Source organism: Streptomyces anulatus (genome assembly GCF_000721175.1).
GTDB lineage: Bacteria > Actinomycetota > Actinomycetes > Streptomycetales > Streptomycetaceae > Streptomyces > Streptomyces anulatus_C.
Genome location: NZ_JOEZ01000016.1, coordinates 228,184 through 455,190 on the forward strand (window position 1 = coordinate 228,184; position 227,007 = coordinate 455,190).

At 71.4% G+C, this 227,007-nt stretch carries 197 protein-coding genes, 1 tRNA gene, 1 other RNA gene and 9 pseudogenes (2 of these 208 cut by a window edge); 110 read left to right on the top strand and 98 right to left on the bottom strand.

Features of this window, described 5'->3' with window-relative positions:
- The 6 genes from IG90_RS0119215 to IG90_RS0119240 form a co-directional block, all read left to right on the top strand.
- On the top strand, positions 1-57 hold the 3' end of the coding sequence (locus tag IG90_RS0119215) for an NlpC/P60 family protein (protein WP_233436011.1). 1,497 nt of this gene lie to the left of the window's left edge; 57 of the gene's 1,554 nt are visible here — the last part of the coding sequence; its start codon lies off the left edge, out of view; its stop codon occupies positions 55-57.
- 63 nt (positions 58-120) lie between these two features.
- Positions 121-366 carry a hypothetical protein gene (locus IG90_RS0119220; protein ID WP_030585740.1) on the top strand — a complete coding sequence of 82 codons (246 nt, stop codon included), beginning with the start codon at positions 121-123 and terminating at the stop codon, positions 364-366.
- Complete coding sequence (locus IG90_RS0119225; protein WP_051860135.1) at positions 366-1,214, top strand: N-acetylmuramoyl-L-alanine amidase; 849 nt, start codon at positions 366-368, stop codon at positions 1,212-1,214. Before IG90_RS0119220 ends, IG90_RS0119225 begins: the two co-directional genes overlap by 1 nt.
- A gap of 2 nt (positions 1,215-1,216) precedes the next feature.
- Positions 1,217-1,447, top strand: coding sequence for a hypothetical protein (locus IG90_RS0119230; protein WP_030585745.1), 231 nt, complete (start codon positions 1,217-1,219; stop codon positions 1,445-1,447).
- 159 nt (positions 1,448-1,606) lie between these two features.
- The gene (locus IG90_RS46685; protein WP_267958693.1) at positions 1,607-1,741 is read left to right on the top strand and encodes a hypothetical protein; all 135 of its coding nucleotides are present in this window, start codon (positions 1,607-1,609) and stop codon (positions 1,739-1,741) included.
- Positions 1,738-2,433: a collagen-like protein gene (locus tag IG90_RS0119240; RefSeq protein WP_030585750.1), complete on the top strand. Its 696-nt coding sequence runs from the start codon at positions 1,738-1,740 to the stop codon at positions 2,431-2,433. The genes IG90_RS46685 and IG90_RS0119240 overlap by 4 nt, the downstream gene beginning before the upstream one ends.
- A 40-nt stretch (positions 2,434-2,473) precedes the next feature.
- Here the strand turns inward: IG90_RS0119240 and IG90_RS0119245 are convergent, their stop codons facing one another.
- A complete protein-coding gene (locus tag IG90_RS0119245; protein WP_030585753.1) occupies positions 2,474-2,716 on the bottom strand; it encodes a winged helix-turn-helix domain-containing protein in 243 nt (80 codons plus the stop codon).
- A 1,282-nt stretch (positions 2,717-3,998) separates the two neighbouring features.
- On the opposite strand from IG90_RS0119245, the gene IG90_RS0119255 reads away from it, so the two are divergent.
- The 4 genes from IG90_RS0119255 (at position 3,999) to IG90_RS0119270 (ending at position 6,733) form a co-directional block, all read left to right on the top strand.
- Positions 3,999-4,232 (top strand): type II toxin-antitoxin system VapB family antitoxin, encoded by a 234-nt coding sequence (locus IG90_RS0119255; RefSeq protein WP_028426397.1) that lies wholly within the window; start codon positions 3,999-4,001, stop codon positions 4,230-4,232.
- Positions 4,229-4,636, top strand: coding sequence for a PIN domain nuclease (locus tag IG90_RS0119260; RefSeq protein WP_030585758.1), 408 nt, complete (start codon positions 4,229-4,231; stop codon positions 4,634-4,636). Before IG90_RS0119255 ends, IG90_RS0119260 begins: the two co-directional genes overlap by 4 nt.
- A gap of 160 nt (positions 4,637-4,796) precedes the next feature.
- Complete coding sequence (locus tag IG90_RS0119265; RefSeq protein ID WP_030585762.1) at positions 4,797-6,179, top strand: PIN-like domain-containing protein; 1,383 nt, start codon at positions 4,797-4,799, stop codon at positions 6,177-6,179.
- 215 nt (positions 6,180-6,394) lie between these two features.
- On the top strand, positions 6,395-6,733 hold the full coding sequence (locus tag IG90_RS0119270; RefSeq protein ID WP_030585765.1) for an XRE family transcriptional regulator: 339 nt from the start codon (positions 6,395-6,397) through the stop codon (positions 6,731-6,733).
- 1,056 nt (positions 6,734-7,789) lie between these two features.
- Here the strand turns inward: IG90_RS0119270 and IG90_RS0119275 are convergent.
- From IG90_RS0119275 to IG90_RS0119290, 5 genes and pseudogenes are all read right to left on the bottom strand, one after another.
- Positions 7,790-8,830 (bottom strand): sodium:calcium antiporter, encoded by a 1,041-nt coding sequence (locus IG90_RS0119275; RefSeq protein ID WP_030585767.1) that lies wholly within the window; start codon positions 8,828-8,830, stop codon positions 7,790-7,792.
- A 539-nt stretch (positions 8,831-9,369) separates the two neighbouring features.
- Positions 9,370-9,564, bottom strand: a complete 195-nt coding sequence (locus IG90_RS42125) for a hypothetical protein (protein ID WP_078585297.1) — start codon at positions 9,562-9,564, stop codon at positions 9,370-9,372.
- 77 nt (positions 9,565-9,641) lie between these two features.
- Positions 9,642-9,908: pseudogene (locus IG90_RS0119280) on the bottom strand (helix-turn-helix domain-containing protein); the annotation flags it as partial.
- 211 nt (positions 9,909-10,119) lie between these two features.
- The gene (locus tag IG90_RS0119285; RefSeq protein WP_233436012.1) at positions 10,120-11,085 is read right to left on the bottom strand and encodes a TerC family protein; all 966 of its coding nucleotides are present in this window, start codon (positions 11,083-11,085) and stop codon (positions 10,120-10,122) included.
- A 52-nt stretch (positions 11,086-11,137) separates the two neighbouring features.
- A complete protein-coding gene (locus IG90_RS0119290; RefSeq protein WP_030585775.1) occupies positions 11,138-11,647 on the bottom strand; it encodes a hypothetical protein in 510 nt (169 codons plus the stop codon).
- Positions 11,648-11,793: 146 nt separating this feature from the next.
- Between IG90_RS0119290 and IG90_RS0119295 the strand changes: the two genes are divergently transcribed.
- From IG90_RS0119295 to IG90_RS47115, 5 genes and pseudogenes are all read left to right on the top strand, one after another.
- Complete coding sequence (locus IG90_RS0119295) at positions 11,794-12,138, top strand: helix-turn-helix transcriptional regulator (RefSeq protein WP_033894472.1); 345 nt, start codon at positions 11,794-11,796, stop codon at positions 12,136-12,138.
- A gap of 479 nt (positions 12,139-12,617) precedes the next feature.
- Complete coding sequence (locus IG90_RS0119300) at positions 12,618-12,878, top strand: hypothetical protein (RefSeq protein WP_051860136.1); 261 nt, start codon at positions 12,618-12,620, stop codon at positions 12,876-12,878.
- Between the two features lie 253 nt (positions 12,879-13,131).
- On the top strand, positions 13,132-13,968 hold the full coding sequence (locus IG90_RS0119305) for a DUF4397 domain-containing protein (protein WP_030585782.1): 837 nt from the start codon (positions 13,132-13,134) through the stop codon (positions 13,966-13,968).
- Complete coding sequence (locus tag IG90_RS46690; protein ID WP_063739488.1) at positions 13,961-14,689, top strand: class F sortase; 729 nt, start codon at positions 13,961-13,963, stop codon at positions 14,687-14,689. Before IG90_RS0119305 ends, IG90_RS46690 begins: the two co-directional genes overlap by 8 nt.
- Positions 14,690-14,744: 55 nt before the next feature.
- Positions 14,745-14,861 (top strand): annotated as a pseudogene (locus IG90_RS47115) (TIGR02391 family protein); the annotation flags it as partial.
- A 52-nt stretch (positions 14,862-14,913) separates the two neighbouring features.
- Here the strand turns inward: IG90_RS47115 and IG90_RS0119315 are convergent.
- The 3 genes from IG90_RS0119315 to IG90_RS0119325 form a co-directional block, all read right to left on the bottom strand.
- Positions 14,914-15,963 (bottom strand): ArsO family NAD(P)H-dependent flavin-containing monooxygenase, encoded by a 1,050-nt coding sequence (locus IG90_RS0119315; protein WP_030585788.1) that lies wholly within the window; start codon positions 15,961-15,963, stop codon positions 14,914-14,916.
- Positions 15,964-16,111: 148 nt separating this feature from the next.
- Positions 16,112-17,218: an ACR3 family arsenite efflux transporter gene (gene arsB / locus IG90_RS0119320; protein ID WP_030585790.1), complete on the bottom strand. Its 1,107-nt coding sequence runs from the start codon at positions 17,216-17,218 to the stop codon at positions 16,112-16,114.
- Positions 17,215-17,523: an ArsR/SmtB family transcription factor gene (locus IG90_RS0119325; RefSeq protein WP_030585793.1), complete on the bottom strand. Its 309-nt coding sequence runs from the start codon at positions 17,521-17,523 to the stop codon at positions 17,215-17,217. The genes arsB and IG90_RS0119325 overlap by 4 nt, the downstream gene beginning before the upstream one ends.
- Before the next feature lie 92 nt (positions 17,524-17,615).
- Here IG90_RS0119325 and IG90_RS0119330 point away from each other — a divergent pair, with 92 nt between their 5' ends.
- Entirely contained in the window at positions 17,616-18,029 is a 414-nt protein-coding gene (locus IG90_RS0119330) for an arsenate reductase ArsC (RefSeq protein WP_030585795.1), read from the top strand.
- Entirely contained in the window at positions 18,026-19,015 is a 990-nt protein-coding gene (trxB, locus tag IG90_RS0119335; protein ID WP_030585797.1) for a thioredoxin-disulfide reductase, read from the top strand. Before IG90_RS0119330 ends, trxB begins: the two co-directional genes overlap by 4 nt.
- A 338-nt stretch (positions 19,016-19,353) precedes the next feature.
- Here the strand turns inward: trxB and IG90_RS0119340 are convergent, their stop codons facing one another.
- Complete coding sequence (locus tag IG90_RS0119340) at positions 19,354-19,533, bottom strand: hypothetical protein (protein ID WP_030585798.1); 180 nt, start codon at positions 19,531-19,533, stop codon at positions 19,354-19,356.
- A 90-nt stretch (positions 19,534-19,623) separates the two neighbouring features.
- Here IG90_RS0119340 and lepB point away from each other — a divergent pair, with 90 nt between their 5' ends.
- Positions 19,624-20,277: a signal peptidase I gene (gene lepB / locus IG90_RS39560; protein WP_051860149.1), complete on the top strand. Its 654-nt coding sequence runs from the start codon at positions 19,624-19,626 to the stop codon at positions 20,275-20,277.
- A gap of 244 nt (positions 20,278-20,521) precedes the next feature.
- Here lepB and IG90_RS0119350 read toward each other — a convergent pair whose 3' ends face one another.
- Positions 20,522-21,667, bottom strand: coding sequence for an FHA domain-containing protein (locus tag IG90_RS0119350; RefSeq protein WP_030585803.1), 1,146 nt, complete (start codon positions 21,665-21,667; stop codon positions 20,522-20,524).
- A gap of 189 nt (positions 21,668-21,856) precedes the next feature.
- Between IG90_RS0119350 and IG90_RS0119355 the strand changes: the two genes are divergently transcribed.
- The 5 genes from IG90_RS0119355 (at position 21,857) to IG90_RS42135 (ending at position 29,083) form a co-directional block, all read left to right on the top strand.
- Positions 21,857-23,710, top strand: a complete 1,854-nt coding sequence (locus IG90_RS0119355) for a serine/threonine-protein kinase (protein ID WP_030585805.1) — start codon at positions 21,857-21,859, stop codon at positions 23,708-23,710.
- A gap of 23 nt (positions 23,711-23,733) precedes the next feature.
- A complete protein-coding gene (locus tag IG90_RS0119360) occupies positions 23,734-23,994 on the top strand; it encodes a hypothetical protein (RefSeq protein ID WP_157846319.1) in 261 nt (86 codons plus the stop codon).
- A gap of 591 nt (positions 23,995-24,585) precedes the next feature.
- Entirely contained in the window at positions 24,586-26,697 is a 2,112-nt protein-coding gene (gene betT / locus IG90_RS0119365; protein WP_030585809.1) for a choline BCCT transporter BetT, read from the top strand.
- Between the two features lie 716 nt (positions 26,698-27,413).
- Positions 27,414-28,946 carry a sodium-dependent transporter gene (locus IG90_RS0119370; protein WP_030585811.1) on the top strand — a complete coding sequence of 511 codons (1,533 nt, stop codon included), beginning with the start codon at positions 27,414-27,416 and terminating at the stop codon, positions 28,944-28,946.
- The gene (locus IG90_RS42135; RefSeq protein WP_078585298.1) at positions 28,946-29,083 is read left to right on the top strand and encodes a methionine/alanine import family NSS transporter small subunit; all 138 of its coding nucleotides are present in this window, start codon (positions 28,946-28,948) and stop codon (positions 29,081-29,083) included. Before IG90_RS0119370 ends, IG90_RS42135 begins: the two co-directional genes overlap by 1 nt.
- Before the next feature lie 469 nt (positions 29,084-29,552).
- Here the strand turns inward: IG90_RS42135 and IG90_RS0119380 are convergent, their stop codons facing one another.
- The 4 genes from IG90_RS0119380 to IG90_RS0119395 form a co-directional block, all read right to left on the bottom strand.
- Positions 29,553-30,695 (bottom strand): glycine amidinotransferase, encoded by a 1,143-nt coding sequence (locus IG90_RS0119380; protein WP_030585814.1) that lies wholly within the window; start codon positions 30,693-30,695, stop codon positions 29,553-29,555.
- Between the two features lie 45 nt (positions 30,696-30,740).
- The gene (locus IG90_RS0119385) at positions 30,741-30,950 is read right to left on the bottom strand and encodes an MbtH family protein (protein WP_030585816.1); all 210 of its coding nucleotides are present in this window, start codon (positions 30,948-30,950) and stop codon (positions 30,741-30,743) included.
- A 60-nt stretch (positions 30,951-31,010) separates the two neighbouring features.
- Positions 31,011-37,307, bottom strand: a complete 6,297-nt coding sequence (locus IG90_RS0119390) for a non-ribosomal peptide synthetase (protein ID WP_030585818.1) — start codon at positions 37,305-37,307, stop codon at positions 31,011-31,013.
- Between the two features lie 232 nt (positions 37,308-37,539).
- On the bottom strand, positions 37,540-38,340 hold the full coding sequence (locus IG90_RS0119395) for a thioesterase II family protein (RefSeq protein ID WP_245170713.1): 801 nt from the start codon (positions 38,338-38,340) through the stop codon (positions 37,540-37,542).
- A gap of 214 nt (positions 38,341-38,554) precedes the next feature.
- Here IG90_RS0119395 and IG90_RS0119400 point away from each other — a divergent pair, with 214 nt between their 5' ends.
- Positions 38,555-39,622 carry a diiron oxygenase gene (locus IG90_RS0119400; RefSeq protein ID WP_051860138.1) on the top strand — a complete coding sequence of 356 codons (1,068 nt, stop codon included), beginning with the start codon at positions 38,555-38,557 and terminating at the stop codon, positions 39,620-39,622.
- A gap of 93 nt (positions 39,623-39,715) precedes the next feature.
- On the opposite strand, the gene IG90_RS0119405 is transcribed toward IG90_RS0119400, so the two are convergent.
- From IG90_RS0119405 to IG90_RS0119415, 3 genes are read right to left on the bottom strand one after another with little or no spacing between them, the layout of a single operon-like run.
- Positions 39,716-40,657 carry an HAAS signaling domain-containing protein gene (locus IG90_RS0119405; protein ID WP_030585826.1) on the bottom strand — a complete coding sequence of 314 codons (942 nt, stop codon included), beginning with the start codon at positions 40,655-40,657 and terminating at the stop codon, positions 39,716-39,718.
- A complete protein-coding gene (locus IG90_RS0119410; RefSeq protein WP_030585829.1) occupies positions 40,654-40,992 on the bottom strand; it encodes a PadR family transcriptional regulator in 339 nt (112 codons plus the stop codon). The genes IG90_RS0119405 and IG90_RS0119410 overlap by 4 nt, the downstream gene beginning before the upstream one ends.
- Before the next feature lie 60 nt (positions 40,993-41,052).
- A complete protein-coding gene (locus IG90_RS0119415; RefSeq protein WP_030585832.1) occupies positions 41,053-42,714 on the bottom strand; it encodes an AMP-binding protein in 1,662 nt (553 codons plus the stop codon).
- A 265-nt stretch (positions 42,715-42,979) separates the two neighbouring features.
- Here IG90_RS0119415 and IG90_RS0119420 point away from each other — a divergent pair, with 265 nt between their 5' ends.
- The 6 genes and pseudogenes from IG90_RS0119420 (at position 42,980) to IG90_RS0119445 (ending at position 55,811) form a co-directional block, all read left to right on the top strand.
- Positions 42,980-45,931, top strand: a complete 2,952-nt coding sequence (locus tag IG90_RS0119420) for an amino acid adenylation domain-containing protein (RefSeq protein WP_078841970.1) — start codon at positions 42,980-42,982, stop codon at positions 45,929-45,931.
- A pseudogene (locus IG90_RS45975) lies at positions 45,928-48,771 on the top strand (non-ribosomal peptide synthetase); the annotation flags it as partial. The gene IG90_RS0119420 and the pseudogene IG90_RS45975, both read left to right, overlap by 4 nt.
- Positions 48,772-49,069: 298 nt before the next feature.
- Complete coding sequence (locus tag IG90_RS45985; RefSeq protein WP_245170714.1) at positions 49,070-52,258, top strand: non-ribosomal peptide synthetase; 3,189 nt, start codon at positions 49,070-49,072, stop codon at positions 52,256-52,258.
- Positions 52,259-52,457: 199 nt separating this feature from the next.
- A complete protein-coding gene (gene gntD / locus IG90_RS0119435) occupies positions 52,458-53,546 on the top strand; it encodes a guanitoxin biosynthesis L-enduracididine beta-hydroxylase GntD (protein WP_030585839.1) in 1,089 nt (362 codons plus the stop codon).
- A gap of 33 nt (positions 53,547-53,579) precedes the next feature.
- Entirely contained in the window at positions 53,580-54,350 is a 771-nt protein-coding gene (locus IG90_RS0119440; protein ID WP_030585842.1) for an SDR family NAD(P)-dependent oxidoreductase, read from the top strand.
- A gap of 117 nt (positions 54,351-54,467) precedes the next feature.
- Complete coding sequence (locus tag IG90_RS0119445) at positions 54,468-55,811, top strand: cytochrome P450 (RefSeq protein WP_033894396.1); 1,344 nt, start codon at positions 54,468-54,470, stop codon at positions 55,809-55,811.
- Here the strand turns inward: IG90_RS0119445 and IG90_RS42140 are convergent.
- Positions 55,771-56,445, bottom strand: a pseudogene (locus IG90_RS42140) (thioesterase II family protein); the annotation flags it as partial. The gene IG90_RS0119445 and the pseudogene IG90_RS42140 sit on opposite strands and share 41 nt — an antisense overlap.
- A 398-nt stretch (positions 56,446-56,843) precedes the next feature.
- On the opposite strand from IG90_RS42140, the gene IG90_RS0119455 reads away from it, so the two are divergent.
- Together IG90_RS0119455 and IG90_RS0119460 are read left to right on the top strand one after the other, a co-directional pair.
- On the top strand, positions 56,844-57,188 hold the full coding sequence (locus IG90_RS0119455; protein ID WP_030585846.1) for an acyl carrier protein: 345 nt from the start codon (positions 56,844-56,846) through the stop codon (positions 57,186-57,188).
- Complete coding sequence (locus IG90_RS0119460) at positions 57,185-58,933, top strand: acyl-CoA dehydrogenase family protein (RefSeq protein ID WP_030585849.1); 1,749 nt, start codon at positions 57,185-57,187, stop codon at positions 58,931-58,933. Before IG90_RS0119455 ends, IG90_RS0119460 begins: the two co-directional genes overlap by 4 nt.
- 39 nt (positions 58,934-58,972) lie before the next feature.
- Here the strand turns inward: IG90_RS0119460 and IG90_RS0119465 are convergent, their stop codons facing one another.
- Together IG90_RS0119465 and IG90_RS0119470 are read right to left on the bottom strand one after the other, a co-directional pair.
- Positions 58,973-60,355, bottom strand: a complete 1,383-nt coding sequence (locus IG90_RS0119465; RefSeq protein ID WP_030585851.1) for an ATP-binding protein — start codon at positions 60,353-60,355, stop codon at positions 58,973-58,975.
- A gap of 794 nt (positions 60,356-61,149) precedes the next feature.
- Positions 61,150-61,893 carry a 4'-phosphopantetheinyl transferase family protein gene (locus IG90_RS0119470; RefSeq protein ID WP_030585852.1) on the bottom strand — a complete coding sequence of 248 codons (744 nt, stop codon included), beginning with the start codon at positions 61,891-61,893 and terminating at the stop codon, positions 61,150-61,152.
- 290 nt (positions 61,894-62,183) lie between these two features.
- On the opposite strand from IG90_RS0119470, the gene IG90_RS0119475 reads away from it, so the two are divergent.
- The 8 genes from IG90_RS0119475 to IG90_RS0119510 all read left to right on the top strand — a co-directional run bounded on the left by IG90_RS0119475 (position 62,184) and on the right by IG90_RS0119510 (position 70,997).
- The gene (locus IG90_RS0119475) at positions 62,184-63,572 is read left to right on the top strand and encodes an MFS transporter (RefSeq protein ID WP_030585855.1); all 1,389 of its coding nucleotides are present in this window, start codon (positions 62,184-62,186) and stop codon (positions 63,570-63,572) included.
- A gap of 39 nt (positions 63,573-63,611) precedes the next feature.
- Positions 63,612-64,943 (top strand): amidase, encoded by a 1,332-nt coding sequence (locus IG90_RS0119480; protein ID WP_030585857.1) that lies wholly within the window; start codon positions 63,612-63,614, stop codon positions 64,941-64,943.
- Positions 64,944-64,953: 10 nt separating this feature from the next.
- The gene (locus IG90_RS0119485; protein WP_078585299.1) at positions 64,954-65,982 is read left to right on the top strand and encodes a 3-oxoacyl-ACP synthase III family protein; all 1,029 of its coding nucleotides are present in this window, start codon (positions 64,954-64,956) and stop codon (positions 65,980-65,982) included.
- Positions 65,983-66,042: 60 nt separating this feature from the next.
- A complete protein-coding gene (locus IG90_RS0119490; RefSeq protein ID WP_030585861.1) occupies positions 66,043-66,339 on the top strand; it encodes a hypothetical protein in 297 nt (98 codons plus the stop codon).
- Positions 66,336-67,856, top strand: coding sequence for an AMP-binding protein (locus tag IG90_RS0119495; protein ID WP_030585864.1), 1,521 nt, complete (start codon positions 66,336-66,338; stop codon positions 67,854-67,856). The genes IG90_RS0119490 and IG90_RS0119495 overlap by 4 nt, the downstream gene beginning before the upstream one ends.
- 282 nt (positions 67,857-68,138) lie before the next feature.
- Entirely contained in the window at positions 68,139-68,540 is a 402-nt protein-coding gene (locus IG90_RS0119500) for a BlaI/MecI/CopY family transcriptional regulator (RefSeq protein ID WP_106972946.1), read from the top strand.
- A 3-nt stretch (positions 68,541-68,543) separates the two neighbouring features.
- The gene (locus tag IG90_RS0119505; protein ID WP_030585867.1) at positions 68,544-69,476 is read left to right on the top strand and encodes a M56 family metallopeptidase; all 933 of its coding nucleotides are present in this window, start codon (positions 68,544-68,546) and stop codon (positions 69,474-69,476) included.
- A gap of 195 nt (positions 69,477-69,671) precedes the next feature.
- A complete protein-coding gene (locus IG90_RS0119510) occupies positions 69,672-70,997 on the top strand; it encodes an LCP family protein (protein WP_106972953.1) in 1,326 nt (441 codons plus the stop codon).
- A gap of 438 nt (positions 70,998-71,435) precedes the next feature.
- On the opposite strand, the pseudogene IG90_RS42150 reads toward IG90_RS0119510, so the two are convergent.
- From IG90_RS42150 to IG90_RS0119520, 3 genes and pseudogenes are all read right to left on the bottom strand, one after another.
- Positions 71,436-71,744 (bottom strand): annotated as a pseudogene (locus tag IG90_RS42150) (tellurite resistance TerB family protein); the annotation flags it as partial.
- A 104-nt stretch (positions 71,745-71,848) separates the two neighbouring features.
- The gene (locus IG90_RS0119515; protein ID WP_030585871.1) at positions 71,849-72,889 is read right to left on the bottom strand and encodes a sporulation protein; all 1,041 of its coding nucleotides are present in this window, start codon (positions 72,887-72,889) and stop codon (positions 71,849-71,851) included.
- 86 nt (positions 72,890-72,975) lie between these two features.
- Positions 72,976-73,197, bottom strand: coding sequence for a hypothetical protein (locus IG90_RS0119520; protein WP_030585873.1), 222 nt, complete (start codon positions 73,195-73,197; stop codon positions 72,976-72,978).
- Positions 73,198-73,348: 151 nt separating this feature from the next.
- Between IG90_RS0119520 and IG90_RS0119525 the strand changes: the two genes are divergently transcribed.
- The 7 genes from IG90_RS0119525 (at position 73,349) to IG90_RS0119555 (ending at position 81,145) form a co-directional block, all read left to right on the top strand.
- Positions 73,349-74,257, top strand: a complete 909-nt coding sequence (locus IG90_RS0119525; RefSeq protein WP_051860140.1) for an ion transporter — start codon at positions 73,349-73,351, stop codon at positions 74,255-74,257.
- Between the two features lie 211 nt (positions 74,258-74,468).
- Positions 74,469-75,812: a hemolysin family protein gene (locus IG90_RS0119530; protein WP_033894398.1), complete on the top strand. Its 1,344-nt coding sequence runs from the start codon at positions 74,469-74,471 to the stop codon at positions 75,810-75,812.
- Entirely contained in the window at positions 75,809-76,822 is a 1,014-nt protein-coding gene (locus IG90_RS0119535) for a hemolysin family protein (protein WP_030585879.1), read from the top strand. The genes IG90_RS0119530 and IG90_RS0119535 overlap by 4 nt, the downstream gene beginning before the upstream one ends.
- A gap of 158 nt (positions 76,823-76,980) precedes the next feature.
- Complete coding sequence (locus IG90_RS0119540) at positions 76,981-78,330, top strand: hemolysin family protein (RefSeq protein ID WP_033894400.1); 1,350 nt, start codon at positions 76,981-76,983, stop codon at positions 78,328-78,330.
- Entirely contained in the window at positions 78,327-79,346 is a 1,020-nt protein-coding gene (locus IG90_RS0119545) for a hemolysin family protein (RefSeq protein ID WP_030585883.1), read from the top strand. The genes IG90_RS0119540 and IG90_RS0119545 overlap by 4 nt, the downstream gene beginning before the upstream one ends.
- Positions 79,347-79,553: 207 nt before the next feature.
- A complete protein-coding gene (locus tag IG90_RS39570) occupies positions 79,554-79,847 on the top strand; it encodes a hypothetical protein (RefSeq protein ID WP_233436016.1) in 294 nt (97 codons plus the stop codon).
- A 32-nt stretch (positions 79,848-79,879) separates the two neighbouring features.
- Entirely contained in the window at positions 79,880-81,145 is a 1,266-nt protein-coding gene (locus tag IG90_RS0119555; RefSeq protein WP_030585886.1) for an MFS transporter, read from the top strand.
- On the opposite strand, the gene IG90_RS42155 is transcribed toward IG90_RS0119555, so the two are convergent.
- From IG90_RS42155 to IG90_RS0119570, 3 genes are all read right to left on the bottom strand, one after another.
- Positions 81,048-82,484, bottom strand: coding sequence for a carboxyl transferase domain-containing protein (locus IG90_RS42155; protein WP_245170715.1), 1,437 nt, complete (start codon positions 82,482-82,484; stop codon positions 81,048-81,050). The genes IG90_RS0119555 and IG90_RS42155 overlap by 98 nt on opposite strands.
- Positions 82,477-83,988, bottom strand: coding sequence for an acyl-CoA synthetase (locus IG90_RS0119565; RefSeq protein ID WP_030585890.1), 1,512 nt, complete (start codon positions 83,986-83,988; stop codon positions 82,477-82,479). Before IG90_RS0119565 ends, IG90_RS42155 begins: the two co-directional genes overlap by 8 nt.
- Before the next feature lie 99 nt (positions 83,989-84,087).
- Positions 84,088-85,311, bottom strand: coding sequence for an MFS transporter (locus tag IG90_RS0119570; RefSeq protein ID WP_030585893.1), 1,224 nt, complete (start codon positions 85,309-85,311; stop codon positions 84,088-84,090).
- Between the two features lie 127 nt (positions 85,312-85,438).
- On the opposite strand from IG90_RS0119570, the gene IG90_RS0119575 reads away from it, so the two are divergent.
- On the top strand, positions 85,439-85,870 hold the full coding sequence (locus tag IG90_RS0119575) for an Lrp/AsnC family transcriptional regulator (RefSeq protein WP_030078115.1): 432 nt from the start codon (positions 85,439-85,441) through the stop codon (positions 85,868-85,870).
- A gap of 236 nt (positions 85,871-86,106) precedes the next feature.
- Here IG90_RS0119575 and IG90_RS0119580 read toward each other — a convergent pair whose 3' ends face one another.
- From IG90_RS0119580 to IG90_RS0119595, 4 genes are all read right to left on the bottom strand, one after another.
- Positions 86,107-87,546, bottom strand: a complete 1,440-nt coding sequence (locus tag IG90_RS0119580; protein WP_245170718.1) for a sensor histidine kinase — start codon at positions 87,544-87,546, stop codon at positions 86,107-86,109.
- A 97-nt stretch (positions 87,547-87,643) separates the two neighbouring features.
- A complete protein-coding gene (gene mreB, locus IG90_RS0119585; RefSeq protein WP_030585900.1) occupies positions 87,644-88,681 on the bottom strand; it encodes a rod shape-determining protein in 1,038 nt (345 codons plus the stop codon).
- A gap of 130 nt (positions 88,682-88,811) precedes the next feature.
- Positions 88,812-89,381, bottom strand: coding sequence for a hypothetical protein (locus tag IG90_RS0119590; protein WP_030585902.1), 570 nt, complete (start codon positions 89,379-89,381; stop codon positions 88,812-88,814).
- 104 nt (positions 89,382-89,485) lie between these two features.
- A complete protein-coding gene (locus IG90_RS0119595; protein WP_030585904.1) occupies positions 89,486-89,914 on the bottom strand; it encodes a MarR family winged helix-turn-helix transcriptional regulator in 429 nt (142 codons plus the stop codon).
- Between the two features lie 130 nt (positions 89,915-90,044).
- Between IG90_RS0119595 and IG90_RS0119600 the strand changes: the two genes are divergently transcribed.
- The 4 genes from IG90_RS0119600 (at position 90,045) to IG90_RS0119615 (ending at position 93,156) form a co-directional block, all read left to right on the top strand.
- Entirely contained in the window at positions 90,045-91,064 is a 1,020-nt protein-coding gene (locus IG90_RS0119600; protein ID WP_030585905.1) for an NADP-dependent oxidoreductase, read from the top strand.
- 122 nt (positions 91,065-91,186) lie between these two features.
- Positions 91,187-91,615 carry an organic hydroperoxide resistance protein gene (locus IG90_RS0119605; RefSeq protein WP_030585907.1) on the top strand — a complete coding sequence of 143 codons (429 nt, stop codon included), beginning with the start codon at positions 91,187-91,189 and terminating at the stop codon, positions 91,613-91,615.
- Between the two features lie 120 nt (positions 91,616-91,735).
- The gene (locus tag IG90_RS0119610) at positions 91,736-92,551 is read left to right on the top strand and encodes an EI24 domain-containing protein (RefSeq protein WP_030585910.1); all 816 of its coding nucleotides are present in this window, start codon (positions 91,736-91,738) and stop codon (positions 92,549-92,551) included.
- On the top strand, positions 92,548-93,156 hold the full coding sequence (locus IG90_RS0119615) for a LysE family translocator (RefSeq protein WP_030585912.1): 609 nt from the start codon (positions 92,548-92,550) through the stop codon (positions 93,154-93,156). Before IG90_RS0119610 ends, IG90_RS0119615 begins: the two co-directional genes overlap by 4 nt.
- Before the next feature lie 43 nt (positions 93,157-93,199).
- Here IG90_RS0119615 and IG90_RS0119620 read toward each other — a convergent pair whose 3' ends face one another.
- From IG90_RS0119620 to IG90_RS0119630, 3 genes are all read right to left on the bottom strand, one after another.
- Positions 93,200-94,321, bottom strand: a complete 1,122-nt coding sequence (locus IG90_RS0119620; protein WP_030585913.1) for an amidinotransferase — start codon at positions 94,319-94,321, stop codon at positions 93,200-93,202.
- Positions 94,322-94,414: 93 nt separating this feature from the next.
- Positions 94,415-95,422: an aldose epimerase family protein gene (locus IG90_RS0119625; RefSeq protein WP_030585915.1), complete on the bottom strand. Its 1,008-nt coding sequence runs from the start codon at positions 95,420-95,422 to the stop codon at positions 94,415-94,417.
- An 11-nt stretch (positions 95,423-95,433) separates the two neighbouring features.
- Complete coding sequence (locus tag IG90_RS0119630; protein ID WP_030585918.1) at positions 95,434-96,336, bottom strand: SGNH/GDSL hydrolase family protein; 903 nt, start codon at positions 96,334-96,336, stop codon at positions 95,434-95,436.
- A gap of 400 nt (positions 96,337-96,736) precedes the next feature.
- Between IG90_RS0119630 and IG90_RS0119635 the strand changes: the two genes are divergently transcribed.
- Positions 96,737-97,231, top strand: coding sequence for a DUF3145 domain-containing protein (locus tag IG90_RS0119635; RefSeq protein ID WP_030585920.1), 495 nt, complete (start codon positions 96,737-96,739; stop codon positions 97,229-97,231).
- Positions 97,232-97,365: 134 nt separating this feature from the next.
- Here IG90_RS0119635 and fabF read toward each other — a convergent pair whose 3' ends face one another.
- The 5 genes from fabF to IG90_RS0119660 all read right to left on the bottom strand — a co-directional run bounded on the left by fabF (position 97,366) and on the right by IG90_RS0119660 (position 102,264).
- Positions 97,366-98,628 carry a beta-ketoacyl-ACP synthase II gene (fabF, locus tag IG90_RS0119640; protein ID WP_030585922.1) on the bottom strand — a complete coding sequence of 421 codons (1,263 nt, stop codon included), beginning with the start codon at positions 98,626-98,628 and terminating at the stop codon, positions 97,366-97,368.
- Positions 98,629-98,704: 76 nt separating this feature from the next.
- Complete coding sequence (locus IG90_RS0119645) at positions 98,705-98,953, bottom strand: acyl carrier protein (protein ID WP_028439857.1); 249 nt, start codon at positions 98,951-98,953, stop codon at positions 98,705-98,707.
- Between the two features lie 63 nt (positions 98,954-99,016).
- Complete coding sequence (locus tag IG90_RS0119650) at positions 99,017-100,048, bottom strand: ketoacyl-ACP synthase III (RefSeq protein WP_030585924.1); 1,032 nt, start codon at positions 100,046-100,048, stop codon at positions 99,017-99,019.
- A gap of 9 nt (positions 100,049-100,057) precedes the next feature.
- Positions 100,058-100,975, bottom strand: coding sequence for an ACP S-malonyltransferase (locus IG90_RS0119655; RefSeq protein ID WP_030585927.1), 918 nt, complete (start codon positions 100,973-100,975; stop codon positions 100,058-100,060).
- Between the two features lie 89 nt (positions 100,976-101,064).
- Entirely contained in the window at positions 101,065-102,264 is a 1,200-nt protein-coding gene (locus IG90_RS0119660; protein WP_030585929.1) for a PucR family transcriptional regulator, read from the bottom strand.
- A gap of 197 nt (positions 102,265-102,461) precedes the next feature.
- On the opposite strand from IG90_RS0119660, the gene IG90_RS0119665 reads away from it, so the two are divergent.
- Positions 102,462-103,121, top strand: a complete 660-nt coding sequence (locus IG90_RS0119665) for a pirin family protein (RefSeq protein ID WP_030585931.1) — start codon at positions 102,462-102,464, stop codon at positions 103,119-103,121.
- Positions 103,122-103,125: 4 nt separating this feature from the next.
- Here the strand turns inward: IG90_RS0119665 and IG90_RS0119670 are convergent, their stop codons facing one another.
- A complete protein-coding gene (locus IG90_RS0119670; protein ID WP_030585933.1) occupies positions 103,126-103,839 on the bottom strand; it encodes a DinB family protein in 714 nt (237 codons plus the stop codon).
- Between the two features lie 214 nt (positions 103,840-104,053).
- A complete protein-coding gene (locus IG90_RS0119675; RefSeq protein ID WP_030585936.1) occupies positions 104,054-104,866 on the bottom strand; it encodes a serine hydrolase domain-containing protein in 813 nt (270 codons plus the stop codon).
- A gap of 173 nt (positions 104,867-105,039) precedes the next feature.
- Between IG90_RS0119675 and IG90_RS0119680 the strand changes: the two genes are divergently transcribed.
- Both IG90_RS0119680 and IG90_RS0119685 read left to right on the top strand, forming a co-directional pair.
- The gene (locus tag IG90_RS0119680; protein ID WP_030585940.1) at positions 105,040-105,543 is read left to right on the top strand and encodes a MerR family transcriptional regulator; all 504 of its coding nucleotides are present in this window, start codon (positions 105,040-105,042) and stop codon (positions 105,541-105,543) included.
- Positions 105,543-106,565, top strand: coding sequence for an aldo/keto reductase (locus IG90_RS0119685; protein WP_030585941.1), 1,023 nt, complete (start codon positions 105,543-105,545; stop codon positions 106,563-106,565). Before IG90_RS0119680 ends, IG90_RS0119685 begins: the two co-directional genes overlap by 1 nt.
- Positions 106,566-106,588: 23 nt before the next feature.
- Here the strand turns inward: IG90_RS0119685 and IG90_RS0119690 are convergent, their stop codons facing one another.
- From IG90_RS0119690 to IG90_RS0119720, 7 genes are all read right to left on the bottom strand, one after another.
- Positions 106,589-107,851, bottom strand: a complete 1,263-nt coding sequence (locus tag IG90_RS0119690; protein WP_030585942.1) for an acyltransferase family protein — start codon at positions 107,849-107,851, stop codon at positions 106,589-106,591.
- Entirely contained in the window at positions 107,848-108,945 is a 1,098-nt protein-coding gene (locus IG90_RS0119695; RefSeq protein WP_030585943.1) for an alpha/beta hydrolase, read from the bottom strand. Before IG90_RS0119695 ends, IG90_RS0119690 begins: the two co-directional genes overlap by 4 nt.
- A gap of 146 nt (positions 108,946-109,091) precedes the next feature.
- On the bottom strand, positions 109,092-109,781 hold the full coding sequence (locus tag IG90_RS0119700) for a response regulator (protein WP_030585944.1): 690 nt from the start codon (positions 109,779-109,781) through the stop codon (positions 109,092-109,094).
- Positions 109,778-111,121: a sensor histidine kinase gene (locus IG90_RS0119705; RefSeq protein WP_030585945.1), complete on the bottom strand. Its 1,344-nt coding sequence runs from the start codon at positions 111,119-111,121 to the stop codon at positions 109,778-109,780. Before IG90_RS0119705 ends, IG90_RS0119700 begins: the two co-directional genes overlap by 4 nt.
- Before the next feature lie 132 nt (positions 111,122-111,253).
- Positions 111,254-112,219: a DUF4429 domain-containing protein gene (locus tag IG90_RS0119710; protein WP_030585946.1), complete on the bottom strand. Its 966-nt coding sequence runs from the start codon at positions 112,217-112,219 to the stop codon at positions 111,254-111,256.
- A gap of 86 nt (positions 112,220-112,305) precedes the next feature.
- Positions 112,306-113,514, bottom strand: coding sequence for an alpha/beta hydrolase (locus tag IG90_RS0119715; protein ID WP_030585947.1), 1,209 nt, complete (start codon positions 113,512-113,514; stop codon positions 112,306-112,308).
- A gap of 113 nt (positions 113,515-113,627) precedes the next feature.
- Complete coding sequence (locus IG90_RS0119720) at positions 113,628-114,302, bottom strand: TetR family transcriptional regulator (protein WP_030585948.1); 675 nt, start codon at positions 114,300-114,302, stop codon at positions 113,628-113,630.
- Positions 114,303-114,552: 250 nt separating this feature from the next.
- On the opposite strand from IG90_RS0119720, the gene IG90_RS0119725 reads away from it, so the two are divergent.
- Complete coding sequence (locus IG90_RS0119725) at positions 114,553-116,049, top strand: MFS transporter (RefSeq protein ID WP_411572637.1); 1,497 nt, start codon at positions 114,553-114,555, stop codon at positions 116,047-116,049.
- A gap of 174 nt (positions 116,050-116,223) precedes the next feature.
- Positions 116,224-116,628 carry a peptidase inhibitor family I36 protein gene (locus tag IG90_RS0119730; protein ID WP_030585950.1) on the top strand — a complete coding sequence of 135 codons (405 nt, stop codon included), beginning with the start codon at positions 116,224-116,226 and terminating at the stop codon, positions 116,626-116,628.
- A gap of 69 nt (positions 116,629-116,697) precedes the next feature.
- On the opposite strand, the gene aceE is transcribed toward IG90_RS0119730, so the two are convergent.
- Positions 116,698-119,430, bottom strand: a complete 2,733-nt coding sequence (gene aceE / locus IG90_RS0119735; protein WP_030585951.1) for a pyruvate dehydrogenase (acetyl-transferring), homodimeric type — start codon at positions 119,428-119,430, stop codon at positions 116,698-116,700.
- Positions 119,431-119,936: 506 nt separating this feature from the next.
- Between aceE and IG90_RS0119740 the strand changes: the two genes are divergently transcribed.
- The 6 genes from IG90_RS0119740 to IG90_RS0119765 all read left to right on the top strand — a co-directional run bounded on the left by IG90_RS0119740 (position 119,937) and on the right by IG90_RS0119765 (position 124,500).
- The gene (locus IG90_RS0119740) at positions 119,937-120,374 is read left to right on the top strand and encodes a DUF3052 domain-containing protein (protein WP_030585952.1); all 438 of its coding nucleotides are present in this window, start codon (positions 119,937-119,939) and stop codon (positions 120,372-120,374) included.
- 169 nt (positions 120,375-120,543) lie between these two features.
- Positions 120,544-121,002, top strand: coding sequence for a peroxiredoxin (locus IG90_RS0119745; protein WP_030585953.1), 459 nt, complete (start codon positions 120,544-120,546; stop codon positions 121,000-121,002).
- Positions 121,003-121,140: 138 nt separating this feature from the next.
- On the top strand, positions 121,141-121,716 hold the full coding sequence (locus IG90_RS0119750; RefSeq protein WP_030585954.1) for a TerD family protein: 576 nt from the start codon (positions 121,141-121,143) through the stop codon (positions 121,714-121,716).
- Between the two features lie 122 nt (positions 121,717-121,838).
- On the top strand, positions 121,839-122,414 hold the full coding sequence (locus IG90_RS0119755; protein WP_010057499.1) for a TerD family protein: 576 nt from the start codon (positions 121,839-121,841) through the stop codon (positions 122,412-122,414).
- A 69-nt stretch (positions 122,415-122,483) separates the two neighbouring features.
- A complete protein-coding gene (locus IG90_RS0119760; RefSeq protein ID WP_030585957.1) occupies positions 122,484-123,635 on the top strand; it encodes a DUF475 domain-containing protein in 1,152 nt (383 codons plus the stop codon).
- Positions 123,636-123,765: 130 nt separating this feature from the next.
- Positions 123,766-124,500, top strand: a complete 735-nt coding sequence (locus IG90_RS0119765; protein WP_030585959.1) for a TerD family protein — start codon at positions 123,766-123,768, stop codon at positions 124,498-124,500.
- A gap of 137 nt (positions 124,501-124,637) precedes the next feature.
- Here IG90_RS0119765 and IG90_RS0119770 read toward each other — a convergent pair whose 3' ends face one another.
- Positions 124,638-125,525 (bottom strand): TerD family protein, encoded by an 888-nt coding sequence (locus IG90_RS0119770; RefSeq protein ID WP_030585961.1) that lies wholly within the window; start codon positions 125,523-125,525, stop codon positions 124,638-124,640.
- 221 nt (positions 125,526-125,746) lie between these two features.
- On the opposite strand from IG90_RS0119770, the gene IG90_RS0119775 reads away from it, so the two are divergent.
- The 4 genes and pseudogenes from IG90_RS0119775 to IG90_RS42160 form a co-directional block, all read left to right on the top strand.
- The gene (locus IG90_RS0119775) at positions 125,747-126,973 is read left to right on the top strand and encodes an HpcH/HpaI aldolase/citrate lyase family protein (RefSeq protein ID WP_030585962.1); all 1,227 of its coding nucleotides are present in this window, start codon (positions 125,747-125,749) and stop codon (positions 126,971-126,973) included.
- Between the two features lie 10 nt (positions 126,974-126,983).
- The gene (locus IG90_RS0119780; RefSeq protein WP_209443560.1) at positions 126,984-129,506 is read left to right on the top strand and encodes a phosphoribosyltransferase; all 2,523 of its coding nucleotides are present in this window, start codon (positions 126,984-126,986) and stop codon (positions 129,504-129,506) included.
- Positions 129,503-130,330 carry an HAD family hydrolase gene (locus IG90_RS0119785; RefSeq protein ID WP_030585965.1) on the top strand — a complete coding sequence of 276 codons (828 nt, stop codon included), beginning with the start codon at positions 129,503-129,505 and terminating at the stop codon, positions 130,328-130,330. The genes IG90_RS0119780 and IG90_RS0119785 overlap by 4 nt, the downstream gene beginning before the upstream one ends.
- A 33-nt stretch (positions 130,331-130,363) precedes the next feature.
- Positions 130,364-130,817: pseudogene (locus IG90_RS42160) on the top strand (O-methyltransferase); the annotation flags it as partial.
- Between the two features lie 59 nt (positions 130,818-130,876).
- Here the strand turns inward: IG90_RS42160 and IG90_RS42165 are convergent.
- From IG90_RS42165 to IG90_RS0119795, 3 genes are all read right to left on the bottom strand, one after another.
- On the bottom strand, positions 130,877-131,101 hold the full coding sequence (locus IG90_RS42165; RefSeq protein ID WP_078585302.1) for an FmdB family zinc ribbon protein: 225 nt from the start codon (positions 131,099-131,101) through the stop codon (positions 130,877-130,879).
- A 58-nt stretch (positions 131,102-131,159) separates the two neighbouring features.
- Complete coding sequence (locus IG90_RS0119790) at positions 131,160-132,650, bottom strand: coiled-coil domain-containing protein (RefSeq protein WP_411572633.1); 1,491 nt, start codon at positions 132,648-132,650, stop codon at positions 131,160-131,162.
- A gap of 71 nt (positions 132,651-132,721) precedes the next feature.
- Positions 132,722-133,522 carry a DUF4097 family beta strand repeat-containing protein gene (locus IG90_RS0119795; RefSeq protein WP_030585969.1) on the bottom strand — a complete coding sequence of 267 codons (801 nt, stop codon included), beginning with the start codon at positions 133,520-133,522 and terminating at the stop codon, positions 132,722-132,724.
- 245 nt (positions 133,523-133,767) lie between these two features.
- On the opposite strand from IG90_RS0119795, the gene IG90_RS0119800 reads away from it, so the two are divergent.
- From IG90_RS0119800 to IG90_RS0119810, 3 genes are all read left to right on the top strand, one after another.
- Positions 133,768-133,839: transfer RNA gene (locus tag IG90_RS0119800), tRNA-Val, on the top strand.
- A gap of 446 nt (positions 133,840-134,285) precedes the next feature.
- The gene (locus IG90_RS0119805) at positions 134,286-134,954 is read left to right on the top strand and encodes a GNAT family N-acetyltransferase (RefSeq protein WP_030585971.1); all 669 of its coding nucleotides are present in this window, start codon (positions 134,286-134,288) and stop codon (positions 134,952-134,954) included.
- A gap of 53 nt (positions 134,955-135,007) precedes the next feature.
- Positions 135,008-135,817: an inositol monophosphatase family protein gene (locus IG90_RS0119810; RefSeq protein WP_030585974.1), complete on the top strand. Its 810-nt coding sequence runs from the start codon at positions 135,008-135,010 to the stop codon at positions 135,815-135,817.
- A gap of 44 nt (positions 135,818-135,861) precedes the next feature.
- On the opposite strand, the gene IG90_RS0119815 is transcribed toward IG90_RS0119810, so the two are convergent.
- Positions 135,862-136,485, bottom strand: a complete 624-nt coding sequence (locus IG90_RS0119815) for a histidine phosphatase family protein (RefSeq protein ID WP_030585976.1) — start codon at positions 136,483-136,485, stop codon at positions 135,862-135,864.
- A gap of 146 nt (positions 136,486-136,631) precedes the next feature.
- Between IG90_RS0119815 and IG90_RS0119820 the strand changes: the two genes are divergently transcribed.
- From IG90_RS0119820 to IG90_RS0119830, 3 genes are all read left to right on the top strand, one after another.
- The gene (locus IG90_RS0119820; protein WP_030585978.1) at positions 136,632-136,850 is read left to right on the top strand and encodes a hypothetical protein; all 219 of its coding nucleotides are present in this window, start codon (positions 136,632-136,634) and stop codon (positions 136,848-136,850) included.
- A gap of 346 nt (positions 136,851-137,196) precedes the next feature.
- Positions 137,197-137,664, top strand: a complete 468-nt coding sequence (locus tag IG90_RS0119825; protein WP_030585980.1) for a DUF7144 family membrane protein — start codon at positions 137,197-137,199, stop codon at positions 137,662-137,664.
- 70 nt (positions 137,665-137,734) lie between these two features.
- Positions 137,735-137,956 (top strand): DUF2277 domain-containing protein, encoded by a 222-nt coding sequence (locus IG90_RS0119830; protein WP_030075838.1) that lies wholly within the window; start codon positions 137,735-137,737, stop codon positions 137,954-137,956.
- Positions 137,957-138,049: 93 nt separating this feature from the next.
- On the opposite strand, the gene IG90_RS0119835 is transcribed toward IG90_RS0119830, so the two are convergent.
- Positions 138,050-138,904: a DedA family protein gene (locus IG90_RS0119835; protein WP_030585982.1), complete on the bottom strand. Its 855-nt coding sequence runs from the start codon at positions 138,902-138,904 to the stop codon at positions 138,050-138,052.
- Positions 138,905-139,101: 197 nt separating this feature from the next.
- Between IG90_RS0119835 and IG90_RS0119840 the strand changes: the two genes are divergently transcribed.
- Entirely contained in the window at positions 139,102-139,884 is a 783-nt protein-coding gene (locus tag IG90_RS0119840) for a superoxide dismutase family protein (RefSeq protein ID WP_030585984.1), read from the top strand.
- Positions 139,885-140,082: 198 nt separating this feature from the next.
- Here IG90_RS0119840 and IG90_RS0119845 read toward each other — a convergent pair whose 3' ends face one another.
- From IG90_RS0119845 to IG90_RS0119855, 3 genes are all read right to left on the bottom strand, one after another.
- Positions 140,083-140,532: a DoxX family protein gene (locus tag IG90_RS0119845; RefSeq protein WP_030585985.1), complete on the bottom strand. Its 450-nt coding sequence runs from the start codon at positions 140,530-140,532 to the stop codon at positions 140,083-140,085.
- An 82-nt stretch (positions 140,533-140,614) separates the two neighbouring features.
- Entirely contained in the window at positions 140,615-142,369 is a 1,755-nt protein-coding gene (locus IG90_RS0119850) for an alkaline phosphatase D family protein (protein ID WP_030585987.1), read from the bottom strand.
- A gap of 155 nt (positions 142,370-142,524) precedes the next feature.
- Positions 142,525-143,169 carry an HNH endonuclease family protein gene (locus IG90_RS0119855; RefSeq protein ID WP_030585989.1) on the bottom strand — a complete coding sequence of 215 codons (645 nt, stop codon included), beginning with the start codon at positions 143,167-143,169 and terminating at the stop codon, positions 142,525-142,527.
- Between the two features lie 346 nt (positions 143,170-143,515).
- Here IG90_RS0119855 and IG90_RS0119860 point away from each other — a divergent pair, with 346 nt between their 5' ends.
- Complete coding sequence (locus tag IG90_RS0119860) at positions 143,516-144,250, top strand: ABC transporter permease (RefSeq protein ID WP_030585991.1); 735 nt, start codon at positions 143,516-143,518, stop codon at positions 144,248-144,250.
- Between the two features lie 104 nt (positions 144,251-144,354).
- Here the strand turns inward: IG90_RS0119860 and IG90_RS0119865 are convergent, their stop codons facing one another.
- Together IG90_RS0119865 and IG90_RS0119870 are read right to left on the bottom strand one after the other, a co-directional pair.
- On the bottom strand, positions 144,355-145,017 hold the full coding sequence (locus IG90_RS0119865) for an HAD-IA family hydrolase (protein ID WP_030585993.1): 663 nt from the start codon (positions 145,015-145,017) through the stop codon (positions 144,355-144,357).
- Between the two features lie 232 nt (positions 145,018-145,249).
- Entirely contained in the window at positions 145,250-146,383 is a 1,134-nt protein-coding gene (locus IG90_RS0119870) for a peptidoglycan-binding domain-containing protein (RefSeq protein ID WP_078585303.1), read from the bottom strand.
- 179 nt (positions 146,384-146,562) lie between these two features.
- On the opposite strand from IG90_RS0119870, the gene IG90_RS0119875 reads away from it, so the two are divergent.
- Positions 146,563-148,683: an MDR family MFS transporter gene (locus tag IG90_RS0119875; RefSeq protein WP_030585997.1), complete on the top strand. Its 2,121-nt coding sequence runs from the start codon at positions 146,563-146,565 to the stop codon at positions 148,681-148,683.
- An 84-nt stretch (positions 148,684-148,767) separates the two neighbouring features.
- Here IG90_RS0119875 and IG90_RS0119880 read toward each other — a convergent pair whose 3' ends face one another.
- A complete protein-coding gene (locus tag IG90_RS0119880) occupies positions 148,768-149,256 on the bottom strand; it encodes a GNAT family N-acetyltransferase (RefSeq protein ID WP_030585999.1) in 489 nt (162 codons plus the stop codon).
- 61 nt (positions 149,257-149,317) lie between these two features.
- On the opposite strand from IG90_RS0119880, the gene IG90_RS0119885 reads away from it, so the two are divergent.
- On the top strand, positions 149,318-150,490 hold the full coding sequence (locus tag IG90_RS0119885; protein WP_030586000.1) for a serpin family protein: 1,173 nt from the start codon (positions 149,318-149,320) through the stop codon (positions 150,488-150,490).
- A gap of 181 nt (positions 150,491-150,671) precedes the next feature.
- Positions 150,672-152,813, top strand: a complete 2,142-nt coding sequence (locus IG90_RS0119890; RefSeq protein ID WP_030586002.1) for a bifunctional glycosyltransferase 87/phosphatase PAP2 family protein — start codon at positions 150,672-150,674, stop codon at positions 152,811-152,813.
- 164 nt (positions 152,814-152,977) lie between these two features.
- On the opposite strand, the gene IG90_RS0119895 is transcribed toward IG90_RS0119890, so the two are convergent.
- Positions 152,978-154,252, bottom strand: a complete 1,275-nt coding sequence (locus IG90_RS0119895) for a cytochrome P450 (protein ID WP_030586004.1) — start codon at positions 154,250-154,252, stop codon at positions 152,978-152,980.
- Between the two features lie 304 nt (positions 154,253-154,556).
- Here IG90_RS0119895 and IG90_RS0119900 point away from each other — a divergent pair, with 304 nt between their 5' ends.
- A complete protein-coding gene (locus tag IG90_RS0119900) occupies positions 154,557-155,735 on the top strand; it encodes a steroid 3-ketoacyl-CoA thiolase (RefSeq protein WP_030586006.1) in 1,179 nt (392 codons plus the stop codon).
- Between the two features lie 51 nt (positions 155,736-155,786).
- Here IG90_RS0119900 and IG90_RS0119905 read toward each other — a convergent pair whose 3' ends face one another.
- From IG90_RS0119905 to IG90_RS0119930, 6 genes are all read right to left on the bottom strand, one after another.
- Positions 155,787-156,638: an ECF transporter S component gene (locus tag IG90_RS0119905; protein ID WP_030586008.1), complete on the bottom strand. Its 852-nt coding sequence runs from the start codon at positions 156,636-156,638 to the stop codon at positions 155,787-155,789.
- Positions 156,635-158,356 (bottom strand): ABC transporter ATP-binding protein, encoded by a 1,722-nt coding sequence (locus tag IG90_RS0119910; protein ID WP_030586010.1) that lies wholly within the window; start codon positions 158,354-158,356, stop codon positions 156,635-156,637. Before IG90_RS0119910 ends, IG90_RS0119905 begins: the two co-directional genes overlap by 4 nt.
- On the bottom strand, positions 158,353-159,546 hold the full coding sequence (locus IG90_RS0119915) for an energy-coupling factor transporter transmembrane component T (RefSeq protein ID WP_030586012.1): 1,194 nt from the start codon (positions 159,544-159,546) through the stop codon (positions 158,353-158,355). Before IG90_RS0119915 ends, IG90_RS0119910 begins: the two co-directional genes overlap by 4 nt.
- Positions 159,543-160,238, bottom strand: a complete 696-nt coding sequence (locus IG90_RS0119920) for an SCO2322 family protein (RefSeq protein ID WP_030586014.1) — start codon at positions 160,236-160,238, stop codon at positions 159,543-159,545. The genes IG90_RS0119915 and IG90_RS0119920 overlap by 4 nt, the downstream gene beginning before the upstream one ends.
- Complete coding sequence (locus IG90_RS0119925) at positions 160,235-161,485, bottom strand: SCO2321 family membrane protein (RefSeq protein WP_030586016.1); 1,251 nt, start codon at positions 161,483-161,485, stop codon at positions 160,235-160,237. Before IG90_RS0119925 ends, IG90_RS0119920 begins: the two co-directional genes overlap by 4 nt.
- 478 nt (positions 161,486-161,963) lie before the next feature.
- A complete protein-coding gene (locus IG90_RS0119930) occupies positions 161,964-163,010 on the bottom strand; it encodes a Strvi_7410 family MBL fold metallo-hydrolase (RefSeq protein WP_030586018.1) in 1,047 nt (348 codons plus the stop codon).
- Between the two features lie 204 nt (positions 163,011-163,214).
- Here IG90_RS0119930 and IG90_RS0119935 point away from each other — a divergent pair, with 204 nt between their 5' ends.
- Together IG90_RS0119935 and IG90_RS0119940 are read left to right on the top strand one after the other, a co-directional pair.
- Positions 163,215-164,675: an aldehyde dehydrogenase gene (locus IG90_RS0119935; protein WP_030586020.1), complete on the top strand. Its 1,461-nt coding sequence runs from the start codon at positions 163,215-163,217 to the stop codon at positions 164,673-164,675.
- The gene (locus tag IG90_RS0119940) at positions 164,675-164,908 is read left to right on the top strand and encodes a ferredoxin (RefSeq protein ID WP_030586021.1); all 234 of its coding nucleotides are present in this window, start codon (positions 164,675-164,677) and stop codon (positions 164,906-164,908) included. Before IG90_RS0119935 ends, IG90_RS0119940 begins: the two co-directional genes overlap by 1 nt.
- Positions 164,909-164,990: 82 nt before the next feature.
- Here IG90_RS0119940 and IG90_RS42175 read toward each other — a convergent pair whose 3' ends face one another.
- From IG90_RS42175 to IG90_RS0119965, 6 genes are all read right to left on the bottom strand, one after another.
- Positions 164,991-165,248: a hypothetical protein gene (locus tag IG90_RS42175; protein ID WP_078585304.1), complete on the bottom strand. Its 258-nt coding sequence runs from the start codon at positions 165,246-165,248 to the stop codon at positions 164,991-164,993.
- Positions 165,245-169,951, bottom strand: coding sequence for a putative T7SS-secreted protein (locus IG90_RS0119945; RefSeq protein WP_233436018.1), 4,707 nt, complete (start codon positions 169,949-169,951; stop codon positions 165,245-165,247). Before IG90_RS0119945 ends, IG90_RS42175 begins: the two co-directional genes overlap by 4 nt.
- On the bottom strand, positions 169,951-170,586 hold the full coding sequence (locus tag IG90_RS0119950; RefSeq protein WP_030586026.1) for a hypothetical protein: 636 nt from the start codon (positions 170,584-170,586) through the stop codon (positions 169,951-169,953). Before IG90_RS0119950 ends, IG90_RS0119945 begins: the two co-directional genes overlap by 1 nt.
- Positions 170,583-171,092 (bottom strand): SseB family protein, encoded by a 510-nt coding sequence (locus tag IG90_RS39580; RefSeq protein ID WP_030586028.1) that lies wholly within the window; start codon positions 171,090-171,092, stop codon positions 170,583-170,585. Before IG90_RS39580 ends, IG90_RS0119950 begins: the two co-directional genes overlap by 4 nt.
- A gap of 105 nt (positions 171,093-171,197) precedes the next feature.
- The gene (locus IG90_RS0119960) at positions 171,198-171,407 is read right to left on the bottom strand and encodes a DUF397 domain-containing protein (RefSeq protein ID WP_030586030.1); all 210 of its coding nucleotides are present in this window, start codon (positions 171,405-171,407) and stop codon (positions 171,198-171,200) included.
- Positions 171,404-172,276 carry a helix-turn-helix domain-containing protein gene (locus IG90_RS0119965; protein ID WP_030586032.1) on the bottom strand — a complete coding sequence of 291 codons (873 nt, stop codon included), beginning with the start codon at positions 172,274-172,276 and terminating at the stop codon, positions 171,404-171,406. The genes IG90_RS0119960 and IG90_RS0119965 overlap by 4 nt, the downstream gene beginning before the upstream one ends.
- Positions 172,277-172,463: 187 nt before the next feature.
- Between IG90_RS0119965 and IG90_RS0119970 the strand changes: the two genes are divergently transcribed.
- Positions 172,464-172,922, top strand: a complete 459-nt coding sequence (locus IG90_RS0119970) for an ATP-binding protein (protein ID WP_030586034.1) — start codon at positions 172,464-172,466, stop codon at positions 172,920-172,922.
- A gap of 244 nt (positions 172,923-173,166) precedes the next feature.
- Entirely contained in the window at positions 173,167-173,541 is a 375-nt protein-coding gene (locus IG90_RS0119975; protein ID WP_030586036.1) for a type II toxin-antitoxin system VapC family toxin, read from the top strand.
- Between the two features lie 28 nt (positions 173,542-173,569).
- On the opposite strand, the gene IG90_RS0119980 is transcribed toward IG90_RS0119975, so the two are convergent.
- The 4 genes from IG90_RS0119980 to IG90_RS0119995 are packed head-to-tail and all read right to left on the bottom strand — an operon-like array spanning position 173,570 to position 179,088.
- Positions 173,570-174,844, bottom strand: a complete 1,275-nt coding sequence (locus tag IG90_RS0119980; protein ID WP_030586038.1) for an MFS transporter — start codon at positions 174,842-174,844, stop codon at positions 173,570-173,572.
- Positions 174,834-176,648, bottom strand: coding sequence for a condensation domain-containing protein (locus tag IG90_RS0119985; RefSeq protein ID WP_030586040.1), 1,815 nt, complete (start codon positions 176,646-176,648; stop codon positions 174,834-174,836). The genes IG90_RS0119980 and IG90_RS0119985 overlap by 11 nt, the downstream gene beginning before the upstream one ends.
- Entirely contained in the window at positions 176,645-177,970 is a 1,326-nt protein-coding gene (locus tag IG90_RS0119990) for a DUF6271 family protein (protein ID WP_030586042.1), read from the bottom strand. Before IG90_RS0119990 ends, IG90_RS0119985 begins: the two co-directional genes overlap by 4 nt.
- Complete coding sequence (locus IG90_RS0119995) at positions 177,952-179,088, bottom strand: phytanoyl-CoA dioxygenase family protein (protein WP_030586044.1); 1,137 nt, start codon at positions 179,086-179,088, stop codon at positions 177,952-177,954. Before IG90_RS0119995 ends, IG90_RS0119990 begins: the two co-directional genes overlap by 19 nt.
- 430 nt (positions 179,089-179,518) lie before the next feature.
- Between IG90_RS0119995 and IG90_RS0120000 the strand changes: the two genes are divergently transcribed.
- The 3 genes from IG90_RS0120000 to IG90_RS0120010 all read left to right on the top strand — a co-directional run bounded on the left by IG90_RS0120000 (position 179,519) and on the right by IG90_RS0120010 (position 181,376).
- On the top strand, positions 179,519-180,376 hold the full coding sequence (locus IG90_RS0120000; RefSeq protein ID WP_030586046.1) for a class-II aminoacyl-tRNA synthetase family protein: 858 nt from the start codon (positions 179,519-179,521) through the stop codon (positions 180,374-180,376).
- Between the two features lie 75 nt (positions 180,377-180,451).
- Positions 180,452-180,703: an acetylxylan esterase gene (locus IG90_RS0120005; RefSeq protein ID WP_030586048.1), complete on the top strand. Its 252-nt coding sequence runs from the start codon at positions 180,452-180,454 to the stop codon at positions 180,701-180,703.
- 10 nt (positions 180,704-180,713) lie between these two features.
- Positions 180,714-181,376 (top strand): 4'-phosphopantetheinyl transferase family protein, encoded by a 663-nt coding sequence (locus tag IG90_RS0120010; RefSeq protein WP_033894416.1) that lies wholly within the window; start codon positions 180,714-180,716, stop codon positions 181,374-181,376.
- On the opposite strand, the gene IG90_RS0120015 is transcribed toward IG90_RS0120010, so the two are convergent.
- Complete coding sequence (locus tag IG90_RS0120015) at positions 181,342-181,953, bottom strand: TetR family transcriptional regulator (RefSeq protein WP_030586051.1); 612 nt, start codon at positions 181,951-181,953, stop codon at positions 181,342-181,344. The two genes, IG90_RS0120010 and IG90_RS0120015, sit on opposite strands and share 35 nt — an antisense overlap.
- Before the next feature lie 266 nt (positions 181,954-182,219).
- On the opposite strand from IG90_RS0120015, the gene IG90_RS0120020 reads away from it, so the two are divergent.
- From IG90_RS0120020 to IG90_RS0120030, 3 genes are read left to right on the top strand one after another with little or no spacing between them, the layout of a single operon-like run.
- A complete protein-coding gene (locus IG90_RS0120020) occupies positions 182,220-183,533 on the top strand; it encodes a glycosyltransferase family 4 protein (RefSeq protein ID WP_030586052.1) in 1,314 nt (437 codons plus the stop codon).
- Positions 183,534-183,585: 52 nt separating this feature from the next.
- Positions 183,586-184,317 (top strand): class I SAM-dependent methyltransferase, encoded by a 732-nt coding sequence (locus IG90_RS0120025; protein WP_030586053.1) that lies wholly within the window; start codon positions 183,586-183,588, stop codon positions 184,315-184,317.
- Positions 184,314-185,387, top strand: coding sequence for a prenyltransferase/squalene oxidase repeat-containing protein (locus tag IG90_RS0120030; RefSeq protein WP_030586054.1), 1,074 nt, complete (start codon positions 184,314-184,316; stop codon positions 185,385-185,387). The genes IG90_RS0120025 and IG90_RS0120030 overlap by 4 nt, the downstream gene beginning before the upstream one ends.
- 23 nt (positions 185,388-185,410) lie before the next feature.
- On the opposite strand, the gene IG90_RS0120035 is transcribed toward IG90_RS0120030, so the two are convergent.
- Entirely contained in the window at positions 185,411-185,704 is a 294-nt protein-coding gene (locus tag IG90_RS0120035; protein ID WP_078585306.1) for a hypothetical protein, read from the bottom strand.
- A 308-nt stretch (positions 185,705-186,012) separates the two neighbouring features.
- On the opposite strand from IG90_RS0120035, the gene IG90_RS0120040 reads away from it, so the two are divergent.
- Positions 186,013-186,792 carry a maleylpyruvate isomerase family mycothiol-dependent enzyme gene (locus tag IG90_RS0120040; protein ID WP_030586056.1) on the top strand — a complete coding sequence of 260 codons (780 nt, stop codon included), beginning with the start codon at positions 186,013-186,015 and terminating at the stop codon, positions 186,790-186,792.
- 7 nt (positions 186,793-186,799) lie between these two features.
- Here IG90_RS0120040 and IG90_RS0120045 read toward each other — a convergent pair whose 3' ends face one another.
- From IG90_RS0120045 to IG90_RS0120060, 4 genes are all read right to left on the bottom strand, one after another.
- The gene (locus IG90_RS0120045; RefSeq protein ID WP_030586063.1) at positions 186,800-187,813 is read right to left on the bottom strand and encodes an LLM class F420-dependent oxidoreductase; all 1,014 of its coding nucleotides are present in this window, start codon (positions 187,811-187,813) and stop codon (positions 186,800-186,802) included.
- A 114-nt stretch (positions 187,814-187,927) separates the two neighbouring features.
- Positions 187,928-188,785, bottom strand: coding sequence for a DUF5336 domain-containing protein (locus IG90_RS0120050; RefSeq protein ID WP_033894418.1), 858 nt, complete (start codon positions 188,783-188,785; stop codon positions 187,928-187,930).
- 176 nt (positions 188,786-188,961) lie between these two features.
- Entirely contained in the window at positions 188,962-189,897 is a 936-nt protein-coding gene (locus IG90_RS0120055) for an N-acetylmuramoyl-L-alanine amidase (protein WP_030586067.1), read from the bottom strand.
- A gap of 34 nt (positions 189,898-189,931) precedes the next feature.
- On the bottom strand, positions 189,932-190,519 hold the full coding sequence (locus tag IG90_RS0120060; protein WP_233436029.1) for a class I SAM-dependent methyltransferase: 588 nt from the start codon (positions 190,517-190,519) through the stop codon (positions 189,932-189,934).
- A 592-nt stretch (positions 190,520-191,111) separates the two neighbouring features.
- Between IG90_RS0120060 and IG90_RS0120065 the strand changes: the two genes are divergently transcribed.
- The 6 genes from IG90_RS0120065 to IG90_RS0120090 all read left to right on the top strand — a co-directional run bounded on the left by IG90_RS0120065 (position 191,112) and on the right by IG90_RS0120090 (position 199,314).
- On the top strand, positions 191,112-193,322 hold the full coding sequence (locus IG90_RS0120065) for an acyl-CoA dehydrogenase family protein (protein ID WP_030586071.1): 2,211 nt from the start codon (positions 191,112-191,114) through the stop codon (positions 193,320-193,322).
- A gap of 26 nt (positions 193,323-193,348) precedes the next feature.
- Entirely contained in the window at positions 193,349-194,539 is a 1,191-nt protein-coding gene (locus IG90_RS0120070; protein WP_030586073.1) for a lipid-transfer protein, read from the top strand.
- Positions 194,540-194,692: 153 nt separating this feature from the next.
- Positions 194,693-196,141, top strand: a complete 1,449-nt coding sequence (locus IG90_RS0120075; protein ID WP_030586075.1) for a DHA2 family efflux MFS transporter permease subunit — start codon at positions 194,693-194,695, stop codon at positions 196,139-196,141.
- Between the two features lie 189 nt (positions 196,142-196,330).
- Positions 196,331-197,185 carry a MaoC/PaaZ C-terminal domain-containing protein gene (locus tag IG90_RS0120080; protein WP_030586077.1) on the top strand — a complete coding sequence of 285 codons (855 nt, stop codon included), beginning with the start codon at positions 196,331-196,333 and terminating at the stop codon, positions 197,183-197,185.
- Positions 197,186-197,233: 48 nt separating this feature from the next.
- On the top strand, positions 197,234-198,310 hold the full coding sequence (locus tag IG90_RS0120085; protein WP_030586079.1) for a Zn-dependent alcohol dehydrogenase: 1,077 nt from the start codon (positions 197,234-197,236) through the stop codon (positions 198,308-198,310).
- A 56-nt stretch (positions 198,311-198,366) separates the two neighbouring features.
- Complete coding sequence (locus tag IG90_RS0120090; protein ID WP_030586081.1) at positions 198,367-199,314, top strand: 3-oxoacyl-ACP reductase; 948 nt, start codon at positions 198,367-198,369, stop codon at positions 199,312-199,314.
- Between the two features lie 490 nt (positions 199,315-199,804).
- Here the strand turns inward: IG90_RS0120090 and IG90_RS0120095 are convergent, their stop codons facing one another.
- On the bottom strand, positions 199,805-201,232 hold the full coding sequence (locus tag IG90_RS0120095) for a hypothetical protein (RefSeq protein WP_233436019.1): 1,428 nt from the start codon (positions 201,230-201,232) through the stop codon (positions 199,805-199,807).
- Positions 201,233-201,405: 173 nt separating this feature from the next.
- On the opposite strand from IG90_RS0120095, the pseudogene IG90_RS0120100 reads away from it, so the two are divergent.
- The 4 genes and pseudogenes from IG90_RS0120100 to IG90_RS0120115 all read left to right on the top strand — a co-directional run.
- A pseudogene (locus IG90_RS0120100) lies at positions 201,406-202,158 on the top strand (ABC transporter substrate-binding protein); the annotation flags it as partial.
- A 119-nt stretch (positions 202,159-202,277) separates the two neighbouring features.
- A complete protein-coding gene (locus IG90_RS0120105; RefSeq protein WP_030586087.1) occupies positions 202,278-203,114 on the top strand; it encodes a Nif3-like dinuclear metal center hexameric protein in 837 nt (278 codons plus the stop codon).
- Positions 203,111-203,854, top strand: coding sequence for a zinc ribbon domain-containing protein (locus tag IG90_RS0120110; RefSeq protein ID WP_206434032.1), 744 nt, complete (start codon positions 203,111-203,113; stop codon positions 203,852-203,854). The genes IG90_RS0120105 and IG90_RS0120110 overlap by 4 nt, the downstream gene beginning before the upstream one ends.
- The gene (locus tag IG90_RS0120115) at positions 203,854-205,221 is read left to right on the top strand and encodes a bifunctional RNase H/acid phosphatase (RefSeq protein ID WP_030586099.1); all 1,368 of its coding nucleotides are present in this window, start codon (positions 203,854-203,856) and stop codon (positions 205,219-205,221) included. The genes IG90_RS0120110 and IG90_RS0120115 overlap by 1 nt, the downstream gene beginning before the upstream one ends.
- Before the next feature lie 104 nt (positions 205,222-205,325).
- On the opposite strand, the gene eda is transcribed toward IG90_RS0120115, so the two are convergent.
- From eda to IG90_RS0120135, 4 genes are all read right to left on the bottom strand, one after another.
- Positions 205,326-205,985: a bifunctional 4-hydroxy-2-oxoglutarate aldolase/2-dehydro-3-deoxy-phosphogluconate aldolase gene (gene eda, locus IG90_RS0120120; RefSeq protein ID WP_030586101.1), complete on the bottom strand. Its 660-nt coding sequence runs from the start codon at positions 205,983-205,985 to the stop codon at positions 205,326-205,328.
- Between the two features lie 88 nt (positions 205,986-206,073).
- Positions 206,074-206,874 carry a peroxide stress protein YaaA gene (yaaA, locus tag IG90_RS0120125; RefSeq protein ID WP_030586103.1) on the bottom strand — a complete coding sequence of 267 codons (801 nt, stop codon included), beginning with the start codon at positions 206,872-206,874 and terminating at the stop codon, positions 206,074-206,076.
- Between the two features lie 156 nt (positions 206,875-207,030).
- Entirely contained in the window at positions 207,031-207,975 is a 945-nt protein-coding gene (locus tag IG90_RS0120130) for a hypothetical protein (protein ID WP_233436020.1), read from the bottom strand.
- Positions 207,972-208,718 carry a MerR family transcriptional regulator gene (locus tag IG90_RS0120135; protein WP_030586106.1) on the bottom strand — a complete coding sequence of 249 codons (747 nt, stop codon included), beginning with the start codon at positions 208,716-208,718 and terminating at the stop codon, positions 207,972-207,974. The genes IG90_RS0120130 and IG90_RS0120135 overlap by 4 nt, the downstream gene beginning before the upstream one ends.
- 189 nt (positions 208,719-208,907) lie before the next feature.
- Between IG90_RS0120135 and IG90_RS0120140 the strand changes: the two genes are divergently transcribed.
- Positions 208,908-209,477: a Uma2 family endonuclease gene (locus IG90_RS0120140; protein ID WP_030586108.1), complete on the top strand. Its 570-nt coding sequence runs from the start codon at positions 208,908-208,910 to the stop codon at positions 209,475-209,477.
- 94 nt (positions 209,478-209,571) lie between these two features.
- Positions 209,572-209,979, top strand: an RNA gene (gene rnpB / locus IG90_RS40755) — RNase P RNA component class A.
- Positions 209,980-210,013: 34 nt separating this feature from the next.
- Here the strand turns inward: rnpB and IG90_RS0120145 are convergent.
- Positions 210,014-210,418: a hypothetical protein gene (locus tag IG90_RS0120145; RefSeq protein WP_030586110.1), complete on the bottom strand. Its 405-nt coding sequence runs from the start codon at positions 210,416-210,418 to the stop codon at positions 210,014-210,016.
- 156 nt (positions 210,419-210,574) lie between these two features.
- On the opposite strand from IG90_RS0120145, the gene IG90_RS0120150 reads away from it, so the two are divergent.
- Positions 210,575-211,099, top strand: coding sequence for a GNAT family N-acetyltransferase (locus IG90_RS0120150; RefSeq protein WP_051860142.1), 525 nt, complete (start codon positions 210,575-210,577; stop codon positions 211,097-211,099).
- 35 nt (positions 211,100-211,134) lie between these two features.
- Here IG90_RS0120150 and IG90_RS0120155 read toward each other — a convergent pair whose 3' ends face one another.
- From IG90_RS0120155 to IG90_RS0120165, 3 genes and pseudogenes are all read right to left on the bottom strand, one after another.
- Entirely contained in the window at positions 211,135-212,037 is a 903-nt protein-coding gene (locus IG90_RS0120155; protein WP_030586113.1) for a glycosyltransferase family 2 protein, read from the bottom strand.
- Between the two features lie 76 nt (positions 212,038-212,113).
- A pseudogene (locus IG90_RS47120) lies at positions 212,114-212,735 on the bottom strand (GNAT family N-acetyltransferase).
- A gap of 170 nt (positions 212,736-212,905) precedes the next feature.
- Entirely contained in the window at positions 212,906-214,360 is a 1,455-nt protein-coding gene (locus tag IG90_RS0120165; RefSeq protein ID WP_030586115.1) for an MFS transporter, read from the bottom strand.
- A gap of 107 nt (positions 214,361-214,467) precedes the next feature.
- Between IG90_RS0120165 and IG90_RS0120170 the strand changes: the two genes are divergently transcribed.
- Both IG90_RS0120170 and IG90_RS0120175 read left to right on the top strand, forming a co-directional pair.
- Entirely contained in the window at positions 214,468-215,094 is a 627-nt protein-coding gene (locus IG90_RS0120170; RefSeq protein ID WP_030586118.1) for a TetR/AcrR family transcriptional regulator, read from the top strand.
- Positions 215,095-215,240: 146 nt separating this feature from the next.
- The gene (locus IG90_RS0120175) at positions 215,241-216,263 is read left to right on the top strand and encodes a hypothetical protein (RefSeq protein ID WP_030586120.1); all 1,023 of its coding nucleotides are present in this window, start codon (positions 215,241-215,243) and stop codon (positions 216,261-216,263) included.
- A 30-nt stretch (positions 216,264-216,293) separates the two neighbouring features.
- On the opposite strand, the gene IG90_RS0120180 is transcribed toward IG90_RS0120175, so the two are convergent.
- Complete coding sequence (locus tag IG90_RS0120180) at positions 216,294-217,148, bottom strand: PhzF family phenazine biosynthesis isomerase (RefSeq protein WP_030586122.1); 855 nt, start codon at positions 217,146-217,148, stop codon at positions 216,294-216,296.
- A 315-nt stretch (positions 217,149-217,463) separates the two neighbouring features.
- A complete protein-coding gene (locus IG90_RS0120190) occupies positions 217,464-218,219 on the bottom strand; it encodes an SDR family oxidoreductase (RefSeq protein ID WP_030586124.1) in 756 nt (251 codons plus the stop codon).
- A 144-nt stretch (positions 218,220-218,363) separates the two neighbouring features.
- Here IG90_RS0120190 and IG90_RS0120195 point away from each other — a divergent pair, with 144 nt between their 5' ends.
- Positions 218,364-220,031, top strand: coding sequence for an alkaline phosphatase D family protein (locus tag IG90_RS0120195; protein WP_030586126.1), 1,668 nt, complete (start codon positions 218,364-218,366; stop codon positions 220,029-220,031).
- A 138-nt stretch (positions 220,032-220,169) separates the two neighbouring features.
- Here IG90_RS0120195 and IG90_RS0120200 read toward each other — a convergent pair whose 3' ends face one another.
- The gene (locus IG90_RS0120200) at positions 220,170-221,165 is read right to left on the bottom strand and encodes a Gfo/Idh/MocA family protein (protein ID WP_030586128.1); all 996 of its coding nucleotides are present in this window, start codon (positions 221,163-221,165) and stop codon (positions 220,170-220,172) included.
- An 89-nt stretch (positions 221,166-221,254) separates the two neighbouring features.
- Between IG90_RS0120200 and IG90_RS0120205 the strand changes: the two genes are divergently transcribed.
- A complete protein-coding gene (locus IG90_RS0120205; RefSeq protein WP_030586130.1) occupies positions 221,255-222,646 on the top strand; it encodes a multidrug effflux MFS transporter in 1,392 nt (463 codons plus the stop codon).
- Positions 222,647-222,666: 20 nt separating this feature from the next.
- Here IG90_RS0120205 and IG90_RS0120210 read toward each other — a convergent pair whose 3' ends face one another.
- Complete coding sequence (locus IG90_RS0120210) at positions 222,667-223,989, bottom strand: hypothetical protein (protein ID WP_030586131.1); 1,323 nt, start codon at positions 223,987-223,989, stop codon at positions 222,667-222,669.
- Positions 223,990-224,218: 229 nt separating this feature from the next.
- On the opposite strand from IG90_RS0120210, the gene IG90_RS0120215 reads away from it, so the two are divergent.
- On the top strand, positions 224,219-225,217 hold the full coding sequence (locus IG90_RS0120215) for a small ribosomal subunit Rsm22 family protein (RefSeq protein WP_030586133.1): 999 nt from the start codon (positions 224,219-224,221) through the stop codon (positions 225,215-225,217).
- 252 nt (positions 225,218-225,469) lie between these two features.
- On the opposite strand, the pseudogene ddaH reads toward IG90_RS0120215, so the two are convergent.
- A pseudogene (gene ddaH, locus IG90_RS0120220) lies at positions 225,470-226,165 on the bottom strand (dimethylargininase); the annotation flags it as partial.
- Between the two features lie 246 nt (positions 226,166-226,411).
- On the opposite strand from ddaH, the gene IG90_RS0120225 reads away from it, so the two are divergent.
- Positions 226,412-227,007 carry the 5' portion of a TetR/AcrR family transcriptional regulator gene (locus IG90_RS0120225; protein ID WP_030586137.1) on the top strand. The gene runs 34 nt beyond the window's last position, so only the first 596 of its 630 coding nucleotides appear in the window; it begins with the start codon at positions 226,412-226,414; the stop codon falls past the right edge of the window.

Consider the following 227,007-nt stretch of genomic DNA (forward strand, 5'->3'; position numbering starts at 1 on the left):
ACCCTCGATGGCAGCGGCACCTACGCCACCAGCCTGCGGATCATCCGCCGGTTCTGACCCAGCTCACCCATACCCGCCCCGGACCACCTGGCCCGGGGCTCCGTCATGTCTGGAGCACCCATGCCCGACTTCTCCACACCGGCTGTCGGCCGGATTGTCCACTACGTCAGCTACGGCACCCCGGGCGGCGAGTACGCGTCGCAGTGCCGCGCAGCAATCATCACCGCCGTCCACGGCCCGTTCCTCGTGGATCTTGCAGTGCTGAATCCGGAGGGCATGTTTTTCAACCGAGAGGTGACCCATGGTGAGCCGAGGGCGGACGGCTCATACGAGGGCGGTAGCTGGCACTGGCCGGAGCGCGTCTGATGGCCTGGTACCCCGGTGCCAAGAAACTGGAGCTGCAACCCGAATCGGACGCACAGCCCGCGATCCGGCCGACGCAGCTCATCGTCCACAGCATCGTCGCGAACTGGACGGCCCGCCGCACCTTCGAGTTCTGGCGCGACTCCACCAACCTCGAATCCCACTTCGGGATCGGATACGGGGCGGGGGACATCGCCCAGTACATCGGCACCGAGACCCGAGCTGACGCCAACGCCGGGGCGAACCGGAGGAGCGACGGCACCGGGGCGATCTCGGTGGAGACCGCCTCGAACAGCACGGCGACGGACCCGTGGAACGCCTCGCAGATCGAGGAGCTGATCGAGCTCGGAGTGTGGGCGCACCGCACCCACAAGATCCCGCTGCGGATCTGCCGCACGCACAACGACCCCGGGTTCGGCTACCACAGCCTGTTCCCGCAGTGGTCGACGTCGGGCACCGCCTGCCCCGGGAAGGCCCGCATCAAGCAGTTCCGCGAGGTAGTGATCCCGGGGATCGTCGCCCGCGCCACCGGCAAGACCAAACCACCGAAGGAGGCTGACGTGGCCCTGTCCACCGACGACATCAAGAAAATCTGGAAGACGGACGGCATCCTGCCGTCCCCGTCGACCGCGGCGAAGGGCAACGACTTCTGGACTGCGGACTCCTACATCCGCGACATCCACGCCCGGCTCCGCGCCGTGCAGGGTGTCCAGGAAGCGAACACCGCGACGATCCGCGCGATGGCCGAGGCGCTCGCCTCGCGGGACGACGCGGTCGACGTGGACGCCCTGATTGCCCGGATCGAGACCGCCATCAAGGGCGTCACCGTGCGCCTGGAAACGGAGAGCTGACCATGAGCAAGCTGCTGCTGGACCTGGCCGAGCGGTCCGCGTGGACCGGTGCGCAGTCCGCGCTCGGCCTGGCCGTCGTCGAGCTGGCGGACGTGCCGGTGTGGTGGGCGGCCCCGGTCGCCCTGGCCCTCGCGTCGGCCAAGAGCTGGGTGGCCGGTCGGCTCGGCCGGAAGGGCACCGCGTCCACGCTGCCCGCCGCCAAGGACCCCGCGTCGCACGCCACGGGCGTCTGACCTGACCGTAGTGCGCTGGAGGACCGTGTGGATGCTGCGATGCTCACCGCGCTGGGTGCACTGCTGGCCTCGCCGGTAGCAGCCGCGGCAGCCATCTACGGGTCCCGGGGCGCCACGCGAGCGTCCCGGGAGGGCGGAGCTTTGACCGGATTCAGTAGCTTGACCGACCAGTTGCAGGAGGAACGGATAGAGCTGCGCTCTGAGCTGGCGGCGGTGCGCAGTGAGTTGGCGGCGGAGCGGGCGGAGTCCGCGCGGCTGCGGCTCCTCGTGACACAGCTCGGGGGGACGCCGTGACGCGGACACAGCACATGCTGTACCGGCGCCGGTACCTGCTGTGGATCACGGCGGCGCTCCTCGCCCTCGGCGGCGGGTTGGCCCTGGCGTTCCTCCAGATTTCGCAGGCGGAGCAGCACGCCGACCAGCTGGCGGTAGAGGCGGACCGGCGCGGCGACGCGGTCGGCACACTGGCTACGGATGTGCGGACGCTGCGCGCACAGATCACGGCCGACGGCGGCACCCCTGCCGCACCCGACCCGGCGGCGGCCGTGGACGATCTGCCGGACCGGGTGGAGGTACCGGTGCCGATCCCCGGGCCGCCGGGTGCGCGCGGGCAGAAGGGTGAGGCTGGCACCCCCGGGGAGGACGGCCGGGACGGTGAGCCCGGGGCGGACGGGTCACCCGGGCCTGCGGTCACGGGCGCACCCGGCCGCGACGGGGCGGACGGTGTCGACGGGGCCGACGGGGCGCAGGGAGTCCAAGGCGAGCGTGGCGAGAAGGGCGAGACCGGCGCGACCGGCCCGGCCGGTGAACGTGGCCCGGCGGGTCCGCCCGGCCCGGCCTGCCCCGACGGGTACAGCCTCCAGCCGCCGGCCGATGACCCTGACGCTCTCGTGTGCCGCCGCACCGGTGCACCCACTGAGCCCGAGGACCCGCCGACGGGGCCTGGGCCGCTCGCCCTGGACCCGACCCGCCGCCAGTACCGATGACCACGGCCCCCACTGCCCTTGCGGCGGTGGGGGCCATTCGTCATGCCCCGGGCTCGGGCAGGCGGGCCACGAACGTGCCGATGCCCGGCTCCATGTACGCGAGCCCCGCGGCCCGGAGTTCCTGGAGCACCCGGCGCGCCGTCACCGGACTGACCCCCGTCTCAGCCTGGAGATCCAACGCTGACGGCAGACGCGTCCCAGGCGGGTACGTCCCGTTGTCGATGCGCTCCTCCAGCAGGGCGTACACCTGCCGCCACCTGGGAATATCCGGCTGCCAGTCCATACCCCGGACGCTAGGCGCGCAGGGGTGGCCAGGCGAGACAGGCGAGATCAGTTGGCCTATTGCACCTATCGGACCTATCGCGCCGGGTCTATGGTGGTGACCACAGAGAGAACCCCGGCGCCGTGTCACCGGCCCGGGGTGCGGACACCGCTTGGAGGAGCGACGTCATGGCAGAGCGTACCGGGCCTGTACAGGCCCAGCACAGGGCCGGAGAGGCCGCCGTACAGACGGCATACGCCGCATTCATCCGGCACACGCAGCTGTGTCCGCCATGTCGCGAGACCGGCGCGGACTGTGAGGCTGCGGCCAATCTCCGGCAGGCGTGGCGGGACGCGCGAGCGGCGGTGGCCGCGTGAGGTGTGACCGCTGCGACCAGCCGATCCCGCCGGGCCAGGAAGAGCGGGTACCCGTGGGCGGGGCGTCCGGTGCGGGCACCGTCGTGGTCCTGCACCGCCAACTGTGCCCCCGGTCCCGGTCGCACGCCGCCCCGTACCCGGCGGGCCTCGGCCGCTGAAAGCCCCCGCTTGCACCCGAGGCCGGCGGCGGCCGGGGTTCAATCGGGTACCGAACAGCCCCTGCCTCTCGCGCGGCAGGGGCTGCTTCGTGTTCACCATTGCCGTGCGCGACGGGGTGCGGGACAATGGAGTCTGCGCAGGTCAGCCCGCATGTAGCCCATAGGGATTGCGTGAGCGGTGCGTGAGCGGAGGTCCCGCAGGGTCCCAGAATTACCGGAGTCTGCCAGCGTGGGGGAGTGGCAACACCCCTGATAACCAGGGCATTCGGAGTCAGCCGGAGTGAGCCAGTCTTCAACCTGGCGACTCATAATCCGTCGGCCGTGGGTTCGAGTCCCACCCGCCCCACCGAGCTCCCCAGGCAGAATCGTTCTGACCTGGGTAAACGCGTTTTTCACGGTCATATTGCGTTAGGTGTTCGCCTCACGGTGGTGTGGCGGACGAGGGTCTTCATGTGTCGAGAGGGCTTCCTGCGTGGCTGTGACCTGGACCTTTCCGGTCTCGGCGCCGCGGGATGGTTAACAGCGGTCCCACGGCCCTCCCGTGAGGGGTTCACCTGCACCTAGCATCCGTACCCGTGGTTCCCCGGCGAAGTGGTCCCGCTTTTCGGGTTGCGGCCAGGCCAGGGGTGTGGTGCCCGTGACTGTGTCTTGCGGGTGTCTGTCGGCGATCGGGTCGCGTCTTCCTCGTGCGTGATGGCCCGCGCAAGGCAATGTTGGTGATGTATCGTGCTTATGTACATCACGGACTCTCGGTGAAAGGTGGCTGGCATGTCTGTTACCCAAGTCGATCTCGATGACGAGGCGCTGGCCGAGGCGATGCGGCTCATGGGTGTCTCGACGAAGAAAGAGACGGTCAACGGGGCTCTGCGGGACTACGTGGCGCGCATCAAGCGGTTGGAGGCTGCCGAAAAGCTGGTCGCGCGGGGTGAGCGGGGCGAGTTCGAGGCCGCGGCTGCGGCGCATGCGGCTTCCAAGCGCGCCCGGCGGGCAGCCTTCGAGTGATCACGTACCTCCTCGACACCTCCGCGCTCTGGCGCCTCTTTCGCACGCCGGGGGCGTTGCTGCCCTGGGAAGGGCACATCGCCGCGGGCGTGTTCCACATCTGCGAGCCCACGAGGGCGGAGTTCCTCTACTCGGCCACCAGTCCGGCCCACCGCGACGAGTTGGCCGAAGAGGTGGATGCTCTCTGCCAGTCCTCGCCAGTTCCCAAGAACGCGTGGCGCTGGGTCGATACCGCGCAGTACAAGCTCACCCAGCAGGGACAGCACCGGGCCGCCGGGCCCATCGATCTTCTGGTGTGTGCGACCGCGGTTCATCACGGCCACACCGTGCTCCACGTCGACAACGACTTCGCCACGGTGGCGGCGGTCCTCAAGGAAGTGCAGCAGCGGGACGTGCGCGCCTGACGATGTCCAAGTGGGTCGCCGTGAAAGGCTGGCTCATTGCCCTCAGCCTGTTGCCCGCGTGAGACGAAAGTACCTGCGACCCAGAGCGCGGCCCTGTAAGACTTTCCCCGCGCACCCAGCCGGGGATGCTGGTACGCATCGCGATTCCAGGGGGCGTTTCATGGCGGCACCGCACGCCACATCCGACCAGCCGCAGGACCGGGGCATTTTTGACTGCGACGAGGCCCACCGGAGCCCACTTCGCTCTGACTATGAGCGGATCTTCGATTCCGGTCTGGTGGTGCTCGACACCAATGTGCTGCTCAATCTCTACCGCTCGAACGAGAGTACCCGCCGGGACATGCTTGCCGCCCTCGCCAGGCTCCGCGAGCGACTGTGGATCCCACACCAGGTGCTCACGGAGTTCTGGCGCAACCGCGAGTCGGCGACCGTACGCCATCACCACGCGACCAAGGCCAATGAGGCGGGCACCGCACTCGACAAGGCGGTCAAGGCGGCCCGGACAGCAGTGACCACCTGGCTGACCGCCGTTCAGCTCAAGGACGACGAAGAGGCTGCGCAGCGGACTGACCAAGACCTGACCGAACTCACCAAAGCGGCCGACAGCCTCAAAATGTTCATCCGGGCACAGGCGGAGTGCGACGCGCTCAAGGAAACTGCCACCACGCACACCGACCCGGTGCTCAACGTCCTTGAACCGCTTTTGCACGGGCGGATCGGCGAGCCGCTGCCGCCGGACGAGTACGACAAGGCCGTGAAAGAGGCACAGGAGCGCGCCGATGAGGGGATACCGCCGGGACACGAGGACTTCCGCACCAAGGAACCTGAGCTGGCTGCCGGTGATTACCTTCTGTGGGTCCAGCTCATGGCGGAGGCCCGGCACCGTGGGCGCGACGTTCTGCTGGTCACCGGGGACGTGAAGAAGGACTGGTGGACCAGCCGCGGATACGACATCCCGCCACGCCCCCGTGCCGAACTCCTCCTGGAACTGCGGGAGCACGCCCGGGTAGACCTCTACATGCTCACTCCAAGCGAACTGCTCCGCTGGGCCGAGGAACTCCTCGAACTGAACGTGGACGAAGGCTCGGTCCGCGACCTGGAGCAACTGGGTGAGGCATCGGCCGCCGAAGACTTCGAAGAGGGGGCCTGGACGGCGGAGTCGCTAACGGTGTTCATGGACGAGTTGATGAGGCGCTACCCATCCCGAGTCAAAGCGATCGTTGCAGCTGCGGCGAACGGCGGGTTTGTGGACAGGGAGGCGGTGTACGAGCTTGCCGGCTATGACGAGACACGCAGACTCCGCGGCTTCACCCAACCGATCGGCACCCTGTCGAGGGATTTGCAGGCGGTAGGAGTGCTGACGGGTGGAGAGCCCTTCCTGCTGACCACCGTCTACGGTCACGCCGTCGACCCTTCCTGGGCGAAGGGATTCCGCATTCCCAGCGCTGTGATTCCCCTGCTCCGGAGCAAGTACGAAGGGGGCAGCCTGTGGCAGACCAGAGACAGCGGAGAGGCTGGGAGCGAACCTTCCGACAGTGACTAGTAGGGCTTGGTCATGTGCGGTCTGTGATGGCGTGTCTTCTTGATCGGTCGTGTCGTTGACTGGGTCTGCTGGGTGAGGAGTTGGCTGCGGTCCGGTGTGATCTGGAGGACTTCGCGGCGGAGATGTTCGAGCCGTTCGCGCGGGCGGATCAGCGTCGGTGGGGCGGGGTCTATCGCGGAACATCTCAAGCGAATCGACGGAGAGGATGGGGCACGATGACGGATCACCTCAAGGACCCGCAGGCCGTCTCCTGGGCGGATCTGGCCGAAGAGTTCTCCTTCACCGACGCGGAGAAGCACCGGATCCAGAAGGGGGCGCAGGCGTTGGTTCTGGCCTCCCGTGTCCACCGCCTCGCCGAGTTGCGGAAGCGGCAGCACACCACGCAGGTTCAGGTCGCCGAAGTCATGGGTGTCACTCAGGCCCGCGTCTCGCGCATCGAGAAGGGCCAACTGGAGCGCAGTGAGGTCGACACCCTGGCTGCCTATGTCAAGGCGCTCGGCGGCAAGCTGAAGATCGTCGCCGACTTCGGTGATGAGACCTACGTCCTCGGCTGACCCGATGTAAACGCGACTCGCGGCAGGTCTTGGTCGGACCTGACATCCTCCATGGGCGCGGCGTGGGTGGGCCCGCTCGTGGCGGAGTGTGACGACGGTTGCTGTTGGTTCCCGCCGTGCCTGCCCAATTTCCGGCGGTGCCGTGCGGTCCGAATGATTGCCGCTTCGATGAGGCGGGAGCGGGGAGTGTTCGGTGCCGTGAACCTCGCGGATTACTGGAAAGGTGGTGCAGCGAACGCTGCACCATCCCCGATCGAGCCGGATCGAGTAGGACGCAACCGGGAATCCGTCCTCGACGAGGACGAGTGGACCGAGGGATACGTGGAGGCGTAGCGCCGACTCCGGCTCGGGTATTTCGCCCATCCGACAGCCACTGAGGGCGACCCCGGTGCCGAGGACGACGCGCTGACCGCCGCGCGGGGGTGAGGGCAGTCGCGCAACGCATCCCGAGCACGCTCCGTGCGGCGCCCACCTCATGGGCAACCGACGCCAGTGGAGAGTGAGAGGCCACCACCCTGCCCCGGCAAGGAGCAGCCCCGGCAAGGAGCAGCCCCGGCTCGGCCGAAGCGGTGACTGGCACCCGGAGGGCATGCGCTACGGGATGTAACCATGGGCGGCGGGCGGGAATCAGCCGTGGCCTGCGAAGCCCACCGCAATGCTGAGGTGGTCGATGGCGCAACGCGGATTATCTCCAACACGGGTTTGAACTGGGTGCAGTCCGCTCGCTGTCCTGGCGTGATTACCAGGGATAGCGGACGGCAGCGACCATCGGCACTCAGGTGGAGCTTGGTCGTGAACCCACCGCGCGAGCGGCCCAGGCCCTCGCCTCCAGCACCACCTCCACCAGGCGGGCGACCAGACTCTGCCACCCCGGTCAGCGCTCCCGTCCCGACCTCCCGGACGGACCGGTGCTCGGATCAGCCGCGTGATGCCGGGGCGCGGGGCCTCCGCCGCCGCTTCACCGGGCCGCCCAATCGACAAGCGGCGCGTCGACGGCCGAGGCATCCTCCCGGCCACGGCATGGCCGCGTTCCGGCCCGTAGCCTCGGCTCGACTTTCAGAAGGCGAGTACGGCGACGGTGGCCGCGTAGATGGTGATGAGGAGGATTCCGTCGAAGCCGATCCTGAGCCAGCCGCGTTTCTGGCGGACGAGGAGGCCGCCGAGCAGGACTGCTGTCATGACCAGCGCGCCGCTCGTGAGGAACAGTTCGTCCTGGTTCGCCGCGTGGAACAGGGAGCCGCCGCGGTAGGCGATGTCACCGACGACGAGGTTGAGGGCGTCCAGGCAGTTCCCGCCGACGACGGCCGCGATGGCCAGCGTGACAGCCCCGCGGCGTACGGCCGCGATGGATGTGACAGCTTCGGGGAGGGCGTTGACCAGGCCCATGAACACTGCTCCCACGAGTCCGGCGCTCAGGCCGGTGTGTTCCACGATGCCTTCCGCCGCGCGCGCCACCGCCCAGCCCCCGAGCATGACGGCACCCGCTACCGCCGCGAACTCGGTCCACAGCCGGGACGTCGGTCGGCCGGCCAGCCCGTCGGTGTCCTGGCTCGCGACATCGGGGACCGTCTCCCGGGTGGGCACCGCGCTCCACAACGGTTCGCCGTGGGAGCGGATGAGCTGGAGACCTCCGATGTAGAAAGCGACCATCACCACGGAGGCGGGATGCACGCCCAGTACGGTGACCGGCGGGCTGAACGCTGCCATCAGGGCGATGCCCAGCAGACCGATCAGCAGGCAGCCGAAGAGCATGTTGGGCAGTGATGCCGCGGCGTGTTCGAGGTTGACTCTCCGCAGGAAGGCATCGGCGGCGACCAGCGCGAGGGTCTGCGCCGCGATACCGCCCACGGCGTTGCTGTACGCGAGGTCGGGCTGATCCGCTGCGCCGCTGACCGCGGTCATCACGATGCCCGAGAGAGACGTCACCAGGCCGAACAGCACCGCGCCGAACAGTGCCTCCCCCCAGCCGGTGCGGTCGGCGAGGGTGTCGCCCAGCCCAGCGAGCCGGACACTGCAGACCACGGTGATGGCCGTGGCCAGAGCAAAAACTCCGATGCTCCAACTCAGAGGCCACACGTTGGTCAGCGAGTCGAGCATGTCGGCCTTTCGACAGCGGGAGCGGGAGCGGACGTGGTCGGCTTCCTCGTACCACGGGGCACCGGCTCTCATGCACCGTACGGTGCATCGATGCCCGGACGAGGCTGTGTTACGAGCTCAAGCGGTCGGCGCATCACCGCCGTTCCGAAGGCCGGCGTAGACCTCTGCCGGAGTGCGAAAGCCATAGATCCTGCGCTGGAGAGAAGGCACTTGCGAAGCAGCCGGCTGGTGTTCACGCCGGCGCCAGGACTGGGCCGGGCGCCGGCGGAAGGCAGTGCCGTTGAGCGATGAGGTCACGCGGATGCCGAGCACTGTAGAGGGCCGAAAGACCACTACCGGCAGGCAGACGAGGGATGCTTCCCCGCACGACACCAGTTGCAGGGCAGGGCCGCCGTCCGGACCAGGCTGCACACCACCGATATCTGCTGAGCCGACCTGCGGCAGGACACCTTCCACCTGCTCACTCACGCGAGCCCGGTCCGGTACCTCCGGACGATGGCTGGATCGGCGGTCAAGAGCCCTGTGGTACGAGTCCGCAATCAGCCGAGGTAGTTCTCGGGGTGCGTCGGCTTCTGCGGCGTCCAGGACCGGCCCGAACAGCCTGACGGCAGAGGCGGGAAGCGATGCCCCTTCACATCCGTGCTCCAGTGATGTTCCCCGCCGCAGTCGCACGCGTAGATCCCGCTGGCGGGCACGATCTCACCAGGGTGCCAGGATGCCGTCTCATCGCTCATGGTCCCTGCTTACGACGCAGCCTCGCATCGCGCGGCCTGAAGGCGCCTCACCGTTGGTGGCGCCCGTGCCCGCTGACCAGCTCGTGCAGATGGGCCCGCTCGGACTCATCCAGACGCAGGGCGGTCGCGATGGCATCGAGTACCTCGCGCGAGGCGTTGTGCGACTGGCCCTGCTCGAGACGGGCGTAGTACGGCGCGCTGATGCCCGCGAGCATCGACAACTCCTCCCTTCGCAGCCCCGGCACCCGGCGCCGCTCGCCATAGGTCTGCGACCCGACATCCTCGGGACGCAGAAGGCCCCGGCGTGCCTGGAGGAAGTCGGCGAGCTGCCCGTGCTTGTTCATGAAATGGAGTATGCGCGGCACCGCCGAACCGCGCCTCACCCTGCTGGGGTACGGATCCACAGGATCTGGCTGCTCCCCGCTCCGGCCCCCGGGATGAGTCGCACACGCCCTCTGTTCCGTTCACCTCTGGGAGACCCGGTGAGTACCACTACGTCCGAGAACACCGACCCCACCCCACGCAATTCGCCGGCCGGCCTCGATCTGGCACCCTTCACCTCCGGACCGGCTGCTCCTTGTCGTCGGTGGGCTGGTTGCGGGTGGCGATCAGCGACCAGGCGATGGAGACGGTGATCGTGCCGGCGATGACGCCGAGCGTGAGGGGGATGGGGAGCTTGCCGACGGGTGTCTCGGACAGGATGAGCTTGACGCCGGCGAAGGCGAGCAGGACCGCGAGCCCGTAGTGCAGGTAGGCGAAGCGGCGCAGGAGGCCGGAGAGGCAGAAGTACAGGCTGCGCAGGCCCAGGACGGCGAAGGCGTTGGCGGTCCACACCAGGAAGGTGTTGGTGGTGATCGCGAGGACGGCGGCGACGGAGTCGATCGCGAAGATCAGGTCGGTGGCCTCGACTGCGACCAGGACCACGAACAGCAGGGTGGCCACCCGCTTGCCGTTGACGTGGATGAAGAACTTGTCGCCGTGGAACTTGGGGTCGGTGGCGATGAGTTTCTTGACCAGTCGGACGATGGGGTTGCGGTCGGGGTGTACCTCCTCGTCCTTTGAGGCGGCCATCTTCCAGCCGGTCCAGATCAGGAACGCGCCGAACAGGTAGGCGGTCCAGAAGAACACCTGGAGCAGTTCGGCGCCGACGAAGATGAACACCAGCCGCGCGGCCAGGGCCCCGAGGACGCCCCAGAACAGGACCTTGTGCTGGTAGGCGTCGGGGACGGCGAAGAAGGAGAACACCAGCGCGAAGACGAAGACGTTGTCGATCGACAGGGCCTTCTCGATCAGGTAGCCGGCGTAATAGGTGGAGGACACCTCCCCGCCCTGCCACACCAGAAGGATCAGGCCGAACCCGAGCCCGACGGCGATCCAGACGCTGCTCCAGATCGCCGCCTCCTTGAAGCCGATCACGTGGTTGTCGCGGTGGGCGATCAGATCGACGGCGAGCATCACGCAGATGCCGACAGTGACGGCGGCCCACACCCATAGCGGGACGGCGAACGACAGGCCATTCATCGCCAGACGTTTCCTCTCCGGGAGAAGAGCGGGTCACGAGCAGGGACCGAGGTCATGGCGAGGGCGATCGCAGGGGCACCCACGCGGCCGGGGCGACTGTGTGGACGGACTGGCCGCCGCGCAAGGAAGCAGCCTCGATCAGGGTGAACGCGTCCAGTCCTTCCGGTCCGCTCCGGGCGGCCACCACATCCGGGGCCCGATGCCGGGCGGCCAGGGCCAGCAGCTCCCCTGCCGCCGCCAGTCGCGAACCTCGGCCCGAGGGCAGGTGAAAGACCTCGGGGATGTAGCCGGTGGCGTGCGGGCCGATCCTGGGCATGACGCGGGCCAGGACCGCCCGTAGCGGCGCGGAGAGGGGGCCATCACCCTGCCGGTGGATGTCCGGGGGCATCACGGCGATCAGCAGCAGCGGGACGCGGCGGGGCAACGCCATCCGTGCGGCTGTCTCGGCCACCGCCAGATCGTCGATGCGGTCGGTCAGTACGGCCGCCACCGGCCGGACCAGCCCGGCCCGCGCGAGCCGGGGGGCGCGGTCTCGGCGGGGGTGGGAGAGCAGTGGGGTCATGGCGCTGCCTTCCTTCATGCGGACGAATCCCCTCCAGCGTGACTCCACCACTGGAGTTTCGCCAACACTTATGCGAAATAAGTTTCGCTAATAAGGATTCGTATGACAGGTTGGATATGCGAAGCGAGTTTCGTATGATGGAGTGCATGAGTAGCCCACGGTCAAGCGGCGGCCAATGGACGTTCATCACCAACCACGCGCGGGTGCTGCTGAGGATCGCCCGTGACCCGGAAGTCCGGTTGCGCGACGTCGCCACCGGAATCGGCATCACCGAACGGGCGGTGCAGATCATTGTCGCGGACCTGGAAGCCTCCGGCTATCTGACCCGGATCCGGGTCGGCCGCCGCAACCGCTACACCATCGACCCGACTGTCGCTCTGCGTCATCCTTCGGAGTCCGGCCACCCCGTCGGCGACCTCCTCGGCGCCTTTCTCCACCGCGAGGACGCACCCGCCTCCGAGTCGGCCGGGCCGCCGGCAGCACACAGCTGACGCGGCGGTCGGGTGGCCGGTCTCCGGGCGTGTGCCCCTCGGCCGCGGAGCGAGCGCGCCGCAGTGGATGTCCGTGCCCGGTGACAGCCGTCCCGGACTGCCGGATGGTCACCATCCGCGTCCCAGCGGTCGGCCAACTCGCTTGCAGAGCGGCTGACTTCGTACCTCGAGTGCAGCAGCCCTCATCGGCCCTGGCCTCTCGCGGACGTCCACCCTTCTTGGCGCCGGTCGCGCCTCGCGTTGTCCCCGCGACTCCTGTCCGGAACTCCGCATGTCCCGTTCCCGTAGAAGCGGGCTCCGACTGCTGGACCACCGGCGCGCTCGGAACTCCTCTGCAGAGCCCAAGTGGCGGGACGGTGCGGGGCGTGGTGCTCTCGAATGGTGGGTTCGCCCTCGGATACGCCCCGCGAGAGGTCGGCTGCTGAGGACGGTGACACCCGCACCCCTTGTCCGTCGTCCTATACGCGAGGAGCGCGCGCATGCTCGTCAAGAAGCTGCACGACATCGGAATGACCAGCGAACACGCTTACACGGCTGCCTTCGCCTCGATCGGTCTGTCGGTCGCGTCCTGGGTGGTGTCGGTGAAGGCGGAGACCCGTGGGGTCGAGCGGGCTGACCGGTGGGGCATCTTCATCGGGGAGTGGGCCCCGACCTTCTTCGCCCTTGGACTGGCACTGGCCAACCACGAGCGCGACGAGATCTTCACCCCCACGAAGGTCGGCGAAGACGCGAGCGTCTGACTCTGTCGGGCTTGCGTACGTGCCTCTCCTGCCGTCCCACAGGGCGTGGGGCCAACCAGCAGGAGAACCCGGGCACACACACGCGCGGCCGGGCCGCGGCTTCTCGAAATGCGGACAGCACAGAGCCCGGCAGACGCGGCACGAACCGCGTCTGCCGCTCCCCGCCCGTCGGCATCCGGCCGTTCCGTTCCAGCGGTATCTGAGATCTGAGACAGCCTGCAGCGAGCAGGCCTGTGCATGATGGGAGCGCACGATGAGGAAATCCCGTACGAGCGTCATGATCGCCGCCTGCCTCGGAGCCGGGGCTCTGAGCCTTGGTTCTGCCGTTCCTGCCGGCGCGGCACAGGCCGAGGACACGGCGACGGTCTCCGTCTTCCACGCAGTCCCTGGTCTGACGGTGGACGTCTACGCGAACGGCGACGAACTCCTGCCGGACTTCAAGCCCGGCACTCTCGCCGACCCGCAGGAGCTGCCGGCGGGCTCCTACGACCTGAAGGTCTTCGAGGCCGGTGCCGACCCCAAGACGGCAGACCCCGCGATCCAGAAGACGGTCGAGGTACCCGCCGGAGCCAACGCCACGGTCGTGGCCCACCTTTCGGCCGACGGCAAGCCTCAACTCAACGCCTTCGTCAACGACACCTCCGCTGTCGCAGCGGGCAAGTCGCGCCTGACGGTCCGGCACGTTGCGGCCGCCCCGGCCGTGGACGTCCGTGCCAACGGCACGGCGGTGTTCGAGGGACTGGTGAACCCGAAGGAGGACACCACCGAGGTCGACGCAGGCACGGTCTCCGCCGACGTGGTCCTGGCCGGTACCGACACCGTCGCCATCGGCCCCGCTGATCTGAACCTCAAGGAAGGCGCGAACAACGTCGTCTACGCCTGGGGCAGTGCCGACGAGAAGAACCTGGCGCTGAAGGTCCAGACGGTCAGTGGCATGCACTCGCAGCCCGGCGGAGTCGACGCCGGCGGAAGCGGTGCGATGGCCTCGGGCAACTCCTCCAACGCGTGGATGGCCTGGGCGGCAGGCGCGGGAGTGCTCACCCTGGCCGGGGCACTCTCCATCAGGTCCAGGACACGGCAGGATGCCTGACCGGCCACAACAGCGAGCGAAGTGGCGCACGGTAGCGGCAGGCTCGGTCTGGTCCGCTGTCGCCGCCGGCTCGGCCGCGGCCGCAGTCACCGCCTTGCTCTTGTTCCCCTCCGGTGATCCGGGACCCCCGGCCGGTTTCGGGCAAGTGCCCGACGGCGGCCGCGGTACGGGGACAGCTGCGAGCGCTTCTGCCCGGGCGGCAACGCCGCCCGGGCAGAAGCCCGTTCCCTCCACAGGGCCCACCGGCCAGAACAGCACCACCAGGGCCCAAGGCGCTCCACCGGTTCGCGTCGTCATCTCGAGGGCCGACCTGTCCGCCGCCGTCGTTCCCGTCGGCGTGCGGGACGACGGCCGGGCCGAGGTGCCGACCGACCCCGCCCAGGCGGGCTGGTACCGCTTCGGGCCGGCGCCGGGCGACGCTCACGGCTCGGCCGTCCTCATCGGGCACGTCGACTCGCGTACAGGAGAACTCGGCGAGCTCGCAGCGCTCTACGACATACGCGCCGGCGACCGCGTCGACGTCCAGCGAGGAGACGACACGACGATCGCCTATGAGATAGTCGCCCGACGCATCGTCAAGAAGGACCGGATGCCTGCCGACGTCTTCCGGCGTGATGGCGAACCCGTCCTGACCCTCATCACCTGCGCGCCCCCCTACGACCCCGACCGAGGCGGCTATCAGAGCAACCTCATCGTGACAGCCGTCCGCTCGGCGTCCTGAGCGGTTTCTCCTCCGTGGTCGCCCGGGACCTCCGTGAGGCGCGCACCGCGGCGCGATGTCCTGCGCCGAGGGCTGCTTCGCGGGCATCCGGAACCCCAACAGGCATGAGGACGGGCTGCCGGAGCTGCCGGAGCACGAGGCCCTGGAACAGCTCGCGGCCCTCAGCGTCTTGGCGCGCCGGGTGGACAGCGCGCCAAGACGCAATGAGCCCGACCGGGGAGGCGTCAGCGCACCAGGGCGGCGATCTCGCGGACGGCGTCCCGGGCGGGGCGGCCGACGCCGATCAGCGTGGCCGAGGCGGGCCCCGTCCAGTCGCCGTAGCCGAGGAGGTGCAGGCGAGGTTCGTCGACGGCTCGGGTGCCGTGGGTGGGGATGTGGCCGCGTTCGCCTCGCAGGCCCAGCGGGGCGAGGTGGGAGAGGGCGGGGCGGAAGCCGGTGCACCAGATGACTGCCGCCGCTTCCGTTCTGGTTCCGTCCGCCCACTCCGCACCGTTCTCGGTGAGGCGGGCGAACATCGGCAGGGCCTTGAGGAGGCCGGCATCCCGTGCGGCGCGGACCGGTGCGACGGCGACGATGTCGCCGAGTGAGGCGACGCCTCCCGTGTCGGTGTTCCCGGTCTCCAGCGCTCTGCGGCGGGCCGTGGCGGCGTCGAAGAGGGCGCGGCCGTCGATGTCGTCGGCCAGGAACCGTGCGGGCCGTTGGGTGACCCAGGTCAGGTCGGTGTGCGGCGCGAGGTCGGCGGCGATCTGGGCTCCGGAATTGCCGCCTCCGACCACGATGACCCGCCGGCCGGCGAACTCGTCAGGGTTGCGGTACCGCACGGTGTGCAGCTGACGGCCGGTGAAGATGTCGCGGCCGGGTACGGCGGGCAGAAAGGGCCGCCACCATGTTCCGGTCGCCGAGACGACCGCGCGGGCGGACCAGACACCGGCGTCCGTCTCCACCCGCAACCGCTCGCCGTCACGGCGTACGGCCTTGACCTGGACCGGTCGCTGGACTGGCAGGGCGTAGCGCTCCTCGTACGCGGTCAGGTACTGGACGACGTGGCGCGCGTCCGGGTAGTCCGCCCCGTCCTGGGCGGGCATCAGCCAGCCCGGCAGGGAGGAATACGCGGCCGGGGAGAACAGGCGGAGCGAGTCCCACGTGTGCTGCCACGCGCCACCGGGTGAGGGCTGGGCGTCGAGGATGACGAAGTCGAGGTTCTGGCGGCGCAGGTAGTAGCCGGTGGCGAGTCCCGCCTGGCCGCCACCGATCACCACCACATCCACATCCATCGCGCGTGTCACCAGGTCACCCCCGGGGCGGTACTGGGCCTCCCGGCTCCCGCCCCACCCCTGCGCGGCACAGCTTCCGCCGTCGGGCGGACGGTGAAGCGGGCCGGGACGTGGACTGCGGGATGCGGGCGGGAACCGAGGCGGCACATCAGTGCTGTGTGGTACTGGTGGTGATCGCGGACGGGGCGAACTTCCTGCGCCAGGCCAGGGCCACGTAGACGAGGGCGATCAGGACCGGGACCTCGATCAGCGGGCCGACGACACCGGAGAGGGCCTGGCCGGAGGTGACGCCGAAGGTGGCGATGGCCACGGCGATGGCGAGCTCGAAGTTGTTCCCGGCGGCCGTGAAGGCGAGGGTCGTGGTGCGGTCGTAGGCCAGGCCGATGGCCTTGCCGATCAGGAAGCTGCCGAAGAACATGATCGCGAAGTACACCAGGAGCGGAAGCGCGATGCGGACGACGTCCAGCGGCTGCGAGGTGATCGTCTTTCCCTGGAGGGCGAAGAGGATGATGATCGTGAAGAGCAGGCCGTAGAGGGCCCAGGGGCCGATCTTCGGCAGGAACTTCGCCTCGTAGGACTCGCGGCCCATCTTCTTCTCGCCCAGGCGGCGGGTCAGGAAGCCGGCGAGCAGGGGCACGCCGAGGAAGATGACGACGTTGAGGGCGATCTTCCACATCGAGATGTCGAGCGTCTCGCCTTCGCCGAGGCCGAGCCAGCCGGGCAGCAGGTCGAGGTAGAGCCACCCGAGCAGGCCGAAGGCGATGACCTGGAAGACGGAGTTGAGGGCGACGAGGACGGCTGCGGCTTCGCGGTCTCCGCAGGCGAGGTCGTTCCAGATGATGACCATGGCGATGCAGCGGGCCAGGCCCACGATGATCAGGCCGGTGCGGTACTCGGGCAGGTCCGGCAGGAAGATCCAGGCCAGCGCGAACATGACGGCCGGGCCGAGGATCCAGTTGATGACCAGCGAGGAGACCATCAGCTTGCGGTCGCCGGTGACGGCGTCGAGCTTGTCGTAGCGGACCTTGGCCAGGACCGGGTACATCATGATCAGCAGGCCCACGGCGATCGGCAGCGAGATGCCGCCGACCTCCACCTTCGCCAGCGCGTCGTTCAGGCCCGGGATCAGCCGGCCGAGGCCGAGGCCGAGGGCCATGGCCAGAAGGATCCAGACGGCGAGGAAGCGGTCCAGGGTGGACAGCTTCTGGACGACCGAGGATTCCTCGACGGTCGCGGGTGCTTGCGTGGGGGTCACGGACAGGCCCTCTTGTTCTCGGCAGCGGTACGGGCGGACTCGGCCAGGTCGGCGAACTGGCCGGCGAGCTGGGCGATGACGTCCGGGCGGAGCTTGTAGTACGTGAAGCGGCCGCACGGTTCGGTCTCCACGACCCCGGCCTCGCGCAGGACCCTCAGGTGGTTGGAGAGGTTGGTCTGCTTCGCACCGGTCTCCTCCACCAAGTGGCTGGTGCACAGCGTCTCGCGGGCGAGCAGGGTCACGATCCGGAGCCGGAGCGGATCGCCCAGCACCCGGATCAGTTCAGTGTCGACTGACGTCATCATGGGCTGATACTCTCACATCAGTGGCTGCTGACGCCACCGGGTGCTGATGTCATGTGTGCCTGATTCGACCGTGTGACGAGAGAGACCTCCTGATGTCCGAGAAGCCCTCTGTTCTGTTCGTCTGTGTCCACAACGCCGGCCGCTCCCAGATGGCCGCCGCCTGGCTCACCCACCTCGCAGGGGACCGCGTCGAGGTCCGCTCCGCCGGGTCCGACCCCGGCGACGCGGTGAACCCGGCCGCCGTCGAGGCGATGGCCGAGGTCGGCATCGACATCTCCGCCGAGACCCCGAAGATCCTCACCGTCGACGCGGTCAAGGAGTCGGACGTCTGCATCACCATGGGCTGCGGCGACACCTGCCCCGTCTTCCCCGGCAAGCGCTACCTCGACTGGAAGCTCGAAGACCCGGCCGGCCAGGGCGTGGCAGCGGTGCGGCCGATCCGCGACGAGATCAAGGTCATGGTCGAGGGCCTGATCGAGGAGATCGCGCCGGAGGCCTCCAAGTGAGTGCCGACACGGACATCCGTAACGTCATCGTCATCGGCTCCGGCCCCGCCGGGTACACCGCCGCCCTCTACACGGCGCGCGCCGACCTCAAGCCGCTGGTCTTCGAAGGCTCGGTGACCGCGGGCGGCGCGCTCATGAACACCACGGAGGTCGAGAACTTCCCCGGTTTCCCCGAGGGCATCGTCGGCCCGGACCTCATGGACAACATGCGGGCCCAGGCGACACGGTTCGGCGCCGAACTGATCCCGGACGACATCGTCGCCGTCGACCTCACGGGCGACATCAAGACGGTCACCGACAGCAGCGGAGGGATCCACCGGGCCCGCTCCGTGATCGTGACCACCGGATCGCAGCACCGCAAGCTGAACCTGGAGCGCGAGGACGAACTGTCGGGCCGCGGGGTCTCCTACTGCGCGACCTGTGACGGGTTCTTCTTCCGCGACCGCGACATCGTGGTCGTCGGCGGCGGCGACACCGCGATGGAGGAGGCCACCTTCCTCACCCGGTTCGCCCGTTCCGTCACGGTCGTCCACCGCCGTAGCGCGCTGCGGGCCTCCCAGGTCATGCAGAGCCGCGCGTTCGCCGACGACAAGATCTCCTTCGCCTTCGACAGCGAGATCGCGGAGATCAAGGAGGAGGGCGGCGCGCTGTCCGGCCTCGTCCTGCGCGACACGGTCAGCGGCCGGACGCGCGACCTCGATGCCACCGGCCTGTTCGTCGCGATCGGCCACGACCCGCGCACGGAGCTCTTCGCCGGTCAGCTGGACCTGGACGACGAGGGATATCTGAAGGTCGAGGCGCCCACGACCCGCACGAACGTCCCCGGCGTGTTCGGTGCGGGAGACGTGGTCGACCACACCTACCGCCAGGCGATCACCGCCGCGGGTTCCGGCTGCGCGGCGGCCCTGGACGCCGAGCGCTACCTCGCGGCTCTCACCGACACCGAGGCGGTCGCGGAGCCCGAGAAGACGCCGGCGGCCGTCTGAGCGTCCAGGCGTCCCACACGATGGTCAGTGGTGCTGTCAGGAAGCAGTGGTCCCCGGTCCGCGACCGACGCGGGCCGACGTCACACCGTTCGGCCACACGCCTGCACCGGCGGGGAGGGTCTGCCCGCAGCCGGCCGGCCCCCTCTGCCCGTATGCGGCGGGCCGGCCGGCTGCGCGTGCGAGCTGTTGACGCTTCTCGACCCGGTACGCGCCTGTGCCGCCCCGGTCGTCCGTGCCCCCGGCGGAACTTCGACCACGTAGGAACGCGCGGCACTCGACCCGAGCCTGACCATCGCCCCCGTAGTGGAGTAGGGCCGGCGTCGCCGGACCCTCTCCGGTCAGTCTGCCGCGCCCGGTACGGGGGGCTGAAGGGCCGAGACGTCGTAGGCCAGTCCGGCGGGGATGGCGGCGTCCAGAGCGCCGACCACGCGGCCGGCGCCGGTGTAGAGGTCGGGGGAGACGGTGATGACGCAGCCCGAGACGCCGAAGAGCGTACGGTCGTCACCGTCCCGCTCCATGCCCACCGTCTGGTCGACCGGGAATTGCGGGACAGCCCTTTAGTCTCTGCTGGTCCGCCCGGCCCCGGGTGGTTCGAGGGAGGGGTGTTCATGCAACGGCGGGGAACGGGCGGCGGGCTGCGGAAGGCCGCCTGGGTGCTGGTACCGGTGGGGGCTGTCCTCGCGGTGGGGAGCATCGGGTACTTCTTCGCGAACTACCAGGGGGCGTCTGTCATGGGTCAGGCGATGGAGCCGACGTACCGCATGGGCGAGCGGCTGCTGGTCGAGCGCATCGACGCCGGCGAGATACGCAGGGGGGACGTCCTGCTCGTCGAGGTTCCCGGCCGCTACGCGGGCGCGCCCGTGCTGCAGCGGGCCATCGGGACGGGTGGCGACCACGTCGTGTGCGACGGAGAACAGATCACGGTGAACGGTCAGCCGGTCGACGAACCGTATGTGATGCGCGGCGAGGTGAACCCAGGGACAGGTCCGTACGACGTGCGGGTCCCGGAGGGCCGGCTCTTCCTGCTGGGAGATGACAGGGCGAACGCGAACGACTCCCGGTTCTTCCTCGACGAGCGGTCGGGCAGCGTCGCGGCATCCGGAGTGATCGGGAGGGTGCAGAGCGGTGCGGCCGCCTTGCCGCCGGCGGCGCTCGCGCTCCTCGGCATCCTGCTCACCCTTACCGGGGTCGGTCTGGGCATCGGAGGATACGCGGCCGGTCGGAATTCCCGTCCGGCGGTGCCTCCGTGGCCGGTCGCCTGAAAGAACACCACGCACCCGAGCCGCATCACGGTGCCTGCACGAACTCGTGCCTGTGCCGCGACCGGACGAGCCGATGGACCGGAGAAGACGCTCGATGGGCTTGGGCCTGCGCGGGCCTGTCCACGGAACGGTCGCGATGCCTTCGCCGCGCGGTGGGGACCTTTCATGGGCGACGGTCGACGGGTCGGAGGAAGCCGCGTCGGCGGCTGCCGTCGAGTGGGTTGGAACGGGCGCATCGGCGCGGTCAGGCCCGGCGGGTGGGCGCCGCGGCAGTGGGTGGCACGGGGGCCCTGGAGGCTTCCGCCCGCCAGGCGTCGGCCAGTTCGGCGGGAAAGCGTCGGCCACTGCGGGTGAGTACGACGCCGGATGAGAGTTCGACCTCGTCGCCTGGGCGGAAGGGACGGTCGGTCTGCGGGGGCAGCTTCTCCCAGGGGCCGAACGCACCCTGCTTGCCGGCGCGGCGCATGCGGGTCCCGTAGGTGCTGATGTCACGGATCAGGACTGCGCCGCTCCGGGCGGAGACGGCCACATGCCTGCGGCTGACCTGCTGGGCGACCTGCGGGGGCAGCAGGCTGTGCAGGGCGATTCCCACCTGCCCCGGCAGCCGGCCGACGTGAGCCTCGGAGCCCTCGTCGAGTGTGTAACGGGCCACGCAGGTGCCGTCGATGACGGCCTTGAGCTGGGTGGTGCCCAGGCGCGGTCCGTCATCCATCAGAGGCGTGCCGTGAAGCTCGCAGGTGGGAACACCGCGCCGCATACGGGGCAGCAGGATCCGTTCGCCCTTGCGGATGTCGTAGAGGGTGCAGCGGAGTTCCGGGCAGCGCCAGGTCCGCATGATCACCTCCGTCAGCGGCGTCCGGGAGGGGTCGAGGAGGCCCTGCTTCTTCAGTGCGGACAGTTCCATCCGGCGCGAGATCTCCGCCGCCGAGCGCACGCCCATGTTCATCGCCACGAGGGCCACGGATCCGTCGGGGCGGGCTTCCGGTTCGAGGAACTGCCAGGTGTTGCCCTGGATCCACGGATGCTCGAGGCGGTGGTCGACGTACCGGTCGCCGGTGATGACCGGCAACGAGGTCATGCGGGCCAGTTCGAGGACGCGCTCATCGGCGTCGTCGACCTCCTCGACCAGCCCGTCGGCCACCCAGCCGCGCAGTCGCCGGACCTCGGCCTGATCACCGAACTCGCGGTGCCCGCCCAGCAGGCTGGTGTCGGCGACCAGGTAGACGGAGACGTCAGGATCGCCTGTGAGCTCCATCAGGGCCCTCAGGACCAGGCCCAGGCGGCGCAGGGACCGCGGGCCGCGTGCGCCGATGGAGGTGTCGCGTACGACGTTGGAGAGCTCCACGAGATAGTCGGCCCGCTCCGCCGAAGCGGCCAGATGATGTTCCACGGGGCACCTCGCTGTCTGACGGCAGGGGTGTCACTTTAGGGGCGCCCGGCGGCATCCGCCATCAGGACGAACTCTCGCGACTCCACGGAACTCCCCGAACTTCGCCTCCTTTCCCGACTTCCTCGGATGCCTACCAGGGGTGCGGGCTCGTCGGTACGATCATCACAGTGACGGAGAGGGTCGAGAACCTTGAACAACGCTGAAGCCGATGGCCAGTTGAGCCCGCTGGGCCCCGAAGACCCGAGAGAGGTGGCGGGTTACCGCCTGCTCGCCAGGATCGGCGAGGGCGGCATGGGATGCGTCTACCTCTCCCGTACGCGGGGCAACCAGCCGGTCGCCCTGAAGGTGATCCGCCGTGAGTACGCTCAGGACGAGGAGTTCCGCCGCCGCTTCGAGCAGGAGGCGACTTCCGCCCGCAGGGTGCAGGGCTACCACATCGTCCCCGTCGTCGACCACGACACCACCGGCCCGCAGCCGTGGCTGGCCACCACCTACGTCCCCGGCCTCGCCCTGGACCAGCTCCTCACCGGGCACGGGACACTCCCGCTGACCACGGTGCTCCAGCTGACCGGCTGCGCGGCGGAGGCGCTGCACGCCGTGCACAAGGCCGGAGTGATCCACCGGGACATGAAGCCGAGCAACATCCTCATCGGCTCCGAAGGCCCCTGGATCATCGACTTCGGCATCGCCCGGGCCGCCGACGCCACCCAGCTCACCCGCAGCGGAGGGTTCATCGGCACCCCTCAGTTCATGTCGCCGGAACACGCCGGCGGCCAGGACCTCACACCGGCGACCGACGTCTTCTCGCTCGGCCTGATCGCCGCCGTCGCCGCGACCGGCCGCCACCCTTACGGCGATGCCGGAGCCATCACCCTGGCCACCAAGATCGCCAACAGCGAGTTCCGGCCGCCGGACCTGACGGCGTATCCAGAACCGCTGCGTGCCGTCCTGGAACGCACGCTGGCCGCCGACGCGACCGCCCGCCCCACACCCTCCGAACTGGCGGAACTGTGCCAGGAGCTGAGCGGGCGGTCGTTGCGTGACTTCAACGGCTGGCTGCCCGCGCCCGTCGCGGCGGACATCGCCCGCCGGGAGCAACTCGCCCGGCAGCAGGCCGAGACCGAGTTCGGACCGCATTCCGGGACCGTGGCGGGTGCCGGGACCGTGCCCCCGCTCTCCGTGGCGGGAGCCGCGGCTGTGCCTCTCGGTGCCGCGGCGGCCGCCGACACCGCACCGTCGGCCGGCGTGGCGCCCGACGGATACACCCCCACCCATGGCTCCCGGGCCGGTGAGGAGGCGCACCACGGCCGGGCGCAGCCGACGCCGCAGACCGGATCCCCTGCCCCGTTCCCGCAGGGAGCACCACCTCCCGTGGGCCCCCCGGCAGCCCCGTCAGCGGCCCGGAGGCGTACCCCGCTCACGGTCGCCGCGGCCGTGCTGGCCCTGGCGGTGGCGGCGACGGCCGTCTGGGTCTTCACCCGCGGCGACGACACGGGCGACAACCAGAACAGCGGCGGACAACCTGCCTCGTCGCCGACCTCCGGCGCTCAGGTCCCCGGGGGCACCACGCCGAGCACCGGCGCTTCGCCCACCGGGAACGCGACGCCGAACGGCTACACGGAGATCTTCAAGGACAAGCCGCTCACCTTGCGCGCCCAGTTCACCTCCAACCGCATCTCCTTCACTCGCGTCGACCTGGACGGACCGAAGATTACGAACGCCATCAGCGCGGGGAAGGGATACGAGCTGGAGTACGAGGAGTTCGGCGGCACCTACATCCTGCGCTTTCTGACGACCATGGGAAAGAGTGCGGGCACCACCCCCGAGGCGTGTGCCGAGGGCGCGGCGGCAGACGTGGTGCCCTCCGAGCTCGACGGCGACGCACAGGGCGAACAGCTGACCCCGGGCACGGTGCTGTGCACCGTCACCGACGAGGACAATCTCGCGATGCTCACCATCAAGGACGTCGTCATCCAGAAGGACAACGAAGGTTTCAAGGCACGTGACTACGTCACCGAACTGACTCTCTGGAAGGCGCCCTGACCCGCCCGTCGCGGCAGAAGTCCTTGTCCCGCCGTGCCAACTCGTCCTGCGTGCGCGTCGCCGTCCAGGGCTACCCGCCGCTGAGCCGACCGCACCACAGCCGGCCCGCCGCCCGCTTCTCCTTCGAGCCGGTCATTCGAGGCGGCGGCCAGGAACGACGTCAGTGGGCCGGCACCGAGAACGCCCCCGCCCTCGTCGGCCTCGGCGTGGCCGGCGCCACAGCGGCCCGACTGCGGCGACCGGACATCGAGGCCGCGCAGGTGTTCGACCACCCTGGGCCGTAGCCACCGCTCCGCGTCCGTAGCGCCACGGCGATGCGCGTTAGCCCGCCCGGGGTGCCGGGGCCACCAGCTCGACGCTGCGGCGGTGAGTCCCGTAGACCGACGGCCACCGCACAGGCCATGTTGCTGACACTCAGCCGACCAGCGGAGCACTGGCCGCAGACGAGGGAGATCCACGATGGGGGGCCGCGCATCTGCTGTGAGTGACCATCGGCGGCGGGCAGCGGCCGACCCTCGCGGCGCCCTGTCCTTGAGGAGGTCTCCGACGGCGGCCCGTGCGGTGCACGCCGCCTGGCGGGCTCGTGCCGAGGCGGGCCGGGCGTACGCCACGGCTCCGAGTCCGGCTTCCCCCGTGTGACACGTACCCGCTGCGTGACAACGAGGAGACCGCTCGCACCGAGTCCGCCGAGGAGGTACCGGTCCGGCCGTCGGCCCCGCCGTCGTCCGGGTGTACGCGACGACGCAACCCCTCGGCCTCAGCGTGACCATGCGGTGGCCCCCGACAGGCAGCCGCCGCCCTGATCGAAGGCTGACCCAGCATCCGGCGCAACAGTGGCCGCACAGTTACCCGTCCCAGAACGAATGGAGCCGACCATGTCGACCGCAGGAGACAAGGGCCCCGGGCCCGACACGGACGAGCCGCAGGTCGAGCCTGCGCACGGGGCAGGCTCGCTCAAACCGCTGGTCTTCTTCGGATCCGCGACGCTCATCCTTGCCATCTCGATCTGGGCGATCGTCACCCCCTCCGGTGCCGAGGAGGTCATCGGCGTGGTGGTCGACAAGATCTCCGGCTGGTTCGGTTGGTACTACTTCCTCGCCGCGACCCTGTATCTGGTGTTCGTCGTCTTCATCGGGGTGTCGAAGTACGGCACGATCAAGCTCGGCCCCAAGCACTACAAGCCGGACTACGGGCTCTTCGCCTGGGCCGCGATGTTGTTCGCGGCGGGCATCGGAATCGACCTGATGTTCTTCTCCGTCGCCGGCCCGGTGAGCCACTACCTGGTGCCACCGGAGGGGGACCCCGAGTCGCTGGAGGCGGCCCGGCAGGCCGTGGTGTGGACGCTGTTCCACTACGGCATCACCGGCTGGGCCATGTACGCGCTGATGGGCATGGCGCTCGGCTACTTCGCCTTCCGTCACACGTTGCCGCTCGCCATCCGCTCCGCCATCTACCCGATCATCGGCCGTCGGATCCACGGCAGGATCGGTGACGCCGTCGACCTGGCCGCCATCATCGGTACCGTCTTCGGGATCTCCGTGTCTCTCGGCATCGGAGTGGTGCAGCTGAACTACGGGCTCAAGGTCCTCTTCGGCGTCCCTGAGGGGCTGCCCGCACAGATCGGGCTCATCGCCGTCGCGGTGGTGATGGCCACCGTTTCGGCGGCTGCCGGCGTCGACAAGGGCATCCGCCGACTGTCGCAGCTCAATGTGCTCCTCGCGGTGCTGCTGATGCTCTACATCCTGGTCGTCGGCGAACCGTTCCGGCTGCTCAACGCGCTGGTTCAGAACATCGGCGACTACCTCAGCGGATTTCCGTCGATGACCCTGAACACCTTCGCCTACGATCAGCCGACCGAATGGCTGGACGCGTGGACGCTGTTCTTCTGGGCCTGGTGGATCGCCTGGGCGCCGTTCGTGGGTCTGTTCCTCGCCCGGATCTCGCGAGGCCGCACACTGCGCCAGTTCGTCGCCGCGACCCTGATCATCCCGTTCCTCTTCACCGGCCTCTTCCTGGCCGTCTTCGGCAACAGCGCACTGTTCGTGGTGCGGGACGGCAACTCCGCTTTCGGCGAGACCGCACTCAACTCCCCCGAGCAGGCCTTCTACGGATTGCTGGACCAATATCCCGGGGCGATGTTCAGTGCGGGACTCGCGACCTTCGTCGGGCTGCTCCTCTACGTCACCTCCGCCGACTCCGGAGCGCTCGTCATGGGTAACCTCAGCTCGCACCTCCCCACACCGGTGACCGACGCGCGGACCTGGCTCCGCGTCTTCTGGGCGGTGACGACAGGCCTGCTCACCCTCGCCATGCTGCTGGTGGGCGGGGTGCAGGCTCTCACCGACGCCACGATCATCATGGGGTTGCCCTTCTCGTTCGTCATGTTCCTGATCATGGCAGGGCTCTACCTCGCGCTGCGCTCCGACCGGATGCGTGAGGAGGCGCTGATCACCACCCTGCCGGGGTCCCTCTCCGGGCGGACAACGCAACAGGGGCCCTCGGGGGCCCGGAACTGGCGGCATCGGCTGTCGCGGGCGATGTCGTTCCCGGGCAGGCGGGCAGCCGCCAGGTTCGTGGAGGACATCTGCCGACCGGCGTTCGAGGAAGTCGCCAAGGAGCTGCGTGAGCAGGGGGTGGAGGCGGAAGTCCTCTCCGGCACCGATGAGGAGAACGGCCTCCCGCACGTCGGCCTTGCCGTGCCGATCGGCCCGAAGGACCAGTTCGTCTACCGGGTCTGGCCCGTCGAACGGCCGACCCCCGGCTTCGCCACCCGGTCGGTCAGCACCCACGACAGCTACGTGCGCTTCGAGGTCCAGCTGGCCGAGGGCAACCAGGGGTACGACGTCATGGGCTACACCAGGGAGCAGCTCATCGGCGACACCCTCGACCAGTACGAGCGGCACCTGGAGTTCCTGCGGCTGCACCACGAAGCGGCGGCCGGGTCGGCCTTCCCCGACCACCGACCTGATGCCCCGCACGCGGAGTAGCAGGCGGAGCTCGGCTCAAGGTCAGGATCGGCATCTTCACCGGTCGCGCAGGTGCGTCGAGGGATTGTCGGGGGGAGCGACCGAGCTCGTCGGTGCGGGTGGTCGCCTCCGAGACCGGACCAAGGCCCCTCACGAGTGTGCCGCCGCGGCCGGCTCCCGTCGTGTCCAGCCGCATGAGTGTCCTCCCGCGGCTGACCGGCTCGGTCGCTGCCTCCGCCGGCGCGCTCGCGCCTCGCATCGGCGGCGGGCTCCCCCTCGTCGGCTTTTACGTCGCCTACCACGGCTGGTACGAAATCCGTGTCCAGCGCGACCCTGCCACCGCCGACGCCGTCATCGACGCCGCCGGCGCTGCTCAGCGCGACCTCGCGGACGTCCCTTTCGCCGTCGGCCCCGCCACCCTGGCCGGGCTTCTGGCCTCGCTGCTCCTGTCGGCCTGGGTGATCCGCCGCCGGCGTGCACGCATGGCAGACCCGCCGACGCCTGCACCCGGCCACGACGACGGAAGCGTCAGGAACATTCCGCGATGCCCCGCGGTGCGCGGTTCGGCGGGGCGGAGGCGATGCCGAAGGCGTTCTCGGTCCTCCGGCGCGTGGTTCGGCGAGCACCGCCCTGGGTCCGTCACCCGCCGGGCCCTGTCACCGCGCTTTCGGGGTAACTCCGCGCTAACGTGCCATCAGATTGATCCGCAGCGTGATGAGGAGACTCGAGGACCGCATATGGCAGAGCAGCCACGTGAGCAATGGGCCACCCGTGCCGGCTTCCTGCTGGCCGCCATCGGTTCGGCCGTCGGGCTCGGCAATATCTGGCGGTTCCCCGCCATCGCCTACGAGAACGGTGGCGGCGCCTTCCTGCTGCCCTACCTCATCGCGCTCCTCTCAGCGGGCATCCCGCTGCTGATCATGGAGTACGCCATCGGGCGCAAGTACCGCTTGTCGCCCCCCGCCGCTCTGCGCAGGATGGCCCGGCCGGCAGAGGCCATCGGATGGTGGCAGGTCGTCATCTCCTTCGTGATCGCCACCTACTACGCCGTCATCATCGCTTGGGCCGTGCGTTACGTGGGTTTCTCCGTCGGCCAGCAGTGGGGTGACGACCCGGAGGCGTTCCTGTTCGGTGACTTCCTGCGGGCGCCGGAGGCACCGAGTTTCCTGGACGGTTATGTACCAGGGGTGTTCTGGCCGCTCATCATCGTGTGGGTGGTCGTGCTGGCCATCCTGGCGTTCGGTATCCGGCGAGGAATCGAGCGCGCCAACAAGCTCTTCATCCCCCTGCTCTTCGTCCTGTTCGCCGCGCTGGTGATCCGGGCAGTGACGCTGGACGGGGCGGCTACCGGACTCGACGCCCTCTTCTCGCCGAACTGGTCGGAACTCGGAAACGGCAGCGTCTGGGTCGCCGCCTACGGGCAGATCTTTTTCTCGCTGTCCATCGGCTTCGGCATCATGGTCACGTACGCGTCGTACCTGGGCCGTCGGGCCGACCTGACGGGCTCCGCGATGGTGGCGGGTTTCGCCAACAGCTCGTTCGAGATCCTCGCGGGCATCGGGGTGTTCGCGACCCTGGGCTATCTGGCGACCGCTTCGGGGGTCGGTGTCGATGAGGTCGCAGGAGCGGGCATCGGCCTGGCTTTTGTCGCCTTCCCCGCGGTGATCTCGGAAATGCCGCTCGGCGCCCTCTTCGGTGTGCTGTTCTTCGGTTCCCTGGTGATCGCAGGACTCTCCTCGCTGATCTCCATCGTGCAGGTGGTCGTCTCCGCCGTGCAGGACCGGACCGGCATGCGCCGTATGCCGGCGGTCCTGGGCATCGGCGGTCTCGTGGCGCTGGTTTCGGTCCTGCTGTTCCCGACCGAGTCCGGCATCTATCTGCTCGACGCCTCCGACCACTTCATCAACCAGTACGGCATCGCGCTGGCGGCTCTGATCGGGCTGATCGTGATCGTCTGGGTGCTGCGGCAGCTCCCCAGCCTCCAGCAGGATGCTGACGCCACCTCCGCCATCCGGCTCGGCCACTGGTGGCGCATCTGCCTCGGTGTCATCACGCCGCTGGTGCTGGGCTGGATGATGGTCGACAGTCTGCGGAGCGAGTTCGAAGACAACTACGAGGGCTATTCGACCGGCTTCCTGCTCTCCGCGGGCTGGAGCGTCGCCATCGGCGCATTGCTGGTCGGGGTGATCCTCACCCTGATGCCGTGGCCGGCCGGTGGCGAGGACATCGACCTGGACATGGAAGCGCCCGCCGACCGGAAGGACCGCTGATGTCCGTCAGCGCGATCGTCATGATGGTTATCGCCATGCTCATCGTCTGGGGCGGACTGATCGCCGCCATCCTCCGGCTGAGGGCCCACCCGGAGCCTCCGGAGCAGATGCCGCCCGGCACCCGCCCGGCCGAGTGACCGGCCCGTACCGGCCTACGGCGTCGGACTGTTCGGGGTGCTGAAGAGCAAGAGCTCGCCGGGTCCGGCGGAGGCGGTCTGGATGGCCGGAGGCAGGTCACCGAAGGGCTGAGGCGTCCTGGAGCCGGCGGCGAGCCGCCAGGAGTCCGGGTGCTCTCTCCGTGCCGGCCGAGGTGACTCGTGGACCGCACGCGGACGAGCCAATCGCGCGGTTGTCCTTCCAGGAGGCGGACAGTCGTCCTCATGTCCCGGTCGCAAGGGCCCATGCGCTCCTTCGGACGGGAGGCGGCCATACGAGAGGCGGCCCCGGTCAGTGTCCGGGGCCGCCTCCGTTGGTGTCGGTCAGTCGGACAGCGGGTCCGCGTAGGCCTTGGCGTCGCTGCGACGGATTCGCCGTGTGCGCCCCTGGCCGAGGTGCTTCGGAAATCCGACTGCCATGGTGCCCGCTGTTCGCGTTCGGGTGGAGCGGTCAGAACAGCGGCTCGTACTGGAGGGAGGGGAAGTAGTCCTGCTTGTCGCCGTCACGGTGGATGTCCCACGTGGCGCAGTGGAGGGAGCCGCCGTACTCGAAGACGTTGCGGAACGGGATCGGGAAGACCTCGAAACCGAACGAGGAGAGAAGGTCCTGGAGGGGCTTCTCCTGTTCCTCGCAGATGACCTTGGTCGGCGAGATGCTCAGCACGTTCATCGAGAGCCACTTCGACGACTGGCAGTACATCGGCATCTCGTCGTTGGTCAGGACGGGCTGGGGCACATCGACCAGTTGCCAGTCGTTGTCGAGGAACATCTTCTCCTCGCCCTCGCGCAAAGGCCGTTCCGGGTTGGTGAGGATCAGGCCGGGGCGCAGCGGCACGAAGGTGCAGTCGATGTGCGACGGGAAGAAGTCCAGCGGGAAGTGCACGGGGTGGACGCGGAAGCCGCGGGGTTCCAGGTGGCGCTTGAGCCAGTGGATGCCCGCCCGGTTGGTGGTCATCGACTCCTGGACCAGGATGTCGCGGCCCAGCCGGCTCATGTCGGCGGCGTCGAAGACCACCTCGTCCTGGTTGATGCAGAACTCGAACGAGTGCATCTTCGCGTGGCGCTTCTCCAGCGGCCAGTCCCAGAAATCCTCGCGGTACATGCCGTCCTTCATCGACGGCTTGGGCGCGGTCGTCCATCCCACCCGCGGGTCGGCGTTCCAGTACTCGTAGACCAGCTTGCGGTAGGGCTGGTACTCGAAGTAGCGGGCCCGGCGCGACATGGTCGCCTCGATGATCTCGTTACCCATGGTGATCATCACGTCGCGCGGGCAGACGGCGCAGTACTGGTTCTCGACCTCGAAGTCGGGGGTGGTGACCGGGGCGGAGAAGTCGTGCGTCTCGGGGCGGCGTACGGTCACGCCCTGGGATTCCAGAAGCGCGGCGAGACCGGCGAGTTCCTCGTTGGCCAGATCGATGGCCTCCTTGGACTTCGGGCCCGTCGGGAACGGCTTGTCGGGAGCGTTGCGTATCGCGGGCCGGCTGCCTGGCTCGGCCGGTTCGAAGCAGGCGTTGTCGGCGGAGCCGACCACCATTTCCCGGAGGGTGTCCCACTCGTTCCATGAGTTGACGGCCGGGGGGAAGTCGTTCGGCATGTACAGCCACCTATCTCTGCCGGAGCATTCGATGAGCGAAACGGGTCAGGCCGCGTCGGCCGCGGCGAGCGAGGCGGGCCGGATGTCGGTCCAGTTCTCCTCGATGTAGTCGAGGCAGGCCTGCCGGGCGCTGTCCGACACAGCCACGTCCCAGCCGGCCGGGACCTCGACGAACGCGGGCCACAGGCAGTGCTGACGCTCGTCGTTGACGAGCACGTGGAAGGTGCCGTCCTCGTTGTCGAAAGGGTTCGTCATGGTTTCAGTCTTTCTGTACTCAGGGTTCGTCCCGGGCTGGCTCCGGGCTTTGCGTGGGCATCAGGTGAGTGCGGTGCCGAGGGCGCGGGCGGTACGGCAGCGGAAGACGGCCTCCACGTCCACGGGCCGTCCCAGCTCCGTCTCGATCCGGCCCGCCAGACGCAGGGCCGTCAGGGAGTCGCAGCCGAGTTCGAACACATCTTCGTCCGCGCTGACGAAGTCGCGTCCGAGTACCTCCGCGATCAGCTCGCACATCATCTGCTGCCCCGGTCCGGCCGGTGGCGCGGGAGTGTGTTCCAGGAACCGGCCCGTCGGGAGGGCCAGCGCTCCGGGCAGCTCGATCAGCAGTTCCCGTAGACGATCGGCCACCTGCTGCCCGAGTGGTGCGTCGAACAGGTCCGGGCGGTAGCTGATCTCCAGCTCCAGCTGCCGGCCGGGTGCGGCCATCAGCTTGAGCGGATAGTGGTAGGCGTCGTGGCCGACGACGTCCGTCAGCCGCAAGCCGTTGTCCGGACCGCTCGGCAGGGTCTCGGCGGTCGGGAAGTTCTCGAAGACGACGCAGCTGTCGAACAGGGTCCCCAGTCCCACCGTCCGCTGGATGTCGCTCAGCGGGAGGTAGTGGTACTCGAGAAGTTCGGCGTGCTCGCCCTGGAGCCGTTCGAGCAGTTCGGCCACCGGCTCGGCCGGGTCGAGACGCACCCGTACCGGCACCGTGTTGATGAACACCCCCACCATCTCCTCGACGCCGGGGAGTTCGGCCACCCTGCCCGAGACCGTGGCCCCGAAGGTGATGTCCAACTGCCCGGTCCGCCGGTGCAGGCACAGCGCCCACGCGACCCGGACCAGGGTGTTGAGCGTGACACCGTGACGGCGCGATATGTCGAGCAGCGCGGACGTCTCCGTCTCGGAGAGGGCGACGGTGATCCGCTCCGGAAGGACGCGTATCCGCGCGGTGTCCGTGCCGGGGCAGCTCAGCGCGGGTTCCTTCAGTCCCGCCAGCGCCTCCAGCCAGGCTGTACGCGCCTTTTCGCGGTCCTGTTCGGCCAGCCATCGCAGATAGTCGGGGTAGTGACCGGGTGCGGGCAGCCCGCTCGCGGCGCCGTGGTCGTAGAGAGCGAGCAGGTCGCGCAGCAGCAGCGAAGTGGTCCAGCCGTCCACCAGCAGGTGGTGCATGGTCAGTACGATCTGCTGCCGGTCTTCGCCCAGGCCGACCAGGGTGCAGCGCATCAACGGCGGGGTGGCCGGGTCGAAGCGCCGCCGCCGGTCGGCCTCCAGCACCGCCGCCAGCCTGTCGGCCTGCTCGCGCGGGTCGAGGCCGGCCAGGTCATGCGTGTGCCAAGGCATGGCCGTCCGCTCCGGGATCACCTGCACCGGCTCCCCCGACCGCTTCTGCAGGAAGGCTGCCCGCAGCATCGGGTGCCGTCCCAGAAGAGCGTCGCAGGCGTCCCGGAACCGCTCGGCGTGGAGCGTGCCCCTTACCTCCAACGAGATCTGCACGTTGTAGACATCGAGGTCCCGGCTGTCGTACCGGGCGTGGAAGAGCAGCCCCTCCTGGAGCGGCGTCATCGGCAGGGCCTGGACGACGGGCAGGCCGATACGGGCGCCGAGACCGGCGAGCTCGGTGTCATGCCGGTCGAGCGGTTCTCCGCCCAGTGGCCCGCCCTCGCGTGGGAGGGCGGGCGTGATGGTCTGCCGCGGGACGATGGCCTCCATGCTCGTCCCGTGCTCCACCAGCGCGCGCAGGGCCGCGAACCAGAGCCGGCCCAGCTCGGTGACGTCCTGGTCGGAGAGGAGCCGGCGGGCCCACAGCCAGTTGGTGACCAGGCGTGGCCCTTCCGCGCCGTCGCTGACCGCGGCGGTCAGTTCGACGACGTGCGCCATGGGCATACGGGGGTCGGCCCCGAGGGGCAGTACGTCCGACTCGGGCGCCACGCTCCAGTCGGTGGTACCCGCACCACCCTGTCTCCCGAGGTAGTTGTACCCGATCTGGGGTGCGGGGCGGGCCGCCAGCTCGGCGGCTGTCTCCTGGTTCAGGTAGCGCAGCAGACCGAAGCCGGCGCCACGCCGGGGGATGGCTTCGAACTGGGCGGCGACCCGGCGCACGGCCTCGCCGAGGCGTGCCCCGGCCGGATCGTCGTCCGGCGCCCAGTCGGCGATCCTGGCGTCGACGCGTACCGGGTACAGCGTGGTCAGCCAGCCGACCGTGCCGGACAGGTCGACGTCCTCGGATATCTGTTCGCGGCCGTGGCCCTCGACGTCGATCAGTACGGCCGTGCTGTCGCCGTCACCGGGCGAGCGGTCACGTCGCCAGGCGGCGACGGCCACCGCGAGAGCGGTGAGCAGGACCTCGTTCGTGTGTGTGCCGAAGACGGCGGGCACGGTCGTGAGCAGGGGGGCGGTCAGCTCCGGCGGAAGGGTGAGGGAGAGTTCACCGGCCGTCGCGTAGACGTCCTGCGACGGGGAGAGCTCCACGTCGGCGAGCCTGCCGTCACCCGGCCCCTGTCCTCCGCTCAGAGTCCGCCGCCAGTGGGGCAGTTCGCCCCTCAGAGCGGGTGCTTCCGCTGCCGCGCGGAGCAGCAGGCTCCACTCCCGCATCGAGAACGGCACCGGGCCGGTCTCCGGGACGGCACCCGCTGCCAGGTCCTGCCAGACGCCGTACAGGTCGGTCAGCAGGATGTGCCAGGAGACCGCGTCGACGGCCAGGTGGTGGACGGTGACGAGCAGTCTGCCCTGAGCGCCCTCGCCTGCGTCGAACCAGGTGACCCGCAGCATGGCGCCGGCGCGCGGGGCGAGAGCGTCGGCGTCCTCCCGGGCGCAGGCGGCGATCCGCAGACGGACGCCTTCCGGGGCCAGACCCACGACATCCACCCGGCGTACCGCGCTCCGCAACCTCGCCGGGTCCACCGGGTCCAGCGTCAGCGTCCCGTCCTCCCGGAGGCGGGCGCGCAGTGACTGATGCCGCTCGGCGACAGCCCGTACGGCGGCGGCCAGCCGGTCGGCGTCGAGTGCGGCCGGTACCCGGAGCAGTGTCGACTGGTGGTACGCGTCGGACGTTCCGCCCTGCTCCCGCAGCCAGAGCATGATCGGTGTGGCGGGGATCACGTCCGCCGGCCAGTTCGCCGTCGGGTCCCCCGCGCCGGAGTCGCCCTCCGCGGTGTCCGCCGTGCCCGTCGGGCTCACCACGAGGAAGGCGGCGAGGGCGCTCGCGGTGCGGTGGGTGAATATGTGCTTCGGGGTCAGGTGGAAGCCCGCGGCGCGGGCGCGGACGACGAGTTGGATGGCGGTGATGGAGTCGCCGCCGAGGGTGAAGAAGTCGTCCGTCGCCACGGCGCCGTCCACGCCGAGGACCTGGTTGAACAATTCGACGAGGACGGCCTCGACGCTCTCGTCCCGCGCCTGGTCCCGCCGCTGCCGCTGCCCGGACTCGCGCGTCTCGTCCGGGGCCGGCAGCGCAGCCCGGTCCACCTTGCCGTTCGGGCTCATCGGCAGTGCGGGCAGGGTGACGAACGCCGAGGGGACCATGTTCGCGGGCAGTCGCGCCCCGATCCGGTCCGCCAGCGTGGCCAGGTCCGCGGACGGGCCGACCGCCGGTACGACGTACGCCACCAGCCGCTCGGTCCCGTGCCGGTCCTCCCGTACGACTGCCGCGGCCTGTGCGACGGCGGGATCGGCCGCGACGACGGTCTCCACCTCGCCCAGTTCGATCCGGAAGCCGCGGACCTTGACCTGGTCGTCGGACCGGCCGCGGTAGACCATGATGCCGTCAGGCCGCCAGCAGGCGATGTCACCGGTGCGGTACATCCGGGAGCCGGGCGCGCCGAACGGGTCGGCGACGAAGCGGGTCGCGGAGAGCCCGGGCCGGTTGACGTAACCGCGGGCGAGTACGTCACCGCCGATGTACAGCTCGGCGGGGACGCCCGCCGGGACGGGACGCAGGAAACCGTCCAGGAGATAGACGCGGGCGTCGGGGACCGGACGGCCGATCGGCACCGCACCCCCCGGCAGCGGATCGCCGGGTGCCAGGCGGTACTCCATGCATCCCACGGTGGCCTCCGTGGGTCCGTACTCGTTCACGACGGTCACGCCCGGGTGGGCCTCGCGCCACTGTGCCAGCGCCTCGCCGTTCAGCTGTTCACCGCCCAGGACCAGTTCCCCGGTCGGTGAGTACCAGTCGGACGACGCGGTCAGCACCGGCAGGTGGCTGGGCGTCGCCTTGACGAAGGTGGGCGGCGGGGTGGCGTCGGCAGGGGCGTCGAAGTCCTCCAGGTCGACGATGCGCACCAGGCCGCCGGAGGTCAGCGGGCCGAAGATGCCGGTGACGGTGAGGTCGAAAGAGGGCGGTGAGTGCACCAGCGCCTGTCCGGCGAGGCCGGGATAGGCGGCGCGGGCGAAGGCGAGATAGCTGTCGACCGTGCGGTGCTCGACGGCGACGCCCTTGGGCCGGCCGGTCGATCCCGAGGTGTAGATGACGTACGCGGCGTCCGCGAGCCGCAGCGGCGCGCCGCGTTCGCCGTCCTCCACGCGGTGCCCGGGCAGCAGCTCCAGCTCGTCCCTGACGGCGGGGTCGGCGATCGGGACGACCGACGGGTGCGTGATGAGCGCCGGGCGGGTGGTGCCGGCGCAGACGACGACGGAGGGGGAGGCGTCGTCGAGCATGAACGAGATGCGTTCGGCGGGATAGGAGGGGTCGACCGGCAGGTATCCGGCTCCCGCCTTCAGCGTGCCGAGCAGCGCCACGATCAGGTCCATACCGCGCGGCAGCGCCACGGCGACGAAGTCGCCGGGCTTCACCCCGCGGGCCAGCAGCAGCCGGGCCAGCCGGTTCGCCGCCGCGTCGAGCCGGCGGTAGCTGAGCGACCGCTCCCCGTCCGCCACGGCCGGTGCGTCGGGTGTGGCGCGCACCTGGTCCTCGAACCGCTGGGTGAGTGTCGCCGGTACGCGGGCGGGAACCTTCCCGGACTCCGCTCGTCGGCCTCCCCACCCGGCGATCACCTGCTCCCGCTCCTCGCGGGTCAGCAGCGGAACGGCGGCGACCGGCGTCGTGGGCCTCTCGGCGAAGGTGTCGAGCAGCAGCCGCAGCCGGGACCCGATCAGTTCGATGCGCTCGGCATCGAACAGGTCCGTGCGGTAGTTGAGTTCGAGCCGCAGGTTGGGGCCGGGGACGGCGAAGACACTCAGGGGGTAGTGAGTCGATCCGGTGATCTCCTGCTGTCCGGCCGCTTCCTTGTCCCCTTCCAGCAGAGTCACCCGCAGGCCGGCCGGACCGTCCTGTACGGCCTCCCAGTCGAAGGGCGCGTTGCCGAAGCCGGCGGAGGTGTCGAAGAGCGCGCCGAGCCCGGCCAGCCGCTGCACCTCGGTCAGCCCCAGGTGGTGGTGCGGGGCGAGGGCCGCCTGTTCGTCCTGGATCCGGGCGAAGAGGGCGGCCATCGACTCCTCGGGGGCGATCCGCACCCGGACCGGGACCGCGTTCATGAGCAGGCCCACGACCGAGTCGACCCCGGGGAGCTGTGGCGGGCGGCCGTGCACGGTCTGGCCGAAGACCACGTCGTTGCGCCCTGTCAGCAGGGAGAGGAGCAATGACCAGGCGCCCTGTACGACGGTGTTGAGCGTGAGGCCGTGCTGCCGGGCGGTCGCCGTCAGCGCTTCCGTCGCCTGCTCGGGCAGCGTCACGAAGGCCAGCCCGGGCATCGTCTCCGCGAGGGGCGCGCCGGGGGCGACGAGTGTCGGTTCGTCCAGACCGTGCAGGGCGTCCCGCCATGCCTGTTCCGCGGCGGGCCGGTCCTGGCGGGAGAGCCACCTGAGGAAGTCCGAGAAGGGGGTGAGGGGGCCGAGCCCGGTGTCGTCGGCGTCGCTCCGGTAGAACGCGAGCAGGTCCTGGAGTACGAGTGGCAGAGACCAGCCATCCAGCAGGATGTGATGATATGTCATGACGAAGGCGTGGCGGTCGGGTGCCAGCCGGATCAGCGCGAACCGCATCAGCGGTGGCGCCGCCATCTCGAAGCGGCGCAGCCGCTCGCCCTCGAGGAAGGCCAGCAGCCTCGCCCGGCCTTCGGACTCGGACTCCGCCGACAGGTCGAGCTCCGTCCACGGTGTGTCCACGACGCGGCGCACCAACTGCACGGGTTTCCCGTTGGCGCGCAGCCGGAAGCCGGCCCGCAGGACGGCATGGCGCCGGAGCGTGGCGGCGCAGGCCGCGCGCAGCCGCTCCGCCGAGATGTCCCCGGTCAGCTCGAAGCCGGCCTGGATGTTGTAGACGTCCACAGTCTCGGAGTCGTACAGCGCGTGGAAGAGCATGCCCTCCTGCAGCGGCGTGAGGGGCAGCGCCATCTCGATCGGCGACTCTGTCGCTTCGTTCACTGTGAGGTCTTCCCCGTGAGCGGTCGGTGTTGACAGTGGTGCGGCGGCGGGTGGTGTGGAACACGCTGACGCGGCCGACAGCGCGATGCTGCCGCACGGCCCGAGTGCGGGGACAGGCAGCCGACCGGCAGCTTCCCCGTCCGGCTCCCGCCCTTCGGCAGGGCCGTTCCGGCAGGTGCGCGGGCTCCTCCGCTGCCGCGTGAGCGACTCGGTGGCGCCGGGGCGGGGCCGGTCAGCGCAGCGCTGTCTCGAGGGCGTCGAGCGCCGCGGGTGCGCCGGTGAAGAGGTAGTCGTGCCCGCCGGGCAGCAGCCGGAGGGAGAACTCGCCCGCCGCGCAGTCCCGCCAGCGCTCCAGCTGCGCCTCGCTGATCAGTGGGTCGTCCGCACCGCCGAGGACGTGCAGTGGGTGGTCGACCCGCGCCGGCCCGGGGGCCAGGTAGGCCTCTGTGAGGGCGAGGTCGCGGCGGACCGTGCGCAGCGCGTACCGCAAGTACGCCGGGTAGCGGGTCAGTTCGGAAGGAATTCCGCCGAACCCGTCCAGCCAGGCGAGCAGCCCGGCGTCGTCCCGGTCCGACACGCGCCGACGCACCGGGGTGTGCGGCGACCGTGCCGCGGACACCAGCAGTGCGCGCGGCGGGGTCAGGCCGCGCCGCGCGATCCCGATGGCGATCTCATAGCCGAGCAGCGCGCCGAAACTGTGGCCGAAGATCGCGTACGGCAGGTCGAACTCGTCCGAGATGCCGTCGATCACGGCGTCGGCCAGCTCCTCCAGGGTGTCCGGCAGCGGATCGGCGCCGCGTACACCCCGGCCCGGCAGCTCCACCGTCGCGAGCTCCACGCCGGGGGGAGGGGCGAGGCGCCAGGGGGCGAACGAGGCCGCGCTGCCGCCCGCCTGCGGCAGACAGAACAGCCGCATCCGGGGTCGTGGTGCGCTGACCCGGCCCACGATCCAGGGACAGTCGGCGCGGGGAGCCGGTGCGCTCGGCGAGCCGGACGAGCTCCCTGAGCAGGTGGGTGGTGCGGCGGCAGTCATGCGCATCCCGCCCCTTCGGTCGGCCGGCGGTCATCCGGGGCGGCAGCCCCTGCCGGTCATCATGGTTCGGCGGGTGGCAGCGGGACCAGGCACGGGGACCGGCAACCGGTCTGCCGCCAAGTTGCCCCGCGGGTGCCTGGAGAGCGATTCCGCGGCGCGCCAGACTCCACGACCGTCAGTCCTGTTCCGTGCCCGAGGGGTGGACCGTAATCCAATGACCACAGTTCCAGGCTCGGTGACCGGCTTGGCGGCCGCTCCTGGTGGGTCGGCCGCCACGACCGACTCGGCCGAATCGACCTTCTTCACACTGGATACCGTCACCGCGGACCTCATGGAGGTCGACGCGATGTTCAAGGCATGCTTGAACTGGGACTACGGCAAACGTGACAGCCGGGTGTGGAACCTCTACGAGAAGAACAAGCTCTCGCAGTGGAACGCCACCACCGACATCGACTGGGACTACGACATCCGGTTCGGATCCGAGATGACGGAGGAGAGCGGGGGGAGACTCGCGTCCTTCGTCGTCGGCGAGGGCAGTCCCGTGCCCCGCGAACTGCTGACGCAGTTCCGCTGGCAGTACCAGTCGTGGATGTGCAGCCAGTTCCTGCACGGCGAGCAGGGCGCGCTGGTGACCACGGCCCGGCTGGTCGAGACGGTGCCGGACATGGATGCCAAGACCTACGCGGCCTCGCAGGTCGCCGACGAGGCGCGGCATGTCGAGGCGTTCGCCCGCTATGTCGACGAGAAGCTGGGCGATTCCTACCCGATCAATCCGGGGCTCAAGACGCTGTTGCACGATCTGCTGTCGGAATCCCGGTGGGACATCGTCTACCTCGGCATGCAGGTGGTCGTGGAGGGTCTGGCGATCACCGCGCTGCGGCTCGCGAGCAGCGGCTTCGGGGACCCGGTGATCCGCCAGATCACCAAGATGGTCGCGAGCGACGAGGCCCGGCACATCGCCTTCGGGGTCACCGCGCTCACCGGCATGTACGGGCAGGTGACCTCCGCCGAGCTGCGTGAGCGGGAGGACTTCCTGCTGGAGGCCATCCAGCTGATGTCGCGCCGGTTCATGCTGCGCGAGGTCTGGGAGCGGATGGACCTCGACGTGGAGAAGGGGCTGCTGTTCGCCCGGACGAACCCGATGATGGCCACCTACCGGCAGATGCTGTTCCAGCAGGTGATCCATGTCCTGCGGCAGCTCGGCATGCTCTCGGACCGGGTCAAGAGCCTGCTGCTGGCCGAGAACCTGGTGCGTCCCGAGATCATGGCGGCGACGCGCTGACCCCGGGCCCGTCCCTCGTCGCGCTGCTGCCGATGTCACCTCGGGTGACATCGGCAGCAGCGTTCTCACGTCCCTCGTCCGGCTTCTGCCGTCCTACTTCCCCGCCGCGCGGAAGCTCTTGACGACGGCGATCAGACTCGCGACGAGGACGATCAGCGCCACGCCGGTGTAGACCTCGGGCGTCGTGTTGTCCGTGACGTCCGCCAGGAAGTCCGGGTTGAAGAGCTGCCGCTGATGGAGGATCCAGGCCAGCGGCAGCACGAACAGCGCCTGGGCGACGGCGTGCAGGACGGCCAGGCGGCTGGTCCAGCCGTGCGTGACCACGCGGGCCAGCGCGAGCACGACGAGGCCGGCGAGCCCGGTGAGGACCGGCCAGATCCACCCCGACCACAGGTCCGGGTCGAGTACCGCGATCCGCTCCCCGACGCCGTCGGTCCGGTAGGGCTCGGAGATCTGCTGCCAGACGATCAGACCGAACAGCAGTGCGTACCAGACCGCCGTCATGAGGACCCCGATACCGCCCTTGTCGGGCTCGCGGGTCTCGGGCAGGTCGTCGGGGGTCCAGTCGGTGGTACGGATGAGAGTCCCCTTCCTGTGGCCGACGCGCTCGGCCACGGCGAACAGTACGGTGAGTACGGTGACCATCTGGGCGCCGACCGTGAACACCGTCTCGACGCCGGCGCCGACGGCCGCGCCGAGGCCGTTGTCGTCCACGATCTCCAGCAGTACGAACACGACGGTGATCACCGGCAGCACGGTGGTGAGCAGGAGGACCAGCAGCCGGATGTAGGTCGGGTAGAGATCGGGACCGATCAGGGCGAGCGGCCGGTCGGTGTAGCGCGCGGCGTGCCGGATCGGATCGCCCATCTCGCTCAGCACCTCGCGCTCGACCGCCTCGGGACGGGCCGGGTCGCGCGCTTCGATGGTGTCGGCGATCGTGGTGCGCAGTTCGTCGGCGATGTCGTCGCGCTGATCCGCGGGCAGCCGCCTGACGACCTCGTGCACGTAGCGCTCGGTGAGCGTGCTCGTGCTCATCCATTCTCCTTGGTAAGCCGTGAGATCGAGGTGACGAGGTCCTGCCATTCACGCACCAGTGAGGTGCGTACCCGGGAGCCCTCGGGACTCACCCGGTAGAACTTCCGTGGCCGGGACTCGTCGGTGTTCCATTCGCTGGTGAGCAGGCCTTGCTTCTCGAGTCGGCGCAGCAAGGGATAGAGGGTGTTGCCGTCGACGGTGACACCCGCGTCGTTGAGTGTCTCCAGCAGTGCGTAGCCGTACTGCGGCTTGCGGAGCAGCGCGAGGCAGGCCAGTACGACCGTGCCGCGACGCAGCTCCTGGGCCTGGCCAAGAGCGACATCTTCTGTAGCCATGCGATGCACTGTACTGTGCGCCGCACACTATTGTCACGCGGACTGTCCGCCGAGGGCCGGTCAGTTCGGCGTGGACGGCGCGCTCTCCTCCGCTCCCGCCGTCAGCGGTCGTGTCGTCGCGTCGAACTCGCCCGCACAGAGCGCCTTCCAGATGACCCGCCGACGGGGCTTACCGCTCGAGGTGACCGAGACGCCGCCACGGGGAAGCTCGACCATGTGGAGCACCGCGTCGCCGAGCCATTCGGAGAGGACCTCATGGGCGGCCTCCCGCCAGCCGGGACGCGCGCCGCCGAACACCGCCACGCCGGTCGGTACCCCGTCGCGTACGCCCAGCAGGACAGCGACGCGCCGCTCGGGAATGCCCCGGTGGTGCAGCAGGGCCTCCAGGCTCTCGGCGAAGACCATCTTCCCGTTCACCTTCAGCCCGTCGCCGAGCCGGCCGATCACGAAGAGCTGTCCGTCCCGCATGAAGCCCGCGTCACCGGTGGCGAGGCCCCCGTCGTCGACGCTGGTACCGGAGGCGGACCCGCCGGAACCGATGTACCCGCTCGCGATCGACACTCCGGTGACGACGATCTCGCCGACCCGTCCGTCCGGCAGCTCCTCGCCTTCCTCGGACAGGATCCGCACCGTCCTGCCCTCCAGCGGACGGCCGCAGCCGACCACCGCCGCCCCGGCGAGGGACGCGGCGTCACCGGCGTCCGGCGCCTGCGCCGACCATCCCTCGCCGGGGGCCAGACCGGTCACCGCGAGGGTCGCCTCGGCGCTGCCGTACGCGGGGAGCAGGGCGCCGCGGTCGAGACCGTGCGGCCCCAGCAGTGCGTGGAAGTCCTCGAGCACCTGCCGGTCGACCCGCTCCGCGCCGATGATCACGCACCGGACCGAGTCGAAGCGCAGCTCCCGCAGGTCGGCCGGTCTCACCCGGCGCAGGATGTACGCCAGCCCGAAGTTGGGCATGGCCGTCATGACGGCGCCCTGGTCGCTGATGCAGCGCAGATACCGCAGCGGCGACCGGATGAAGTCGTCCGGCTGCATCATCCAGCCGTCGAAGCCGGTGACGACGACGTTCAGCAGGAAGCCGACGAGGCCCATGTCGTGATGGACCGGCAGCCAGCTGATCGCCGGGTACTGGGGCGCGCAGCCCAGCCACTGCCCCATTCCGGCGAGGTTGGTCCGCAGGGCGTCGGCGGAGATCAACACGCCGCGCGAGAAGCCGCTCGACCCGGAGGTGAACTGGATCAGCGCGGTCTCCGGCAGGGGCATCGGCCGTTCCAGCGGCTCCGTCCCGGCGACGAGTTCGTCGAAGGCGACCGGCTCCTCGAGCCCCAGCCCGCACGCGATCTTACGGATCTGCTCCAGCGACTCGTCGTCGCAGATGGTGTACCGGGGCGCGGCTGTCCGGAACAGATGGCTCGCGTGCTTCTCGTACTCGTCGGCACGCTGGAAGGCGAAGGGCGGAGGAATGGAGCACGGCGTCGCACCGGCCGCCAGCGCGCCGAAGAACCCGGCGACGAAACCCGGGCTGGAGCGCAGCACCAGGCCGACGACGTCGCCCTGCCCGACCCCCTTCGCCCGCAGGGCGGCGGCGGTTCTCAGCACCAGCGTGGCCAGATCACGGTAGGACCAGAAGTCCCATCCGTCGGCGGAATCCGCGTAGTACAGACCGCGCTCGGCGGACGGCTGGTCCAGCCAATCGAGCAGGCCTCGGTCCTGGTCTCCCAACGTCCCTGTCCTCTCCAGTGGTTCATGGCACGTCCGGCACGCGCGAGGCGCGGCGCCGTGCCCGGCTGGCCGCAGCATCACCCGCGTCCCGTACGAGAACCAGGCAAGCGGCCGGTAACTCGGTCCGGCCGGGGCGGCATTTCGACCAGCGCCGCTGATTGCCGGTTCGGTTGCCTGGTTTCCGCACGGGCGTGCGATGCAGCATCGTCGCGAGATCCGAGCCCTCCAGGCTCGCGGGGATGCACGAGAGAGCGGTTACGACCCGATGACTTCACGCGCCGAGAACGGTCTGCTGCCGCTGACGGCGGCCCAGCGGGGGGTGTTCTTCGCCCAACAGCTCGACCCCGCCAACCCGGCCTACAACACCATGGTCGCCATGGAGGTACGCGGGCCGCTGGACGGCAGGCTGCTCCAGCGCGCGATCCGCCGGGCCGAGGGGGAGAGCGGAAGCTTCGACGTCGAACTGGTGGAGCGGCGGGACGGTACGTACCAGCGGCCGGTCGCACCCGGCTGTTCGACCTGGCAGGAGTACGACTTCAGCGATGAGCCGGACCCCCTCGCCGCCGCGCGGACGCTGATCGACCGCGACCGCGCGACCCCGCTCGACCTGGAGAAGGACGCCCTGTCGGCGCACATCCTCATACGGGTCGGAGCCGATCACCACGTCTGGTACCAGCGCAGCCACCACATCCTGTCCGACGCCTTCGGGTCGGTGCTGCACTCACGCCGGATCTCCACGTGCTACGAGGCGCTGGCCGCCGGGGTGGAACCCGATGGTGAGCCGCTGGGCCGGCTCCAGGACCTGCTGGCGGACGAGACGGCCTACCGTGCGTCGGCGGAGTACACCGCGGACCGGGCGTACTGGGCCGGGATCTTCGCCGACCGGCCGGAGACGGCCGGTCTGGCGCCGGGAGCGCCGACGACCGCGGCGGGCATGGCGATCGCCACGACGACGATGCTCCCGCCTGCCGAACTGCGGGCGCTGCACACCGCCGGGCGGGCCGCCCGCACCCCGTGGACGGTGCCGATGCTGGCGGCGGTCGCCGCCTATCTGCACGGGATGACGGGAGCTCGGGACCTGACCATCGGGGTGCCCACCACCGCACGGCTCGGCGCGCGGTCCCAGAACGTGCCCGGCATGCTGTCGAACACGCTTCCGCTGCGGATCACCGTCGACCCGGCGGCCGACCGCGCCCAGTTGGTGCGGCAGGTCGCCCGGCGTCTGGGCGAACTGCTGATCCACCAGCGCTACCCGTACGACGAACTACGGCGTGACCTGCGCATGCTCGGTACCAACGAGCAGCTGTTCGGCGTGCTCGTGAACATCATGCCGTCGGGGTCCGAGACCGCGTTCACCGGTCGCGAGGCCGAGGTGATGGCGCTGTCCGGCGGACCGGTCACCGACCTCAACATCACCTGCCACCCCGATCCGGGCGGCCGGGGCATGCGCATCGAGTTCGAGGCCAACCCCGACCGGTACAGCCTCGCCGAACTCCGCACGCACCAGCACCGGTTCACGGACTTCCTGACCCGCTTCCTCGGCGCCCCCGCCGATGTGCCGCTCGCCCGGGTGGAGGTCCTGACCGCGGCGGAACGCACGCGGGCACTCGCCGCGGGCGACCCCCCGCAGGACACGAACCCCGTCGTCCCGCGTACCTTCCCCCAAATGTTCGAGGAGCAGGTCAGGCGGACCCCGCACGCCTGCGCGGTGCTCTCCCCGACCGAGTCCCTCGACTACGCGGTGCTCAACACCCGCGCCAACCGCCTGGCAAGGGTGCTGGTCGGACACGGTGCCGGCCCCGAGCGGCTGGTGGCGGTCGCCCTGCCGCGCGGCAGCGCCGCCCTGACAGCCACGGTGGCGGTGATGAAGTCGGGCGCGGCGTGTCTCCCGGTCGACCTCGACTACCCGCGGTCCCGGGTCACCGCCATGCTCGACGACACCGCACCGCTGCTGCTGCTGACGACCCGCGCCGCCGACGACGTCACGCTCGCCCCCGCGGTGCCGCGCCTGTACCTGGACGAGGCGGCCGCTCCCGTCGGCCACCCACCGGCGGGCGGCGACACCGACGGCCACGATCTGGACGACCGGGACCGCCTCACGCCCCTGCGGCGGACGCACCCGGCGTACGTCATCTACACCTCCGGGTCGACCGGCAGGCCCAAGGGCGTCGTCGTCACGCACACCGGCCTGGCCGCGCTGTCGCGCCACCAGAGCGACCTGCTGCGCCTGACGCCCGAGACCCGCGTACTCCAGTTCTCCTCACCCAGCTTCGACGCGTCCGTATGGGAGCTGTGTGTGGCGCTCCTCACCGGCGCCGCCGCGGTCGTCGCGCCGGCCGAACGGCTCACGCCCGGGGCGCCCCTGGCCGAACTCGTCGCCGAACTCGGCGTCGACTGCCTGCTACTGGCCCCGTCCACGCTGGCGGCCATGCCGGCCGGGGGGCTTCCGGAAGGCATCAACCTGGTCGTCGGGGCGGAGGCGTGCCCGCCGGACCTGGTCGCACGCTGGTCGCCCGGCCGGCACATGGTCAACGCCTACGGCCCCACCGAGTCGACGGTCATCGCGACCCAGACCGGCGCGCTGTCCGGGCGGACCGTCCCGCTCATGGGCCGTCCTGTCCCCGCCACCCGCGTCCGGCTGCTCGACGACGCGCTGCGACCGGTGCCGCCCGGAGTGGCGGGCGAGGTGTACCTGAGCGGTGACGGGCTCGCCCGCGGCTACCTCGGCCGTCCCGGAACCACCGCGGAACGGTTCGTCGCCGACCCCTTCGGTGCGCCCGGCACCCGGATGTACCGGACGGGAGACGTGGCACGGCAGTCGGCGAGCGGCGAGCTGTCCTACCTGGGCCGGGCCGACAGCCAGGTCAAGGTACGTGGCTTCCGCATCGAACTCGGCGAGGTCGAGAGCGTTCTGTCCGAGGCGCCCGGGGTCGACCGGGCCGTGGCGGCCGTCCGCGAGGACCGGCCGGGACACCGGCACCTGGTGGCCTACGTGACCCCGGCCGCGGACAGCGCGGCGGACGCGGTCGCGTTGCGTGAGTTCGTGGCGGAGCGGTTGCCGGAGTACATGGTTCCGGCCGTGGTGATGGTGGTGGAGTCGTTCGCCCTGACGCCGAACGTCGGCAAGCGATCCGTGACCCACCGTACCGGGAGTCTGGTGCGGATCGACGTGGAAGAACTCGACGAGCTCGAAGCCCAGTGGGGGACAGCACTGTGAGACAGACATCCCTGGAAGCGGTCCTGCCGCTCTCGCCGTTGCAGCAGGGCATTCTTTTCCACGCCCTCTACGAGGAGGGACAAGCCGACAGCGGGAACGTCGACTTCTACAACGTCCAGACGCCGCTGGAGCTGACCGGGGCGCTCGACACCGAGGTGCTGCGCGCCTCCTGCGGCGCACTGGTCGGCCGGCACGCGAGCCTGCGGGCAGGATTCCTGCGCCGCCGCTCCGGCGAGGCCGTCCAGGCCGTCGCGCGGGCGGTCGAGCCGCCGTGGGAGGAGATCGACCTCTCCGGCTTCGGCCAGGAGGAAGTGAGACCGCGCCTCTCCCGGCTGCTCACCGAGGAGCGCGCCCGGCGCTTCGACATGGCGAAACCGCCGCTGCTCCGGTTCACGCTGATACGGCTCGCGCCCGACCGGCACATCCTGCTGATCACCAACCACCACATCCTGCTGGACGGCTGGTCGCTGCCGCTGATCCTCGGCGACCTCTTCCGCATCTACGGGGACGGCGGCACGGCGGAGCGGCTGGAGCCGACCGTGCCCTTCCAGGACTATCTCGGCTGGGTCGGGGAGCAGGACAGCGCCCAGGCCGAGCAGGCCTGGAAGAGCGTGCTGTCGGGGGTCGACGGCGCCACGCTCGTCGCGGACGGGGCCGGCACCGGCTCCTCGGACCGGGGCCAGCGGCGCGTCGTCACGGAGCTTTCCGAGAAGGCCGCGGCGGCACTCACCGCCCTGGCCCGGAGCCGCGAACTCACCATCAACACCCTGGTCCAGGGCGCTTGGGCGCTCCTGCTGACCGAGCTGACCGGACGCCAGGACGTCGTCTACGGGAACACCGTCGCGGGCCGCCCGCCGGAGCTCCCCGGCAGCGACCGGATGGTGGGCCTGATGATGAACACCGTGCCCGCCCGGGTACGGGTCGACCCGGCGGAGCCGGTGGCGGACCTGCTGGCCCGTGTCCAGCACGACCACACGACCGTGATGGGACACGAATACCTCGGCCTCGCCGAGATCCACCGCGCCGTAGGCGCCACCGAACTCTTCGACACCACCGTCGCCTTCGAGAACGTCCCCGTGGAGCATGCCGTCCGGGGCGCCTCGGTGCCCGGACTCGACGTCGGTCTGCTGCGGGACGCCGTCGACGAGGCGTTCGAGGGCACCCACTACCCGCTGAGCCTGGCCGTCCACCCCGGCAGCCGGCTCCGCTTCGAACTCAACTACCGCGAGGACGTCTACACCGCCGATGCCGCGAGGGGCGTACTGCGGCGCCTGACCGGTCTGCTGGAGGACATCGCCGCCCGGCCCGACGAACAGGCCGGACGGCTCCCCTCGCGTACGGACGCCGAGCGGCGCGAGATCCTGCGCCGGACGAGCGGACGCGCCGTCGAACGGCCGGCCGGGACGCTGCCGGGCCTGTTCGAGGCTCAGGCCCGCGCGACGCCCGACGCGGTAGCCGTCGCGGACGGCACGACCAGCCTCACCTTCAGCCTGCTCAACGCCGACGCCAACCGGCTGGCCCGGCTGCTCGTCGCCCGCGGCGTGGGACCCGGCGACCTCGTCGGCGTCGCCATGCCGCGCACCACGGACGCCGTGGTGGCGATCCTGGCGGTCCTCAAGTCGGGCGCCGCGTACCTGCCGATCGACGTCGACCACCCCGCGGAGCGCATCGCGGCGATCTGCGCGGAGGCCGGACCGGCCCTCGTCCTGGCCTCCGTCGCGACGGTGGGCGACGTACCCGAATCGGTGCCGGCGCTCCTGCTCGACGAGACCATGCCGCCCGCGGACGAATCGGATCTCACGGACGACGACCGCACCGGTGCGCTGCTCCCCGCGCACCTCGCCTACGTCATCTACACATCGGGCTCCACCGGCCGCCCCAAGGGCGTCGCCGTGGAGCACCGCAATCTGGCCAACATGTTCCACAGCCACCGGGCGAACTTCTTCGAACCCGAGCGGGCGAGGGCGGGCGGCCGGCCGCTGCGTGCCGCGCTCACCAACTCGCTCGGCTTCGACGCCTCCTGGAGCCAGCTCCTGTGGATGGTCGCGGGTCACGAGCTGCACATCGTCGGTGACACCGTGCGCAAGGACTCCCTGGCCTTCGTCCGCCACGCGGCGGAGGCACGGATCGACGTCGTCGACACCACACCCTCCGTCGCACGGCAGATGCTCGACGCGGGCATGTTCGAGGCGTCGGGGGAGCGGCACCGCGTGCGTGTCCTCGCGCTCGGCGGCGAAGAGGTGGGCGACGACCTGTGGGCCGAACTCCACGGCGTGGCCGATCTGTCGGTGTACAACCTCTACGGTCCCGCGGAGTGCACGGTCGACGCGATGCTCTGGCACCCCGGCGGCCCACCCGGTGCGGCGGGCCCGCCCGCCATCGGTGTCCCCGCCGACAACACCCGGGTCTATCTCCTGGACGCGTTCCTGCGGCCGGTCCCGGCCGGGGTCGTCGGCGAGCTGTACATCGCCGGTGACGGGGTCGCCCGCGGGTATCTGGGCCGCCCCGACCTGTCGGCGGAACGCTTCGTGGCCGACGTGTTCGGCCCGGCGGGTGCCCGGATGTACCGCACCGGTGACCTGGGGTGCCGCCGGCCCGACGGTGTCGTGGAATACCGCGGACGGTCCGACTTCCAGGTCAAGGTGCGCGGCCACCGCATCGAACTGGGCGAGATCCAGGCCGTCCTGGCCGACCACCCCTCGGTGGGCCAGGCGGTCGCGGCGGTGTCCGCCGACGGCGAGGGCGTACGGAGGATCGTCGGTTACGTACGGGCCGCCTCCGGTGCCCGGGGACGGCCGGACGCGGTCGCGTTGCGTGAGTTCGTGGCGGAGCGGTTGCCGGAGTACATGGTTCCGGCCGTGGTGATGGTGGTGGAGTCGTTCGCCCTGACGCCGACCGGGCTCCGGCCACCGAGCGGGAACGGGTGTTGCACGAGGTGTTCGCGGAGGTGCTGGGGCAGCCGCGTATCGGCGTCGACGACAGCTTCTTCGACCTCGGCGGCGACTCCATCATCCCGCGGCGGCGGACAACTCCGTCACCGGGCCGCTGCTCCCGCTGAACGACGCCGAGCTGGCGGAGATCGCCGCCGACGGGCACGAGCTCACCGACGTACTGCCTCTCACCCCGCTCCAGCAGGGCATGCACTTCCACGCACTGCTGGCCGCCGACGGCATCGACGTCTACACCGCCCAGGCCCCCGCGCGGCTCGAGGGACCACTGACGCCCGCCGTGCTGCGCACGGCGTTCGACGCGGCTCTCGCCCGCCACACCGCGCTGCGCGTCTCGTTCCGGCTCCTGGCCTCGGGCCGTTCCGTCCAGGTGGTGCACGAGGACGTGCGTGTGCCCTGGCGGGAGATCGACCTCTCCGGTCACGGCCAGGACGAACGCCGCCGGCGACTGGCGGAGCTGGTCGACGAGGACCGTGTCAGCCGCTTCGACCTCACCGAGCCCCCGCTGATGCGGGTCACCCTGGTCCGGCTCGGGGCCGACGACCACGCCCTGCTGGTCACCTACCACCACGCCGTGCTCGACGGCTGGTCGCTGCCGCTGTTCTTCCGTGACGTCTTCTCCCTCTACGCCCGCGGCGGAGCCGACAGAGGGCGGCCGGTGGCTCAGTTCACCGACTTCCTCGGCTGGCTCACCCACCAGGACGACGAGGGGGCGACGCGGGCCTGGAGCGAGGCCCTGGCCGGTATCGACGAACCGACGCTGGTCGCCCCGGGCGCCGAGGCGGCCGCCGCGACCGTGCCCCACCTCGTGACGGAGGTCCTGGACGCGGAGGGGACCACCGCGCTCACCGCCGCGGCGCGCGGCGCGGGCCTGACGCTCAACACCGTCGTCCAAGGCGCCTGGGCGGTGGCACTCGGCCACCAACTGGGACGCGACGACATCGTGTTCGGCGCGACGACCGCCGGGCGCCCACCGGAGCTGGCAGGCGTGGAGGAGATCGTCGGCCTGTTCATGAACACCGTCGCCGTACGGGTGCGGCTGGACCCCGCACGCTCGCTCGACCACATCCTGACCGACCTCCAGTCGCACCAGGCCGAGCTGCGCCCGTACCACCACCTCGGGCTCCCCGACGTACAGCGGGCTCTGGGACTGGGCGATCTCTTCGACACCGTCATCGGGTTCGAGAACACCCCCTTCGACGGGGCGGCCATCCAGGAGCAGGTCCCGGGCCTGCGGATCTCCCTCGACGAGGAGCCCGTCCCCGGCGCCTCGCACTATCCGCTCAGTCTGGTCGTCATGCCCGACGAGCGGCTCAGTCTCGAACTCAGCTATCGCGCCGACCTGTTCACGGCTGAGGCGGCCGGTGCGCTCCTGGCCCGGGTGCGCAAGGTCCTCGCCTGCTTCGTGGACGACCGGACCGTACCGCTGGGCCGGATCGACCTGCTCACGGACCGGGAACGCGGTCAGCTCCTCGCCGCGGCGGAAGGGGCGGCCCACGAGCGGACGGCGACCTTCCCCGAGCTCTTCGAGGAGCGGGTACGGGCCAGACCCGGCGCCGTCGCGGTGTACGACCACGAGCTGGCCGTCACCTACGGGGACCTCGATGCCCAGGCCAACCGGCTCGCCCGCGCGCTGGTGGGCCGGGGCGTGGGTCCGGAGTGTGTCGTGGCGATCGCGATGCCGAAGTCGGCGCGGTCCGTCCTCGCGGTCCTGGCCGTCCTCAAGGCCGGCGCGGCCTATCTCCCGCTGGACCTCGGCTACCCGCCGGACCGGCTCCGTTACCTGATCGGTGATGCGCGGCCGGATCTCGTCCTCACCACCGGTGAGGGCGCGGCGGTCATGGCAGAGGCCGGTGCGGGGGAGGTGCTGTGCCTGGACGGGCCGGGACCGGCCGCCGGGAACGGCACCGAACTCCTCGGTACGGATCCGGAGCTGACCGCCGGTCTGTCCGGGACCCCTCTCACCGACGCCGACCGGACCGCGCCGCTGCGGCCCGCGAACTCCGCCTATCTGATCTACACCTCCGGGTCGACCGGCCGCCCCAAGGGCGTGCTGGTGTCCCACCTCGGGATCGCCGCTCTGATCGCCCAGCAGCGTGACGGGCTCGCGCTCCGTGCGGAGGAGCGGGTGCTGCTGTTCGCCTCGCCGAGCTTCGACGCGTCCGTATGGGAACTCGCCACGGCGCTGTTGACCGGGGCGAGCGCGGTGACCGCGGACCCCGACGAGCTGCTGCCCGGCCCGGCCCTGGCACGGACGGTGGCGCGACACGGCGTGACCGCGCTGCTGTTGCCGCCGTCCTCGCTCGCCGTGCTGCCCGAGGACGCCCTGCCCCCCGGGGTCACCCTCGTCGTGGGCGGCGAGGCGTGCCCGCCGGACCTGGTCGAACGCTGGTCGGCCGGGCGCCGCATGGTCAACGCGTACGGTCCCACCGAGGCGACCGTCATCGCGACGATGAGCCGCCCGCTGTCCGGGCGGACCAGTCCGCCGATGGGCGGGCCGGTCGTCGGTGCCCGGGTCCATGTGCTGGACGACTCCCTGCGGCCGACGCCCGTCGGGGTGGCGGGTGAGCTCTACCTGGCGGGCCACGGCCTGGCCCGGGGCTATCTGCGACGGTCCGGGCTGACCGCGGAGCGCTTCGTTGCCGACCCGTTCGGCCCGCCGGGCGCGCGGATGTACCGCTCGGGCGACGTGGCGCGCCGCACGGCGGACGGAGGCCTGGAGTACCTGGGCCGCGCCGACGAGCAGGTCAAGCTACGCGGCTTCCGCATCGAACCGGGGGAGATCGAGGCGGTGCTCGCCGCCGACCCCTCGGTGGGGCAGGCCGTCGTGGTCGTACGGGAGGACACGCCCGGCTCACCACGGCTGGTGGCGTACGTGGCCCCGGTGGCGGCCGGCCCGCTCGACCCGGCGGCGCTCCGTGACCGGGTCGCCGCCGTGCTGCCCGAGCACATGGTGCCCGCGGCCGTCGTCGTCCTCGATGGACTGCCGGTGACGCCGAGCGGCAAACTCGACCGTGCCGCTCTGCCCGCACCGGACTTCTCGGGAGCCGGCGGCGGCCGGGCACCACGGACCGACCGCGAGAAGCTGCTGTGCGCGTTGTTCGAGAAGGCCCTCGGCACGGCGGGGGTCGGCATCGACGACAGCTTCTTCGACCTGGGCGGCGACTCGATCGTCTCGATCAAGCTCGTCACGATGGCCCACGCGGAGGGCCTCGACATCGCCCCGCGCGACGTGTTCGCCCACAAGACCGTGGCGGCGCTCGCCACCGCGGTCAAGGACCTGGTCCCGGCGGCGGACGCCGACGCGGCCGACTCGCAGGAACCGCTGATCACCCTGGACCAGGGCGAGCTCGACGAGTTCGCCGAGGACTGGCGGTAGCCGGCCCCGCGCACGCGGGGCCGACGCACCACCGAACGCACATCACCGCACCGAGCACCATCACTGGACCACGTACGGCCGGGACCCTGCCAGGCCGGTCCGGTGCGCACCACCACGCGGCCCGGCCACCCGGCGCGGACCGCACAGGACCGGACGACGGACGACCCAGAGCGGTCACGACCAGGTGAGGACACCCGACATGACAAGCAGCACTCCGACTGTTGACGCACCCTCCCCGGACGTGACCGCGGCGGTCGGGCCGGGGGAGGACCGCGGCGACACTCCTGCCGAGTACCACCTGGACACCACCGAGATCACCCAGCTCGAGGAGGCCGCCGCACGACTTGGCGGCGCGTACGGGGTGCCCGGCCTGCCGGACTTCTACGACCAGGCCCACACGGCCGAGGAACTGCTGCCCGCCGGTCTGCGCAGGTTCCTCCTCTCCTACCGCAGGACCGAGCGGTCCGCCGCGTGCCTGGTGCACGGCTTCCCGGTGGACGACGCGCTGCTCGGACCCACACCGGAGCACTGGCGCCACGCCATCCGCTCCGACGCGGCCCGGTCCCAGGAGCTGTGGCTGGCGATGTGCGGCATGGCGCTGGGCGACCCGTTCGGCTGGGCGACCCTCCAGGAGGGGCGCATCATCCAGAACATCCTGCCGATCCGCGGCGACGAGCAGCGGCAGAGCGGCTACGGCAGCGAGAGCCTGCTGGAGTTCCACACCGAGGACGGATTTCACCCGAACCGCTGTGATTACCTCATGCTCTTCGGACTGCGCAACCCCGACCTGGTGCCGACCATCGTCGCCTCCGTCCGCGACGTCCGGCTGAGCGACCACGACCGCGCGGTGCTCGCCGAGGCCCGTTTCCGCATCATGCCGGACACCGAGCACATACGGCAGCTGGAGGCCCAGGACCCCGGCCATCCCGCGCTGGAGAAGCTGTACGGGATGATCAGCAGCGCCGAACCGACCGCCGTGCTGTCCGGCGACCGGTTCAACCCCTACCTGCGCATCGACCGGCCGTTCATGGACGTCGCACCGGGGGACACCGAGGCCGAGGGTGCGCTCGACCGGCTGATGGGTGAGCTGCACCGTGTGCAGCAGGACGTCGCCGTGGGCCCCGGCTCACTGCTCATCGTGGACAACTACCGTGCGGTGCACGGCCGCCGGTCGTTCACGGCCCGGTACGACGGCACCGACCGCTGGCTGAAGAAGCTCACCGTCAGCCGCAACCTGCGCCGCAACTTCAGCGGATACGCACTCGGCAACCACCGCGTCATCGTCTGAACCGGATCGGGCGGAAGGAGCAGGAGAAGCATCATGCGCACAGTCATCGTGTCCGGCGCGTCCAGCGGAATCGGACTCGCCACCGCCGAGCGGTTCGCCCGCTCGGGTGACCATGTGGTCAATCTCGACATCCAGGCACTCACCGGGGGCGCGGCGGACGGCCCCCGCGAGGGCGGAGGTGAGATCCGGACGGTCATGCTCGACATCGCCGACTGGACCGCCGTGGGTGAGGCCGTCGACCAGGTGCACGCCGACCGCGGCCGCCTCGACGTCGTCATCGCCAATGCGGGCATCAGCGTCCGGCACTCCATCCTCGACCTGACCGAGGCGGACGCCCGGCGCACCCTGGACGTCAATCTGATGGGCGTCCTGGCTCTGTGGCGGCACGCCGTCCCGCACATGCTGCGGGAGGGACACGGAGTGCTCCTGGCGACGGCGTCCGTCAACGGTTCGCGCGGCTACCCTCTCTACGCGGACTACAACGCCAGCAAGGCGGGCGTCGCCTCGCTGTGCCAGACCTTCGCCGTGGAGCTGAGCCCGCTGATCAGGACGGCGTGTGTCGCCCCCGGCGCCGTACTGACACCCATGCAGCGCGCCGAGTACACCGACGCGATGCTCGACGAGGTCAACGAACGCATCCCGGCCCGGCGGCACGCCCTGCCCGGGGAGATCGCGGACGTGTTCCACTTCCTGGCCTCGCCGCAGGCGTCCTTCATCTCCGGTCAGCAGTTCACCGTGGACGGCGCGGAGACAGCCGGCGCCACCACGGCGTTCTTCCCCGGCCCCACCGAGCCGATGCGCTGACCCGGACGGCGCCCAGCCGCCGGCGTCCGCCCCGCACCGTCCGCTCCAGCCCGACCCGACCCGTACCGCACCGTTCCGCTGCCGCCCGCCCGTAACCGAGTCCGAGGAAACCGCCCCATGGACACCCGCCCCGCGCTCGAGCAGGGTCCGCTCGACACCGTCGATCTCGCCGATCCGCTCCTGCACGCCCACCACGACCTGGGGCCGTTGTGGCGCCGCCTGCGGACCGAGGCGCCGGTGCACTGGCAGCCCGAGAGCAGTAGCCGTCCAGGGTTCTGGGTGATCAGCGGATACGCGGACGTCGTCTCGGTGCTCAGCGACAGCGGGAGCTTCACCTCGGAGCGGGGCAACGTGCTGGACACCCTGCTCGCCGGCGGTGACTCGGCGGCCGGGAGGATGCTGGCCGTCACGGACGGACAGCCGCACAAGGCGCTGCGCAGCGCCCTGCTGAAGCCGTTCTCGCCGCGCTCCCTCAACGTGGTGGTCGAGAGCGTGCGGCGCGGTACCCGGCGGCTGGTCGAGGAGGCGGTGGAGCGGGGCGAGGTGGACTTCGCCGCCGACGTGGCCGCGCACATCCCGCTCGCCGCCATCTGCGACCTGCTCGGCGTGCCGCCGTCCGACCGGCAGCACATCATCGAGCTCACCTCCTCCGCCCTGTCCACCGAGGACGGGCTCCCCAACGAGGAGGCGACCTGGGCGTCGCGCAACGGGCTGCTGCTCTACTTCTCGGAGCTGGCCGCCGCCCGGCACGACAAGCCGTACGACGATGTCGTCAGCCTGCTGGTGACCAAGGAGATCGACGGGCGGCCCCTCACGCACGAGGAGATCGTCTTCAACTGTTACAGCATCATCATGGGCGGCCACGAGACGACCCGCTTCTCGATGGTCGGCGGGCTCCAGGCGCTGATGGACCGGCCCGACCAGTGGCGGGCGCTCAAGTCCGGCGAGGTGACCGTGGACTCGGCGGTCGAGGAGGTACTGCGCTGGACGAGCCCTGCTCTGCACAGCGGGCGTACCGCGACCCAGGACCTCTTCCTCGGTGACCAGTTCGTCGAGGAGGGCGACATCGTCACCACCTGGCTGGCCTCCGCGAACCGCGACGGCCGGGTCTTCGCCGAGCCCGACGAGTTCGACCTGGCGCGGACCCCCAACAAGCACCTGTCGTTCGCCTACGGGCCCCACTTCTGCCTCGGTGCCTTCCTGGCCCGCGCCGAGCTGACGGCCCTCCTGGAGAGCCTGTGCGACCTGGTCGCCGAGGCCCGTCCGACAGGCCCGCCGAGTTATGTGTACTCGAACTTCCTGAGCGGTCTCTCGTCCCAGCCGGTGAGCCTCACCGGAGAGCCGGCAGCGCGTCGAGCACCGCTGACATCGTCTGCCGGGGGTGGGTGCCCGGGAACGAGTGACCGCCTGGCAGCACCCGGGTCCGGTGCTCCGCCGGGGTGTACGCGGCCCACGGCCTGACCTGCGCCACCGGGGCCACCGTGTCTTCCTCGCCCGCGAAGGTGAAGAGCGGGCAGCTCACGCCGACCGGGTGCGGAATGCGGTAGCCCTCAGCGAGGGCCAGGTCGCCCCGGACGGCCGTCAGCAGATCGCTCAGAAAGTCCGGGAAGGCCAGGAGTTCGCGCGGCAGCCCGCCGGTGCTCAGCAGCCAGGCGATCAACTCGTCGTCGGGGCGGGCCGCGATCGGCTCCCGGACCAGGGCCAGATGCGGCGCGCGGGACGCCGAGGCCAGCAGGGCACTGGGCGGCCGCAGCCCCGCCCGCTCGATCCGCAGCGTCAGCTCGTACGCCACCACGGCTCCGAAGCTGTGACCGAACAGGGCGTACGGCATGGTCAGTTCAGGCTGAAGGCCGTGGAGAAGAGCCTCGACCAGTGCGTCGAGATCGTCCGGTACGGGCTCGTCGATCCGCGAGCCGCGGCCCGGCAGCTCCACCGGCACCAGTTCCATGTGCTCGGGGACGTAAGGCCGCCAGGCACGGAAGGTGCCCGCGCCACTGCCCGCAGGCGGAAGGCATATCAGCCTCAGGCGAGGCTTCCCGACGGAGAACCGGGCACTGACCCAGTCGACTGCAGGTGTACTGTCCGCTGTGCTCATGCCGGTCAGCCTCACCGCCGCGTCCGGTTCCGGCAAGGCAGCCGGGCGGCAACTTCGGCGGAAACACTCCAGATGGAGAGGGTGCCGGGGCCGTGCGCTCTGCGTGGATCACGCACGGGTTCCGGGTTCGGATCACACCGGTCCTGCGTGCCCCGGCCCGCGCCCGCGGCGCTCGCGGCGTGCGCTTGCCGTCCGGCCTCAGCCCCCGCAGGCACGGCCGCCCCCTTGGCCCGATGGCCCCGCCGCGACGACGGACCGTGTCCACTTCCGCGGCTGCGCAAGTTGACGGAGCGTCATGAAACCTCACAGGCAGGGTGTTCGACAGAACCCCTAGTTGCCGCGCGCTTGCCGGGCCCGTTGCCTGGGCCCGGTGATCGGCGGGTCCTAGCGTCGATGTCATGACTCACACTCCTGCAGCCATCGGCAGCGAGGCCATCGCTCCCGTGGTGATCGGCATGGTCCAGGTGGTCGCGCCACGCAAGCTGGACCGGATCGACCTCGACCACCGGCTCGTCGGTGACCTCGGCTTCCACTCCTTGGTCCTCGCGGAGCTCGGCTACAACCTGGAGGATCTCTTCACCCTCCAGGCGCTGAATCCCGAGGCCGCCATGAAGCTGGAGCGGGTCAGCGACGTGATCGAGCTGGTCAGTGCCGAGGTGGCCGAGGGCCGGGCGGAGCTGCCCGACGCGGAAGCCATGAGCAGCATGTTCAGCCGCTACGGCGTCGACAGCCCCCTGGTATGAGCGGCCACGCGGTGGAGCGCCCGGTACACGCGCTGGTCGCCGATCTGGAGCGGACGCTCGGTGACCCGGCCGCGGAGGGCGGCCCGTTCAGCTTCGCCGAGATCGTGGCGCACGAGGAGAACGACAGCCTCCCGCCAGGAGCGGTGGAGCTGCTCAGATCGTGGGGCTTCAGTGGGTACCTGGTGCCCGAGGAGTTCGGCGGCCGGCTTCGGAATCTCGAAGATCTCTTCCTGCTCACCCGTACGCTCGCACGCCGGAATCTGACGCTCGCGGTGATGTTCGGCTCCGCGCTCCTAGGTGTCAACTCGGTGTGGCTGTGGGGGAACGACGAGCAGCGCGCGCGGGTAGCGGGTGCCCTCCTGGACGGAGAGCTCGCCTGCTTCGCGGTGTCCGAACCAGACCACGGCAGCGATCTCGGCACCAACGAGACCACTGCCGAGCCCGACGGCGACGACTTCCTCCTGACCGGAGAGAAGTGGCCCGTCGGCAACGCGACCCGGGGCCGCTTCGTCACCGTTTACGCGGCGATCGGCGGTTCGCGGTCCTCCCTGCTGCTCCTCGACAAGGAGCAGATGGAGAAGGGTAGTTGGACCAACCACCCGTTCGTGAGGACTGTCGGGTTGCGCGGGCACGACCTCAGCGGCATCACCTTCGACCGCACCAGGGTGCCCGCCGGCGCACTCCTCGGGCGCCCCGGTGCCGGACTGGTCGAGATCATTCAGGTGCTCCAGATCACCCGAACGGCGATCGGAGCGCTGTCCATCGGCACCATGGACTCGGTGCTGCGGATCGCTCTGCGTCACGCGCGTGAGCGGGTGCTCTACGGACAGGAGATCTACCGGCTCCCTGTCATCCGGCGGCATCTGGTCAATTCCCATGTGGACCTGCTGATCGCGGAATGCACGGCGCTGCCGGTGGCGCGTTCGCTCTCCGTCGTGCCGTCCCGGCTCAGCCTGTGGTCGTCCGTGGTCAAGTACCTCGTCCCCACCCTCGGTGAGGAGGTCGTGCAGGAAGCCGCCAGGGTTCTCGGAGCCCGGAGCTATCTGCGGGAGGGCGTGGCCTCCGGCGCCTTCCAGAAGCTCCAGCGCGACCATGCGATCGCGAGCATCTTCGAGGGGACCACGCACGTCAACCTCCACAGCATCGCCTCACAGCTTCCGGCGGTGGCGCGAGTGGCCGACCGTCCCGCCGTCGGCGGGGAAGAGGTACTGCGGCAGCTCTTCGACTGGTCCGAGGATGCCCCGCAGTGGCATCCGTCGGGCAGGGCGCTGCGGCTGACCAACGCCTGTGAGGACGAGATCACCCGGGGCTGGGGCCCGGCAGCCGCCGAGGCTCGCCGCATCGCGGAACGCGAACTCGCCGAGCCCGAGGGCGCCGCGCTCGTCAAGGTTCTCGGTGAGTTCGCCGAGCGCCGGACGGACTTCTACGGGCGGATCGCCGCCGAAGCGCCCGACGCCGCCTCCACGTACGGGCAGGATCAGGCCATCGAGCACAGCGTCCACCACGCGGCTGCCTCCTGCCTCTACACCTGGCTCTACTCCTTCGAGCGGGAGCGTGCGGCGCAGGGCGGCAGCGGATGGCTGGTGCTGGTGCTTCAGCGACTGCTGCGGAGGCTGGACCACACGACCGAGCTGGAGGAGGCCTGCCTGCCGTGGCTGGAGGAGCTGATGCTGTCGAGCCTGGACGGCCCGCAGCACTTCTCACTCGAGGCCGTCAGGTCGGCCGCCGGGTCGGCGTCGGCGTGAACGCGCCGCCGTCCCTGGCGGCGCGTCGGCAGTTCGGCGTCAGGCGCTGCCCGCGAGTGCGGGCCACTCACGGCCCCGCTCGCTGGGCCGTCCGAGGCCCGTCGAGCGCTCCTCCTGTGTGACCCAGTGCCGCACGAGGGCGTGGATCCCGTATCTGTACTGCTGCCCCCGATTGATCTGGACCAGTGAGACGTCCGCGAGTTCGGCCAGGAGATGAGCGACGCGTGTGCTTCCGTATCCGCCGCCCGCCTGGGCCGGGATCGCGTCCAGGGAGAACGTGCGGGGCAGCGAGGACAGTTCACGGAGCAGCTCGCGGTGAGGCGCGGGCAACAGGTCGTAGCTCCACCGCACGCTGTCCGACAGCGTGCGGTGCCGCGACAGGTCGCCGGCGTCGACGTGGGCGAGCAGATGGAAGAGCGTCCCGTCGTGCAGGAGGGTGGTGAGAGGGAGTGATCTGAGTCCTCGCGCGGCCACTTCTATCGCGAGTGGCATGCCGTCGAGGAGTCGGCAGAGCTGCTGCACCAGCGGCAGGCGGTTGCCGAGGTCGAGCGTCGGCAGGCTGGCCCGTACCCGGCGCAGGAACAGCTCCACCGCGCTCGGAAGCTCGGTGTCCGAGCTGTCCCGCTGGTCGCACGAAAGCGGCTCGACCTCCCAGGTCTCGGCCGCGCCGACAGCCAGGGCGCGGCGCGAGGTCACCATGATCTGAAGTCCGGGATGCTCGTCGAGGAGCTGCCGCGCGACCCGTGCCGTCTGCTGCGAGACATGCTCGGCGCTGTCCAGGACCAGGAGCCGCCGCCCGATTCCAGCACCGCCACGCGCACCGCCGTCGTCGCTGGTCAGGCGCCGTACTACACGCGTCAACTCAGCTGCTGAAGCGGCGGGTTCCAGATGCTGGGGCGGGATGTCGTGCAGTTCGGCGACGGCCACTCCGCCCTGGAACAGCGGGCGCAGCCGGGATGCCGCGGCCAGGGCGATGCGGGTCTTGCCCACGCCACCGGGTCCGGTGAGAACGATCAGCCGACTGCGCTGCGCGGCCGAGAGGACGTGCCCCAAGTCGGCCTGGCGGCCCACCAAGGCGTCCCCCAAGGGCCGGGGGCCCTGCCACGGCGGGAGCGCTGTCGTGTCGGAGTGGGGGTCTGGAGGCTGCCCGAGCGCCGGCCGTCGCCCGCTGACCCAGGGCGCCGGCTCGGAGAACGCGGTGGCGGTTGCGCCGAGCGCGGTGAGCAGCAGGTTCACGGAGGTCCGACGTGGATTGGTGTTGGAGCCGGTTTCCAGATTGCGGATGGTCCGGACACTGACGCCGGAGCGGTCGGAGAGCTCCTCCTGCGTCCAGCCGGATAGTCTGCGTTGATTGAGAAGGAAGTCGCGGAGTTGATGAATGTCTGTTCTGTCGAAAGTGTAGAGTTCTTTCAAAATCGGCATATAAAGCCCCCGTTAATGATTAACAGTGTCAGTCGGGCGCATCCGCGCGATGCGAAATCCCGGTCGCCGCATTCCTTATGAGGGCGGTGGTACCGACAGGCGAGCGGTGGCGCTTGTGGCACCAGGAGTTCGCGTGTGCGCTGACGAGCGGCTTCAGTGAAGCCTCTCCGTATAATTATGGAGGACCCTACTCGAAAACTTCATCCGAGTGGGAGTTGTGAAGGTGGCAGAAAATTGGGCTGAGCGCCATGGCTCGGACCGCTCCGGTTTCGGTCGGCTTTGACTCGCCGGCAGGTCCGAGGGGCGTCGGCGTACGTGCTGAATTCATCAGCATGTACCTGTTCGTTCCTTGCGGAGCGAGTGCGAGTGGAGGTACGGCGCGGCATGGACCTGCTTGCCCGTGTCGCATGCGCAGCCCTCTTCGAAGAGGCGGGAAACCAGCGTTCGAGGTGTCCTGCACTGATCGGTCGCCTTTCATGTCTGGTTCACGGCCAGTACCTCAGCTGCGAGGTGGGCCGCGGTCCCACGAGCCCGGGAGGCGGTCGACGGTTTCGGGCGTCGGATCGGATTCGACGAGACATCCCTTCTCCCGGCGGATCCCCGTCATGTCGTGCTTCCGGGTGCCCGGACAGGAAACGCCGTACTGTCCCGAGCCCGATCGACGCCGCCGGTCCCGGAGGGGCATCGGTCAAGTCGACGAACGCTCATGACGGCTTGAAAGTACCGCATCGATTTACTCTCGGACAGGCAAGATTGGCTTAAAAAATCATTGCCGGATGATGAAGCTCACGTGCTCACCTGGTCGATTGCTTCCAATTATCCCAATTTTTCCCTGCTTTCGGTGTCAAACCGTCCAGGTGGTCATTGGGTGCGCAGCTGGCTGAAAGTGCCACCACGGACAGGAGGAGGCTGGAACATGCCGTCCAGCGCCCTGTGAGTCCTGCTGGGTCGGGGGACGAAATGGGCTTTTCGGGCGTCGGGGGAATGATGTGGAACGTGCCGTCGGGCCGCAGCCGAACGGTGAAGTCCCGAAAGCCGAAACGGGTTCCCGTCCATGGCGAGAACGCCTTGTAGGAAGCCTCTTTGGCGCAGAAGAGCAGACGGTCCAGTGGCAGGGCGACAGCCGAGGGAAAGTCCTGCCGGAGCCAGCGCGCCTCGACGTCCGTGACGATTCGCTCCGCCATGAAGCGGGGGAGGGGCTCCCGCGGCTCCGCGTCGATGCCCAGAGCGGCGAAGTCCTCGGTCAGCGCGACAGCGGCCGCGCGGTAGTTCCGGCAATGGGTCATGCTCCCCACGACCCCGGCAGGCCAGCCGGGTGCGCCCAGGGGGCCGGGCACCAAGGGCGCCGGGGCCACCCCGAGGACGGTCAGCGCCGCACGGGCGCACCCGCGCACCGTGGTGAACTCCCTGCGCCGCTCATCGAGCACCCCGTCCACCACCGCCTGTTCGGTGGCGAAGAGGGTGATGGCGGAGTCCGGGCCGTCGTCGTCGAACGCCTCCCGCGCCCGCACCCCGGCGGGCACCACCTCAGCGATCACGCCTCGCCTCCTCCTGGTGAACAACGGGTTGCGTGGGCGTCGCGATTCTTCCGGCCGCGGTGCGCCGGGCCGGCCGCCGAGGGCTGATCCGATGACGCGGTGGGCCGGATCCGCGCCGGGACCATCGAGGTGTACGACCGTAGTCCGGGTCGATCGAGCGGCAATTCCCGCCCCGCGAGTTGCCGGTGCGCTGCCTGGCCCGGCCCGTTCCCCATCGGCCAGCATGCATCGGAGAGTCGGCGGCACACGCCCGGACAAGCGTGGAGACAAAGGACAGAGGACGACTAGCCATGGCGCAGGCGCGTCCCGAAGAGACCGAGCCGGCTTCGGTCGGCCCCCCGTCGCTGTGGCGGGACCGCGACTACATGTACTGGTGGTCGGGGAACGGCCTGTCGACGCTGGGCACCAGCGTGTCGACGCTCGCCTTCCCCCTGCTCGTCCTCCACCTGACCGGATCCGCCGCCCAGGCCGGCGTCATCACCGTCCTGCACATGGTCGGCAAGCTGGCCACCCTCGCGGTGGGCGGGGCGCTGGCGGACCGGGTGTCCCGCCGCGCCATCCTGTGTCTCGTACCGCTGGTCCAGGCAGTGTCGATGGGCGTCGTGGCCCTCCTGGTGTACAGGGGCGACCCCTCGATCACCCCGATCGGCGCGATGGCCCTGCTCAGTGGTCTGGCGGCCGGACTGCGGGTCGGCGTCTCGATGCCGGTTCTCCGCAGGATCGTACCCAAGGAGCAGGTCGCGACCGCGACGGCCCAAGGGATGGGCCGGGACATGGTCGCCCAGTTGATCGGCGCTCCGCTCGGTGGCCTGCTGTACTCGATGGGCCGCTGGATCCCGTTCCTCTTCGACGCGGTCTCCTTCCTCTTCGTCACCCTGGGCTCCCTGCTGATCCGCCGGCCCCTCGGCCCGGACCGGCACCCCGACGACGGGCCGCGGGCCAGCCTGGCCAAGGACGTGGGCGACGGCCTGCGCATGATCAGGCGCAGCGACTACCTGGTGTTCACGCTCATCTGGGGCGCCGTACTCAACGCCGTCGCCGAGGGTTTCATCCTGCTTTTCGTGGTGCTGGTACAGCACCGGGGAGGCGGGCCCACGGCGGTCGGTCTCGCCACCTCGCTCGCGGTCACCGGCGGTGTCATCGGAGCGGTCCTCGGCCCGCTGCTGATGGGCAAGCTGGGCGCACGGCGGGTCCTGATCATCTCCGCGTGGGTCTTCATGGCCTCGTTCGCCGTGGTGGTGACGGTCTCCCAGCCGTGGCAGATCGGCCTGGTCGTGATGGCCGGCATGGTCAGCATGGTGCCGATGAACGTCGTGACCGAGTCGTACGAGGTCCGGCTGGTCCCGGACCAGTACCAGGGCAGGGTCGCGGCGACCAGCCGCTTCTTCATCCAAGGGGTCCAGTGGATCGGCCCCTTGGGAGCGGGCATCCTCGCCGACGCGGCGGGCGTGGAGCGGGCCATCCTGGTGCTGGCGGCGGCCATGGCCCTGCTGGCGATCACCCTGCACGCGGCGCGGCGGTATCTGAAGGTGCTCGACATCCCGCTGGCCGACGTGGAGGAACTTCCCCCGCCGGGGGCCGTGCCCACCGGCGAGGAGAGTGGGCCGGCGGCCCCTCCGGAGGAGGACCTCACCCCGGCGACCGGGAGCAAGACGCTCGGCGACACACAGCAGCGATGACGGGCCTCGGCCCGCCGACCGGAACATATGAAGGAAACCATGGAAGATCTTGTTCAGCCCACATCACTGACGGACGCCGCCGAGAGCCTGCGGACAGGTGCCGTCGAGCCGCAGAAGTACGCGGCCAGGACCATCGAGCGCATCGCCGAGGTGGATGGCACCGTCCAGTCCTTCGTGGCGGAGCCCGGCCGGGCGGACCGGTTGGCCCACGCGGCCCAGGAAGCCGCCGCCCAGAGCGGGACCGAGCCGGGAGACCGGCCTCCGCTGTACGGCGTTCCGGTCGGGATCAAGGACATCATCCACGTCGAGGGGCTGCCCACCGGGGCGGGTTCGGCGCTGCCGCCCGAGGCCCTGGCAGGAGCACAGGCCACCGTCGTGGACCGGCTGCTCAAGGCCGGGGCGCTGATCGCGGGGAAGACGGTGACGGGCGAGTTCGCCGTCACGGCGCCGGGGCCCACCCGTAATCCGCACCGGCTGGAGCACACACCGGGCGGAACGAGCAGCGGCTCCGCCGCGGCCGTCGCCGCGGGTCTGGTGCCGCTCGCCATCGGCACCCAGACCATCGGGTCGCTCATCCGCCCCGCCGCGTACTGCGGAGTGGTCGGCTTCAAGCCCAGCCACGGACGCATTCCGCTGGACGGTGTCCTCCCCGTCGCCCCGACCTTCGACACCGTCGGCATCATCACCGCCCAGGTCGCCGACGTCGCACTGGCGGCGAGCTGTCTGTGCGACGACTGGCGGCCCGACCGGGCGCAACCCGGCCGGCCGGTGCTCGGCATCCCGGAGGGTCCGTACATGGGCTTCGCCGAGCCGGAGGCCCGTAGTGCGTTCGACGAGCAGGTGGCCGCGCTGCGCACGGCGGGCTACGACGTGGTGAGCGTCCCCATGTTCGAGAACTTCGAACAAGAGGTCTTCGACTTCTTCGTCATCAACCTCTACGAGCTGTCCCAGGCCCACGCCGACTGGTTCGCGCGCTACGAGGAGCTCTACGACGAGCGCACCGCCGAGGCCATCCGCCAGGGCCAGGGCGCCCAGGCGTCCGACCACGCGGACTCGCTGGCGCGACGCGAGGCGTTCCGTGACCGGCTGGCCGCGTCCACGGCCGAGCACGGCGTCGACCTGTGGATCACCCCCGCCGCCACCGGACCGGCACCGCTCGGCCTGGAGAGCGCCGGAGACTCGGTGATGTCCCTGCCGTGGAGCGGCGTGGGCCTCCCGTGCATCACCATCCCCACCGCCCGGCCCGTGGGCGCCCTGCCGCTCGGCTTCCAGTGCGTCGGCCGTGACGGCGATGACGAGCGCCTGCTGCACTGGGCCCTCGACCTCGAAGCAGTCCTCACCGAGCGGGGAACCGATACCCGTGAGGCCTGAAGGACGACGAGTGGAGACTCCGGTGGAGATGGGCATCGTCGCGACCGGTACCGCGTTCGGCACTCCACGCGATGTGGCCGGGACCGCGGGCGAGTACCTTCCCGACCCCGAGGCTGTCACCAAGCTGGGCTACGAGGGCTATCACCGGGTGGCCGACGGTGTGACCGCGGTCGACCTGGCGGCCGAGGCGTCCCGCGCCGCCCTGGAGAACGCCGGCCTCGGCATCGAGGACGTGGACCTGATCGTCCTCGGCCACTCCGACATCCCCCAGTACCTGGGATGGGACCCCTCGGCGGCGGTGGCCAGGGCGCTCGGCGCCCATGGCACCCCCACCGTGCTGTTCACCCAGTCCTGTGCCGCGTGGTCGCCGGCCCTCGACCACGCGGCGGGTGCGATGGCGCTCTCGCCCGACACGGGCACCGTACTGGTGGCCATGGTCAACGTGGTCAGCGAGACGCACACCAACCGGATGGACTTCAACGGCACCATCGCCAGTGACGGAGCCGCCGCCGCCGTCCTGCGGCGTGGGCATCCACGCTTCCGCCGGCTCTCCTCCGCGAGCTTCACCAATCCCGAGTTCGCGGATCTGTTCCGTATCGAGGTCGGCGGTTCCGCCCACCCCGTACCGCCCCCGGGCCGGACCCACCGGGACGTGGACCCGATGCTCGCGGTCTACGAACACTTCGGCGAGGACCCCGAGCGCTTCGGGCGGTTCATCGGGGAGGTCGTCGGGCGGTTCGCCGACGTGGTCGATCAGGCTCTGGCGCGGGCCGGCCGGGACCGGAGCGAACTGGCCCGGCTCATCTACTTCAACGACAGCCAACGGGCGATCCACGGCGCCGCCGACGCGATCGGCATCCACGTCGACCGCACCAACGCCGGACTCGCCCGCCGGCTGGGGCACATGGGCGCTGCCGATCAACTGGTCTCCCTCCACCTGCACGCAGAGGCCGGAGAGCTGGTCCCGGGGGACCTCGTTGCCCTCGCGGGTGTCGCCTCCCCCGGCATGCACTGGTTCTGCACGCTCGTCGAGGTGTGAGACCGAACATTGAGACAAGGCGGTGCTCCCCATGTCACGGCCCCAGGATGGGAGACAACAATGACCACCGAGTCCCGGATCGAACCGAAGGCAGTGTTCAGGATCTCCGAGGATGAGATCGCCCAATTCGTAGTCGAGCGCTTTCTTCCCGGCGTCGAGTCGTCCGAACTCGAGCATGATTACGACCTGTTGGCGACCGGAGTGATCGACAGTCTCGGGGTGCTGCACATCGCGAGCTGGCTGGGGAAGCAGCACGGCATCACCCTGACCGGCCCTGAGCTGACAGCCGGTAACTTCCGTTCCGTGCGGACCATCCGGGCGACGGCCGAGCGGGCGGAAGCGGGTGGCGCGGCATGACCCGCTCGCTCGTGGCGTCGTTCACGGCTCGCGCGGCCGCCCACCCCGGCGCACCCGCGCTCATCTGGGAGGACCGGTCCGTCAGTTACGGCGATCTGTACGCCATGGCCTCCAGGGCACGCACCCAGGTCGAGGAGGCGGCGCCGGACGCCGGCCGTCCCGTCGGTCTGCTGGTACGCAAGTCCCCGGAAGCCGTGGCCCTGGTGCTCGGCTGCCTGATGGCCGGCCGGACTTTCCTGCTGCCCTCGCACGAGCTGCCCGAAGCACCCCTGAAAGCCCTCTACCAGCAGGCGGGATGCGCGGTGGTGCTCGGCCTCGCCGACGCTCCACCCGTCGACCGGGTGGTGGATCCAGCCGGGGCTCCCAGGGGCTGCGAGGAGTACCCCCCCGCCGCGGTCGTCGACGACGAAGCCGTGACCTTCATGCTCACCACGTCCGGCTCGACCGGCCTGCCCAAGGTCGTTCCGCTGTCGTCCGGGGCGGTCGGCCGTTTCACCGACTGGGCGGCCGAGACCTTCGGGATCACGACCGGCGTCGCTGTCCTCAACTACGCGCCCCTCAACTTCGATCTCTGCATGCTGGACGTGTGGACGACGCTGGCGTACGGCGGGACCGTCGTGCTGGTCGACCCGGGCAGGGGCGCCTCGGCCGGCTATCTGCGTGATCTGGTCGCCGATCACGCGGTGTCCGTGGTCCAGGGCGTGCCGATGCTCTTCCAGCTGCTCGCGGAGGCGACAGCGGAAAGCGGTCCTCTCGACACGCCCGAGCACGTCATCTTCGCCGGTGACAGCATGCCCGCTCGTGTGCTGGCCGGGGTGTCCACCACCTTCTCCAAGGCACGCTGGTACAACAACTACGGCTGTACCGAGACGAACAACAGCTTCCTCCACGAAGTGGACCAGGACCGGCCCCTCCGCACCCCACTGCCGATCGGCCGGCCGCTGGCCGGTGTGCGCTGGCTGATCACCGGCCAGGACGGCCGGGCGTTGACCGGTCCCGGTCAGGGCGAGCTCTTGGTCAGCACCCCTTTCCAGAGCGCGGGATACGTGAACGCGCCCAACGAGAAGACCTTCGCCCCGCACCCCGACGGTGCACCCGGCCTCGTCTACTACCGCACCGGCGACATGGTCACCCTGCACGAGGACGGCGCCCTGAGCGTGATCGGCCGGGCCGACTACCTGGTGAAGGTGCGTGGTTTCCAGGTCAGTACCCAGAGTGTGGAGCAGATCCTCCTGGACCATCCCGCCGTCGCCGAGGCCGCCGTCATCGCCCTCCCCGATCCGGTCGCCGGTCATCGCCTGCACGCCCGCCTCCGGCTGACCGAGGCGGGAAGCGTGAACAGCCTCTCGCTGCGCCGGCATTGCTCGGAGCGCACGGTACGCGCGGCGATCCCCAGCGTGATCGAGATGGTGACGGACCCGCTGCCCAGAACCTCCACCGGCAAAGTCGACCGTAACCGGATCAAGGCCTGCGTTCTCGCAGCCGAGGAGGGTCCGACCCGGACACCGCAGCCCTGAGGGGCCGTGGTTCAAGCGATCAGCCGGCCTGGTGGCCGATCTGATGTCCCTCGCGTCGCAAGGCGCTCGCAGCCGGCACCCGGTGTCCGCTGTGTGGCGTGCGGGCGGTCGTGCGTCCTCCTGGACCCGTGTGGTGCGAGGGCCGCCCTCGGGCAGGTCCTCGCTCGGCACAGGACGCGGATGGTGCTGACACGTCAGCCGGGCCGGCGTGGGGTGGCCAGTACGATGCCTCCTCGACGCTCGTACCGGTTCGGGGCGGCGGAACGGAGAGGAGGCCGCGCCATGGCTGACGGCATGGAGAGAACGGGTCCCGATGGACGCGGGCGCAGGCGCCAGGGCGAACTTGAGATGCAGGTGCTGTCGTCGCTCGGCTCGGCACCGGGCCCGGTCACTGCCGCGTGGGTCCAGGAACAGCTCGGCGGCGATCTGGCGTACACCACGGTCATTACGATTCTGACCAGGCTGTACGCGAAGAAGGCGGTGGCCCGTACCAGGGCCGGCCGGTCCTTCGAGTGGACGCCGGTGGCGGACGGGGCCGGTCTGGTGGCCATGCGCATGCGCAAGCTGCTCGACAACCAGAAGGACCGCGATGCGGTGCTCTCCAGTTTCGTGTCGTCCCTGTCCTCACACGACGAGCAGCTCCTGCGTTCCCTCCTCAACGAAGCTGATGATCCGGAGCGTTGACCGATGGGTGTCTTCGTCTTCCTGCCCCTGATCCTGCCGCTGACCGCGCTGCCGATCGCACGGCTGGCCGAACAGTATCTGCATCCGCGCATCGTGGCGTTGCTGCTGACCTGGGTGGGGGCGATCCTCGCCGCGTGCAGCACGTTGTGCCTCGGGCTCCTGGTCGTGGTCGGAACGGCGCAGTTACCCGGCAACCCGCTGCCCGACAGCTGGTCCGATCCAGAGGTGCGAGAGGCGGTTCCGTACGACGAGGTGGCCGGAAAGGCGTCCATCGGAGCTCTCGCCCTCGTGGTCGCGGCGTGCGCGCTGGCGCTGCGACGGCACTACGGTTTCCGTGCCCGAGCCCACCGCACGCTGGCCGCTCATGCCGGCGCTTCGCAGGTCGCCGTACTCGCCGATGAGGTGCCGTACGCGTACGCGCTGCCGGGATCTCCGGGCCGGATCCTGGTTTCCACCGGCATGCTCTCCGGCCTGAACCAGGCAGAGCGCCGCGCGCTGCTCGCCCATGAGCGCGCCCATCTCGCCGGCCGGCACCACCGCCTTCTGATCACGGTGCAGCTCGCAGGCTGCGCGAACCCGCTGCTGCGCCCGTTCCGTGCGGCGGTGGAGTACAGCACGGAGCGCTGGGCCGACGAGGAAGCCGCCCGGGTCACCGGGGACCGCCGGACCGTGGCACGAGCCGTCGGCAAGGCCGCACTGATCTCCCAGCGCGCGGTGGTACCCGGCTTGGCCGCCTTCGCCGGGGCCGGTCCGGTACCGCGGCGCGTTGCCGCACTGCTGGGGCCGGTTCCGCCGGCCGGTGGCCGGCCGCCGGCACTGACCGCGGCCGGAATCGCCGCCATCGTCGCCGCAGCCGGAACGGCCGCGTCGACCCTGTCCGCGCTCAACGCGGCGATCGCCTTGTTCTTCGTCCTGCAAGCCGCCACCTACGGGTAGCCCGAGGCATCCCCGACCACACACTCCCCACCTCTACGCGACTGTAGAGTTCACGCGCCGCGTGGAGCGGCGGTTGCAGACGAACGAGCGCGAAGGGCCGGAGGGCATCAGGTGGGTACGCAGGACCGGAGGCGACGCGGTCGCCGGGGACAGCCGACGCGGCGACGCCGCAGGGTGGAAGCGGGGACCGCCCGGCTGACCCGACGCGGACGAATAGCGCTGTGGGCCGGAGGCGCGCTGGCTGTCCTCACGCTGGTGACCGCCGGAGTGGGGGCCTGGGTCTACCAGGGGCTGGACGGGAACATCAAGTCCGCGGACGTCGACAACAAGCTGGGCGGCGACAGGCCGGTCAACCTGAGTCCGGGCTCGAAGAACATCCTGGTGGTGGGCTCCGACTCGCGTGACGGCAAGAACGCGAAGTACGGCAAAGGCCTGGTCACCATGCAGTCGGACACCCTGATGGTCCTGCATCTGTCCGCGGACAGGCGATGGGCCACGGTCGTCTCCCTGCCGCGGGACTCCTGGGTGAGGGTTCCGGCCTGTGACCGGGGCGACGGGGTGCTCTCCACGCCGAGCCATTCCAAGATCAACGCGGCTTATGCCATCGGTGGTACGAACGGCGACGTCTCGGGAGCCGCCGCCTGCACGACCAAGACGGTGGAGCAGTCCACCGGCCTGCGTATCGACCACTTCATGTCCGTCGACTTCCAGGGCTTCAAGGGCATGGTCAACGCTCTCGACGGTATCGAGGTCTGCCCCGAGACGGCGATCCGCGACGAGAAGGCACACCTCGACATGGAGGCGGGATGTCAGACCGTCAAGGACGAGAACGCTCTCGGATACGTCCGCACCCGCTACAGCGTGGGGGACGGCTCGGACCTCGGGCGCATCGGCCGGCAGCAGGAGTTCATGAAAGCCCTCGCCGCGAAGGCGCAGCAGAAGCTCACCGACCCGGCCGCTCTGTACGACTTCCTGGACTCGGCGACCAGGTCCCTGACCACGGACGAGAAGCTGGCGGGTATCAAGCCGCTGACGGGTCTGGCGAACGACATCAAGAGCATCCCGAGCGACCGGCTGACCTTCCTGACCGTGCCCAATTACGGACGCGAGGCGGACGTTCCCTCCGACAAGGCCAACGTGGTCTGGCAGTACCCGCAGGCCGCCGATCTCTTCGCCTCGATGGCCAGGGACCAGGAGGTCGACAAGGAGAAGGTGGCCGCAGACTCCGAGGATCCGGTGTACGCGGCCACGGTACGCGTGCAAGTCCTCAACGGCAGCGGGGTGCCCGGTCAGGCCGCGAAGGTCGCCGAAACGCTGAGGGCGGCGGGCTACACCATCACCGGCACGGGCAATGCGCCCGACTCCGCGGAGAAGACTACGGTCGTCCACCCGGAGGGCCTCGAAAAGCAGGCCGGGGTGCTCGCCTCCCGGCTGCCCGGTGTCGCCATGAAGCCTGACGTGGACGCCACAGCCGGTGCCGTCACTCTCGTCGTGGGTGCGGACTTCACCGGCATCCGCTGACGCGATCTGTCGGCCGGGAAGGCGGAACGGGCCTGCGGCTGAGTGCCGCAGGCCCGTCCCCTCTCCACGCCTGGTGCGGCATGTCCGCGCCGGGACGTGACACGTTCGAGCGCGGGGACGCCGACGACGGCGAGGCCGATCTGGACCGGCCAATCGGTCCGGTCGATGCCCTGGGAGTCCGCGACACCCGGCCCGGCCCCGATGGTGGTGCTCAGGAAGGCCGCGGCGACACCGACGAGGATGGCCACAGGGTGTCGAGGTGCTGCCGTACCGGCTCCTCCGGGTACTTCGTGTCGAGGTGTGCGCCCCGTTCGCTAGTGCCGCGTCAGCCAAGGTTCGCCCTGTCGCGACGCCCGGCACGCACTCTCGCCGCACCGGCCGAAAGCCCGAGTACGTCCAGTACGAGGGCTTCCGGCCGGCCCGCCGAGAGCACGCACCTGACTTGGCGATCTCCTGAAGGACGCTGACCTTGCCGAAGGCGAAGTCGGCGGTCAGTTTGTTCAGGTTGTCGTCGAAGCGGCGCTGAAGGTCGTCCGCGGCGAAGTTCTGCAGCACGTCGTTGGTGGCGATGAGCTGGGCCACCCGCTGCCGTTCGGCCGGGTCGATGGTGCCGTCGGCTGCGGCGACCAGGGCGCACATCGCCATGCTCGCATCGCGGAAGGAGCCGCTCTTGAGGTCGTTCTTCTTCGCCATGAGCTGCGTCTGCATCGTTGACGCGGACTCCTTGAAGCGATCCCACAGGGCCATAAGAACTCCATATGCGTCAGGAGGCGTCCGGGCCGGAAGGGGGGCCGATCCGGACACCCACATTCTTCTACAGTCGTGTAGAAACTATCAGGAGGGCGGGCGCTTCAGTCCTCTTCACCCTCTTCGTCGTCTCCTTCGAAGAAGTCGCCTACCTCGTCGACGACTTCGGCTGCCACCATGCCGCCGACGACGCCGACGGCGAGCCCTGCCGCGCCGGCGGCTACCACGGTGCCCATGCCGGGTCCGGAGCGGTGGTGACTGTCGCCGTGGTGATGCTCGTCGTGGCCGTGGCCGTGGCCGTGGCCGTGGCCGTGGCCGTGGCCGTGGCCGTAGCCGTGGCCGTGATCGTGTGGGGCGTGGGCCCCATGGGCCCCGTGTCCGGCGGCCAGTTGGCGTACCCAGCCGTCGACCTCGGTGTTCCAGTCGCGCTGATCGGCGCCCTGGTGGCTGACCGTGAAGCGGTTGACGGCGTCGTGACCGGAGGAGAAGAGCCCGCCGGGCTTGTCGGCCTCCAGGACTACCTCCATGCCGCCCGGGTTGGCCAGGAAGGTCACCTCGATCTCCCGCATGGCGTGCGCATACTGGGGAGCCGGTGTGAGCTCGACTTCCTGGTAGAAGGGCAGTTGCTGGCCGGTGCCGCCGATGTGTCCGTACTCCAGGTCTGCCGACTTGAAGCCGAAGCCGAGCTGCCCGAACGCCTCCAGGACTGCCTCCTGCGCGGGCAGCGGCCGGACGGTCAGCGGGTCCAGATCACCCTTGTCCTTGCCGCCCGCCACCGCCAGTTCGGTTCTCAGGCCCAGCACGACGCCGAGCGACTGGCCGTGAAGCTCGGTGACCGGGGTCTCCCATGGCACCGTCACCGCGAACGGGATGGTTCGACGCTCGCCCTCGGTGAGCCGGAAGCCGCCGCCGACAGTGAAGCGCTCGAAGGGGACCGTCCCTTCGGCTTCGCCGTCCTCGTGTTCCGCCTCGACCCGGGCGACGAGCTCCAGGGTGATCTGCTCGATGTCGAAGTCGGCTTTCCCGCCGACGAGATGGAGCTGTCCGTGCAGCGTCCCGCCGGGCTGGACCGGGCCGCCTTCCAGAACCGTGTCCACGGTGGGGCCGCCTACGCCGAGTGACCCGAGCAGCTTCTTGAACACCATCGTGGCGTTCTCTCCTTCAGATGTACGTGGAGGTTCGGGGCGGTGGGCTGCCGCACTCCCGCGGCGTGGCAGCCCACCGATCGTGCTTACTTGGCCGCCGCGTCCAGTGCCGCCAGGGCCTGCGCCCAACGGGCGTACTTCAGCTCGGCGAGGTCGCGGACGGTCTTGACGCCGAACGCCTCCTGCAGCAGCTCGCCGTCACGGTCCGAGACGCCCTTCAGGGCGCCGACGGGAGCAGCGAGTATCTCCGGCAGGCTCTTGTCCGCCCATGCCTTGTCCAGCACCTTGTCCAGGTCGATCGACGCCATGAAGTCCTCCTCGGAAGTGGATGATTGGAAAGTCCGGCTCGCAATATCTACACGCATGTAGAAGCATAGAGGGCGGTCGCCCCCCTCCGGCCGCATACCGCTGCGGCTCACGGGAAATGTCCGAAACAGGTCTGTGAGGAAACGAAAAACCATGTCCGAACGGACGGTTGCGTATCTGCGGTGCGGGCTCGCGTACCGCAGTCGCCGCATCGTGGACTCCAGCGCCTTCTCCAGCGCCGTGTTCTGTCTCATCGCGGCCAACGCCGTCCTGCTCGGAATCGAGACGTACAGCGGTGTCGTGCATCAATGGCACGGCGCCCTCAAGGCCGCGGAGTACTTCTTCCTCGCCGCCTTCACTGCCGAGATACTGCTGCGGGCAGCCGCCCACGCCGACCGCCCCGGGGACTTCTTCCGTGACCCCTGGAACGTGTTCGACCTGCTCGTCGTGGCCCTGGCCTTCATGCCGTTCGCCCGTGAGAACGCCACCGTACTGCGGCTCCTGCGCCTGGCGCGGGTACTGCGTGCGGCGCGTTTCCTGCCGCAGCTGCGGATCGTGATCGTCGCCGTCGGCAAGAGCCTGCCGGGCACCCTGAGCTTCGCCCTCGTCGGGGCGCTCCTGCTGTACGTGTACGCCATGGTCGGCTGGGTGTTCTTCGCCGACGAGGACCCCGAGCACTACGGGTCACTCGGCCGCGCGGCCCTCACGCTCTTCCTCCTCATGACCCTCGACGGATTGGGTGACGCCGTACGCGGCGGCCTGGAGATCTCCCGCTGGACCGTCTTCTACTTCGGCTCGTTCGTTCTGCTCGGCTCGTTCGTGCTGGTCAACCTCCTCATCGGCGTCGTCATCAATTCCCTGGAGGAAGCCCGGGAGCTGGAGAAGGAGCGGGAGGGGGGCGTGCCGGGGCGGCAGCCGCGAGTGGACGACCCGGCGGAAGCTCTGCGGGCACAGCTCGCCGCAGCACGCCAGGCCCTTGACGACGTGGAATCCGGCCTGGCGGCCCCCCCGGGGCCCTGCACGTGCCAGGGCGTCGGGCAGGCGGCGCGGACGGGAGGGTGAAGCGCTCCGGGGCGCGGCAAGGTACTCCGGTGCGGATCCATCCAGCATTCACTTTACTATCCCTTTACTATGGGGTTCGGGACACTGGTTCCTCCGCAGTTCACCGAAGCGAGCAGAGAAGGAGTGAGCGACCCGTCATGGGCGAGCCTCCCAGTACGAACCGTGCCACCGCCTGCGCACACCACGTGAGCCGGGAAGCGGAGGTGGCACGGTGACCGAAGTGCTTCTGCTGCTCCTGGCCCTGGCCCTCACCCTCGCGTGTGCGCTCTTCGTCGCCGCTGAGTTCTCGCTGACCACCGTCGAGCGCGGTGAGCTGGAGCGGGCAGCCGAGGCGGAGGAGCGGGGCGCCGAGAGCGCCCTCAAGGCGGTCCGCAAGCTGACGGTCCAGCTGTCCGGCGCCCAGCTCGGCATCACCGTCACCTCCCTGGTGATCGGCATGCTCGCCGAGCCGTCGCTCGCGGCCCTGCTGCGCGGTCCGCTCGAAGCCGTGGGGCTCGGCGCCGCCGCGTCGTCCGCGGCAACGGTCCTGGGCGTCGCCGTCTCCACGGTCGTGCTCATGGTCGTGGGCGAGCTGGTGCCCAAGAACTGGGCGATCTCGCGCCCCGTGGCCGTTGCCAAGGTGGTGGCCGGTCCGCAGCGCGGATTCACCGCGGCCTTCGGCCCTCTCATCCACCATCTGAACAGCACCGCGAACCGGGTCGTACGACGCTTCGGCCTGGAGCCGGCCGAGGAACTGCTCTCCGTCCGCACCCCCGCCGAGCTGGCCTCACTGGCCCGGCACTCGGCCGCCGAGGGCGGGATAGAGGCGGACTCCGCCGAACTGTTCGTACGCACCCTGCACCTGTCCGACCTGACCGCCCAGAACGTCATGACCCCGCGCGTCGACGTGCGCGCCCTGGAAGCCCACGCCACCGCGGCCGACGCGGCGAATCTGACGCACGCCACCGGGCTCTCCCGCTTTCCCGTCTACCGGGACAGCCTCGACGCGGTCATCGGCACCGTCCACATCCGCGACGTCCTCGCACTCGACCCCGGAAAGCGACCCGGCACGCCGATCACCCAGCTGGCCACCACACCGCTGCGGGTCCCCGACTCCCTGCCCGCCGACCGCCTCCTGGAGCGGATGCGCGAGCACCGCACGATGGCGGTGGTCGTCGACGAGTACGGCGGCACGGCCGGCGTGGTGACCGTGGAGGACATCGTCGAGGAAGTCGTCGGCGAGGTCCGCGACGAGCACGACCCCGCACAGCCCCCCGGCCTCCTCCCCGCCCCGCCCGCACCGGACGGCCGCGCAGGCTGGGAGGCCGACGGCGGCGTACGGATCGACGAGCTCGCCCGCATCGGCCTGACCGCCCCCGACGGGCCCTACGAGACCGTGGCCGGGCTGATCGCCACCCATCTCGCGCGCATCCCCGTCGAAGGCGACGCGGTCGCCCTCGGCGGCTGGCAGCTGGACGTGCTCGACGTCGAGCACCACCGGGCCGACCGGGTGCACATCACCGAGCCCGGGCCCGCGCCCGGCCCGCAGCGGGACGCTGAGGAGACGGCCCGATGACCGTGATCCAGCTGGCCGTCGGCGCTCTGATGATCCTGATCAACGCCTTCTTCGTCGGCGCCGAGTTCTCCCTCATCTCCGTACGCCGCAGCCAGATCGAGCCACAGGCCCGCGCGGGCCACAAGCGCGCCCGCCTGACCCTGTGGGGGCTGCAGCACATCTCCCCGATGATGGCCACAGCCCAGCTCGGCATCACCGCCACCTCGCTGGTCCTGGGCGCGGTCGCCGAGCCCGCCATCGCCCGTCTGCTGGAGCCGGGCTTCGAAGCCGTCCACATCCCGCACGGCCTGGTCCATCCGATCGCCTTCGCGATCGCGCTGAGCCTGGCGACGTATCTGCACATGCTGATCGGTGAGATGGTGCCCAAGAACATCGCGCTCGCCGCCCCGGTCAGGACCGCCCTGCTGCTCGGCCCGCCACTGGTCGCCCTCACCCGCGCACTGCGCCCGGTCATCTTCTCCATCAACGCCTTCGCCAACGTCCTGCTGAAACTGCTGAAGGTCGAGCCGAGGGACGAGGTCGCCTCCGTCTTCACCGACGACGAGCTCGCCCGTATGGTCCGCGACTCCAGTGCGGCGGGGCTTCTGTCGCCGCAGGACGGCGAGCGGCTGCGTGACGCGCTGGAGCTGGGTACCCGGCCGGTCGGCGAGATCTTCGTCCCCGCGCCGAAGATGGTCACTGTCGACCACACGATCACCCCGGCCGAGCTGGAGCGCACCGCCGCGGGGACCGGATTCTCCCGTTTCCCGGTCACCGGTCCCACCGGCACCGTCATGGGCTACCTCCACATCCAGGACACCCTCGGCGTCATGGACCGCGACCAGCCCTTCCCGCGCTCCGCCGTGCATGCGGTGAACCGCGTCCAGATCGACACGCCCCTGGACGACACGCTCACCGCCCTGCGCGCCTCCGGCAGCCACCTCGCCGCGGTCACGGGGGACACGGGCGCGGTCCTGGGCTTCGTCACCATGGAAGACGTACTGGGAGAACTCGTCGGCCCGGCCGTCTGACGGGCCACGCAGCCCACCACGGATCCCCCTGATAATCGGGCCGAGGGACTTCGGTCCCAGCAGACCCGTAGTCCTCATCCACACCCCCTCAAGGAGCACCTCTTGTCCGCCAGTCCGACGGACCCCGACGGTCCGGTAACCCATACCCGGGTTGTCCGATGAACGCCGTACTCGGCCTGCTGGCCGTCCTCGTCCTGACCGCAGGCACCGGCTATTTCGTCGCGCAGGAATTCGCCTACGTCGCAGCCGACCGGCTGGCGCTCGCCCGTGAGGCGAAAGCGGGTGACAAGCGCGCGGCGCGCGCCGTGAAGGTGCTCGAACGGCTCTCGTTCATGCTCTCGGGCGCCCAGCTGGGCATCACCGTCACCGGTCTGGTCGTCGGCTTCCTCGCCGAGCCGTCCGTCTCCGCGTTGCTGCGGCCCGCGCTGACCGGCACCGGCCTCTCCGACGGTGCGGTCTCCGCAGTCTCGGTGACGCTCGCCTTCGTCATGGCCACCGTCGTGCAGATGGTGCTGGGCGAGCTGGCCCCCAAGAACCTGGCCCTGGCCGTCCCCGAGCGGCTCGCCAAGTCGCTGTCGGCCTCCACCCTCGCGTACCTCAAGGTCGTCGGCCCGGTGGTGCACCTGTTCGACGCAACAGCCAACAAGCTGCTGCGCAAGGTCGGCATCGAGCCCGTCGAAGAGCTCCACCACGGCGCGACCCTGGAAGAGCTCAGCCACCTGATCGGCGAGTCCCACGAACAGGGCCAGCTGCCTCGCGCCAACGCCGAACTCCTCGACCACGCCCTGGAATTCTCCGAACGCACCCTGGACGAGGTCATGGTGCCGAGCGTCGAGGTCGCCTACGTTCGCGCCGAGGCACCCGCCACCGAGGTCGTGCAGCTGATCGCCGAGCACGGCCACTCCAACTACCCGGTCACCGGCGAGCGCCACGACGACATCACGGGCGTCATCGGCGTGCGTGAACTGATGCGCCTGCCGGCCGACCGTCTCGAACGCATCACCGCCGGTGAACTGGCACGGCGCCCCCTGCTGCTGCCCGACACGCTGCCGCTGCCCGGCGCCGTCGAGCAGATGCAGGAGCACAAGCAGGAATTCGCGGTCGTCCTCAACGAGCACGGCGGCTTCGCCGGGATCGTCACCTTCGAGGACATCGCCGAGGAGCTGGTCGGTGAGATCACCGACGAGTCCGACCAGGTGATCGAGATCGCGGCCGCGGACGGAGACGGGTGGCTGGTCGACGCCGGCCGCCGCCTCGACGAGATCGCCGAAGCCACCGGCATCGAACTCCCGGAGGAAGAGGACTACGACACCGCCGCAGGCCTCATCGTGGACCGGCTCGGCCGCTTTCCGGCCATCGGCGACCGCCTCACCGTCGGCGACATCCTCATCGAGGTCCGCACCCTCGACCGCCACGTCCCCGACCGCGTCCGCCTGGAGCGCCTGCCGGACACCGACCAGGACGCGGATCCCCATACCGCCCCCACCGACGAGGAGCCGACCGCATGAGCTTCCCCCTGGCCCTCGCCGTCACCCTCCTCCTGCTGATCGGCAGCGGCTTCTTCGTCGCGGCCGAATTCGCCCTGGTGGCCGCCAAACGTCACCGCATGGAACGCGCAGCCGCCCAGGGCCAACGCGGTGCCAAATCGGCGCTCGCCGGGATGCGCGAACTGTCCCTGATGCTCGCCGGCGCCCAGCTGGGCATCACCATCTGCACCCTGGGCCTGGGATCGATCTCCAAGCCCGCCATCTCGCACGAGATCGACCCTCTCCTGGAGAGGCTCGGCCTGCCCAGCGCACTGAGCTACGGCATCGCCTTCGCCATCGCCATGACCGTGGTGGTCTTTCTGCACATGGTGCTGGGCGAGATGGCACCCAAGTCCTGGGCCATCGCCCACCCCGAGCGCTCCGCCATGCTCCTCGCACCGCCGTTCCGCGCCCTGATCCGTCTTGTGCGCCCGCTGATCTGGGTGCTCAACAAGGTCAGCAACGCGCTCGTACGGCTGTGCCGCGTCACCCCCCGCGACGAGCTCACCTCCGTACACAACCGGGAGCAGCTCGCCCACCTGGTGGAGGAGTCGGAGCGCCTCGGCCTGATCAGCGAGGCCGACTCCGGACTGATCTCCCGCTCCCTGAGCGAACCGCAGGCTCCTGTGGCACAACTCCAGGTGCCCGCCGCCCGGATCAGCTACGTCGAAGCAGAAGCCGATACGAACGCGGTCCTCGCGGCGACGGCAGCGGCCGACCACACCCGGCTGCTCGTGCGCGACGGCGAAACGGTCCTCGGCTCGGTACACGCCCGCGACGCCTTGGTCGCCCGCGCCCAGGGCAGAGACCTGACAGCCCGGGCACTGGCCCGCCCCGTCCCGGAACTGGCCCCGACCCACACCGTCGCCCACGCCGTCGAGCTGCTCCAGCACCGCAGGGCCACCCTCGCCGTCGTACGCGACGAAGAGGGCCGGCTGACCGGCCTGATCAGCCTCGACGACCTCATCATCCGGCTGATGGGAGCACCAAAGGTGTGACATTCGGCAGCCGGTTTCCACGCACGCACCCGCCCCGAGGCCGCAGCAACTTCGAGGCGGTGCGCACCGGCGATGCCAAAGGGCATGTGGAGAAGCCGGCTCGGTGAACCGATCCTGTGACGCTCACACCCTGTGTGCGGCCCTGTCGCATTCGGTGAACGTCACCCGCCGGGCCGGTGGCGCCGGGCCCGGACGCCCGGCGGCTGCATGATCGTCCTGTCGGCCACCAACTGTTCGCACCAGAACAGCAGGTCGCCGAGCATCTGGTCCGGTGGCGGCGGACCTCGGTCGCGGAGCTGGAGAAACGGCTTCAACGGGCCGTCGAGGAGGGGGAGCCGGGCCCCGGGCACGGACGTCCGCTCCGTCGCCGCCTTCTACGCGACCATCCCGCACGGGCCGTCGATCGAGGCCCGCGACGGCGTCTCCCCGGAACGGCTCCGCTCCACCGTCGACGACGCGGTGGCCCTGTGGGACACCCTGGTGCGGCAGCCGGTGGGGTGACCCTGCCGGGGAGGGGGTGGCTACCATCCCTTGTGACCGAAACGAGCGAACCACCTGTACGCCGCAGCCATATACTCGCCGACCTGACGCCGCTGCGGACCTCGCCCGACTACCGGCGGCTCTGGTTCGGCAACACCGTCTCCTGGATCGGTCAGGGCATGACGGCGCTGGCGGTCTCGCTCCAGGTCTACGACATCACCGGGTCCGCGTTCTCCGTGGGGCTCATCGGGTTCTGCTCGCTCGTGCCGCTCGTCGTCTTCGGGCTCTACGGCGGGGCCGTCGCCGACACCGTCGACCGGCGCAAGCTCGGCCTGTTCAGCGCCGCCGGGTCGTTCGTCCTGTCCGTCGTCCTGGTGGCGGCGGCCGTCGCGGGCATCGAGCGGGTCGGGCTGCTGTACGCGATCGTCGCCCTCCAGGCCGTCTGCTTCGCCCTCAACGCACCGGCCCGCTCCTCGATGATCGCCCGGCTGCTGCCGGCCGGACAACTGCCCGCCGCCAACGCGCTGACGACCATGACCAGCACGACGGGCATGCTCGTCGGCCCGATGCTGGGCGGATTGATCGTCGGCTGGTGGGGCTACCGCGCCGCGTACACCGTGGACGCCGTCTGCTTCACCGCGTCCCTGTACGCCATGTGGCGGCTGCCCTCGATGCTCCCCGACCGGCAGGAGGGCGACACGGGCAAGCGGGCCTCCGTACTGGACGGCCTGCGGTTCCTCGGCACCCGGCCGAACCTGCGGATGACCTTCTTCACCGACCTGTGCGCGATGGTCCTCGCCCACCCCCGCGCCCTCTTCCCGGTCGTCGCCGTCCTCTGGTACGGGGGTGACGCGCGGACCACCGGACTGCTCGTCGCCGCCCCGGCCCTGGGCGCTCTGCTCGGCGGGGTGTTCTCCGGCTGGTTCGGGCGGATCCGGCGGCACGGACTCGCGATCCTGCTCGCCGTCGGCTCCTGGGGCACCGCCATCGCCGTCTTCGGCCTCACCCGCGACCTCTGGCTCGGACTGCTCTTCCTGGCGCTCGCCGGATGCGCCGACACCGTCTCCATGGTCTTCCGCAACACCATGCTCCAGGCGGCCGTGCCCGACGAGATGCGCGGCCGGCTCCAGGGCGTCTTCATCGTCGTCGTGGCGGGCGGACCCCGCCTCGGGGACTTCCTGGCGGGCTCCGTCGCCGACCTCGTCTCGCCCACCGCCGCCGTCACCGGCGGCGGCATCCTGTGCGTGACGGGCGTGGCCCTGCTCGCGCTGAAGTGGCGCGCCTTCGCCCGCTACGACGCCCGCGACCCACAGCCCTAAGGGCTGTCCCGCAATGCCCGGCGGGCGCACGACGACAGCTACGGCACCTCGCCGCGTTGTCGGAACATCCACATACATCCAGTATGCGGATGCCCCTCCGCCTTGCGATGCACCGGTAACTGTCCGCCGTGACATGGGTGTTGCCCGGAGCCGCGAGAGCCAGCGCCCCGCCCGAACCGCCCTCACCGATCACCAGCGTCGTCACCGGGACCCGGGCCGCCGCGATGGCCGCGAACGTGTCCGCGATGGCCGCGCCCGCGCCCGCCCGTTCCGCCTCGGCGTCGTTGGCCGCGCCCGGGGTGTCGACGAGGGTGAGGACGGGGACGCCGAGCCGGTCCGCGAGCCGGATCGTCCGGGCCGCCGCACGGTATCCGGCCGGACGGGTCGGGGTCCCGCACTGGGCGACGTACGCGACGGGCAGCCCGTCCGCGCGCAGCCCGAAGCCGCACAGCAGCCCCGGGTCCGTGCCGCCGCACCGGTCCCCGTGCAGGGGGAGCCGTACGGTGAAGTGGTCGGCCAGATACGCCTCCGCGCGCGGCCGCAGCGGATCGCGGGCCCGCGCAACCGCCTCCCGCCCGGTCTCCGGCAGCCGGGCGGGAGCCGAAGGCGTGGACAGCGCACGGGGCAACGGGGCGGCCGGCAGCGCGTCGTGCGGGCCGAGCGCGCGCAGCCAGTGCGTCACCGTGGCGGCCAGCTCACCGGGCGGCACGACCGCGTCCACCTGGCCCGCCGCCAACTGGCCCTCGGCGCTGTACGCGTACGGATCCGCGTCCGGCGGCCGCACCCGGGACCCGGCGAAGCCGACCTGCGCACCGGGCAGGGCCAGCACCACATCCGCGCCCGCCCCCACCGTGGCCCAGCCCCCGCCGGTCGTCGGGTCGCGGAGCACGGCCATCTGCGGGAGCCCGGCCGCCCGCAGCCGGGTGGAAGCGGCTGCCACCCGCTGGAGCTGGGTGAGGGCGACCATGCCCTCCTGCATCCGGCTGCCACCGGTGGCGACGAGTGCGAGCAGCGGCAGCCGCCGGGTCAGGGCCAGCTCGTACGCGGCCGCCAGCCGGTCGCCCGTCAGCCGGCCCAACGAGCCGCCCAGGAAACCGAATTCGAAGGAGAGCAGGACGCACGCCCGGTCTCCGACGACCCCGGCGCCGTACACCACGGACTCCTCCTCGCCGGTCCGCGCCCCGGCCCGCTCGCGCGCGGAGTCGTAACCGGCCCAGCCGAGCGGACCGTCCGGCGGCAGGGGACGCGGCGGCGGGCGGTTCTCGGTGAACCCGGCCGGTCCGGTGAGCAGCGTGATCGCCTCACGTGCCGTCATCCGGGAGGAGCCTTCGTCAGGCATGGAGCGACCTCTTCATGATCTTGCCCAGGTCGTTGCGGGGCAGGGCGTCCAGGTAGTGCACGGTGCGCGGGCGCTTGTGCGGGGCCAGCTGGGCCGCCACATGGCCTGCCAACTCCTCGGCCGGGGGTGGGGAGTCGGGGTCGGCCGCGACCACCCAGGCCACGACCCGTTCACCGAGGTCGGGGTCCTCCTCGCCGGTCACGGCCGCTTCCCGGACCCCGGGGTGGGCGAGCAGCACGTTCTCGATCTCGCCCGCGCCGATCTTGTATCCGCCGCTCTTGATCAGGTCGGTGGCCTTGCGCCCGACGATCGTGACGTACCCGTCCTCGTCCACCGTGCCGACGTCCCCCGTACGGAACCAGCCGTCCGCCGTGTGCGCGGCGGCGGTGGCGTCCGGCCGGTTGAGGTATCCGGTGAACAGGTTCGGGCCCCGGACCTGGATCTCGCCGATCGCCCCGGCCGCGTCGAGCACCGTGCCGTCGTCCTCCACCAGGCGCAGCTCCACCCCGGCGAGCGCCGGGCCCACCGTGCCGGGGCGCGGGGCGCCGTCCGCCCGGATCCCCGTGTTCATCAGGGTCTCCGTCATCCCGTACCGCTCGATGACCCGCCGCCCGGTCGCCGCCGCGATGCGCTCGTGGTCGTGCACGGGCAGCGCCGCCGAACCGGAGACCAGCAGCCGGGCCCCGGCCAGCGCCCCCGCCAGCGCGTCCCGTTCGGCGGTGCCCGCGGGGGCGTCCAGCACCTCCGCCAGCCGGTGGTACATCGTCGGCACACCGAACAGCATCGTGCCGCCGGACCCCAGCTCACGGGCCACGCCCTCGGGTGCGAACTTTCCCAGGTGGCGAACGGAGCCGCCGCGCCGCAGTGGTCCGAGGACGCCCAGGATCAGCCCGTGGACGTGGAACAGCGGCAGCGCGTGGACCAGGACGTCGTCGCCGGTCCACCCCCAGGCGTCCTCCAGCGCGTCCAGTGACGCGGCGATAGCCCGGCGGGGCAGGACGGCCCCCTTGGGCGGTCCGGTGGTGCCGGAGGTGTAGACGATCAGGGCGGGGGCCTCGGGGGCGGCCTCGTCCGCCATCGTGGTCGGGGCCTCGGGGTCCGGCGCGACGCCACCGGGCGACGCCGGGGCCTCGGTCTCCGCCCGCGCGTCCACCGCCACGCGCCGCAGCCTCTCCAGCGCGGGCGGCAGGACGTCGTCCGGTCCCGCCAGTACCACCGTGGGCTCGCTGTCCGCCAGAATGTGCGCCAACTCACTTTCGCCGGTACGGGGGTTGAGCGGCACGGCCGGGACTCCGGCCCGCAGCGCCGCCACCACCGCGATCACCGTCTCCGGCGTCGGGGTGGCCCAGACGGCGACCCGGCCCGCATCCGCGATGCGGGCGGCGAGCGCGGCGGAGGCCCCGGCCAGCCGGCCGTAGGTCAGGGAGAGGTCACCGAAGCGTACGGCCTCCCGGGAGGCCGTCGGGCCGGTGGGGGACTGGAGCGCGGGAAGAAGGAGGGTCACGCCGGAAGCCTAGGCCTTCGGGGCGGGCCGGACCCGGTTCAGGTCCTTCAACTCGCCGCGTTCCGGCGGGAATGCGGCCGTTCCTCCCTCGCGGAGAGGTCACCCGGCGCGCTGGATGTTCCGCATCCGCCCGTACGCGTACACACACGCCGCCAGCGCCAGATCGGACAGCAGCATGAAGCCGATCGCGTACGAGTCCTTGGCGCTGTAGATCGCGCCCATCACCAGCGGCGGCACGAAGCCGCCCAGCCCGCCCATCGCGCCGACGATGCCCGTCACACTGCCCACCTTCGGCTGGGGCGTCACCTGCGAGACCAGGGCGAACACACTGCCGCTCGCGGTGCCGAGCCCGGCCGCCATGGCCAGCAGCGCGATCGTGCCGACCGGATCCAGCGGCGGCTCGAAGGCCTGCACGGTCGCCATCAGCGCGGCCAGCAGCAGGGCCACCGAGGTCACCAGCGCCGGATGGGCCCGGTCCGACAGCCAGCCGCCGATCGGCCGGAAGACGACCGTGACCAGGGCGAACCCGGCCGCCTTGGCGCCCGCCTCGGTCGGCGACATCTCGTACCAGGTCTTCAGATACGTCGGCAGATAGACCCCGAACGCCACGATGCCGCCGAAGCCGATCGCGTACAGCGCCGACAGCTCCCAGGTCACCCGCAGCTTCCCGGCCTCGCCCAGCCGGTGCGCCAGCGTCTTTGTGGGGATCTTCCGGCCGGGGTGGTCGCTGACCAGCACGGCGGCCAGCAGCGCGAACACCGCCAGCGCCCCCGCGACCACGAGGAAGGGCAGGTTGTCGCCGTGCTGCGCGATGCGCGGCGTGAAGTAGCCCGACAGCGCCACTCCACCCATGCCCATCCCGAACACGCCCAGTGCGAAGCCCCGCTTGGCGGGCGGGAACCACGAGTTGACCAGCGGAACACCGATCGCGAACGTCGTCCCGCCGAGCCCCAGCAGGAAACCGGCCGCGATCATCGCCCCGTAGGAGTTCTTCGCCGGGATCAGCAGCAGCACCGGCACGATCGTCAGCGCCGAGACCAGCGGGAACATCAGCTTCGCGCCGTACTTGTCGGTCAGCGCCCCCACCGGGATCCGGCCGAGCGACCCGACGAGCACCGGCACGGCCACCAGGAACGACTGCTGGAACGAGCTGAGCCCGAGCCGGTCCTTGTAGTCCCCGGACATCGGCGCGATCAGGTTCCACGCCCAGAAGGTCAGCGCGAAGCCGACCGTCGCCATGGCGAGGTTGCGGTACGCGGCCGGGGACGGCGCGGCGGCCGCCGGGGCGGGCGGCTCGGGGGGCTGCTCGACGGAGGTGTCCACAGCAGCAAGTCAAGGGCGCGCGCCACCGCACGGCCCGCCGGGCTACGCCGGCCGGGGGACAGCGGGTTCCCTCGGACTACCTCGGCTCCCCTCAGCCGATAACGCCGCAAGCTGGGACAATCGCGGTATGGATCGGCTGGACAGGGAAATCCTCGGCATTCTCCAGGAGGACGCCCGGATCTCGTACCGGGATCTGGGCGTACGCGTGGGGCTCAGCGCCAACGCGGCGGGCGACCGGGTACGCCGGATGCGCCGCGACGGGGTCATCCGCGGCTTCACCGTCATCGTCGACCCGGCCGCCGACACCCGTTCGGGCCTGGTCGTCTTCATCGATGTGACGCTGCGGCTCGACACGACGAACGAGGAGTTCGAACGTTCGGTGCTGATGCTGCCCGGGATCACCGAGGTCGTGCACGTGACGGGCGGCCACGACTACCTCGTACGGGCCACCGCCGCCGACCCGGGAGCACTGGACACCCTGCTGCGCCGGCTGAAGCGGGAGGCGGGCATCGCCCACTCCAACACCCGGATCGCGCTGCGGGCGGCCCCGAAACACTAAGGGCCTGCCAGTCATTCCCGTCTGCCTCACGAGGCCATGCACGCACTCTCGCCGCACCGACCCCCGACCCGAGTACGTCCGGTTCGAGGGCCCGGGGCCGACACGCAGAGAGCACGCACCTGACGCAGCGCGGCCGCCCTGCGGGCGACGACGGGAATCGTCAGACACTAGGGCGTGTATCGAAAGTCCCGCCTGCTCGGCGACGCCTGGCACGCACGCTCGCCGCGTTGTCGGGATCACCCCGGTACATCCAGTATCGGGGCGACCCTCCGCCTTGCGGCTGCCAGCGCACCGCGCAGGGCGGCCAGCAGCTCCCGGCCCGTCTCCTCGCCCACCAGCGCGTCCACCGCCCCGGTGAACTGCACCGACGGCGGGAAGCCCAGCAGGGCCGCCGCACCCCCGGTCTCCCGCAGCACCCGGCCCCGGAAGGTGCTCGGGGCCTCGGCGGGCGGCTGCTGGAGGGCGAAGATCGCGGTGCGGACCTCCTGGATGGTGGAGTCCAGCTCGTCCACGGCCCGGCCCAGCAGGACACCGGCCTCCGCCTCCCCGCCGTGGTCGGCCTGCGCTTCCCCGGCATCATCGGTGCCGGTGCCCAGGGTCTCCTCCGACGCGGCCCGCCGCCGGGTCGACTCCAGCATCATCTCGGTGGCGAAGAGCCGCTGGACCACCAGATCGTGCAGGTCACGGGCGATCCGGTCGCGGTCCTCGTACACCGCGAGCTGCTCCCGGTCGGCCTGCGCGTCCGCCAGCACCAGCGCCAGCGCCGCCTGCGAGGCGAACTGGGTCGCCAGCAGCCGGTCCACGTCCGTGTAGGGCCGCTCGCCGCGCCGCCGGGGCAGGGCGAGCGTGCCGATGAGCCGCCCGCCGCTCTGCAGCGGCAGCATCATGCTCGGCCCGAACCGGGAGCGTACGCCGGTGGTCATCCGTGGATCGGTGGCCGAGTCGTCGATGAAGACCGGTTCGCCGCCGAGCAGCTGCACCAGCACGGGGGAGCCGGGCTCGATCACCGTGCCGACGATGCCCGCCGGATCGTCCGGTGTGGACGCGGTGACGATCTCCATGCCGCCCTCCTCCGTCGGCTGGAGGATCACTCCGGCCGACGCGCCCGCCAGTGCCCGGGCCCGCTCGGCCACCGTCATCAGCGCGTCGGCCGCGTCGGTACCGGTCAGCAGGGCCGTGGTGACGGCCGCCGCCCCCTCGATCCAGCGCTCGCGCTGCCGGGCCGTCTCGTACAGCCGGGCGTTGCCGATCGCGATGCCGGCCCGGGCGGCGAGGACCCGCAGCAGGGCCAGGTCGGTGTCGGTGAACGGCCCGGCCGGCTTCCCGGCGAGGAAGAGGTGACCGAACACCTCGGTCTGCACCCGGATCGGGGTGCGGAGGAAGCTCCGCACCGGGGGACAGCCCGGCGCACGGGGCGGCGGACGGTCCTGCAGGGGTTCGTCGATCAGGGCGGCCGGCCTGCCGGAGGGGTCGTCCGGGAAGAGGTCGAGATGCCGCCGCTCCGCCTGCGTCATCCCGGCGGTGTACAGCGCGTCGATCCGGTCCCGGTCCGGGTCCAGCACCCCGAGCGCACCGTGGCGGGCCCCGGTGAGGGCGGTGGCGGTGTCCACGATCCGCTGGAGGGTGGAGCCCAGCTCCAGGTCGCTGCCGACGTCGAGGACCGCCTCCAGGAGCATCGGCAGCCGCCCGGCCGCGGCCGGACCGGGTTCCGGGGGCCCCTTCACCCGCGCCGTCCGCGTCGGCCGTGCCACCGCCGGGTCCATGCCGACGGGCTCACCCCGCCAGCGGGTTGAGGACCATCGGCTGGATCTTGCCGTCCAGCATCGCGCCCAGGCCGAGCACCGAGCAGACGTCGGGGCGCTCCGCGATGTGCACCGGCATCCCCGTCGCGTCGCGCAGCATCTGGTCGAGGCCCGGGAGCAGCGCGCTGCCGCCCACCATCATGATCCCGCGGTCCGCGAGGTCGGCCACCAGGTCGGGCGGGCAGTCGCGGAGCACCTTGCCCACGCTGTCGAGCACCGCGGTGAGCGGGGTGTGGATGGCCTGCCGTACGGCGGCGGTGTCGACCTGCACCGAGCGGGCGAGCCCGGTCGCCACGTCGCGACCGTGGATCTCGGTGAGGGCGGGACCGGTGAGCTGGAGGCCGTTGCCGTGCAGCGCCAGCTGGAGCGGGCGGACGGACTGGCTCGGGAGCATCAGCTCGTGGTGCTGGCGCAGGTGCTGGATGATCGCCTCGTCGATCGCGTTGCCGCCGACCGGGATCCGGACGGCGGTCACGATCGACCCGAGCGAGAGCACCGCGATCTGGGTGGTGGCGGCCCCGCACACCATGATCATGGTGGCGGTCGGCTGCTCGACCGGCAGCCCGCAGCCCACGGCCGCCGCGATCAGAGTGTCCACCAGCTCGACCCGGCGGGCGCCGAGCCCGACCAGGGTCTCCACCGTCGCGCGCTGGGCCAGCGGATCGGCGTCGTGCGGGGTGCACGCGGCGGCGCGCAGCCGGGGCTTGCGGCGCAACTGGCGGCGGAGCTTGTCGCCCAGCAGATGGCGCAGCATCCGCTGGGCCATCTCGATGTCGACGACGGTGCCACCGGAGACCGGACGGGCCACCCGGATGTACTCCGGGGTGCGGCCGGTCATCTGCTCGGCGAGGGCGCCGACGGCGATGAGGGAGCCGGTACGGGTGTTGACGGCGGCGACGCTCGGTTCGTCGACGACGAGCCCGAGCCCCTTGACGTACACCCGGGTCCTCGCGGCCCCGAGATCGACGGCGACATGGCAACGCTGCAACTGCTCAAGGCTGACGGTCACGGCGAGTTCTCCCGAGAGCGCGGATGGGGGCACCGGCGGCCGCCGGTCTCTCCTTGCATGGTCGCGCTCCCCGGCCCGTCGCGCGCGCTGAGCTGCGCCGTAAGGGGGCCGGAACTGACGGCGCCTCAGGTCAGCGGGCCGGGAGCAGCCGCTGGAACAGACCCCAGGTGAACTCCGCGACGCGCTCCTGTCCGGTGGCCGGGTCGGTGACGGCCAGCGACCACCGGGTCGGGGCGCTTCCCTCCATCGGCCGGGCCGGGGGAAAGGCGCGGGCCGCCTCGTCCACGGTGCACGACCAGGGGCGCAGCGCGTCCGGCGAGGTCAGCTCGGGCCCGGCCGCGCCCGGAGCCCGGACCAGCCACTCGTTCCACACGGCCCCGCCGGGACCGGCCGTCACCTCGAACCGCAGGTCCGGCCAGAGCGGCACCGGCCACAGCAGCGCCTCGCACTCCAGGTCCCCGACCCGGCGCGGCACGGTCAGCTCCGGTTCGCCGAGCACCGAGCGGTAGCGCCGCAGCGACCCCCGGCCCCGGGGTGCGCGCACCATGGCCTGCCAGCGGCGGTTGGCCTCCCGCATGTCGGCGAGGGAGGCGCTCAGTTCCTGCCGCGCCTCCTCGACCAGGCCGGGCTGGTGGTCGGCCATCCGGCGCAGCAGGACGAGCTGGAACTGGAGGGGGCCGAAGGGGGCGGGAGCGGTCATGTGGCCCATCCTCCCGCGTGTCAGGCGTATCGGACCGGCCGTCACCGGAATCCAGCCGCAGACCCACCCCCTCCGGGCGGACGGCGCTACTTTCGAAACACGCCCTAGACCGCCTCGCCCAGCATCCGGCGCAGGAGATCCCGCAGGACCGTGCGCTCGGCGTCGGAGAGCCCGGCCAGCGGCTCCCGGGCGAAGTCCAGCGCGTCCCGCAGCTCGCGGGCCGTACGCCGGCCCTTCTCCGTCGCGGCGGCCAGCTTCACCCGCCGGTCCGCCGGATCGGGCCTGCGCTCGACCAGCTCCCGGGTCTCCAGCCGGTCGATGATCCCGGTGACGTTCGACGGCTCGCACTTCAGCCTGAGGGCGATCTTCCGCATCGGCAGGGGCTCCAGCGAGAGCAGCCCGAGCACCCGTGCCTGCGCGCCCGTGAGGGAGTGCTCGGCGGCGGCCCGGTCGTACTCGTCGTGGTAGCGCGCCACGACGGTGCCGATGAGGTCGACGACCTCGAGGGTCAGGGTGTCTGTGCGAGTGGCCATGGACGACAGCGTACCGATTTACTTGACATCATGAAATATTCAGGAGCATGGTTGTTTCATGTCATGAAGCTTTTCGCGCAGTACGGCGCGGAGGCTCACCCCCGTAGGACATTGAGGAGAACCCGAGCCCATGTCTGCAGCACTTCCCACGTCCAGCCGTGAATGGCACCTGGTCGCCCGCCCGCACGGCTGGCCCAAGGCCGAGGACTTCGCGCTGCGTGAGGCCGCGGTCGCCGCTCCGGCCGAAGGCCGCATCCTCGTCCGCAACAAGCACTTCTCGGTCGACCCGTACATGCGTGGCCGGATGAACGACGTGAAGTCCTACACCCCGCCCTTCAAGCTCGACCACCCCATGGACGGCGGCGCGGTCGGCGAGGTCATCGCCTCCAACGCGGAGGGGTTCGCCGTCGGCGACCACGTCCTGCACGGTCTCGGCTGGCGCGAGATCGCCGACCTGCCCGCCAAGCACGCGGTCAAGGTCGACCCCGGCATCGCCCCGCTCTCCGCTTACCTCGGCGTGCTCGGCATGCCTGGACTCACCGCGTACGCGGGCCTGTTCGAGGTCGCCTCCTTCAAGGAGGGCGACGCGGTCTTCGTCTCCGGCGCGGCCGGGGCCGTCGGCAGCCAGGTCGGCCAGATGGCCAAGCTCAAGGGCGCCTCCCGGGTCATCGGCTCCGCCGGCTCCGACGAGAAGGTCAAGCTCCTCACCGAGGAGTACGGCTTCGACGCCGCGTTCAACTACAAGAACGGGCCCGTCCGCGACCAGCTCAAGGAAGCCGCCCCCGACGGCATCGACGTCTACTTCGACAACGTCGGCGGCGAGCACCTCGAAGCCGCGATCTCCTCGCTCAACGTGCACGGCCGCGCCACCATCTGCGGCATGATCGCCCAGTACAACGCGACCGAGCCGACCCCCGGCCCGAACAACATGGCGATGATCATCGGCAAGCGGCTGCGCCTCCAGGGCGTCCTCGTGAGCGACCACGGCGACCTCCAGCCGCAGTTCGTCCAGGAAGTCGCCGGCTGGCTGGCCTCGGGCGAGCTGAAGTACCAGGAGACGAAGGTCGAGGGCATCGAGAAGGGCTACGACGCCTTCGTCGGCCTGCTGCGCGGCGAGAACACCGGCAAGATGATCGTTTCCCTGGTCTGAAGCAGGTCCGATCCTGGTTCGACCCGCCCCCGGCCGGTCCCGGTCACCCGTTAGGCTCATCCCCAGGCCGTCGCGATCGTGGGCGCGAGTCGCGGCGCACCAGCAGGAGGAATCCTCACACCATGACCATCCAGAAGATCGAGGTCGCCTACACCGCCGTCGCCACCGCCGAGAACGGCCGCGACGGCCGGGTCTCCTCCGACGACGGTCGGCTCGACTTCGTCGTGAACCCGCCGAAGGCCATGGGCGGCAGCGGCGCGGGCACCAACCCCGAGCAGCTCTTCGCGGCCGGCTACAGCGCCTGCTTCCAGGGTGCGCTGGGCGTCGTCGCCCGCCAGGAGAAGGCCGACATCTCCGGCTCGGCCGTGACCGCCTCGGTCTCCATAGGCAGGACCGTGGCCGGCGGCTTCGGCCTGGAGGTCGCGATCAGCGCCTCCATCCCGAACGTCGACGCCGCCACCGCGCAGGCGCTCATCGAGAAGGCCCACCAGGTCTGCCCGTACTCGAACGCCACCCGCGGCAACATCAGCGTCGAGCTCTCGGTCGCCTGACCACAGCGCCGCTGACCACAGCGTCGCCCTCCGCCTTCGCAGGCGGCACCGCGCGAGGACCGCACCCCCTTCCCGGGGTGCGGTCCTCTCCGCTTTCCGCTCGCCAGTACGCTGACGCCCATGAGTGATCTCGGGGCGGGTTTCGGCTACTTGATGAAGGGGCAACGCTGGGTTGCCCAACACGGACGATGGTTCGGGTTCGGGCTGCTGCCCGGACTCGTCACCCTCGTCGTGTACGCCGGGGCTCTGATCGGACTCGGTTACGGAGCCGATGACTTCGCCGGCTGGGCGACCCCGTTCGCCGACGACTGGTCCTCGCCCTGGCAGGGCCTCCTGCGCATCGGGCTGACCGCGCTCGTCTTCGTCTTCGGCCTGTTCCTCGCGGTCATCACCTTCACCGCCGTCACCCTCCTGGTCGGCCAGCCCTTCTACGAGTCGCTCTCCGAGGAGGTCGACCGCAGCGAGGGCGGCGAGGTCCCCGAGTCCGGACTGTCGCTCTGGCAGGACCTGTGGATCTCAGCCCGCGACTCCGTACGCATCCTGCTGCGCGTCGCCGTGTACGGGATCGTCCTCTTCGCCTGCGGTTTCATCCCGGTCGTCGGGCAGACCGTGGTCCCCGCGATCGGCTTCTGCGTCTCCGGCTACTTCCTGGCCGAGGAGCTGACCGCCGTCGCCCTCCAGCGCCGGGGCATGGTCCTCAAGGACCGCCTCGTCCTGCTGCGCGGCCGCCGGATGCTGGTGCTCGGCTTCGGCGTCCCGCTGACGCTGGCCTTCCTGGTCCCGTTCGTCGCGGTGTTCCTGATGCCGGGAGCCGTCGCCGGGGCCACGCTCCTCGCCCGCGACCTGGTCGACCCGGACGCGGCGACGGACCCGGACCCCGGCCCCGGAACCGCCGACACCGGTGACGCACCGGCCCCCAGGGCGTGGTCCGCGTGACCGAACTGCTGGCGGTCGCCGCCATCACCGTCCTCGCGGTCATCTCCCCGGGGGCCGACTTCGCGATGGTCGTCCGCAACAGCTACCTGTACGGGCGTGCCACCGGCGTCCTCGCGGCCACCGGCGTCGCGGCGGGCGTCCTGGTCCACGTCACGTACACGATGCTCGGCGTCGGGCTGCTCATCGCCTCCTCCACCGCCCTGTTCACCGCGGTCAAACTGGCCGGCGCCGCGTACCTGATCTACATCGGGGTGCGCACCTTCATGGCCCGCGCCGACCTCGACGTCGACCTGACGGACCGGCCGGGTCTCTCCCCGTTCGGGGCGCTGCGCAGCGGGTTCCTCACCAACGCGCTCAACCCGAAGACGACCCTGTTCGTCGTCGCGACCTTCACCCAGGTCGTCGGCCCCGGCACCACCCTGTGGCAGCAGGCGGGTTACGGCCTGTTCATGTCCGCCGCCCACCTCGGCTGGTTCGCCCTGGTCGCGTTGTTCTTCTCGCACTCCCGGCTGCGCGGCGCGATGCTCCGCCGCCAGAAGGCGCTGAACCGGTCGATCGGCTCGGTCCTGGTCGGCCTCGGCGTCACTCTGGGCCTGGCCCGTTGAAGACGACCCGGAGAGCGGACCGCGGAGCGGACCGGAGGGAGGATCAGTCGAAGTAGGACTCCAGCGTCCCGCGCCGCCGCACGTCGAGCGTCGCGCAGTGGAAGGAGCCGCCGAACGGTGCGTAGTGCATCAGGTCGCCCGGGATCGGCTCGAAGCCCCATCGTTCGAGCGCCCGCAGCATGCCGGTGTGGTGCCGCTCGGCGATGACCCGTTTCTCGTCGACCATGAGGACGTTCATGCTGAGCCATCGGCCGCACAGCGACGTCATCCGCAGCAGCCGTTCCTCGATCGGGTCGGGCTCGGGGGCGACCAGGATGTCCCAGGAGTCCAGGACGGCGGGCAGCCGGTCGGGGTCGATGTACTCGGGGTTGATCAGGGCCTTGCCGGGCGCGAGCAGCAGGAACGTCGTGTCGATGTGCATGGGGGTGCGGCAGCGGCTCTCGATCTCGTGGATGCGGTAACCCGGCCCCAGATGGCGGCGCAGCCACTCGATGCCCATGCCGTTGGTGACGTTGGAGCGCGTCACGAAGAGGTCGCGCCCGGCCCGCACGAAATCGGCCGCGTCGAAGACCGGCTCGAATTCGGTGAGGATGTACCGCATCGGTTCGTCGGCCCCGGGCGTACGGAACCCCTTCTCGAACAGCTCGTCGGTGAGCTGCGGCTTCGGAGCGGCGGTCCATCGGGCGCCGCGCCGGAAGTAGTCCTTGAGAAGCGCGCGGTAGGAGTGTGTCTCGAAATACCGGCACGGCCACGCCATCGGGGTCTCGATGATCTCGTCGCCGATCACGAGCATGCTGTCGCGCGGGCAGGTGTTGCAGAAACCGCGCGAGGACCAGTCGGGAGTGGCGAAGCGGCGCCGGTGGTCGACCGGGTCCGGACGGGTGACGGTGATGCCGAGGGAACGGAGAAGCGTGACGAACCCGTCCAGTTCCCGCTGGGCCGGCTCGACCAGTCGCCGCGGGTACGTGTGGCCGGAAGCCACTCCCTGGAGCCGGGCGGCCCAGGGCGGGATGTTGCAGGCCACCACCGGATGACGGGAGGGGATCGTCGCCTCGTCCAGACGCCCGACGATGATCTCCTCCAGCGGGTCCCACTCGTTGTGGGAACTCACCGGGGAGACGCCTGTGCCCACCGCCGCACCGCCTGGCCTCCGCTCCACCCCCATGATCAACCACCTTCGATCGCCGACGGGCACGTCACGCTACTCATGGTGGAGGGGGAGAGCGGGTTCCCGCCATTCGTCGGCCACCATCGGAGCTCAGCGCACCGAGAAGGCGTACTCGGTGCGCGAGACGAACTCCTCGCCCGGCCGGAGCACCGTGGACGGGAACTCCGGCCGGTTCGGGGAGTCGGGGAAGTGCTGGGTCTCCAGCGCGATCCCGGCGCAGGGCCCGAACGGCCGTCCGTCGAAGTGGTCGGCCGTGTACAGCTGGAGCCCCGGCTCGGTGGTCGTTACGGTCAGCACCCGCCCGGACCAGGCGTCGTACAGCTCGGCGGCGACACCCTCCGCTGCCCCCGCCCCCTCATCCAGGACGAAGTTATGGTCGTACCCCGCGCCCACGGCCCGCGTCCCCCGGAAGTCGAACCGGGTCCCGGCCACAGGCGCGAACGCCCCGGTCGGCACCGACGCCGCGTCCACCGGGGTGATGTGCCCCGCCGCGATCCGCAACTGCTGCCCCAGGGCGCTCCCGCTGTCCGCGCCCGCCAGGTTCCAGTACAGATGGCTGGTCGGGTTCAGCACGGTCGGCGCGTCGGTCACCGCGCGGTAGTCGATCCGCAGCGCCCCGCCCGGCCCCAGGGTGTACGTCACCGAGAAGTCGAGCCGCCCCGGGTACCCCTCCTCGCCGTCCTCCGACACCAGGGACAGCCGCACCCCGTCCGGGACGGCCGCCGCGTCCCACACCCGCTTGTCGAAGCCTCTGGCCCCGCCGTGCAGATGGGTGCCGCCCTCATTGGCGGTCAGGCGGTGCGTACGCCCGTCCAGGACGAACGACGCGCCCCCGATCCGGTTCGCGTACCGCCCGACCACCGCGCCGAAGTAGGGGGCCGGGAACTCCTCGTAGCCCGCGACCTCCGGCAGCCCGAGCGCCACCGGGTCCCGGGAGCCGTCCCTGCCGGGCGCTTCCACCGACTGCACGATCGCACCGTAGGTCAGGACCCGCACGCGGACCCCGTCCCGCTCCAGCGTCCACCGGCGGACGGGCGACCCGTCCGCGAGAGCGCCGAAGTCTTCCGTGTACGTAGCGGTATCCGCGCTGGTGGTCATGGTGACCGACCCTACGCGGGAGGCGCGGCCGCCGTGACGTTGCGGTAGGCGATCTCCGCCAGCCGGGCCTGGCCGTCGCGGCTCGGGTGGAACCAGTCCCACTGGCTGAGCTGCGTCCCGGTGAACCGGAAGTTGAACACCGCCCCGCCGTCGTACCGGCAGTGCCGGTCCTTCGCGCACACGTCCCGCAGCACCTCGTTGTACGCCACGACCCGGTCCCGCACCGCGTCCCGCCGGGCCACCGCAGCCGGGCCCAGATCGTCCGCGTCGGCCAGCATCGACTGACAGATCCCGAGCTGCCAGATCTTCTTGCCCAGCTCGTTCACCCGGCCCGTCGACCAGAGCCGCTTCAGGTCCGGCACGCTGGAGACGTACACCTGCGCCTTCGGCGCCCCGGCCCGCAGTTGCCGCATCGACGCCTCGAACGACGCCCGGAAGTCCGCCACCGGCGTCATCAGCCGCACCGAGTCCCGGCACGCGTCGTTCGCACCCGTCATCACGGTCACCAGCTCCGGCCGCTCCTTCGCCGCCAGCGCCATCTGCTCGGGCAACTGCACCATCCGGGACCCCGACACCGCGTGGTTCCAGCTGCGGTCCGCCGCCTTCGACGGGCCGAGCAGGCGGACGGCGAGACTGCGCACCGCGTCGTCCGTGCCGGTCGCCCACGACACCTCGGGGCAGTCGGCCAGCACCGAACACGCGTCGAAGCCCCGGGTGATCGAGTCGCCGACCGCCGCGACCGACCGGGGCCGCGGGTTCCAGTCCGGGGTGGGGGAGGGGGACGGCGAGGCGCCGCGCGTGGCCGCGGGCGCGTTCCGCGACACGCCGCCCTCCGCGCCGCCACCGCCGCATCCGGCCAGCGTGGCCACACCGACGAAGGAGAGCGCCGTCAGCGCGGCGGCAGCGGTACGCATACGTGGGCGTGTCGCACGCTTCGGCATCAGTCGGATCCCCTCCGGTCAACCCCTGGTCTATGCCTCTGGACATGCCCCCGGCAAGCGCACGATCCCCAGGTCGGGGCTCTGCGTGCCCTGCCGGGTGAAAGCCTGCGAATCAGGGGCCTGAGACCGACGGTACGTCACACGGACGGCCCCGGCGCACGGTAGCTTTTCCCCGTCGAACCAGTGGCGTCCCGCCCGCCCGCGCACCCACGGGCGACTCCGGTACATTACGTCACGTCACATACTGTCCCTTTTCAGGAGATTAACTCCCGATGCTGTTTACTGATGACAACCTCGGGAGCCGGCCGAAAAGGGGCGGTACGGGCGCGAGGCCGCTGGGGAAGGCGTACCTCGTCCCACACGGGAGGTTCCGGTGACGACACGTGGAGTCCTGTACGTTCACTCCGCACCGCGCGCGCTGTGCCCACATGTCGAGTGGGCGGTGGCGGGCGTCCTCGGTGTGCGGGTCCAGCTGGACTGGATCAGACAGCCGGCCGCGCCCGGCACCTGGCGGTCGGAGTTCTCCTGGAAGGGCCGCGCCGGCACCGCCTCGCAGCTCGCCTCCGCCCTGCGCGGCTGGGACCTGCTGCGCTTCGAGGTGACCGCCGAGCCGTGCCCCACCGCCGAGGGCGAGCGCTACAGCTCCACCCCTGGCCTCGGCATCTTCCACGCCGTCACCGGCATGCACGGCGACATCCTGATCCCCGAGGACCGGCTGCGGGCCGCGCTGGCCCGCTCCGTGCGTGGGGAGAGCGACCTGGAGACCGAGATCGCCTCGCTCCTGGGCAAGCCGTGGGACGACGAGCTGGAGTCCTTCCGCCACGCGGGCGAGGGCGCCCCCGTCCGCTGGCTCCACCAGGTCGTCTAGTCCCGGGTCGCAGGTCAAGCCCCTCCGGCGATTGAGGAGCGGGGTCCGGGGCGGAGCCCCGAAGAACGACGAATCCCGCCTCCCGGACCCGGGAAGCGGGATTCACTGCGTACGGACGGCCGGACGGCCTGGCGTCAGACGGACCGGAACGCCAGCACCACGTTGTGCCCACCGAACCCGAACGAGTTGTTGATCGCCGCGATCGGCCCCTCGGGCAGCACCCGCGGTTCACCCCGCACGATGTCCGCGTCGATCGCCTCGTCGAGCTCGTCGACGTTGATGGTCGGCGGAGCGATGCGGTGGTGCAGCGCGAGGACGGTGGCCACCGTCTCGATGCCGCCCGCGCCACCCAGCAGGTGACCCGTCATCGACTTCGTCGCGGAGATCGCGACGTGGTCGAGGTCGTCGCCCAGCACCATGCGCAGCGCCTTGATCTCGGCGAGGTCGCCCTGCGGCGTCGACGTGGCGTGCGCGTTGAGGTGGACCACCTCGGACGGCTTGAGGTCGCTGGAGTCCAGCAGGTTCCGCATCGCGGCGGCGATGCCCCGCCCGGTGGGCTCGGGCTGCGCGATGTGGTGGGCGTCGGCCGACAGGCCCTGGCCCAGCACCTCGCAGTAGACCCGCGCGCCGCGCGCCGCCGCGTGCTCGGCGGACTCCAGGACGACGACGCCCGCACCCTCGCCGAGGACGAAGCCGTCCCGGCCGGTGTCGTACGGACGTGAGGCCTTCTCGGGCTCGTCGTTGCTCTTCGACATCGCCATCATGTTGGCGAACGCGGCGATCGGCAGCGGGTGGATCGCCGCCTCCGTGCCACCGGCGACGACCACGTCGGCACGGCCGGTACGGATCATCTCGACCGCGTACCCGATCGCCTCGGCGCCCGAGGCACAGGCGGAGACGGGAGTGTGGACACCGGCCTGGGCGTTGACCTCCAGGCCGACGTTGGCCGCCGGGCCGTTGGGCATGAGCATGGGAACGGTGTGCGGGGAGACGCGGCGTACGCCCTTCTCCTTCAGCACGTCGTACTGGTCGAGCAGGGTGGTCACGCCGCCGATGCCGGAGGCGATGACCGAGCCCAGGCGCTCGGGGGCGATGGTCTCGTCCTCACCGGCCTTGGCGGTGAAGCCCGCGTCCGCCCAGGCCTCGCGGGCCGCGATCAGCGCGAACTGCGCCGAGCGGTCCAGCTTGCGGGCCAGCGGGCGGGGAAGGACGTCGCCCGGGTCGACGGCCGCGGGGGCGGCGATCCGGACGGGCAGTTCGGCGAAGCGCTCGCCTTCGAGAGGCTTGACGCCGGACCGGCCGGCCATCAGACCTTCCCAGGTCGATGCGGAGTCGCCACCCAGCGGAGTGGTTGCGCCGATACCGGTGACGACCACGGTGCGATTGGTCGAGTTCACTGGAAAATCTTCTCCACGTGTAGAGGGTCGTGAATCAGCGGCGCCACCGCCGGGTGGCGACACAGCCGGGCTGGGATCAGCCCTGGTGCTTCAGGATGTACTCGGCGGCGTCGCCGACCGTCTTGAGGTTCTTGACGTCCTCGTCGGGGATCTTGACGTCGAAGCGCTCCTCGGCGGCGACGACGACCTCGACCATGGACAGCGAGTCGACGTCCAGGTCGTCGGTGAAGGACTTGTCCAGCTGGACGTCCTCGACCGGGATACCGGCGATCTCGTTGACGATCTCGGCGAGACCGGTGACGATCTCTTCCTGCGTGGCGGCCATCTTGGCGCTCCTTCGGTGGGTTTCTTCGGTGTTCGTGCGTACGGACCGGAAGGTCCGGTGTGCCTAGGGGAGGGTAACGACCGTCGCGGCGTAGACGAGACCCGCCCCGAAGCCGATGACGAGCGCGGTGTCGCCGCTCTTCGCCTGACCGGTCGCCAGAAGCCGCTCCATCGCGAGCGGAATCGAGGCGGCGGACGTGTTGCCGGTGGACTCGATGTCACGGGCGACCGTGACGTGCTCCGGCAGCTTCAGGGTCTTCACCATCGAGTCGATGATCCGCATGTTGGCCTGGTGCGGGATGAAGACGTCCAGGTCTTCCGGGGCGATCCCGGCCGCGTCCAGCGCCTGCTGGGCGACCTTCGCCATCTCGAAGACGGCCCAGCGGAAGACCGCCTGGCCCTCCTGCGTGATGGCCGGGAACTTGATCTCGCCCTTCGAGTCGAGCGGCAGCTTGGAGACGTCGCCGACGTGCAGGTCGTTCCAGGACACCGTCTGCTTGATGGTCTCGGACTTGTCGCCCTCGGAGCCCCACACGGTCGGGCCGATGGCCGGCTCCTGGGAGGGGCCGACGACGACCGCGCCCGCGCCGTCACCGAACAGGAAGGCCGTCGCGCGGTCCTCCAGGTCGGTCAGGTCGCTGAGCCGCTCCACGCCGATCACCAGGACGTACTCCGCGGAACCCTCGACGACCATGCCCTTGGCGAGCGTGAGGCCGTAACCGAAGCCCGCGCAGCCGGCCGAGATGTCGAACGCGGCGGGCTTGCCCGCGCCGATCTTGTGGGCGATCTCGGTGGCGACGGCCGGGGTCTGCTTGAAGTGCGAGACGGTCGAGACGACGACCGCGCCGATCTGCCCGGGGTCGATGCCCGCGTCGGCGATGGCCTTGCCGGACGCCTCGATCGACATCATCGCCACGGTCTCCTCCTCGGAGGCCCAGTGGCGGGTGACGATGCCGGAGCGGGAGCGGATCCACTCGTCGGACGAGTCGATCGTTTCGAGGATCACCTCGTTCGGCACGACCCGGGTCGGGCGGTAGCCGCCGACCCCGAGGATCCGTGCGTACGGGGCGCCCTTGCTGGGCTTGATCTTCGACATGCTCGCTCCTTAGACGCCTGCGTGCTCGGAAATGAGCGCGCGGGCCGCGTCGAGGTCGTCGGGGGTCTTGAGCGCGAGCGTCTTCACGCCGGGCAGCGCGCGCTTGGCGAGCCCGGTCAGCGTGCCGCCGGGGCTCAGCTCGACGAGTGCGGTGACGCCCAGGGACTGGAAGGTCTCCATGCACAGGTCCCAGCGGACCGGGTTGGCGACCTGCCCGACCAGCCGGGCGATGACCTCGGTGCCGGTGGCCACGGTGTGGCCGTCGGCGTTGGAAACGTAACGCACGGTCGGGTCGCAGACCGTGAGGTCGCCGACCGCCGCGCGCAGCTTCTCCACGGCCGGAGCCATGTGGTGCGTGTGGAACGCGCCGGCCACCTTCAGCGCGACGACCCGGCGCACACCCTCGGGCTTGTCGGCCTCCAGGGCGGCGAGCTGGGCGGCGGTGCCCGCGGCGACGATCTGGCCGCCGCCGTTGACGTTGGCGGGCGTCAGCCCGAGCTTCTCCAGGTGCGGGACCGTCACGGCGGGGTCGCCGCCGAGGAGGGCCGCCATACCGGTCTCGGTGACCGCGGCGGCCTCGGCCATGCCGAGCCCGCGGGTGCGGACGAAGCGCAGGGCGGCCTCGTCCTCGATGACGCCGGCGAGCGTGGCGGCGGTGATCTCACCGACGCTGTGGCCCGCGACGACGTCGGGGGCCACAGCGTCCAGGGCGGTCGCCGAGAGCAGACCGGCGGCGACCAGGAGCGGCTGGGCGACGGCCGTGTCGCGGATCTCGTCCGCGTCGGCCTTCGTGCCGTAGTGGGCAAGGTCAAGCCCGATGGCGTCGGACCAGGCCGCGATGCGGTCTGCGGCACCGGGGAGGTCGAGCCAGGGAGTCAGGAAGCCGGGCGTCTGAGCGCCTTGGCCGGGAGCGACGAGTACGAGCACCCTCACACTCTCTCTTGTGGACGGCTCCGCACGCCCGTGGGGACAGGGACGAAGAACCGTCGGGGGAATTGTTGAAGTCCAACAAAAGTCTAGGACTGAGGATCCGCAGCCGCCAAGCGCCCCAGGATCAGGGCGATCCGCAGCGTGAACGCGGAGCGCACATCGGAGGGTGACCATCCGGTGACGTCGGTCACACGTCGCAGCCGGTAGCGCACGGTGTTGGGGTGCACGAAAAGCATCCGGGCGGCGCCTTCCAGACTGCTCGCCTGCTCCAGATAGACACTCAGTGTTTCCAGAAGAGCCGAACCGGCCTCCTCCAGCGGTCTGTAGATCTCCTCCACCAACTGGTCCCGCGCGGCCGGGTCTCCGGCCATCGCGCGCTCCGGGAGGAGATCGTCCGCCAGGACCGGGCGCGGCGCGTCCTGCCACGCCAGGCACGCCTTCAGCCCGGCGGCCGCCGCCTGCGCGGACCGGGTCGCGGCCAGCAGGTCCGGCACGACGGGACCGGCGACGACCGGCCCGGCGGCGTACGGCCCGATCAGGCCCTTCGCGACCTGGAGCGGGTTGTCGCTGCCGCCCGCGATGACGACGAGGCGGTTGCCCAGGACCCCGGTGAGGACCTGGACCTTGGCGTGCCGGGCGGCGCGCCGGATCGCCTCCACGGTCAGCTCGCTGTCCCCGTCGGGCGCGGTGCCGAGGATGACGCACACGTGCTCCGGCGAACTCCAGCCGAGCGCGGCGGCCCGGGACACGGCCCCCTCGTCGGCCTCGCCGGAGAGCACCGCGTTCACCACCAGCGACTCCAGCCGGGCGTCCCAGGCGCCCCGGGCCTCGGCGGCCTGGGCGTAGACCTGAGCGGTGGCGAAGGCGATCTCGCGCGCGTAGACGAGCAGCGCCTCGCGCAGCACCGACTCGTCGCCCGGGGCGGCCACCTCCTCGATCGCGGTCTCCATGACCTCGATCGTGGTGCGCACCATCTCCACGGTCTGCCGCAGGGTGATGGCCCGGGTCAGTTCACGCGGCGCGGTGCCGAACACATCGGTCGAGATGGCCTGCGGCGTCTCGGGATGCCGGAACCACTCGGTGAACGCGGCGATACCGGCCTGGGCGACCAGGCCGATCCAGGACCGGTTCTCCGGGGGCATCGCCCGGTACCACGGCAGCGATTCGTCCATGCGGGCAATCGCGTTCGCGGCCAGCCGGCCGGAGGACTGCTCCAGCCGTTTCAGGGTCGCGGTGTGCAGGTGGGCGTCGTGGGCGGGTGGCTGCTCAGGATCGGGTCGGGGCACGAGGACAAGACTGCCTTATCGGGACGGTGGTCCGGTGGGCCGGGGCGACGGTGCTCTGTACCGGTGGGTAGGCGAGCACCCGGCGCAACGGTCCTCCCGCGCGACTCGGTACGGGCCTCCCGCTCCCGCCGCCGGAGCCGTACGGGAGCTCCCGCCGTCCGGAGCCGTACGGGCGTCCCCCGGGCTACCGTGGCCGGGTGATTTCCGTGCACCGGTCGGATGACCGCTACCGGGGCGGGGACCAGGCCGCCGGGATCGACACCCGGCACGCCCTCTCCTTCGGCCCCTTCTACGACCCGGACAACCTCCGTTTCGGCCCGATCCTGGCCTGCAACGAGGAGCACCTCGCGCCAGGAGCCGCCTTCGAGGAGCATCCGCACAGCCATACGGAGATCGTCACCTGGGTCGTCGAGGGCGAGCTGACCCACCGCGATTCGGCCGGCCACTCCACCGTCGTCCGCGCCGGGGACGTGGCCCACCTGAGCGCCGCCTCCGGGGTCCGCCACGTCGAACGCAACGACGGCACGGACCCGCTGACCTTCCTCCAGATGTGGCTGGCGCCCCTGGGGCCCGGCGGCGCGCCCTCGTACACGGTGGTGCCCGGCATAGCCGACTCCACCCCGTACGCCCTGCCCGGCGCGGGCGCGATGCTCCATGTCCGCCGTCTGACCGGGGGCGAGCGCACGGCGGTCCCGGACGCGGTGCGCGCCTACGTCCACGTGGTACGGGGGCGAATCGCCCTGGACAGCGAGGAGTTGGGAGCCGGCGACGCCGCCCGGATCACCGGCGCGGAGGGCCTGGAGGCGGTCGCGGTGACGGGCCCGGCGGAGCTGCTGGTGTGGGAGCTGGCGGGTTGAGGCCTCACCGGCTCTGGCGGGCCCGCCAGAGGTCGCGGAGCAGTGCGATCTCGGCCATGTGGTGGATGAGCTCCAGATTGGCGTTGGCCAGCGTGCCGACGTACGCGTCGTCGGGGTCGGAGCCGTACGGATACTGCGAGAGGCCGACCGTGTCGAGCTGCTCCTCGGTGAGCGTGCCCATGCTCGCGCGATGGAGGTCGAGCGTCTCCCGGAACCGCTCCAGCGCGAGCGAGGCGGACGGCGTGAAGTCGACCAGCAGATGCGGATCCTGCCGCCGCTCGCCGAAGGTCCACTCCCAGCGGCCCGCGAAGTCGGAGTGCAGATGTCCCAGCCGCCATGCGATGGTGGTGATCGGTACGACGTCGGGCTCCGGCTCACCGGTGAACGCCAGGACCTCCTCGACCCGCTCGACGCTCACGCTCCAGTCCTCGGCGATCTTCGCGACGGACATGCCGTCCGCCGCCTGCCGCGCGACCTCCGCGTACTCGCTCGCCGGAATCTCCGGCGCCCCCTTGTCGAGCACCCACGCGCCCGGCCCGTACGCCCGGGGTGTCACCGCCTCCTCCCGGCGCCGGATCGACCAGCTGCCGGGCGCGGGCTCCCACAGGTACTCCTCGTCCCCGAGGCCCCGCAGCCGTACCTCGGCCATCTCCCGTGCCTGGTCGAACTGCTCGGTCAGAACGCTCAGCCGGTCGGTGCGTGGACCCTGGCCGCTCATACGGGGCTCCCTCGTCGTCGCGCCACGCGATCCACGGCGCACGGAGGGAAGTTAACGGCTCACCCCGCGGGGCGCGACCGAATTCCCGGGCGGGCGGGGCTCGTCCTCGTCGACGCCGTCACCGACAGCTGGGGCGTCATCAAGCGGTGGGACGGCAGCGGGAAGACCGTGTGGTTCGAGTGCCTGACGCCGCCGGAGAAGGGCGGCAGCCGGTTCAGGCCAGCTCGGCCAGCACCGCGTCCGTGAACGGCGTCCAGGCCTCCGCCGCCCACGGCCCGAAGGCGCGGTCGGTCAGCGCGACGCAGGCCGCACCCGCCACCGGGTCGATCCACAGGAACGTGCCCGACTGGCCGAAGTGCCCGAAGGTCGCCGGGGAGGACGTGTTGCCCGTCCAGTGCGGGGACTTGGCGTCGCGGATCTCGAAGCCGAGGCCCCAGTCGTTCGGGCTCTGGTGGCCGTAGCCCGGCAGCACGCCCTTGAGGCCCGGGTGGACGACGCTTTGGGCCTGAAGGACCGTACGCGGGTCGAGGAGACGGGGGGCCTGCACCTCGGCGGCGAAGCGGACCAGGTCGGCCACGGTGGAGACGCCGTCGCGGGCGGGGGAGCCGTCGAGGGTCGTGGACGTCATGCCCAGCGGCTCCAGGACCGCCTGGCGCAGGTACTCCGCGATCGGGATGCCGGACGCCTTCGCGATGTGGTCGCCCAGCACCTCGAAGCCCGCGTTGGAGTACAGGCGGCGGTTGCCGGGCGGGGCCGTCACCCGGTGCTCGTCGAAGGCGAGACCGCTGGTGTGGGCGAGGAGGTGGCGTACCGTGGAGCCCTCGGGCCCGGCCGGCTCGTCCAGCTCGATCGCCCCCTCCTCGTACGCCACCAGCGCCGCGTACGCCGCGAGCGGCTTGGTGACCGAGGCCAGGGGGAAGCGGTGGTCGACAGGACCGTGCGTGCCGAGGACCGTGCCGTCCGCCCGGACGACGGCGGCCGCCGCCGTCGTGACCGGCCAGGTGTCGATGATGCGCAGGCTCTCCATGCGTCCGAGCCTAACGTTCACAGGCGGAGCCTCCTCGCCGGGCCCGTACCCGCCGCATCGTCCACGACGTCGTCCACGACGAACGCGGTGGGGCCGGTCGCCCCGGACCCGCCCCGAAAGCTCCCGCGATTCCGCTTGCTTCGAGTGCACTCCAAGGACTTAGCGTGGAGGACATGACGGTGATCGACGGAACCTCCCGGAGCATTCCCGCAGCAGTAACCGCACAGCCGCAGCCCTCCACGGCGGTGGACGCCTGTAGGGCCGCCCCGAAGCCGCACCCCCGCCCCGCGGGCCAGGACAGCTACACCATCAGCGAGGTCGTCGCCCTCACCGGGCTCACCGCGCACACCCTGCGCTGGTACGAACGCATCGGCCTCATGCCCCACGTCGACCGCTCGCACACCGGCCAGCGCCGCTTCAGCAACCGCGACCTGGACTGGCTGGCCTTCGTCGGCAAGCTGCGGCTGACCGGGATGCCCGTCGCCGACATGGTGCGGTACGCGGAGCTGCTCCGCGAGGGCGAGTCCACCTTCGAGGAACGGCAGGAACTGCTGGAGGCGACCCGCCGCGATGTGATCACGCGGATCGCGGAGCTCCACGACACCCTCGCCGTCCTCGACCACAAGATCGAGTTCTACGCGGGCGCCCGCCGGGCGCCGGAGAGGCACAGCGCCTGATGACTGGCAACGACACGAACAAGATCGCCACCGTGGAGCTCGGCGCCGGCGGACCGCGGGTCGGCGTCCAGGGCCTCGGCTGCATGGGCATGAGCGAGTTCTACGGCGACACCGACATGGCCGCCGCCCGGGACACCCTCGACGCGGCGCTGGAGGCGGGCGTCACGCTCTTCGACACCGCCGACGTCTACGGGCGCGGGGCCAACGAGGAGTTCCTCGCCCCGTTCGTGAACGCTCACCGGGACGAGATCACGCTCGCCACCAAGTTCGCGCTGGTGCGCTCCGACGACCCCGGGTACCGGGGCGTGAGCAACGACCCCGCGTACATCCGCACCTCCGTCGAGGCGAGCCTGCGCCGGCTGGGCACCGACGTCATCGACCTCTACTACATGCACCGCCACGACCCGGCCGTCCCCTTCGCCGAATCGATCGGCGCGATGGCGGAGCTGATCCAGCAGGGCAAGGTCAGGCAGCTCGGGCTGAGCGAGGTGACCGGTCCCGAGCTGCGCGAGGCGCACGCCGTGCACCCGATCGCCGCCCTCCAGTCGGAGTGGTCCCTCTTCAGCCGGGACGTCGAGAAGAGCGCGCTGGGCGCGGCGGTGGAGCTGGGCGTCACGCTCGTCCCGTACTCCCCGCTCGGCCGGGGCTTCCTCACCGGGGCCTTCACCGACGCGGGCAAGGACCTCGCGGCGAACGACTTCCGTGCTCACCAGCCCCGGTTCACCGGCGACAACGCCCGGACGAACGCGGCCCTGCTGGAGCCCGTTCACAGAATCGCCGCCGCGCACGGGGCGACCGCCGCACAGGTGGCCCTCGCCTGGGTCCAGCAGCGTGCCCAGGTGCACGGGCTGAACGTGGTCCCGATCCCCGGCACCCGTAAGCGCAGCCGCCTGGTGGAGAACGTGGCGGCGACCCGGCTGACGCTGACAGCGGAGGAACTGGCCCTGCTGGAGCCGATCGCGGGCCGGGTGGCGGGGGACCGGTACCCGGACATGAGCCTGACGTCGGCGGCCCGGGAGTAGCCGCCACGAGGAGGCCGGAAGCCTCACGCCAGCCCCAGCGCGAACACCGCGAACCCCGCCGCGAGCAGCCCCGCCAGCACGCGGCGGGCGTTCGCGGCACGGGTGCCGGCCTGCCACGGGGCCTCGAAGCGGCGCGCGTACCGGGCGATCAGCACCAGCAGCCCGGCGAACACCGGCAGCCAGGCGATCCGGGCGAGGATCCAGCCCACCGTGTCCGGCGTGGTCGTCAGCCCCGCCACCGCCCTGCCCGCCGCCCCCGTGAGAGAGACCGGTACGGCGGCGGCCAGCATCGCGGTCTGGTGCCAGCACAGGATCGTCATCGCGGACAGGTTGACCACCACGACCGGCGCCCAGAGCAGCGGCGTGCGCAGCAGCCGCCCGAGCCGGTCGCGCAGCAGGATCGCCGCCCCGCTCTGCGCCGCCGCCAGCGCCACCACGAGCAGCGACGGCGGATGCGAGTTCGTCCGCGCCTCGCCCGGCACGCCGACCATCGACGCCGGGTAGTGGAAGGCGAGCAGCAGCACGGCGAACAGCACCCCGCCGCCGATCAGCAGCAGCCGCGCCCCGCGCTTCCCGATCCGCCCCTCGCCCCAGGACACGCCGAGCTGGTACGCGAAGAGCCAGCCGGGCAGGATGTTGAGTGCGCTCAGCCAGGACGGCATCGCCTCCGCGAAGGGCCCGTAGCGCAGGAAGTCCACCACCGCGACCGACGTCGGCAGCGGCAGCGCCGCCCAGCCGCCGAGCCTCCGGGACAGCGTCACGCAGAGGGGGGTGAGGGCCGTGACCACGGTGTACACCCCGACGAACCACAGCGGCTGGATCACCAGCGTCGACGCCGTACGCAGGGTGTCGCCGGGCACGCCCAGCGCGGACAGCGCCGAGAGCAGCACCGCCCACACGGCGGTGACCCCGAGCACCGGCCGGCCGAGGCGGGTCAGCCGGCCGCCCAGCCAGGCGGCCGTCGTCGAGGTCCGCCGGCGGTAGGAGAGCACCGAGGCGTATCCGCCGACCAGGAAGAAGATCCCCAGCATCTGGAGCACCCAGCTGACCGGCGCGAACCCCCCGAACGTCGAGAGCGGGCTCGCGTTGTGCAGCCCGTCGGCGTCCAGCCGGAACCCGCCGAGCATCCAGTGGCCGAGGGGTACGGCGAGCAGGGCCAGGGCCCGCAGGCCGTCGATCGCGCGGTCGCGGTGGGCGGGGGTGGAGGAGTCGATACGGGCAGCGAGCCGCCGGACGTCGTCCCGTACGGCGTTCTTCCGCAGGGGGGTCTTCCGTACGGTGTTCATCGGGCCGCACCTTCCAGGGCCCGCGCGCCTTCCGCGCCTGCCGTCGCGGCCCTCTCCGCGTCGCCGCGCGCGATGGCGGCGAAGGTCCGCAGCGAGTCCGTCCCCGGCGCGAAGTACCCGGCGTGGCCCCGGGCCTCGTCCGCCGGTACGCGACGGGCGCCGAACGCCGGATCGGCCGGGTCCGCCCCGTGGCCGAGGCCGGCGAAGCGCACGTTCGGCACGTCGTCGATCCAGTCGGTCGGGTCCTTCGCCGCCCACACCCGAGCCTTCGTCCGCAGCGCGCCCACGTCGTCGGCCCGCATGCCAGGGGAGCCGAGGACCACCAGGTCGGTGGCGGGCAGGCGGGGCGCGGCGATCCCGCAGACCACCGAGCCGTAGCTGTGGCAGAACATCGCGGGCTCGGGCAGCCCGTCCGCCGTCAGGCCCTCCGCGAACCGGGTCAGCCGGCCGGCGCCCGCCTCCGCGAGGGTGCCGGTGGCCGCGTCGAGGCCGACGCCCACCGGGGTGGTGTACCCGACCCAGGCGACCACGGCGGTCTCCGGACCGGCCTCCGTCCGCAGGGTCCTGGCCATCCCGGCCGGGGCCCCGTGGGCGGCCACCTTCCGGTCGAAGCTCCCGGCGTCGTTGTCGGACCCCGGCACCACCACCGAGACCCGCTCCGCCGCGCGCAGGTCCCCGAACACCTCGGTGACCAGGCCGCGGCCCCGCGGATCGAACGCGAGGATCTGGCGCCCGGGAGCGGCCAGCGAGCGGTAGCGGGAATCGTCGGCGGCGATCAGCGCGAGGGAGTTGGCGCGGTAGCGCAGTTCGAGGGGCGCCCCGTCGAGATTCCCGACGACGGACGGATGCCGCAGCACCAGCAGTTGCCGCTCCGCGGAGCTCAACCCGGCGAAGAACGAAGCGACTTCGGCAGGTGTCGAGCGCTCCGGATCGGGCAGCTCCGCCCCCAGTGCCCGGTCCGCCCGCCACTGCGTGCTGCCCGGCGGCGGCCCCGTCAGCGCCTGCTGCGCATCCGTCGAAACCCAGCCCGCGGTTCCCGTCACCACGCTGGTGGCCAGTGCGAACGCGACCAGCGTCCTCGCGTATCGGCGCATCGTGCCCTCCCTCTCGGTCGCACCGGGCGGTGCGACCGAGAGGAAGGTAGGAAGAAGACGGGTGACGCGACGTCACACCGGAGGGCCAACTACGGGGTGATACCGGGGTAGGGGGTGGGCCAGGTCCCGGGGGGCGCAGGCGGTGCTCACGCCCCCGCGCCCCCCGGCGTCACCAGCCCCGACTCGTACGCGAAGATCACCGCCTGCGCCCGGTCCCGCAGGTCCAGTTTGGCCAGCACCCGGCCGATGTGCGTCTTGACGGTCTGCTCGGCCAGCACCAGGCGCCCCGCGATCTCCTGGTTCGACAGCCCCCGGGCGATCAGCTCCAGCACCTCGCTCTCGCGCGGTGTGAGGCCGTGTCGCCGCAGCGCCTGGCCGGTGCGCGTCGCCCCGGCGGGCCGCTGCGCGGCGAAGTCCGCGATCAGCCGCCGCGTCACCGAGGGCGCGAGCAGCGCGTCCCCGGCCGCCACCACCCGTACCGCCGCGATCAGATCGGCGGGCGGGGCGTCCTTCAGCAGGAACCCGGACGCCCCGGCGCGCAGCGCCTCGTACACGTAGTCGTCGACGTCGAACGTGGTGAGCATCAGGACCTTCGGCCGGTGCACCACGCCCACCGGTGGGTTCAACAGCTCGCGGGCGGCGGCCAGTCCGTCCATCTCCGGCATCCGGACGTCCATCAGGACGACGTCGGGATGCTGGTTGCGGCTGACGTCGACCCCCCGGCGGCCGTCCGCCGCCTCGCCCACCACGTCGATGTCGCTCTGCGCCGACAGCAGCGCCGCGAACCCGGCCCGCACCATGGCCTGGTCGTCGACGATGATCACGCGGATGGTCACAGATCCTCCGATGGGGGTGGGACGGACGGGGACGTGGCCGGAGGCAGCGGCATCCGGGCGGCGACCCGGAACCCGCCGTCGGGCAGTGGCCCGGTGTCCAGGGTGCCGCCGGTCAACCGTACGCGCTCACGCATCCCCACCAGCCCGTGCCCGGTCCCGGCGCTCTCCAGCGGCGAAGCGGGCTTCGGCGCGGGCCCGTTGACCACCAGCACGTTCAGATGGCCCGCGGCCGCCCGGACCGAGATCCGGGTGCGGGCCCCGGGTGCGTGCCGCACCACGTTCGCCAGCGCCTCCTGCACGATCCGGTACGCCGACAGATCCACCGCCGACGGCACCTCGCCCAGGTCAGCGGGGAGGGACAGCTCCGCCGGAAGCCCGGCGCGTACCGTCGCCTCCACCAGTTGCTGGAGCCGGTCCAGGCCTGGCTGCGGCGCCCGGTCGCCCTCGGTGCCCTCGCTGCGCAGCACCGACAGCAGCCGCCGCATCTCGCCGAGCGACTCCCGCGCGGCCGCCGCGATGGCGGCGAACTCCTCCTGCACGGGCTCCGGAAGACCGGAGATCCGGTACGGCGCGGAGTCGGCCTGCACGGTGATCACCGACATGTGGTGCGCGACCACGTCGTGCAGCTCACGGGCGATCCGGGTCCGCTCCTCCAGCAGCGTGCGCTGGGCCCGTTCCGCCTCGCTGATCGTCTCCTGCTCGGCCAGCCGCCGGGTCGCCTCGCCCCGCTCCCGTACCGCCCCGCCGATCACCAGGACCACCGCGCCGAGGATCGGCAGCAGCAGGGCGCTGCCGGTGTCGCGGTCCGCCGGCGCGATCAGATGCAGCACCAGCCCGGCCGCGCTCGTCGCCACCCACACGGCGACCACGGTCCGCCGGGTCTCGCGCAGACCGAGGGCCAGCAGCAGGAAGAGGTACGCGACCAGCACCGGGGGGATCCACGGCCAGATGTCGTGCCGCTCGTCGGGGTGCGCCAGCAGCACCAGCGCGCCCACGATGTCGGCCGGGAAGATGATCCACCACGCCTGGAGGGGGCGGTGCGCCAGCATCAGCAGGGGGGCCGCCTGGGCCACCCCGAGGGCCCCGGCCAGCGCGCCCGGCACGTGGTACTGCGAGGTCAGGACGTTGATGGTGACCGGGATGAAGGTCGCGGCCAGGGCGAGCACCACGGCGTACGGCAGCAGCCGCTGCCACAGCTTCGGGGCCTCCGCCAGCAGCGGGGTGGACGGATGGGACGCGTGGGACAGCCCGTGGGCGAGCTCGCGCAGATTGCGGCGGGCGGCGCTCAGCAGGCCGTCGGCGGGCGGCGGGGGCCCTGCGGGGGAAGGGTTGGTGGACATGGCTCGGTCAGGGTAGGCAGCCCGGGACCTCACGGGCGTCATACCGGGGTCCCGACCTCGGCCGGCCCGCCTCATACTCCGGTACGGGGTCACCGCCCCGCGAGAGGGTGGTACGGCCGCGTGGGCACGGGGTCACAGCTCCGCGAGCAGTTGGGCCTTCTTCGCGCTGTACTCGGCGTCCGTCACCAGCCCGGCCTGATGCAGCTCGCCGAGGTGATGTATCCGCTCGGCGATGTCCGCCGGATCGCGCCGCCCGGCGTTCACCAGGGCCGGCGCGGGGGCGGCGGGCGCCGGCTGGGTGCGGCGTACGGACTCCAGGACGGCGGCGGCGAAGGGCAGCGACTCGTGCACCGGCCCGTAGCCCAGACCGAACAGCACGGCCGCCGGATCCTGGTCCGCGGTGGCGGCCGGGGGCTCTGCGGGCCCGCCGGCCGACATCCCGCCTCCCGCGCAGCCGGGACCGCCGGGGCCGTGCAGATCGCCCAGGCTGCCGCCGGTGCGGTGGTCGACCGGGGCCGCAGCGCGGGGCACCAGACGCAGATAGCCGTCCAGCGCCTCGGGCGAGCGCCAGACGATTCCGGCCAGTTCGCTCACGCGGAAGGTCTGGTCGCCGGCCTTCCACTTGGCGCTGGAGGCCCCGGTCCAGGACCACCGGAAGGAGATCCGCTCACCGTCGAAGCTGGCCCGGCCGTCGTACGCCTTGAAGTTCATCGGGGCCTCGGGGGCCGCCACCAGGAAGCGGTCGGCGGGCTCGCCCGGCGCCGGATCCAGCAGGGCCCGCAGCTCCTGCGCGTAGTACTCGGCGAGCACCTCCCGCTCCGCCGGAAGTACCAGGCGGTAGGGGTCGCACCCCTCCTTGAGCTGCCCGGAGGCAGCCTCGACCAGAGGATCGGCACCCGGTCGCGGCACGGCACGCAGGACCACCGTGCTCCGCTTGCCCGGGGTCAGCTCCACCGACGACAGCGCCGCATACGGGATGCGGCGTTCCCGCAGGCTCTGGAAGAGCTTCGGTGTGCGGATGCCCCGTTCGAAGCGGATGAGCACGGAGTCGGTGTCGAACTCCCAGGTGGCATGAATTCCGGCCAGCACATCACCCATGTGCCTCATCGTATGCGGCACAGTCGCCCGCGTCCCCCCTCGGAGTAATTCCCAGTTAATCCGCCCGACACCGGCCTCTACGCGCGTCAGCCGTCCCGCTCGCCGGAAATACCGCTGTGGCATGCGCTGTCGGCGGTCGCGCAGCTGACCGACCCGTACGCTCCGACGCCGATCGCGGCGAAGTTGTCGAGGCTCTTCGTGCCCGGTTCGAAGTAGCCGCTGTGCCCGGCGGCCCCGGCCGACGAGACGATCCGCGCGCCGAAGGCGGGGTCGACCGGGTCGGCCCCGTGACCGATCCCGCCGAACTCCAGATGCGGTACGTCACCGATCCAGTCGTCCCCGTCGCGCGTCGCCCAGATCCGGGCGCCGGTCCCCAACTGCCCGGCGCTGGCCGCCCGCATGCCGGGGCTGCCCGCGACCGCGATGTCGGCCACCCGGCCGGGGGCCCGGTGCGCGGCCACCCCGCACACCACGGAACCGTAGCTGTGGCAGAACAGCGAGACCTTCGAGGCGCCGGGCAGCGCACCGACCATCGCGTTCAGCCGGAACGCACCGTCCGCCGCGAGCCCGCCCAGCGCCGCGTCCACGCCGAGACCGGCCGGGGCGGTGTAGTCGGCCCACGCGATGACGGCCGTACGGGTGCCCGGGGATGCCGAGCGCTCCGCCCCGTACAGGGACTTGGCCATGCCGACGGGGGCCGCGTACTGGCGCTTGCCGCGCTCCAGGGTCAGCAGATGCGTGTCGACGCCCGGGACGACGACGGAGACCCGGGCGGCCCGGTCGAGATTCCCGAACACCTCGGCCGCACGGCCCTTCCCGGACGGATCGAAGGCCAGGATCTGGCGCTTGCCCGCGAGCATCGACCGGAATCGGTCGAGCCGGGCCTTCGCCTCACCGCGCCCGTCCGGCGAGAGCCTCCCGTCGTGCGCCCGCACCTTCTCCACGGCCACGGCCCGTCTGAGGGCCAGCCGGTTGGCGTGGTAGCGCAACGTGACCGGTACGCCGTTCAGGTTCCCCACCACCGACGGGTACTTCCCCGCGAGCGCGGTCTGCTGCCCCGAGGTGAGCGTGGCGAAGAAGCGGGCGAGCCGGTAGGCGGGGGCGTCTGCGTCCGGCAGCGAACGGCCCGCTATGCGGTCCCGCGCCCAGGAGGCGAGCGCGAGCTCGCGCGGCCCGTCGGGGTGGTGATCGCGGATGGCGCTCCAGCCCGTCGTCGCCAGCATCACGAAGACGACCGCGACGGCGAGCAGTGCTCGCCACGCGGTCAAGGTGGGGGAGGTGTCGAAAGAAGTCACTGCGCCACACCCTAGGAGACGCGCGCCGACCGCCGTGATCCGGGTGGCGTACATCACTCGTCCGCGAAGGATTCACCCCCGATTCCTCACGGAGGGTCACCCGCCCAGGGGGGCTATTCCTGACGCGAGCCCTGGGGCCCCTGGCGCCAGTCCCGGGCGAGGGCCGGGACGAGCTGGTCGAGATACTCCTCGGTCAGGTCGCGCAGCGCCTCCACGCTCGGGTCGAGGCCCCGGCCCCACAGCTGGCCGGTCACCCGCATCACCCCGGAGAACGCGGCGACGGCCACCCGCGGCCGGGGGTCCCGCTCCACGTCGAGCCCCTCGCGCTCCGCGATCAGCAGGGCGATCCGGTTCTCCAGGGCGACCCCGCGCCGCATGTGGGCGGCGAGCAGGGTGGGGGTCGACTCGATCATCTGGTAGGTCCGCATGTGGAGATCGACGGAGACGACCTCCTCGATCGCCTCGCCGATGCTGTTCCACGCGCACAACACCGCCCGGCGCATGGCCTCGAAGGGCGCTTCGTCCGCGGGGCGACGGCGCAGTTCCTCGAGGAAGCGGGACTCGACCATCTCCTGGACGGCGAAGGTCGCGTCCTGCTTGCTCGCGAAGTAGCGGAAGAAGGTGCGCTGGGAGACCTCCACGGCGTCGGCGATCTCGTCGACGGTGGTGCGTTCGTACCCCTGGGTGGTGAACAGTTCGAGGGAGGCGCGCACCAAGGCGTCCCGGGTGCGCTGCTTCTTGCGTTCACGCAGTCCGGCTCGGGGCTCGACTGTCTGCCCGTCGGTCACGTACCGGTCCCTCTTTTCCCGTATTTGTCCAGCTCAGCATACCTGTGCGCGACGTGTGAGCCACGTGGCGGTTACTGACTTGTGAAACGGTTTGTCAACTGTCAGCGGCTGTCATTAGTCTTATCGTATGACTAGTCAGACCACCGTCGAGAAGGCGCCGCGAGAGCCTGAAGACAACGCAGAACCCGCCCCGGTCAAGGGGCTTCGCGGCCACCCCTGGCTGACCCTCTTCGCCGTCGCCATCGGCGTGATGATGGTCGCCCTCGACGGCACCATCGTCGCCATCGCGAACCCCGCGATCCAGCGGGACCTCGGCGCCTCGCTCGCCGACGTCCAGTGGATCACCAACGGCTATCTGCTCGCCCTCGCCGTCGCCCTGATCACCGCGGGCAAGCTCGGCGACCGCTTCGGCCACCGCCAGACCTTCCTCATCGGCATCGCGGGCTTCGCCCTCGCCTCCGGTGCGATCGGTCTCTCCAGCGAGATCTCGCTGGTCATCCTCTTCCGGGTGCTCCAGGGCCTCTTCGGCGCCCTGCTGATGCCGGCCGCGCTCGGCCTGCTGCGCGCCACCTTCCCCGCCGAGAAGCTGAACATGGCGATCGGCATCTGGGGCATGGTCATCGGAGCGTCCACCGCGGGCGGTCCGATCGTCGGCGGTCTGCTCGTCGAGCACGTCAGCTGGCAGTCGGTCTTCTTCATCAACGTGCCGGTCGGCATCGCCGCGCTCGTCTTCGGCCTGGTGATCCTCAAGGACCACCGCGCCGCCAACGCACCGCGCTCCTTCGACGTCCTCGGCATCGCGCTGCTCTCGGGCGCGATGTTCTCCCTCATCTGGGGCATCATCAAGGCCGGTGAGTCCTGGGGCTGGGGCGACGGCCGGACCTGGGCGTGGCTGGGCCTCGCGATCCTGCTCTTCCTCGCCTTCGGCCTCTGGGAGACCAAGGTCAGGGAACCGCTCGTCCCGCTGGGGATGTTCCGTTCCGTCCCGTTGACGGCCGGTGTCGTCCTCATGATGCTGATGGCCTTCGCCTTCATGGGCGGCCTCTTCTTCGTGACGTTCTTCCTCCAGGGCGTCCACGGCCTCAGCCCGGTCGACAGCGGTCTGCACCTGCTGCCGCTGACCGCCATGATGATCGTCTCCTCGCCGGTCGCCGGCCTGCTGATCACCAAGTTCGGCCCCCGCGTCCCGCTGGTCGGCGGCATGGTGTGCACGGCCACCGCGATGTTCGGCATGACCACGCTCAGCGAGTCCACCGGCACCTTCGCGATGTCCCTCTGGTTCGCCCTGCTCGGCTGCGGGCTCGCCCCGGTCATGGTCGGCGCCACCGAGGTCATCGTCGGCAACGCGCCCATGGAGCTCTCCGGCGTGGCGGGCGGCCTCCAGCAGGCCGCCATGCAGGTCGGCGGCGCGCTCGGCACCGCCGTCCTCGGCGCGGTCATGTCCTCCAAGGTCAGCGCCGAGTTCGCGGACAACTGGGCGGGCGCGGGCCTGCCCGGCGACCCCGACCCGAAGCTGGAGCAGGCCGCCGAGTTCGGCATGGTCCCGGCCGACGCGCTCGCCAAGGCTCCCGGCATGACACCGGACATCATCGAGACCATCGGCGGGGTCATCCACGAGACCTTCATGTCCGGCATGGGCCTGGCCTTCACGGTCGCCGGCGTCGTCGCGGTGATCGCCGCGCTCGTCGCCACCCTCACCAAGCGCGGCGAGAACGCCGAGGCGGGTGCCGGAGTCGGCCACATCTGACGCCCGCGCCGGCGCAGACCGTCAACACAGCGCAGGCAGGAGCCCCGCCGAATCCTTTCGGCGGGGCTCTCGCCTATCAGGGTGGAGCGCCCCGGCCCCCTCTTCCGCTCGGCTCGCCCGGTGACTCAGGGTGAGCAGCGGAAGACCGACACCGACCACGGGGGTTGATCCATCATGCGCACGACCGTCACCCGTACGACCCTTCTCGCGGCCGCCCTGGCCGTCACCGCGCTCGTTCCCCAGGCCCTGGCCCACGACCGGGCGGCAGCGGCCCCCGAGCGGCCCCCGGGCGTCGCCCTCGGGACCTGTGAGGCGGGCAGGCTCTGCCTCTGGAAGAAGCCCGACTTCACCGGGGCCCGCCACACCTTCGAGCTCTCCGGCGTGGACATCGAGAGCTGCACCCCGCTGCCGGAGGGCGCCGACGCCCAGTCCCTCGCCAACCGCACCGGCCGGCCCGTCACCACCTACCAGTCCGCCGAGTGCGCGGAGACGGGAGAGTTCGAGACGTACCCCGGCGGCGGCACCTGGGCGCCCCGGTCCCCGTACCAGGTACGCGCCTTCAAGATCTGGGAGAACTGAGCCCCGGGCCCGGAACACGCCGAGGGGCGGCGACGCTTCCGCGCCACCGCCCCTCGGACCGCTCCGTGCCTACGCGTCGCCGCCCGCAGCGCCCGGATCGGCCGCGGCCACGTCCAGGAGCTCGTAGCGGTCGACCGCCGTCTTCAGGGCCGACCGGTCGATCTTGCCCTTCCTGGCCAGCTCGGTGAGGACCGCCAGCACGATCGACTGCGCGTCGATGTGGAAGAACCGGCGGGCCGCACCCCGGGTGTCCGCGAAGCCGAAGCCGTCCGCGCCCAGCGACTGGTAGGCGCCCGGCACCCAGCGCGCGATCTGGTCCGGAACCGAACGCATCCAGTCCGAGACCGCCACGAACGGGCCCTGGGCCGCTTCGAGCTTCCTGGTCACATAGGGGACGCGCTGCTCCTCCTCCGGGTGCAGGAGGTTGTAGCGCTCCACGTCCACCGCCTCGCGGCGCAGCTCGTTCCAGGAGGTCGCCGACCAGACGTCCGCCTTGACGTTCCACTCGTCCGCGAGGATCTTCTGGGCCTCCAGGGCCCAGGGGACCGCCACGCCGGACGCCATGATCTGGGCCGGGATCTCGCCCTTCTCACCGGTGCTGAAGCGGTGGATGCCCTTGAGGATGCCCTCGACGTCCACGTCCTCGGGCTCGGCCGGATGCTGGATCGGCTCGTTGTAGACGGTGAGGTAGTAGAAGACGTCCTCGCTCGCCTCGCCGTACATCCGGCGCAGCCCGTCCTTCATGATGTGCGCGATCTCGAACCCGTACGCCGGGTCGTACGCGACGCAGCCCGGGTTCGTCGAGGCGAGCAGCTGCGAGTGGCCGTCCGCGTGCTGGAGCCCTTCACCGGTCAGCGTCGTACGGCCGGCGGTCGCGCCCAGCACGAAGCCGCGCGCGAGCTGGTCGGCCATCTGCCAGAACTGGTCGCCGGTGCGCTGGAACCCGAACATCGAGTAGAAGACGTACACCGGGATCAGCGGCTCGCCGTGCGTGGCGTACGCCGAGCCGGCCGCGATCAGCGAGGCCGTGCAGCCCGCCTCGGAGATGCCGTCGTGCAGCATCTGACCCGTCGGGGACTCCTTGTACGCGAGCAGCAGATCCCGGTCCACCGCCTCGTACTGCTGACCGAGCGGATTGTAGATCTTCGCACTCGGGAAGAACGCGTCCATGCCGAAAGTGCGGTACTCGTCGGGAGCGATCAGCACGAAACGCTTGCCGATCTCCTTGTCCCGCATGAGGTCCTTCAGGATACGGACGAACGCCATGGTGGTGGCGATCGACTGCGTACCCGAACCCTTCTTCGCAGCCGCGTACGTCTTGTCCTCGGGCTGGGGGAGCGGCTTCGCGCGTACCACCCGGGTCGGGACGTAACCGCCCAGACCCTGGCGGCGGTCGTGCATGTACTGGATCTCCTCCGAGTCGCGGCCCGGGTGGTAGTAGGGCGGGTAGCCCTCGTCCAGCTGCTTGTCGGTGATCGGGATGTGCAGCCGGTCCCGGAAGCGCTTGAGGTCCTCGACCGTGAGCTTCTTCATCTGGTGGGTCGCGTTGCGGCCCTCGAAGTTCGGCCCCAGCGTCCAGCCCTTGACCGTCTGCGCCAGGATGACCGTCGGCTGCCCCTTGTGCGCCTTGGCCGCCGCGTAGGCCGCGTAGACCTTCTTGTGGTCGTGACCGCCGCGCCCCAGGTGCAGGATCTGCTGGTCGGACATGTCCTTGACCATGTCCCGCAGCCGCGGGTCGTCGCCGAAGAAGTGCTCGCGGATGTACGAACCGGTTTCCGTGGCGTACGTCTGGAACTGCCCGTCCGGCGTGGTGTTCAGCTTGTTGACCAGGATGCCCGTGCGGTCCTGCGCCAGCAGCGGGTCCCAGGAGCGGTCCCAGACCAGTTTGATGACGTTCCAGCCGGCGCCCCGGAACTGCGACTCCAGCTCCTGGATGATCTTGCCGTTGCCGCGTACCGGGCCGTCCAGCCGCTGGAGGTTGCAGTTGACCACGAAGGTCAGGTTGTCCAGGCCCTCGCGCGCGGCGATCGACAGCTGGCCCAGGGACTCCGGCTCGTCCATCTCGCCGTCGCCCAGATAGGCCCAGACGTGCGACTTGGAGGTGTCGGCGATGCCGCGCGCCTCCATGTAGCGGTTCATCCGCGCCTGGTAGATCGCGCCGAGCGGGCCGAGGCCCATCGAGACGGTCGGGAACTCCCAGAAGTCCGGCATCAGCCGCGGGTGCGGATAGCTGGACAGCCCGTTCGGTGCCTTCGACTTCTCCTGGCGGAACCCGTCGAGCTGCGCCTCGCTCAGCCGGTCGAGCAGGAACGCGCGGGCGTAGATCCCGGGGGAGGCGTGCCCCTGGAAGAAGATCTGGTCGCCGCCGTCGCCCTGGTCCTTGCCGCGGAAGAAGTGGTTGAAGCCCACGTCGTACAGCGAGGCGGAGGACGCGAACGTCGCGATGTGGCCGCCGACGCCGATCCCGGGACGCTGTGCCCGCGAGACCATCACGGCGGCGTTCCAGCGGGTCGCGTTGAGGACCTTGCGCTCGATCTCCTCGTCGCCGGGGAAGAACGGCTCGTCCTTCGTGGCGATCGTGTTCACATAGTCCGTGCTGCGCATCTCCGGCACCGCGACGCGCTTCTCCCGCGCGCGTTCGATGAGCCGGAGCATCAGGTAGCGGGCCCGCTCACGGCCGCGCTCGTCGACGGCGGCGTCGAGGGAGTCGAGCCATTCCCGGGTCTCTTCAGGATCGAAATCCGGGACCTGGCTCGGAAGGCCGCCAATGATGATCGGGTTGCGATCGGATCCGGAAGCCACGCTGTTCCTTCGCTGTTCGGTGGTGCTCTACGGGGCCTGGCCCGGGGGTTGCGACCCCCGGACCACTCTGTCAACTGTGTGTGCGCCGCCTCCATCGTGCTACCGCGAAGGCCCGAACGTCATCTCTACCGTGGGGTAACCCCGAGGTTCCGAAAAGTCGTCCATGGGGCACGAGTATGGGCAGTACGCGGCTGGGTGCGGGCAAACCGCAACCTTACGCCCAAGGCGTCCAAGTGTTCCCAAAGGCTGTTCGACTCCGATTGGCGGATCGAAACCGCATAAGCTGAGGAAGGACGTAAACGGATGGAGCGACTCGGGGGAGACCTCGGGAAGCCGCCGTGGAGACATGCCGGAACTTGCGGCGACGTGGCAGGGAACGTCACCGTATAGGCGGTCTCGCACGCCGGGTACTTGCGCGATTCGCCGAGCCCGTGTGGACTACGGCCAACGCCCCGCGCACGCGCGTGGCTGCAGCATTTTCCGAAGACATGATCAGGAGGCAACCCGTGAGCGCGACCGCGGACCACGCGGAGGAGCGGACCAACCCGGCAGCACGCCTGGGGTTCGAGCCCGGACAAGTGGTCCAGGAGATCGGCTACGACGAAGACGTCGAGCTGGAGCTCCGTGAGGGCATTGAGGCCACTACCGGCCAGGAACTCGTCGACGAGGAGTACGACGACGTCGCCGACGTCGTCCTGCTCTGGTTCCGCGACGAGGACGGCGACCTTACGGACGCGCTGGTGGATGCCATTGGTCTGATCGAGGACGGCGGTACGGTCTGGCTGATGACGCCGAAGACCGGCCGTGACGGATACGTCGAACCGAGCGACATCAATGAGGCTGCCCAGACAGCCGGTCTCGCCCAGACCAAGAGCATCAGCGCGGGCAAGGACTGGACGGGCAGCCGTCTGGTCACCCCCAAGGGGGCCAAGGCCAAGCGCTGAACCACGTTTCGCACCACCCCGGGGCCCTCACGGACGCATACAGCGCCCGTGGGGGCCTTCGTACGCCCACGGCCCGTCCGCGACCGGCCCGGGGCCCCTGCGTAGGGTGGGCGTCACCCGGACGGCCCCGGCCCGGGATGCGGAGAAGCGGCGAAGGGATACGTGTTCCATGACGATCGAGGTCGGCAGTCAGGCCCCGGACTTCCAGCTCAAGGACAACCACGGCCGGACCGTGCGGCTGTCGGAGTTCCGCGGTGAGAAGAACGTGGTGCTGGTGTTCTACCCGTTCGCCTTCACCGGCGTCTGCACCGGCGAGCTGTGCGCGCTCCGCGACGAGCTGCCCCGCTTCGAGGACGAGGGCGCCCAGCTCCTCGCCGTCTCCAACGACTCCATCCACACCCTGCGGGTCTACGCCGAGCAGGAGGGCCTGGAGTACCCGCTGCTGTCCGACTTCTGGCCGCACGGGGAGACCTCGCGGGCGTACGGCGTCTTCGACGAGGACAAGGGCTGCGCGGTGCGCGGCACCTTCGTCATCGACAAGGAGGGCACCGTCCGCTGGAGCGTCGTGAACGGCCTGCCGGACGCCCGTGACCTGAACGACTACGTCAAGGCGCTCGAAGCGCTCTGAGACGATCTCCTGGCGACGCCCGGTCAAAAGCCTGTTTTGGCCGGGAACCGGTCACTAGGATCCAATCGTTGATCCGATGCCAACGAACGACGGGGACGCTGGTGTCTGCCGGCCCCTGAGAAAACTACTGGAGGACTCGTGGGAGTCAGCCTCAGCAAGGGCGGCAACGTCTCGCTGACCAAGGCCGCGCCCAACCTGACCGCGGTCATCGTCGGTCTGGGCTGGGACGCCCGCACCACCACCGGGGGTGACTTCGACCTCGACGCCAGCGCTCTGCTGACGAACCCCGAGGGCAAGGTCGCCACCGACGGCAATTTCGTCTTCTTCAACAACCTGAAGAGCCCCGACGGCTCCGTCGAGCACACCGGTGACAACACCACCGGTGAGGGCGAGGGCGACGACGAGGTCATCAAGGTGAACCTCGCCGGTGTCCCGGCCGACGTCGACAAGATCGTCTTCCCGGTCTCGATCTACGAGGCCGAGAGCCGTCAGCAGAGCTTCGGCCAGGTCCGCAACGCGTACATCCGCGTGGTCAACCAGGCCGACAACACGGAGCTCGCCCGCTACGACCTGAGCGAGGACGCCTCGACGGAGACCGCCATGGTCTTCGGCGAGCTGTACCGCAACGGCGCCGAGTGGAAGTTCCGCGCCATCGGCCAGGGGTACGCCTCCGGCCTGCGCGGCATCGCCCAGGACTTCGGCGTCAACGTCTGACGTTCTGGGCCCAGGGGGTGTCCGGCACTGATCCGCCGGCACCCCTGACCGGGCGCTTTCGACGCCCGCCCCCGGGCGTCGGAAGCGCCCGGTCACGTTTACACGACTCGGGGAGGACACACATGGGCGTCACGCTCGCCAAGGGAGGCAATGTCTCCCTCTCCAAGGTCGCACCCAACCTCACCCAGGTGCTGGTCGGGCTCGGCTGGGACGCACGCTCCACCACAGGAGCAGCCTTCGACCTCGACGCCAGCGCACTGCTGTGCCAGTCCGGCCGGGTGCTCGGTGACGAGTGGTTCGTCTTCTACAACAACCTCACGAGCCCGGACGGCTCCGTCGAGCACACCGGCGACAACCTCACCGGTGAGGGCGACGGCGACGACGAGTCCGTCATCGTCCGTCTCGACCAGGTCCCCGCCCACTGCGACAAGATCGTCTTCCCGGTATCGATCCACGACGCGGACAACCGGGGCCAGGCGTTCGGCCAGGTCAGCAACGCTTTCATACGGGTGGTCAATCAGGCCGACGGCCAGGAACTGGCCCGCTACGACCTGAGCGAGGACGCCTCGACGGAGACCGCGATGATCTTCGGAGAGCTCTACCGGTACAACGGCGAGTGGAAGTTCCGTGCAGTCGGCCAGGGGTACGCGTCAGGCCTGCGAGGCATCGCTCTAGACTTCGGCGTCAACGTTTCATAACGCCGCGCACGGCGCGGGGGGCCCCGGCACACCGGGGGAGGCCCTTTACATAACACGATGGGGTAGCCAGTGGTTCTCAAAACCTTCGGCTGGTCGTTCGCGGTCACCGCGCTCGGCCTGGTCGCAGCGATTCTCTACGGGGGGTGGCAGGCGTTCGGCATCGTCGCGATCCTGTCCGTCCTGGAGATCTCGCTGTCCTTCGACAACGCGGTGATCAACGCCGGAATCCTGAAGAAGATGAATGCCTTCTGGCAGAAGATCTTCCTCACCATCGGCATCCTCATCGCCGTCTTCGGTATGCGACTGGTGTTCCCCGTCGTGATCGTGGCCGTGAGCGCCCAGCTCGGCCCGATCGAGGCCATCGACCTGTCCTTCAACGACCCGGACAGGTACAAGGAACTGGTGACGGACGCCCATCCGTCGATCGCCGCCTTCGGTGGCATGTTCCTGCTGATGATCTTCCTCGACTTCATCTTCGACGAGGACCGGGACATCCACTGGCTGCGCTGGATCGAGCGTCCGCTCGCCAAGCTCGGCAAGGTCGACATGCTGTCGGTCTGCGTCGCGCTGATCATCCTGCTCATCACCGCCACGACCTTCGCGACCCAGGCCCACCAGCACGGTGGCGGGCACGCCGACAAGGCGGCGACGGTCATGCTCTCCGGCATCGCCGGTCTGATCACCTACCTCATCGTCGGCGGGCTCTCCGGATTCTTCGAGAACAAGCTCGAAGAGGAGGAGGAGCGCGAGCACGAGGCCGAGGAAGAGGCCAAGAAGAAGGGCAAGCCCGTCACCGGGGTCGCCCTCGCCGGAAAGGCCGCGTTCTTCCTCTTCCTCTACCTGGAAGTCCTGGACGCCTCGTTCTCCTTCGACGGTGTCATCGGCGCCTTCGCCATCACCAACGAGATCGTGCTGATGGCCCTCGGCCTCGGCATCGGCGCCATGTACGTCCGTTCGCTCACCGTCTACCTGGTGCGCGAGGGCACGCTCGACGACTACGTCTACCTGGAGCACGGCGCGCACTACGCGATCGGCGCGCTCTCCGTCATCCTGCTGATCACCATCCAGTACGAGATCAACGAGCTCATCACCGGTTCGGTCGGCGTGGTCCTGATCGGACTCTCCTTCTGGTCCTCGGTCAAGCGCAACCGTGCGCTCGTCGCGGAATCCGGCGAGGGTGCAGGATCGGGAAGCAAGGCCGAAGTGTCCTCCGGGGTGTGACCCGGTAGGGATTGAGGAACGCTCTCTGCGGGGCGGCCCACACGGCGACGGCTCTCGGGATCTCCCGGACCCGGCCCGGTGGCCGCCCCGCAGTGATGTCCGGGGCGCGCGGGAACAGGTGGGGGTTGGTATGGGATTCTTCGACGGCCTGTGGCCGGGGCGCGCGGCGCAGTTCGACTCGGGCAACTCGACGTCGAGCGCGATCGTGCTGTCCAAGCGGAACGCCACGATCTCGCTCAGCAAACAGGGGGCCCTGTCGGGCAACCTCCGGGTCAATCTGTCCTGGCGGATGCGGACCTCGGACATCGAGGGCCGCTCACGCCAGAGCGGCAGGCTGCGGCGCCCCCTCAAGCTCTTCCAGCCCGAGGTGGTCCAGGCGCACACCCAGGGCGTCGTCAACGTCGACCTGGACCTCGGCTGCATGTACGAGCTGACGGACGGCACCAGGGGGGTCGTGCAGCCCTTGGGCAGCCTGATCGGCGACCTCAACGGCCCGCCCTACGTCCGGCTCAGCGGCGACGACCGCTTCGGTGCACCCTCGGGGGAGACGGTCTACGTCAACCTCGACCAGCGCGACCAGATCAAGCGGCTGCTGTTCTTCGTCTACATCTACGACCGGACGCCCGCGTTCGACCGTACCCACGCCAAGGTCACGCTCTACCCGGGCAACGGCCCGCGCATCGAGATCGAGCTGGACGAACGCGCACCGCAGGCCCGCTCCTGCGCCGTGTTCACCGTGGAGAACATCAAGGACGAGCTGATCGTGCGCCGCGAGGTGAAGTTCGTGTACGGCTTCCAGTCGGAGCTGGACCGGCTGTACGGCTACGGCATGCAGTGGGGGCGCGGCTACAAGTCCCGGACCTGAGCCCGGGCTCCTGAGAAGGCCGGACGCGAGTCGCTGGCCGCGGAAGAGATGCTGGCGCTGTTCCGGGCGGGCGTCAGTCGGAGGCCCTGGACCGTTTCCACCGTACGAGGCGGCTCCTCGCCCAGGACCGGACGACCTCAGGACCGGACGAACTGCGGACCTTGTGGAGGCAGCACGAAATGGGGGTCGGGCGCGTGCGCGGCGGCTGCCGCGGGCTGCGGATAGCCGTACGCGGGCGGCTCGGCGGCCGGCTGCGGATAGCCGTACGCCGGCTGGTGAGGCGCAGCGGCGGCAGCGGGGTGCGCGACCGGCGGCGGGTAGCCGTAGGAGGGCTGCTGGTGCTGGACCGTGGCCTGGGAGTCGGGCCCGGGCCCCGGCGGTACGGCCGGAGGCGGGGGCACGGCGGCCGGGAGGGCCCCCGGGCCCACCGCGGCGGGTCCGTCCTGAGCCTCGTTCGCCCCTGCCGCCCCGTGCGCCGCCTCCGACTCGTCCACCGAGATACCGAAGGCGGTGGCCAGGCCGATCAGACCGGTGGGATAGCCCTGGCCGACCGCGCGGAACTTCCACCCCTCGCCGCGGCGGTAGAGCTCGCCGCAGATGATCGCCGTCTCTTCACCGGTCTCCGGCCGGACATCGAACACCGCCAGCGGCTCGCCCTCGGCGAACGCGGCGTCGAAGAGGAGTATCCGCAGGTCCGGGACCTGTTCGAAGGCGGCCCCGTCGGAGGAGGCCGCGATGACCACCTGGTCCACCGAGGCGTCGAGCGCCCCGAGATCTGCCTCGACCGTGTCCGTCAGCCCTTCCGGGACACTGCGCTTCGGCAGCCGCCGGACCAGGCCGGAGGGGTGCCGGGGCTGGTTGTAGAAGACGAAGTCCTCGTCGGACCGCACCCGCCCGGACGCACCGAGGAGCAGGGCGGAGGCGTCCACGTCGGGGACCTCGGTGCCCGGGGTCCAGCGCAGCACGGCCCGGACGGCCGCGGCATCGACGGGGACGTTCGAGCCCTTCAGCATCGTGTGCGTCATGACCGTCATCCTGCCTGCTGGGGGCCCGTGCGGACAACGCGGGGGGCGGCACGACCTTGCCCGGCGGCGGTTCGGGCAGGGCGCGACGATACCGCGGGAGGGGGTCGGACAAGAGCCGGGTAACCGGAAATTCATGTACATGGGGAACTGTTGACACCCGTCCGTACGTACTATTACCGGCCATACGTTGTTCGGCCGGTCAGGCAGTTCGGGGGAAAATCATGCGTCACTTCGGGCACATATCGCCCACTGCCCGCGAGGGCCTGTTCTTCAGGGAGCCCCGCACCTTCACCGCGGACTCCCCGGCGCGGATGCTCGCCGTCGCCCTGGGGGCCACGCTCTACTCCCCGGCCACCCGCCCGTCGCTCGCCGACGACGTGCTGAAGCAGGCCGGCCGCGGCGTCGTCTCCATGGTGCTGTGCCTGGAGGACTCGATCGACGACGCCGAGGTCACCGACGCCGAAGCCAACCTGATCAGGCAGTTCGCCGCGCTGGCCGCCCGGGACACCGACCCGGAGCCCGCTCTTCCGGGACCGGGCGGCGCCGGGAGCACGCCGGGCGTGGCGTGCGCCGACGTACCGCTGCTCTTCATCCGCGTACGGGAACCGGCCCAGATCACCGACCTGGTGCGGCGCCTCGGCGACTCGGTCCGGATGTTGTCCGGTTTCGTGCTTCCCAAATTCACCGAAGAGCGAGGACGGCAGTTCCTGGAAGCGCTCGCCGAGGCCGAGACGGCGTGCGGCCGACGACTCTTCGCCATGCCGGTCCTCGAATCCCCCGAGCTGCTCCATCTGGAGACGCGCGGCGAAACTCTCCGGGGAATCGCCCGCAGCGTCGACAAGTACCGGGACCGGGTGCTCGCCCTGCGGCTCGGCGTCACCGACTTCTGCTCGGCCTACGGACTGCGCCGCTCGCCCGACATGACGGCGTACGACGTCCATATCGTCGCGTCCGTGATCGCCGACGTGGTCAACGTGCTCGGCCGCGCCGACGGCACAGGCTTCACGATCACCGGCCCGGTCTGGGAGTACTTCCGCCGCCAGGAACGCATGTTCAAGCCCCAGCTGCGTCGCAGCCCCTTCCTGGAGGGCCGGGCCGAGGAACTGCGGACGGCCCTCATCGAGCACGACCTCGACGGACTGCTCCGGGAGATCGAACTCGACCGTGCCAACGGGCTGCTCGGCAAGACCTGCATCCACCCGTCGCACGTGGCGCCCGTGCACGCCCTGTCCGTGGTCAGCCACGAGGAGTTCACCGACGCCCAGGACATCCTGAGCCCCGCACGCGGGGGCGGCGGGGTGCTGCGCTCGGCGTACACGAACAAGATGAACGAAGTGAAGCCCCACCGGGCCTGGGCCGAGCGCACGCTCCAGCGGGCCGAGGTCTTCGGGGTGGCGAAGGAAGACGTCGGCTTCGTGGACCTGCTGGCCGCCGGCCTGACGAACTGAGCGCGCATCGATGAGCGAGCGCGTGACGAGAGAAGAGACCGTGGACGTGGTGTGGTCGGGCAACTGGGTGGCGAAGCGGCTGGGAGTCGCCCTCGAAGGCGACGGAGAGCTCCAGGAACTGCTGGGCCTGGCCCTGCGCCGCAACCCCAAGAGGGCGCATCTACTGGTGTCCAACGTGCTGGGCAAGCACGTGCCGCAGCTGCCCTCCGTCGTCCATGGCGCCGGGTTCGAGCTGGGTGAGCGGGTACGGGCGCTGCTCGGCGCTCAGGAGGCCCGCCGCGCGGTGGTCCTCGGATACGCGGAGACGGCCACCGGTCTCGGCCACGCCGTCGCGGACGGCCTGAGGGACGCCCCGTACCTCCACTCCACCCGGCGTCCGGTGGCGGGCGTCGAGCAGGCGGGCGGCTTCGAGGAGTCCCACTCGCACGCCACCTCGCACCTGCTGCTGCCGGAGGACGGTGAGCTGCTGGCGGGGGGCGCGCAGGCGTCCACCCTGGTGCTGGTCGACGACGAGTTCTCCACCGGCAACACGGTCCTCAACACCATCCGCGCGCTGCACGCACTGCACCCGCGCGAGCGGTACGTCATCGTCGCCCTGGTCGACATGCGCTCCGCCGGCGACCGCGACCGGCTGACCGCCTTCGCCGCCGAGATCGGCGCCCGCGTCGACCTGGTGACGCGCAGTACCGGGACGGTCGCCCTGCCGGACGGCGTACTGGAACGCGGCCAGGCCCTGGTCGCGGCCCAGGAGGCGGAGCAGGCGGAAGAGGCGGAGCAGGCGGCTGCTTCCGCTTCCGCCCCTGTCACCCGGGTCGACCTCGACTGGCCCGCAGGCGTCCCCGACGGCGGCCGGCACGGCTTCACCCCCGCCCACCGGGCAGCCCTCGAAGCGGCGCTGCCGGCCATGGCGGACCGGATCGCGGCCGCGCTGGGCGGCGGAGCGGCGGCGGACGGGGGCCAGGCCCCCCGCCGGATCCTCGTCCTCGGCTTCGAGGAGCTGATGTACGCCCCGCTGCGCCTGGGCACCGCCCTCGAAGTGGCCCTCGGAGCCGACACCGAGGTCCGCTACTCCACCACCACCCGCTCGCCCGTCCTGGCCGTCGACGACCCCGGCTACGCGATACGCACCCGCCTCGTCTTCCCGGCCCACGACGACCCGGCGGACGGCCCCGGCGACCGGTACGCGTACAACGTGGCGGGCGCCGGCTTCGACGCCGTGGTCGCCGTCGTCGACTCCACCGCCGACACCCCCGAACTGCACGCCCCCGACGGACTGCTGGCCCGGCTCGCCGAGCACACCGGCCACGTCCTCCTCGCGGTGGTCCCGTCCTACGTCCCGGCCACATCCGCATCCGAACGGCAGGAGCCCGCCGTGCTGCCCGAGCCCCTCCGAGGCCCCGACTTCTCCAGTTACGCGCCGGAGGACGTCGGCTGGCTGCTCCAGGACCTCTCGGACACCGAGCTGGAAGCACCCACCGAGGAGCGCGAGGAGGCCATCCAGAGCGGCGGCGCGCACTACGCGGAGTCGCTGCCCGTCGAGTACCAGCCGAGCGCCGCGTACCAGGCCCTGTTCACCGCCGCCCTGGAAACCTCCGCCGCGCGCATCGCCCGCGCGGTGGGCACCGTCACCGAGACGGTCCTCGCCGAACGCGGCCCGCGCCCCGTGCTCGTCTCGCTCGCCCGCGCCGGAACCCCGGTCGGGGTGCTGATGCGCCGCTGGGCCCAGCACCGGCACGGTCTGGACCTGCCGCACTACGCCATCTCCATCGTCCGGGGCCGGGGCATCGACGCCACCGCCCTGCGCTGGCTGGCCGCCCATCACGACCCGGCCGACGTGGTGTTCGTCGACGGCTGGACCGGGAAGGGTGCGATCACCCGCGAACTGGCGGCGGCCATAAGCGAGTTCGAGGCGTCGGGCGGGCCCGCCGGTTTCGACCCGGAGATCGCGGTGCTCGCCGACCCCGGCGGCTGCGTACGGACATACGGCACCCGCGAGGACTTCCTCATCCCCTCGGCCTGCCTCAACTCCACGGTCTCCGGCCTCATCTCCCGTACGGTGCTCCGCGCCGACCTGGTCGGCCCCGACGACTTCCACGGCGGGAAGTTCTACCGGGAACTGGCGGACTCCGACGTGTCGGGCGACTTCCTCGCCGCGGTGACCGCCCGCTTCGCCGAGGTGGCGGAACAGGTCGAGGCCGAGGCCAAGGAACTGCTCGCCGCCGACCGCGCCCCGACGTGGGAGGGCTGGGCGGCCGTCGAGCGGATCAGCGAGGAGTACGGCATCCACGACGTCAACCTGGTCAAGCCGGGCGTCGGCGAGACCACCCGGGTCCTGCTCCGCCGGGTCCCCTGGAAGATCCTCGCGAAGCGCGGCGCGGGCGCGGACCTGGAGCACATCCGGCTGCTGGCCGAACAGCGCGGCGTCCCGGTTGAGGAGGTCGACGACCTCCCGTACAGCTGTGTCGGACTGATCCACCCCCGGTTCACGCGCGGCGCGACGGGCGCGGACGGCAAGGCGGTGCAGGGCGCATGAGCGTGACTTCGCCTTCCTCGGTCACGCTGGTGGCGAGCGACCTCGACCGTACGCTCATCTACTCGGCGGCCTCGCTGGAGTTGTCGATGCCGGACGCGGAAGCCCCCCGGCTCCTGTGCGTGGAGGTGTACGGCCACAAGCCCCTCTCGTACATGACGGAGAGGGGAGCCGCCCTCCTCACCGACCTGGCCGGCTCCACGGTCTTCGTGCCGACCACCACCCGCACCCGCGAGCAGTACCAGCGCATCCACCTCCCCGGCCCCGTCCCCCGGTACGCGATCTGCGCCAACGGCGGTCACATCCTGGTCGACGGCGTCTCCGACCACGACTGGCGGAAGCGGGTGGAAGCCCGGATCGCCGCCGAGTGCGCCCCGCTCACCGAGATCCGCGCCCATCTCGCCACCACCGCCGACCCGGCCTGGCTGCTCAAGGAACGGGTCGCCGAGGACCTCTTCGCCTACCTCGTCGTCGAACGCTCCCTGCTGCCCGAGGAGTGGGTGAAGGAACTGGCCGCCTGGGCCCGGCCGCGCGGCTGGACCGTCTCGCTCCAGGGCCGCAAGATCTACGCGGTCCCGGCGCCGCTCACCAAGAGCGCCGCCATGCACGAGGTCGCCCGCCGCACCGGCGCCACGCGCACCCTCGCCGCCGGGGACTCCCTCCTCGACGCCGACCTGCTGCTCGCCGCCGACCTCGGCTGGCGCCCCGGCCACGGCGAACTGGCCGACGATGGCTGGAGGGCTCCGCACGTGACGGCGCTGGAGGAGCGGGGCGGAGCGGCGGGGGAGGAGATCCTGCGGCGTTTCCTGGCGGCTTCCGCTGCGTGAGGGCGCAGGTCCGCGAGGCTGGGGCTGACGGGGGAAGCGGCCACGTTCACCGGGTTCAGCGCCCTGGCGACGGCCCGGGCACTGCCCGCCGACGGCACGCTGATCGCCTGCGACATCTCGGAGGAGTGGACGGCGCACGGCCGTGAGGCCTGGGCGAAGGCGGGCGTCGCGGACCGGATCGACCTGCGCATCGCCCCGGCGCTGGACACCCTGCGCGCGATGCCCGCCGAGCCGCACATCGACTTCGCTTACCTGGACGCGGACAAGCACGGCTACATCGTGTACGGGGAGGAGCTGGTGTCGAGGATGCGGCGGGGCGGGGTCATCGCCACGGACAACGTGCTCTTCCACGGCGGGGTGACGGACCCGGGGGCGACCGGCCCGACGGCGGATCAAGAAGTTCGACGACCACGTGAGCGCCGACGCCCGGATGGACAGCGTCCTTCTGACGGTCTCGGACGGACTGACGCTGTCCCGCAAGAAGTAGCGCGCCGCGCGCGCGGTGGCGTTACCGCGAGCCTTTCGCAGTGTCGGCACCCGCCGGGCTCAGCCGCAGCAACCGCCCCCGCAGCAACCCCCGCCCCCGCCCCCGCCCCCGCCGGACGGCGCGGGAGCGGACCCGGCGGCACCGCCCACGGCCACGGCGGACAGCAGCTTGACGGTGTCGTCGTGGCCTGCGGGGCAGGAGGCGGGGTCCGAGGACTGAGCCATGGGACGGCTGAGTTCGAACGTGTCTCCGCAGGTGCGGCAGCGGAATTCGTAACGAGGCATGGGCTCAGGCTAGAGCCATCACGGCCCGGGGGCTACGCCCTCCTTCGACCGCGCGGGCTCAGGCGCCGCCGCCGCGCTCCTCGCGGATGTCGGAGACGACCCGGGCGGCGGTCTGCCGCACGGCCTCGGTCTCGGTCAGGAAGTGCCAGTAGTCGGGGTGGCGCCCCTCCAGACCGGCGATGGCGCGTTCCAGCCGGGCCACGGAGTCGTCCAGGGGCCGGGCGTGCCGGGGGTCGGGCGTGTGCCGGCCGGCCATGGCGAGACGCTGGGCGTCCCGCACCGCGAACCGGGTCCGCTCGATCTCCTGCTGCGGGTCCTTCGCTACGGCGTTCAACTGCCGCAACCGGTCCCCGGCGGCGGAGACCGCCTCGTCCGTCGCGTTGAGCAGGGCGCGGACCGTGCTCAGCCGGGACGTGGCGTCCGCCCAGCGCTGCTCGTCGCGCGCCTTCGCCGCCTCGGCGAGCTTCTCCTCGGCCTGCGTCACGTTCACGGCGGCCTGCTCCGGGACGGGCTGGAGGTCCTGCCAGCAGGCGGCCGAGAAACGCCGCCGCAACTCGCTGAGCACCGGCTCCACCGAACCCGCCCGCGTCGTGAGCGCCTGCGCACGGGTCCGCAGGGACACCAGCCGCCGGTCGATCTCGGCGGCCCGCTCGGGCAGCCGCTCCGCCTCGGTGCGCAGGGCCTCCGCATCGCGCAGCACCACATCGGCCCGCTGGAGGGTCTCCGCGACGCCGTGCTTTCCCGCGCCCTGGTTCAGCTTGGTCAGCTCCGGGGCGAGCGCGGCGAGCCGGCCGGCGAGCTCATCGGCCCGCAGCCCCGCAGCCCGTACGGTGTCGAGGGCGTTGCTCGCCCCCAGGAGCGCCTGCCGGGCCCGCTCGACGGCGGGGGCGAGCCGGGCGAGCTGCGTCTCGGCGCTGCCCAGCAGGGGACCGAGCCCCTGGGCGAAGCGGTCCAGCTCGCCCTTGACCCGTACGAGGTCGTCCCTGGCCCGGGTCAGCTCGGTGCGGGCCCGGGAGGCGACGGCGGGCTCCAGATCGTCCCGGTCCAGGTCATGGCTGTCGACGGCGGTGATGTAGGTGTGACTGACCTCGTCGATGCGCCGACCGAGTGCGGCGAAGTCCTCGGAGGCCTTGCGCCCGCGCGAGGAGCCGTCCACGGCGTTGATCGTCTCGATGGAGATCCTGAGATCACGCTGGGCGCTGTCCAGGTCGTAGAAGGCCTCGGCGGCGGCGTCCTTCGCGGCCTGCGCCTCGGCCCGCTGATTCTCCCCGCGCCCGCCGAACCACCGGCGCGTACCGCCACCGGCGAAGGCGGCGGGCAGCGCGGCGAGCACGAGGGGAACGGGCAGCAGTATCAGCGCCAGGAGATCCCGCCCACCGGAACCGCGCCGGCCACCGGCCACACCCCGGCCACGGGAGTCGCCCCGACCACCCGGGATCCGGGACCTCCCGGAGGCGTGCCGCCCCGGCAGAACCTGACCACCCTGACCACTCTGGACGGCGGAACTTCCACCCGCTCCTGCCTCCGGCCGCGCGTGTGTCGCCGTCACATCCCTCTCCCGTGCCGATTCGCCCTGCCCGGTACATTCTCCCACCAGGTAAGGACGAACACACGGGCCGGTTAGTTCGCGCTTCGCACGGTGACTTGGCCGTTGTCGCTGCGCGCCTTCACCACATGGGTGCTGTCGTCGGCACGCGGCACCCCGATCGAGACGTCCCCGTTGTCGGCGGAGGCGTTCACCGCGTATTTCTGCCCACCCGGCGGCAGATCGATGGTGATGCCCCCGTTGTCGCTCACGGTGTCCACCAGGTCGGGCACGGAACTGAAGCCCAGCCGGATCTCCCCGTTGTCGGCGCGGGCGATCACGGAGGAGCCGGATATCCGGTCCGCCCGGATCTCCCCGTTGTCGCTCTTCAGCCTCAGCGCGCCGCTCGCGTCCCGGACGTTGATCTCACCGTTGTCGGACGAGAGGTCCAGTGCACGGTCGAAGCCGGTGGCACTGACCGTCCCGTTGTCCGACGAGGCCGTCACATCGACCCCGCGGGGCACCTTCACCTGGTGCCGGGAGTTGCAGTTGTTGATCAGCGCGTCGCACTTCACCCGGAGCGTGAGGGTGTCACCCTCCATGCTCCAGACGGGGTCGGGCCCACTGCCGAGCACCACCCACCCGTCGACCTGCCGCTCCACCTCGATCTGCTCCACGTCGGCCGGCACGAGGTCCACGGTGCCGTTCTCGGCTTCGATGGTCAGCGTCTTCCCCTCCAGGGCGAACGACTTGCGCTCGACGGGGGCGCCGTCCACGTCCGTACTCCCACACCCGGTGAGCGCCAGGACCAGCAACGCGACCCCACCCCCCAGCGCGAGGGCCCGCCCGGGAGCCCCGAGGCGGGTGCGGGTCGGTGCGCTCGTAACCATGTCCACGGTGATCGGTCCCCCAGTGCGTGCTGCCGGACGGTGCCACCGGACGTCGCTGCCGGTGCACTCAAACCGTATGCGCCTCCGGCCCCCGACGGGATCCGGACCGCTACCGTCTCGGGGGTGGGGTTATCCCCCGCCTCCGGCCCCTGGTCCGTGCCCGGAACCGGCCCCGGAGGCGGCGTCCCGGCCCCGCCCCGAACCGTTTATGAGCCGGGGCCCCGGTCCATGTACGCTGTTGCCTCATCCACGGGTGCGTAGCTCAGGGGTAGAGCGCTGCTCTTACAAAGCAGATGTCGGCGGTTCGAAACCGTCCGCGCCCACCGACACGAAGGCCCCCGACCGATCATGGTCGGGGGCCTTCGGCGTCCCTTCCCTTTGCCCTGAGGCCTACCCGGTGCGCGACGAGAGGGGCGACGAGGACGTGCACGGCCGGGGGCCCGTGGCTGCGGCTGGTCGCGGCCAACCTGATGTTCCTGAAGAGCGTCTCAGAGGCCGGTGGCGGCGGGGAGGAGCCGGCCATGGTGCACAACCGGCTGCTGGAGCCGGAGACGGCTCATCTGCGCGACGGTCTGCCTCCCGGGCTGCCGGTTTCGCGGTCGGCGCGGGCGTGGCTGTCGGAGGCTTGGCCGGGGAACATCGATGTGTCAGCCGCGCGTCAACTGCGTACAGGTGGATGAAGAGTTCGTCTTCCAGCGCGCCGTGTGCCGTGTGGTGATGCGGCGGTACGGGCGGCCGGACCGAATGGCGAGGGACGAGGGGGCACTTCATGGGGCAGACGCTGGCGGAGATCCTGGACGGGGCGGCGTGCGGGCGGTTTCCGGAGACCGACGGGAGGACGACCGTGGTCCCCGCGCCGAGTGGCCGCGACACGGGAGTGATCGCCTTCACCGCGCACTCGGTCGTGTTCACCGATGAGGACCCCGAGTGGGTCCATGCGACGTTGGCCGCTCTGGACTGCGATGCGTTGGCCGCGACCATGCATCCCCGCTTTCTGATGGCCTTCCTGGAACGCACCGGGCGGGTCACCGACACGATCGACCTTCTGACCGTGGCGTCCTCGCTGCCCGGTGTGCCAGGGCTGGAGCTGCGGGAGGTCACCGATCCCGTGCACCCGCGCGTGGTGAGTGCCCGCCGACGCCGGGACGGGGTGCGGATGTGGGAGTCCGACGGGGGAGTGCTGGTGCTCGGGCGCGGGGTGGCGGGGCGTTGGGAGGTGGCCGTCGAGGTGGACGGGAACGCCCGGCACCGGGGCCTCGGCCGGGCCCTCGCCACCGCCGCCCGGCACTTGGTGCCCCCGGGCGAACCGCTCTGGTCGCAGCAGGCCGCGGGCAACGCGCGCAGCATCCGGGCGTTCCGAGCCGCCGGGTTCCGGCCGGTCGGATCGGAGGCGCTGCTGCTGCGCAGCCGTCAGGGACTCGACGCCGGGGAAGCGTGACGGGCCACTCCCGGGTCCGTACGAGGAAACCGCCTCCCGCTACCGTGCTCGCCATGATCGAATCACTTGCCGGCCCGACGGACACCGAGGTGGCGGCAGCCGCCGCGCTGGCCGGGGCGGAGGTCGTGCGCGCTCGTTACGGGCGGCTCCACTCCCGCATCGACAAAGGCGCCGGGGACTTCGCCACCGACGCCGACGTGGCGGCCGAGGAGGCGATCCTCGACGTCCTCCGTGCCGCACGGCCCAGGGACGCGGTGCGCGGCGAGGAGGGCGGTCGGCGAGGCGCGGTCGGTGCGGTGCGGGAGTGGCTGGTGGATCCCTTGTGCGGGACGCTCAACTACGCCGCCGGTTCCCAACTGGTCGCCGTCAACGTGGCTTTGCGTGACGGCCCGGCCGCTGTGGCCGATCCGTTCAGCGGGGAGGTCTTTCTCACCGACGGCGAGAGTGCCCGGGTCCGGCATGTCGGTGGAGGCGACGAGCCGTTGGCGCCGACCGCGGACACCCGGCTGGTGGACGTGAACCTCGACCCGCCCTTCCCGAGCGCCCCCGGATTCCGGGCGGTGGACCTGCTCGCCCACCCCGGGTTCGTCGAGCACTTCCGCCCGCGCGTCGTTTCCACGACGCTCGCGCTGGCCTGGGTCGCGGCCGGCCGCCGGGCCGCCTATGTCACCGACGGCGGCGACTTGACCGGGAGCGTGCACTTCGCCGCCGGGATCGCCCTGTGCCGGGCCGCCGGCTGCGTCGTCACCGGGGTCGACGGCGCCCCGGCCGGACCGGGCGGCCGGGGCCTCGTCGTGGCCGCTGACGCCGGGACGCATGGGCTGCTGCTGTCGTTGATCCCTGGTCGTGGGCGGGGTGTTTGAGCCGTTGCCGCTGCCGGGCGGGTGCCGGCCCATGGCGTCTCCCCTCAGACGTGCAGCTCGGGCGGGAAGCCGGTCCAGCGGAGTTCGGTGGGCAGGTGGCCGGTGTCGTTGAAGAGGAGGAGGGCTGGGGGGCGGCCGGGTGCGTAGCGGATGACGGTCAGCGCCGCGTTGGCGTGGTTGATGCCCAGCCAGCGCCACTTCGGGGCGTCCAGCGCGGCCCGGACGAGCCAGCCGACGAGGAAGTTGTGGGTGACGAGGAGTTCATGGCGGGGCTCGTCGCCCTCGATCGTGCCCGTGAACCGCGCGAGGGCCTCCTGGGCCAGCCCGGGGCCCTGCTCGCACTCCGCCGCCGGGAACCCGGCCAGCCGGGCGAGCGTCTCGTCGGCCGACTCCGCCGGCAGCTCCTCGCGTCGCGGCAGGTACGGGATGTAGTCGCCGGCCGGTTCGGACCGCACCAGGGGAACCCGCGCCAACTGCTCGCCGACCAGACGCGCCGTCTGCTCGGCGCGGGCGAGCGGGCCGTGGTGGATCGCCGTGATCGGGGCTCCGCGGAGCCGCTCCCCGAGCAGGGCGGCCTGACGGCGGCCCGCGTCCGTCAGCGTGCTCTCGTCGGCGGAGGCCTGACCGTGCCGCGTGAGGTACAGATAGCGGGCAGCCGTTGCTGTCATGGGCGGGTCCTTCGTCGCGGTTCATGATCATACGAACGTCTGGAGGGACGTCGGCCCGCGCTCGGGCGGTTCCGCCGGGCGGTGCGAGGGGCAGGGGGCCGGTATCCCGGGATGCGCGGGGGCAGTGCTCGGGGCACGGTGGAGGCATGGCCGAGCACCCGCCCGTGATCGTCTATCCGCCTTCCGCGACCGGAGGGCGGCGGGTCACCGTGCACGGGCAGATCGTGGGCCTGGCGCACGGGAGGGGCGAGGTGGCCGCGCTGCTGCGGGCCGCGGGGTTCGCCCCGGGGCCCGGCCAGGTCGTCGAGCTGGACCGGCCCGGGCTGATCGAATGGCGCGGCGGCGACCTCGACACCTGGGAGTGATCCCGTGAAGAGTCGTCGTACGGCACGCGAGATCGCCGCGATCGAACCACCGCCCGGTTACTACGTGGCCGGGGGCGAGCCCCGGCCGCGTAGTAGCGCGCGCTGATCCTGGACTGGGTCGTGAGCCGGCGTCGCTCTGGTCGACCGCGGCGTCGAGCGCGTGGCTCGCACCGTCGACGCCCAGGGGCGCATCGTCATGGTCAGCGCGCCGTGACAGGTCACCCGAACGGGTGCGTCCGGGTGGCTGCGCCCGGAGGCCACGAGGAACGTCGGAGCTGATCTGCCCGCACCGCCAGGGCAGGTCAGGACAGCAGGCGCCAGCGTCTGTTCCGACCAAGGAGTGCTCATGTCGCAGCCCAGCACACCCACACCCGGCGCATCGCGCTCCGCCGACGCCCGTCCGGGCGGAGGAGGTTCCGGCAGCCCGTGGTCGGCCGGGGGAACCGTGTTCGCGGGTGTCCTGCTCTTCGTGGACGGCATCCTCGGAGTGCTGAAGGGCATCGCGGGGATCGCCTCGAACGATGTCTACGCGCGGATCAACGACTACGTCTTCAAGTTCAGCGTGACCTCGTGGGGCTGGATCCACCTCGTCCTCGGCGTGATCCTCATCCTCGTGGGCTTGGGCATCCTCAAGGGCGCGACCTGGGCCCGCGGCGCGGGCGTCGCCCTCGTCTCCCTGAACCTCATCGCCAACTTCATGTGGCTCCCGTACACCCCGGTCTGGGCCATCGTCACCATCGCGATCGACGTCTTCGTCATCTGGGCCCTGTGCACGGACCGGTCGAACCCGAGCGACCTGGTGCGGAGCAGCTGAACCGGCCGGGACGGCGGGCGGGCGGCGGCGAGGGGTGTCCGTTGTCAGTGGGGCGGTCCACACTGGAGTCATGTGCCGCAGCATCAAGACGCTCCGCCCGCCCGCCCTCCCCGAAGAGGCCACCGAGGAGGACATGCGGGCCGCCGCCCTTCAGTACGTACGGAAGGTCTCCGGGTTCCGCGCGCCCGCCGCGCACAACCGGGAGGTCTTCGACCGTGCCGTCGACGAGATCACCGCAGCCACGATGAAGCTGCTCGACGGCCTGGAGATACGGGGCGCGGCCAAGGGCTGAGTCCCGCCACGCGGAAGGTCCCGTTCCTCCGGTGGGCGGCTTCGGTGGACTCCTTCGGCCTGCCTTGCGCCTGCCCTTCGCCCTGCCCTTCGCTCAGGGGGCGGCAGGGGCGGGCGCGGACACCGGTCCCGGCCCACCGAGGGCGGCCTGCCCGCTCGGGGGTGCGGTGCCGGGGGCAGGCGTGGGCGACGGTACGGACACGAAGGGCGCGGTCGTAGGCGCTGCGGCTGTCGGCGTGTCCGTGGCTCCGGCTCCCGGTGCCTCCGCCCCCGCCCCCGCATCCGCCTTCGTGGGCACCGCCGCTGCCGCCGCTGCCGGCGCCGTCGTCCGCGTCGCCGGACGCTTCACCACGAACGCGGCCAGCGCGCCCGCCACGAACAGGGCCAGCACCGAAACGGCCGTGCCGAACCACGTCGAGCCCAGCCAGCGGCCGCCGAAGTAGCCGAGCCCCACGCTGTAACCCGCCCAGGCCAGGCCCGCCAGCGCGGACCAGGGAAGGAAGTCCCGCTTCCTGTGGTGGGCGGCGCCCGCGCCGAGGGAGACCACGGAGCGGCCGGCTGGAGCGAACCGGGCGATGACCACCAGTGCACCGCCGCCCCGGCTCAGTGTCGCGCCGAGACGTTCCTGCGCGGTGGTGAGACGGCGGGAGCGGGCGATGGCCCGGTCCAGCCGGTCGCCCCCGCGCCAGGCGAGGCGGTACGCGACGAGGTCGCCGAGGACCGAGGCGGTGGCCGCGCAAAGGATCAGTACGACGAGCGAGGGGACCTGCCCGCCGGTGCCCTCGTCGGTGCCGCTGACGGTGGTGGAGCCCGCCGCGGCCGCTGTGGCGGCCGTGATGACGAGAACACCGCTGGGCAGCAGGGGCAGGAAGACGTCCAGGAGAACGGAGAGGGCGACCACCGCGTAGATCCATGGGCCGCTGGTCAGCGCGGCCACACTCTCTGGCACCGTCTACTACTCCCCGATCGTGTCAACGCCGCGACGTCGCAGGGGAGCGGCAGGGGCGGCAGGTTCAGCTGTACAGCGTACGCGTGGGCATTCTCCGGGCCTCGCGCAGGGCGGGTGATGTTGTGCAGGTCACGTACACCTGGAGGCCATGTGCCCGTTAGGAGGGGAGAACCACCGGCACGAGCGAGGAGCAGCGCATGACGGCATGGATGGTACGGACGGGACACGGGTCGGCGCACCCGAATTCGGGGCGGCTGGGGACGGCGGCACGGGAGGACGGCGCGGCCGCGCGGGTCCGGGGGGTCTCCCGCGTTCCGGGCGTGCTGGCGGGCACGGTGGCCCTGCTGACGCTGGCCTGCGGCGTGGGTGTCGCCCATGGGGCGGATGACGTGGCGTCCGGTTCCGGCACGGCACCCGGTGGCCACGGTGCGCACGGCGCTCCTGCGGAAGGGGCATCGGCGCAGGTGCCCGGCGGCGGTGGGGACCCGAGTCACGCCGACGACGTCGCCGCGGCGGCGGGCGGCAGCTCGTGGACGAGGGTCGCCGGGGTGTTCTCCCCGCCCGGTTCCTTCGTTCCGTCCGACGCGCTGACGTACGACACCCGGCTGGTGCCGGCGGGCGCGCGGATCGAGATCACACAGTTCGCGGACCCGTCCGGCACCCGGGTCGAGGCGCGGCTGCGAGGGCTCGTGCCCGGCCGTGCGTACGGGATGCACGTGCACACCGCGCCCTGCGGCGCGGATCCCGCCGCGGCTGGGCCTCACTACCAGCACCGTCCGGCGGCGACCGCCGACCCGGTCAACGAGGTGTGGCTGGACTTCCGGACGGACGAGGACGGCGACGGGCGGGCGGAGGCCCTGCACGGCTGGGGCTTCCGGGAGGGCGGGGCGCGGTCGGTGATCATCCACGACCGGCAGGGCGGTGCGGGGGAACGGGCGGCCTGCTTCACAGTGCCGTTCGCACCCCACGGTCGGGGGTGACGGGGCCTCCGCACCCCCGGGTGGATCACGGCGTACGGCGGTGAACGAATGGCGGCGTACGGCGGTGCCCCGGTCCCTTCGCGGAGGGCCGGGGCACCGCCGTACGTTCCCGGGCTCGCTGCCGGTTCCTCGCCGCGCGCCGGGTCGGCGCCGGAACGCGGGGGCCGGGAGAGGGCCGGGATGCGGACGGCCGGTCCGTCAGGCCGGGACGACCGGGGTCTGCTCGCTCCGGGCCGTGCCCTCGGCGGTGGCCGCCGTGTCCCGCGAACCGAAGAAGCGGTCCAGGGCGACGGCTCCCGGACCGGTGAAGACCAGCAACAGGAACGCCCAGCAGAACATCGCCGACGGCTCGCCGCCGTTCTGGAGCGGCAGGAACGCCTCGGGCTGGTGCACCTTGAAGTACGCGTAGGCCATCGAACCGGAGGCGAGGAAGGAGGCGGCACGGGTGCCGAGGCCGAGGGCGACCAGGGCCCCGCAGACCAGCTGGATCAGAGCGGCGTACCAGCCGGGCCAGGCGCCGGTCTCCGCCTGGTCGCCGCCCATCACTCCGAAGAGCGAGGCGGCGCCGTGGAAGGCGAAGAGCAGGCCGACGACGAAGCGGAAGAGGCTGAGCACGTAGGGCTGTGCCCGGTTCAGGCGGATGAGCATGGGGGGAGCTCCTTCGGTCGAGGTGGGGACGTGAACCGACTGAGCGCCTGAGGTTAGGGAAACCTCACCAGTGCTTGCAACTTCAACATTCTGTCGAGTGGCCGAAAGTCGCCTCGGTCTCAGGGGTGAGTGAACGCTCAAGAACCGTCTCCAGCTGGGCTCCCTGCTTGCTCGCTGTGGCCTGTACCAATGTCAGCGCAGACTTCCGGCCAAGCAACGTGAGCGTCATGAGCTGGTTACCGAACCAGGGGCCGCCCGCCCTGCTCCAGGTCACCGGCGGCGCTCCCGTACGGCCGTGGCGGCTCAGCGCCCGGCCGATCCACCGGCCCGCCCCGCTCCAGCCGAAGCGGAAACCCGTCCGGATGGACCGGGGGATCGAGTTGTGCACCGGGGAGCAGGTCAGCTGAAGGACGCGGGACACCGGGGCGTTCCCGGGGCCACGACCGGAAGGGGATCCGGGGCCGTGCCCGGCGTCCGGCCACCGGGGTTCGGCGATGTAGGCGTGGTGCACATCGCCCGAGAGGACGCATACCGTCGCCGGGGCGTCCGGACCGCTCCCCGCCTCCCGCAGCAGCTCCGTGAACCGGTCGAAGGATTCCGGGAAGGCGGCCCAATGTTCCAGGTCGGACGCACGGCGGAGCTTCTCGCCGAACCGTGCCCAGCGTTGCCCGCGTACGCCCGCGCACAGGGCGGCGTTCCAGCGCTCCGCCTCGTGGACGAGCGGCGGCAGCAGCCACGGCAGGGAGCTGCCGATGAGGAGGTGATCGTACGAAGTGGGGTCGTCCAGGACCGCTTCCCGCAGCCATCCGGCCTCCTGGGCGTCGAGCATCGCCCGCTGTTCCTCGGCCAGGACGCGGGCCGCGCGGGTGTCGACCATCACCAGCCGTACTCGGCCGAAAACACGCCGGTAGCTCCACCGGGCACGGGTGGGATCCGCTTCGGTCTCGGCGGCGAAGCGGCGCAGTGCCTCGGTGCCGTCGGGCGAGGCCCTGACCGCCGCGTACACGGGGTCGGCGGCCAGCTCGGCGGGGGAGAGGTTGCCCAGATGCTGGTGGACCCAGTACGACATCAGCCCGCTGACGATCCGTTCGTGCCACCAGGGCGTGGCGCGCATCTCCCGCTGCCAGGCTTCGCTGGTGTTCCAGTCGTCGATGACGTCGTGATCGTCGAAGATCATGCAGCTCGGAACGGTGGAGAGCAGCCAGCGCACCTCCGGGTCGCGCCACGATTCGTCGTAGAGGTAGGTGTACTCCTCGTAGTCCGCGATCTCCGCGCCCGGCGGCTCTGCCAGGTCCCGGCGGGCGGCGAGCCTTCGCCGGGTCGCCCCGGAGGTTTCGTCCGCGTACACCTGGTCGCCGAGGAGCAGCAGGACGTCGGGCCGCTCGGCCGCGGGATCCGCGGCGAGGCGGGCGGCCAGCGTGACCAGGGCGTCGGGACCCACGGGGTCGTGCCCGCCGCCGGGAGCGGCCGCCCAGCGGCACGACCCGAACGAGATCCGCACGCCGTCCGGCTCCGCGCCGGCGCCCTCGGCCGCCGGCGTAGTCACCGATGGCGTGGTGATGGTGCTCGGCGGGAGACGGGCGTCGTCGGGCGGCCAGACGCGCCGGGAGCCGATCAGCACCTCGTACGCCGTGGTGGTGCCGGGGGTCAGACCCGTCACCACCACCAGGGCGTAGTGGTGTCCGGCCACCGCGAAGGTGGGTGACGACCCCGAGGCGCCGTCCGTGCACCGGACCTGCACGGTGCACGGACGGCTCGCCTCGACCCAGACGGTCGCGGTTGACCCGGTCTCCCAGTCGACGTGCCGCAGCAGTGGTCCCAGGCGTAGCCCGGCCATGTGATGTCTCCTCGCTACGCCGTCACGGATGGGTTCCGTAACGTACAGAACGAGGAGGGATGGCGCACGGCTTCCGGCGGGTGGGCGGTGGCCAATGGTCGTGCGAGGTGGCCACCGGACGTGCGAGCGAGGTGGTCACCGGACGTGCGCGGTGGTCAGCAGCCGTTCAGGGCGGACTGCAGGGCGCTCTTCTCGGCGGAGTCCACGCTCAGGTTGTAGTGCTTCTTCACGTGGACCCAGGCGCGGACGTAGGTGCACTTGTACGAGGAGCGCGGCGGCATCCACTCGGCCGGGTCCTTGTCGCCCTTGGACTGGTTCACGTTGTCGGTGACCGCGATGAGCTGGGGGCGGGTCAGGTCGTTCGCGAACGACTGGCGTTGGGCGTTGGTCCAGCTGCTCGCGCCGGAGCGCCAGGCCTCGGCGAGCGGGACCATGTGGTCGATGTCCACGTCGGACGCGGCGCTCCAGGTGGCGCCGTCGTAGGGCGAGTACCAGCTGCCGCTGACCGCGGCGCAGGCGGCGTCCTGCTGGACGTTCGTGCCGTCGCGCTTGAGGACGACCTCGCGGGTGTTGCAGGTGCCCGACTGGGTGATCCAGTGCGGGAACTTGTCGCGGCTGTAGCCGCTGGACGAGCCCTCCGCGCCGACGGTGAGCTGGCCGAGGTAGGTGCGTGCGGTCGCCGCGCTGACCGGGGTGGGCATGGCGGCCTGCGCGCTCGGGGCGGTGAACAGGGCGGACGTGGCGGCGAGTGCGGCTGTTGCGGCGACGACGGAGAGGCGACGCGCGTAGACACCGGACATGCGAACTCCCTTGTTGTGGGGGGCTTGGGCGGGCGTTAGGTGGGGCCCGGCCATCGTGGCGACGCCAGGTTTCGGCGGGGTGGGCGTCAGGTAACAGGGTGGCGACATGTGCACGTCACATCAAGGGGTGTGCAAGGGGCGTGACGGATCGCGGGAGCGCACGGAACCGCCACGGAGGATGTGTCCGGGGGGTGTCGGGCGTCCGGCGAGGGCTCGGGGCGCTCGGTGTTCGTGGCCGCGCCCCGGGGTGTGGTGGTGCGGGCGGTGTTCGTGGCCGCGTCCCACGGGCGTGCCGGTGCGGGCGGTGCCGCCGGGGGTGGTGGGGGTGCGGCTCTATCGTTGCCGCGTGCTGCTTCCGGTCTCCGTCACCCTCGGCGTCGTCCTCGCCGTCCTGCTGGTGCTCGCCGCCGCCGTCGCCGCGTGGGCCTCGCTGGGCCGGTCGCGCGAGATCCTCGTCGCCGGGGTGCGGGCGGCGGTCCAACTCTCTGCCGTCTCCCTGCTCATCGGCTGGGTGGTCCGCTCCCTGGCACCGCTTCTCGGGTTCGTGGCGATGATGTTCGCCGTGGCGGTGTGGACAGCCGGGCGCCGGGTCACCGGCAACCGCACCTGGTGCTGGGCGGCCGTGCCGATCGGAGCGGGCGTGCTGCCCGTGGTGGGGGCGCTGCTGCTCACGGGGCTCGTGCCGCTGCGGGGCCTGGCGCTCGTTCCGGTGGCGGGCATCCTCATCGGAGGGGCGCTCACCGCGACCGTGCTCGGCGGGCGGCGGGCCCTGGACGAACTCACCGGCCGGCGCGGTGAGGTGGAGGCGGGCATGGCCCTCGGGATGCTCGACCGGGACGCCCGGCTGGAGATCGTGCGGCCCGCGGCGTCGGACGCGTTGCTGCCCGGGCTCGACCAGACCCGGACGGTCGGGCTCGTCACCCTGCCGGGGGCGTTCGTGGGCATGCTGCTGGGCGGCGCCTCACCCGTGGAGGCGGGCGCCGTGCAGCTGTTCGTCCTGGTGGCACTGATGGCGGTCCAGGTGGTGGCCGTCGCGGCGGTCCTGGAGCTGGTCGCGCGCGGGCTGCTGCACCGGGACTGAACCCCGGGGGCGAGGCAGGCCGGCCCCGGCCCCGGGGGCCGGAGGGCCGAGGCCGGGAAGGGGAAGAGGCTGGGAAGAGGGAGAGGGAGAGGGAGAGGGAGGTCTCAGGCCTCGTCGATGTGCAGGCGGATCGTGCCGTCCCCGGCCGCCTCCACCCGTACCCGCGTCAGGTCCTCGACATGGGCGTCCGGTGCGAGGGCCGCGGCGCGCGGGCCGACGCCCACGACGCGCATGCCCGCCGCCCGGCCCGCCGCGATGCCCGCCTCGGAGTCCTCGAACACGATGCAGTCCGCCGCGTCGAAGCCCAGCTCCGCCGCGCCCTTGAGGAAGCCCTCGGGGTCCGGCTTGCTGGCCCCGACCTGCTCGGCGGTGACGCGGACGGCGGGCATCGGCAGCGCGGCCGCACCCATCCGGGCCGTGGCGAGCGCGGTGTCGGCGGAGGTCACCAGCGCGTGCGGCAGCTCGGCGATCGCGGCCATGAACGCGGGCGCCCCGCCGATCGGTACGACGCCCTCGACGTCGGCGGTCTCCTCGGCGAGCATCACCCGGTTGTCCGCGTGGTTCTCCTCCACCGGGCGGTCCGGGAGGAGGACGGCCATCGTGGCGTACCCCTGACGGCCGTGCACCACCTTGAGCGCGGCCTCGGGGTCCAGCCCGTGCTCGATCGCCCAGCGCCGCCAACAGCGCTCGACCACCGCGTCGGAGTTCACGAGGGTGCCGTCCATGTCGAGCAGGAGGGCGTGTGCGGTGAGGACGGTGGCCGGCATCGGCTGCTCCAGAACACGGGGAGATGGGCGAACGGCCCGGGTGCGCGTGCCGCGGGGCATGGCGTTCACGGGCTGCGAAGAGGGGCGCGGTACGAGGTGTTCCCGTACGAGGTCTTCCGTACCAGAGCAACCCCCGCCCGCCGGTCAGGGAGTGCGGGCGGGAGCTACTTTGTTCCACCACGATACAAAAACCGGGGCGGTAACGCCAGTCCCTCTGCCCGGCGGCCGGGGCTCAGCGGCGTCCGGGTCCGCGCACGCTCGTCTCCGCCTCCAGCGCCCGCCGGGTGTTCGGTCCGTACGTGCCTGTCGCATCGCCCTGGATCGCCTTGTACGACTGGTAGATCGCCACGGAGTACGCCAGCTGGTCGGTGTAGTTCCCGTCGGACGGCCCCGGGTAGAGCCACTCCCCGACGTTCCGGAGCCGGTTCTGCAGCTCGACGACCTCCGGGCCGCGGTCGCCGGGCCGCAGCGAAGGGCCGGCCGGTTCCGCGGACGGGGCGTCGGGTGTCGGGGCCTGGGGTGCGCCACCGTCCGGCGTGGACGACGCGCTCGCCGTCGGCGACGCGGACGCGGTGGCGCTCGGCGTGGGCTTCGGGCTCCGGGTCGGCGATGCGGACGCGGACGGCGATGCGGACGGCGTGGCCGATGCGGATCGCGTACGGGACGGAGTGGCCGACGCGGAGGGGGACGGGGCCACCGACGCGGCCGGTTCGTCCTCGGTGTCCGGCACGCTCGTGGTGGCCTCCGGCAGGGCCTCGTCCCGGCTTTCGTCGCCGCCGAACAGCCCGCCGGCGAAGGCTGCCGTGCCGACCACCGCGGCCACGGCCGCCCCCACGGCGAGGGCCCCGAAGGGGCGCCTGCGGCGCGGCTGTACGGGGTCGGGGCCGAAGGCGGGGGCCGCGCCCGTACCTGCCTCCGTCCCCGGCATCCATGTCCCACCCATGCCCATGCCCACGCCCGCGTCCGGGCGGTCGCCGCCCAGGAACAGCGGCATCGTGGTCGCCGCCGCCCCCGCGGCGTCGGCCTCCGTCGGGCCGGCCCCGGAAGCCGGGCCCTCCCACGTGCCGGCGGGCCGTGTGCCCTCCCATGTGCCGTCCGGCCGTGTGCCCTCCCGCGTACCGAGCCCCGAGTCCGGCTCGCCACCCCCAGGCGCCCCGGCGTGGTCCGTCAGTGTCACGTACGGCCGGATGCGCAGCGGGTCGAAGTCCTCGGCCGCGGCGATCTCCGCCGTACGGGCGGCGCGCTGTTCGTCCTCCGTGAGCCGCGCCGGACGCGCGCCCGCGCCGCACCGGCACGGCATCCGGTGCTCCGTGCCGGGCTCCCCGGCCGTCCGTCTCCCGCACTCCGGGCATGCGTGTCCGGTCATCGTGGGTCCCCTCCCCTTGAACTGCCTGCGATTATGCAGCCCGCTCCGGGGAAGCCCAACGGCCTGCCGGGGCGCGGCCCGCCTCTGGCAGGCCATAACAGGGCGAAACGTCCAGGATGGGGGTGTAGTGGATCCGTGCATCAGTGGATCGGCGAGTTCAGCGGATCGAGGAGACGCCCATGGCCCAGCAGCTGAGCCCGTCACCCCCGGCAGCCGGTGAGGGACAGCCCCATCGGAGCGTCCTGGTGGCGATCGGCGCGCTGCTCCTCGGCATGCTGCTCGCGGCACTCGATCAGACCATCGTCTCCACGGCGCTCCCGACGATCGTCAGCGAGCTCGGCGGACTCGACCATCTGTCCTGGGTGGTGACCGCCTACCTGCTGGCGGCCACGGCGGCGACCCCGCTGTGGGGCAAGCTCGGCGACCAGTACGGCCGCAAGAAACTCTTCCAGACCGCGATCGTGATCTTCCTGATCGGCTCCGCGCTCTGCGGAGTCGCCCAGAACATGCCCCAGCTGATCGGATTCCGGGCCCTCCAGGGGCTCGGCGGCGGCGGGCTCATGGTGCTGTCGATGGCGATCGTCGGCGACCTCGTCACGCCGCGCGAACGCGGCAAGTACCAGGGGCTCTTCGGTGCGGTCTTCGGCGTGACGAGCGTCCTCGGGCCGCTCCTCGGCGGCTTCTTCACCGAACACCTCAGCTGGCGCTGGGTGTTCTACATCAACCTGCCGATCGGCGTCGTCGCGCTGGTGGTCATCGCGGCCGTCCTGCACATCCCGGTCCGCCGCGAGAAGCACACCATCGACTACCTCGGCACCTTCCTCATCGCAGCCGTCGCCACCGCCCTGGTGCTCGTCGCCTCCCTCGGCGGTACGACCTGGGCCTGGAACTCCCCGCAGATCATCGGGCTCGCGGTGCTCGCCGTCGTGCTGCTCGTGGCCTTCATCGCCGTCGAGCGGCGCGCGGCAGAGCCCGTTCTGCCACTGAAACTGTTCCGGATCAGGACCTTCAGCCTCGTCGCGGTGATCAGTTTCGTCATCGGCTTCGCCATGTTCGGCGCGATGACCTACCTGCCGACGTTCCTCCAGGTGGTCCACGACATCACCCCGACGATGTCCGGCGTGCACATGCTGCCGATGGTGTTCGGCCTGCTGATCACCTCGACCGGCTCCGGCCAGATCGTCAGCCGGACCGGCCGCTGGAAGGTCTTCCCGGTCGTGGGCACGGCCGTCACCGCCGTCGGACTGCTGCTGCTCCACCAGCTCGACGAGAACAGCTCCACCTGGCTGATGAGCGCCTTCTTCTTCGTCTTCGGCGCCGGTCTCGGCCTGGTGATGCAGGTCCTCGTCCTGGTCGCCCAGAACTCCGTCTCCTACCAGGACCTCGGCGTCGCCACCTCCGGCGTGACGTTCTTCCGGTCCATCGGCTCCGCGTTCGGCGTGGCCATCTTCGGAACCATCTTCGCCAACCGGCTGACCGGTCAGCTGACGGACGCGCTCACCGGGCGGTCGCTGCCGCCGGGCGTCGACGCGGGGCGGCTGGCCGCCGACCCCCGGGCCATCGGGCAGCTCCCCGCCGACCTGCGGCCCTCCGTCCTCGGCGCGTACTCCACCGCCATCACGGACGTCTTCCTGTACGCCGTCCCGGTCGTCCTCCTGGCCTTCGTCCTCGCCTGGTTCCTCCGCGAGGACAAGCTCCGGGGCTCGGTGACCGCCCCGGACACCAGCCAGACCCTCGCCTCCAACCCCGTCGAGCGCTCCTCGTACGACGAGTGCGTCCGCGCTCTCTCGGTGCTCGCCACCCGGGAGGGCCGCCGCGAGATCTACGAGAAGATCACCGCGCGGGCCGGATACGACCTGCTGCCGGCGGCCAGCTGGCTGCTCCTGCGGATCAAGCGGCACGGCACCGTCGAACCCGCCCGGCTCGCCGAGACCGCTCCCGTACCGCTGCACGTGATCACCGACGCCGCCCGGCAGGTCGAGGAACGCGGGCTGGCCCGCCGGGAGGGCCTGCAGATGATCCTCACCGACGCGGGAGCCGAGGCCGTCGTCCACCTCTCCCAGGCCCGCGAGGACTCCTTCGCCGAACTCCTCGGCGACTGGTGGGGCCCCGAGCGCCCCACCGACCTGATCAAACTCGTCAGCGAACTGACCGCCGAGGTCAGCGGCTCGACCAGGGAGCGCCCTCACTCCCCGGCGCCTCCCCGCGACCACGAGGCCCACCTGCGCCACGACGAGCGCGAGGCCCTCCGCCGGAGCCGCGACGACCTCGACGGCCACGGCCACCCCCGCCCGCCCTGAGAGCTTTCCGGTCGAAGGCCGCCCGACAGGCTCTGAGCACCCGGCGCCCGGGCCCGGGCACCCCCCTAAACGCAGGGCGCCGCGTCACAGCTCCTTGGCGAACCAGTGCTCCGCGTACGGGGTGCGGCGGTGGAACGCCGGCACCTCCCGGTACCCGTGCTTCGTGTACAGCCCGCGCGCCTCGACCAGATCGTTGCGGGTGTCCAGCCGCAGCAGCCGTACGCCGTACGCCCTCGCCGCCTCCTCCAACGCGGCCAGCAGCAGCCCGCCGCCGCCCGTGCCCCGGAACGCCGGCCGCACGTACACCCGCGTCAGCTCCGCCGTACCCGGCCCGGCGGCCTCCGTCAGCACCAGCCCGGCGCAGCTCGCGGCCTTGCTCCCGTACCGGCCGACGACGAACTGCCCGGTCGGCGGCGCCAGCAGGTCGGCACCGTCGTCGTCGAGCCCGTCCGCTATCTCCTCGGCGGTCGCGGGCCGCTGCCAGTAGCGGCTCGCTACCTCGTCGTAGTAGTCCCGGCGCAGCGCGCTCGCGTCGGGGGAGTCGAATCGTTCGGCGGTCACGGTCCAGGTCATGTGGGGCATTCTTGCTGCCGCACGGCCGAACGACGACGTGATTCCTGTGTAGGGGGCAGCAGTGACTGATGTGTCCGCGACCGCGACCGGTGCGGTATCCACGACATCCACCCCATCCACCCCATCCACGACCGGAGCGATCCAGCGCCTTGCCGAGCGCTGGATGCGGGACGGCATGGCGGCGGGGGAGGGCCGCGACCGTACGGAGCCAAGCACCGGCTTCGTGTGCTCGCCCGCCGGGCTGTGGCTCGCCCTGGCCGCCGTGGCCGCCGGTGCCCGCGGCGCGACCGCGGGCGAACTGCGGGCCCTCCTCGGCACCGCGGACCGGGAGGCCGCGCCGGCCGTCACGGCGGTGGCCCGCGAGCTGGGCCGGACCGGGGCGCTGGGTGTTGCCACCCGGGTCTGGAGCCGGGTGCCCGTGCTGCGCGCCTACCGGGAGGCGCTGCCGGACGTCCGCTTCGACCCGATGGACCCGGCGGCCGTCGACGCCTGGGTCCACGAGGCCACCGGCGGGCTGGTCGAGCGGCTGCCGCTGGAGATCAGCGACGAGACCCTGCTCGCGCTGGTCAACGTCCTGGCGCTGAAGGCCCGCTGGGAGAAGCCGTTCGAGGGCAGGCGGACCCGGGACCTGCCGTTCACCGACGCGGCCGGGGTGGTCGGGCCGGTGCCGACCATGACCAAGGACGTGCCATGGGCCGACGCCTGGACGGTGGGCGGGGCGTACGTCGTCGAGCTGCGCTGCGCGACGGAACCGGGCGGCGCTCCCGGTGCCCGGGTCCGCTTCGTCCTCGGGGAGCCGGGTGTGGGCCCGGAGCGGGTGCTGCCCGCGGGCTGGGCGCCACGGTCGGCGGGCGGCGCTCTGGACACCGACCGGGTGACCATCGGGCTGCCACGGCTCTCCCCGCGCACCCGCGTGCTCGTCACCGGGCAGCTGCCCGCCCTCGGTGTACGGCTGGCCACCTCCGACGCCGCGGACTTCTCCGGCCTCTCGCCCGAACGCCTTACCATCTCCGACGTGATCCAGGAGACCGTGCTGAAGATCGCCGAGGAGGGGGTGGAGGCCGCCGCCGTGACGGTGGTCGCCATGGCGCGGGCGGGCGCCGCCCCCCGGCCGCAGCGGGTGCACCACATCGCCTTCGACCGGCCCTTCGGCATCGTCGTGCTGGCCGGAGCCGAGGACGTACCGCTGTTCACCGCCTGGCAGGCGGACGCCCCCACCGACCCGGACTTCTGAGGCCCGGGGCCGGGCCCCGGCAGGGGGCAGGCGCCCTCAGTTGGGTCCTGGTCATCCCCGCGGACGACTTCTTCCGGACCGAAGCAGGATGACAGTCAGGCAAAGAGGGGGTTGATTGTGTCTACCTCGTAGGGCAGTGCGAGGCTTCATCCGGCGTGGCCCCCAATCGAAGGGGCGATGCATGGAACGGTGGGAGGGTCGGCGCAGCGTGGCGAATGCGGATCACAGTGTGCGCGGTGACGCGGCGGCGGGCACGGGAGCGGGAAGCGGGCTGACCAGGGCCCTGCTCTGGCTGGTCGTGGCCGTGCTGGCGGTACGGCAGGTGGCGGTGGTGCTCCGGCGGCCACCGGGGGAACGGCTCCTCGATCTGGAGACCTGGACCGGGGAGAACGGCGTCCTGCACCTGACGGGCTCGCTGTACGACAGCGGCCGGTTCACCGGAACGCCCTTCGCCGGGCTGGTCCTGAAACCTCTCACCGCCTCGGCCCAGCAGGCCCTGGGTGTCGCGTGGACGTTCGGGTCCCTGCTGCTCGTCGTCGCCCTCGGCCTCGTCGCGGCCCGGGCGCTGCCCGGACCGGTGGGCCGGCGGACGGCCCTGCTCGCGGCCCCCGTCGCGATCAGCCTGTTCATGCTGTCGCTGCCGGTCCGCAACGCCCTGCACCTGGGCCAGACCAGCATCCTGCCGGTCCTGCTGGTCCTCCTGGCCTGCTTCGTCGTCCGGGAGCACCGGGCGGCGGGCGTCCTCGTCGGCCTCGCCGCCGCCTTCCAGCCGGTGCTGCTGCTCTTCGCCGCACTGCTCTGGCTGACCGGCAGGCGGCAGGCGTCGGTGAGCGCGGGCGTGACCTTCGCCCTCGCCACGGCCGCCGCCTGGGCCGCGGCGCCGAAGGACTCGTGGACGTACTGGGTGCACCATCTCGCAGGCGCCGGGCTGGGCGAGCGGCCGGACAGCCTGGCCAACCAGTCCCTGCACGGGGCGCTGCTCCGGCTCGGCCTCGAAGGGCCCGTCGAGATCGCCCTGTTCCTGGTGCTCTCCGCCGCCGTCGTGGTCGTCGGCCTGCGGCGTGCGGTGCGGTACGCCCAGGACGGGCAGCTGCTCCTCGCGGTGGCCGTGACCGGCTGCGTCGTGGTCGCCGTCTCGCCGACCGCCTGGCAGCACCAGCTTCTCTGGGTGCTCCTCGCGGTCGTCGGCAGGGTCGGCAAGCGGGCGTCCGACCGGCTGGTCTGGCCGTCCGTGGTGCTGCTGGTCGTCACCCTGCCGGGAACGATGCTGCTGCCGAACATCGAGACGCTCTTCCCCGTACGCGACAACGTGCTGCTCCTCGCGGCGATCGGCGCGGCCTGCCTCGCCCCGTTCCTGCCCCGCACCTCGCCGTACTGGCAGCACCCGGTCCCCACCGACTACGCGGAACCGGTCGCGGCGCGCTGGAGACGCGTCCCGCTCCTGCCGTTCTGGCGCCGGGTCCTCACCCGCCCCAACCTGCTGCTGGAACTCCTGCTCATCCGGGTCGTCTACTCCGCCTACGCGCAGGTCCGCCTCGCCGCCCGGGCGGGCCGCCCGCTCGCCGAGGAGCACGGCCGGCAGATCTACGCCATCGAGCAGTGGCTGCACATCGACATCGAGCACTGGGTCAACCACACGGTCGTCGAGATCACCTGGCTGCGCGAGTTCTTCGACTACTACTACTCCACGTTCCACTTCATCGTCCCGCTGACGATCCTGGGCGTGCTGTACGTGCGCCGCCCCGCCGACTACCGCTGGGTCCGCTCGTCCATCGGCTTCGCCACCCTGCTCGCACTCGTCGGCTTCTGGCTCTACCCGCTGGCCCCGCCCCGGCTGATGCCCGGCCTCGGCTTCATCGACACCGTCCACGGGGTGCAGGACTTCGCCAAGCCCGACTACGGGACGCTGACCACCGTCACCAACCAGTACGCGGCGATGCCGTCGCTGCACTTCGGCTGGTCGTTGTGGTGCGGTGTGGTGATCGTGATGCTGGCCCCGAAGCTCTGGATGAAGGCGCTGGGCCTGCTGCACCCGTTCTTCACGATCGCCGCGATCGTGGCCACCGCAAACCACTGGGTGCTCGACGCCGCCGGCGGTGCCCTGGTCGTATCGCTGGGCTTCGGGCTGACGTATGTGCTGTCGGGGCCGCGGAAGCTGCTCACCGGGCAGGAACAGGCGACCGGGACGGCGGCGACGAAACCGGCGGAGCCACCATCCGCCGAGCACGAGCACGCGTGTGCGTCTGCGCCCGCGTCCAAAGCAGACGCCGAACCCGCCCTCGTACCGGAGCACGAACCCGCCGAAAAGGTCGGCGGCAAGTAGCGGTAGAGGCAGCCGGCACGGGTAACCGGCAGGGGCAACCCGCAGAACAGGCCGAAGGGGTGCCGGGGCGGGTATTCAGCCGTCCTGGCACCCCTTCGGCGTGGATCGCCGCGTCCCCCCATGGTCCGTCCGCGCGGGCCCGCCCGCCATTCGGGCGGGCGGTGTCAGGAGTGCCGGGCGTCCGTCGTCGTGGCCGCGACCGTGGTCACCTGGAGCTGCTTGATCCCGTTGAGCCAGGCCGATCGCAGCCGTCGCGGATCCTCCAGCAGCCGCAGATCCGGCAGCACGTCCGCGATCGCGTTGAAGATCAGGTCGATCTCCATCACGGCCAGCGACTTGCCCAGGCAGAAGTGCGGGCCGCCGCCCCCGAACCCGAGGTGCGGGTTGGGGTCGCGGGTGATGTCGAAGGCCTCCGGGGCGTCGAACACCTCCGGGTCGTTGTTGGCCGAGGAGTAGAACAGCCCCACCCGCTCGCCCTTCCCGATCCGCTGACCGCCCAGCTCCAGGTCCTGGGTGGCGGTCCGCTGGAAGGAGACCACCGGGGTCGCCCAGCGCACGATCTCCTCGGCCGTGGTCTTCGGGCGCTCCCGCTTGTAGAGCTCCCACTGCTCGGGATGGGTGAGGAAGGCGTGCATGCCGTGGCTGATCGCGTTACGGGTGGTCTCGTTTCCGGCCACCGCGAGCAGGATCACGAAGAACCCGAACTCGTCGGAGGACAGGTTGCCTTCGCCCTCCGCCGCGACCAGCCGGCTCACGATGTCCTGGGCCGGGCACTCCTTGCGGGCCGCCGCCAGGTTCATCGAGTACGCCACGATCTCCATCGCCGCCTCGGCGCCGGCCTCCTCGGTGATCGCGTACTCCGGATCGTCGTACGCGGCCATCTTGTTGGACCAGTCGAAGATCTTGGAACGGTCCTCCTGCGGTACGCCGATGAGCTCGGCGATGGCCTGGAGCGGGAGCTCCACCGCGATGTCGGTCACGAAGTCGAAGGAGCCGTCGGCGTCCGCCGAGGCGAGGGCTCTCCCGACGATGGAGCGGGCCCGGGAGCGCAGGGCCGCCTCCAGGGAGCGCACCGCGCGCGGGGTGAAGCCGCGCTGGACGATCTGACGGACCCGGGTGTGTTCCGGCGGGTCCATGTTCAGCATGATCAGCTTCTGGACGTCGATCTGGTCGCGGCTGATCGTCTCGTTGAAGCGGATGACGGCGGTGTTGGTGTTCGAGGAGAACAACTCGGGGTGCGTGGAAACGTACTTGACGTCCGCGTGACGGGTGACGGCCCAGTACCCCGCGTCGCCGAACCCGGAGATGTTGCGCGGCTGGGTGCACCACCACACCGGCGCGGTCTCCCGCATCAGCGCGAACTCCGGGTGCGGCACGCGGGACTGGAGGAGATCGGGGTCGGTGAAGTCGAACCCGTCGGGCAGATGGGGGCAGCGCATGGGCACCTCTCCACTCCGGATCTGGCGGCGAACCGTCCGACGGCCGCCAATGTCTGACGCTCCATCAGAAGATGACCGCAAGGTAGTAACGAGTTCTACAGGTGGCAAGGGCCGTGGCCTGATCTGTTGCCTCCGGCGTCGGCGCGGGCCCGCCGCCTCACCGGAGGGCGCGCGAGCGGTGCGTGCACGCCCCTTGCGCAGCCGGGCCGCCGTCACGAGACTGCTTGCAGAACTAGAACGCGTACTAGTTCCTTCCGTGGGCGCCGGGACGCCCCCTGCGGAAGTGCGAGGAGAGGACGAGCTCATGGCCGCGGAACCCGTCATCGTCGAAGCCGTACGCACCCCCATCGGCAGGCGCGGAGGCGCACTCGCCAATCTGCACCCCGCCTATCTGCTGGGTGAGACCTACCGTGAACTTCTCGGCCGCACCGGCATCCAGGCCGACTGCGTCGAACAGATCGTCGGCGGCACCGTCACCCACGCGGGCGAGCAGTCCATGAACCCGGCCCGCAACGCCTGGCTGACCGTGGGCCTGCCGTACGAGACCGCCGCCACCACCGTGGACTGCCAGTGCGGATCCTCGCAGCAGGCATCCCACATGGTCGCCAACATGGTGGCCGCGGGGGTCATCGACGTGGGCATCAGCTGCGGCGTCGAGGCGATGTCCCGGGTGCCGCTGGGCAGCGGCTCCAAGCACGGCCCGGGAAAACCCTGGCCCGACGAGTGGAACGTCGACCTGCCCAACCAGTTCGAGGCCGCCGAGCGCATCGCCCGCAAGCGCGGCCTGACCCGGGCGCGGGTCGACGCGCTCGGTCTGCTCTCCCAGCAGCGGGCCGCCGAGGCGTGGGCGGAGGAGCGCTTCAAACGCGAGACGTACGCCGTCCAGGTCCCGACCACCGAGGAGGAGCAGGCGGCCGGCCAGGGCATGTGGCGGCTCGTCGACCGGGACGAAGGGCTGCGGGACACCTCGATGGAGGCGCTCGCCGGGCTGAAGGCCGTCATGCCGAGCGCGATCCACACCGCCGGCAACTCCTCGCAGATATCGGACGGGGCCTGCGCCATCATGTGGTCCTCCAAGCGCATGGCACGGGCCCTCAAGCTGAAGGCCCGGGCCCGGATCGTGGCGCAGGCCCTGGTCGGATCCGACCCGCACTTCCACCTCGACGGCCCGATCGACGCGACCCGGGCGGTACTCGGCAAGGCCGGCATGTCGCTGCGGGACATCGACCTCGTCGAGATCAACGAGGCGTTCGCCTCGGTGGTGCTGAGCTGGGCGCAGGAGTTCGAGGCGGACCTCGACGGCCTGGAGAAGGTGAACGTCAACGGCGGCGCGATCGCGCTCGGCCACCCGGTCGGCGCGACGGGCGCCCGGCTGATCACCACGGCCCTGCACGAACTGGAACGCCGCGACAAGGAGTTCGCGCTCATCGCGATGTGCGCGGGAGGAGCCCTCGCGACCGGCACGATCATCCAGCGGCTGTGACCCCGTAACGGCGCTCCTCCCAGCCGGGCCCGGGGGCCGTCCCCCCTCGGGCTACCGCTCAGGCCGCCCCTCCGCCTCCCCGAACGCGGCCTGCGCGTCGAACGCGGCGCGGCGGGTGGCCCGGCGCAGCGCCTTCAGCAGGGTCGGGCCGATCGTGACCGTCAGGACCACGGTGAGCACCGCCCGCCCCAGGTCCCAGCCCAGCGAGGTCGCCGCACAGTAGGCGAGGAACCGCACCAGGTTCTCGTGCAGCGGGTCGCCCCCGACGAACGAGATGCCCGAGCCCAGACCGGGGACGATCGTCCAGCCGTACAGATTCATCACCGTGCCGTACGCGAACGCCGCCACGGACCCGTAGACCGCGAGCACCGCCAACTCGGCCCGGCCGCGCAGCCGGTCCGCGCCCGGCAGCAGCCCCGCGCCCATCGTGAACCAGGCCATGGACAGCATCTGGAACGGCATCCACGGCCCGACCCCGCCGGTCAGCAGCGCCGAGGCGAACATGGTCACCGAGCCGAGGACGAAACCGAAGCCGGGGCCCAGCACCCGGCCGCTCAGCACCATCAGGAAGAACATCGGCTCCAGGCCCGCCGTCCCCGCCCCCAGCGGGCGCAGCGCAGCCCCGACCGCCGCCAGCACACCGAGCATCGCGACGGCCTTCGCGTCCATCCCGGACTCGGAGATCGTCGCCACGACCACCGCGACGAGCAGCGGCAGCAGCGCCGCGAACAGCCAGGGCGCGTCCCGCGCGTGCGCGAGCCCGGACTCGGCGTCCGCCAGCAGCGGCCACCCGAAGGCGACCACACCGACGGCCCCGGTCAGCAGCAGCACGGCGACCGACTTCGGCCCGAGCCGCACGGGCCGGGCCGCCCGCTCCGTTACGTCGACGGCCTTGTCGCTCATGCGCCCGCCTCCAGTGCGCCCCGCACCTGGGACACGGTCAGCCACTCCTGCGGGGCGAGGATCTTCGCCGTCTGCGGGGCGAACGCGGGGGAGGAGACGACCACCCGTCCGGTCGGGCCGTCCGCGACGACCTCCCCCTCGGCGAGGATCACCACCCGGTGCGCCAGCTCCGCCGCCAGCTCCACGTCGTGCGTCGCCAGGACGATCGCATGCCCCTCGGCCGCGAGTCCCCGCAGTACGCCGACGAGGCGCGCCTTCGCCGCGTAGTCCAGGCCCCGGGTCGGTTCGTCCAGCAGCAACAGCGGCGGCCGGCCCGTCAGTACCAGCGCCAGGGCCAGGGCGAGCCGCTGGCCCTCCGAGAGGTCCCGGGGGTGGGTGTCGTCCCCGACCCCCGGCAGCAGCTCCGACACCAGCGCCCGGCAGGAACCCTCCGCCGCGCCCGCGTCCCGGTCGGCGGCGGCGCACTCGGCGGCCACCGTGTCCGCGTACAGCAGATCGCGCGGCTCCTGCGGTACGAGGCCGACCCGGCGCACCATCGCCCGGGGGTCCGTCCGGGCGGGGGCCAGGCCGCCGACGCGCACGGTGCCCGCGGTGGGCTCGATCATCCCGACGAGGGCCCCGAGCAGCGTGGACTTGCCGGCCCCGTTGCGGCCCATCAGGGCCACCGTCTCGCCCGGGGCCACGGTGAGCGTCACCCGCCGGAGCGCCTCGACCCGGCCTCGCCGCACTCCGAGCCCCTCGACCCGGGTGACCGGATCGGCGACGGGGTCGGCCGCCGCGACCCGCGCCTCGGCCTTCCGGCTCAGCAGCCGGGCGAACCGTCCGGGCCGGGAGGCACGCGGGACGGGAGGGTGCACGACGGTCGGACGGGCCGACGCCTCCGGGGGCACGGGGGGTGCCGCGTCCGCCAGCCGCTCCCGCAGCCCGCCCGCCCCGCGCCGGGCGTCCCGTACCGACAGGGGCAGCGGGTCCCAGCCCGCCAGCAGCCCCAGCTCGGCCACCGGCGGCCGTACCGGCGACACCTTCATGATCTCGGCGGGCGGCCCCATCACGGGGGCGGCGCCCGGGGCGGGCAGCAGGACGACCTGGTCCGCGTACTGCACCACGCGCTCCAGCCGGTGCTCGGCCATCAGCACGGTCGTGCCGAGGTCGTGCACCAGACGCTGGAGCACCGCGAGGACCTCCTCGGCCGCCGCCGGGTCCAGTGCGGAGGTCGGCTCGTCCAGCACCAGCACCCTCGGGTGCGGGGTGAGCACCGAACCGATCGCCACCCGCTGCTGCTGTCCGCCCGACAGGGTCGCGATCGGCCGGTCGCGCAGTTCGGCCAGGCCCAGCAGATCGAGCGTCTCCTCGACCCGGCGGCGCATCACGTCGGGGGCGAGGCCCAGCGACTCCATGCCGTACGCGAGTTCGTCCTCGACCGTGTCCGTGACGAAGTGCGCGAGCGGGTCCTGGCCCACCGTCCCGACCAGGTCGGCCAGTTCACGGGGCTTGTGCGTACGGGTGTCGCGGCCGCCCACGATGACCCGGCCCGACAGCAGCCCGCCCGTGAAGTGCGGGACGAGCCCCGAGACCGTACCCAGCAAAGTCGACTTGCCGACACCGGACGGGCCGACGAGCAGGACGAGTTCGCCCTCGGGGACCGTGAGGTCGACGCCGGACAGCGTGGGGTGCTCCGTGCCCTCGTACCGCACGGAGACCCGCTCGAACCTGATCACGCCTGCTCCTTGCCGGGACGAGCTTGTTTGCCGGCCCCGTGCGAGGACGGCTTCCCGGCCCCGTGCGAGGACGGCGGTACGGGGGCGACCAGTGCGGGCAGCAGCCCGATCAGCACCGCGGCGGCGGGCCACAGCGGCAGCACCGGCGCGGCCGGTGGTACGACCCCGGGGTGCAGCGCCTCCGGATCGACCGCGCCCGCCCAGATCATCGCCGCTGCGACCGCCGCCCCCGAGCACGCCACCAGCCAGGCCCGGGCACCCCACCGGTCCGGCCGGTAGCGGGTGCGCACCGAGCGCCGCCCGCCGAGCCGCAGCCCGGCCATCGCCGTGACCAGACCGGCCAGCAGCAGCGGCAGCCCGTACACCGCCCCCTGCACGGCCAGCAGCCCGTACGTGCCGGCGCACACCCCGAGCAGCCCGCCCAGGGTGAGGACGTTCGTGGTGTGCCGGACGGCGGCCGGGACCTGCGCCGTGCGCCCGTACCCGCGCGCGTCCATCGAAGCGGCCACCGCCACCGACCGCTCCAACGCCCCCTCCAGCACCGGCAGTCCGATCTGAGCCACGGCCCGCACACCACCGGTCGGCCGGCCCCGGAGCCGGCGCGCGGTGCGCAGCCGGACCACGTCGGCCACCATGTTCGGCGCGAACGTCATCGCGACCACGACGGCGACCCCCGCCTCGTACAGCGCACCGGGCAGCGACTTCAGCAGCCGCGCCGGGTTGGCCAGCGAGTTCGCCGCGCCGACGCAGATCAGCAGGGCGGCCAGTTTCATCCCGTCGTAGAGGGAGAAGACCAGCTGCTCGGCGGTGACCCGGCCACCGATCCGCACGCCCTGCGCCCAGTCGGGAAGGGGAAGTTCGGGCAGGACGAACACCGTGTGCGAACCGGGGATGGACGAACCGAGGAAGACGGAGAACACCAGCCGCAGCGCCACGACGAACAGCCCGAGCTTGACGAACGCCCCGTAGGAGCGGGCCCACGGCGCATCCGTGCGCCGCGCCGCCACCACATACCCCGCCACGCCGACCAGCAGCCCGAGCAGCAGCGGGTTCGTCGTCCGGGACGCGGCGGTGGCAAGACCCAGCGCCCACAGCCACCACGCCCCGGCGGGCAGCGCGTTGCCGCGGTCCGCCTCGGGCGCGTGCAGGGCACGCCGGAGCAGCCGGGCCGTCCCCGGGGAGCGGGTCATCGGCGGCGGCGGGCCTGGACCACGGCGGCGATGCCCAGCAGCAGGACGGCGCCGGCGCCGACGAGAAGCCCGACGGAGGGACCGCCGCCGCCCCCCGTGTCGTCCTGCTGGTCATCGGCCGTCTTCGCAGGGGCGGACGGCTTCGCACTGCCGGCGTCGCCGGACACCTGCTCGCCGCAGCCGGACTTCGGATAGCCGGAGATCGCGCAGAGCATGGCGCTGCTGTCGTACCGCAGCGGCTTCGCCACCGCGGCGAGCGCCTCCGCACTGCTGGCGTCCGGCGCGACCTGCGCGCAGGCGGTGCGCGGGGCGGGCGGCTTCTCGCCGTCCGGGGCGTCCGCCGCCGTACCCGGGTCGATCACCAGCGCCACCCGCTTGGAGCCGTCCTTCGCCGGGGTGCCCGCGCAGATCGCCCCGAAGTCCGGGGCGCGGCGCGGCCGGTCGGCGTCGCCCGAGTCCTCGCTCACGGCGAACCGGAAGCCCTGGACCGTACCGTCGTCGGGGCGCAGGAGGGACGGCCCCTGGGTGGCGTACTCCCAGTTCTTGCCGTTGCCCTCCCAGAAGGACCAGTAGCGGTACCCGGCGGCCTCGGCGCTGCCGGCGCCGAGGAGGACGGCCGAGGCGGCGACCAGGGCGGCCAGCGGCAGGGCGACGGGATTCCGCAGCCGGGCCGGGACCGGTGTACGCCTCACGGCTGCTGCTTCTTCCGGCGCATGCTGAGCAGGAGGCCGATGCCCGCGCCGACCGCGAGACCGATACCGATCAGCCACCCGAGCCCCAGCCCGCTGTCGTCGCTGCTGGTGCCGCTGGAGGGCTGCGGACCGGTCGGCGTGGGTGAGGGGAGGGCGGTGGCGGCCGGGGCGGGGCCCATCGTGTTGAGCTGCCTGACGAGGTCGACGCCGCCGAAGGTGCGGGCGTCCGCGCCGGTGGCGTGCGCCGCGAGGATCAGCTGCGCGGTGGCGGCCGGACCGCCCTGCTTCGCCCAGCCCGTGGCGTTCTTCTGCAGCCAGGCGACCGAGGCCTCGGCCTTGTCCGTGTGCCCGGAGGCGGCGAGCGCGACGACCGCGTCGGCGGTGTTGCCGAAGTCGGGCAGCGGCGCGCTGTCCTCGGCGCCGGGCATCGGGGCCTGCTCCAGGTAGGGCTTCTTCCTCAGCGTGTCCGCGAGGAAGAAGGCGCCGTTCTGGGCGCTCTGCTCCGGGCTGAGGTCGTCGCCCTTGGTGCAGGAGGGGTCCTTGACCGCGTTGGACGTGCCGGAGGCGATGCCCTTGCCCATCAGCCCGAGCACGGAGGCCGCGGTGGCGTCCAGGTTGGCGGTCAGCTCGCCCTTCTTGCCCGGCTGGTAGGCGTACGCGCCGCCGTCCTTGTCCCCGCAGGGGATGGCCAGGGACTGGAGCGCGGTGTACGGGGTGCTGCCGTCGGCGGTGGTGATCTCACCGACCGGCACACCGGTCCGGGCGAGCGCGCCGATGACGATGGACGTGGAGTTCGCGTCGCTCGGGCTGCCGGGGTTGTAGCCCCAGCCGCCGTCCTCGTTCTGCACGGACTTCAGCCAGTCCGCGCCGTTGTTCGCGGCGTCACGGTGCTGGTTCACCTCGACGAGGGCCTGCACGGCGGCGGCGGTGGCGTTGGTGTCCATCACCGTCGACGCGTCGCACGGCTTGGAGGCGTCGCGGTACGAGGTGAACGCACCGCTGTCGCACTGCTGGCCCACCAGCCAGTCCATGGCGGAGGTGGACGGCGTGACGTACTCGATCTTCTGCGCGAGGAAGGCCAGCGACTGCCGCCACACCCCGTCGTACGTGGGGTCCGTGGTGCCGTAGAGCCCGGCCGGCAGCTCCCCCGACGGGGAAGGACTCGGCGCGGCGACCGCTACGGGTGCGGCCGCGCCGAGAAGCACGGCGGTGGTCGCGAGCGCGGCTGCGCTGCGGCGTACGGTCATGGCTGGCTGGGCCTCTCCTGCGAGGGCCGGACTCCCCGGGCGCCACGAGGGCACCGGGCTCCGGCCCCGTATGCCTCGACGGTGCCGGCCACCGGGGTTCCGGTGGCCCGAGGGCCCCTCGTCGACGTGCCGACGGACCCGAGCCGGTCACGCTCCGCGGAGGGCGGTCCGGCTGCCGTCGGGCGGACGGGACACGGCTGGGGCGCTGCGCCGGACTCGCACCGGCGTCCCCCTGTACGGGCATGATGACGACCTGCTCACTCTACCGGTCCGTAGGGGAGGGGCCGGGGGATCACGCAGCGATGTACGTCACCAGGGGCTGGGGGCCGAGTCCCCTCTGGGGAGGCAGCGGGGGCTGCGGGGGCAGCGAGGGCTCCGGGCGCCTCGGGTGCTCCGGGTGCTCCGGGTGCTCCGGGGATTCGAGGGCTCCAGGGCTTCCGGCGCTCCGGGGCTCCGAGAACTCCGGGGCTCCGGGGGCTCAGGCCGCGATGTACGTCACCGGGGGTCCGCCCGGGACGGCCTCCGCGCGGCCGAGCTTCACGAGCCGACGCAGATGGGACTCGGCCTCCGACACGGCGATGGACCGCGACCCGTGCGGGATCTGCTCCCAGGGCCGGTTCCACTCCATCCGCTCGGCCACCTGCCACGGGGTGAGGGGCGTGGCGAGCAGGGTGAGGAGCCCGGTCAGCCGCTCCTCGTGGTGGTCCAGGAGCTCCCGCACCCGCCCGCCCGCATCGGTGAACGCGTGCTGGTGTGCGGGTAGCACCTCGGCCACCCCGAGCCGGCCGATCCGCTCCAGCGAGGCCAGGTAGTCGCCGAGCGGATCGGTGACGGCGGTGTCGTCCGGGTCCTCGTACAGCCCGATGTGCGGGCTGATCCCGGGCAGCAGGTGGTCCCCGGAGAACAGCCGCCCGTGCCCCGCCAGGTCCGCCGGATGCCGCTCCTCCAGATGGAGGCAGACATGGCCCGGGGTGTGCCCGGGGGTCCAGACGGCCCGCAGCCTCCGCCCGGCGAGATCGAGCAGCTCGCCGGGGACGATCTCGCGGTCGGGCAGCGCGGCGCGCAGACCCGGAAGGGTCCGCGACCGCCCTCCGCCGCGGGCGGCGCGCAGCGGGGCGAGGTGCTCCTCTGGCGCGCCGACGGCGGCGAGCTTGCTGATGAGGTAGTCGAGCCAGGTGCCGGGCTCGGAGTTCCGGGTGCGCCGGACGATCGCGGTGTCGGCCTCGTGCATGGCGATCCAGGCCCCGGACGCCTCGCGGACCTGGCCGGAGAGCCCGTGGTGGTCGGGGTGGTGGTGGGTGATGACGACGCCGTGGATGTCGGTGACGGCGGCGCCGAGGGCGGTGAGCCCGGCGACCAGGGTGTCCCAGGAGGCCGGGTCGTCCCAGCCGGTGTCGACGAGGACAGGGCCGCGGTCGGTGTCGACGAGGTGGACCAGGGTGTGGCCCAGCGGGTTGTCCGGGATGGGGACCTTGATGCTGTGGACGCCTCCGCCGTGATCGGTCACCTGCGTCGCCTGCGTCATGGGCTCCCCATCTCTGCCTCGGCGTCTCCGCGTCGGCGCGGCGTGCTCTGAGCCCACTGTAACGAGAACTTGTTCCAGTGGTAGCCCGGGTCTACCAAATCCTTTGCGTGTGGGCGGTCCGCACCGTGGACTCCTGAAACAGGAACTGGTATCAGTTCTGACGAGTAGTCAGTTGGTGGGGCCGGGCCGCGGGAGGCGACAGCCATGACCGAGCTTGTGGAACACGGACAACTGTTCATCGGCGGGGAGTTCACCGATCCGCTCGGCACCGAGGTCATCGAGGTGGTCTCCCCGCACACCGAACAGGTCATCGGCCGCGTGCCGAACGCCTCCGAGGGTGACGTGGACCGGGCGGTGGCAGCTGCCCGCCGCGCCTTCGACGAGGGCCCCTGGCCGAGGATGAGCCTGGACGAGCGCATCGCGGTGATCACCCGGATCAAGGACGCCTTCGCCGTACGCCACGAGGAGTTCGCCCGCCTCATCAGCGCCCAGAACGGCACCCCGTACAGCGCGAGCGTCATGGTGCAGGCGCTGGCCGCGATGATGGTCTGGGACTCGGCGATCACGGTGGCGCGCACGTTCCCTTACGAGGAGCGGCGCGACGGCGTCCTCGGCCCGCTCCTGGTCCGCCGGGAGCCGGCAGGGGTGGTCGCCGCGGTCGTCCCGTGGAACGTCCCCCAGTTCACGGCCGCGGCGAAACTGGCCCCGGCACTGCTGGCGGGCTGCACGGCGGTGCTGAAGGTCTCCCCGGAAACCCCCCTGGACGCGTACGTGTTGGCGGAGATAGCGGCGGAGGCGGGCCTGCCGCCCGGGGTCCTCTCCATTCTCCCGGCCGACCGTGAGGTCAGCGAGTACCTGGTGGGCCACCGGGACGTGGACAAGGTCTCCTTCACCGGATCGGTGGCGGCCGGCCGCCGCGTGATGGAGGTGGCGTCGCGCAACCTGACCCGCGTCACGCTGGAGTTGGGCGGCAAGTCGGCGGCGGTGATCCTGCCGGACGCGGACCTGGAGGCGGCGGTGGCGGGCATCGTCCCGTTCGCGTGGATGATCAACGGCCAGGCGTGCGTGGCCCAGACCCGCATCCTGGCCCCACGCAGCCGTTACGAGGAGATAGCGGAGGCCTTCGCGGCAGCGGCGGGCGCGCTCCGCGTGGGCGACCCGTTGGACCCCGCCACCGAACTCGGCCCGTTGGTGGCCCAACGCCAGCAGCAACGCTCCCTGGACTACATCCGGTTGGGCCAGGAGGAAGGCGCCAAGATCCTCACCGGCGGCAACCGCCCCGCCTCCCAGGAACGCGGCTGGTACGTCGAACCCACGCTCTTCGGCTCGGTCGACAACTCCATGCGCATCGCCCGCGAGGAGATCTTCGGCCCGGTGATCTGTCTGATCCCGTACGGAGACGAGGACGAGGCGGTCCGCATCGCCGACGACTCCCCGTACGGCCTCAGCGGCAGCGTCTGGACGGCCGACACGGAACGCGGCATCGACGTGGCCCGCCGCGTCCGCACGGGCACGTACAGCGTGAACACCTTCAGCCTCGACATGCTCGGCCCCTTCGGCGGCTACAAGAACTCGGGCCTGGGCCGCGAGTTCGGCCCCGAGGGCTACGGCGAGTTCTTCGAGCACAAGATGATCCACCTGCCCGCCGGCTACCGGGAGGCGTGATGGGCGACCGCTGGCACGTGGAGGTCGACCGCTCGGTCTGCATCGGCTCCGGCATGTGCGTCAACCACGCGGGCGACGCCTTCCACCTGGACTCGGCCCGGCAGTCCCACCCGACCGAGGAGAACCGGGACGCGGGCGAGCAGGTCCTCGCGGCGGCGGAGGGCTGCCCGGTGGAGGCGATCACGCTGACGCTGGCGGGGTCGGGGGAGGTGGTTTTTCCGCCGGAGGAGTGAAGGGTCCGGCTGCTACGGGCGGCTACTTGGATCAGGCCAGCGCCGGACCGCCGGTGCGGTGGGAGATCCGACACATCCGAGATCACTTCCGTTCGCGCAGTGCCCGTGCGATCTCGATGTCCCTCTGGAGTGCGCTGAGACGAGGCGGATTCCTTGTTTCATCGAGTACGACTGCGTGCAGTTGGTCACCGACCTGAGGGGGAGCTACATCCCCCGACCACCAGGAAGGATGCTTGACCTGGTCGATAAATCCTGTAATGCCGTCGGCGCAGACTTGAGATCCGACCGGCGCGACAGCGGTAATCACGACATCTACTTCCTCTTCGTTCTTCCACGTCATTCCGGACCTCCAAAGATCGAAACCCAAGACCTGTTCTGGGTCAACTCGTTAAATCTTTCCAATTTCTCCACCGGTATTGCAAACTCCAGCCGAACGCCTCCACCCGGGCCGTTCCTGTCGTGAACCTTTACGTGATCAGCGAATTCTGCCAAGAATGAGCGGTTCATGTCATACTGCACCATTCCCTTGGCGAAGTTAATGCCATTGGGGCCTGCGTATTCGGCAGCCACTGATTTCTCCCCAAAATAAATCTTTCCGTCCGACATGATGCCTCCGCCTATGTCGATTCCTGGCTGGTGATTCTTCGGGTTGGGTCCGTGATTGAGTTCATGTAGGGCATCTACCCCCTTAGGGGTGCGGTAAATCGGAATGGGATCTTGGCACCCGTCCGGTGCGAGGCCAAGGCGATCTGTGAGGAATGTGGGGTTGTATACGTAGGCTGTCGGGTTTGGTGACGGAAGCAATCCGAGAGGGTCAGGTGTGAGGTAGCGTGCTGTTTCGGGGTCGTAGGTGCGGAAATGGTTGTGATGCAGGCCGGTTTCCGGGTCGAAATATTGGCCAGGAAATCGCAGTGGGGTGTAACTAGTACTGTCTGTGGCCCAAGCGGTTGTTCCCCAGAGCGTGGAGCGCGTATGCCAGGCCATGTTGCCACTTTCGTCGACCAGCCCGTTGGGGGTACCGACCGGGTCGGTAGTTATGGCGAAGAAGCGGCTTTCGTCGGGAGACTGGTTGGCCTTGGGCGTCGTGGACGTAATGTGTTCTGATTGAGCGATGGGGCGAGCATCATCGTAGTCCCAGGTGATAGCTACTGGGGCAGGCAGCTGCGCCGATCTGGTGGTTTGCTCACAAAGCGTTCTGCCGTCCCACGAATATTCGACACGATCCCCGAAACTCGAACTGGTGGGAGACGTGTTCTCTTTCGCTGTGCGGCGACCAAGCGGGTCGTACGTGTAGCTCCATCGAGCCCCGTCCGGTGTAGTCACCGCGACGATTCGGCTCTCCGCGTCCCAGTCATACCGCCAGGTGTCCGGCTTCAGTGAAAGGCGGGTCTTCTGGCGGAGGGTGATGCGGCCGAGGGCGTCGTGCTCGTAGCGGACGTTGCCGGCGCGGGTGATCGTGGTGCCCGTGTAGGAGCGCCTGCCGACCGCTTCCTGGCCGGGATGGGAAGCAGGCCAGGAGGCGTCCGTCTGGTTCCCCGCCGCGTCGTAGGCGTACCGCTCCGTCCAGTTCGCGGCGTGGACAGCCGTGACGCGGCCCGCCGTGTCGACATCGAATGCTTTCGTTCCGGAGAGCTGGTCGGTGAGGCCAACGAGGTGGCCGTCGGCGCGGTAGGTGTAGTCGCGGCGCTGGATGCTGCGGCCCGATCCGGTGACCTGCTGGGTAGTGAGGCGTCCTACCGTGTCGAACTGCGAGGCTATGGTGACGTGTTCGCCCAGACGACGGGTGACTTCCCGGCCCGCCGCGTCGTGCTCGAAAGTGAGAGTGCGGCCCGACGTCGTGAGAGAGGTCCGACGTCCTGCCGCGTCGTAGGTCCAGGTGCTGACCGCCCCGCTGGGCGTCGTACGTCCGGTCCGGCGGCCCAGTTCGTCGTAGGTGTACGACAAGGTCCGGCCGTTGACGGTCTCCGACTTGAGGCGGCCGTACCGGTCGCGGAGCCAGGTGACGGTTGCGTCCGCGTTGACTGCTTCCGCGAGTTGGCCGGTGAGGTCGTACGTGAAGGTGGTGACGGCGCCTGCCGCATCCTTGCGGACGATGCGGTCCAACTCGTCGCGCTCGTAGCGAGTGGTCTGGCCGAGGGCATCCGTACGCGTTGTGAGCCGACCGGCCGCGTCGCGTGTGTAGCTGAGCGTGCGGTTGTCGAAGTCCGTTTCGGATATCAGGTGGCCGGCGGGGTCGTAGGCGTAGTTCCACGTCAGGCCCTGAGGGTTGAGGACCTGGGTGAGGCGGAGCTCGTGATCGTGGGTGAATTCGTAGCGCACTCCGTCGGGACCGATGCGGGTCGCCAAGAGGTCGAAGTGCGTGTACTCGAAGCGGGACACCGATCCCATGGCGTCGGTGTGGGTGAGGGCGTTGCCTTCGCCGTCGTACGTCCAGGACTGGGTGCTTCCGTCGGCGTCCGCGCGTCGGGCGAGTTTGCCCTCCGGTGTCCATACAAGGCGGGTGATCGCGCCGAGCGGGTCTGTGACGGCTACCGGACGACCGAAGGCGTCTCGTTCTATCCGCGTCGTCGCGCCGAGCGGGTCTGTGATCTCGACAGGCAGGCCAGCCGCATTGCTGCGTATGCGTGTCGTGTTGGCCAACGCGTCCGTGACGGAGGTCGGGTGCCCCGCCGCGTTGTACGTCGTGCGGGTCACGGCCCCCGACGGGTCGGTCACCGCGATCCGGTTGCCACGGTCGTCGTACTCCTGCAGGATCACCGTCCGGTCCGGATTGGTGATGCGCGTCGGCAGGCCGAGGCTGTTGTACTCGGCGGATATCTCCCCGCCGTCCGCGCGGACCGCTGAGGTCAATTGCCCGGACTCGTCGTACGTGAAGCGGGTGGCTCGGCCCAGCGGGTCTTTACGGGAGAGTAGTCGGTTGCGGCGGTCTCGCTCGAAGTGCGTCGTTGCGCCGAGCGGGTTCGTCTCCGCGATGATCTGGTGGGCTTTGTTGATCAGATAACGGTGGACCGCTCCGCCGGGCGTCGTCGCTGTCGTGACGCGGTGGCCTGTCGCCGGGTCGGGGGCGGTGTATTCCAGGCTTAGCGCCATATGGCCTTCCGAGCCGCCCTCGGAGATGCACCGGTCAAGGTCGTCGTACGCGTAGTGGTAGCTGCTGTCGTTGCTGTCGGTCCAGGATGTGACGCGGCCGCGTTCGTCGTAGGTGAAGCGCAGGGGCAGACCGGAGGAGTTGGTGATCTCGGTCAGGTGGCCGTCGGTGTAGTCGTAGTGAAGGATCTGCTGGTCGCTGCCGTCATGGCTGCCGCCCAGAAGGTGCAGTGCGGTAATCCTTCCGCTCTCGGTAGTGAGCTTCAGGTGGTAGCCGCCGTGGTGCACGATCGAGGCCGGGGCACCGGACGGGGCGTACTCGAAGGTGATCCAGTTTCCGTTGCGGTCGTCCAGCTGGGTGAGCAGTGCCTCGGTGCCGTCGACGTGCGTTGCGAAATGTCTGACCCGGCCGGCTTCCGGGTCGGTGATCGTGTAGTCGCCGCTGATGTCCCTGTCGAGTGGCCAGCGCGGGCCGTGGCTGGGCAGGACCGGAATGCCAGGGGCCGGGTGCGGATAGGACAGCAGTAAACCGTCCTCGGACACGAAGATGACGCCTTCGGAGTCGATCTCCAGGCGTTGGTCCGCGGTGGAGGACCATGACGGGCCGAACCAGCGCCCCGACCGGTAGTCGGAGGCGACACGGCGGCGGAACACGAGGGGCAGCGTGCCCGGCAGCACGATGTCCGTCTGCGGCAGATACATCGCCCCGGTCGCCATGTCCACGGGGTCGGACGGGTCCTGCTCCGGTGCGCGTTCCGTACGCGAGGGCTCGGCCGGGTCATGCACACCCTCGCGCGCCGGCCCCGGCGGCTTCGGAGGCTTCTCCGGCTCCATCCCTCCGCGAAGCCCCGCCCGCAGGCCGCCCTTCAGCGTTCCGGCTCCCTTTGTCCCGAGCGCCTCCGGGAGCATGCGGCCGACGAATTCGGTCGGGTCGCCCTTGAATGCGTCCCAGGCGCCTTCCAGGGCCCGGTCAGGGTTGGCGACCGTCCTGGTCAGGCCGGACAGCGTCATGTTGACGCCCTTGTACATCTCCGCCGGGTGGGTCAGGTTGTACGGGTCGATCGGATTCGTCTGGCGGAGGAAACTCACCAGACCGCCGGTGCCCTTGAGTACTCCGCCGCCGAGATGGGCCAGTTCGACACCCTGGGCCAGGCCGTGGTCGTACAGCTCGTTCTTGAGCAGGTTCGTTCCGGTCGGCTCCTTCGGCGCATGAGCCATCGCCGCCGTGACAGCGCTCTTCGCCTGCTCGGCCGCTTCGTTCCGTGCCCGGCGCGCGTCCTCCAGAACCTCCTGGGCCCGCTTCTGCTTGGCCACACCCGGATCGGAGAACGTACCGGGATGGGGGAGCGGCTGGTCGGTGGTCCGAGCCGTGTTGTAAGCGTCGACCTTCTTGTTGTACGCCGAGACGGCCTTCTCGGAGTCCTGCCTGCCTTCCTTGTAGAGGGCGATGGCCTCCCGTGCCTTGCCCTGCGCACTGGTGACCGTGGAGGAGTACGTCTCCAAGGCCTTCGCCGCATCCTCGAAGGCGTCCGCCGCACGCAGCCAATCCGTGGGCAGTGTCTGGAACTTGTCCCGGAATGTGTCGGCGGCCACCCCACGCCAGTGTGCCGCGTCCAGCTTCTTCATCCCGCCGCCGACGAGGTCGAACGCCTTCTGGAAATCGCGCAGGTTCTTGATCGTCGCGGTGATCTTCTCCGGTCGCCCGTGAATCAGCTCGTCGGCCTCCTCACTCTGACCGAGCTGTTGTTCGCCGACCTCGGCGCCCAGCGTGGACGCGGTCTCGTCCCCCCAGTCCTCGACCTTGTCCGCCCAGTCGTGCGCACCGACCTTGTCCAGTCCGGCGCCGACCTTGTCCGTCGCGGCGTCGACTCCCTGACCCAGGAGTTCCTTGCCCTTGTCCAGGCCCCGGACTGTTCCGTCGACGACCTTGTCGAGTCCCCCTCGCCAGTCCACCATCAGCGGTTCTGCCCCCAGCGCGGTTCCTCGGCCTGTGCCACGGTCTCATCCGACGGATCGAGGTGCTCCTCGGCCCATGCGTCGATTCCTTCTCGCTGCTCCGCGTCGACCCCCGAAGCGTCCAGCAGCGCATCCCCGACGTCGTACCCGGTGTCCTTCCACTGCTGCTTCACCTCGTCGTGGGCCTCGGTGAACGAGTCCGCGCTCCAGTCCGGGTTGTCCCAGGCGTGCTGTTTGCTGATCGAGTCCCAGCTCATGCCCTTGACCTCGTCCTCGGACAGGTAGGGGTTGCCGTTGGTCGAGTTCATGGCGATCTTGAACGAGTCCTTGATGTATCGCTCCTGCTCCGCGAACGAGCCGGCGGACAGTCCGACACCCAGCGCGAAATTGTTGCCGCGCTGTGTGAGTGCCCGTACTCCCCACTCCCACCGTTTGCAGAACGTCTCGAACTGCGAGGCCAGCCCGCCGTGCCCCAGCTCCAGGCCGGACAGGGCGACATCGGAGAATCCCCGGCCGGCCGACGCCTGCCCGATCATGCCGAGTTCCTTCAACTCGGCATGTGCCAGGTCGATGCCCTTCGCGATCTGCGCCAATGCCGCCGGAGGCACGTCCAGATCCGCGTTGTCCCCGCTCACGCCGTCTCCCCGAGGTCCACTGCCACGTGGTCGGGCACGATGCCCGCGACCGGCGGAAACAGCACGCCGTCCGTACTTCCCGCGTCCAGCGCGACTCCTGCCGGGCCCGGCAGCATCGGCACCATCACGTCCAGCAGACGCGCACCGAGAATGGTTCGGTACGTCCACTCCCGCTCGCCTTCGCCCTGTGCGTGCGCGAACCGGGCGAGAGCCTCTTCGTCCGAGAACGCGCAGATCCAGCGGACGCCGTTCTGGTCCGCCGTCCACAGACTCCCGTACGCGTCGAACGGAACCAGGACAGCCGTACGCCGGAACTCGCCCAGCAGAATGGCGAATTCGCGCCGGGCGGACGCCAGCGCTTCTACTGGCTTCTCCGCGCGCTTCGCTGCCGGCCCGTCTGCCGGAAGGGTGGTTCCTGCCGGATTCCCGGGCACGGTCGAGTCGGCCAGATCGGCGAGCTTCGACCGGCGTGCCGGCTTGGCTATGTCATCCCCGTTGTCAGTCACATACGGGATGCTGCCATGCCGTTGTTCCCACCAGCAACGACGAAAGCAGCCAGCACGAACCACCGGTGAGTGAACAAACCGCTGTGCCGTGAGACCTTGGCCGGATTACGCCAGGTCGCCGACGAAGGCCTGCCAGGCGTCGCGGCCGAAGGCGATGGCGGGGCCGGCGGGGCGGGTGCTGTCGCGGACCGGGACCAGGTGGGGGAGGTTGGGGGCTACCTCTACGCACTCGCCCTGCCCGCCGCTGTAACTGCTGGTGCGCCAGGCGGCCTCGTCGAGCTCGGGCGGGGTGACGTGGACGCGGTCCTGGGTCATGGTCTGTGCTCCTTGGCGATATGTCGGATCATGCTGAGCGATTCCGTTGGCGGCAACGCGGACATGCGGGCGTCGTCGAAGAGCTCGCGGTACTGAGCCACGTCGGATTCCCGCTCGATCCAGATGTTGCCGGTCGGAGTTTCGGTCAGGACGAGATCGAGCGCCGAGACCCTGGGAAAGCTGAGCATCAAGTACGGACCGAACATACCCGGGTGTGCCCCGCGTGAGAACGGCAGCACCTGGACAGTGATGTTGGGGCGCTCGGCCAGGTCTGCCAGGTGCTGCAACTGGTCGTGCATCACGGTCGGCCCGCCGACCTGTTGGCGAAGTACCCCTTCCGCGAGGACGGCCCAGAATTCCATGGGGTCGTCCCCGGTCAGCCGTTCCTGCCGTGCCATGCGGACCTGCACGAACTGGTCGATCTCCTCCGCGGTCTGCCACGCGCGGGAGGCAACCGTCACAGCCCTTCCGTAGGCGGGCGTCTGGAGAAGACCTGGTACCAGTTGTACCTGGAACGACTTGATGCTGTCGCAGATGGTCTCCATCTCGATGTAGTCGCGGTACGTGTCTCCCAGTACGTCTCCGAACTGGTGCCACCAGCCCTCACGGCGACGCCTGTTGGCGCTGCGGGCGAGCGACGCCAGGCGGTCACGGGCTTCCTGGTCCGTCACGCCGTACGCGTGTATGAGGGCGGCCAGGTCAGGCGTACGGACCGGCACATGACCGTTCTCGATGCGGCTGATCTTGCCCTTGGTGCAGTCGAGGAACTCTGCGGCATCAGCCGTGGAGAAGCCTGCGGCCTCACGGAAGCGGCGCAACTCGTCGCCGAGTTGACGTCCCAGAACGGTGGATGGCTTTACGGATGGCATACCTCACTCCTTATCAGTCCGGCGATGACAGCGGCCACGGTATGTCCGAACGAGTGAATTGAGCACCAGGAATCCATTCAACGTTGCGCCAGTGCGAGTTGTACGGGCACGCTTCAGTACGAGACACCTCAACGTCGCTCCTCCGAGCGGCACTCGCTGTCCCGTCGTCCGTCCGCTGGGGAGTGTCATGGCAGAGCAGTCCGAAACTCACGAGGCCAGCCTTCGCCTGGCCCGTCGCCGCAGCAGTGTCCCCCGGGCCCGTGCCCTCCTGCGCGCCAAGCTCGGCGAGTGGCGGGCCGTCCAGGCGCCCACTGACGTAGGGGAGTTGCTGCTGTCCGAGCTCGTCACCAACGCCCTGCGGGTTGCCGTTCCCGGCGACAGGATGATCGGCGTACGCATCGTGTGCCGGGAGCGGGGCGCGTCGCTCCGGCTGGAGGTGAGCGATGCCGGGCGAGGCCGGCCCCGGGTGCGGTGGCCCGGTGAGTTGGAGACAGGTGGGCGCGGGCTGCTGATCGTCGACGCGTTGGCCTTCTGCTGGGGGGTGAAGGAACGGCCGGCCGGGATCGGGAAGACGATCTGGGCGGAGGTCGTGACCCCCGCTGTCGTTCCCGTGCCGACGATGGTCGGCCACTCGGTGATGTCATGAGGAGGTTGTGGCGTCTCCTACGGCGGCGTTCGGCGCTGCCCGCCAGGCCACTGTTTCGCGGCACTCTGATCCAGCTCGTCGACCGGCGGCCGGTCGTGATCAGCGGGGCGGGCGAGCCTGCCGTACCTGTACGGGAGTCGACCGTGCGGCGCGGCGGGCGTGGCTCATTGCGTGGACAGGTTCGGATCGCTCCTCACTTCGACGATCCCCACCCCGGTATCTCCGCAGCCTTCGGGATGGCGTGATGCGCCTTCTCCTCGACACCCCGGTGATTCTGTGGTGGCTCGACGACGCACCTCAGCTGTCCGAGGAGGCCAAACACCTCCTCGATTCCGCCGACGCCTTACACATCAGCGCCGTCTCGCCCTGGGAGATCACCTTCAAACAGCACCTCGGGCTACTGGAGGGACCTGGCGACCTCGCCGAGCGCGTGCGCGACCTCGCGTTCCCGAGTCTCCCCGTCACCGCCGCGCACGGGGTGCGGGCCGGGCGGCTGCCGATGGTCCACCAGGACCCCTTCGGCCGACTGCTCGTCGCGCAGGCGCAGGCCCATCGACTGGTCCTCGTCACCCGCAACGCCTGGATCCCGCAGTACGACGTACCGGTCATGCGGGTCTGACCGGTACGCCGTACCCCGGTGGAACGGGTCAGACCGCCGGTTCGGCGGCCGGCTTGCTCAGCACGCCCGCCGGTGCCCGCCGCAGCGCGCGGATCGCCGGGACGCTGAGCATGACCGCCAGCAGCACGAACGACATCACCGACGAGAAGATCAGCACCTCGTTCGCGCCGAACGCGTCCGCCGCCGGGCCCGCTAGGGCGCGACCCAGCGGGATGACCATGATCGAGCCGGCGACGTCGTACGCGGAGACGCGGCTCAGGACCGTCAGCGGGATGTGCGACTGGACGCTGGTCGCCCACATCACCCCCCAGAACGCGAAGCCGTAGCCCGCGATGACATGCGCGATCGCCGTCGCCGCGAAGGACCATTCCAGGGCCGGGGCCAAGGGGTTGAGCGCGAAGCAGAGCATGGCCAGGGCGCCCGCGACGAGGGGGCGGCGGGGGCGGACCCGCATGCCGATCAGGCCGCCGATGATCGTGCCCGCGCCGTCCGCCGAGGCGATCCAGCCGTACCCGCTCGCCCCGTGCTGCTCGATCATCAGCGCCGCGCCCAGCGGCAGCGCGGGGCCGAACACGAACAGGCCGTAGACGGACCAGACCGCGATGACGCCCCACAGCCACTGGCGCGACCGGAACTCCTGCCAGCCCGTCGCGAGCCTGCGCCACATCGGGGCGTCGCCCTCGTCGCGCTCCGTGTGCAGTTTCCGCAGGGGGAGCAGGACCAGGGCGCTGAGCGCGTACGCCGCCGCGATGACCAGGTACGAGCCCGAGACCTGCCAGTACGCGACCAGGATGCCCGCCAGGCCCGGGCCCAGCAGGGTGCTCAGGGCCTCGGAGATCCGCAGCAGCGCGTTGGCCTTCTGGATGTCCTCCGCGACCCGCGGGACCATGCTCGCCATCCCTGGCTGGAACATCGCCGTCGCGGCACCGCTGAGCGCCATCAGCCCCATGATCTGCCACAGCGGGACACTGTCCGACCAGAAGAGCAGCGCTCCCAGTGTGATCATGGCCAGCATGCGCACCAGGTCCGCGCAGATCATCATCAGCTGCGGGGTGAACCGGTCCGCCAGCACCCCGCCGAACAGCACCAGCAGGACGATCGGGGTCATCCACGCGGCCAGCGCGTACCCGACGCCGCTCGCCCCGTGGCCCGCTCCCAGCACCGCCGTGGTGAGCGACACCATCAGCATGCCGTCGGCCAGCAGCGACGCGCTGCGGGCCGTGAAGAACAGCCGGAACCGGCCCGACCGCCAAGGGCTGGGCAGCAGCTCGGGCTTCCGGAGGGTCGTGTCGTCAACGCTCATGTCGCACCTGCCGGCTTCTGCCGGTCCCTTCCTCGATGATCTGCAGCCGACGCCACGCGTCGCTCCGGTCCGGCTCGGTGGGTGGGTTCTCGACGAGTACGTAGCGGTGGGGTGCCAGGACCCCTGAACCGGCGGCCGGGATGAGGGCGGTCAGCGCCCGGTGGGCCTCCTCGGGCGTCAACGAGGTGTCACCGCGGGCGATGTACGCCGTCAGGTGCCGTTCCGCGTCGGCCACCCCCTCCGCAGTGCCGTCCGCCGTCCCGTCCGGTCCGGGCTCCTCGGCCACCCGCACCGGCAGTCCGCCCACCGCCCGGCCGAGGGTCTCGCGCACGGCGTCGGGCGAGACCCAGCAGCCGTCCACCCGGAGCCAGCCGGAACCGCGTTCGGCGGTGCGGACTCCCGTCACCTCGGCCAGCGCCTCCATCGGCACGTCCCCGGCGGCGGCCGCCTCCAGGAGCAGGACCAGCCCGGAGAGGAAGCTCTCCGCCTCCTCGGGGGTGAAGAGCGAGGGGGCGGCCCACAGGGAGATGTGGAGCTGGGGCACCGTCCGGTACGTGAAGGCGAGCAGCCGGGTCGGCAGCGTCTGGGGCGGCCCCCAGATCAGCTCCTGCTCGGCGTCGTCGCGGTCCGTCGCGACGGTGCCCAGGAGCGGGGCGGGCAGGGCGCTCACGTCGTTGAACACCACGTCCCGGCCGAAGTGGCTGCCGCGCTCGGCGGTGACCCGGACGATCATCTCCCACAGGCGTACGGAGTCGAACTGGCTGTGCCGGTAGGCGTTGAGCACCGCCCCCCAGGTCCGGGCGACCAGGGCGTCGAAGGCGGGCACCTGGACGTCCAGGTGGAGCAGCGCGTCCTGGGACGTGGTGGTCACCGAACGGGCGACCCGGGGGTGGAACCGGTTGGCGCTCGGGACGGCGGTGACACAGCAGTCCTGGCCCGCCCGGTGGGCCACCAGGGCGCACCAGGCGGCCATCAGCACGGTGGCCTCGGGGTGTCCGGTACGGCGGGCCGCCCCGGCGAGCGCCCGGCTGCCTCGACGGGAGCGCAGCGTCAGCTGCCGGGCCTCCTCGTCGGTCCCCGGCCTCCTGCCACGCGGCTCCGCGAACATCTCCTGCGGCCCGGTGCGGAGGATCCGCTCCCAGTACCGCAGGGAAGCCTCCGACTTCCGCAGTCCGGCCGGGGAGGCCTCCACGGCGGCCAGGTCGACCGGGGGCAGGGAAGCGAGCCCCGGCAGCTCCTTGCCCGCCAGCAGCTCGGTGAACTCCTCGCGCAGGATGGCCATCGCGCTGCCGTCGGCCACCGCGTGGCTGAACGCCAGCGCCACGTGGACCGGTGCTCCGGCCACGGTGAGCAGGGTGATCCGCAGCGGGAACTCCCGCTCCAGGGCGAAGCGCCCGGCCCGGGCCGCCCGCGCCACCGACTCCGCGTACCCCACCGGATCGGCGGGGAGTTCGGCGTGGTCGAGTACGTTCACCGTGAACGCGCCCTCCGCTGCCACGACCTGGTCGACCGGTGCGGCCTCCGGCGGGTGTGGGAAGGTGGTGCGCAGCCCCTCGTGCCGTACGGCCAGGGCGCGCAGGGCGTCGGTGACGGCCGCCACGGTGGTGCCCTCGGGGACGGGCCACACATCGTGGATGTTGATGTGGGTGGGGTCGTCCCGCAGGATGCAGCGGATCATGTTGGCCTGGCCCATGGTGACCGGGCCACGTCGCTCCTCACCGCCCGCGTAGGCGACGGTGACCGTGGTCGTGGTGGTGTGCGAGGGGCTCGGGTGCATGGTGTCCTTGCCGGCGGCGGAGTTCATCGGTTCACGGCCCGGACCTGCTGCCCCAGGCCCGCTTCGGCGCTCGCACCTGACAGCGCCTCCCAGTGGTCCATCAGGAGTGCGAAGTCGGCCATGTCGTCCCGGGCCTCGTCCAGGAGCCGGGTACGGCTCTCCGCGAGTGTGTCCGCGACCGTCGTGTAGCGGCCTCCGAGCCGCCGGTAGGCCCGGTCGATGACGTCGACGCGGCGGGCGGTTTCCGTACGGTCGAGGCCGACGCTGTCCCGTACGTACCCGGCGACCACGGACGCCCGGATGCGGCCCTCGGCGTCGAGCAGCGCGTCTCCGGCCGCAGCCGTCCTCGCGTACACGGTGTTCAGGTACGCCTTCGACAGCAGGAACTTCGCGAAGCGCAGCTGGTACGCGAGGAATCCGGCGTCCGTACGCCGCTCCACCGTATGGAAGTTGACGATGTGCCGGTTGTGCTCGACTCCGGGCAGTTGGGCGTCGTGGGCGAGGTGGAGCAGGAAGTAGTCGCTGCCGATGGTGTCGGGTGCGGGCGGAAGCGGGACCCTGCTGTAGACCTCGTAGTCGAGTGCGATGTTGCACATGTCCACGCGCATCGGGCTGATGGGGGCGAGCGTCGTGCGGTCGCCGTCGAACGAGGTCGTCCCGGCACCCCTGAAGGACGCGTCGATCAGATGTCCCCGCCAGATCTCCGGCATGCCCTCGGGTATCGACAGGCCGATCAGTTCGCGGTACGTGTCCGGGTCAAGCTCGCGGATCTCCGCGACGTCCACCGACATCTCGCCCACGAAGGAGCCGCCGGCCACCGCCACCCGCCGGTCGCCGGAGCCCGGTGGGAGTTTGCTGCGCGTCGCCGACTTCCCTACGCCGTCCGCCCGTTGGCCCAGGTAGGTGAGTTCCTGGTGGAGGGGGAAGACCGGTTCGCCGTCGAGGTACTGGTAGCGGCTGTCGGAGTCCCGGCGGTGGACGGACCCGCAGCCGAGGGCCTGGGCGATGAGGAACGCCCGGTTGGTGCAGGCGCCGTAGGAGATGTGGGACGGCAGCATCAGGTCCAGCAGCCGGTCCGGCCGGGTCGCCCCGGACCGGACGGTCACCTCGCGCAGGAAAGCGCGCTGCTCGTCCTCGTCGATGTGGTGGACGGTCACACCGGGGGACGGGGGCAGTGCAGCCACCGCCTCCCTGTGCCGGCCGAGCACCGGCGCGGGGGAGGAGTCCAGGACGAGCAGATGCACCTCGACGCCGAACTGCCGTGCCCCGTACGCCGCTTCCTCACCGACCGCCGCGATGGTGCCGGCGCAGGCCCGGTGGGTGGGCAGGGTCAGACAGACGCGGCGCACGAAGGCTCCCCGCTCCGCGCGGCGGGTGCCGCGTCGTCGACGCCCCCGGCGCCCCCGACGCTCTGTGCGACGGGTGCGACGTCCTCGACCGGGTCCTGCCACGAGGCGAGCCCCAGCAGCCGGCTGCCCAGCGGGTTCAGCTCCGCGGTGGGGTAGCGCTTCGACTCGGGCAGCACCGGGTCGCCGACCAGGGTGCGGTTCCAGCGCGGGGTACGCAGGTGACGCCAGGACACCACCCGGGACCTGCGCAGCCGCTCGTGTTCCTCCAGCGCGGGCATCATCGACAGGTACTGCACGGCCCGCACCCCGTTCTCGGAGAGGTTGCGCGCCACTCCGTGGGCCAGCAGGCCGTTCCAGATGAGCAGGTCGCCGGGGCGCAGATCGGGTCGTACGACGGGGAGTTCGGCCCGGTCGATGTCCGGGCGCAGGGGGTCCCGGTCCGCCGGCTGACCGGTCTTCCAGGTGTCGAACCGCCGGAACAGCTCCGGGCAGCACTGGAAGCCGCCGGTCTCCGGCCGGGTGTCGTTGAGCGCGATGATGCCCTGCACCCGCTGCGGCGGGACGGCGAGCGTGGTGTCGATGTCCCAGTGGAGCTCGATGTCGAAGCCCCGGTCCGTCGGCTCGATCAGGGCGCGGTCACGGTTGCCCCGGTTGGGCGGGTTGAGGTTGAGCCGGTCCAGGGTGACCCACAGCTCCTCGCAGTCCCATACGTCGACGAACGCGTCGTACACCCGCTGCGACTGCCGGTTGTCCCAGAGGAGTTGGTGGTGGTACGCCTCCACGAAGCCGTAGATGTGCAGCTGCTGGTCCAGCTCGGAGCGCAGCGGCCGGTCCTCGTACCAGGTCTCCGGCCGCTCGGGGTCCAGGCCCTGGAAGTCCCAGGTGAAGTCCAGCAGTCGGCGTGCCGCCGATGCGGGGACCGCCTCGCGGACGATGACGTAGCCGTACGTCTGCCAGTGGGCGAAGTCCTCCTCGGACAGCACCCGCAGGGGACGCGACTTGTCGAGCTCCCGCAGGGCGGTCTGCGCGAGGTAGGCCTCGCCGTCCGCGCTGAAGTACGGGATGTCCGACGCCGCGCGGTGCAGGCGGGGCCGACGGCGAGGGGCGGGTGTCGTCATGGGGTTCATGGCAGGTCCTTCTCCTCGGCCGGCCGTGCGGCGACCCCGGGGGAGCGGGGTCGCCGCGGACGGCGGGACGGATGGCAGTGCCGTGGTGGGAGGAGCCGTGACCACGTCGGTCAGCAGGATTGGTCCAGACCGCATGGACTGTCAAGTGCACGGTGCATATGGGGATATGGGATGCCGTCCTGTGCCCGGCGGCCACGGAACCGATACCTGCCGTTCGGTATTTTTGGTCTAGACAACAAGCGAGCGACGGGCCTAATGTCCAAGGGCGCGGTCGAGTTCGTGACGGGCCGTCAGCCCGTTCTCCCGCCTGCGCTCCGGCCGGTGACGGCCCTGTTCAGGGCCGCCGCCGCCACGGCGACGCGGTCCGTACATCCGGTGGGTGTCCCGCACGACCGGCCCACACCGAGAAAGACGCGGTCTCATGAACACATCCAGCATCACCGCCCTGCCGGGTATCGAGCTGAGGAGTCCCGGTGCCGGGCTGATCACGCTGGACCCGGTCCGCACCGCCCTGCTGAGGGGCCTGGACGATCTGCTGACCGGCCTGGCCGGGCGGCTCTCCGCCCCCGAGGTCGTCGGGCCGCCCCTGCTGTCCGCCGACGGACTGGCGCGGCTGGACTTCTTCCGCAACTTTCCCCATCTCGGCGTCTCCGCCGGGCGGTTCGCACCGGAAGCGCTCGACGGCCTGGCCTCCGGCGGCTCGCCCCAGGACCTCCCACTGCACCCGACCGGCCATGTGCTGCCGTCCGCGACCTGCTACGGCCTGCTGCTCTCCCTGGAGGGCGAGGACGTCGGCGAGGACGGGCTGCGGCTCTCGGCGGTCGGCCGCTGCTTCCGCAACGAGACCCACTACGACGGCCTGCGCCGCCTCTGGGGGTTCCACATGCGTGAGGTGATCTACCTCGGTACCAAGGACGGCGCCACCGAACACCAGGAGTGTGGCGGTGAGTTCGTGCAGGAGGTGGCCGGACGGCTCGGCCTGACCCTGAGCCGGGCCGCGGCCGACGACCCGTTCTACGACAACGGCGGATCGCGGGCCCGCCTGATGGCGCTGGACCCGGTGAAGTACGAGTACAGCGCCCCCGACGGCACGGCCATCGCCTCCGTCAACCGGCACCGCAACTTCTTCGGCGAGCGGCTCGGCATCCGCGCCGGATCCCATGGGCCCGCGTACAGCTCCTGCGTCGCCTTCGGCGTCGAGCGCTGGGTGCACGCGATGATCCTCGCCCACGGCACCGCCGAGCAGGCTTTGGAGCGGCTTCGCGCCGCCGGTTCCTGACCTTCCCCTTCCCGCCCCTTCCCGGCAGTCACCGGAACAGCCGACCGGAACAGAACAAGAGGAGCGATCTCCCCCGTGGAACAAGTCGTCGCGTGGCTCAACGAGAAGAATCCCGGCCTCGACGGGCCGATCGGCGTCGACGAGGACCTCATCGAGGCCCGCCTCATCGACTCGATGGACTTCCTGGAGTTCATCGATCTCCTGGAGGAGATCTCGGGCAGCAGCATCGATCTGCAGGAAGTCACCATCGACGACTTCCGCACCCTCGCCCGCGTCAAGGAGCGCTTCCTGGGCTCCGTCGGCCTCGCGGAGGTGCCGGCAGGGTGACCACGCGCCGGTGACCCGTCCCCCGCCGCCGCACGAGAAGGGCGCGGCCGCCGTGGCGCTGGTGGCCACCACCGCCGAGGTGCTGGCGTGCACGGAGCTGGACGAGGACATGCTCGCCCCGTGGGAGCGGCGACGGCTCGCGGGAATCCGGGTGCCCGCCCGGCGCGACGACGTGGTGGCGGCCCGTCTGCTGCTGCGGCTGTGCGCCTCCCGGGTCACCGGGCGGCCGCCGCGGGAGGTGGAGCCGGCCCAGCGCTGCCCCGGGTGCGGGCAGGACGGGCACGGCCGGCCGTATCTCCCGGACCACCCCGGGCTGGGCGCCGCCTACAGTCACGCCGACGGGCTGGCCGCGGCGGCGGTCGGGCCGGGCCCGGTCGGTATCGACGTGGAGCCGCTGACGCGTCGGCCGGGGCCCCTGCCCGTACTGCGGCGGCTGCTGCCGGAGGCCGAGGTGGACGCGGCCTGCGCCGAGCCGGACCCCGGTCCGGCGCTGCTGCGGTCGTGGGTCCGGCGGGAGGCGCTGTTCAAGGCCGGGCGGGACGACGTCCGGCTGGCCGGGTGGACGGACCACCGCCGCGCGGCCGTGGTGGCACTCGCGGGCGGCGGCGCCTGGAGGGGCGCCGGCCCGGGTCCGGCCCTCAGTCCCGCTCCGGCTCCGCCGTCAGGTCGATGAGGCGGCAGACCGTCTCGATGTCGATCTTGACCTGGGCGATCGAGGCCCGCCCCGACAGCCAGGTGATCAGCGCCGAGTGCCAGGTGTGCTCGATGACCCGCACCGCGGAGAGCTGCTCCGGCGTCGGGTGCTCCAGACCCATCGCGTCCAGGATGATCGCCGTGGTGAGCCGGGAGACGGTGTCCACCTCGGGGCTCACGCTGCGGTCCGCGAAGGTCAGGGCGCGGACCATGGCGTCCGCGAGATGCGGCTCGCGCTGAAGGGCGCGGAAGGCGCGCATCAGCGTCTCGGCCACCCGCTGGGCCGCGTCGTCGCCGGCCGGAGGGCGTTTGCGGAGCGTGGTGTGCATGTGCTGGAGCTGGTCCTGCATGGTCGCGACCAGGAGATGGATCTTGGACGGGAAGTAGCGGTAGAGGGTGCCCAGCGCGACCCCGGCGGCCTCGGCCACCTCCCGCATCTGCACCGCCTCGAACCCGCCCCGGCTGGCCAGCTGGGCGCTGGCGTGCAGGATGCGACGGCGACGGGCCTCCTGGCGCTCGGTCAGCGCAGGCGCTGCCGGTCTGGCGTCCGCGGTCATGCTGTCCCCGATCCACGATCCGTGATCCATGGCTTGATCCCGCACCCGGACGGACGAAGCGGCCCGGCCGGGCGCGCACAGCATGCCAGGGCGCCCGTCGTGGCGCGAATCACCTGATCCGGCCGTTACGCCGACGCTACCTGCCGGTAGATTCGATGCACGTCGAACGATCTAGTATGCAACTTGTTCTATCAAGTCTGAAACTTGTTCTAGATTAGCGCGACCGGTTACGCTCCGGCGAACACGCAGTCAGAAGGGGGCCGAGTGTGACCGCTGAGGCCATATGGACAGGCCCCCGCGCGGGCGACGGCGGCTCCGCCGGTAGCGGCGACCGGCCGTTGCGCATCGCACTCCTCACATACAAGGGCAATCCGTTCTGCGGCGGCCAGGGTGTGTACGTGCGCCACCTCGGCCGGGAGCTCGCCCGCCTCGGCCACAGCGTCGAGGTCATCGGCGCGCAGCCCTACCCGGTGCTCGACGAGGGCGTCCCGCTCACCGAGCTGCCCAGCCTCGACCTCTACCGGCAGCCCGACCCCTTCCGTACGCCGAAGTGGGGCGAGTACCGGGACTGGATCGACCTGGCCGAGGTCGCCACCATGTGGACCGGCGGCTTCCCCGAGCCGCTCACCTTCAGCCTGCGCGCCCGCCGCCACCTGCTGGCCCGGCGCGGCGAGTTCGACGTCGTCCACGACAACCAGACCCTCGGCTACGGGCTCCTCGGCGAGCTCGGGGCCCCGCTCGTGACGACGATCCACCACCCCATCACCGTGGACCGCAGGCTCGACCTGGAAGCCGCGACCAGCCGCCGCCGCCGCGCCTCCGTACGCCGCTGGTACGCCTTCACCCGGATGCAGAAACGGGTCGCCCGCAAGCTGGACACCGTCCTCACCGTCTCCGGCTCCTCCCGCGACGAGATCGTCGAGGACCTCGGCGTACGCGCGGACCGGATCAGCGTCGTCCACATCGGCGCCGACACCGACCTGTGGTCGCCCGACCCCTCGGTCGCCGAGGTGCCAGGACGCATCGTCACCACCTCCAGCGCCGACGTCCCGCTCAAGGGCCTCGTCCACCTCGTCGACGCGCTCGCCAAGCTCCGCACCGAGAACCCCGCCGCCCACCTCGTCGTCGTCGGCAAGCGCGCCGAGAACGGGCCGGTCGCCCGCGCGATCGAGCGGCACGGCCTCGCGGACGCCGTCGAGTTCGTCAAGGGCATCAGCGACGCCGAACTGGTCGACCTCGTGCGCAGCGCCCAAATCTCCTGCGTGCCCTCCCTGTACGAGGGGTTCTCGCTGCCCGCCGCCGAGGCCATGGCCACCGGCACCCCCCTGGTCGCCACCACCGGCGGCGCGATCCCCGAGGTCTCCGGCCGCGACGGGGAGACCTGCCTCGCCGTGGCGCCCGGCGACGCGGACGCGCTGGCCGGGGCGCTGGCCCGGCTGCTGGCCGACCCAGAGCTGCGCGCCCGGCTCGGCGCGGCGGGCCGCGAGCGGGTGCTGGACCGCTTCACCTGGGCCAGGGCGGCGGCCGGAACGGCCGAGCTGTACCGTCAGGCGATCACCGCCCGCGGAGTCCGCAGGTGACTGCGACCGCGTTCACCGGAACCCGTACCTCCGACCTCGAAGGCAGGCCCTCGTGCTGACCGTCGACTTCACCCGCTTCCCGCTCGCCGCCGGCGACCGAGTGCTCGACCTGGGCTGCGGTGCCGGCCGGCATGCCTTCGAGTGTTACCGGCGCGGTGCGCAGGTCGTCGCCCTCGACCGGAACGGCGAGGAGATCCGCGAGGTCGCCAGGTGGTTCGCCGCGATGAAGGAGGCCGGGGAGGCCCCCGAGGGCGCCACCGCCACCGCGATGGAGGGCGACGCACTCAACCTGCCCTTCCCCGACGACTCCTTCGACGTCGTGATCATCTCCGAGGTCATGGAGCACATCCCGGACGACAAGGGTGTCCTCGCCGAGATGGTCCGGGTGCTCAGGCCGGGCGGCCGGATAGCGATCACCGTCCCGCGCTACGGCCCCGAGAAGGTCTGCTGGACCCTCTCCGACGCGTACCACGAGGTCGAGGGCGGCCACATCCGCATCTACAAGGCCGACCAGCTCCTCGCCCGGATCCGCGAGGCCGGACTCAAGCCGTACGGCACCCACCACGCCCACGCCCTGCACTCGCCGTACTGGTGGCTGAAGTGCGCCTTCGGCGTCGACAACGACCAGGCGCTGCCGGTGCGGGCCTATCACAAGCTGCTCGTCTGGGACATCATGAAGAAGCCGCTCGCCACCCGGGTCGCCGAGCAGCTCCTCAACCCGGTCGTCGGCAAGAGCTTCGTCGCCTACGCCACCAAGCCGCACCTTCCGAAGGCCGAGGCGTGAGCACTCCCGAACAGACCGAACACCTCGTCCTGCCCGGCGTCCTGACGGCCGATCAGGCTGCCGAGACCGTCGCCGCCCTCCTCGCCGTACAGCGGGAGGACGGGGCGCTGCCGTGGTTCCGTGGGCACCACCTCGACCCGTGGGACCACACCGAGACCGCGATGGCGCTGGACGCGGCCGGCGAGCACGAGGCCGCCGCCCGCGCCTACGACTGGCTCGCCCGCAACCAGAACGTCGACGGCTCCTGGTTCGCCGCCTACCACGACGGCGACCCGCAGCGGCCGACCGACCGGGGCCTGGAGAGCAACTTCTGCGCGTACGTGGCCGTCGGTGTCTGGCACCACTACCTGGCCACCGGCGACGACGCGTTCGTCGACCGGATGTGGCCCACGGTCTTCGCGGCCGTCGAGTTCGTCCTCGGGCTCCAGCAGCCCGGCGGGCAGATCGGCTGGAAGCGGGAGCCCGACGGCACCCCCGTCGACGACGCGCTGCTGACCGGCTCCTCCTCGATCCACCAGGCGCTGCGCTGTGCGCTGGCCATCGCCGAGCGCCGCGAGGAGCCGCAGCCCGACTGGGAGTTGGCGACCGGGGCGCTGGCCCACGCGATCCGCAAACACCCCGAGCGCTTCCTCGACAAGAACCGCTACTCCATGGACTGGTACTACCCGGTCCTCGGCGGCGCGGTCACCGGGGCCGAGGCCACCGCCCGCATCCAGGAGGGCTGGGACCGCTTCGTCGTCCCCGGCCTCGGGGTGCGCTGCGTGCTGCCCAACCCCTGGGTCACCGGCGGCGAGAGCTGCGAACTCGCCCTGGCCCTCTGGGTGACGGGGGAGTCGGACCGGGCGCTGGAGATCCTCCAGTCCGTCCAGCACCTGCGTGCCGAGGGCGGGCTGTACTGGACGGGGTACGTCTTCGAGGGCAACCGGGCGTTCTGGCCCGAGGAGCTCACCACCTGGACGGCGGGCTCGCTGCTGCTCGCGGTGGCCGCGCTCGGGGGGGACGAGGCGACCACCGCGGTCTTCTCGGGCGAGCGGCTGCCGGTCGGCCTGGAGCCGGACTGCTGCCGCTGAACACCGCCTGAGGCGGAGCCGGTTCAGCCGCGGCGGAGCCGGCCCGCCACGGCGTGCCCGATGAACAGGTAGACCACGGCCGCCAGACCGTAACCGGCGACGACCCGCGCCCACGCCTCGTCGAAGGTGAACAGGTCGTACGACCAGCCGGCCAGCCAGCGGGCCGCGTCGTGAATCCACTGCACGAAGTCGTTGCCGCGGTTGGCGTCCAGCAGGTACATCAGGATCCAGAGGATGATGATGAAGGCCAGGATGTCGGCCACGACGGCTATGACACGAGCCGCTGAACTGCTTCCTGAACGGGTTCTGGGAGACATGGGACTCTGGTTGCCGCTTTACGCAGGGTGAAACCCGTACGGCCGCACCGGGTGACGGCCGTTGAGGGAGCGGGCCAGGCTGAGGGGGAGTGCCGAGACTCGTCACTCGCTGTGACATGAGGGCGACGTGGGCGCGTTCGAGAGCGTCATCGACAGCATCATGAACGCGGCAAGGACGCGGGCGCCGAGGTGAAGGACAAGGCGTGGTCGGCCGGTGGGCGAGACGGCCGGCCGATCCTCCTCGCACTGACCACGACCGGCGCATATCCGGGTGATCACCCCGGGTTCCGCCGGTTAGGGTGCGCCGCATGACGCTCCTCTCCCACGACCGCTACTGCGACGAGATCCTGGCCCAGACCGACGCCCTGCGCGCGGTGCTGACCGGCGCCGATCTCGGCGCGACCGTCCCCACCTGCCCCGACTGGTCCCTGCGGGAGCTCGCCGTGCACGTCGGCGGCGCGCACCGCTGGGTCGGCGAGATCGTCCGGACCCGCGCCGCCGACGACGTCCCCGAGGACAGGGTGCCCGGCATCGAAGGGCCGGTCGGCGACGACCCGGCCGCGCTCGACGCCTGGCTCGCCGAGGGTGCGGCCGCCACCGTGGACGCGCTGCGGAAGGCGGGGCCGGACGCCGAGGTGTGGACCTGGGCGTGGGAGCGGCGTACGGCGTTCTGGGCGCGGCGCATGACGCACGAGACGGTTGTGCACCGGGCGGACGCGGCGCTCGCCGCCCGCGTCCCGTACACGGTCGACGCCGACGTGGCCGCCGACACCATCGAGGAGTGGCTGCGCATCGTCTCCTTCTCCCAGCAGGGCGGCGACCCGGAGGCGGCCGAACTGCGGGGCGGCGCACGCTCGTTGCATCTGCACGCCACCGACGTACCCGGCGCGGAGTGGCTGATCGAGTTCGGCGAGGACCGCTTCACCTGGCGGCACGCGCACGAGAAGGCCACGGTCGCGCTGCGCGGGCCGCTCACCGATCTGATGCTGGTCTTCAACCGCCGCCTGGCGCGGACGAGTCAGCGCGTGGAGGTGCTCGGCGACGCGGCGCTGCTGGACTTCTGGCTGGACCGCTCCTCGTTCGGCTGACCAAGCCCTACTGGCTGTTGAGTGCCGCCAGGACCCGCAGCGTGTGCGGGTCCGGGGCGGTGACCAGCAGATCCGTCACCGGGCCCGTGCGCCACAGCTCCAGCCGCTCCGCGATCCGGGCGCGCGGCCCGATCAGCGAGATCTCGTCGGCGAACGCGTCGGGCACCGCCCGTACCGCCTCCTCCTTGCGGCCCTGGAGGAACAGCTCCTGGATCCGCCGGGCCTCCTCCTCGAACCCCATCCGGGCCATCAGGTCCGCGTGGAAGTTGCGGGCCGCGTGGCCCATCCCGCCGATGTAGAAGCCGAGCATCGCCTTCACCGGCAGCAGCCCCTCGGCCACGTCGTCGCAGACGTGCGCGCGGGCCATCGGCGCGATCACGAAGCCGTCCCGGAGTCCGGCGAGCGAGGCCCCGTAGACGTCCGAGCGCAGCGGCGACCAGTACAGCGGCAGCCAGCCGTCCGCGATCTCCACCGTCTGCGCGATGTTCTTCGGGCCCTCCGCACCGAGCAGGACGGGCAACGAGGCGCGCAGGGGGTGGGTGATCGGCTTCAGCGGCTTGCCGAGGCCGGTGGCGTCCGGGCCGGTGTACGGGTGGGAGTGGAAGCGGCCCGCCAGCTCGACCGGGGCCTGCCGCGCCAGGACCTGCCGGATCACCTCGACGTACTCGCGGGTCGCGGTCAGCGGGCTCCTCGGGAACGGCCGGCCGTACCACCCCTCCACCACCTGCGGCCCGGAGAGGCCGAGGCCGAGCAGCATCCGGCCGCCGGAGAGATGGTCCAGGGTCAGTGCGTGCATGGCCGTCGCGGTGGGCGTGCGGGCCGACATCTGGGCGATGCCGGTGCCCAGCCTGATCCGTGAGGTGTGGGCGGCGATCCAGGTCAGCGGGGTGAAGGCGTCCGAGCCCCAGGCCTCCGCCGTCCACACCGAGTCGTAGCCGAGCCGCTCGGCCTCCTGGACCAGGGCGAGCTGGCCGGGGTCCGGGCCGCGGCCCCAGTAACCGAGCGCGAGTCCGAGCCGCATTCCGTTCCCTCCAACCGCAACTGACGGTGCGTCAAGTGACAGCGTCCGGGGTGGACTGTACGACAACGGCCCCCCGCCCGGAAGGGCGAGGGGCCGCGACGTGTGTGTGGGGGATCAGCCTCGCTGGATGCCCGTGGCATCCTGCAGGACACCACGACGGCCGTCCTGCGTCTGGGCGATGAGGCTCTGGCCGCGCTGCTCGACCGCGAGGTACCAGGTGCCCGGCGCCAGCTCGGCGATCGGGTTCGGCGAACCGTCCTCGCCGTACAGCGGGCGCGCCACCGGAACGGCGAACCAGAACGGGGTGAAGTCGCCCGCCGGGGCCGCGCCGCCCTGCGAAGGCTGCGGGGCCTGGGCCTGCTGCGCCTGCGCCTGCGCCGGGTCGGCCTGGGCGGGCTGACCCTGCTGGGGGGCGCCGGGGTAGCCGTAACCCTGGCTCGGCTGGGCGCCGTACGGCTGCTGCTGGCCGCCCGGGAAGCCGTAGCCCTGGCCGGGCTGCGCACCGTACGGGGCCTGCCCGCCCTGCAGGCCCTGCGCCGGGGCGGCCGGGCTGAGCAGCGGGGCCTTGAGGAAGGGCACCAGCGGTCCGGCGATGGCGCCCCCGGCGAGCACGATGGTGGCGAGCAGACCGAGGATCATGCCGGCGCCGGCGTTGCTGATGTCGAGGATCGTCCAGAACGCGGTCCACAGGGCGAACACGGTGAGCGCCACGCTGAACTGACCGAGGTCGAGCCCGGCGACCTTGCGGCCCGGCATCGCACGGCTGACGATCAGCAGCGCCGCGGCGATGACGCCGGCGAGGAAGACGCTCATCAGGAGCCCGAGCGAGTCCCAGGCGTTCGGGTTGTCGACCCGCGAGCAGTCGATGCCCGACGGGCAGAAGCTGGTGTAGTCGAGGAAAGAGGCGATGAACAGCACGACCGCTGCTCCGATCACCACGCCGTCGCCTCGAGTGAGGGATCGGATATTCACGTGAAGGTCCTTAGTCGGTCGTCTCGTCGGGGCGGTCGTCGCTGCCGCCGGTGCGGCGGTCACGGCTTGGAGCTCGGGAGCGGCTCCCCATCGTACGGATGAATCTATCGTCTGCCCGGGCGGGTTGTGTCCCGGGCCGGATGATGAGCGGCCATCCCTCCAATATCACCGCAGAACTACCCCTTCAGGTAGCTCGTAATGCCGTCGGCCAGGCCCTGGGCCGCCTTCTGCCGCCAACTCGCGCTGGTGAGCAGGGCGGCGTCCTTCGGGTCACGCATATTGCCGCATTCGACGAACACCTTGGGCACGGTCGACAGATTCAGTCCGCCGAGATCATTACGCGTGTCCAGGCCGGTATTTCCACCGACGTAATTGGAAGGTGCGCTTCCGGTCGTGCGGACGAAGTGTCCCGCGATCCTCGCGCCGAGATCGGCCGAACTCTTCACGATCTTCGAGGTGTCGGCCCCGCCGCTCTTCACCCCGGCGGGCAGGATCACGTGGAAGCCCCGGTTGCCCACGGCCGATCCGTCGGCGTGCACCGACACCACCGCGTCGGCCTTCGCCCCGTTCCCGATCCGGGCCCGCTCGTCGATGCACGGCCCGAACGGCCGGTCCGCGTCGTGCGTCAGGCGGACCCGGGCGCCCTCGGCCTCCAGCAGCGTGCGCAGCCGGCGGGACACGTCGAGGGTGAACCGGGCCTCCGCGTAACCGTCATCGGTGGACGTACCGGTCGTGTCGCACTCCTTGCGGCCGGTGCCGATGTCGACCTGCTCGTCGATCTCCCGGGTGTGGTCGCGGTTACCCGGATTGTGTCCCGGGTCGATCACCACGGTCCGGCCGGTCAGCGGGCCCCTCGGCAGCGGTTCCGCGGAGGCGGACGCGGACGGCGTGGCCCCGGCGGATCCGGACGGCTCCGGCTGCCCGCCGCTCGGCGTCGTGGCCGTCGGGGATGCGCCGCCGGCACCCGGCCGCGGCGAGGCCGCACCGGCCTCGCCGGCTTCCGGGCCGCCGCCGCAACCGGCGGCGGTCAGGCATACGGCGGCCAGCGCGGCGGCCACGGACAGGGGCTGCCGGGCGCGGCGGGCGGGGGGAAGGCTGTCGTCGTACGGCACGCGGCGATGCTACCCACCCGGCTGTCCGGACGGCTCAGATCCCGGTCCCCGTGCGGCGCAGCACGCGCAGCGAATCCGTCACCGACACCTCGGTGAACGCCCCGGAGGCCAGCGCCCGGAGATGGATCCGGTACGGGGCCTGGCCGCCGTCGGCCGGGTCGGGGAACACATCGTGGATCACCAGCAGCCCGCCATCGGCGACATGCGGGGCCCAGCCCTCGTAGTCGGCGTTCGCGTGCTCGTCGGTGTGGCCGCCGTCGATGAAGACGAGCCCGAGGGGTCCGCGCCACACGGCGGCGACCTGCGGGGAGCGCCCGACGAGCGCCACCACGTGGTCCTCCAGGCCGGCCCGGCGCAGCGTGCGGCGGAACGTCGGCAGGGTGTCCATCAGTCCGACCTCCGGGTCCACCACGCTCGGGTCGTGGTACTCCCAGCCGGGCTGCTGCTCCTCGCTGCCCCGGTGGTGGTCGACGGTGAGCGCGGCCACCCCGGCGGCCCGCGCCGCGTCCGCGAGCAGGATGGCGGACCGCCCGCAGTACGTGCCCACCTCCAGCAGCGGCAGTCCGAGCGCACCGGCCCCGGCGGCGGCGGCGTACAGGGCGAGGCCCTCGTGGACCGGCATGAAGCCCTTGGCCGCCTCGAACGCGGCGAGGATCTCCGGCCGGGGGCCGGCGGCGGACGCGGAAGCGGAAGCGGCGGCGGACTCGGCGGTCACGGGGTTCCTCCAGGTGGGGCGCGGTGGCTCAAGGGCCTGTCGACGGCGACCCATCGTGCCGTACGTTCCGGCCGACGGCCTCGGCGGGGGCATCGTGGCGACCGGTGCGGGGGCGGGACGAGCAGGGTCCGCGTGACCGCGACGGTGATACCCGTGAAGGCGAGGACGGGCACGATGGGGCCGGAGCGCGCTTTCGGCGGCTCGGGGAGCTCCCCTGTGTGCCGTGTCCGTTTCGTCCGTTGCATGCGTGGGGCCTCCGGGCAGTGTCGATCACCCGGGCCGCCCCCAAGTGTGTGCATGGTGAACGCTTCCCGGCGGTGCTCTGCTCCGGTCCGGATCCCACAGCGTTCCGGTCCGGATCCCACAGCGTTCCGGCCCGGATCCGACGGCATTCCGGTCCGGATCCGCCAGTGATCTGACCATCTATCAGCTCTTCCACCCGAGTGGAACGTGTTCTACTCTTGCGCCGTTCCAGTGGCTGCGACCGGCGGGGATTCGCATGGGCATCGGCACGGGTATCGGCATCACCGAAGAGCACCGCGCGCTGGCGCACTCCGTACGGGGCTGGCTGGCCCGCGCCGCGCCCCCCGGCGAGGTACGCGAACTCCTCGACGCGGGGGGCCCGGCCACCCTCGGCGTGCGCCCCGCCCACTGGGAGGCGCTCGCCGCGCAGGGGCTCACCGGCATCCATCTGCCCGAGGAGTACGGGGGCGGCGGCGGGGACCTCCTCGACCTCGCCGTCGTCCTGGAGGAGGCCGCGTACGCCTCGCTGCCCGGCCCGTATCTCGCGACCACCCTCACCTCCGCCGTACTCGACCGCGCGGTGGCCGCCGGGGCCGGGGAGCTGAGCGGCCCGCTCCGGGAGCTCGCCGCGGGGGGCCGCACCGCGGCCGTCGCCCTCACCCCAGGCACCCTCACCGCGACCTGGGCCCCGGACGGCCACCGGCTCGACGGCACCGCCCCGCCCGTCCTGACCGCCGACGCGGCCGACCTGCTCCTGCTGCCCGCCGCCACGCCCGACGGCCAGCACTGGTTCCTCGTGGACGCCGGGGCCGACGGTCTCGCCGTGCGCCCGCACCGCAGCGCCGACCCGACCCGCCCCACCGCCGAGGTGCGTGCCGACGCCGTCCATGTCCCCGCGCGCCGGGTCGTGCCGGTGACCGATCCGGCGCTCGTCGGCGACCTGGCCGCCGTCCTGCTGGCCGCCGACGCCTGCGGTACCGCCGCCCGCAGCCTGGACACCGCCGTCGAACACGCCACCGTACGGGAGCAGTTCGGGCGTCCCATCGGGGCGTTCCAGGCCGTCAAGCACCTCTGCGCCGACATGCTCGTCCGCCTCGAACAGGCCCGCGCCCTCACCTGGGACGCCGCCCGAGCCGCCGGCGAGGAGCCCGGGGTGCGCGGGCTCGTCGCCGCGCTCGCCGCCGCCACCGCACCCGAGGCCGCGTACACCTGCGCCAAGGACGCCATCCAGATCCTCGGCGGCATCGGCTTCACCTGGGAGCACGACGCCCACCTCCGGTTGCGCCGGGCCGTCCTCGCCCGCCAGCTCCTCGGCGCCGCCGGCCCGCACCGGCTGCGCGCCGTCCGCCACGCCGAGGCCGGGGCCCGCCGCGAACTCGCCCTGGAACTCCCCGCCGAGGCCGCCCGCCACCGCGCCGAAGCCCGGCCGCATCTCGCCGCGGCCCGGGGCCTGGCGCCCCGCGAGGCCCGCCGCGCCCTCGCCGCCACCGGCTACGCCGCCCCGCACCTCCCCGCCCCGTACGGGCTGGGCGCAGGGCCCGTGCAGCAGCTGGCGATCCAGCAGGAGTTGAGCGAGCAGTCCATCCGGCTCAGCGATCTCTCCATCGCCACCTGGGTGGTGCCGTCCCTCATCGCGTACGGCACCGAGGAGCAGCGCGATCGCTATCTGCCGGCGACCCTGCGCGGCGACCTCCAGTGGTGCCAGCTCTTCTCCGAACCCGACGCCGGCTCCGACCTCGCCGCGCTGCGCACCCGCGCCGTACGGACCGACGAGGGGTGGCGGATCACCGGGCGGAAGGTCTGGACGAGCGCCGCCCGCACCGCCGACCACGGCATCCTGCTGGCCCGCACCGACCCGGACGCGCCCAAGCACCGTGGTCTCACCTACTTCCTGGTCGACATGGAGAGGGCCCGGGGCATCGGCATCCGCCCACTGAAGGAGATCACCGGCCGGGCCCTCTTCAACGAGGTCCACTTCGACGACGTCCTGCTGCCCGTCGACGCCGTCGTCGGCGAGGTCGGCGGCGGCTGGCGGGTCGCCCGCGACACCCTCGGCAACGAACGCGTCCACATGGCCGACCAGGTGACCTTCGACAGCGGACTCGAAGCCCTGATCGCCCGCTCGGCCGGACTGGACGACGCCACACGGGCACGTATCGGCGCGCTCGCCGCCGAAGCCCACGCGCTCGCCTGCACCGGCCTGCGCACCACGCTCCAGCAGGTCGCCGGCCGCGAACCCGGCGCAGGGGCCTCCGTACGCAAGCTCGTCCAGACCGTCCACCAGCAGAAGGTCGCCGAGATCACCCTCGAACTCCTCGGCCCGGACGGCGCGGTGGACGAACCGGCGGCGGGCGAACGGGCCCTCCACGGCTTCCTGATGTCCCGCTGCCTGACCATCGCGGGCGGCACCACCCAGATCCAGCTCAACGTCGTCGCCGAACGGATCCTCGGCCTGCCCCGGGACTGACCGCACAAGACAAGAGGAGTCGGACAATGAAGGCCTACATCGTCGGCGTCGGCATGACGAAGTTCGAGAAGCCCGAGACCCGCGACCGGCAGTACTGGGACATGGTCCGCGAGGCGGGCACCGCCGCCCTGGAGGACGCCGGGCTCCGCTACGACCAGGTCGAACAGGTCCCCGTCGGCTACTGCTTCCAGGCCTCCACCGCCGGACAGCGGGCCGTCTACGAGCTGGGGCTGACCGGCGTCCCCGTCTACAACGTCAACAACAACTGCGCCACCGGCTCCACCGCCCTGTTGCTGGCCCGGCAGTTCGTCGAGGGCGGCGGCAGCGACTGCGTCCTCGCCCTGGGCTTCGAGAAGATGGCCCGCGGGGCGTTGGGCGGTGGCTCCGACCGCGGCGACTTCGCGACCTCGCCCGTCGCCCGGCACTACGGGATCATGGCCGCCGCCCACGGCTTCGAGATGTCCCCGCCCACCGCCCAGATCTTCGGCAACGCGGCCCGCGAGCACATGGAGCGGTACGGGACGACGCCCGCGCAGCTCGCGGCGGTCGGGGCCAAGAACCACCGGCACTCGGTGAACAACCCGTACGCCCAGTTCCAGGACCCGTACACGGTCGAGGAGGTCCTCGCCGCCCGCACCGTCCACCGCCCCCTCACCAAGCTCCAGTGCTCGCCCACCTCCGACGGGGCGGCGGCGGCCGTCGTCGTCTCCGAGCGGTTCGTCGAGCGGCACGGCCTGGGGGACCGGGCCGTGGAGATCGCCGCCCAGGCCATGACCACCGACACCGAGGCCTCCTTCGCCTCCGGCAGCTGCATCGACGCGGTGGGCGCCCCGATGTCCAAGGCCGCCGCCCAGCAGGTCTACACCGCCTCCGGCCTCGGCCCGGACGATCTCGACGTCATCGAGCTGCACGACTGCTTCTCCGTCAACGAGCTCCTCACCTACGAGGCGCTGGGCCTGTGCGGCGAGGGGGAGTCCGGCAAGCTCGTGGAGTCCGGGGCGACCACCTACGGCGGGCGGTGGGTGGTGAACCCGTCCGGTGGCCTGATCTCCAAGGGTCACCCGCTGGGCGCGACCGGCATCGCCCAGGCCGCCGAGCTGACCTGGCAGCTGCGCGGCGAGGCCGGAGCCCGCCAGGTCTCCGGCGCAAGAACCGCCCTCGCCCACAACATCGGCCTCGGCGGGGCGGCGGTGGTCACGCTGCTGCGGCGCGGCTGAGACGGGCGGGCGCGGCCGGGGCTCCCGGGGCGCGGGTGCGTGGTGAGCGCGGCCGGGGCGCCCGGGGCCCGGGGCCTAGGTCCTGCGACCGGCGACCCCGGCCCGAGACCTGGACCCGATACCCGATGTACGGGCCGCTCGCCGCCTGGGACCATGACTTTCATGCCCGACGTCTCCGCGCCCGTCTCCGCCCGGCCCGCCTCCTCCCGAATACGGCCCAGCACCTGGGCCGTCGTGCTCGCCGCCTGCACCGGCCAGTTCCTCGTCGTCCTCGACGTCTCCGTCGTCAACGTGGCGCTGCCCTCCATGCGGGCCGACCTGGGGCTGAGCGCGGGGGGCCTCCAATGGGTCGTCAACGCCTACTCGATCGCGTTCGCCGGGTTCATGCTCCTGGGCGGGCGGGCCGCCGACATCTACGGGCGCAAGCTGATGTTCCTCGTCGGGCTCGGCGTCTTCACCGCCGCCTCCCTCGCCGGCGGCCTCGCCCAGGAGGGCTGGCAGCTCCTCGCCGCCCGTGCCGTCCAGGGCCTCGGGGCCGCCGTCCTCGCTCCAGCCACCCTCACCATCCTCACCGCGGCCGTCCCCGAGGGTCCGGCCAGGACGAAGGCGATCGGCACCTGGATGGCGGTCGGCGCGGGCGGCGGCGCGGCCGGCGGGCTGATCGGCGGGGTCCTCACCGACGCCCTCTCCTGGCGCTGGGTCCTCCTGATCAACGTGCCCATCGGCGCCCTCGTCCTGGTCGCCGCCGCCCTGCGGATCACCGAGGGCCGCGCGGGCGACCGCCGTCGCATCGACTTCCTGGGCGCGGTCCTGGTCACCGCGGGCCTCGCCGCCGTCGCGTACGGCATCGTCCAGACCGAGGCCGAGGGCTGGGCGGCCGCCGCCACCCTCGTGCCGCTGCTCTCGGGAGTCGCGCTGCTGGCCGCCTTCGTACTGGTCGAGGCGCGGACCGCCGTGCCGCTGATCCCGCTGCGCGTGTTCTCCGTACGAGCTGTGTCCTCGGCCAACGTGTCGATGCTGCTCATGGGGTCGGCGACCTTCTCCATGTGGTACTTCATGACCGTGTACGCCCAGAACGTCCTGGGCTACACGCCGTTGCGGGCCGGTCTCGCGCTGATGCCGACCTCGGCGGCCGTCATCCTCGGCTCCAAGCTGGCCCCGCGCCTCATGGTGCGCACCGGAGCGAAGAGCCTCGCCGTCGCCGGGGTCCTGATCACCGCCGCGGGCTTCGGCTGGCAGTCCACGATGGGCGTGGAGGGCTCCTACCTCACGGGGATCATGTTCCCCGGCATCCTGATGATGGCCGGGGCAGGTCTCGCCTCCACCCCGCTCGCCACCCTCGCCACCTCCGGCGCGGACCCGGGCGACGCCGGACTCGTCTCGGGCCTCGTCAACACCTCCCGCACCATGGGCGGTGCGCTGGGCCTCGCGGTGCTCTCCACGGTCGCGGCAGCACGCACCGCGGGTTCCGGCGACGCGGCCGAGGTCACCGCCGGATACGCGCTGGCCTTCCGCACGGCGAGCGGGGTGCTGCTGGCCGGGGTGATCGTGATGCTGGTCTGGCTGCCGAACCACCGCGGGCCGCGCCGCGGCACGGCGTAGCCCGCCAACCCAGCGATCTGACACCACGTCAGCAGTCTTCACAACTTCCGGGGCCTGCGTTATACATGGGCCATCGGCTAGAACGCGTTCTAGAAGGGCGTGCCCTGCCGGTCACCGCACGACCTCGGTGCGGCCGACGGTGCGGACGGCCGTGCCGAGGTCTTCCCACCATCAAGGAGCAGCTCCGTCATGCCCATTGATGCCCGGGCGGCACTCGCCGCCGAACCCCGCCGAGCCGAGATCGGCTGGAACCACAAGGACGTCCAGCTCTACCACCTGGGTCTCGGCGCGGGCAGCCCCGCCACCGACCCCGGCGAACTGCGCTACACCCTGGAGTCCCGGCTCCAGGTGCTGCCGAGCTTCGCCACCGTCGCGGGCGCGGGCACGGCCGCCTTCGGCGGCATGGGCGCGCCGGGCATCGACGTGGACCTCGCCGCCGTCCTGCACGGCGGACAGTCCGTACGCGTCCACCGCCCGATCCCGGTGACCGGCCGCGCCGTGCAGACCTCGAAGGTCGCGGCGGTGTACGACAAGGGCAAGGCCGCCGTCATCGTGCTGCGTACCGAGGCGGGCGACGACGACGGGCCGCTGTGGACCAACGACGCCCAGATCTTCGTACGCGGCGAGGGCGGCTTCGGCGGCGAACGCGGCCCCTCCGACCGGCTCACCCCGCCGGAGCGGGCCCCCGACCGGACGGTGGAGCGCCCGATCCGCGAGGACCAGGCGCTGCTCTACCGCCTCTCGGGCGACTGGAACCCGCTCCACGCCGACCCCGCCTTCGCCGAGCTGGCCGGCTTCGACCGGCCGATCCTGCACGGGCTGTGCACGTACGGCATGACCCTGAAGGCCGTCGCCGACACCCTGCTGGACGGCGACGTCTCCCGGATCACCGCCTACCGCACCCGTTTCGCCGGCGTGGTCGTCCCCGGCGAGACCCTCCGCATCCGGATGTGGAGCGGGGACGGCCGTGTCCAGGTGACGGTCGCCGCCGCCGAGCGGGACGACGCACCGGTCCTCGCCGACACGCTCGTCGAACACCTCTGAACACATCGACACCACGATGAAGATGGCGATTTGAGGGGAGCCGTACCCATGCGCGCAGCCGTACTGCACGAGATAGGCCAGGAGAAGCTCGAAGTCCTCGACGACGTCGAGGCGGTGGGCTTCGGCCCCGGAAAGGTCAGGCTCCGCATCCGCGCCACCGGCCTCTGCCACTCCGACGTCTCCGCGATGAGCGGCGTCCTCCCGCAGCCGGCCCCCTTCATCCCCGGCCACGAGGGCGCGGGCGAGGTCGTCGATGTCGGCGACGGGGTGACCGGGCTGAGCGCCGGCGACCGGGTCCTCGTCTGCTGGCTGCCCGCCTGCGGGGCCTGTCCCTCCTGCAAGCGGGGCCAGACCCAGCTGTGCCTCGCCGGGTTCATGAACGCGGGCACCCCGAACTTCAAGCGCCCCGGCGGCGATGTCTTCGGCTTCGCGGGTACCGGCACCTTCACCGAGGAGGTCGTCGTCGGTGCGGGCTGCGCGGTGCCGATCCCCGACGACGTACCGTTCGAGATCGCCGCCCTGATCGGCTGCGGGGTCACCACCGGCCTCGGCGCGGCCATCAACACGGCGAAGGTGGAGGCCGGTTCGTCGGTCGCCGTGATCGGCTGCGGCGGCGTCGGCATCTCCACGATCCAGGGCGCCCGGGTCCAGGGCGCGGCCCAGATCATCGCCGTCGATCCGGTCGCCTCCCGCCGTGAGGCCGCCCTCCGCTTCGGCGCCACCGAGGCCGTCGCCCCCGACGGTCTGGCCGACGCCAAGCAGCGGATCACCGGCGGCGAGGGCTTCGACTACGTCTTCGAGGTCGTCGGAAAGTCCGCCACCGCCCGCATCGCCTACGAGAACACCCGCCGCGGCGGCACCCTGTGCGTCGTCGGGGCCGGGGCCATGGACGACGACTTCCAGGTCAACATGTTCGAGCTGTTCTTCGACGAGAAGCGGATCCTGCCCTCCATGTACGGGGGAGGGGACGTCCTGCGCTCCTACGAGCGGGCCATCGCCCTCTGGCGGGCGGGCCGTATCGACCTGGAGTCGATGATCACCCACCGGGTCCGGCTGGACGGGGTCAACGACGCCCTGGACCAGATGCGCACGGGCGAGTCGCTGCGTACCTGCATCGAGCTCTGAACCCCGTACCCGAGCACTCGTACCCGAGCACCTGACCAACGACGATGAGGAATGCCATGTCACTTCCCCTCCCGCTGGACGGGCTGTCCGCGATCGTCACCGGCGCGGGTCGCGGCCTCGGCCGGGCCGAAGCCCTCGAACTGGCCCGCCTCGGTGCGGCCGTCGTCGTCAACGACTACGGGCAGCCCGGCCGTGACGGCTCCGGCGAGGCGTCCGCCGCCCCCGCCGAGGAGGTCGCCGCCGAGATCCGCGCGGCCGGCGGCCGGGCCGTCGCCCACCTCGGCGACGTATCCGACCACGAACAGGCACGGGCCCTGGTGGAGTCGGCCGTCGCCACCCACGGCCGCCTCGACATCCTGGTCAACAACGCGGGCATCCTGCGCGACCGGATGATCTTCTCGATGACCGAGGCGGAATGGGACTCGGTCATCCGCGTCCACCTCAAGGGCCACTTCAACACCACGCACTTCGCCGCCGCCCACTGGCGCGCCCGCTCCAAGGAGACCGGCGGGCCGGTCTACGGGCGGATCGTCAACACCTCGTCGGAGGCGTTCCTCGCGGGCTCGGCGGGCCAGCCCAACTACGCGGCGGCCAAGGGCGGCATCGTCGGCCTCACCACCTCCACCGCACTGGCCCTCGCCAAGTACGGCGTCACCGCCAACGCCATCTGCCCGCGCGCCCGGACCCGGATGACCGAGGACGTGTTCGCGGGCTTCCAGGAACCGGCGGACGGCACCCTCGACCCGCTGGCGCCCGAGCATGTCTCCCCGCTCGTCGGCTATCTCGCCTCACCGGCGGCGGCCGGGGTCAACGGTCAGCTGCTCGTCGTCCACGGAGGCATGGTCGCCGTCGTCGAACGGCCCCGGGTGGCCGCCCGGTTCGACGCGACGAAGGAGACGTTTACCTTCGCGGAGCTGAACGAACTGCTCACCCCGTACTACGCGGACCGGCCCCCGAACGAGACCTTCGCGGCCGCCGAAGTCCTGGGCCTGAAGCGGCGGTAAGGGCGTGTACGAGGCAGGGCCTGGACCGGCTGCCCGCCGGTCCAGGCCCTGCCTCGCTCGCCTGCTGCGCGGCTCAGAGCCTGTCGGGTGGCCTTGGATCGGAAGCGGACGCGGTCCGGTGCGTGCGGTTCTCAGGCGCCGAGAGGTCCTGGTAGCGGAGCTACCAGGGCCTTTCGGCAATGCCGGAAGCGTGCGTGCCAGGGCGTGGCCGCCTGATCAGAGGTCACCCGACAGGCTCTCAGGCCGCCCTGGATTCCTCCGTGGCCGGCCGGCGGTGGCGGCCGTGCGGCTGCACCGACGTGTTCTCCGCCGACGCACCCCCCCGGTGCCTTCCGGAACCGCCGGTTCCGGCCCTGTGGTCCGCCCCCGTCGGGCGCTGCTGGGTCGTGTCGGTTCGGGCTTCGGACATGTGGGAAGTCACCCCGTTGTGATCGCTTACCTGTGTCGCACCTACGTGTGTCGCAAGCCCCGCCACCGCCTTCCGACGCGGTCACCGTCGGTACCCGCGCGGTACGGCCGCGTAGCCCAGGGGGTCGATCCTAGTCCCACCGGCGATGGGCGGCGCCGCGACGCCGCCCCCCATCGCCGGTGGGTCCTGGCCAGGTCGGACAGCTCCGTGCAGAGGCGCCTGCCCCAACGGAACGGGCTTACACACAGCAGGAGCGGCGGCGGCGCCGGACGGTTCCGTTCCGCCACCACCGTCCTGCGTACGGCCGGTCACGGAGGAGGGTTCCACGTCCTCGGGGGCGACCAGCAGTGCCACGCCGCAGGGCGTCGCCCCGTTCGCGTACGGGAGGCGCAGCACCCCGTCCCGGCTCCAGTACCCGGCTCCCGGAGCCCAGCCCAGCGGCGCCGCGAACTGGTGCAGCCGCCGGCCCGCCGGACGCCAGACACCCACCCAGCTGCCCGCCGCCCCGTCGATCCGCAGCGCCACCGCACAGCTCTCCGGCATCAGCATCTGGCCCGGCTGTACGGCGAACGGCGTCACCGCCACGTCCGCGAGGCGCAGGCACTCCGGGAACCTGACCGGCAGACAGCTCCCGAGCACCCCCCAGCCGAGCCGGTCGTGGCCCGGCGCGTCGGAGCGGAGCAGCAGCAGCCCGCTGTCGGCGTCCGCCAGCAGCAGCCGGTCGTTGCTCTCCGGCGCGATCTGGAGCAGCGACGTCACCTCTGCCCCCCGCCCCAGATCGACGGCGACCGCCTTGACCGGGCCGCCGTCCGGCGCCTGCCGGTCCAGCGCCAGTATCCGGCCCGCCCGGTCCAGCCACACCCCGCCCGAGCAGCGCCCGGGGATCCGCGCCACCTCCTCGGGTCCGAACGCGCCGCCCGCCACCAGCCAGAGCGACGAGCCGTGCTCGCCGGCCGACAGGGCGTACATGCACCGGCCGTCCGGCGCCGGCGGCAGCAGGGTCATCTCCGCGCACTCGACCGCGCCCAGCGGGAGTTCGCCGGTCCCGGGCCCGGTCGGGTAGAGCAGCGAGAACATCTGCCGGTCCGCCACCCGCCGCCGGATCAGCACGCGCCCGTCGGCGAGCGGCGCCACCTGGGCGTCCGGCTCCTCGGGCTGGTCGAGGGGGAGGGGCACCGCGTACGGCTCGGGCCCGTCCAGGGTCCACCGCTCCGGATACCACGCGCGCTCGCCCGGTGGGCCGGGAGCCGCGGTGAGCCGGGCGGCGTACGCCCCGTCCGCGGTGAGCGTGAAGCCGCCGGGAAGCGGCGCGTGGTCGGCCGGCGTCCCCGGTCGGCTCCCGGCGGCCGACGCCTCCGGTTCATCGTCCGGGCCGGATCCGGGCAGGCCGGAGACGTCCGCCCCGGCAGGCTCCCCCGGTGCGCCGAACGCTTCCGGGTCGGGTTCCGCTCCGGGGTCCGCCGTCGCGGCGGCCCCGGCGGATCCCCCCTCGATGGCACAGGAAGTCATGGACTCGTCACCTCCGGCTACGAAAACTAGTTTTCGCACTTCCAGCCGAACAACACGAGCCACCTCACTTCACACATAAGGGTGGCGATGCCCGGATTCTCCTGAGGTGGAGGGGGCGAGTGTGCTGTCGAAGGCGGCCGCGTCTATGGTTAGGCAGCCCTAACCAAAAACCCGTCGCAGAGTTCGACAACGTCGTCTCGATGGGCCTGAAGCCGGTCGGCTACGCCCCCAGCGAGGGCGCCGCGGCCATCCCCTCGTACCTGGAGAAGGACGCGGGCGAGCCGAAGAGCGTCGGCACGATCAACAGCCTCAACCTCGAAGCCATCGCGGGCCTCCAGCCCGACCTGATCCTCGGCAGCCAGCTCCGCGCCGCTGACAAGTACGACGAGCTGTCCAAGATCGCCCCCACCGTGTTCTCCATCCGTCCGGGCTTCACCTGGAAGGAGAACTACCTCCTCAACGCCCAGGCGCTGGACCGCGGGAAGCAGGCCGAGGCGAACCTCGCCGCGTACCGGGCGAAGGCCCTCGAGCTCGGGAAGGACATCGGCCCCGACAAGCCGACCGTCTCGATGGTCCGCTACATGCCCGACCGCCTCCGGCTCTACGCCAAGGCCTCGTTCATCGGCACGATCCTCGAAGACGTCGGTCTGCCGCGCCCGAAGAACCAGCAGATCAACGACCTCGCCACCGAGATCAGCCCGGAGAGGATCGATGAGGCGGACGCCGACTGGATCTTCACCGGCGTCTACGGCGACGCCAAGGCCACCCAGCGCGACACCGCCCGCTCCAACCCGCTGTGGAAGAACCTGAAGGCCGTCAAGGAGGGCCGGTCCAAGGACGTCTCCGACGAGACCTGGTACCCGGGCCTCGGCGTCACCTCGGCCGAGCTGGTCCTCGACGACCTCCGCGCCGACCTGGTGAAGTAGCCGGAAGCCCGAAGACACCGCCGGACCAGAAGTAACGATTCGTGCCGGGCCGCCGGTCCTGGCGTACAGGTCCGGCGGCCCGGGGCGGCGGACCACGCCGGACAGGTAGCCTTTCCCCCGTGCCCCGTCTGTCTGAAGTCATCGCCGCCCTCGACGCCCTCTGGCCCCCCGAGCGGGCCGAGGGATGGGACGCGGTCGGGACGGTCTGCGGCGATCCGGACGCGGAGACCGACCGGGTGCTGTTCGCCGTCGACCCGGTCCGTGAGATCGCCGACGAGGCCCTGGAGCTCGGCGCTCAGCTGATCGTCACCCACCACCCGCTCTATCTGCGCGGGACGACGACGGTCGCCGCCGACACCTTCAAGGGCCGGGTCGTCCACACCCTCATCAAGCACGACATCGCGCTCCACGTCGCGCACACCAACGCCGACACCGCCGACCCCGGCGTCTCCGACGCCCTCGCCGGCGTCCTGGATCTGCGCGTCACCGGTCCCCTCGTACCGGACCCCACCGACGTCCACGGGCGGCGCGGACTCGGCCGGATCTGCGAACTGGACCACCCCGAGACCCTGGCCGCCTTCGCCGCCCGAGCCGCCGCCCGGCTCCCCGCCACCGCGCAGGGCATCCGGCTGGCCGGCGACCCGGAGGCGCTCGTGCGCACCGTCGCCGTCAGCGGCGGCTCCGGCGACAGCCTCTTCGACGCCGTGCGCGCGGCGGGGGTCGACGCCTTCCTCACCGCCGACCTGCGCCACCACCCGGCGTCCGAGGCCGTGCAGCACTCGCCGCTCGGCCTCGTCGACGCCGCGCACTGGGCCACCGAATGGCCCTGGTGCGAGCAGGCGGCCGCCCAGCTCGACGCGCTTTCCGACCGCCACGGATGGGACCTGCGGGTCCATGTCTCGAAGCAGGTCACCGACCCCTGGACCACCCACCATTCCTCTGGAGCCCCCAACTGAACGCCGCGCCCGCCGACCAGATCCGACTTCTCGACGTCCAGGCCCTCGACCTCCGTCTCGCCCAGCTCTCCCACAAGCGCACCTCGCTGCCGGAGCACGCCGAGATCGAGCAGCTCAGCAGCGACCTCGCCCAGCTGCGTGACCTGCTGGTCGCCTCCACCACCGAGGAGAGCGACACCACCCGCGAGCAGACCAAGGCCGAGCAGGACGTCGACCAGGTGCGTCAGCGCGCCGTCCGCGACCAGCAGCGCCTGGACTCCGGCGCGGTCTCCTCGCCCAAGGACCTGGAGAGCCTCCAGCGCGAGATCGTCTCGCTCGCCAAGCGCCAGGGTGACCTGGAGGACGTCGTCCTGGAGATCATGGAGCGCCGCGAGAGCGCCCAGGAGCGGGTCGCCGAGCTGACCGAGCGGGTCGCCGCCGTCCAGGCCAAGGTCGACGACGCCACCGCCCGCCGCGACGCCGCGACCGCCGAGCTGGACGCCGAGGCCGCCACGGTGACCAAGGACCGCCAGGTCGTCGCCGAGGTCATCCCCGCCGACCTGCTGAAGCTGTACGACAAGCTCCGCGCCCAGCAGGGCGGGGTCGGCGCCGCCCGCCTCTACCAGCGCCGCTGCGAGGGCTGCCGGCTGGAGCTGAACATGGCCGAGGTCGGCGACGTGCGGGCCGCGTCTCCCGACACGGTCCTGCGCTGCGAGAACTGCCACCGCATCCTGGTCCGCACCTCGGAGTCGGGCCTGTAATGAGCGTCGCCCGCCAGGTGGTGGTCGAGGCCGACGGCGGCTCCCGGGGCAACCCGGGGCCCGCCGGCTACGGCGCGGTCGTCATCGACCCGGCCACCGGCGAGCCCCTCGCCGAGGCCGCCGAGTACATCGGCGTCGCGACGAACAACGTCGCCGAGTACCGGGGCCTCATCGCCGGTCTGACGGCCGCGAAGGCGCTGTTCCCGGACGCGGGGGACACGCTGCGCGTCCACGTCCGGATGGACTCCAAGCTGGTCGTCGAGCAGATGTCGGGGCGCTGGAAGATCAAGCACCCCGACATGAAGCCGCTGGCGGCCCGCGCCGCCACGATCCTGCCGCCGTCCTCCGTGACGTACGAGTGGATCCCCCGCGCGCAGAACAAGCACGCGGACCGGCTCGCCAACGAGGCGATGGACGCGGGCCGCGACGGGAGGCAGTGGGAGGCGTCCGCCTCCACGGCCGCGCTCGACGCCCCGGCACGCATCGCGAGCACCCCGCCGCCGGCCCAGGGCCCGCCCGGCGACCAGGTCGCGGGTGCCGCCAAGGCCCGTGCGGCCCTCGCGGCCGCACGCGGCGCGGCCACTCCGGCGGCCGACACGCTCTTCCCCGTGCCGGAGACCGGGGTGCCGGACACCACGGTCCCCGCCGCGCCGGTCTCCGCACCGGCCCCCGGGCAGCCTGCCGGAACCGCGTCGGACAAGGCCGGAGCCCCGCAGACCGGCTGGGGTTCGGCCCCCGACCTGGGCGCGCCCGCCACGCTCGTCCTGCTCCGGCACGGCGAGACCGCCCTCACGCCCGAGAAGCGGTTCTCCGGCAGCGGCGGCACCGACCCCGAGCTCTCCGCCACCGGCCGTGACCAGGCCGCCCGGGCCGCCCAGTACTTCGCGGCCATGGGCACCGTCCAGGAGATCGTCAGCTCCCCGCTGCGCCGCTGCCGCGAGACCGCCGCGGCCGTCGCCGACCGCCTCGGCCTGGACGTGCGGATCGACGAGGGCCTGCGCGAGACGGACTTCGGCGCCTGGGAGGGCCTGACCTTCGGGGAGGTGCGGGAGCGGTACGGGGACGACCTCACCGCCTGGCTGGCCTCCCCGGACACCGCCCCGACCGGCGGCGGCGAGAGCTTCGCGGAGGTCGCCGAGCGGGTCGCGGCCGCCCGGGACCGGACCGTCGCCCGGTACGCGGGCCGCACGGTCCTGCTCGTCACGCATGTGACCCCGATCAAGACCCTCGTCCGGCTCGCCCTGGGGGCCCCGCCGGAGGCGCTGTTCAGGATGGAGCTGTCGGCGGCCTCGATCTCCACGGTCGCCTACTACGGGGACGGCAACGCCTCCGTACGGCTGCTCAACGACACCTCCCACCTGCGCTAGTGCCGCGTCAGCCAAGGTTCGCCCCGTCGCGACGCCCGGCACGCACTCTCGCCGCACCGGCCGAAAGCCCGAGTACGTCCAGTACGAGGGCTTCCCCCGCGGCCCTAGCGGGCGAGCGCCGCCGCCTCGGCCGCCAGACGGGCCACCCGGTCCCAGTCCTTCGCCGCCACCGCGTCGCCCGGGACCATCCAGCTGCCGCCCACGCAGCCGACGTTGGGCAGCGCGAGGTACGACGGCGCCGAGGCGAGCGAGATGCCGCCGGTCGGGCAGAACCGGGCCCGGGGGAGCGGTGCGGACAGGGCCTTCAGATAGGCCGTGCCGCCCGCCGCCTCGGCCGGGAAGAACTTCATCTCCCGCACCCCGCGCTCCAGCAGGGCCACCACCTCGGAGGTGGTCGAGACGCCGGGCAGGAACGGCACGCCGGACGCCTTCATCGCCTCCAGCAGCGCGTCCGTCCACCCCGGGCTGACCAGGAACCGGGCCCCGGCGTCGACCGTGTCCCGTACCTGCTCCGGCGAGATCACCGTGCCCGCGCCGACCACCGCGCCCGGGACCTCGGCGGCCATGGTCCGGATCGACTCCAGCGCGGCGGGCGTCCGCAGCGTCACCTCGATCGCCGGGAGCCCGCCCGCCACCAGGGCCCGCGCCAGCGGCACCGCGTCGGCGGCGTCGTGCAGGACGACGACGGGGACGACGGGCGCGAGATCCAGCACGGAGGCGTCGGACGGGGTGGAGGGCGCGGCGGACGGCACGGAGGAGGTCATGCGGCCATCCTGCCGCGAGCAAGGCAATGCTTGCAACGAACGTTGCACAGACTGCAACGCCTGCGTCGCCAGCCCTTCCTCCGGCCGGTCAGTGGATCTCCGCCACCACCACGTCCAGCGACCACGGCCGCCCGGCCCGCGCGGGGGCCTCGGCCTCCACCACGTACCCGAGGTCCCGCAGCACCTCCACCAACTGCGCCGGGCCCTTCGGCCGCGCACCCGCCAGCAGCAGATCGCGCACCAGCCGGCCCTTGGTCGCCTTGTTGAAGTGGCTCACCACGGACCGCTTCTCCACCCCGTCCACCAGCTGGGAGTGCAGCACCCGCACGCTCGCCGTGCGCGAGGCCACCTCGCCCTTCGGCTTCCACGCCGCCGCGTACGCGGAGGACCGCAGGTCCAGGACGAGCCCGTCCCCGGCGGCCTCGGGCAGCACGGTCTCCATCGGGGTACGCCAGTACGCGCCGAGCGCGCCGAGACCGGGCAGTTTCACCCCCATCGAGCAGCGGTACGGCGGAATCCGGTCGCCGACCCGGACCGCGCCCCACAGCCCCGAGAAGACCAGCAGCGAGGAGGCCGCCCGCCGCCGCGCGGCCGTCTCCAGCGAGGCCAGGCCGAGGGCGTCGTACAGCACGCCGGTGTAGAGCTCCCCGGCCGGACGGGTCCCGGCGGTGCGCAGCTCGGTGTTCTTGCCGACCTCGCCCCGCAGCCCCACGCTCAGGCCCAGCACCTCTCGGGCCTTCTCCTCGTCCGCCTGGCACAGCTCGACCAGCTCGTCCAGCACCGCCGCACGGGCCGGGGCGAGTCCCGGCAGCGACAGCGACTCCGGCTTCAGGGACGCACCGCGCCCCGAGGCGGCCTTTCCTTCGGAGGGCGGCAACAGCACGAGCACGGCGGTTCTCCTTCGTACGTACGGCGCAAGCGCGGACCCGGTCGGCGTGCGGGCTCCCCGGGTCCTCGGCAAGCGTACGGGGACGGGCCGGTGCTTCCCTTACGGCGACGGGCCGAGCTGTCCGTGACGGGTCGCGCTGTCCCTGTGGGGAGGGGCTCACGCAGGCAGGTCCGGCGTCGAAGACGGTGCTGTTCGCTCCGGCGTGAGCCGGGCGGACGGCGTCCGGTCCGGTGTGAGCGGCGGAGGCGCTGCCGGCCCCCGCGTGAGTGCCGTGACCGCCGCCCGTGGGTCGTCCGCGTGGAAGCGGAGCGTCCGGGCGCTCCCGCGCCGGCCGAGCGGCCGCACGAACCCCACCGGCTCCGTCAGCTTCACGGTCACCGTCGTCTGGCTCCCCACCGCCAGATCGAGCGTTCCGTCCTCGTCCACCCGGACCAGCCCTCCGCCGGGGAAGCGCCGGTCCACCCGGACGGAGACGATGACGGCGGCGGGCACCCGGAGGTCGAACAGGGCGCCGTAGCGCAGCCGCAGCGAACCGTCCGCCTCCACCAGGTGCGGCCGGGTCACGCACGCCGCGTGCAGGGCGAGGACGAGGACGATCCCGTACACGTCCACCACGAGCAGGATCGCGTGGACCAGCGGCCAGGGGATCACGAGGGCCAGCACCACGGTCTCCAGGACGGAGACGAAGGCGAAGGTGTACATCACCCCGGTCTGGGGCTCGGTGTACGAGACGGGCAGCGCGCCCTCCGGAATCCGGTGCCGACGGCGTACGGCCCACAGCCCGAGGCTGTGCAGGGCCCGGAGCTCGTGCACCACGAGCCGCCGCAACGTCACCGGCACCAGGACGCCCACCGCCGACCGCAGGGCCTCCCGCCGCCCGGTCCCGGCCCGCCGGCGGGAAGCGTAAAGCCGCCACAGCACCGAGGCGTCCAGGACGAGCACGGCCAGCACCAAGGACTCGGCCGCCAGCAGGACCGCGGCGGGTATCGGTACCCCGGCCACCACACAGACGACCAGCACCAGTTCGGCGGGCAGCACCGACCACGCCGCGGCCCGGGCCACCCGCAGCCCCGCCGCCCGCTTCACCGCCTCCGCCGTCACGGCCTTCGCCCCTGCACCCGCACGGCCAGCGCCTCCATCACCCGGCGCACCACCTCACGCTGCGCGGGCGGGTAGTCGTCGAGCAGCACCCGAGCGAACCCCGACGCCGACGGCTCGCCCTCGGGGATCACCGCCAGGACCTCGTCCGGTACGGCGGCCGCCAGCTCGGCCGCCAGCGGCGCGATACGCGGATCGTCCGTCCCGGCCCCGGCCAGCTCGTCGAGCCGCTCGTACAGCGCGAGTGCGCCCGGATCCTCCGCCAGCGGCCGCAGCGCGGCGAACACCTCGCTCCCGGCCCCCCCGACCGCCGTGTCCAGCAACGCCAGATGCTCGCGGTCCTTCGCGGCGGCCGGGGACGTGGTGGCGGGCGCGTGCTCCAGGAGCGCGGCGAGGGCGGGGGAGAGCGGCCCGTCCGAGGTGAGCGGCGCCTCCAGCAGTGCGGCCAGAACCTGCCGCCGCTCGTGGATCTCCCGCTCCTGCCGCGCCAGATCGGCATCCAGCTCCCCGAGCACCTCGGCCAGCTCCAGCCCCGCGTCGTCGGCGAGCACGTCCCGCACCTCGTCCAGGGAGAGCCCGATCTCGGTCAGCCGCCGGATCCGGGCCAGCAGCACGGCATCGCGGACGGTGTACGCGCGATAGCCGTTGGCCTGCCGGGCGGGCTCGGGCAGGAGGCCGATGTGGTGGTAGTGCCGGACGGTCCGGGACGTGACTCCCACGAGCGCGGCGATCTCTCCGATACGCATGTGGACAGTAGAAACGTTGACGCTGCGACAAGGTCAAGCGACAGCCCCACCGGCCCCGCCATGGCTGCTTCCGCCCCCTTCCCCTGGTCCTGTGCCACGATCGGGGGAGGAACTTCCATCTCACGGACGGCTGGTCTTCTGATGCCCCAGTCTGGCGAGCGACCGAGGAAGGAGCGTGGCATGACTGCCATGGCGCACGAGCCGCTCACGCAGGCAGAAGTCCTTCTGGAGGGCTTCCTGGCCCTGGACACGCCGGAAGGCTTCCGGGCGGAACTGATCGAGGGGGAGATCGTCGTGACGCCGCCGCCGGACGGGGACCATGAGGACTACATCGGGCTGATCGTCGACCAAGTGGCCAGGCGCGCCCGAACGCGCATGCAGTTCTCCGGAAACAAAGGGCTGAAACTTCGCAGCGGCGGTGGCTGCCCGAAGAACCACGCCATCCCCGACGGCACCTTCGCCCCGCTTGAGCTCCGCCTCTTCCGGGGCGCCGAATCCTGGATGCCCTGTGAGGGCGTAGCCCTGGTGGTCGAGGTCACCTCCACCAAGCCGCAGGCCGACCGCGAGGCCAAGCGCCGCTGCTATGCCCGTGGCGGCATCCCTCTCTACCTGCTTATCGACCGGGACGAGAGCTCGGTGACGTTGTTCAGCGACCCGGAGAACGACGACTACCGTCAGGTCCTCACGATCCCGTACGGCAAACCGCTCCCGCTCCCCGAGCCCTTCGCCTTCGATCTGGAGACCGGCGACTTCGGCTGAGCTGAGAGCCTGTCGGGTGGCCTTCGACCGGAAAGCGGACGCGGTCCGGTGCGTGCGGTTCCAAGGCGCCGAGAGGTCCTCGTAGCGGAGCTGCCAGGGCGTGCGGACGGCCGCGTGAGGATCCTCCGATCCTCCCGAGGAACGTCCGGGCTCCACAGGGCAGGGTGGTGGCTAACGGCCACCCGGGGTGACCCGCGGGACAGTGCCACAGAAAACAGACCGCCCGGGACTTCGGTCGCGGGTAAGGGTGAAACGGTGGTGTAAGAGACCACCAGCGCCTGAGGTGACTCAGGCGGCTAGGTAAACCCCACCCGGAGCAAGGTCAAGAGGGGGCGTGCCGGAAACGGGACGGCCCTGCGTGAACGTCCGAGGGCTGCTCGCCCGAGTTCACGGGTAGACCGCACGAGGCCGGCAGCAATGCCGGTCCTAGATGGATGGCCGTCTCCCCGGCCGCCGCGAGGCGACCGGGAGACAGAACCCGGCGTACAGCACGACTCGTCTGCCGGCGGGCTTGCCAGGGCCTTCGGCCGGGTGTCTCACCTGGCCGGAGGCCCTTCCGTCGTCGGGGGCTCGATCGGCCAGCGGTCCGTGAGCTCCTCCGCGTACACCTGCGAGAGCGGCTGCGGACCCACGTACTGCTGGCAGGTGCACTGCCCGGCCTCGTAGCGCAGCGGCTTCCTGTTCTCGTCCCAGGCCGTCGGCACCTCGACCTGCTCATGGCACCGGCCCCGCTTGTCGTGCTTGGCGAGATGGTGGGTGCAGCCGCACACCGGCTCCGGCGGCTTGTTCGCGGCCTCGATCGCGAGCCGCCCCTTCGTCGCCGCCTTCAGCAGTTCCAGCTTCCGCTTGTGCCGCTTGCGCAGGGCCTTGCGGACGGTGTCCTGGGTCCAGGCGAAGCCCCCGACCCAGAAGAATATGAGAATCCACCAGAACCAGCTCATCGCGGTCTTCCTCCCCCTGTGTTCCCTTGCGTGTTCCCCGGCCCTCTCGCCGCACCGGTATTTCACCTGCGCGCCGACCCCTTGGTGTGGTCTGCTGCCCGCGGCCATTGTTCCCCACGCACGGGCGGGGACGCCGGGGCCCTGGGACGAGGAGTGATGCGGGTGGCGGAGAACGTGTACGCGGGCGGACGTACGGCACCGGGCGAGGTACGGGACGCGGTACGGATACGCCCGGCCACGGCCCGGGACGCGGAGGCCGTCACCAACCTCTTCCTGGCCTCCCGCGCCGCGGCCATGCCGTATCTGCCCCGGGTCCACAGCGACGAGGACACCCGCGCGTGGATCACCCATGTCGTGCTGCCCACCAGCACCGCGGTGTGGGTGGCCGAGGAAGTGGGCGATGACGTGGCCGGCGAGGTGGTGGGGTTCGCCGTGCTCGCCGGGGACGACGAGCTGGACCATCTGTATCTGCGGCCCGACTCGCTGCGGCGCGGGATCGGGAGCCGGTTGCTGGCGGAGGTGCGCGGTGCGGTGAAGGGGCCCCTGAACCTGTACGTGTTCCAGCGCAACGCCGCGGCCCGCGCCTTCTACGAGCGGCACGGCTTCACGGCCGTCGGGTTCGACGACGGCGGCCGTAACGAGGAGAACGAGCCGGACGTGCTGTACCGCTGGGAGCCGTAGGCCCGCCGGGAGCCGTAAGCCCGCCGGGCAGGGGGTCAGATGACCGGCGGCCGGCCCAGCCGCGTCATCTGCCACACCGTGGACCAGCGCATCGGGCGCCGCTCGCCGCACGGGGTGCGGACGCCCTCGGCGAAGCCGCCCGCCCAGGCGCGCAGGCCCTTCGGGTCGCGGGTGCGGGCCAGGGTGAGCAGGGTCCAGGTGCCGAGGTAGGCGGGGACCAGCGGGAGCGGCAGGTTGCGGCGGGCGAGCCAGACGCGGTTGCGGGCCGTCATCCGGTAGTAGACCGCGTGCCGGGCCGGGGACGTCTTCGGGTGCTGGAGCAGCAGCTCGGGCTCGTACAGCACCTTCCAGCCCGCGTCGAGCGCGCGCCAGGCGAGGTCCGTCTCCTCGTGGGTGAAGAAGAACTCCGCCGGCCACAGGCCGGTCTCGGCCAGCATCTTCATGGAGAACGCGTGGCCGCCGCCGAGGAAGGCCGTCACCGGGCCTCCGCGCATCGGGTCGCCGGCGCGCAGGCGCGGCACGTGGCGGCGCTGCGTCTCGCCCAGCTCGTCGGCGATCCGGAAGCCGACGATGCCGAGCCGGTCGTCGGCCGCGAAGTGGTCCCGTACCCGGCGGAAGACGTCCTTGTCGACCAGCAGCCCGTCGTCGTCCAGCTCGATCACCACGTCCACGTCGCCGATCTCGGCGAGCCTGCGCAGTCCTTCGTTCCGGCCGCCCGGGCAGCCGAGGTTCTCCGGCAGCTCGATGGTGGTGACCCCGCCGTCGAGGTCCTCCAGGCCGGGGAACGCGGTGAAGTCCGGGAGCGCCGTGCCGTTGCCGATGATCACGAGCCGGGTGGGCCGGACGTCCTGCATGGCGACCGACGCCAGCAGCGCCTCGACGGCCTGCGGGCGGTCCCCCATGGTCACGATGGATACGCCGATGCGTGGTGCGGACAAGATCGGTACTCCTGGGGCTCGGCTGCCGGTCGGCCGCCGGTCGGCAGTGGTGCCCGCGATCGTAACGCCTCGCTGTTCAGTTCGCGGTCGCCGCCCGGTCGTCTGCGGGCCTGTCGGTGTTCAGCGGCGCGTGCACGGCCATGTCCCGCCGCCGGTCGCCCACCTGCCGCCAGCCGCGCAGCAGCCCCTCCCACCGGAAGCCGACGTCCTCGGCGATCCGGGCGGAGGCGGTGTTCCTCGGCTCGACGAAGAGCTGGAGGCGCTCGACGCCGAGGTCGCGCGGGGTCCACCGGTCACCGTGCGCGGCGCGGCGCGGCGCGGCCCACCCCGTCACCGTACGCAGCGCGGCGCGGCCCACCCCGTCACCGTACGCAGCACCGCGCGGGCCACGTTCTGGCCGCGGGCGGGGGCGGTGAGCCAGTGGCCGGGCGAGGCGCGGCCCTCGGGCAGTTCGCGCAGCCACAGGCCGATCGCGCCGACCGGGCGCCGGTCCCGGGAGCGGACGATGGCGAACGGGTACCCCGCGCCGGTGGCCGCGCCGTCCCACTGCCCGCGGACGAGCGCCTCGGGTGCCGCGTCCGAGTAGCGGGACGGGACCGTGGTGATGAGCGGGATGAACGGGTCGAGCGAGGCCTCGCGGACCAGCGGGAGACCGCTCATCCCCCGGGGCGCAGCACGCAGTCCGGTCCCGCGGACATGCTCGGAACGGTCAGCGGCTCGGTGTCGGGGCCGGCCGGGCTCGGTGTCGGTACGGGGACCGCGCTTGGGACCGGGCTCGGGACCGGGCTCGGGACCGCGCTCGGGAGGAGCCATGTCCGTCTCGTCCCGCTGTCGATCCTGTTCCGCCCCCGAGCCGGTCCCGTTCGGCTCACGCCTCCGCCGCTGCCGGCCGGTCCCTTTCCGTCAGGAAGTACCCGGCGAGGAGGGCGCCGGCCAGGACCAGGGCGGAGTTCACGAGGATGGCGGTGGAGACGCCGGACAGTATCGCCTCGGGCCCCGTCACGGCCCCCGTCCGGGCGGTGACGACCGCGCTCATCACCGGGATGCCGAGGGCGATGCCGACCTGCTGGGTCATCGTCGCCAGCCCGGTGGCCCGCCCCTGCTCCTCGTCGGGCAGGCCCGAGGTGGCCGTGACCATGAAGCCGACGATCATCAGCATGTTGCCCACACCGCCGACGAAGGTGGCAGCCAGCAGGAGCCAGATCCAGGAGCCGGACGTGCCGAGGGCGACGAGGGAGAGCGTGGCGCCGGCCTGGACGACCCCGCCCAGCACGATGGCGCGCCGGTTGCCGAACCGGCCCACCGCCCGCCCGCCGAGCATCCCGCCGAAGACCGTGCCGACGCCCAGCACGCCGAAGGCGAGGCCGGTGGCCAGCGCGGAGTAGCCGAGGACCTCCTGGAGGTACAGGGTCAGCAGGAACACCAGCGAGGTCTCGGTGACGAAGGCGATCAGCCCGGCGGCGTTGCCCCAGACGACGCTCCGCCGCTTCAGGATGTGCATCGGGACGAGCGGCGCGGCGGCCCGCTGCTCGATGCGGACGAACGCGGTCAGGAGGACGGCGCCGGCGGCCAGGGCCGCCAGGGTGGTCGGGGCGGTCCAGCCGGTCTCGCCGGCCTGGGTGAGTCCGAGGACGAGCAGCAGCAGCCCGCCGGTGACGGTGACCGCGCCGGGCACGTCCAGCCGGGGCCGCCGCTCCGGCCGGGAGTCGGTGATCACGGACGGGGCCAGGACCACGACCAGGGCCGCGACCGGTACGTTGATGAAGAAGGCCCAGCGCCAGGAGAGCAGGTCCGTCAGGAGGCCGCCGAGGATCGCTCCGGCGGTGAACCCGGCCGACATCAGGGCCCCGTTGAGCCCCAGCGCCCGTTCGCGCAGCGGACCCTCCTTGAACGCGGTGGTGAGCAGCGCGAGTCCGGCGGGGGTGACGGCCGCGGTGGCCAGGCCCTGGAGCACGCGGGCGACGAGGAGGACCTCGGGCGAGGTGGCGAGGCCGCCGAGCGCGGAGGAGAGACCGAGGACGACCATGCCGCCGATGAACAGGTTCTTGCGGCCGACGAGGTCGGCGACGCGTCCGAAGAGCAGCGTGAATCCGGCGGCGGCGAGCGCGAAGGACGTGGCGATCCACTGGAGGTGGGCGAGGGAGAAACCGAGCCCTTCCCCGACGACGGGCAGCGCCACGTTCAGGATCGAGAAGTCCACCGCGATCATGAACTGGGAGCCGAGCAGCAGTGCCAGCACGAGCTTCTGGCGTCTCGTCATGCGGGGGCCGGCGACGCGGGGGACGGCCGTCGGCCCGGTGGATGCGGGAGCGGTACGGGACATGGCAGGGGTGCCTTCCTGAGCACGGAACGGCTTAACGGTTCTATGGTTCCGTTAAGGTGGTGTCACCGTAACAGGGGAAGCGTTGTTAATGGAACTGGAGACCCGTTATGACTTCTGAAGGTGTCGACGCCGACGGTGCGGAGCCGGGCACCGTGCGCCCCGGCGGCCGCACCGCACGGGTGCGGGAGGCGGTGCTGCGTGCGGCCGGGGACGCGCTGGTCGAGCACGGTTTCGACGGGCTCGACCTGGCCGACGTCGCCCGGCGGGCCGAGGTGGGCAAGACGACCGTCTACCGGCGCTGGTCCGCTCCCGCCGGGCTGGTGGCCGACCTGCTCACGGACATGGCCGAGCAGTCGCTGCCGCGCGCGGACACCGGATCGCTGGCCGGGGACCTCAGGGCCAACGCCCGCCTCGTGGTCCGCACGCTGACCGACCCCCGGCAGGGGCGCCTCTTCGTGGCCGTCATCGCCGCCGCCACCTGCGACCCACGGGCCGCCGACGCGCTGCACCGCTTCTACGCGGCGCGGATCGGGGAGTGGTCCGGCTGTGTCGAAGCGGCGGTCGAACGCGGTGAACTGCCCGCGGGCACGGACCCGGGCGAGGTGATCGCGGCGGTGTCGGCGCCGCTGTACTACCGGCTGCTCGCCAGTGGCGCTCCGCTGGACGAGGGGGCGGCCGACCGCGCCGCCGACGCGGCGGCCGCCGCTGCGCGAGCCGGTGTGTTCGTGCGGTGATTCGTGCTGCGAGAGGCACTGGAACGCCGGAGGGCTACCGGCTTCGAGGTGCGGGAACGTCTGAGGGCTATCGGCTTCGAGGCGCTGGAAACGCTCGACGGCGACCGGCTTCGAGGTGCCCGACGGCAGATCGATAAAGTGCCGGAATGATATTCGGTAAAGCCGGGTTCGGGGGTGCCGTCGCCGACTTCGAGGCCGCGGTGACGGCGCAGGACGCCAAACGGTCCGGCAAGGCGTTCGTCCGGTTGCAGGAGACGTTCGGGCAGGCCAGGGAGTCGGAGCTGCTGGACGGCGGGCCGCGGCTCGCCGCCGTACTGGAGCAGGTGCCGCCCGGCCCCCGTGCCGTCGTCGCCGTGCTCGTCGGGGCCTGCGTCGAACGCGGTGCGGACGCCGAGCGCTGCGCCCCGGGGGTGCTGGCCGGGCTGCGGTGGGCCCTGGAGCACGCCCTGGTGTTCACCGAGGCGTGGGCCGCGACCGGTGGCGGCGCGTTTCCCGCCCCGGACGGCGGCGAGCCGGGCCCGGAGCTCGTGGAGCGGGCCGGCTCCGACGCCGCCGTCGGCTGGTGGACGCTTCCCCAGTGGGAGATGGCCGCCGTCGCCATGCTGAACCACCCCGGCGTGCGGCGGGCGGCCGGCTCCCGGGGCGAGGTGCTGCGGCTGCTCGGCGCTGTGGAGCGCGCCTCCGGCCTGGAGCTGAAGTCCCTCGCCCACGCCCTCCTGGTGCTGGACGACGAACCGCTCGTCGTTCTCCACCGGACGAGCGGCACCGGCTATCTCCTGCGGTTCTCCGGCATCGGGGACAACTTCCAGCTGCACACCCTGCTCGCCGACGCGCTCATAGGCGGCGGCCATGTGGAGGGCCGCGCGCCCTCACCGCAGGAAGCGGCCGTCTGCCGGGAGACCCCCGGGCAGGTGGACACCGTGGGCTCCTTCGACCTGGTGGCCCCGGACGGCGGACCGATCTGGAACGAGGGCGCCCCGGCCGACATCCCCGTCGTCGACGGCGTCCGGCTGCTGGTCCTGGACGAGCCGTCCTACCGCCGGTCCTGGCCCGCGGGCCGCTTCTTCCCCGGCATGCGCGGGGACGTCCTGCTGGAGCGCGCCCTCGACCCGGAGGAGACGGAGCGCTGGTACGCCCACGTCTCCCCGGTCAAGGACGCCACCGCCTGAACCGGGCCGCCGGCCTCGGTGCCGCGGTCCTCAGCTGATCCGGGCGCCCGTTCCGCCGACCCGGACCCGGGCGTCGCCCGCGCGCAGTTCGACGGTGAGCGTGCCGGGGCGGCCCATGTCCTCCCCTTGGCGCAGGGTCAGCACGGCCGCATCCGGTACGAGCCCGAGCTCCCGTGCGTACGCGCCGAACGCCGCGGCCGCCGCGCCCGTCGCCGGGTCCTCGACGACCCCGCCCACCGGGAACGGGTCGCGGACGTGGAAGAGCTCCGGTCCCTCGCGCCACACCAGTTGCAGGGTGGTCAGGTCCAGCCGGTGCATCAGCGCTTCGAGGCGCGCGAAGTCGTAGTCCAGGTCCGCCAGCCGCTCCCGGGTGGCGGCGGCCAGCACCAGGTGCCGGGCCCCCGCGTAGGAGATCCGGGGCGGCAGGGCCGGGTCGAGATCGGTGGCCGCCCAGTCCAGGGCCGCCAGCGCCTCCGCCAGATCGGCCGCGGTGGTCTCCTCGACCTGCGGGACCACGCTGGTCAGGGTGGCGCGGAGTTCGCCGCCCTCCCGGACGACGGAGACCGGCACCTGGCCGGCGGCCGTGGCGAACTCCAGCTCGCCCGGCCCGTCGCGCTCCGCCAGGGCGAGCGCCGTGGCGACCGTGGCGTGGCCGCAGAACGGCACCTCGGCCTTCGGGCTGAAATAGCGGATCGTGTACGCGCCTTCGCCGGTCCGCCCCGTCAGGAACGCGGACTCGCTGTAGCCCACCTCCGCCGCGACGGCGAGCATCCGCTCCTCGTCCAGCCCGGAGGCGTCCAGGACGACACCGGCGGGGTTTCCCCCCGCGGGGTCGGCGGAGAAGGCGGTGTAGCGCAGGACTTCGGGCCCGTGATCAGGTGTCATGCAGCAGTCAACCGAGCCGCCGCTTCCGCCATTCCCGACCCGGTCCCGACCCCGATCCCGGTACGATGTATGACGTACGGCGGGTCGGCGGTACTGCGGCACGACGCGCGAACGGGCTGGTCGCGGCCCCCGGTACCGCGACCAGCCCTCCACGTGCGACCGGTCAGTGGCGGTTCTCGACGCCCTTGTCGGCCTTGGCGGACTTCTTCCAGGAGCAGGAGTCCTGGAGTTCCGCTTGTTCGGTCACGGGCGGGGAGATGCGCAAATCCGGTCACATGATGGCCAGTTCGCACCCGCAGGTGATCACGTGCGGGCTCAGCCTCGTCCGACGTACGGCATGTTCGTCGCCAGGACCGTGGCGAACTGGACGTTAGCCTCCAGCGGCAGTTCGGCCATGTGCAGCACCGTCCGCGCCACGTCGGACGCCGCCATCACCGGTTCCACCGCCAGCTCCCCGCCGGCCTGCAGGATCCCGGTCCGCATCCGCTCGGTCATCTCCGTCGCCGCGTTGCCGATGTCGATCTGCCCGCAGGCGATCCGGTAGGGGCGGCCGTCCAGTGACAGCGACTTCGTCAGCCCGGTGACCGCGTGCTTGGTCGCGGTGTACGCGATCGAGTGCGGGCGCGGCGCGTGGGCGGAGACCGAGCCGTTGTTGATGATCCGGCCGCCCTGCGGGTCCTGCTCCTTCATCTGCCGGTACGCCGCCTGCGCGCACAGGAACGCACCCGTCAGGTTCACGTCCACGACCGCCCGCCAGTCCTCGGCGGCGAGGTCCTCCAGCGGTACGCCGCCCGGGCCGAACGCGCCCGCGTTGTTGAACAGCAGGTCCAGCCGGCCGAACCGCTCCCGTACGGCGGTGAAGAGCGCCCCGACCTCGTCGGCGTCCGTCACGTCCGTGGTGACGCACAGCGCCTCGGTGTCCCCGGCGGCGGCCGCCGTCTCCGCCAGCGGCTCGGCCCGCCGGCCCGCGAGCGCGAGCGACCAGCCCGCACCCGCGAGGGTGAGCGCGACGGCCCGCCCGATCCCTGATCCCGCACCCGTGACGACGGCGACCTTCTGCTCCGTGTTCATGGCCCGGCAGCGTACGGGACAGGCCGGTGCACAGGGCACGCGGTGCTCATCGACCCGCCATGCGGATGTTGTGCACGCGACAACGGTGCGTCGTCGCGTGCGGCTGCCATGAATCCCGACAGCATCCGGGTTGAGGAGGGGCATATGACAGCCGCACGGACCATCATGACGCCCGATCAGAACGCCCGAGCGACCGAACTTGGCACCGCCGCGCGGTTACTCGAACCGGGGGTGGGGCGCCGGCGCTTCCTGACCGCCACCGGAGCCGCCGCCGCGCTCGCCTTCGCCGTGAACCTGCCCGCCGCCGGCACGGCGAGCGCCGCCGAACTCGACTCCCGACGGATCACCGAGGACCCGTTCACCCTCGGCGTCGCCTCCGGCGACCCGCACCCCGCGTCCGTCCTGATCTGGACCCGGCTCGCCCCCCGCCCCTACGAGCCGGGCGGCGGACTGCCGGGCGCGCGGGTCGAGGTGCGCTGGGAGGTGGCCCGCGACGAGCGCTTCCGCCGCATCGAGCGGCGCGGTTCGGTCACCGCCCACCCGGAGTTCGCGCACAGCGTCCGCGCCGAGGTCCAGGGCCTGGACTCCGGCCGGATCTACTACTACCGCTTCCGCACCGGCGGCTGGACCAGCCCGGCCGGCCGCACCCGCACCGCCCCGGCCCCCGGAACCCGTAACAGCTCCCTCACCCTGGCCGCCGTCTCCTGCCAGGCGTACCACGACGGGTACTTCACCGCCCACCGTCACCTCGCCGCCGAGGACGTCGACGTCGTCTTCCACCTCGGCGACTACCTCTACGAGTACGCCGTCACCGCCACCGGCGGCGCGCGCGACTACACCGACCGCACCCTCCCCGCGCACTACAACCGGGAGACGCAGAACCTGGAGGACTACCGGCTGCGCTACGCCCTCTACAAGTCCGACCCGGACCTGCGCGCCGCCCACGCCGCCCACCCCTTCGTCGTCACCTGGGACGACCACGAGACCGAGAACAACTACGCCGGCGAGACCCCGGAGAACGACGTACCCCCCGAGGAGTTCCTGCTGCGCCGGGCCGCCGCGTACCGCGCGTACTGGGAGAACCAGCCGCTGCGCACCCCGCAGCGCCCCACCGGACCCGACATGCGGCTCTACCGCCGCCTGAAGTTCGGGCGGCTCGCCCAGTTCGACATCCTCGACACCCGCCAGTACCGCAGCGACCAGGCGTACGGCGACGGCTGGCGCACCCCCGGCCCCGAGTCCGAGGACCCCGCGCGCACCATGACCGGGGCCGCCCAGGAGCGCTGGCTGATCGACGGCTGGCGCGCATCGGACGCCACCTGGAACGTCGTCCCGCAGCAGGTCACCTTCGCCCGGCGGCGCAACGTGCCCACCGACGCCTACAAGCTGTCCATGGACTCCTGGGACGGCTACCCGGCCTCCCGGCAGCGGGTGCTGGCCGGGGCCGAGGCCGCCGGGGTGGACAACCTGATGGTCCTCACCGGCGACGTCCACGTCTCCTACGCCTTCGACCTCAAGAAGGACTTCGACGACCCCGCCTCGCGGACCGTCGGCACGGAGATCGTCACCACCTCGATCTCCAGCGGCAAGGACGGCGCGGACCGGCCCGCCAACTGGGAGAACCAGACCCGCGCCAACCCGCACCTGAAGCACTACAACGGGCGGCGCGGCTACGCGCTCGTCACCCTCGGCACGAAGGAGGCCCGCGCCGACTTCCGTACGGTGGCGGCCGTCACGACCCCCGGAGCACCGTCCGCCACCGCCGCCTCCTTCGTCACGGAGGCGGGCAACCCGGGGCTCACGCCCGCGTAAGCATCACGCCCGCGCGAAGCCGCGCCCGCGCGAAGCCGCGCCCGCGCGAAGCCGCGCCCGCGCGAAGCCGCGCCCGCGCGAAGCCGCGCCCGCGCGAAGCCTCGCGCCCACGTAACGTCTCACGCCCGCGTCAGCGGGTCAGCGGTCCGCCGGGTAGCGGACGCCGATGCGGTCCCGCACCGCGTCGAGCGTCCGCATCACCGCCAGCGAACCCTCCAACGGGACGAGCGGGGACTCCAGCTCGCCCGCCCGCACCGCGCGCATCACCTCGGCGGCCTCGTACTGCATGCCCGAGAGCCCCAGCGGGCCGGGACCCGACGTGATCGTCTCCGGCTCCTTCCCCGCCCGCCGCAGGACGAAGTGGTCCGGGTGGAAGAAGTCGCGCGGGATGTCGATCCGCCCGGCCGTGCCGATCACGGTCGCCGCCGTCGGGTGGTGGCCGACGATCGAGCAGGACAGCAGCGCGGTCGCGCCCGAGTCCCAGCCGAGCAGCATCCCTGTGTTCAGGTCGACGCCCTCCGGGGAGAGCAGCGCGTCCGCCTGCACCCGGTCCGGCTCGCCGAGCAGCAGATGCGCGAACGACACCGGGTAGACCCCGAGGTCCAGCAGCGCCCCGCCGCCCAGGCCCGGATCGCGCAGCCGGTGCCCCGGAGCGAAGTCGCCCGCGAAGCCGAAGTCCGCCTGTACGGTACGGACCTCGCCGATCGCCCCGTCCCGTACCAGCTCGGTCAGCCGGCGGACCACCGGGTTGACGTAGGTCCACATGGCCTCCATCAGGAACAGGCCGCGTTCCCGGGCCAGCGCCACCAGTTCCCCCGCCTCCCGGCTGTTGAGCGTGAAAGCCTTCTCGCACAGCACATGCCTCCCGGCCTTCAGCGCCAGCCCGGCCGCCGCGTGGTGCGCCGAGTGCGGCGTGGCCACGTACACCACGTCCACCTCGTCGTCGGCGACGAGCTCCGCCCAGCTGCCGTAGGCCCGCCCGATCCCGTGCCGCTCGGCGAAGGCCCGCGCCGAGGCCTCCGTCCGGGAGGCCACCGCCACCACCTCGGCGTCGGGCAGTTTCCGCACGTCCGCCGTGAAGGTCGCGGCTATGCCGCCCGTCGCCAGAACACCCCAGCGCACCGTCCCACCCATGCCCGCCACCCCAGCCCGCCCGATGAAGGTATCGACCACTCCGGTCGAGCTGAGAGCATAGATGCGGATTCAACGATGTGGAGAAGAGAATGCCGGACAGCGGCGGCAGCCGGGCCCAGCGAGCACACATACCCACCTCCGGGACCGGTCCCGGAGCCGACGGCGACCCGGCCGTCCCGCACGGTGACGCGGGCGCCCTCTCCGTCGACCCGGCAGCCCCGCAGGTCACCGCCCCCGCCGGCCTCCCCGGCCCGGCGGCGAAGGCGGCCCGGCGCACCGGGCTCCTGGTCACCATGGTCCTCGGCGGACTCACCGCACTGCCGCCGCTGTCCATGGACATGTACCTCCCGGCACTCCCCGCCGTCACCGACTCCCTGAGCGCCCCCGCCGCCACCGTCCAGCTCACGCTGACCGCGTGCCTGGCCGGGATGGCGCTCGGCCAGCTCGTCGTCGGACCGATGAGCGACCGCTGGGGCCGCCGCAAGCCGCTGCTCCTGGGCATGGTCGTCTACGTCCTCGCCACCGCGATCTGTGCCCTGGCCCCCACCGCCGGACTCCTCATCGGCTTCCGCCTCCTCCAGGGGCTCGCGGGCGCGGCCGGCATCGTCATCGCCCGGGCCGTGGTCCGCGACCTCTACGACGGCGTGGAGATGGCCCGGTTCTTCTCCACCCTGATGCTGATCTCCGGCGCCGCCCCGATCATCGCGCCGCTGATCGGCGGCCAGGTCCTGCGGGTCACCGACTGGCGCGGCATCTTCGTCGTCCTGACCGGCGTCGGCATCGCGCTCACCCTCGTCGTCTGGAAATGGCTGCACGAGACGCTGCCGCCCGCCGACCGCCACACCGGCGGGGTCACCGACGCCCTGCGCACCATGCGCGGGCTGCTCGCCGACCGGGTCTTCACCGGCTACATGATCGCGGGCGGTCTCGCCTTCGCCGTCCTGTTCGCGTACATCGCCGCCTCCCCGTTCGTCGTGCAGGAGATCTACGGGGCCTCGCCCCAGACCTTCAGCCTGCTCTTCGGGCTCAACTCGATCGGCCTGATCGCCGTCGGGCAGATCAACGGCAAGCTGCTCGTGGGCCGGTTCCGCCTCGACAAGGTGCTCGGCTTCGGCCTCGCGGTGATCGTGCTGGCCGCCGTCGCGCTGCTGCTCATGACGACCGGCGTCTTCGGCGAGGTCGGCCTCGTGCCGGTCGCGGCCGGGCTGTTCGTGCTGATGTCGGCGATGGGTCTCGCGATGCCGAACACCAACGCCCAGGCCCTGATGCGGACCAAGCACGCGGCGGGCTCCGCGTCCGCGCTGCTCGGCACGTCCTCGTTCCTCATCGGCGCCATCGCCTCACCGCTGGTCGGCATCGCGGGGGAGGACACCGCCGTCCCGATGGCCGTCGTCCAGGTGGTGTGCGCGGTGTCGGCGGTGGCCTGCTTCCTGCTCCTGTGCCGCCCCTGGCAGCGTACGCGCGAGGCCGGCGGCCTCTGAGGGAGCCGGCCGGGGCGGATTCAGCCCGTGCGCGGGTAGCCGATCAGATGCGTGCGGTCCTGCCGGTCGGTCCAGCGGAACACCCCGACCCCCGTCGTCTCCGTCCCCGGCAGCCGGGCGTTGCGCGACAGCCGTTCGGTGCTCCAGGTGGCGAAGTCCATCGAGACCGGGAGCCCGCCGCCGGACAGCGCCTCCGAGGCGTCGCGCGCGTTCTCGGCCCCGTACGCGATGCCGTCGTCCGTCACGGTGGCCAGCGTCAGATGAGCCGTGCCGCCCTCGTCCTCGAAGCAGCGGCCCTGCTTCGCCTCCAGGTCGAAGGCCAGGTTCCCGGCGATCAGGTAGTCGCCCGAGGGGGAGAGGACCGCCTGCGGGTAGCGCCCCGGCTTTATGGCGGGCTTGTGGCACTCCACCGAGGTGAGCACCTCGCCGGTCGCCGCGTCGTGCACCGCCCACAGCTCGTGGGTCGCCGCCCGCTTGGTCTTCTTCGCGGGCGCCCACTTCGCCAGCACCTGGTCCGGGGTCGTCGACGTCACCACCCCGCTGCCCTTGTCGGTGCCCTTGGGCGCGACGTTCCGGCTGAACCAGCCGCCGTGCACCCAGAACTCCCGTGCCCCGCCCAGCAGCAGCCCCCCGGCGGCCTGGCCGTGCACCTCGGTGAGCTGCTTGCAGGCCGGGCAGCCCTTGGGGTACTTCACCTCGCCCGCGCCCAGTTCGGACACCTCACCGGTGACCGGGTCGACCAGGGTGCTGTTCGCCTTCGCGTCGCTGATCACGATGTCCGGACCGGTCGTATGGACGTCCGGGGCCCCGGACCACGGCACCTCGACGCGCTGCCGGTTCCCGTTCGTCACGTCGTACAGATCGAGCGCGAGGAAGGTGCTCGCCGGTGACAGGCCGTCGCCGGCCTTCCCGTAGGACCAGGTCACGAAGAACTGCCGGTCGCCCTTGGCCACCGTGGCGAGCTTCGGGAAGTGCAGCGGGTCCGGCGGCCGCCAGGCCTTGCCCCGCCAGCCCAGCTCGCCGGTGGCCGTGTCGACGGTGCGCAGCCGGTAACGGTTCCCGTCGGCCCGCTCCAGATAGGCCAGCAGACCCGTCGCATGGGAGACGGCGACGTCGGGGGAGGAGCCGATGATCTCCCAGCCCCGGTCCGTCGTGTACTGCGGCGGAACGGTCAGCCGGGTCACCGGCCCCGCGCTCGGCAGCACGGGCTTCGCCGTCCCGGTGGCCGCGCCGTCCTTCCCGCCGTCGTCGCCGGGACTGCCGCCGCAGGTGGCCAGCAGCAGGAGCAGGGCGAGAAAGGCCACCCCGCCGACCAGCGTCAGCCGCACGATCTTCTGCCTCATGGCTCCCCCGCTGGACCATCTTGATCTGGTGCCGTGCACGCGCGGGCAAGCGTAGCAACAGGCGCGCGGAGGCGTGGAGTTCGTTGGATTCCCGTTCCGTGCCGGTTACGTGAAGCCTTGGTGCGGCCCCGCCTGGCATCCCGCGCCGCCCGCGCAGACTCTCCGTACCCCCTCCGGCCCCGGCGGAGCGGAATGCGTCCGCCGGGTCGCCTCCGCCTACAATTCGGCGGTGAACGTCACCCTCCCCACCGCACAGTCCCTGCGCGCCGCGCTGGCCGGGCTGCTCGACGGACTGCCGCCCAAGCAGGCCACGCAGGCCGTCGACCGGCTGATCGCCAGCTACCGCGGGGAGACCCCGACGAACGCCCCGATCCTGCGGGACCGCTCCGACGTCGTCGCGTACGCCGCGTACCGGATGCCCGCCACCTTCGAAGCCGCACGGTCCGCCCTCGACGCCCTGGCCGAGGCCGCGCCCGACTGGACGCCCGCCACGCACACCGACGTGGGGGGCGGCACGGGCGCGGCGAGCTGGGCGGTGGCCGGGGCCTGGGAGGGCGCGGCCACCACCGTCCTGGACTGGGCCGAACCGGCCCTCGCGCTCGGCCGCGAACTGGCCGAGGCCTCCGGGGTGGCCTCGCTGCGCGACGCCCGCTGGGAGCGGGCCCGGATCGGTGCGGCGCTGGAGCTGGACCCGGTGGACCTGGTCACCGTCAGCTACGTACTCAAGGAGCTGACCGCCCAGGCCAGGACCGAGCTGGTCGACGCGGCGGCGGCCGCCGGGCAGGCGGTGGTGATCGTGGAGGCCGGCACCCCCGACGGATACGCCCGGATCATCGAGGCCCGCGACCGGCTGATCGCCGCCGGGCTGCGCATCGCGGCCCCCTGCCCGCACAGCGACGCCTGCCCGATCGAGCCCGGGTCCGACTGGTGCCACTTCTCGGCCCGGGTCAGCCGCTCCTCGCTGCACCGGCAGGTCAAGGGCGGCTCGCTGAGCCACGAGGACGAGAAGTTCGCTTACGTCGTCGCCACCCGCTTCCCCGCCGCCCCGACGGCAGGCCGGATCACCCGCAGGCCGCAGATCCGCAAGGGCCAGGTGCTGCTGGAGCTGTGCACGAGGGACGAGGGCCTGGCCCGCTCCACGGTCACCAAGCGCCACGGCGAGCTGTACCGGGCGGCCAGGGACGTCGCCTGGGGCGACCCCTGGCCGCCCGCCGGCCCCACCGACTAGGTGTATCGACCCGCAGGGCGGCCGCGCCGCGTCAGGTACGTGCTCTCCGCGTGCCGGCCCCGGGCCCTCGTACTGGACGTAATCGGGTCCGGGGTCGGTGCGGCGAGAGTGCGTGCATGGCGTCGTGAGGCAGACGGGAATGGTCAGACAGGGCTAGGGCGTGTTGCGAAAGTCCCGCCTGCTCGGCGACGCCTGGCACGCACGCTCGCCGCGTTGTCGGGATCACCCCGATACATCCAGTATCGGGGCGACCCTCCGCCTTGCGACCGAGTTGAGGCCGAACGCCGCCGCGTCCGCCTCCCGGGCGAGCAGCGCGTCCGGGAACAGCCGGCGCAACACCGCCCGGCTGCCGGGCGAGAAGGCGTCCGGGTAGTACATGATCTCGTCGGCCGCCGCGTCCAGCACGCACAGCGCGGTGTCCAGGTGGTAGTAGCGCGGATCCACCAGATCGAGCCCGACGACCGGCAGCCCGAAGAACTCCTGGGCCTCGGCGTGCGAGAGCGGGCTGGAGCGGAAGCCGCGCCCGGCCAGCAGGTACGAGGCGGTGACGGCGAAGTCCCCCTCGCCCTCGTTGACGTGCTCCGGCTCCTGGACCTCGGTGAAGCCCTGCTCCCGGAACCAGTCCCGGTGCGCCCCGGCCTCCTCGAACCGCTCCCGGTACGCGAACAGCGCGCCGAGCACCCGGCCGCCGATCACCGTGGCCCCGTTGGCGGCGAAGACCATGTCCGGCAGGTCGGGGCGGGGCGTGAGCAGCTCGACGGTGTGGCCGAGGGAGCGGTAGCGGTCGCGCAGGTCCTCCCACTGGGTCTGGGCCAGCGGCAGGTCGACGGGTTTGGACGGGTCCATCCACGGGTTGATGGAGTAGGTGACCCGGAAGTGCGTCGGTGCGCACATCAGGTAGCGACGAGGGGTGGCGTCACGGTTCAACTCGGGCTCCTCGCGAACGGCGGCGGTGGCCGCGGAACGGTGGGATGCGCACGGTCTGTGCGTGAGCCCATGGTGCGCCGTGCGCGCCGGATCCGCAGTGATCCGATCGGGTGGTTCACCGGACGGCCCGGTCAAGGCCACCAAGACGATACGCACCAGGACCAGGCCGATACGCACCAGGACCAGACCGATACGTACCGGCACCAAGGACGAAACGTACCGCACCAAGACGAAACGTATCGGCTCGTCCAGCGCTAGATTGGCTGTATGGCACCCACCAAGGCACCCGACTCCAGCCGCCGCAGCGACCGCTCCCGCCGCGCGATCCACGACGCCGCTCTCGCTCTCGTCGGGGAGGTGGGCTACCGGCGCACGACGATCGAGGGTATCGCCGCCCGCGCCGGGGTCGGCAAGCAGACCATCTACCGCTGGTGGCCCTCCAAGGCCGCCGTGCTGATGGAGGCCTTCCTGGACCTGGCGGGCAGGGCCGCCGAGGGGGCCGGAGGGCAGTCCGGCGAGACCGCGCAGGGCATCCCCGACACCGGCGATCTGGCCGCCGACCTCAAGCTCGTCCTGCGGGCCACCGTCGACGAGCTGAACGACCCGGCGCTGGAGATCCCCACCCGCGCGCTGACCGCCGAGGGCATCGTGGACGCGAAGCTGGGCGCCGAATTCGTCGAGAAGCTGCTCGAACCGCAGCTCGCGTTGTATGTCACACGGCTGCGGGCCGCCCAGGAGGCCGGGCACGTGCGCGCCGACGCCGATCCCCGGATCGCCCTGGAGCTGCTCGTCGGCCCGCTGATGCACCGCTGGCTGCTCCGGACCCGGCCGCTGACCCATGCGTACGCCGACGCGATCGTCGA

Excerpts from the sequence above, each read along its gene's own strand:
- IG90_RS0119340 (WP_030585798.1), bottom strand. The coding sequence starts at position 19,533 with ATGGAGCGGGACGGTGACGACCGTACGCTCTTCGGCGTCTCGGGCTGC.
- IG90_RS0119915 (WP_030586012.1), bottom strand. The coding sequence starts at position 159,546 with ATGACCCGCTCCCCGGGGACGGCCCGGCTGCTCCGGCGTGCCCTGCAC.
- IG90_RS0119600 (WP_030585905.1), top strand. The coding sequence starts at position 90,045 with ATGTCTGCAGCACTTCCCACGTCCAGCCGTGAATGGCACCTGGTCGCC.
- IG90_RS0119650 (WP_030585924.1), bottom strand. The coding sequence starts at position 100,048 with ATGTCGAAGATCAAGCCCAGCAAGGGCGCCCCGTACGCACGGATCCTC.
- IG90_RS0119220 (WP_030585740.1), top strand. The coding sequence starts at position 121 with ATGCCCGACTTCTCCACACCGGCTGTCGGCCGGATTGTCCACTACGTC.
- IG90_RS0119285 (WP_233436012.1), bottom strand. The coding sequence starts at position 11,085 with ATGAATGGCCTGTCGTTCGCCGTCCCGCTATGGGTGTGGGCCGCCGTC.
- IG90_RS0119815 (WP_030585976.1), bottom strand. The coding sequence starts at position 136,485 with ATGACAGCAACGGCTGCCCGCTATCTGTACCTCACGCGGCACGGTCAG.
- IG90_RS0119855 (WP_030585989.1), bottom strand. The coding sequence starts at position 143,169 with ATGTCCGGTGTCTACGCGCGTCGCCTCTCCGTCGTCGCCGCAACAGCC.
- IG90_RS42125 (WP_078585297.1), bottom strand. The coding sequence starts at position 9,564 with ATGAGCGATGAGACGGCATCCTGGCACCCTGGTGAGATCGTGCCCGCC.
- IG90_RS0119245 (WP_030585753.1), bottom strand. The coding sequence starts at position 2,716 with ATGGACTGGCAGCCGGATATTCCCAGGTGGCGGCAGGTGTACGCCCTG.
- IG90_RS0120000 (WP_030586046.1), top strand. The coding sequence starts at position 179,519 with ATGAACACATCCAGCATCACCGCCCTGCCGGGTATCGAGCTGAGGAGT.
- IG90_RS0119840 (WP_030585984.1), top strand. The coding sequence starts at position 139,102 with ATGACGGCATGGATGGTACGGACGGGACACGGGTCGGCGCACCCGAAT.
- IG90_RS0119605 (WP_030585907.1), top strand. The coding sequence starts at position 91,187 with ATGACCATCCAGAAGATCGAGGTCGCCTACACCGCCGTCGCCACCGCC.
- IG90_RS0120145 (WP_030586110.1), bottom strand. The coding sequence starts at position 210,418 with ATGAGCTGGTTCTGGTGGATTCTCATATTCTTCTGGGTCGGGGGCTTC.
- IG90_RS0119490 (WP_030585861.1), top strand. The coding sequence starts at position 66,043 with ATGACCACCGAGTCCCGGATCGAACCGAAGGCAGTGTTCAGGATCTCC.
- IG90_RS42135 (WP_078585298.1), top strand. The coding sequence starts at position 28,946 with ATGTCCGTCAGCGCGATCGTCATGATGGTTATCGCCATGCTCATCGTC.
- IG90_RS0120065 (WP_030586071.1), top strand. The coding sequence starts at position 191,112 with ATGGGCATCGGCACGGGTATCGGCATCACCGAAGAGCACCGCGCGCTG.
- IG90_RS0119500 (WP_106972946.1), top strand. The coding sequence starts at position 68,139 with ATGGCTGACGGCATGGAGAGAACGGGTCCCGATGGACGCGGGCGCAGG.
- IG90_RS0120115 (WP_030586099.1), top strand. The coding sequence starts at position 203,854 with ATGAGCGTCGCCCGCCAGGTGGTGGTCGAGGCCGACGGCGGCTCCCGG.
- IG90_RS0119620 (WP_030585913.1), bottom strand. The coding sequence starts at position 94,321 with ATGGGGGTGGAGCGGAGGCCAGGCGGTGCGGCGGTGGGCACAGGCGTC.
- IG90_RS0119925 (WP_030586016.1), bottom strand. The coding sequence starts at position 161,485 with ATGACCGTACGCCGCAGCGCAGCCGCGCTCGCGACCACCGCCGTGCTT.
- IG90_RS0120085 (WP_030586079.1), top strand. The coding sequence starts at position 197,234 with ATGCGCGCAGCCGTACTGCACGAGATAGGCCAGGAGAAGCTCGAAGTC.
- IG90_RS0120090 (WP_030586081.1), top strand. The coding sequence starts at position 198,367 with ATGTCACTTCCCCTCCCGCTGGACGGGCTGTCCGCGATCGTCACCGGC.
- IG90_RS0119730 (WP_030585950.1), top strand. The coding sequence starts at position 116,224 with ATGCGCACGACCGTCACCCGTACGACCCTTCTCGCGGCCGCCCTGGCC.
- gntD (WP_030585839.1), top strand. The coding sequence starts at position 52,458 with ATGACAAGCAGCACTCCGACTGTTGACGCACCCTCCCCGGACGTGACC.
- IG90_RS0119295 (WP_033894472.1), top strand. The coding sequence starts at position 11,794 with ATGAGTAGCCCACGGTCAAGCGGCGGCCAATGGACGTTCATCACCAAC.
- IG90_RS0119385 (WP_030585816.1), bottom strand. The coding sequence starts at position 30,950 with ATGACGAACCCTTTCGACAACGAGGACGGCACCTTCCACGTGCTCGTC.
- IG90_RS0119445 (WP_033894396.1), top strand. The coding sequence starts at position 54,468 with ATGGACACCCGCCCCGCGCTCGAGCAGGGTCCGCTCGACACCGTCGAT.
- IG90_RS0119380 (WP_030585814.1), bottom strand. The coding sequence starts at position 30,695 with ATGCCGAACGACTTCCCCCCGGCCGTCAACTCATGGAACGAGTGGGAC.
- IG90_RS0119965 (WP_030586032.1), bottom strand. The coding sequence starts at position 172,276 with ATGCCATCCGTAAAGCCATCCACCGTTCTGGGACGTCAACTCGGCGAC.
- IG90_RS0119325 (WP_030585793.1), bottom strand. The coding sequence starts at position 17,523 with ATGATGACGTCAGTCGACACTGAACTGATCCGGGTGCTGGGCGATCCG.
- IG90_RS0119515 (WP_030585871.1), bottom strand. The coding sequence starts at position 72,889 with ATGGTGTTCAAGAAGCTGCTCGGGTCACTCGGCGTAGGCGGCCCCACC.
- IG90_RS0119945 (WP_233436018.1), bottom strand. The coding sequence starts at position 169,951 with ATGGTGGACTGGCGAGGGGGACTCGACAAGGTCGTCGACGGAACAGTC.
- IG90_RS0119465 (WP_030585851.1), bottom strand. The coding sequence starts at position 60,355 with ATGCCGATTTTGAAAGAACTCTACACTTTCGACAGAACAGACATTCAT.
- IG90_RS0119905 (WP_030586008.1), bottom strand. The coding sequence starts at position 156,638 with ATGAGCGACAAGGCCGTCGACGTAACGGAGCGGGCGGCCCGGCCCGTG.
- IG90_RS0119685 (WP_030585941.1), top strand. The coding sequence starts at position 105,543 with ATGACTGGCAACGACACGAACAAGATCGCCACCGTGGAGCTCGGCGCC.
- IG90_RS0120045 (WP_030586063.1), bottom strand. The coding sequence starts at position 187,813 with ATGCGGCTCGGACTCGCGCTCGGTTACTGGGGCCGCGGCCCGGACCCC.
- IG90_RS0119960 (WP_030586030.1), bottom strand. The coding sequence starts at position 171,407 with ATGACCCAGGACCGCGTCCACGTCACCCCGCCCGAGCTCGACGAGGCC.
- IG90_RS0119610 (WP_030585910.1), top strand. The coding sequence starts at position 91,736 with ATGAGTGATCTCGGGGCGGGTTTCGGCTACTTGATGAAGGGGCAACGC.
- IG90_RS0120040 (WP_030586056.1), top strand. The coding sequence starts at position 186,013 with ATGACGCTCCTCTCCCACGACCGCTACTGCGACGAGATCCTGGCCCAG.
- IG90_RS0119395 (WP_245170713.1), bottom strand. The coding sequence starts at position 38,340 with ATGACTGCCGCCGCACCACCCACCTGCTCAGGGAGCTCGTCCGGCTCG.
- IG90_RS0119940 (WP_030586021.1), top strand. The coding sequence starts at position 164,675 with ATGGGCGACCGCTGGCACGTGGAGGTCGACCGCTCGGTCTGCATCGGC.
- IG90_RS0119845 (WP_030585985.1), bottom strand. The coding sequence starts at position 140,532 with ATGCTCATCCGCCTGAACCGGGCACAGCCCTACGTGCTCAGCCTCTTC.
- IG90_RS0119680 (WP_030585940.1), top strand. The coding sequence starts at position 105,040 with ATGACGGTGATCGACGGAACCTCCCGGAGCATTCCCGCAGCAGTAACC.
- IG90_RS0119880 (WP_030585999.1), bottom strand. The coding sequence starts at position 149,256 with ATGACCTGGACCGTGACCGCCGAACGATTCGACTCCCCCGACGCGAGC.
- IG90_RS0119495 (WP_030585864.1), top strand. The coding sequence starts at position 66,336 with ATGACCCGCTCGCTCGTGGCGTCGTTCACGGCTCGCGCGGCCGCCCAC.
- IG90_RS0119780 (WP_209443560.1), top strand. The coding sequence starts at position 126,984 with ATGAGCGAGCGCGTGACGAGAGAAGAGACCGTGGACGTGGTGTGGTCG.
- IG90_RS0119545 (WP_030585883.1), top strand. The coding sequence starts at position 78,327 with ATGAGCTTCCCCCTGGCCCTCGCCGTCACCCTCCTCCTGCTGATCGGC.
- IG90_RS0120180 (WP_030586122.1), bottom strand. The coding sequence starts at position 217,148 with ATGACACCTGATCACGGGCCCGAAGTCCTGCGCTACACCGCCTTCTCC.
- IG90_RS0119975 (WP_030586036.1), top strand. The coding sequence starts at position 173,167 with ATGCGCCTTCTCCTCGACACCCCGGTGATTCTGTGGTGGCTCGACGAC.
- lepB (WP_051860149.1), top strand. The coding sequence starts at position 19,624 with ATGCAACGGCGGGGAACGGGCGGCGGGCTGCGGAAGGCCGCCTGGGTG.
- IG90_RS0119405 (WP_030585826.1), bottom strand. The coding sequence starts at position 40,657 with ATGAGCACGAGCACGCTCACCGAGCGCTACGTGCACGAGGTCGTCAGG.
- IG90_RS0119935 (WP_030586020.1), top strand. The coding sequence starts at position 163,215 with ATGACCGAGCTTGTGGAACACGGACAACTGTTCATCGGCGGGGAGTTC.
- IG90_RS46690 (WP_063739488.1), top strand. The coding sequence starts at position 13,961 with ATGCCTGACCGGCCACAACAGCGAGCGAAGTGGCGCACGGTAGCGGCA.
- IG90_RS0120060 (WP_233436029.1), bottom strand. The coding sequence starts at position 190,519 with ATGCCGGTCCACGAGGGCCTCGCCCTGTACGCCGCCGCCGCCGGGGCC.
- IG90_RS0120140 (WP_030586108.1), top strand. The coding sequence starts at position 208,908 with ATGGCGCACGAGCCGCTCACGCAGGCAGAAGTCCTTCTGGAGGGCTTC.
- IG90_RS0119270 (WP_030585765.1), top strand. The coding sequence starts at position 6,395 with ATGACGGATCACCTCAAGGACCCGCAGGCCGTCTCCTGGGCGGATCTG.
- IG90_RS0119460 (WP_030585849.1), top strand. The coding sequence starts at position 57,185 with ATGAGCGGCCACGCGGTGGAGCGCCCGGTACACGCGCTGGTCGCCGAT.
- IG90_RS0119690 (WP_030585942.1), bottom strand. The coding sequence starts at position 107,851 with ATGAACACCGTACGGAAGACCCCCCTGCGGAAGAACGCCGTACGGGAC.
- IG90_RS0119810 (WP_030585974.1), top strand. The coding sequence starts at position 135,008 with ATGATCGAATCACTTGCCGGCCCGACGGACACCGAGGTGGCGGCAGCC.
- IG90_RS0119575 (WP_030078115.1), top strand. The coding sequence starts at position 85,439 with ATGGATCGGCTGGACAGGGAAATCCTCGGCATTCTCCAGGAGGACGCC.
- IG90_RS0119875 (WP_030585997.1), top strand. The coding sequence starts at position 146,563 with ATGGCCCAGCAGCTGAGCCCGTCACCCCCGGCAGCCGGTGAGGGACAG.
- IG90_RS0119970 (WP_030586034.1), top strand. The coding sequence starts at position 172,464 with ATGGCAGAGCAGTCCGAAACTCACGAGGCCAGCCTTCGCCTGGCCCGT.
- IG90_RS0119370 (WP_030585811.1), top strand. The coding sequence starts at position 27,414 with ATGGCAGAGCAGCCACGTGAGCAATGGGCCACCCGTGCCGGCTTCCTG.
- IG90_RS39570 (WP_233436016.1), top strand. The coding sequence starts at position 79,554 with ATGATCGTCCTGTCGGCCACCAACTGTTCGCACCAGAACAGCAGGTCG.
- IG90_RS0120195 (WP_030586126.1), top strand. The coding sequence starts at position 218,364 with ATGACAGCCGCACGGACCATCATGACGCCCGATCAGAACGCCCGAGCG.
- IG90_RS0119755 (WP_010057499.1), top strand. The coding sequence starts at position 121,839 with ATGGGCGTCACGCTCGCCAAGGGAGGCAATGTCTCCCTCTCCAAGGTC.
- IG90_RS0120095 (WP_233436019.1), bottom strand. The coding sequence starts at position 201,232 with ATGACTTCCTGTGCCATCGAGGGGGGATCCGCCGGGGCCGCCGCGACG.
- IG90_RS0119710 (WP_030585946.1), bottom strand. The coding sequence starts at position 112,219 with ATGGGTGATGTGCTGGCCGGAATTCATGCCACCTGGGAGTTCGACACC.
- IG90_RS0119535 (WP_030585879.1), top strand. The coding sequence starts at position 75,809 with ATGACCGTGATCCAGCTGGCCGTCGGCGCTCTGATGATCCTGATCAAC.
- IG90_RS0119770 (WP_030585961.1), bottom strand. The coding sequence starts at position 125,525 with ATGACGCACACGATGCTGAAGGGCTCGAACGTCCCCGTCGATGCCGCG.
- IG90_RS45985 (WP_245170714.1), top strand. The coding sequence starts at position 49,070 with ATGCACTTCCACGCACTGCTGGCCGCCGACGGCATCGACGTCTACACC.
- IG90_RS0120205 (WP_030586130.1), top strand. The coding sequence starts at position 221,255 with ATGCCGGACAGCGGCGGCAGCCGGGCCCAGCGAGCACACATACCCACC.
- IG90_RS0119980 (WP_030586038.1), bottom strand. The coding sequence starts at position 174,844 with ATGAGCGTTGACGACACGACCCTCCGGAAGCCCGAGCTGCTGCCCAGC.
- IG90_RS0119225 (WP_051860135.1), top strand. The coding sequence starts at position 366 with ATGGCCTGGTACCCCGGTGCCAAGAAACTGGAGCTGCAACCCGAATCG.
- IG90_RS0120165 (WP_030586115.1), bottom strand. The coding sequence starts at position 214,360 with ATGTCCCGTACCGCTCCCGCATCCACCGGGCCGACGGCCGTCCCCCGC.
- IG90_RS0119930 (WP_030586018.1), bottom strand. The coding sequence starts at position 163,010 with ATGACGCAGGCGACGCAGGTGACCGATCACGGCGGAGGCGTCCACAGC.
- IG90_RS0119275 (WP_030585767.1), bottom strand. The coding sequence starts at position 8,830 with ATGCTCGACTCGCTGACCAACGTGTGGCCTCTGAGTTGGAGCATCGGA.
- IG90_RS0119480 (WP_030585857.1), top strand. The coding sequence starts at position 63,612 with ATGGAAGATCTTGTTCAGCCCACATCACTGACGGACGCCGCCGAGAGC.
- betT (WP_030585809.1), top strand. The coding sequence starts at position 24,586 with ATGTCGACCGCAGGAGACAAGGGCCCCGGGCCCGACACGGACGAGCCG.
- IG90_RS42175 (WP_078585304.1), bottom strand. The coding sequence starts at position 165,248 with ATGACGTGGAAGAACGAAGAGGAAGTAGATGTCGTGATTACCGCTGTC.
- IG90_RS0119265 (WP_030585762.1), top strand. The coding sequence starts at position 4,797 with ATGGCGGCACCGCACGCCACATCCGACCAGCCGCAGGACCGGGGCATT.
- IG90_RS0119825 (WP_030585980.1), top strand. The coding sequence starts at position 137,197 with ATGTCGCAGCCCAGCACACCCACACCCGGCGCATCGCGCTCCGCCGAC.
- IG90_RS0119670 (WP_030585933.1), bottom strand. The coding sequence starts at position 103,839 with ATGAGCGGCCAGGGTCCACGCACCGACCGGCTGAGCGTTCTGACCGAG.
- IG90_RS0120075 (WP_030586075.1), top strand. The coding sequence starts at position 194,693 with ATGACTTTCATGCCCGACGTCTCCGCGCCCGTCTCCGCCCGGCCCGCC.
- IG90_RS0119305 (WP_030585782.1), top strand. The coding sequence starts at position 13,132 with ATGAGGAAATCCCGTACGAGCGTCATGATCGCCGCCTGCCTCGGAGCC.
- IG90_RS0119890 (WP_030586002.1), top strand. The coding sequence starts at position 150,672 with ATGGAACGGTGGGAGGGTCGGCGCAGCGTGGCGAATGCGGATCACAGT.
- IG90_RS0119525 (WP_051860140.1), top strand. The coding sequence starts at position 73,349 with ATGTCCGAACGGACGGTTGCGTATCTGCGGTGCGGGCTCGCGTACCGC.
- IG90_RS0119300 (WP_051860136.1), top strand. The coding sequence starts at position 12,618 with ATGCTCGTCAAGAAGCTGCACGACATCGGAATGACCAGCGAACACGCT.
- IG90_RS0120070 (WP_030586073.1), top strand. The coding sequence starts at position 193,349 with ATGAAGGCCTACATCGTCGGCGTCGGCATGACGAAGTTCGAGAAGCCC.
- IG90_RS0119255 (WP_028426397.1), top strand. The coding sequence starts at position 3,999 with ATGTCTGTTACCCAAGTCGATCTCGATGACGAGGCGCTGGCCGAGGCG.
- IG90_RS0119675 (WP_030585936.1), bottom strand. The coding sequence starts at position 104,866 with ATGGAGAGCCTGCGCATCATCGACACCTGGCCGGTCACGACGGCGGCG.
- IG90_RS0119455 (WP_030585846.1), top strand. The coding sequence starts at position 56,844 with ATGACTCACACTCCTGCAGCCATCGGCAGCGAGGCCATCGCTCCCGTG.
- IG90_RS0119745 (WP_030585953.1), top strand. The coding sequence starts at position 120,544 with ATGACGATCGAGGTCGGCAGTCAGGCCCCGGACTTCCAGCTCAAGGAC.
- IG90_RS0120170 (WP_030586118.1), top strand. The coding sequence starts at position 214,468 with ATGACTTCTGAAGGTGTCGACGCCGACGGTGCGGAGCCGGGCACCGTG.
- IG90_RS0119315 (WP_030585788.1), bottom strand. The coding sequence starts at position 15,963 with ATGGATGTGGATGTGGTGGTGATCGGTGGCGGCCAGGCGGGACTCGCC.
- IG90_RS0120135 (WP_030586106.1), bottom strand. The coding sequence starts at position 208,718 with ATGCGTATCGGAGAGATCGCCGCGCTCGTGGGAGTCACGTCCCGGACC.
- IG90_RS0119505 (WP_030585867.1), top strand. The coding sequence starts at position 68,544 with ATGGGTGTCTTCGTCTTCCTGCCCCTGATCCTGCCGCTGACCGCGCTG.
- IG90_RS0119850 (WP_030585987.1), bottom strand. The coding sequence starts at position 142,369 with ATGGCCGGGCTACGCCTGGGACCACTGCTGCGGCACGTCGACTGGGAG.
- IG90_RS0119820 (WP_030585978.1), top strand. The coding sequence starts at position 136,632 with ATGGCCGAGCACCCGCCCGTGATCGTCTATCCGCCTTCCGCGACCGGA.
- IG90_RS0119775 (WP_030585962.1), top strand. The coding sequence starts at position 125,747 with ATGCGTCACTTCGGGCACATATCGCCCACTGCCCGCGAGGGCCTGTTC.
- IG90_RS0120150 (WP_051860142.1), top strand. The coding sequence starts at position 210,575 with ATGCGGGTGGCGGAGAACGTGTACGCGGGCGGACGTACGGCACCGGGC.
- IG90_RS0119765 (WP_030585959.1), top strand. The coding sequence starts at position 123,766 with ATGGGATTCTTCGACGGCCTGTGGCCGGGGCGCGCGGCGCAGTTCGAC.
- IG90_RS42165 (WP_078585302.1), bottom strand. The coding sequence starts at position 131,101 with ATGCCTCGTTACGAATTCCGCTGCCGCACCTGCGGAGACACGTTCGAA.
- IG90_RS0120080 (WP_030586077.1), top strand. The coding sequence starts at position 196,331 with ATGCCCATTGATGCCCGGGCGGCACTCGCCGCCGAACCCCGCCGAGCC.
- IG90_RS0119695 (WP_030585943.1), bottom strand. The coding sequence starts at position 108,945 with ATGCGCCGATACGCGAGGACGCTGGTCGCGTTCGCACTGGCCACCAGC.
- IG90_RS0119645 (WP_028439857.1), bottom strand. The coding sequence starts at position 98,953 with ATGGCCGCCACGCAGGAAGAGATCGTCACCGGTCTCGCCGAGATCGTC.
- IG90_RS0119420 (WP_078841970.1), top strand. The coding sequence starts at position 42,980 with ATGACTTCACGCGCCGAGAACGGTCTGCTGCCGCTGACGGCGGCCCAG.
- IG90_RS0119580 (WP_245170718.1), bottom strand. The coding sequence starts at position 87,546 with ATGCTCCTGGAGGCGGTCCTCGACGTCGGCAGCGACCTGGAGCTGGGC.
- IG90_RS0119870 (WP_078585303.1), bottom strand. The coding sequence starts at position 146,383 with ATGACCGGACACGCATGCCCGGAGTGCGGGAGACGGACGGCCGGGGAG.
- IG90_RS0119475 (WP_030585855.1), top strand. The coding sequence starts at position 62,184 with ATGGCGCAGGCGCGTCCCGAAGAGACCGAGCCGGCTTCGGTCGGCCCC.
- IG90_RS0119400 (WP_051860138.1), top strand. The coding sequence starts at position 38,555 with ATGACCACAGTTCCAGGCTCGGTGACCGGCTTGGCGGCCGCTCCTGGT.
- IG90_RS0119895 (WP_030586004.1), bottom strand. The coding sequence starts at position 154,252 with ATGCGCTGCCCCCATCTGCCCGACGGGTTCGACTTCACCGACCCCGAT.
- IG90_RS0119900 (WP_030586006.1), top strand. The coding sequence starts at position 154,557 with ATGGCCGCGGAACCCGTCATCGTCGAAGCCGTACGCACCCCCATCGGC.
- IG90_RS0119625 (WP_030585915.1), bottom strand. The coding sequence starts at position 95,422 with ATGACCACCAGCGCGGATACCGCTACGTACACGGAAGACTTCGGCGCT.
- IG90_RS0119290 (WP_030585775.1), bottom strand. The coding sequence starts at position 11,647 with ATGACCCCACTGCTCTCCCACCCCCGCCGAGACCGCGCCCCCCGGCTC.
- IG90_RS42155 (WP_245170715.1), bottom strand. The coding sequence starts at position 82,484 with ATGCCTGACGAAGGCTCCTCCCGGATGACGGCACGTGAGGCGATCACG.
- IG90_RS0119440 (WP_030585842.1), top strand. The coding sequence starts at position 53,580 with ATGCGCACAGTCATCGTGTCCGGCGCGTCCAGCGGAATCGGACTCGCC.
- IG90_RS0119725 (WP_411572637.1), top strand. The coding sequence starts at position 114,553 with ATGATGGTCGCCCTCGACGGCACCATCGTCGCCATCGCGAACCCCGCG.
- IG90_RS0119705 (WP_030585945.1), bottom strand. The coding sequence starts at position 111,121 with ATGTCCACCAACCCTTCCCCCGCAGGGCCCCCGCCGCCCGCCGACGGC.
- IG90_RS0120190 (WP_030586124.1), bottom strand. The coding sequence starts at position 218,219 with ATGAACACGGAGCAGAAGGTCGCCGTCGTCACGGGTGCGGGATCAGGG.
- IG90_RS0119595 (WP_030585904.1), bottom strand. The coding sequence starts at position 89,914 with ATGGCCACTCGCACAGACACCCTGACCCTCGAGGTCGTCGACCTCATC.
- IG90_RS0120200 (WP_030586128.1), bottom strand. The coding sequence starts at position 221,165 with ATGGGTGGGACGGTGCGCTGGGGTGTTCTGGCGACGGGCGGCATAGCC.
- IG90_RS0119985 (WP_030586040.1), bottom strand. The coding sequence starts at position 176,648 with ATGAACTCCGCCGCCGGCAAGGACACCATGCACCCGAGCCCCTCGCAC.
- IG90_RS0119520 (WP_030585873.1), bottom strand. The coding sequence starts at position 73,197 with ATGGCGTCGATCGACCTGGACAAGGTGCTGGACAAGGCATGGGCGGAC.
- IG90_RS0119540 (WP_033894400.1), top strand. The coding sequence starts at position 76,981 with ATGAACGCCGTACTCGGCCTGCTGGCCGTCCTCGTCCTGACCGCAGGC.
- IG90_RS0120210 (WP_030586131.1), bottom strand. The coding sequence starts at position 223,989 with ATGAGGCAGAAGATCGTGCGGCTGACGCTGGTCGGCGGGGTGGCCTTT.
- IG90_RS0119805 (WP_030585971.1), top strand. The coding sequence starts at position 134,286 with ATGGGGCAGACGCTGGCGGAGATCCTGGACGGGGCGGCGTGCGGGCGG.
- IG90_RS0119630 (WP_030585918.1), bottom strand. The coding sequence starts at position 96,336 with ATGCGTACCGCTGCCGCCGCGCTGACGGCGCTCTCCTTCGTCGGTGTG.
- IG90_RS0119590 (WP_030585902.1), bottom strand. The coding sequence starts at position 89,381 with ATGACCGCTCCCGCCCCCTTCGGCCCCCTCCAGTTCCAGCTCGTCCTG.
- IG90_RS0119330 (WP_030585795.1), top strand. The coding sequence starts at position 17,616 with ATGTCCGAGAAGCCCTCTGTTCTGTTCGTCTGTGTCCACAACGCCGGC.
- eda (WP_030586101.1), bottom strand. The coding sequence starts at position 205,985 with ATGACCTCCTCCGTGCCGTCCGCCGCGCCCTCCACCCCGTCCGACGCC.
- IG90_RS0120175 (WP_030586120.1), top strand. The coding sequence starts at position 215,241 with ATGATATTCGGTAAAGCCGGGTTCGGGGGTGCCGTCGCCGACTTCGAG.
- IG90_RS0119995 (WP_030586044.1), bottom strand. The coding sequence starts at position 179,088 with ATGACGACACCCGCCCCTCGCCGTCGGCCCCGCCTGCACCGCGCGGCG.
- IG90_RS0120015 (WP_030586051.1), bottom strand. The coding sequence starts at position 181,953 with ATGACCGCGGACGCCAGACCGGCAGCGCCTGCGCTGACCGAGCGCCAG.
- IG90_RS0119785 (WP_030585965.1), top strand. The coding sequence starts at position 129,503 with ATGAGCGTGACTTCGCCTTCCTCGGTCACGCTGGTGGCGAGCGACCTC.
- IG90_RS0119410 (WP_030585829.1), bottom strand. The coding sequence starts at position 40,992 with ATGGCTACAGAAGATGTCGCTCTTGGCCAGGCCCAGGAGCTGCGTCGC.
- IG90_RS0119865 (WP_030585993.1), bottom strand. The coding sequence starts at position 145,017 with ATGCCGGCCACCGTCCTCACCGCACACGCCCTCCTGCTCGACATGGAC.
- IG90_RS0119230 (WP_030585745.1), top strand. The coding sequence starts at position 1,217 with ATGAGCAAGCTGCTGCTGGACCTGGCCGAGCGGTCCGCGTGGACCGGT.
- IG90_RS0119830 (WP_030075838.1), top strand. The coding sequence starts at position 137,735 with ATGTGCCGCAGCATCAAGACGCTCCGCCCGCCCGCCCTCCCCGAAGAG.
- IG90_RS0120035 (WP_078585306.1), bottom strand. The coding sequence starts at position 185,704 with ATGTCTCCCAGAACCCGTTCAGGAAGCAGTTCAGCGGCTCGTGTCATA.